Source organism: Pontibacter sp. SGAir0037, assembly GCF_005491705.1.
Taxonomy (GTDB): Bacteria; Bacteroidota; Bacteroidia; order Cytophagales; family Hymenobacteraceae; genus Pontibacter.
This window is the reverse complement of sequence record NZ_CP028092.1, coordinates 1,038,089-1,268,774: the sequence shown is the minus strand read 5'-3', so window position 1 is coordinate 1,268,774 and position 230,686 is coordinate 1,038,089. Positions and strand designations below refer to the sequence as shown.

The following is a 230,686-nucleotide window of genomic DNA, read 5'->3' as shown; positions in this document are numbered from 1 at the left end:
GGCCATTGCATATAAATATCCGGCTTTGAGTGCCGCCACACAATTACAAGGTATACAGTACCAGGTAGGTCGTACAGGAGCAGTAACACCTGTCGCGCTGCTCCAGCCTGTTCTTTTGGCCGGTACAGTGGTTAAACGGGCATCTGTGCATAATGCCAACGAAATTCAGCGCCTCGACCTGCGCTTGGGCGATACAGTGTTCGTTGAAAAAGGAGGCGAAATCATACCTAAGATTACGGGGGTAGACTTGAGCAAGCGCCCTGCTGACAGTATAGCCATTAGTTACCCAACCACCTGCCCTGCCTGTGAAACACCATTATTTAGAACCGAGGGCGAAGCAAACTTTTACTGCCCGAATGAGAAAGGATGCCCACCCCAGATCAAAGCCAAACTGGAGCACTTTATTTCCCGCAAAGCCATGAACATAGATGGCCTGGGGCCTGAAACCATAGAACAGCTTTACCAGAAGGGCTTAGTGAGGAATGCGGCTGATCTTTACGACCTGCAATTTGAGCAACTGATGAGCCTGGAGCGTATGGGTGAGAAATCTGCCAATAACCTGCTGTCTGGCCTGGAGAAGTCTAAAGAAGTAACATTTGATAAAGTATTGTTTGCACTGGGAATTCGCTTTGTAGGCAATACAGTAGCCAAAAAGCTGGTAGAATATTTTCCTGATATAGAAGCTTTACGAGGGGCTTCTTTCGAAGAGCTTATTGCTGTTAATGAAATCGGTGATCGAATAGCCAACTCCATTATCGCTTATTTTAATCAACCGGATAACGTGCAACTGGTGGAACGCCTGAAAGCCGCAGGACTTCAGTTTAAATCAGAGTCCAGTGCTCCTGTTCTGGAAAGCGAAACACTGGCAGGCAGCACTTTTGTTATTTCCGGTGTTTTCCAAAGCGTTAGCCGCGATGAGTTACAGCAACTCATCACATCTCATGGAGGGAAAGTTGTAAGCTCAATATCTGCAAAACTATCTTACCTGGTTGCCGGTGATAAAATGGGCCCTTCCAAACTCGACAAAGCTACAAAGCTCGGAATCAAAATTGTATCAGAAGAAGAGTTCCTGGCAATGCTGAGTTAATTAGGAAGTATAGGTAATAAGGCATAAAAGAAGGCCGGTTGCAAACAACCGGCCTTCCGCCTTACAAACAACTAACAACTTCAAAAATTTAATCTTTCGCTTTTCTAATTCAGCTAAGGATGACCAGGTACAAGAAGTTACTTATTTCTGAGGAAGCAAAATAAAATATACCAACTGCTGTCTTTTCAGGACGAACAGTAGCTCCGGCTTTATCTTTAAATTTGTTCGCTTTATAGTTTAATCTTTGATGTTCGTCTAAGTCCTGCGACTGAATATTATAATGCCACTATAATTCATTAACTTTAAGATTAGGCAAGTCTGTTAAGCTCCGCTTCAGGTCAGGCCTGCCTATGAATGAATAAACAGCATGAACTGGACAGCAACCCCACTTGCTTTGCTTGAACTTTCTATGAAGAAATGGTATCAGATTACCCTACATTTCATATGTTGGCTAGTCATTATTACCATCACACTATACTATCTGCAATCGAACCAACTGCTCAACTTTAATAAGTTTGTTGATGTTACGATTGCGCTCTCCTTTTACGCCGTTATCTTTTACTTTAACTGGTATGTGCTTATCCCTAACTACCTGGCACGAAACCGGATACTACTATACATAGCCCTGGTGCTGGCTACCCTAGTGGTTTTTGCGCTGGTTAGGTCTCCACTGGATTTTTACGTTTTCAAGGAATTTAACCCTAACATGAAAATCCTGTACAGCTATGAACGCCTGGTGCAGTACATGCTGGGTGGCTTTATGGTTATTTTTATCAGTTCGGCTTTAAAAGTAACGGGTAACTATATCCGTAACGAACGGCTTAACAAAGAATTGGAAACTCAGAAACTTACGGCTGAGCTGGCTTATTTAAAATCTCAGGTAAACCCACACTTCCTGTTTAATACCTTAAATAACATATACTCACTGGCTTATAAACAGTCGCCAGAAACGCCAGATGCCATCATGAAGCTTTCGCTCCTGATGCGTTACATGCTGTATGAAAGCAACGACACCTTAGTCAGCCTGGAGAAGGAGGTAGAGCATATTCATAATTTCATTGATCTGCAAAAACTGCGGCTGCGTGAGCACACTAGTATAAAATTCAACATAAAAGGAAGTTTAGCTGGAAAGTCCATTGCCCCTATGATGATGATGACCTTAGTTGAAAATGCCTTTAAGCACGGCTTGGTCAGCAAAAATGAAATTGGAATAACCTTTAACCTGGAAGTGAAAGAAACCTGCCTGCAGTTCAGCACGATCAACAACATCAGCACTCATAAAAAGAAGGATTTTGGAGGGATAGGTCTTGAAAATTTGCGCAGGCGCCTTAACTTGCTCTACCTAAACCGCCATAAACTCTCTTTTGAAGAAAAAGAGGGAGCTTTTTATGCTACGCTGAAACTTTACTTCCAACCAATTAAATAGAACTATGACAATAAGATGCTTAGCTGTAGATGATGAACCTTTAGCACTGGATATAATCGAAAGTTATATTAGCAAACTTCCTTTTTTACAACTGGTGAAAACATGTGCCAGTGCTACCGAAGCCATGCAGGTTTTACAGGAAGAAAAGGTGGACCTGATGTTCCTGGATATAGAAATGCCGGAGCTGACGGGTATACAGTTGCTGAACATCATGAAGAATCAGCCACTGATTATCTTCACAACAGCTTATCCCGACTATGCACTCGAAGGCTTTAACCAGGACGCCGTCGATTATCTTTTAAAGCCCATTCCGTTTGATCGCTTTGTGAAGGCGGTTAATAAGGCGCAGGAAAGGCTGCAACGATCTGCCAAACCAGCTTTAGAGCCAGTTCCTGTTCCTGCCGCCGCCCCTGCCCACGAGCACGAGTTTATGTTTGTAAAAGCAGACTATAAAACGATCCGCGTCGATTTTAAAGATGTGCTCTGGATTGAAGGTCTGAAGGATTATATCATCATTCAAACAACAGATCAGAAAATAATAACCCTGTTGTCGATGAACAAGATGATGGAGAAACTGCCGGAATCCAGATTCCTGCGCGTGCACCGTTCTTTTATTGTTGCACTTCAGAAAATAGACAGCATCGAAAAAAGCAGAATCAGAATCGGGAAAAAAGAGATTCCGATTGGCGAGGTTTACAAAGACCAGTTTGTGAAATGGGTGGAAGAGAATAACATTCAATAGTGTATATCATTCAGGCTATTCCAGATTCTGTATAGCTAATTCTCACTGGCGAAAGCAAAATTCCTTTTTAGTATTTTTTCGTTTTAGATAAAAAAAAGCAAACTTGCATGCTTGCAGAGAACAACTTCCTGCATTTTAAAATTAGCATGACACAGGATATTTTCAGAGGTACAGGAGTGGCGTTAGTAACGCCTTTTAAGGAGGATTTAACAGTAGATTTCGATGGTTTGCTTAAGCTGTTAGACTTTACCATCAGCGGAGGTGTAAACTATTTGGTTGTTAATGGCACAACGGCAGAATCAGTAACCACTACTACTGCTGAGAAAGCAGAAATATTAAATTTCATAAAAGAACATGTAGCGGATAGACTGCCAATAGTTTATGGTATTGGCGGAAACAGCACGCACCAGGTGATTGAAACAATTGCCAACACAGACCTGGATGGTGTTGCTGCTATTTTATCAGTTAGCCCTTATTATAACAAGCCTTCTCAGATAGGCATATACCAGCATTACCTGCATATTGCCAATGCCTGTCCTGTACCGGTTATCCTCTACAACGTTCCCGGCCGTACGAGCAGCAACGTAACAGCAGATACAGTCTTAAAACTTTCTGCACATCCCAATATCATTGGCATAAAAGAGGCATCAGGCAACATGGAGCAGTGCATGATAATTGCGAAACACAAACCTTCGGATTTTTTACTGATCAGTGGAGATGATTTGTTAACCCTCCCCATGATCACCTTTGGAGCAGTAGGTGTTATTTCTGTACTTGCCAATGCCTTTCCTGAAAAGTTCAGCAAAATGGTGCAGCTGGGCCTATCGTTTGACTTTGCTCCGGCACATCAGTTACTGAACGACTTTGTGGATATTAACCCGCTGATGTATGAAGAAAGTAACCCAGTAGGTGTTAAAGCTTTGCTAGAACGTTTTGGTGTTTGCAAAGCCAGCGTCAGGTTACCGCTTTTAGAAGCAAGTGCCGGTCTGAAAGATCGTTTAAACAAACTTATTTAAATACATAAGTGATTCCGAAAACCTCCTGCAGACGAGAGCTGTTCGCTTTACCCTCTCCTGCAGGAGGTTTTTATTTTAACAGCTTTACCTATATTAGTTCATCAAACTATTTATACATGATGCGCTACCTCCTATGCTTTCCGCTTCTCGTGCTGTTTTATAGTTGCAATAACGATACTTCTTCAACAACTATAACCGATCACATGGTTATGGTAGAAGACTCAACTGCAGAAAATTCAGATGATGAACAGGCTGAAGACAGTTTATTAACTGAAGCAGAAACAACTATAACCGTTGACAGCTCAAACCTGGCTCCTGAGCCCACTGGTAAAATAAAACTGTTGCTAGAAGGTACATTTCATAAAGATGAAGTATGGCAAGGTGTTCAGCAAAAGAAATGGCTGGCATTGGTTTTTGAAGAAGGTCAATATGTCCTTAAACCTGTTCAGGCGACTGTTAAAACGGTTTATGATCCTGCTCACGATCCTGATAGTCTTCATATATCAGGTAGAGCTGTAAGCAGCAGCAGACCGGGTACCATAGTACTTCTGACTGGGTTAAGTAATCCGAACCCTGGAAAAATAGATACCGTTGCCTTGGAGCGGGATGTGCTGGCACCAGGACATAAAATATCCTTTAAAACCAGCAGAGGCACCTACCAGCTAACTGCTTCTGGTGACAGTGCAGCAGTAGAAGGTACCAACCTGTTTAAGATACAAAATTACAGCTGGAAAGTAAGTGGTAACAAAGCCGGATCAAAAGTTACCCAAACCCTTGCCGAAGACCATTCATTTGAGAATGCCATTTATGTTCTACTTTGGATGGGAGACTTGGATGGGGATGGCGTACAGGATATAATCGCTGATCTTTCAACCAGCAGAGCCAGAAATAACATTACCTTATTTCTCTCCTCTATGGCTGGCAAAGGAAAGCTGTATCATCAAGCAGCTTCCTTTGAGTTTACCAGTCATTAGCTCAATAAGCCGCTAATGAATAGCTCCTGCAGCAGAAGGGTCTGCTTCGTAAAGCCCACCCTTTGCCTGAATCATTTTTTGGCCAAACCACAAAATCAGCAATGCCAGTAATGCTGATGCAGCCATTACACCTGCCATAGGTACAGCAGAATGATTGCTGAAAACACTTAAAACAACAGTTGCCAATGCACCAATACCCATTTGAGAGGCCCCCATTAAAGCGGATGCACTTCCGGCATTTTTACTGAAAGGAGCTAATGATAGGGCTGAGGCATTGGGAAAAGTAAAGCCGAGGCAACACAAAAACAGGAATATACAGGCTATAGTAGAAAACAAACCTAAAAAGCCTAAAATTGTTCCGGCCAAAAGAACTCCACCAATTATCAACTGGCAAACCAGGGCGGTAATAATAATCTGTTCGCTCCTGAACCTGCGCAACATCACACTGTTTACCTGGCTTGCTCCAATTAAACCAATAGACAGAAAAGCGAAAACCCAGCCGTATTGCTTTTCATTCACCTGAAAAATTTCCATAAATACCAAAGGAGACCCTGATACATAAGCTAACAAGCCTGCAAAGGAAACTGCCCCAGAAAATGCATAGGTATAAAATTGTGGTTCTTTCAGAACAGCCATAAACTTACCGATCATCTGCTTTGGAGCAAGTGAATAAGTCGGATCGGGCTGGCTGCTTTCCGGTAAACCAAAATAAACGGCTAATAGTATGGCGGCAGCCATTCCGGCCAGGATCAGGAAAACTGCTTCCCAGCCAAAACCTGCAGTTACATAGCCGCCCACAGTCGGTGCTATCATTGGTGAAACGCCAACGACAAGCATTAGCAGCGAAAATACTTTAGCGTTATCCTGAACCGGAAACAAGTCACGTACCATAGCCACAGATGCTACCGCAGCGGCACAACTACATATAGCCTGAATAAAACGAAGTATAACTAAAGCATCTATTGTTGTGGCAAAAGCACAGGCCGTTGAAGCTATAACATAGCCGCAAAGACCTATATAAAGCGGAACTTTCCTTCCAAACCTATCCATTAAAGGTCCATACAGAAACTGTCCGGCTGAAATACCTATGAAAAAACTCGACAAAGAAAGTGAAACCTCTGCTACTGTCGTACCCAGATCTTTGGCTATTGCCGGGAAACCAGGCAGGTACATATCTATTGAAAAAGGGCCTAAAGCCGTTAGCGTTCCTAATATCAGTATAAGCGTAATATATCTCTTGCGGGTCATATGCGTTTTTTATGGGGCAAAGTTACTCATAAAACTTTTACCTGAGGGTAGCACTTTGGCAGAAGAACACATGTAACTGGTTGTCAAGCCCTAATACTGTAGTGAAGAAAATTATTTAAATTATACACAAATCACATATATTTGCATATCAGCAATTTACAGCTATGTTTGTTTCAGCGTTTCCCCAGCTTTAGCAAGAGCTACCGCTCTTACTTGATGTAAAGAGTACATTGTTCTGTACCACCCGTTTTCCTTTCTTATACTTTAAAAATGGCAACAACAAAAATAAAGCAGGAAAGCCCTCGTGGCATATTTGCTGTAATAAAGCAGTCACTGCAGGGTGGAGAAGCTGATTACACAATTGGCAGCATCAGGAAATCAGTTATTTTGCTGGCCATTCCCATGATGCTGGAGATGATCATGGAGTCTGTGTTTGCCTTAGTTGATCTTTACTTTGTAGGTCACCTGCACAACAGTAGTTATGCTATACAAACTGTTGGGCTTACAGAATCGGTATTAACAATTATTTACTCTTTAGCAATAGGAATCAGTATGGCGGCCACCGCTGTAGTTGCCAGGCGGGTTGGAGAAAAAGATCCTTCCTCGGCCGCAAAAGCAGGTATGCAGGCTACCATTATTGCCATAGCTCTTACAACGCTTATCAGTATTACAGGCTATTTATTTGCAACTGATATTCTCATACTGATGGGTTCATCGGCTGAGGCCGCTGCCTATGGCACAACCTTTATGCAGATTATGATGGGAAGCAGTGTATTTATCATGCTACTCTTCCTGATTAACGGAATTTTCAGAGGAGCTGGTAATGCTGCCATAGCGATGAAAAGTTTATGGGTTGCCAATATCATTAACATTATCCTCTGCCCTATTCTGATTAACGGCTTTGGTCCTGTACCTGCTTTTGGTCTTACAGGTGCAGCCATGGCCACCTCAATTGGCCGCGGACTTGGTGTATGTTATCAGCTATACTACCTGTTTAGTGGTAAAAGCATTCTTAAAATGCAGTTAGCTCATTTCTTACCAGACTGGGAACAGATAAAAGTATTGGTTCGCATTGCTGCGCCTGCTGTATTACAATTTGTCATTGCCTCCTGCAGTTGGATCTTTCTGGCTCAGCTGGTAGCAACTACCGGCGGTGATCATGGTTCAGCAGGTTATCAAACAGCACTTCGCTTGCTAATGTTCTTTATGCTGCCTGCTTGGGGCTTAAGTAACGCTGCGTCAACATTAGTAGGGCAGAATTTAGGAGCCAAGCAGTTGGCAAGAGCTGAACAAGCTGTTATAAAAACAGCTAAATACAATGTGATTTTTATGGCTGTTATTACTTTAGTAAGCCTTGCCGGTGCCGATATTTTGGCCTCATTTTTTACAAATGATATGGAAGTCCAACAAATAGCAGTTCAGGCCATCAGGATTATGAGCATCGGGTATATCTTTTACGGAATTGGTATGGTACTTATAAATGCTTTTAACGGTGCCGGTGATACCTGGACACCAACTTGGATAAACTTCGGAGGTTTTTGGCTGTTTCAGATTCCGTTAGCGTACCTGCTTGCCAGGCATTTTGCGATGGGCCCTACTGGTGTATTTATAGCTATACCCGTTGCCGAAACCGCGATTACTTTAACAGGTTATTGGTTGTTTAGAAAAGGAAAATGGAAAAAAGTTGTTGTATAGAATTCTTATCTGTTTTTGTTCTTCTTTAGTTATTTACCTTCTGCATTGAGATAATTATGAGTCATAATATTTTAAAACTATCAATATTCACATTAATTACACTTACAGTAGTTGTTTTCGGTGCTATTGTACTTGCTGATCCATACTTTTTTACTCCTGCTAAAAAATTATACAAAACCGGTGCGGCCAAAATGGAAGAAGGCCTTATTGGTGGTAGTCCTACTGCTTATACTGAAGCAGCTATTTATTTTGAAGCACTTGTAGAGAAGGGAAATATAGATAAGGATACATTTGACAAGCTATACTGGTGCTATAGGTTCGGCAAAAAACACCTTGAAGCCGAAAATGTAGCTAGTAGAGCTCTAGAAATTCATCCAGGTGATATAGAGTTTCTGTTTCACAGAGCTGAAAGCCGCCTAGAACAAGAAAAGTATCAGTTGGCAATTGAAGATTACGATTTGGTAGCATCGAAGAGTAAAAACTTCAAGTATTTGTATGATGCTTATTATAGCCGGGGTGCAGCCAAATTTAAACTTGGAAATAAAGAACAGGCTGAAGCAGACAGAGCTTTAGCTGTTAAAATTGCTCCACAGCCTTTGGAAACCTATGAAGAGCATTTTGAAGAAAAGGAAAACAACATTGATGATAGTATGTTTTCAGATGAACAGACGTCTCTTTAGGTAATCTTTTACCGTGCTAACTATATTCAGAAAACCTATCTCGACTGTGTTTCCTGCTATGACCATCTGCAAAAACAGTACAGTTTGACACTGTATTTGTAACTGTTTTACTGGATGCCGGTTTCAGCGTGTGGTGTGTGTGGAATGAAAAAAGGGTTACCCTTTGTGGGGGTAACCCTTCGTGATGTGGTTGGCGGCCACCTACTCTCCCGGGTGTGACCCCAGTACCATCGGCGCAGCCGGGCTTAACTTCTCTGTTCGGGATGGGAAGAGGTGAACACCGGCGCCATAGCCACCATTGCCGTCGCACGGTTGCTGTCCGTGCCTGATGCTGTGGTGTGTCTTTGACCTTGTGGGGGAGAGGGAAAGGGGGGGAAGCGGCGGGCCGTTTCCGGCCTCCTGGAGAACGCGCCCGGGCAATTAGTACCGCTCGGCTTTGCCGTCTCCGGCTTTACACCTGCGGCCTATCGACGTGGTCGTCTCCCACGGCCCTTCAAGGGAGATCTCATCTTGGGGCGGGTTTCGCACTTAGATGCTTTCAGCGCTTATCCCGTCCGAGCGTAGCTACCCTGCGCTGCACCAGGCGGCACAACAGGTCCACCAGAGGCTCGTCCATCCCGGTCCTCTCGTACTAAGGACAGAGCCCCGCAAATCTCCGACGCCCGCAACAGATAGGGACCGAACTGTCTCACGACGTTCTGAACCCAGCTCGCGTGCCACTTTAATCGGCGAACAGCCGAACCCTTGGGACCTTCTCCAGCCCCAGGACGTGACGAGCCGACATCGAGGTGCCAAACCTCCCCGTCGATATGAGCTCTTGGGGGAGATCAGCCTGTTATCCCCAGAGTACCTTTTATCCTTTGAGCGATGGCCCTTCCATGCGGAACCACCGGATCACTATATCCGCCTTTCGGCCCTGCTCGGCTTGTGGGCCTCACAGTCAAGCCCCCTTCTGCTATTGCGCTCTGCGCACGGTTACCAAGCGTGCTGAGGGAACCTTTGAAAGCCTCCGTTATTGTTTTGGAGGCGACCACCCCAGTCAAACTACCCGCCAAGCAATGTCCCGCTCACGCGGTTAGGCTCCAAGCCACTCAAGGGCGGTATTTCAAGGACGGATCCGCGACGCCTGGCGACGCCGCCTCTTCTCCTCCCGCCTATCCTACACATGAGTGACCCAGAGGCAATGCTAAGCTGTAGTGAAGGTTCATGGGGTCTTTCCGTCCCGTTGCGGGTAATCGGCATCTTCACCGATACTACAATTTCACCGAGCTCACGGCTGAGACAGCGCCCAGATCGTTACACCATTCGTGCAGGTCGGAACTTACCCGACAAGGAATTTCGCTACCTTAGGACCGTTATAGTTACGGCCGCCGTTTACCGGGGCTTCGATTCAGAGCTTCGCCTTGCGGCTAACCCCCCCTCTTAACCTTCCGGCACCGGGCAGGTGTCAGGCCTTATACGTCATCTCTCGATTTGGCAAAGCCATGTGTTTTTGTTAAACAGTCGCCTGGGCCTTTTCACTGCGGCTTCTTGCATCGCTGCAAGGAAGCGCCCCTTCTCCCGAAGTTACAGGGCCATTTTGCCGAGTTCCTTGGCCGTGATTCACTCGAGCACCTTAGGATTCTCTCCTCGACCACCTGTGTCGGTTTGCGGTACGGGCGGCGCGCCATTTAAACGCTTAGCGGGTTTTCTAGGGAGCCTGCTTAGGGACGATCTCCGCCCCCGGGGGGTTGGAGTACTTTCCACTTTCGGCTAGCCCGGCGTGCTTGACGACCGGCCCAATACCTACGGTGTTAAACGCACTATTCCGTCAGTGCGCCGTCCTTTCACTTCTCCGTCACCGCATCGCTATGGCGCGCCGGTGCTGGAATATTAACCAGCTGTCCATCGACCTTAGCCTTCGCCTCGGCCTTAGGACCCGACTAACCCTGATCCGATTAGCGTTGATCAGGAAACCTGGGTCTTTCGGTGTGCGGGTTTCTCGCCCGCATTATCGTTACTTATGCCTACATTTGCTTTTCCAAGCACTCCAGCGCCCCTTGCCGGGACGCCTTCGCCGTCCTTGGAATGCTCCCCTACCAGTATGACCCGTGTCATAATCCGCGGCTTCGGCGCCTCGCTTGATGCCCGATTATTATCGATGCCCTGCCGCTCGACCAGTGAGCTGTTACGCACTCTTTAAAGGAATGGCTGCTTCCAAGCCAACCTCCTGGCTGTCCGGGCAGCTGGACCCCCTTTGTTCAACTTAGCGTGGACTTTGGGGCCTTAGCCGGCGGTCTGGGTTCTTTCCCTCTCGGCGCGGGACCTTAGCACCCCGCGCCTCACTGCCGCGTATGTCAAGTGGCATTCGGAGTTCGTCAGGATTCGGTAGGATGTGACTCCCCCTAGTCCTATCGGTAGCTCTACCTCCACATGACTCCACCGCGACGCTGCCCCTAAAGGCATTTCGGGGAGTACGAGCTATTTCTCAGTTTGATTGGCCTTTCACCCCTACCCACAGGTCATCCAAATGCTTTTCAACGCAAACTGGTTCGGACCTCCAGTTGGTTTTACCCAACCTTCATCCTGCCCATGGGTAGATCACAAAGTTTCGCGTCTACCCCCCCTGACTCTGCGCCCTATTCAGACTCGCTTTCGCTGCGGCTCCGCGCCTCCAGACGCTTAACCTTGCCAGGGAGGAGTAACTCGTAGGCTCATTATGCAAAAGGCACGCCGTCACCCCACACAGGGGCTCCGACCGCTTGTAGGCGCACGGTTTCAGGTTCTCTTTCACCCTCCTATTCGGAGTGCTTTTCACCTTTCCCTCACGGTACTGGTTCACTATCGGTCTCTCAGGAGTATTTAGCCTTGGCGGATGGTGCCGCCGGATTCAGGCGGGATTCCTCCGGTCCCGCCCTACTCAGGATTCCACTACGGCCAATCAACTTGCGCTCACGGGGCTATCACCCGCTCCGGCCTGCCTTCCCAGGCAGTTAAGCTTCGTTCATTGGTCCGACGGCGTGGTCCTACAACCCCAGCCCTGCCGTGACAGCGCTGGTTTGGGCTCCTGCGCGTTCGCTCGCCACTACTTGCGCAATCATTGTTATTTTCTCTTCCTCCGGGTACTTAGATGTTTCAGTTCCCCGGGTTCGCCCACCCGAAGGTGTAGTGCATCTTCAATGCACTGGGTTGCCCCATTCGGACACCCGCGGATCAAATCGTATGTGCCGATCCCCGCGGATTTTCGCAGCTTGTCGCGTCCTTCATCGCCTCTGAGAGCCTAGGCATCCCCCGTGCGCCCTTCTCTGCGTTCTCGGCCGCCCCACAAGCGTGGGGGCGGCCCGCCTCTTCTCTTCCGTCCCGGCCCTAAGGCCGGAACGTCCTTCTTTCTCTCTCTCCCATCATGTCAAAGAACTTTCCCCAGGGCACAAGTCCAGAGTCCAGAGCCAAGAGTTGTCTAACCCTTCACCCCGCTCTCTCTCAGGTACCCCAAATAGTAGCCTATGCCTGCTGCATAGGCCGTGATCCGTGTGGAGAATAACGGAGTCGAACCGTTGACCTCCTGCGTGCAAAGCAGGCGCTCTAGCCAGCTGAGCTAATCCCCCGGCTTTTGAGTTAAGCGTTATGAGCTAAGAGCGATTCCTAATTCATCATCCTTAATTCCTAATTCTACTTGCCAGGCTGCGCCTGGCTCGTGGGCCTGCGTGGACTCGAACCACGGACCTCTACATTATCAGTGTAGCGCTCTAACCACCTGAGCTACAAGCCCGCGGCGCGGCCTTGTGCCGCATCCTTCTTTTCCTTTTTGAGGTTTCGCAAGAGACACCCGGCAAACGGGCAAGACGGTCGGAAAAGGGCCCGGAGCCGTCTCTAGAAAGGAGGTGATCCAGCCGCACCTTCCGGTACGGCTACCTTGTTACGACTTAGCCCCAGTTACCAGTTTTACCCTAGACGGCTCCTTTCACGGTCACCGGCTTCAGGTCTCCCTGACTTCCATGGCTTGACGGGCGGTGTGTACAAGGCCCGGGAACGTATTCACCGCGCCGTTGCTGATGCGCGATTACTAGCGATTCCGGCTTCACGGAGTCGAGTTGCAGACTCCGATCCGAACTGAGACGCACTTTTTGAGATTGGCACCCTATCGCTAGGTAGCGACCCTCTGTATGCGCCATTGTAGCACGTGTGTAGCCCTAGGCGTAAGGGCCATGATGACTTGACGTCGTCCCCGCCTTCCTCGCTTCTTGCGAAGGCAGTCCCTTTAGAGTCCCCGGCTTGACCCGCTGGCAACTAAAGGTAGGGGTTGCGCTCGTTGCGGGACTTAACCCAACACCTCACGGCACGAGCTGACGACAGCCATGCAGCACCTTGCTTTGTGCCCCGAAGGGAAGCCCCATCTCTGGGGCCGTCACGCGCATTCTAGCCTAGGTAAGGTTCCTCGCGTATCATCGAATTAAACCACATGCTCCACCGCTTGTGCGGGCCCCCGTCAATTCCTTTGAGTTTCACCCTTGCGGGCGTACTCCCCAGGTGGGTCACTTAACGCTTTCGCTTGGACGCTGGCCGTCTATCGCCAACATCGAGTGACCATCGTTTACGGCGCGGACTACCAGGGTATCTAATCCTGTTCGCTCCCCGCGCTTTCGTGCCTCAGCGTCAGTTGCAGGCACAGCGAGCTGCCTTCGCAATCGGGGTTCTTCATGGTATCTATGCATTTCACCGCTACACCATGAGTTCCGCCCGCCTCTACCGAACTCAAGCCCGCCAGTATCAACGGCAGTTCCGGGGTTGAGCCCCGGGATTTCACCGCTGACTTAGCAGGCCGCCTACGCACCCTTTAAACCCAATAAATCCGGACAACGCTTGCACCCTCCGTATTACCGCGGCTGCTGGCACGGAGTTAGCCGGTGCTTATTCACACGGTACCGTCAGTTACCCCCGCAGGGGCGTTTTCTTCCCGTGTAAAAGCAGTTTACAACCCAGAAGGCCTTCTTCCTGCACGCGGCATGGCTGGGTCAGCCTCGCGGCCATTGCCCAATATTCCCTACTGCTGCCTCCCGTAGGAGTCTGGTCCGTGTCTCAGTACCAGTGTGGGGGACCATCCTCTCAGAACCCCTAGCCATCGTCGCCTTGGTGGTCCGTTACACCGCCAACTAGCTAATGGCACGCATGCCCATCTTCCATCGCCTCAGCTTTAACAGCAGGGTGATGCCACCCCGCTGTCTTATGCGGTATTAATCCACCTTTCGGTGGGCTATCCCCCTATGGAAGGCAGGTTGCATACGCGTTACGCACCCGTGCGCCACTAACCCAGGAACCGAAGCCCCTGGACTCGTTCGACTTGCATGTATTAGGCCTGCCGCTAGCGTTCATCCTGAGCCAGGATCAAACTCTCCATTGTAAAAGTATTACTTAATGCAGCATCGCTACCGCAAATGTGTTCGTCCGACCCCGAGCCCCTTTGTTTCCGGCGCTACCGCCGGTAGCGCCGCCTTGCCCTGTGTTGCTGTCTGTCTCTTGCAATCTCTCAAAGAACTTGCCGGGAGGACTTCCTCCTCCCGCCTGCGGCAGCCTTCCCTGCCGTGTGATGCACTGTGTCGCTCTCGCTTTACTGAGCCCCTTTCGTTAAGGGAGTGCAAAGGTAAGGACTTTTTCTAAAACCGCAAGCAAAAGCGAGAAATATTTTTTTCTCTTTTTTGCCTGCCCTTCGGCGTCGCAGCCTCTGGCCCTCACTTCCGAACCTGCCGTCCGAAGCGGATGCAAAGGTAAGAACCTTTTCCCGCTTTGCAAGCGGGCAGGCAACTTTTTATTTTCGGTCCCAGAAGCCCTGCAGCCCCTGTTAGCCAAACCGCTCCTGCCGAACGGGGAGGCAAAGGTAGCAATCTTTTCCCGCCCCGCAAGCAGAGAAAGCTTAAAATACTTCCTATTGACGCTCTTTGCTATTTAATGAACTCAGAACCAGCAGATTTTTTTTCATAAGCGCCGCTGCTTCTGCATTCAGCGAGAAGTATAACAACGAGTGCAGATTGTATAGTTTCCTTTTAAAAGGAAATCAACTACGTTCTCTATTCATCCTGAATCTATCCAAACCCGCTCTTACATTCCGGCTATAAAGCAGTACGATGAGCAGGTATATAACAGAATTAAAGGGATTCAGCTTGGATAAAGCTATCCAAAGCAGATGTATTGTAGTAACAACTGTTCGTCAACGAAAGTAGCAGCATCTGCATTAAAATTAAGTAACACCTATACTTCATGTATCGTAAAGCATAACTCAAATAAATATTATGTCTCCTATATCTTATATCTTCCAGGACTGGGAAGTTAACAAGGGTAATTTAAAGGGCAGGCTTGTAATGGTATTGTTCCGGCTTGCACACCCCGCTTCCATCAACAAAGTACTACATCTTCTCTGGCTTCCGTACCTCGCCTTTTATAAGGTACTGGTAGAATGGTTCCTCTGCATCGAACTCCCACACTGGACAACTGTGGGTAGAAACTTTTACCTGGGGCATGGACAGGCTTTGGTTGTAAACGGCTGTTCGGTTATCGGTGAAAACTGCTTCTTCAGACATAGCACCACAATCGGGAACATTCGAAAAGACGATGGCTCCTACTCCGGCTCTCCCATTATCGGCAATAATGTTGAGTTAGGTTCTAACGTTTGTATTATCGGAGAAATCAGAATTGGCAACAACGTAAGAATCGGAGCAGGATCAGTTGTCGTTAAAGATATTCCTGATAACTCTATTGCAGTTGGAAATCCGGCACGGGTAATCAGAACGATAGAGCCTGCAAAAAAGGATCTGCAACTCGAGCCACATCTTTCATTTTAAAAAAATACCTGTCGAAAGCAGTACTTCAGCTTTAAAATTGCACCGTTTCCTTGATAAATGAGAGAGATGCGTTGGCAAGATTATTATAAAGGCTCAGCTTTAAAATGCTGAGCCTTTATTGCATTTACGAGAGACCAAGATAAGTTACTGGTAAACTGAAATTTATAAAGTGCAGTAAAATTAAAAAATTAATAGTTAAACCTAGAATCTTAGAACGCAATCTAAAATAATTGTACTTAAATTTACATCTGATTAATTGTATTTCAGCGGCAGGTTATTTAGCGTAGGTCGCAAGATTAATTGAGATGAAAAAATTATGGCCGCCCCTGCTGTTTCTACTAATGCTGGCTGTTGATTTACAGGCACAGGATAAGCTTACTGATAGCCTGCATTTCGCTCTTTCAAAAGCCGCCAACGACACTTCTAAAGTTAATATCTACTGCAGCCTTAGTAAACAATATGTTCTTACTGATGCGAAGAAAGCCATCGAACATGCTACCTCCGCCAGAGTTCTTGCTAAAGAACTAAACTTTCCCAAGGGAGAGGCAAAAGCCTTAAACCTGCTGGGGAGTTCTCAGCTTGTCTTAGGAAATTATAATCTGGCTCTTAACGCAAACTTTGATGCACTAAAAATAGGCGAAAGAACCTCCGACACAAGCATTATTGTTGATTCTTACGCAGGCCTGGGTATTATGTACCATAAGATGAACGATCTGGAACGTGCAATCAAGTACTGTACAGATGCCGCATTTTATGCACAACAGAGTGGTTATAAATCAGGTTTGGCCCGGGCTTATAATAGTATAGGTGTTCTGTACCAGGAGAAAAAAGAATATAAAAAAGCACTCCTCTACTATGAGAAGTCTGCTAAACTGGAGAAAGAAATAGGCGATCAGCGAGCACTTGGAGTAGCCTTACTGAATATAGGTGATTTGCACCTTTACCTCCATGATCCTGCAGGCGGTCTGCCATACTTGTTTCAGGCACTAAGCATCACTGAGGCCATACAGAACAAAATGATCGAGGTAACCACTTTGAAAGGCATTTCAAAACTTTACCTGGCCATGAATGAGCTTCAGGAGGCTCTTAGGTATGGAAAAAGAAGCTATGAGTTGGCATTAGAAACAAATTCTAATAAGAAGATAGCAGAGACAGCACAGCTGCTGCACCAGATTTACGCCAGGCAAAAGAATTACGAACAAGCCTATGCTTATAGTGTTGCTTACATAGAATATAACTCCAAACTGGATTTAGATAAGCAGAAACAAATCACAGCAGAGACCACTGCAAAGTATGAAACAGAAAAGAAAGAGCTTGAAAACCTGAAATTAAAAGCAGAACAGAAAAGGCAAGCCATGGCCATCTTGCATCAGCGTGTCATACTGGCAGGCGGTGTAATTATTATTTTGCTGATGCTTGGACTGGTGCTGGTGCTCTTTTTCAGTAGGAAGCGCATAAAAGAAGCTCACCTGAAACTACAGGAGGTGAACAGCCATGTGCAGGCTAAAAATGTGAAGATAAGCAGGCAAAAAGCAGAAATCCTGACTCAGTCTAAGGTGCTCAGAAAGCAGAATGAGCAACTGGAGGAGCATAGCCAGTTTAAGAACAAGGTGTTTTCCATTATTTCACATGATTTAAGGGCGCCGTTTCTTTCCGTGAAAGGAATATTAAAGCTTGTTGAACGGAAATCTATGTCAGAAAAGGAGATCAAACATATTTTCTCCCTTTTAAGCAAAGACATGGATGTGTCGCTCACTATGCTTAACAACCTCCTGATCTGGTCTAAAACCCAAATGGAGGGTAGCAGCCTGCAACTGCAGCCGCTTGAACTATATCCCATTATAGAAGAAAATATACAAGTGGCAAGTCCGCATGCAGAAGCGAAGCAGATCAGGCTGCAGCATGAAGTAGAACCTGCTCTGTTTGCCCTGGCCGATAAAGAAAGACTCAATTTTGTGCTGAGAAACCTGTTGATGAACGCCATTAAATTCACTCATGAGGGCGGCATCATTAGGGTAAAGGCCAGCTCTTCCGAAGCAGCGCTGTCTATTTCTGTTATTGATAGCGGTAAAGGCATTGCAGCGGCAGATCTGCCAAAGCTTTTTACCGACCAACGCTATACGACACTCGGTACGGCCAAAGAAAAAGGAACAGGACTTGGGCTAATGCTGTGCAAAGAGTTTGTAGATAACCTTAAAGGAAGTATCACAGTTGAGAGTGAAGAAGGTATAGGCAGTACTTTTACATTTACCTTGCCCAAATCTGTTATAGTAGTTGCAGAAAAGCAGCACCAGGATTTACTTGAGGTTTAATAAAGCCTGCCCTAGCTTTTAAGCAGAATTATAACTATCGATCCTACGATCATGATGGCAGAACCAATTAGCTTTCTGGCTATATTCTGCTCTTTAAAAATCCTTAGGCCTAATAACATACTTACCAAGGTGTAAAGTTGGAAAAGTGATAACGAAGTTTGAATAGACTAACTTCAGCAAAGGTATAAAAAGTACGCCAGCTTTAGTTTTTCGGTACAAAGAACTGTTTTAGCGTTTTCTCTAAAAGGCTGTTCCCTTCCCCGCTTTTGCAGAGAAGGGAACATGAAGTAAAATCTATCTATACTTAAGAACCTGGAGAAATTTTCCAGAGTTCTCCTTTAGACTCGTCTGTTACAATATAAAGGGCACCATCCGGTCCCTGCCGCACGTCCCGAACCCGCTGGCCGCGATCTTTCAGGAGATGCTCCTCCCCTGTTACCCTGCCATTCTCGATCTGAAGTCGTACCAGGTGCTTATTGGTAAGCCCGCCGATAAATAGATTACCCCGCCACTCAGGAAAGGCATCACCAGAATAAAACTGAGCTCCAGACGGTGAAATAACCGGGTCCCAGTAATATACAGGATCTACATATCCTTCCTTGGTCGTAACAGCATTCGGAACAGGCTCACCGGAATATTCTTCGCCAAAGGTTACCAATGGCCAGCCATAGTTCTTGCCCTTCTCTATCAGGTTTAATTCATCCCCGCCCTGCGGGCCCATGTCTACTGTCCATAGTCTGCCTTCTGCATCAAAAGCTGCCGCCTGCACGTTTCTTTGTCCAACGGTCCATATCTCTGGCAAAGCTCCCTCCTGCCCGATGAAAGGATTGCCTGGTGCAGGCTTACCCTCTGTAGTGATACGCAACAGCTTCCCCATGTGGCTGTTCATTTGCTGTGCCTGGGGCCTGATTTCTATATCCGAACGCTCTCCTAAGGTAACAAAAAGATGGCCATCAGATCCAAAAACGAGTCGGGAACCGAAGTGCTTGTCGCCGTCGTAGGTTGGCATTGCCTGAAATATTACCCGCACCTGCTCCAGGCTTTTACTGTCTTGGGAAAGCACGCCTCGCGCTACACTGGTGGCGTTACCTCCTGAACGAGGCTCCGAAAAAGTCCAGAAAATTGTGCGGTCGGAGCTAAACTCTGGACTAAGAGCCACATCCAGCAGCCCCCCCTGTCCATCGTCGTCAACTTCCGGTAAGCCCGCCAGAGGCTCACCAACTTCTCCTGTGGCAGATATGATACGCATCCGGCCCGGCTTCTCTGTAACCAGCAGGTTTCCGTCGGGCAAAGGTTCTACAGCCCATGGATTCTCAAGCCCCTCTGCCAGAACATCTACCCTATAAGCTACTGAAGAGGTTATAGCACAAGCTCGGGTCTGGCCTTCGAACGTTGGCCGCTGTTCAGGGGCATTCGCCTCCCGTGTCTCCAGCGGTGTGCAGCCATTAGGAGATGCAGGTGTATCTGCAGTTCCGTCCTGATTTGCGTTGCGGTTACAGGAAAAACTAAAAGAAGCCAGAAAAATCACTGAAAATATACTTACCTGAAATTTGCGCATGGTTATGTGCTTTTTGTTTGGTTGATGTACTTTAAAAAGTAAGTGCCTCATTAAGAATGCACTCCTAAGTTTATGTTACCATTTTTTTACTCTATTGTTTTAGATAAGGTTTAAAATCTATTATCAAACCACATAGATGGGCACCAGATTTACGTGCGTTAGGTCTAATGTCCCCATATCCTGAAGAACACCTCTATAAGGAAATTGCGGTGTTGTTTTTAAATTAATGCAGTAAACACAAAAAATTTCCTTGGGAATAGGCCGGTAATATATAAAATTGCACTTTCATACTATCGAGACAAAGAATGAAGGTTTTAAAGTTTGGGGGCAAATCATTAGGTAATGGCGAACCGATAAAAAGTGCTGTTGAAATCATTAAAAAAGAAAAAGATGCAAATGCCATTGCACTGGTTGTTTCTGCACGTGGGCAAAGCACCGATCTGCTGCTGGAACTCTACAGGAAGGCTGTAGCAGGCGAAGCTTTTGAGGAAGACCTTGAAAAGTTTTTCGGCTACCAACGTGTGGCAGACTTATCTTTAGAACTAGATACTTTCTATGCAGAACTAAAGAGCCTGCTACAGGCCATGCAACTGCTGGGGATCGTAAACGACAGAATAAGAGACAGAGTAGTTGCTTTTGGAGAAGTAATAAGTGCTATAACCGTTGCCGAACTACTCAGAAAAGAAGGCATAGAAGCTGTTTTTGCAGACGCACGCCAGTTGCTGGTAGCCAGCTGCCACTTAAATGATGTTGCCGTAGATTTCGAACGCTCCAGAGAAAAGACAAATCAGTTTTTTAGCACGTTACAAGCTGAGCAGGTGCCTGTAATCACAGGTTTTATAGCATCCGACCCTGAGGGTAATACCATTACGCTTGGAAGAAACGGGAGCAACTATACCGCTACGCTTATTGCCAGCTTTATAAAAGCAACAGAAGTACAAAACTGGACAGACATAGATGGTGTGTATACTGCAAGTCCGAAATACGTAAAAAACGCGCAGAAAATTCCTCATCTGAGTTACCGCGAAGCGAATGAACTGGCTAATTTCGGAGCCAGGGTGCTTCATGCCAAAACCATTCTGCCCCTTGTAGAAAGCGGAATACCTTTAAAAATATACAGCAGTTTCGCCTATGGCCGGGAAGGCACCCTAATTGACGAGCAAGGTTCGGGTAAAGGAATAAAGGCTGTTTCTACCATAGAAGATGTCTCGTTGGTAAGCATAGAGGGGCGCGGTCTTCTCGGAAAGGTAGGTATTGATGCCCGTATTTTCAGCGCCCTTAGCCGTAACAACATAAGTGTTCGGCTTATCTCACAGGCCTCTTCCGAAAGAGGCATCGGGTTTATCATCAACAAAGAAGATGCTGTTTTAACGGAACAGGTGCTTCAGGCTGAATTTAAGGAAGAGTTGCAGCTGAAAGACATTTCCCGGATTCAGATAAATAATGAAATGGCTATTATTGCCATAGTTGGCCGCCATAACTACTCGCTCGAAAAAGCCATCTACGGGCTTAGAAGAAACAAAATATGGATGCACCTGATCAGCAACAGCATTAACGGGGAGCATATTTCGCTGGTAGTAGACAATAAGTCTTTGAAGAAAGCGGTGAATGTGGTGCATAACCAGGTTTTCGGGGCAATAAAAACACTGAACCTGTTTGCTTTCGGCAAAGGCAACGTAGGCGGCAGGTTACTGGATCAGATCATTGAAACAGGTGACGATGTAATTAAGAGACGTAATCTGCAAATTAATATTGTAGGTGTGGCCGACTCAAAAAAAATGGTTTTTAATGAAGATGGCTTCACCGGGAATTGGAGGGAAAAGCTTGTCCAAAGCGAGCATGCAAATGATTTCAGGTCGATCATGCAACTTTTAAAAGAGTCTGGCTTAGAGAACATAGTTATAGCCGATAATACTTCTTCGCAGGATCTTACCGAACGTTACCCTGAAATTGTAAATAGCGGCTTCGACATTGTTGCCTCCAACAAAAAGGCTAATTCAATTTCGTACAGCTTCTACGAAAACCTGCGTAACGACCTAAAGCGAAGAGGAAAGCTTTTCTTTTATGAAACAAACGTAGGCGCAGGCTTACCTTTGATAGACACAATCAAACACCTGCACAACTCCTCCGACAAAATCACCAGGATAAGAGGCGTGTTTAGCGGTTCGCTGAGCTATATTTTCAACAACTATTCTGTAACAGACAAAAGTTTCTCCACTATACTCTCAGAGGCCAGAATGAAAGGGTATACTGAGCCGGACCCCCGGGAAGACCTAAGCGGACTGGATGTGGCCCGAAAGCTGATTATTCTGGCCAGAGAAGTCGGTTTAAAAACAGAACTGGAGGATGTTGCCGTTGAAAACCTGGTACCAGGCACGCTTGCTGGTATTGGTGCTTATGAGGAATTTATTGCCGAAAGCAACACACTGGATACCTATTTTGGAGAAATAAAAGCTGCATTAAAAGAAGACGAAGTTCTGCGTTATGTAGGCGATCTGGATGTAAATGAAAACAAGCTGACGGTTTCGCTTGTGAAGGCAAGTAAAAACTCTCCTCTAGGCAATATCCGGAATGCTGATTCTTTGTTTGAGATCTACACTGAAGGCTACGCTACACAACCTATTATTATACAGGGGGCTGGAGCCGGCGCAGAGGTTACAGCCAGAGGAGTTTACTCAGATCTACTGCGAATTGGCGGCCATTACTGAGATCAGTACTAAATCTATACGACCGTTTTTAAAGGTAAAGCCTGACCCACTGATGAGGAAGGGGCAGGAGCTTTACCTTTACAGGCAGAATTTTTATAGCATAGTGCCAGATAACGACTTCAGGGATATATCCTGAGCTTGATTATAAATTGGCAGTGAAATTATAAAAGTACTTCCGGAACCCAGTTCACTTTCCACCCAAATTTTACCTCCTTGGGATTCAATGAATTCTTTCGAGATGGAAAGGCCAAGTCCGGAGCCACCTTTGTACTGTTCTTTACCCGGTATCTGCACAAACTTCTGAAATATTTATTCGTGATAGGAAGCGTCTATACCTGGTCCGTTGTCGTGTACTTTAACCAGTACACTGTCATCCAGGTCTTCTGTTGTTACTGAAATCACGTTACCTTCGGGGGAGTAGCGCACAGCATTGCTAAGCAGATTCAAGAGCACCCAGGTTGTCTTCTCAACATCAGCCGACACATTGGTGAGCCGGTTTTCGATGTTTACCTCCAGGCGCAGTTGCTTCTGTAAAAGCTGTAAACCTATAATTTCCTCAGCATAACTCACAATATTGGCAATGCTTACCTGCTGTATGTTCAGCAGAATGTTACCAGACTCCAACCGGGAAACATCAATCAGCTCTCCTACCATTTTCTGTAGCCTGGTTGCCTCTTGCTTTATTGTTTGAATGATGCTTTGCTGCTCCTTATTCATTCCACCCACTCTTTCGTTCTGAAGCAGCTTTAAACTGTAACCGATGGAGGCCAAGGGTGTTTTCAGCTCATGCGACACGGTAGCCAGGAAGTTAGACTTTGCCTGATCAAGGCGCTTAAACTCACTTACATTGCGCATCGAAATCACATACCCGTACAGTTCACTCTGCTCCTTCAGCTCGTTGTAAGAAACAATTTCCAGAATGTTTTTACGGTAATAAGCGTCCTCATTTCCCTCCGTCACGGTCAGCACATGATCGTCGCTTGTTCGCCCGATCATAATCTCCTTTACCAACTCGCGGTACAGGTCGTTCTCGATCTCCAACTCCTGCGATTGCCGCCCCACCAACTCTTTGCGTTCCTTTCCTAATAAATGGCATGCCACAGGATTAGCTTCGATTAGCTGCAGGTTCTGGTCCAGCAGTAATATACCTTCGTCCAGGTTCTGCAGAATGAGTTAGATTCTTCTTTTCTCGGTCATTATTTCGTTGAGGTTAGAGAACTCGTACTCCTGCAGCTTCTTTAACATGCTATTATATACCTTCGCCACCCGGCTAAACTCGTTACGCCCCTGCACCGGAAGCCGCTGTGTGAAGTCCTTATGCGAAGCCGCCTGAATAGACTTGATTAACCTGTTGATGGGATTGGTAACGGTGTTGGGCACTGTCAGTAAAAATACGAGCGTAAGCAACAGCGCAACTGTTAAAGCAATAAGGTTATAGAAACGGGTCTGTTCTGCAAGGCGTTGCGCTTTATCACTCTTTGCTACCATGGCATCCATGTTCATACTGAGCATCTGGTCTAACTGATCGCGGAGCATGCGGTAGCGCGGCAGCAATCCGGCATTATAAACTTCACGGCCAATGGTGTCATCCAGCAGCAGTAGTTCATAGCTTTGAAAACCTTCTGCTATTTCACTTACCAGCTCCCTTTCTCCCGGCTCTGTAATGTTATTACGTTCCCCCAGCAGGCCCTTCTCAAACACAGCTATGCCTTCTTTTATCTCCTGCCTGTATACCTCCGGCGTAAGATCTGTGTAGACTAACTGCTGTTTAGCGGCAGCCATTTTATCTAGTGAGGATATCATCCGCTTGCCCAGTTGCAATGTATACAGGTTAGCTTTTAGAATATTACCGGCTGCACTATCCAATTTGTTGATGTTAATAACAGAGTATACTCCTACAGCCAGCAGGAAAACCAGAATTGTCAGGTAGCCAAGGGTTATTTTCGTTTTTAATTTCATAATGCAAGATGCAAGGCTCTTTGTTAAACACTCACCAAATAAATATCCAGGTCTAGTCCTGAGGAGGAAACAGAGCGAATGATGCGGCGGGTCTGGCTCTTTTTAAACCAGTTCCACACGCTCTTTCGCCCTGTTGCACCACAAATAAGCAGCGAAATCTGCTTATTCCGGGCCACCTGCAGTATCTCTTCTGCCACATTGTTTCCTTTTAGCCGAATGATCTGCCCTCCCAGCTGTGTAGCCAGTTGCAGGTTGTTGATCAGGTGCCGCTGCTTTGCCAGGCCAATAGCATCCATACTTTCTTTGGGCGTCTGCACGTATACAACATACCACGTTGCCCGAAAGTGATCAGCAAGCCTGGATGTCTTGCGGATGATTTCACTGGCGGCTTTTTCGTTGGTGTTGATGCAGGCCAGCAACTTGTCCAGGTTCTTGCGCGAGGCTAATGTTACTTCTTTATCGATGCGCTGCATCAGCTGAAAAGACACCTCCCGCAGTGCCAGTTCACGTAACTGCAACAGGTTGTCTTTCTGGAAAAAGTTTTTCAGGGCCGCCTCTACCTTCTGCCGCTCATAAATTTTACCCTCAGTTAACCTGTTCAGCAGTTCATCAATCGTCAGGTCGATGTTCACGATCTCATCAGCAGCCTTTACAATCCGGTCTGGCACACGCTCCGACACCTCTACGCCTGTAATCTTCTGTACCTGGTAGTTAAGGCTCTCGACGTGCTGTATATTCACAGCGCTAATCACGCTGATGCCTGCATCAATGAGTTGCTCCACGTCCTGCCATCGCTTTTCATGTTCGGAGCCAGGCACATTGGTATGCGCCAGCTCGTCTACCATCACCACCTCCGGCCTCCGTTGCAGTACAGCCTGCAGGTCGAACTCCTCCAGCATTTTGCCTTTATAAAAAACCGATCTTCGTGGCAGAAGGGGTAGCCCCTGCAGCTGCGCCTCTGTTTCGGCACGCCCATGTGTCTCCACATAACCGATCACTGCATCCACGCCATGGGCCAGCAGCTCCCGTGTTTCCTGCAACATCCGGTATGTTTTTCCTACTCCTGCTGCCAAACCAATGTACAGCTTAAAGCGTCCTTTCTTCGACTCCTGCAAAAGCTGCAGAAAGCGATCTGCAGATTGGCTGTTCTCAGATTTCTCTCTACTGCTCATGTTTTGCCAAGATACTGGAAGTACAAAAGTATAAATCCCGACTCATGCAGCTTACAACCGGATGGCAAAAGAAGTAACCAGGAGCAGGTTATTATCTTTAGCGCCTTCTTCTCCCACAAAAATATTGTTCTTGGCCTTGTAACCACGGGCTTCTATACGCCACAGGAAATTTTGGGCTGGGGCAAAGTCAAAATTAAGAGAGGCACTGGAGGCTTGAAAACCTGCAGGGCTTTGCGTGGAGATAATGATTTGGTTTTCATCATTATAATGTTCTACACGACCAGCCAGCGCAAATGTATCGCTTAACCGGTAGCGTGCCAGCAGCAAGCCCGCATACCAGTTGCCCTTCGCGTTGCTGTCCCATAACTCCTGTCTGCCATAGTCTACACTTGCAGCCACGTTAAGCCTGTCAGAGAAAGTATAGGCAGTATAGAAGTTATGGAAATAGCGCCTTTTAGCATCGGTGTCATCCGGTGCTTCGTTGCCATAGTAGTTATTATAGCTCATCACGAGTTGGCCTGTAGGTGAATAGCTGATGCCGAAGCCGAGTGATTTGGCATCGTTTGTTTCCTGTATGTTCTGCCAGCCGTTCAGCACCAGGAACTTCATGGTTACCTTTTCCGATACTTCAGCCGTCAGCTGTGCGCCTGTTTCATAATAAGGAGAGTTTTCAGCCATTAGGGCACGGGTGTAAATTTCGTTGTTGATGGAAAAAGTGCTTTCGTAGCCGATATGAGACGGCAGAATGCCCATGTCCAGCCACACACCATCAGCCAGCTTCACGCCTGCGTTTGCCTGTGCAATCAGCCGTGTCAGCTCATTAGGCTCAGCAGCGTAGTTAGACTGTACATAGGTTCCGGTATGCAAGGCCAAGGCAGCGCGCACTTTATCGGTGGTGTAGTCGGCCTGCAGGAAACCCCAGTTCAGGCTAAACTCATTGTGGCGGAATGCCTGTGTGGTATAGAGGCGGTCTTTCTGCAAAGGCTTTGAGAAATCATAGGCATAGTATACATCCACGCCGCCACTCAGCTTAAAAGGCTTTATCACTTCTTCCAAGCCTAGTGAGTCGACCGTTTGTGCACTTGCGCCAAAGGTTACGAATAAAAATAGAGCTAAAAGTATAGCAAATAGATTTTTCATGTGATTTATGTTTTTTTCATGCCACCACTTTAAGCGTAGAGGTAAAGGAGGTATCGTATGAAACCACCAGTAACCCTGACGCTATACTTGAGGCATAATATTGTTTATTTGAAGTACAAGCTGCAAGCCCGCACCAGAGGTTAGTTTACTATTGCTTTGCGCTTAGTTCATCCAGGGCCACATTTAGCTTCAGTACGTTTACTTTCTCCGGACCAAGTATACCCAGTAACGGAGCTTCCACCTGCTCCTGCACCAGCGCTTTCACTTGCTCCGCGGGCAGGTTCCGCACGCGGGCAATACGCTCTACCTGCACCAGCGCCCCCTGAGGCGACAGGTGCGGGTCCAGGCCGCTACCAGAGGCGGTCACCAGCTCTGCCGGTATTTCCTCGCGCTTTACTGATGGGTTGTGCTCCATGAAAGCATCTATACGTTCTTGCACCTCCGCCAGGTATTCCGGATTAGACGGGCCTTTATTAGAGCCACCGGAGCCGCCGCCGTTATACTCCACAGCTGAGGGACGGCTGTAAAAGTAGCGATCTTCGGTGAAGGACTGGCCTACGTTTTCGAAGCCTACCACACGACCATTTGCTTCTATTACCTTACCCTCACCCCTGTTCGGAGCCGCCACTTGGGCGATAATCCGGATCGAGAGCGGGTAAAGAAATGTAAAGAAAGCTATACACAGCACTGTCAGGGTCAGACTCTGCTTCAGAATACTTCCTGCTCCCATTTTTACAGGAGCAGTATGATTTGCTGTTCCTTTCCGGAAGCCTTTTTCTTTTACTTTAGTTTCCATTATTAATTAGCAGCAATTCTGCCTTCTTTTTTAATTCTTAGTTTACCATTACACTATCTCTGGCAAAAGGCCAGGTATCAACTTGAGGCCATTAAGTAATGCTTTTATTACTCTAACCGCAGAAAGACACCTAACTTGTTTACCTTGTTCTTTCGTTGGTTGGATAAGCATGAGGATGTCTGCAGATGGCGAATACCGCATTGGTGCTACACGCCTAGCAGCACCAGCAGCATATCTATAGCCTTAATACCACCGAAAGGCACGAGCACTCCGCCCAAACCATACATGAGCAGGTTGCGGCGCAGCAGCGCACTTGCCCCAATCGGTTTATAAGCAACACCACGCAGCGCCAGCGGAATCAGGATGGGTATAATGATGGCATTAAAAATTACAGCCGAAAGTATAGCCGACTGTGGGCTGGCAAGGTTCATGATGTTCAGGCCCTGCAGTGCAGGTATAAAGGCAATAAATAGAGCAGGCACAATGGCGAAATATTTGGCCACATCATTGGCAATGGAAAAGGTGGTGAGCGTACCGCGGGTGATAAGCAATTGCTTTCCTATTTCCACAACCTCTATCAGTTTAGTCGGATCGTTGTCCAGATCTACCATATTGCCTGCTTCCTTGGCTGCCTGCGTACCTGAGTTCATAGCTACGCCCACATCCGCCTGTGCCAGGGCGGGAGCATCGTTTGTGCCGTCGCCCATCATTGCCACCAGTTTGCCGCTGGCCTGCTCGCTACGGATATAGTTCAACTTATCTTCCGGTGTTGCTTCGGCAATAAAGTCATCTACACCTGCTTTTCCGGCAATAAACTTAGCGGTTAGCGGATTGTCACCTGTTACCATCACGGTTTTCACACCCATCCTGCGCAAACGCTCAAAACGCTCCTGTATACCAGGTTTAATGATATCTTCCAGTTGAATTACCCCCTGCACTACCTCGTTTTCGGCCACTACCAATGGAGTACCGCCATTGGCGGCAATATTTTCAATAGTTTCCGTTACATGCGGGTGCATAAAATAGCCTGCGTTCTCCGTCATTTTCCTGATGGCGTCGAAGGCGCCTTTCCTGATGCGAGTGCCGTCGGGTAGGTTGATGCCGCTGGAGCGTGTTTCGGCAGTAAACTTAATGAAGGATACCTGGCTCATATCAGGCTGCGGCACGTTAAGCTTCAGCTCCTGGGCCAGCTCCACAATAGATTTGCCTTCGGGCGTTTCGTCGGCGAGGGAGCTGAGCACAGCCTTCTGCATAAAGGCATCTTTGTCTACGCCCGGTGCCGGATAAAATTTCGTGGCTCGGCGGTTACCGATGGTAATTGTCCCTGTCTTGTCGAGTAGCAGCACATCTATATCACCAGCCGTCTCCACAGCTTTACCTGATTTGGTGATCACGTTGGCGCGCAAGGCTCTGTCCATACCTGCTATGCCGATAGCTGAGAGCAAGCCTCCGATGGTCGTCGGAATCAGGCACACAAACAGCGCAATAAGAGCGGCAATAGTAAGCGGTGCGTTCGCATAGTCGGCAAAAGGCTTCAGGGTAACGCATACCAACAGAAACGTCATGGTAAAACCTGCCAGCAGGATAGTCAGGGCAATCTCGTTAGGAGTTTTCTGACGGCTTGCCCCCTCCACCAGCGCAATCATCTTATCCAGGAAAGACTCACCTGGTGCCGTAGTCACTAGTACTTTTATCTGATCTGAGAGCACCTTGGTACCGCCCGTTACAGAAGATCGGTCACCGCCTGCCTCTCGTATCACCGGGGCAGATTCTCCCGTTATAGCCGACTCATCAATAGAGGCAAGACCTTCTACAATTTCACCGTCTGTAGGTATCACCTCTCCCGCTACTACCATAAACACATCTCCCTTTTTCAGTTGAGAAGAGCTGATTTCTTTTATATTTCCTTTTGCGTCAATCACTTTAGCAGGTGTCTCCTCGCGCGTTTTGCGCAACGAATCAGCCTGTGCCTTACCTCGTGCTTCGGCAATGGCCTCTGCAAAATTGGCGAAGAGCAACGTTGCAAACAGGATCAGAAAGATAGCGATGTTATACCCTAAACTACCTTGTGAGGTATTGCCGCTAAAGAGCAGGTACAACGTTACCAGCAGCATCACAAACGTACCCAGCTCCACGGTAAACATCACCGGGTTTTTAATCATGATGCGGGGATCAAGCTTTAAAAAGGATGCTTTCAGCGCCTGTTTTACCAGCGGTCCTTCAAACAGTCCGGTTTCATTATTTTTGGTTGTCATGTTATTAAAATTTAAGACGCGCACAGGGCCGTCAGGCTATTGCCGTTAAATCGATCCAGCTTACCTTCAGGTCTACTGCTTCTTTATGCTGCGTCGTTTTGGTTTTTAGTAGATGGAAAAGTGTTCAGCTATCGGCCCTAATACCAGCGACGGGAAGAAAGCCAGGGCAGCCACAATCCAGATCACGAAAAATACCATCAGGCCAAAAGTAGCTGTGTCGGTTTTGAGCGTGCCTGCTGACTCAGGTAAGAAACGCTTTTGAGCCATGATACCGGCTATCGCTACCGGACCAATAATGGGCAGATAACGGCTCAACGCCAGCACGATGCCTGTTGTGATGTTCCAAAAAGGCGTGTTATCGCCGAGGCCTTCGAAACCAGAACCGTTGTTTGCTGCAGAAGAGGTATACTCGTAGAGCATCTCGGAGAAACCGTGAAAGCCGGGGTTGTTGAGCCAGCCCACCGATGGATCCTGCACAAACACATAAGCCGCCAGCGCGGTACCCGAAAGAATAAGGAAAGGATGCAGTAAAGCAATTAAAATGGCAATCTTCACCTCGCGGGCCTCGACCTTCTTACCCAGAAACTCTGGTGTGCGGCCAACCATCAGACCGGAAATAAACACAGCGACGATGATGAAGACAAAGAAGTTCAGAAAGCCCACACCTACGCCGCCGTAGAAGGAGTTGATCATCATGCCAAGCAGAGTATTCATACCTGAGAGTGGCGTGAGCGAATCGTGCATGGCATTAACAGAGCCGTTAGAGGTAACCGTTGTACTCACAGCCCACATACCCGATGCCGCTGCCCCTAGTCTCATTTCCTTGCCTTCCAGGGAGCCCAGGTTTTGGTCGATGCCCATGCGGGAAATGGCAGGATTCCCGTTCATCTCAAAGTATACAGTAGTCGTCATCAGCATCAGAAAGCCAATCGTCATCACACCAAATACCATCCACCCAAGGCGCTTGCGCTCCAGGTAAAAGCCAAGTGCAAAAGCAAGTGCAACCGGTATAAGGATGATCACCATGTTCTCTACCATGTTGGTCAGGTAAGTCGGGTTCTCGAGCGGGTGCGCGGAGTTTACACCAAAGAAACCCCCACCGTTTGTACCCACCTGCTTAATGGCTATCATAGCTGCAGCAGGTCCTCTCGACACCTGCTGCTCCTCTCCTTGCAGAATAGTGATGCTTGCCTTTCCCTCGAAGGTCATAGGCGTACCTTGCAGCACTAGGATTATCGCCACCACCATACTTATAGGAAGCAGAATACGTGTGCAGCTTTTGATAAAGTAGTTAAAGAAGTTGCCTAAGCGCTCGGTGCTGTGGCTGCGCAGCGCCTGGAAAACCACAGCACAAGCAGCCATACCCGTTCCGGCTGTAACAAACTGCAAAAAAGTCATCACACCTAACTGCGACAGGTAAGAAAGGCCTGTTTCGCCGGAATAGTGCTGCAGGTTGCAATTCACCAGAAAGCTTACCGCTGTATTAAAAGCCAGGTCGGGTGACATGGAAGGGTTGTTGTCGGGGTTCCAGAAAGGATGATAGCTCTGCGTCATGAGCAGGAACATGGCCCAGAACAACCAGATCAGGTTGATGCTCAGCAGCGCTACCATACTTTGCTTCCAAGTCATTTCGCGGCGGGCGTCAATGCCGCTTATCCGGAAGAAGAGGCGCTCCAGTGGATCCATAAAATCCAGCCAGGTTCTCTCTCCTTTATATACTTTTGCTATGTACTTGCCCAGCGGCAGGCCGAGGACCACCGTAACCAGGAACATGGCTATTACTCCAAGTATATCTGTGTTCATGCTAAATGTGTTAAAGTTTCTAAAATTTCTCTGGCTTCAGCAACACATAGAAAAGGTAGCCGAAGGTTAAAAGGCTTGTAATGAAAAGTGCTGTCATGTTATTGAGTGTTGAATTAAACATTGTCAAAAAAGTCGATGGATTTGTAGAAGAGCCAGAAGCAGGCAATGCCCGTTCCAAGCAGTAAGATGGTCATCAGCACATGATTCATATGATTATTCGTTTTGTTGTGCCAACACATAGCCAAACCAGATGCCAGGAATTATAACAGGAGCAACCACCAAACATAACACACATTTAGTCAGGTGCTTTTATACTTTAGCAGCAGCAGAGGACAGTTTCATAAAAAAGCCGACCCTACCAAAATGGTAAGGTCGGCTTTTCATATCGGTAAGCACATTACTCAACTCAGGCCATACTCCTGCAGCTTTCTGTAGAGGGTGGTCAGGCCAATGTGCAGCCGCCGGGCAGCTTCGGTTTTATTGCCTCCGCATTGTTCCAGTATCCGGAGAATGTGGTTGCGTTCTATAGTGCTCAGGGAAGTATCGCTTTCAGCAGCTTCTGGCGAAGGTGCTGCCGTCCAGAACTCTGCCGGCATGTGCTCTGGTGTCAGTGTATCTTCATCGGCAAGTATAACGGCCCGTTCTATCACATTTTTGAGTTCGCGTATATTTCCTTTCCAGGGATAGCTCTTCAGCTTTTGCATAAACTCTTCGCTCATGCCCTGCAGGCGACGGTTCATTTTAACATTATACAGTTGCAGAAAGTGATGTGCCAGCAGAGGAATATCAGCCTGCCGTTCCCGCAGCGTTGGCACACGTATCTTAAAGACCGACAGGCGGTAATAGAGGTCATAGCGGAAATGCCCTGCCTCCGCCTCTGCCTTCAGGTCACGGTTGGTGGCAGCTACAAGGCGCACGTTTATCCTGACTGGCTTCGTGTCACCCAGTTTGGTGAAGGTTTGTGTTTCGAGCACACGCAGGAATTTGGCTTGTAGCTCTGGCGGCATCTCCCCGATTTCATCCAGAAACATAGTGCCTCCGTTAGCCTCTTCAAACAAGCCCTTTTTATCCGCTATAGCACCGGTAAAGGCACCTTTTTTATATCCGAAAATCTCGGACTCCAGCAGGTCCTTAGGAAAAGCACTGCAGTTAACGGCTACAAAAGGTTTGCTGCGCCGGGGGCTTGTACTGTGAATAGCCTGCGCAAAAAGCTCCTTCCCTACGCCTGTCTCTCCCTCCAAAAGCACCGTAGCATCTGTTACAGCTACGCGCGCTGTTAGTTCCTTTGCCTGCTTTAGGGCAGGCGTATGACCGATAATGGTGTCGAGCGTATTTTTAGGCTCTACCTGCTTCTCCAGCTCAGCCACCCGTTTGCGAAGTCTGGCTTTATCTGCGGCCCGCGCAACCGTAACGAGGAGCTGCTCGTCATTGTCTCCCTTTGTGATGTAATCGAAGGCACCCAACTTCATAGCGTTCACGCCGTCCTGTATTGTGCCGTAAGCTGTCATCAGGATCACCTCGGGCAGCGGGTATTTCTCCTTTACCTTGCGCAGGATGTTCAGTCCGTTATCATCCGGAAGCTTTACATCGCTTAGCACTACTTCTACCTCATCTGAATGGCTCTCCAGCAGTTCACAACCTTCGCGGGCCGTTCTGGCTTGCCATACGTGGTAGCCTTCCAGCTCCAGCACACGCGCCAGCACCTGGCGCAGGTTGTTTTCGTCATCTATAAGCAAAAGGGCAGCAATAGATTGCATAGGAAGTTCATCTTGTTCCAGGCAAAGCTAAAAGTTATACATCAGTAAAAACAACACTTCAACCATTATAAATTCTAAAGTAATGCCCTTTAGCACATTACCTTTTGCTGTTAAGCCTTGCGAGGAGCTGCGGCCTCAAAGAAGAGAGCCAGCCGGTAAAGGTAGTTAGCCTACTAGAGCATAACCTGTTCGCCTGATCAGGTCCAGTACAGAACAGGCGCTTCCGGAAAACGGTTTTTTAGCTCAGAGTAGAAGAAGCTGCGCAGCATGTTCATAGTCGCTGTATTGTAGACGTATTTTTTGCCGCCAAACTTATTGTACTTGAGGGACCGGTTTGCTTCATCGAAGTCGATCTGAGTATTGGGGTACCACTCCTGCAGAAGGGCTTTGGAGCCGGGTGTAAAGCGATGGCTGATCAACTCAAAGGTTATTTCACACGGGAAATCAAGTGTCTGTTCCAGCCTGTCCAGCAGATGTGTATACTGCTCCTCCCAATCCGGAACAGGCATGATAGGGGCAATGACTAATCCTACTTTATATCCTCCCCCGCCTTCTGTTTTCGGAAACGCCAGCTTACGGATAGCTGCCAGCCGTGCTTCCATCGAAGCAGTGCCACCTTCCATACGTTTAGAAATAAAGTCTGTGTTAAGGCTGATCCTGGGTTGGGTATTGCCATGGTGCGGAAGGGAGAGCAAACCATCAACCTGATCGAACTTGGATACCCATCGCAGATGCATGTTTTCCTGCTCTCCAAAGAAACGAATGGTTTCGGCCAAACTACCTGTCAGGTGCTCTATGCCCAGCGGATCGGTATAGCAGCTTGCCTCAAAAGTAGTCAGGTCCTGCTGCCTTTTATAGTTTACCAGGTTTGAAAGAATGGCCGGAAGGTTTGCAAACGCACGAATAACCGGTGGCCCCTGCAGGCTTCCGGCCAGGTAGCAGTACTGGCAGTGGGCAGGGCATCCTTCCGCCAGGTGAAACTGCCAATCAGCCGACGGGGGAATCGGCTGTAACTTAAGGGCACTAGGAGGCGCAGTGACAATGGCCAGTGTACTTTTCGCGTTGCGGTAGGTTTCGCGCTCATCCTCTCCTCGCAAGCCGGTAATGCGGTTATTCTTTAGTTCCTGCACCGGTAGTCCTAAAGTCTGCACCCTTTCATAAATCTGCTGCCCCCAGGGTTCTTCTAAAGCAGCGGGCGTGATCAGTACCTGCTTAGGCATCCATAGCTTTGGCTTGTGCTGGTTTGTTCTCGTACCTGTCTCTTCCTTCAGTGCTACTTCCATGCTAGTTTCTTTATTTTACTGTGATTGCACCTATGCAAGTACCTGCCCACCAGGTAGAAAAGGTGCTGTAAAAAGAACAAAAAAGCATGCCTTATAATTCAGGAATAAACAAATCAGGCACATTAATAAATTACTAATATTCAAATACTTAAGATTAAATATTTGTAAACTGTGCAGGTCCTGGGGCTGTTATAACAGGGTATGCAGAAATTTAATCCGACAACTGTTTTCTATACCCCGGATGCCTTGAATGAGCGCGGGAAACAGGTTTTACGCACCTACCCTGATGCAGCTCAACAAGAGCTTGTGCAGCATAACAGGCTGCCTGCACTGGATGGTAACCATTACCAGGTAAAGTCAGATGTGCTGGTACTGGGGCGCTTAAAGACGTTGGTGTGCAGAGGGAGTGGCCGAAGTTCTGATTTCATATCACCAAGCCTGGCCAACGGTTGCTTAGGTGCCTGCGCCTACTGTTACGTAGACCGAAACAAAGCGGTAAATCCTATTACGCTATTTACCAACACAGAGGAAATACTGCTGGCAGTAGACAAGCACGTGCAGAAACAGGCGTGGCCGAAAGTGCCTAACCAGACGCATGCACAGTACTACACCTACGACATTGGCTGTAACTCTGATGTTTCGGTGGATGCTGCGATCTCTGATGGAGTGCAGACAGCGGTTGATTTCTTTAGGGAACATCCGAAGGCATTTACCACCTTCGCTACCAAATTCGTGAACCGGGAAATGCTTTCCTATGATCCTCAGGAAAAAACACGCATCCGCTTCAGCCTCTTACCCCAGCAGGTGAGCAAGCTGGTAGATGTGCGCACCGACAGCCTGGCGAAGCGTGTGTCGGCTATTAACGACTTTTATCACGCGGGTTATGAAGTACACCTGAATTTCTCTCCGGTTATTGTGTATGAGGGCTGGCTGGAGGATTACAGGGAGTTGTTTGAGCAGCTAAACCAGGTAGTACACCCGAAACTGAAGGAGAAGATGAGTTGCGAGGTAATTTTCCTGACACACAACCAATGGCAGCACGAGCTAAACCTGTCTATCAACCCAAAGGCGGAAGAACTGATCTGGGCACCTGCTATTCAGGAGACCAAGAAAAGTCAGTTTGGCGGCATCAATGTAAGGTACCAGTACCAGCTGAAGGCACAGTGGATCCGACAGTTTGAGAAACTGCAGCAGGAAGTAATGCCGTGGTGTTCTATCCGCTATATTTTTTAGAAGTTAGTGCTGGTGATGCTTATTTTCTCCTACTTCTTTTAGGAAGCAGTGACTGATGATAACCGAAGGTAACAAAAGCTAGAATGTATGAATGCATCATAGCTTAACGTTATGCGCTACTTTAACAAGTTCTAATAAAGTTTATTTGCCAAATGACAATTTGTTTGTGATCAACTTCAGCTACCTTGTCTGAATGAAAGCACTAATCAACTATATTCTACAGTTTGGCAATTTAAACCAACAGCAAATTGACCTTATCATGAGTAAGGCATTAGAACAGGAACTACCTAAAGACGCATATTTCTCTGAAGCTGGAAAAGTTGCCCGACAAGTTGGATTCGTGACAGAAGGCGTGATCCGGGTTTGTTACTATAATAACAAAGGCGAAGAAATCACGAAATATTTCATTGACGAAAACAACCTTGTGGTAGATATAGAAAGCTTTAATAGTGGTGTTTGCTCCTCTGCTTATGTGCAGGCAGTTACGGATTGCAAGCTTGTTATTTTCAATAAAAAGGATTGGCAGGAACTTTTGGATACTATCATCGGATGGGAGGCAATTGTACATAAGATCATTGCAAAGGCATTAATCCTAAAAGTGGAGCGAAGAAGCCCTCTGGTTACAGAAGAGGCCACTGAACGCTATCTGAAGTTTCTGGAAATATATCCGAATGCTGTAAACCGCATTCCCCTCTCTTATATCGCCTCCTATTTGGGCATAACACAATCCTCGCTCAGCAGAATCAGAAAAAATATTAAATAGTTCTTTTTGCCAAATGGCAAATGGTTTCATTTTTATGCGAAGCATTTTTGCACTGTTAACCTTAAACATGACAAAAATGAAATCAGTATTAATTACAGGAGCCAATAAAAGTATTGGCTTTGAGTCAGCTAGACAACTGTTACAAAAGGGCTATTATGTTTATTTAGGAAGCCGAAACCTGGAGAATGGTTTAGAAGCTGTAGATATCCTTAAAGCCGAAGGGCTTACCAATGTTGAGGTCATACAAATTGACGTCACTAATCAGCAATCAGTTGATTCTGCCCGCGTTGCAATAGGCAAAAGAACAGACGTGTTAGATGTGCTGATCAATAATGCCGGGGTCTACGGGGTTAATCCGCAGAATGCGCTTAATGCAACAATTGACAATTTTAAAAACGTCTATGACACAAATGTGTATGGTGTGGTAAGAACCACTCAAGCGTTTATAGATTTGTTGAGACATGCGCATGAGCCCAGAATTGTAAATGTAAGTTCAAGCGTAGGGTCTCTGTCTCTTCAAAGCGACACTGGTTGGCAATTCCATGACTTCGCCAAATTTGCAGTTTATGCTTCTTCAAAATCGGCGTTGAATATGTACACCATTACGTTAGCTTACGAATTACGCGACACTGCCTTTAAAGTCAATGCTGTTGATCCGGGTTATACAAAAACTGACTTTAATTTTCATCAGGGCACAGGAACCGTGGAAGAAGCTGCTTCCCGAGTTGTGAAATATGCCTTGATTGACCATAACGGGCCAACGGGAAAATATTTCAGTGAAGAAACCAATCCTGAAACCGGAGAAATTCCCTGGTAAAAGCAGCACATTTTCCAGCAGCCTCCCCGTGAGTGATCTTGCTCACGGGGAGGCTCTCACTTCGCCAAACCTACGCAACGGGCTTTGGCTGCACAAAATCCATAGCGGCAGGCAAATGAATTAGCTGATTATACTGATACAAATGATTTCAATAATAAATCCTGACCAGGAAATTGTGACTTTGAGAGAGTTAGACTTTCCTAAAGAAAAAGTTTATCAGGCATGGTCAATTCCTGAGCATAGAATGTTTGGTGGGGCCCTATAGGTACGACTATTACCTACAGGGGGCTACCAGTAAATCAGAAAAGCTGCTTAATTTGCTGTTCTGATTTGCCACAGCACTACTCCTTTTCAAAAATCTTTTGCCGGTGGTTTAGTCCCCAATCCTTCAGGGCATGGATGATAGGAGTTAAGGTATCTGCATAGGGCTCAGGCCTATACAGGATCTTCACCGGATAATCATCCACCACCACCCGCTTAATGAGTTGGTGCTGCTCCAGGTCCTTCAGCTCCTTGGCCAAAACCTTGGGAGTGATGCCCGGAATACTCTCCTGTATATCGGTAAACCGTTCATTACCGACACCAACAGAAATGATAATGGGCAATTTCCATTTGCCATTGATTACGTCAAGTGTGTCTCGAACAGGTTTTATCGTGTTGAGACAGTTACAATATGCTTTTTTTGCTGCCATTGGTCCTTTTGTAGTGGTAATTCACTTTCCTTTAGGAAAGCACTATACAAATGAAAGTATATTATCGTAATTTTACAACCACAATCATTTAGGGACTTCGAAAGAATTCAAGTTGCCATCAATCGCTCAGTTGCCGCTGGAAAACTTAAAAAGGCTTGTTTGACTGGCACTTAACTTTCAGATTACCTGGTTTAAATAGCTATACCCGTTAAACAAAAACGAGTAAGAACTAAGAAAGCATTAAATACCATGGACAATAAAAAGATAGCCTATTCCATTTTAGAACTTGCCATTGTATCGCAGGGGGAAACTATACAGCAGGCCCTGCACAATTCACTGGCATTGGCAAAAGAAGCGGAAGTACATAACTACAAACGCATCTGGTTTGCCGAGCACCATAATTCAGATAACATTGGCAGCAGCGCCACCTCCCTGCTGATGGGTTACGTGGCCGAAAACACTTCTACTATCCGGGTAGGCTCGGGTGGAGTGATGCTCCCGAACCACTCACCTTTGATTATAGCCGAACAATTTGGGACATTAGCTCATTTATATCCAGGCCGTATTGATTTAGGCCTCGGAAGGGCACCTGGCACCGACCAAGCAACAGCTCGTGCTATCCGGTCAGACTTTATGGAAGCGGCACATTCTTTTCCGCAGGAAATAGAAAAGATTCAGCAGTATTTTTCTATAGAAAATAAAGGTGCCAAAGTAAGGGCTCCCATCGCAGAGGGCACCGGTGTTCCGCTGTATGTATTGGGCTCTACGACCGATAGTTCGCATATAGCGGCTGAAAAGGGATTGCCTTATGCTTTTGCCAGTCACTTTGCATCGACACATTTACATAATGCTTTACGCATTTATGAACAGGAATTTCAACCTTCGGAGTTTTTAGAAAAGCCCTATACTATTGCCGGTGTGAATGTGTTAGTTGCCGATACCGATGAAGAAGCAGAGCAGCTATTTACCAGCCTGATCAGAATGTTTGTGGGTGTATTAACCGGATCCAGAGAACCACTACAGCCGCCCACCGAAATGACCGAAGAGTTGAGAGAAATATTACAGCACCCGACTTTACATCAAATGCTGAAATATTCCTTTGTCGGCAGTAAGCAAACGGTAAAAACGCAGATTCAGGAGTTTCTGGGAGAAACGGGAGTGGATGAATTGATCACTGTATCCAACATCTACAATTTAAATGATCGTTTAAGATCTGCCAGGCTTTTTGCAGAGATCATGACGGAAATAAACGAAGGCAGGTAAAAAGGAAGGATGGATTATTTAACAGCAAACGCAGCCCTTTTTATGCCTGCCTATGGTGTGTCACTAGTGCTACTATAGGCTAGTCTCCGAAAGGTATAAAAAGCCGCTCCAGTTAAAACTGGAGCGGCTTTTTAGTAGTCCGTAGGAGGATTGCAGCTCCCATAGAACATAGGTTATTATCAATCACTTAAGTGGTGCTATTTCTTTGACTCCCCGAATCGGGCCCCACATTTAGCTTTCAGTTTGGCTGCAAATGCTAACGTTTAATTTAATTATTTTCAGATTTTCTTCAGACCTGTTTATCAGTAAAAATTACTTGCAAAGAATGTGGTGATTTAGGAAACTCTAAGCTTAATAGCGAAGAGTGTCCGGCCTATATTTCTAATTACTTACGCATATAGGCCTGATGAAGATAGTTCGAGCAGCTGCTATGTGATCTTAATAACCCGTTTTATCTCTCTCCCGTTCGGGAAAGTTAGCACCAACAGGTACATACCGTCAGCCATACCGGAAAAATCTATGGTTGTTCCGGAGGAAAGGCCATGACGTATTGGCTTTACCTGCTGCCCGATTGCATTCACTACCAGTAGGCTGAAGGGCTGCAGGTACGTGTCGGATAATTTACTGTCACTTGTCCGCTTGTTGGATTTGGATGTAACTCGACAAGCGGCTGGCATGATTGCAGTTCAGTAGCGAGTGGTTCCAACCCGTTAAAATAGGACTGTATAAAGTTGGGCAGCCCCCAGGCCACTCCTTCCGTCTCAAAGTTAAATACCCGGTACTGGACATCACAGGCATAGCCCCGCTCGTTGGGTTTATTGATAACCACCACGGTCCTGCCAGCGTCAGGATCTCCCGGAACAGGGTGTCCTCCAGAGCTGACAGCATAGAGCCTGCCGTCCGGTGCAAGCTGCAAATCTATGTATACGCCGTGAAAGCCGGGGTGGGCGGCATCCTGCGGCATGTTAGTGTAAGGGTTGCGCCGGATAATCTCCATGCCGGAGTCACTGACAGCCTGTGTATCTCCGGCTAGCAGGTCAAACTGCCAGATATGGTCCGGTGCTTGGTTGCCTACCCGGTGATCTGTGGTAGCGTAGAGCTTGGTGTTGTCCGGTGAGAAAGAGACGCCATACTGTCCACGCAGGCTGGCGAGCGGCATGTGGTTGGAGAGCCGGCCGGTGGCCGGATCGAAATCAAACAGGTCCAGAGGCCGCTGGCTGTAAAGGACCGCTACGGCCAGCTTTCTCCCGTTGGGCGAAGCCTTCATGGCCCCTTTTATTGCCTCGTCGTATACAGATGCCGGTGCAGTGGCGCCATGCGTGGCTCCTATATGCTGCACCAGGGGGGAGAGATTCCCTCCTCGGTGATAAGGTAGATATAAAATGCATTGCTGTTCCAGGCATGCGTGAGTAGCCAGAAGTCCCGGCCATTACGATGGGGTATGGCAGTTAGCTTTTCAGTAGCGTTCTGCTGCAGGAGAATGTTTTTGTGTGTAGTCACCACGTCTCCCAGGCCATTGTCCAGTTGCATGTCCACGATCGAGCACCTAACCGTCAGGGTGTAGTCCCGCCCCGGATGCGTAATGCAGTTTGCAGGGTGGCTTTCCCCGTATTCAGCTGTGGAGAAGTAACTGGCAAAAACGTAAAAGATGTTCTCTCTGCCAGGGATTGGTAGGATCAGGGCGGGCTGACTGGAAAGGTTGGTGCAGGAAGCCGGGAAATCCTGCCCGTTTGGCATCAGCCGGTGATTCCTGTTCCAGATGTTGCGCCCGTTGGTATAGAACAGGAGCTCGCCTGTGACTTTATCCGAAATGACGGCACTCCCGCCATAGGTTTTCATGGCCCCTGCCGGAAGCGGAACTGGATTGCCGTTGGCGAAATTCATGCCTACCTAATGTCCGAAGTACCAATTAGTAGCTTCTTTTTGGGCATTGGCATGAAAACCAAATAGTAGCAGGAACAAGAGGACAAGGATCCGCATAGCAGTTGCTTTCTACCACAAAATGGGCGTAACACCTAGTACGATAAATAGCCATTTATAACCCTGACAGCTACCACACTAGGTGCTACAAGGTAATTTAATTCTGCGTAACAGTCAACAGGAAATTCTTAGGCCGTTCCCGTACTACCTTTCCCTTTTCCATGAATACTCTGTATCTGGTGTTTCTGCATTGCACGTGCTACTCTTGGGGGAGAAGCACAGATGCCCTGCTCCCCAAGTTCAAAGCTGATCCTGGGGTTGCCAAAGCGGCACTTGCTCAGCTGATACACTTCCTTGATCTGCGCCACTGACTCCTGCTCTTTCTGCTCCCGCAGATTAGCTTTCAAGGTTACTAAAATTAGCCTTGCAGCCAGCCATAATCAAGCTTTACATGGTTGTACAGTCTGTAAGCCACTGGGTCACATTAGATTCGGTTAGTAAATATGACGCACCGAATCACGCTCCTTTGTATCAGGGTAAGATAAATATTCCGGTAGAGCCGGAAATGCAAAAAGCCTGCAAATCTAATATTTGCAGGCTTTTTAATGATTTTAGTTTGATAACTAGTAGTCCGTAGGGGAATCGAACCCCTGTTGCCAGAATGAAAATCTGAAGTCCTAACCCCTAGACGAACGGACCATTTTTTATCATCTGCGAGAATGTTTCCCGTTCAATGATGGTGCAAAGATAAGTGACGTTTTTTTATTTTAAAAGCTTTCCCTTCACTTTTTTCCGCAAAATCATCGTATAGCTTCTTTATCAATAACATAAAAAAATATATTGGTTTTCCCTAATGCTAATCGTAAATTCGCACATAATTTAAAAACCTCTCAAATATAGATGCTATGTCTAAAATAAAAGTTGCAATTAACGGCTTTGGCCGTATCGGCAGACTTACTTTTAAAGCCCTGCTCGAGAAGGAGAACGTAGAAGTAGTAGCAATTAACGACCTTACCAATACCAAAACATTGGCTCACCTGCTGAAGTATGACTCTAACCACGGTAGATTCAACGGAACAGTAGAAGCTTCTGATAACGGTATCATCGTTAACGGAACTGAAATCAGAATTACAGCTGAGCGTGATCCAAAGAACTTGCCTTGGGGTGAACTTGGTGTAGACGTGGTGCTGGAATCTACTGGCCGTTTCGTAGATGCAGAAGGCGCTGGTGGTCACCTTACTGCCGGAGCTAAAAAAGTAGTTATCTCTGCTCCTGCCAAAGGAAATATTCCTACTGTTGTATTAGGGGTAAACCAGAACATCCTTACCGGCGAAGAAACAATCGTTTCTAACGCTTCTTGTACGACAAACTGCCTTGCTCCTATGGCAAAAGTACTCGACGATGCTTTCGGTATTGAGAAAGGTTATATCACAACTGTTCACGCTTACACAGCTGACCAGAACCTGCAGGATGGTCCTCACAGCGACCTGAGAAGAGCACGTGCTGCTGCCCTTTCTATTGTACCTACTTCAACGGGTGCTGCTAAAGCGGTTGGCTTGGTACTGCCTCACCTGAAAGGATCTCTGGATGGTGTTGCCATGCGTGTTCCAATCCCAACTGGTTCTTTAACTGACTTAACCTGTGTTTTAAAGAAACCAGCTACGAAAGAAGAAATCAACGCGGCTATCAAAGCGGCGGCTGACGGTGAAATGAAAGGTATCCTGGAGTACACAGAAGATCCGATTGTTTCTGTAGACATTGTAGGCAACACTCACTCTTGTATTTTCGATGCTGAGATGACTTCAGCAAACGGTACACTTGTTAAAGTTGTTGGCTGGTACGATAACGAGTCCGGCTACTCTAACAGAGCTGCTGACCTTATTTCCCTGATCGGCGCTTAAGTAAGCCTTCCTCTGAAATATTCCTGTAAAGCCCACCTAAAGTGGGCTTTACTTTTTTATACCTGTGTAAAAAATCAGGAACAGTATTGATCTATATCATTATTCTAATGTTTTACGTTAAGTAAATTGTATATAGCAAAAACAACTGTTGCTTCCTTAGAATAAACCGAACCATGAAAAGAATTCTAGTACCCACCGACTTCTCTGATCAGGCCAGAAATGCCTATGAAGTTGCCCTGTCTTTAGCCCAGAGAACTGGCGCTGCCATTAAACTACTACACGTGGTAGAAGTACCCTACCCCACTACCGATTTCAGCGCAACAGGCGACATTATAACGGGAGACGGCATGAGCCAGGTGTACATTCTGAACCTGCTCGAAATAGCCAAAGGCCGAATGCAGAAACTCAAAGAGCTGGCACAGGCGTATGGTGTTGATGTGGTAGACGAGGTGGATACAGATGATATGATCCACAAAATTAAAAGCACCGCTCAAAAAGACCAGATAGACCTGGTTGTTATGGGGTCTAAGGGATCTAGCGGACTGGAGGAGTTCTTTATCGGTTCTAATACTGAAAAAATTGTGCGTGAAGCTAATTGCCCGGTACTTACCATTAAAAAGCAGGAGGCAGACTTTGTTGTTAAAAACATCGTACTGGCATCCGATTTAAAAGTGGAATTAGGAACTGCTATAGAAAAATTTAAAGCGTTTCAGGCTTTATTCGATGCCACACTGCACCTGGTTTACATCAATACTCCAGGCGATTTTGAGCCGGCCGGAAACCTGAAAAAACAAATGGAAGCAACAGCTGAAAAGTATGGCTTGCAGAATTACACGCTCAATATTTACAATGATGCCATAGAAGAAGATGGTATTTTACATTTTGCCCAGGAAATAAAGGCCGACCTGATTATGCTGGCCACGCACGGCAGAACAGGCCTTTCGCATTTATTGAGCGGAAGTATTGCAGAAGATCTTGTAAACCACACCAGCTTGCCGGTACTCACTGTTCATCTGCATTAAACCCGCTATTTTAGACTAATTTAGCATGAGCCAGAACAAAAGCCCATGCACCCTATACAGGTGCATGGGCTTTTCAGTAAAACCAACCTGGTGTTCTGCTTTTTTTACGGGGCTACTGTTTCTAAAAGGATGTAATCTGTTCCTATAATAAATTAATACGTTTACTTTGCACTGGCAAAACAAACGCGATATGCCCGAACAAACACGTATTCGTTTTATAGTTAATCCTAAGTCAGGCACAAAAAGTGGCCTCGATATAGCGTCACATATTAAACTTCACCTCGATCATCAGAAGCATCGGCACGACATCGTGTATACCGACTATGCAGGCCATGCTCCGGAACTGGCAAAGCAGGCAGCGGCGGCGGGTTGCCACATAGTGGTGGCTGTTGGAGGCGATGGCACGGTAAATGAAGTAGCACGCGGCTTACTTAATACAGAAGCAGCCCTGGCGATTCTTCCTAAAGGTTCGGGTAACGGACTGGCCAGGCACCTGAAAATCCCGATGGGCATTCGCGGGGCTTTGCGCGTTATCAACCAGGCTAAAACGTCTACAATAGATAGCGGCAGCATTAACGGCCACCCTTTTTTTACGACGGCTGGCATCGGGTTTGACGCGTACATCAGCTCGGTTTTTGCCGGAAACAAAAAAAGGGGCCTGAAAACCTATGTGGAGCTGGTGCTGAAAGAGGTATTAAATTACAAGCATCTGCCCGTTACTGCTACCATCAACGGCAATACTCTGGTAACGAATTGTTATGTAATGGCCTTTGCCAATGCTGCCCAATACGGCAACAATGCTTATATCGCACCCATGGCCGATATACGGGACGGCCTGCTGGATGTCTGCCTGGTACGTGAGCTGGACTTTCTGAAAGCTATTCACCTCAGCTACTGCATGCTCACCAGGCAAATAGCCAATGCCGATAGTGCCGAATATTTTAAAACGGATGGTGTACTGGTTGAGACAGACCACCAGATCATGTATCATGCGGATGGTGACTTTATAGGAAAAGCATCCCGTTTTAAAGTCGAAATGTTTCCGAAATCCTTGAAAGTGATCTCGCCTGCCTGACTTGTTTCTGTAACAGCTTTTAGCTACTATAAAGGCAGAAATTATTAAATTTGTAACCAGTTGTTAACTGATGTACCGGTAGAGCATCTACCTGCACTATTCCGCAGAGTGGTTTGGCAACTACTTTTAAATTTACAGGAGCAAACGCATGAAAGATAAGAACAAGAAAGGTCGCCAGGGAGTTGTTTATTCTACCAGCTCCGATTTTCAGTATGAATATGAGCAGGACCAGGAACAGGATACTCTTCCTGCGCAGCAGCAAAACCTGAAGGTAATGCTGGATAAGAAAGCCCGCGGCGGAAAACAGGTAACCCTGGTAGCCGGCTTTGTTGGAAAGGACGATGACCTGAAAGAACTGGGCAAGCTCCTCAAAAACAAATGTGGCGTAGGCGGCACGGCTAAAGACGGTGAAATTCTAATTCAGGGCGATTTCCGCGACAAGGTACTGCAGGTGCTGGTGGCAGCTGGCTATAAAGCCAAAAAAGCAGGCGGTTGATTTTCAGCCCCTACTCCATTCCCTCTACTTTCTGCAGATCTTCAGGCGTATCTATACCAAAAGTTTCGAAGGCTGTTACAGCTGTGGCAATTCTGAAGCCGTTTTCAATCCAGCGCAGTTGCTCCAGCGATTCAGCCAGTTCCAGCGAAGAAGGCGGCAACTGAGTTATCTGTTCCAGTATATCGGTGCGGTAAGCATAAATACCAATGTGCTTGTAGTACTGGTGTTGCCTGTGCCAGATGTCGTTCGGTATATTGCGGCAGTATGGAATCGGATGCCGGCTAAAGTATATAGCCTCTCCTGCTTTGTTCAGAATTACCTTAGGTGAATTAGGGTTGAACAACTCTTCGGCTGAGGCAATCTTTTTTATCAAGGTAGCCAGCTGCGTATGCGGGTTCTGCAGGCACGAAGCCAGCAGGTCTATCTGCTCGGGCTTGATAAAAGGCTCGTCCCCCTGGATATTGATTACATGCGTAAAGGTGCGGTCGTGCTGCTGGTAGGCTTCGAAGCAGCGGTCGGTACCACTCTGGTGTTCAGCTGCGGTGAAAATTGCCTTTCCTCCAAAATTCTGCACATGGGTGTGTATACGTTCATCATCAGTCGCCACTATTACCTCTGCCAGGCTTTCAGATTTTTCAGCCTGCTCATAAACACGCTGAATCATGCTCTTGCCATTAATCAGAACAAGTGGCTTGCCAGGGAAACGGGTACTGGCATAACGGGCAGGAATAATGCCGAGTATACTCATAGTGGTATAGCTAATTTTACTGCCTGCCGCTTTAAAGTACAGGCCTTGTTGATTTCAAATATACTACAAGGACAGTCAAATGAAAGGATTTAACTGGTTTTTTAGCGGTGGAATTTTGTAAGCCGCTTGTCAAACGACCAGGCACCCCCTCCTTTCAGCAGCAGGAAAATACTGCCTAAAAGCATAGCCCAATCTGTTCTGCTGCCATGCAGCATTTCCCAGAAACCTTCGTTTAATAGTACCTCCTGCTTAGTAATAAATAGAGCCACCAGCATAATAACGATCAGCGGCACAGAAGCAATGCGGGTAAACAGCCCCATCAAAAGAAGGGCTCCGCACAAAACTTCGAAGGTACCAACCAAGGGTCCGAATGCTTCCGGGTAAGGCAGACCTATTTTCTCGAAACGCCCAGCGCCCCGTGAGGCTGGGAAAAGGAACTTCTGAATTCCTTCTGATAAAAAAATAGCCCCCACCATCAGCCGGATCAGCATGGTAGTACCTGCATCATCGGTTAAAAGCAGCCTTCTAAGCATAATTTTTAAATATCCAGGTAAATGAAATTCTATTTTGCTTCAACATAGACAATGCGAATAGCAGGCATTTCCCTGCTAACGGTAGCTAAACCACAGCGGCGATCAATGGTTTCATCTAACAGGGCATATGTCAGTTCCACCTTGCTCTGCTCCTGCTTCTTAAAGACTTCCGGTATAGCATCTTCATTCTCTGGCTTATACTTTTTGCCATTCATTTCTACTTCAAAGCCGCAGCCATCTACCATGTATTCGCCAGACCAGTATATAATTGCCTCTGCCTTATCAGTTTCATTTTGTTTGCCGGTGTGGCAGGCAGAGCCGAAGAAAACAGCAGTCAGCAAAAAAATATAAGTAAGTTTATGTATCATAGCTATGTTAAATAAGCTGAATAAATTAAAACGACAGGCCCAGCTGCTCTCCTTTTTTACCGTACTCCCACACCTGTACCTGCGCTGTGTCGAAGTAGTACAGAATACATTTTACCTGCTCGTACCCCAGTTGCTTAAACCGGACGGCATAGTGATCGAGCTTGTTACGGTGTTCCGGCTCCGGTGGCGGAAACTTAAACTCTATCAGCACCACCTGCCCATTCGCAAAAACAACCCGGTCAGGCTTATAAAGATAAGCACGGGCATCCAACAGCTCTTTCTCATGCTCCACCACAACCCTGTCGGAGAAGTAAAAAGCCAGTTGCGGATGCTGCATAACCTCCTGTAGCCTGTCTTTTAACGCCGCTTTCTCCCGCTCGCTGATGATGCCTTCGTATACCATCTGGCGCAGCACATCGGGCAGTTGTGCTGCTGTTACGATTCGGGAAAGGGCATAATGCAGCTTTCGGTTTACCTGCCTTTGCTTTGCCTGCGTTTCAAAATCGAACACATTGTTGGCGTGCTGCTTTAGCTGCAGGCGCTGCGCCCAGTCACTGGACCTCAGGTAATCCAGAAAGTAAGTTTGCTCTCCGGAAGCAACCGCTCCAGAAGCTGGAGCCACTCCGCTGGCCAGCTGGTAGCAGAACTGCCCCGGCTGCCACACTTCTTTATAAACCAGGTAACGGTAAAGTATATGGCTGATGTTTCTGGCATCGCCTTCCAGAGCTTTCGCAGCCTTTCTATCGTCCACCAGGTCTCTGCCGTTCCCGATCAGGTAAAGCCTGTCGATTGGCCTTGTAAGCGCCACATACAGCATATTCAGGTTTTCGATAAAGGTCTTCTCGATCTCAGTACTGTACTGTTTATCCAGCACCGTGTTCTCCAGCTTTGAGCTCAGGGTAACAGCCACGCTCCGCATTTTGCCGGTGACGCTCACCTCATCGGGCAGATGGCTCCACATGAGCGCCCTGGTCTGCGGCTCTGTGCTCCAGTCAGCAAAGGGCATAATCACTACCGGGTAAGCCAATCCTTTGGATTTATGAATGCTGGTAATGGTAATAGCATTCCTGTCTTTGGGAGTATTAATGCTCAGTTTCTCTTTCTGCACGTCCCAGTAAGCCAGAAAGTTGTTCAGGTTGTTGCTGTTGTTCAGGCTATACTCCAGCACCAAGTCCAGGAAGCGGAACAGGTACTCGCACTCGTTGTTGTGGCCCATTAAATCGAAAATACGGATAAGCTGCTCCGTCAGCTCATAAACCGACAGGTTGCCGGTTTGCCTTTCCTTCACATCGAATCCTAAAAGGCGCAGCTGGTCGAAGAACACCTGCGGATCAGGGTCATTGGCAATGGCGGCTATGCGTTGCGTCATGTCCGTATCCGGAATTTCTTCCATCGCCACGGCACAGACCAAGTACAATGCTTCAGCTTTCGCCAAGGAATCTGCCGGTCGGTTAAAGACACGGAACAAGGCGATCACCAGGTTTATCACTTCTGCAAACTGCAGGGAAAGCGAGTCCTGTGAAATAATGTCGAACCTGCGCTCTTTCAGAAAATTCGCAATGAGTTTGCTCTTGCTGTTGGTGCGGCAGAGGATAGCAATATCTTTCCAGGTATAACCTTCTGCTTCGGCCTGCCTTACCAGTTGCAGCACCATGTTCAGCATGCTTTCGTCGTAGCTTAGGATTTCCGGGTGCTTATACCCCTCATACAGCTCCTCTGTTCTGGTGCAGGTTTGCAAGTCATATTTATAGTTAGTATCATCCGGATAAGTGAACATGAGCTGTATGTGCCCGCCATGCTTGCCGCTGCCGGGCGGCACCTGTTGCTTGAACTTATCGTCGTAAATAGAAGCAAACATGCCGAAATGCTGATGCTCTTTGCTGATGAAGGTGAACAGATCGTTGTTAAAGTCGATGATCTCGGCACGGCTGCGATAGTTGGTATTCAGATCATCAGGTTGCAGGGCATGGTTTACCGATTCATAGCGCTCTTTAATGAGCTGGCCGTGCCGGCGGTTCTGGTACAGCTTTTCTGTATGCTGTTTGTACAGGTGAAGAATCTGCTCCATTTCGCCCCCTCTCCAGCGGTAGATCGCCTGTTTGGCATCTCCCACCACCATACTGAAATGACCGGAAGCAAGGGCATTATCCACCAGGGGCAGCAGGTTATTCCATTGCAGTACCGAGGTATCCTGGAACTCATCAATCAGGATATGGTTATACTTCTCGCCCAGCCGCTCATAAATAAAAGGTACCGGTTCCTGCAACACAATATCGATGATGCGCTTGTTAAACTCCGAAATATGAACGGTATTCTTATCGCGCTTAATCTCCTGCAGGCACTTTTCCAGCTCATTTAACACCGACATTTTATACAGATGCGGCACTACTGCCTGTATTAATGTAAAAGTACCGGCATATTGCTCTTTTATCCCTTCTATATGCTCATACAGCTCCGCCAGCTGCAGCTTGATACTGTTGATCTGATTTTTAGCGGCTGCCGTTGCTTTTCCGCCATACCATTTATCATCTGCTACAGTAGTGCGGGCAAAGCTATTGCCATAGCTCAGGTCCACCTGCTTTAACCAGGTGCTGAAGTAGCTGTATATCCCTGTTTTGCCTCGGAAAAGATCATCGGGAGAAACACCGGCCTGCTCTATTAACTGCAGCGCCTGCCCGGCCGCCTCCTGCACAGCCGCCTCAACCTGTGCCTTTGTCTGTAGCAGTTGCTCGCGTATGGTTTTAAAATCCTCCAGGCTAAGCGCCTGCAGATCTGTTACAGCTTCGTAGACCTGCTCGTTCAGCAGGTTGCGGGCAAAATCGGCCAGATCGTCGGATAGCGTATTCCAGCTCTTGCCTTCGCGTGCTTTCTCCAGGGCATACTGTTCCAGCGTTTCCGATAACAGGTCGTCGCGGCTGTTCGTTACCTTATCCAGCAGCAGCGACACCGCCGTGTTTACCAGCGTCTGCGAATCCAGGTCTACCTCGAAATTATAGGGTATATTCAGCTCCCGTGTAAAAGCCTGCACAATCTTATTCACGAAGCTGTCTATCGTGCTCACGCTAAAGTCGCTGTAGTTGTAGAGAATCTGGCTGAACACGTTTGCAGCCCGCTGCCTGACCAGTTCTTTGTCGAAGCCCTCCTCCGGATACTCTTCCTGCAGATCGGCAGTGATCCCTTCCAGCAACTGCTCGCTCTTGCTTTTCTCCTTTTCCGGCAACTGCTGATCGTTAAAGCTTCGGAGGGCGGCCAGTATCCGTTCTTTCATTTCAGCGGCAGCATCATTAGTAAACGTAATAGCCAGAACAGAACGGTAATAAGCCGCATCGGGAGTGTGCAGGGCAAGCTTCAGGTATTCCTTTGTAAGGTGATAGGTTTTACCCGATCCGGCCGAAGAAGAGTATATTTTAAAAATTGAAGGCATGTAGGAAGCTGTTTTTATCAGAACCTTTAAAGATACCCACAAATTTGCATCAGACAGACTAAAAAAGGAATTAGGCCAGGAAAATTAAACTGAAATAGCCGTGCCTGCAGCACGAATATCAGGCTGCAGGCACGGCTATTTCAGCTATAGCATCAGGTAAAGGAATGCCTAGGCGTACATGGGCACTGGCTGAAGATCAGGTTGTGGTGAAATAACTTTGGCTTTATTCATGCTGGAATGAAAGATAATCCGGGCCATCGAGATAGAGTAATCCGTCATGATACACTGCTGCTGTTCGGCACTCATGGCGGCTGCTCCGTTACCCATGTTAAACTTGTTCAGTTCAATTACCTCGTCAAAACTTTGCCGGAGCATCTTTAAGGCCTTGTAGCCGGGCTCGTTCAGCAACATCGGAATTACCTGGCACACGGCGTAACCACCCTGTGCTCTTTCGTCGGCAATCATTTTACAAAGCGATTCAACTTTAACTTTATCTAAATCAGAAATAATGACAAAGAATACTTTCTTTTGCACCGCAGTACGTGCAGGGCTGCTATGCCAGATCAGGTTTCGCTTAACAGAAACTCCCTGCTGAAAAGTATCATCTTTCAATATCTTGTTCTGTATCTTAAATGCCAGTGCGCCGGAGGCAATCAGGTGAAAATCGTTGCCCTGAGAAGAAATTCTGGAAAAGTGTAACATAAGCGGGTAATTAAGGTTAGCGGTTTTCTGATGATGAATACAATTACCTGTAAGGCCTATCCTCCTGTCGCACCAGTTAAAGTGCGCAACAATTTGCAAGAAGCCTTTAAGAATACTTTTATTAAATCCTTTTGTGAATATCGCCTGAAGTGTATAGGGGCTGCTGTATATTCCAATATAGACTTACTACGAAGAAGAGTCGGTTTGGTAGCAGCAGAAGGTAAAATAATGGTGAAAGCACTCTGATGGCGGACAAACTATATTTTTTCGGTAGCAGAAGTAATAGGCCCGCTTCAAGCATGGCTGGCGGTCTGCACCTGTTTAGCAGATAGTGATGCGCCTTGGCAATTAAAATATTTTTTTAGCTAACCTGCGGTGCAGAAGCTGTTTTATCGGCTTTTTAAAAATGATTAGGAGCTACTAGTAGTTTATACCGATTATTATTTGTAATTTTGCACCCGATTTGGAATCAGTCTGAATTTTACTGATAACTGGATGTGCCGTCACATAAAGAAGCCCTGGTTGTTTTTAGTTCTTAGTCGCTCTTTTATCGTAGAGAAAGGTTAATTACAGGCTGAACCAGATATGTCATAATCCAATTATTAAGTAATTTAGATGAACAAAATCAGATTCGAAGAGCTTCCGCTTTCTGCGGAGGTACAGCGTGCTATCGCTGACATGGGCTTTGAAGAAGCCTCTCCTATCCAAACAGAAGCTATTCCTGTTGTTTTAGAAGGCCGCGACATCATTGGTCAGGCTCAGACTGGTACAGGTAAAACAGCCGCTTTTGGTATCCCAACCATCGAGAGCATTGATGAGAACGACCGTAGTGTACAGGCGCTTATTCTTTGCCCTACCCGTGAACTTGCTATTCAGGTAGCTGGTGAAATCCAGAAACTTATCAAGTACAAACCAAACATTAATATTGTGCCTATTTACGGCGGACAATCTTACGACCGCCAGCTGCGTGCCCTTAAACAAGGTGTGCAGATTGTTATTGGTACACCAGGCCGTGTGATGGACCACATCGAACGTGGTACGCTGAAGCTCGACAAGGTTAAGAAAATTATCCTGGACGAAGCGGACGAAATGCTGGACATGGGCTTCCGTGATGATATTGAATTCGTTCTGGGCCATATGCCGGAAGAACGCCAGACGATCTTCTTCTCTGCTACCATGTCTAAGCCGATTATGGACCTGACAAAGCGTTACCAGAACGATCCAGTTATCGTGAAAGTAGTGCATAAGGAGCTTACGGTAACAAACATCGACCAGGTATACTTTGAAGTGCGCAACAGCATGAAAGGTGAAGTGCTTTCCCGCATCCTGGACATGCATAACATGAAATCGGTTATTATCTTCTGCAATACCAAGCGTATGGTGGATGAACTGGTAACCAACCTGCAATCGCGTGGTTATTTTGCCGATGCCCTGCACGGCGACCTGAACCAGAACCAGCGTTCTAACGTGATGGGTAAATTCCGTAACGCTACACTGGAAATACTGGTGGCTACAGACGTAGCAGCCCGTGGACTGGACGTAGACAACGTGGAAGCGGTATTTAACTACGATCTGCCACAGGACGAGGAGGCTTACGTGCACCGTATTGGCCGTACCGGCCGTGCCGGCAAGTCTGGTAAAGCCTTCTCCTTTGTTTCCGGTCGTTCAGATATGTACAAGCTGAAGGATATCATGCGCTATACAAAAGCAACTATCCAGCTGCAGCAGGTACCTACTTACGAAGATGTAAACGAGCTTCGTACAAACAACTTCCTGGATAAAGTGCGTGAGGTACTGGAAAAAGGCAATCTTACCAAGCATATCTCAAAAATCGAGTCGCTTGTAAACGAAGAGTATACTTCTCTTGAGATTGCAGCTGCCTTGCTTAAAATGAGCATCAAAGAAGTTAAGACCAAGGAAGCAGGTAAAGAAGCCGAAAAAGGACTGGGTACAGTTCGCGAAGGGATGGACCGCTTGTTTATCACTATCGGTAAAAAAGATCGTGTGCACCCTAAAGACCTGATCGACCTGCTCAGCGAAAACAGCTCTATACCAGCCGGTAAAGTAGGCGACATAGACTTGTACGATAAATTCAGCTTTGTAGAAGTACCTTCTGAATTTACTCCGGAGATTCTTGAAAGGGTAAATGGCATCGAAGTGGATGGCCGTTCTATCGTAGTGGAGAAATCTCAGAAAAAAGGCGCGAAAGAAGATAAGCCACGTGGCGGATTTGGTGGAGATCGCGACCGTGACCGCGGAGGTTTCGGAGGCGATCGCGACAGAGGCGGCCGAGGCTTTGGCGGAGGCAGCAGATTCGGTGGCCGCGGCGACCGTGATCGTGATTCTTCCAGAGGTGGTGACCGCAGAGGCGGTAGCGGCGGCGGTTTCCGTAGAAAAAGATTTTAATTTTTTTCTGCCGTTTTATCAAGCAGACACAATTTACAATATTCAGCTATTGAAGCACTTACAGCTAAAATAGCGCCAGACAAATAAGCCAGCTTTATCAGCTGGCTTATTTTTTTGAAAAATATTTACCAGGAACACAACCTTCCTGTACCTGCATCCGTTAAAGTAGTATCATAAAAAGGTTGGAAGATTAAGCTAACTGTTTATTCAGTTAGACTTGATAAGGCTGAGATCAGACGGATCTCAGCCTTATTCTTTTTACAGGCTTCTGTTGCTCTTAACCAGAACAGGCTGTAAAAGAAAGAGGGCTGCTTCAGATGAAGCAGCCCTCTTTCTTTTTATTAAAACTGAATTAAGAATTCTCTCTAGCGGCATCGCGTAACGAACGAATATGATCGTGCGCATTTTTCACATCATGATACTGGTGTTCGATAATAGGCTTCAACTCCCCTGGCAGGTCTTTCTCAAGCGCCTCCCGGTATGCCTTTAGAGCATAATCTTCACCACGCTCGCACTCTTCCAGCACACGCTTCTTATCACGTGAAGTAAGCGCCGATTTCAGATCGATCCAGGCACGATGAGCAGTACCTTCTAACGTACCGGCCTCATTGTCGAGTTTACCAAATTTATGTAACTGATCCTGCAGCTCTGTAATCATGCTATCGCGTTGAACAGCATACTTTTTAAACAGGTCTTTCAGGTTTCTGTCTTCTATATCTTCAGAGGCTGTCTTAAAGCCTTTAGCACCATCTTTACATCTCTCAATAAGGTGATGCACAGTCGAATATACTTCTTTATTCATTTCCATAGTTTGTCGAAATTTGTTTTATACTTATAGGCAGATATACTGTTATTTGAGCTGATTTGTTGCTTTCAGCTATCTCAGGTTATCTTCTCCGGTTCCGGCGCCATAGCTCTGCCGGCCAGGTAACCGGTGGTCCAGGCAGCCTGAAAATTAAACCCGCCCGTAATGCCATCTATGTCCAGCACTTCTCCGGCAAAGTATAAACCTGCGTGCAGGCGGCTCTCCATGGTACGCATGTTCACCTCGCTAAGGCTAACGCCGCCACAGGTTACAAACTCTTCCTTAAAAGTGGTTTTACCTTTAACATCTACCTGCATGCGCAGCAAAGCCTCCACCAGCTTATTAGTACTCTTGGCAGGCATTTCTCCCCATTGTACATCTGCTGGTACTTCTGCTGCATTTGTAAGTGCCTTCCAGAGGCGCTGCGGTAAGCCAAACATGGCATTGCTGCTTACCACCTTCTTCGGGTGTGTCTGCCTGTAAGATTTCAAATGCTCGCGCAGGCTCTCCTCCGTAAAAGCAGGAATCCAGTTGATCAAGGCCGTGAAGGTATATTGCTGCTCATGGAATATTCTTGCTCCCCAGGCAGATAACTTTAAAATCGCAGGTCCGCTATAGCCCCAATGGGTGATGAGCAGCGGCCCCTTGTATTCCAGCTTTTGCCCTGCAATGCGTACTTTGGCATCCGGCACAGCAATGCCCATCAGCTCCTTGAAAGGAGAACCCGGAACATTAAAGGTAAAAAGCGAAGGGACAGGTTCCTGTATCGTATGCCCGAGTTCCCGAAGCCAGTTATACCCTGCCGACTTCGGATTGCCGCCGGTACAGACTAAAAGCTTATCGGCTTTCAAGGACGGCTTGTTGCCCAGGTGCAGCAAAAAACCATCCTGTGTACGTTCTATCCGCTCTACTCCGGTACTGCTTCTGATTTGCACCCCCAGCCGTTTTGCCTCCTGCAGCAGGCAATCGGCAATGGTTTCCGAATTATCTGTAACCGGGAACATGCGCCCATCCGCTTCTGCTTTCAGGGCCACACCTTTAGAATTGAACCAGGCAATTGTTTCGACGGCACCAAATAGTTTTAAAGCTTCTTTTAGCTGCTTTGCGCCACGCGGGTAATGCTGCGAAAACACAGTTGGCACCAGGCAGTTGTGCGTGACATTACAGCGTCCTCCGCCGGATACCAGAACTTTGGCAAGCAGCTTTGATGTTTTCTCCAGCAATATCACCTCTGCCTTTGGATTGGCTTCGGCACACGCAATGGCACCAAAAAATCCTGCGGCTCCTCCTCCTACTATAATAACTCTCATTAAATACAATGCATGCTTATGGTCCGATGCTGTTATGAAAAGAACATCATCGGATCCGGGTATAAAAAAGTATAGGCAAGGTCATGCTTTAGCTCCTGGCTGCTGATGAGCTTGAAGCGCGTTTCCTGCATCTCGTCAAATTCAGGGAGAATGCCTCCCATTGCCAGCGTAGCCCGGGTATAGAAATCTTTGCGGGTGGGATGCCCGTCGGCACAGGCATTATATACCCTGCCCCATTTCTGCTGCTGCATAATCTGCTCCAGAATGCTCAGGCAATCTTCCTGATGTATAAGATTTACAGGGGCATCGCCGTTTGGTACCTGCTTTTTGCCTGCCAGAAACCTGCCGGCTTGCCTGCTCCCGCCTACAAGTCCTCCAAAACGAACAATGGTTGTCATCCATTCGTCCCTTTTTAAAAATAGTTTTTCAGCTTGCAGCATGGCATTTTGAGGGTTCTGCTCTTCTGTAAAAACAGTATCGGCTTCGGTCACACTCCGGTTCAGATCGAGGTAAACAGAGGTTGAGCTAACAAAAAGCACCTTGCTTACAGCTGAGGCAAGCATTGCCTTCCGCAGACTTTGCAGCTGGTCTATGTATAAATGACTCATGCCAGACTTGAGCCGGGGCGGTATATTGATCACCAGGATATCTGTATGCAGGAACTCTGAAAGAACCTCCTCCACTTGCTCCTCCTGCAGGTTAATCAGGTAAGGATAAATGCCTTTTTGCTCCAGGAGTTCCAGCTTCTCCGGAGTGGTAGTAGAACCTTTCACTATTTTACCAGACTGCACCAGGCGCTCAGCCAGCGGTAATCCGAGCCAGCCACACCCGATAATGCTTACATCTGCTTTATCTTTCATTTGTTGTTCTTTTGATACTTCAATAGACCCGGTTCTACTTCCTTCGTTTCAGCACTATAATTGTTGGCCCCTATACTTAACATTTAATTCCTGAAACGGTTTAAGCAAAGCAGCCTGGTTATAGATACCGGTTTTGCTGTCGGGCACACAAAGTAACAAATAAATGAAGTATGATGTCATAATAGTAGGATCTGGCTTCGGCTCTTTAACCGCGGCGGCACTGCTTGTGAAGCGAGGGCTAAGAGTGGCGGTGCTGGAGCAGGCCAAGTATGCAGGTGGCTGCTCCTCCTCTTTTAAGCGGAAAGGCTACTGGTTCGAAACCGGTGCTACCACACTGGTTGGTTTAGATAAACACATGCCTCTGCACTATCTGTTAAACGAACTACAGCTTACGCTGCCGGTCCGGAAGTTAGAAATACCCATGCAGGTTCACCTGCAGAACGGAGAAGTTGTGACCCGCTACCCCCATTTGCCTGACTGGATTAAAGAAGCCGAACGTGTATTCGGAAAGCAGGGGCAGCGTGCCTTCTGGGAACACTGCTACAAGGTTAGCCAAGGCGTGTGGCAAACTTCTTTGGAACAACAGCACTTTCCGATCAGCTCCTTCGGAGATGTGTTGTCTGCAATGAAACATGCCCGGCCACACCAGCTTAAGCTGCTTCCGGGAGCTTTCAGGACGATGCAGGATGTACTAAAAAAGTATGGCCTGCTGCAGAACCGGCTTTTTGTAGATTTCGTGAACGAACAGTTGCTTATTACGGCCCAGAATTACCTAACCGAAGTGAATGAGCTTTTTGGCGCTACTGCGCTTTGTTATACCCTCTACAGCAATTACTATATAGACGGCGGATTGATAAACCTTGTTAAGCCCATCACAACCTACATCAAAGCAAATGGTTCTGATGTATTTTTCAGGCAGAAGGTGACAGCCATTGCCCCCACAGACAAGGGCTACAAAACAACTACAGAGAAGGAAGCATTCGAAAGCAGGTTTGTAGTCAGCGGCATACCTCTCAACAACACTCTGGATCTCTTCAGTTCTGAAGCACTGAAAGCCCGTCAGCAGTCTTACCTGATGCCATCGGAGTTGGTGAACAGTGCTTTTACCATGGGTATGGTATTGAAAGGCATTGCTCCGCCAGCTGTTCTGCACCACCAGGTACACCTGCCCACCGACTTACCTGCCATCAAAAGCAAAAGTATATTTGTCAGCTTTAGCCACCCCGACGATTCATACAGGTCTGCCGCCGGTGAAACGGTGGTAGCCATTAGTACGCACGTTACAGATCCGGCCAACACCTGGATTCACCATAAAGCTGAGATCGAATCTTATATCCTACAGCTGCTGGATAAAAAGGGATTGGTTCCAGCCTCATCTGTTCAGTACAGCCATTCTGCCACTCCTGGTGCCTGGCTCTTCTGGACGCAAAGGGCCTTTGGCATGGTAGGCGGCTACCCACAGTACCGACACATTAAGCCCTGGCAAATGAAAGATGCCCGGTTAGACCATAAAGGCGCTTATGTTTGTGGCGATACAGTTTATCCGGGCCAGGGAATTCCGGGTGTGTGCCTCAGCGGCATTTTAGCAGCAAACAAACTGCTGGGAGATCACTTTCTGTAATCACACTTAAAAATGCCTCTGGTGTCTCGCCAAATAAAAAATCAGCAATTATGAATTAAGAATATCTTTGCCACCCGTACATACCACAGATAACGTTTACATATTTTTTACTTACCATACCCAAAATGAAATTCTCTAAAATACTGGCTTACATGCTTTGCGTGCTGTTGCTTAACTCCTGCGCTGAGGAAGAACCTGTTGCCCCTGCCAGGGATAATAATATGGCCATGGGAAATCCCAGCAATGCAGGCACAGACTACGGCAATTACCTGCTCGAAAAGCCTCAGTATACGCTTTCCTACAGCAGCTACAGGGGCATACCTAATTGGGTTAGCTGGCACCTGAACAATACATGGCTTGGAGAAGCTCCTCGGCAGGATGATTTTCGTGCTGACAACACATTGCCTCCTGCCTTCTACAAAGTAGTTTCGTCTGACTATACAGGCAGTGGCTTCGACAGAGGGCATAACTGCCCTTCGGCAGACCGAACAGCAAGCAACGAAGATAATTCGGCTACTTTCCTGATGACAAACATGATACCACAGGCTCCTAACAATAACCAGCGCACCTGGGCAAACCTGGAGAACTACTGCCGCAAATTAGTTGACCAGGGCAACGAACTCTATATTGTGATGGGGAGCTATGGCAAAGGGGGCACCGGAAGCAATGGTTTTACAGAAACACTGGCCGGAGGAAAGATAACTGTGCCGAACCGCATCTGGAAAGTGGTAGTGGTGCTGCCGGAGGGTACCAACGATGTAGGCAGAGTAAACAGTAACACCCGTGTTATAGCTATCGATACGCCTAACTCAACTACAGTAAATGCTGACTGGAGCAGCTACCGCACCACAGTAGATGCCATAGAATCTAAAACCGGGTATGACTTACTTTCTAATGTAACTACTGGCGTACAAGCTGTTATAGAGGCAAAAGTGGATGACGGCCCGGTGCAGTAAATGAGCAAAATAAAGGCCTCTACTTTTTTTGAAGCAGAGGCCTTTTATTTTGCTCGGGGCCTGTATCAGGTTTCTACCAGAACCGTTTTTAATCCCGCTATAATTTCATCTTCTGTGAGTCCAAGTATCAGCACTGTAATTCTTTGCTCTCCGACACGGTAAGCCTTTACACCTTGCAGGTTATCCTGGAGCAGGTGTAACAGGTGCTGAAAACGTTTTGCCTGCTGTTCATCCTCATGCTTCACCATATTTCTGAAGAAGTAGTCCACCTCTACTGCTTCCATCGGATAGCCTGCCGGCATTCCGGCCAGTTTGCGAACGGTTTCTTCGTTCAATTGGCTGGCATTGTGCTGTTCGTCAAAATAAAACTCAAACGGTTCATCCGTCTCACTCATCATCAGCAGGCCATCTACAGCCTTTTTTAACTCAATTTCTAGTTGCTCTAATTTCATAGTTCGTTTATTTAAGCAGCATTAAAGGTACGGCACCCAAACAGGATATATGCTGAATGCTTATCTTTATTCCATTACCCTGGTTGGTGTTATACGTTACCTTTTAAACAAGATTAAAATAAAAATATGAAAGCAGAACCAATGCTAAAAGAAAATTCTCTGAAAGGCAAAACAATAATTGTAACAGGCGGCGGCACCGGGCTAGGCCGTTCGATGGTAAAATACTTTTTGGAATTAGGTGCTAATGCCGTAATCTGCAGCCGGAAACAGGATGTGCTCGAACAGGCAGCGCAGGAGTTGATGCAGGAAACCGGCGGAGAAGTGCTGGCTGTTGCCTGCGATGTGAGAAAGTATAACGAAATAGAAGCCATGCTTCAGGCTACCTTACATAAGTTTGGTGCTGTAGATGTATTGGTTAATAACGCTGCAGGGAATTTTGTAAGCCCCACCGAACGCCTCAGCCACAAAGCGTTCGATGTGATCACAGATATCGTTTTAAAAGGAAGCTACAACTGTACCTTAGCCCTCGGAAAACATTGGATTGAGAAAAAGCAGCAGGCTGCCATTCTGAATATTGTCACCACCTACGCCTGGACCGGTTCCGGATACGTGGTGCCTTCTGCCTGTGCCAAAGCCGGTGTGCTGGCTCTTACCCGCTCACTTGCCTCTGAATGGGCCAAGTACGGCATTCGCTCCAATGCCATCGCTCCCGGTCCGTTCCCCACAGAAGGCGCCTGGACACGCCTGTTCCCGAAGCAGCTCGCCGACAAATTAGATCCGGTTAAACGCATTCCGGTTGGCCGCTTCGGAGAGCACCAGGAACTGGCAAATCTGGCAGCTTACCTGGTTTCGGACTATGCATCTTTTGTGAATGGCGAGGTGGTAACCATAGACGGTGGCGAATGGCTGTATGGCGCGGGAGAATTCAATTCTTTCGATGAGATACCACAGGAGATGTGGGACGCCATGGAAAAGCAGATGCGCGGCAAAGGCCAGTAGCAAGTGAGGATTAAGCGAATTTGAGGTGCAATGACGGTATAAGCAGATTCCTTATGGCAATTATAACTCTGGATTTCTGCTACTAAAACCCGGCACCACACAGGTTCAAATTATAACCATTTAAAAGCAAAACGAGCCTGGCTTTAGGCCAGGCTCGTTTTGCTTCAGCTGATAAGTTAGAACAGGAAAGAGTTCAACTACCGGCTTTCTGTGAGCTAACTTTCAAATTATTCACTTTAGTGGTTTACATAATTCGGATCGCCACCTTCACCTCCTTCAGGCCGGTAGTTACGGCGAAGCTCGGCCAGTTCCTCTTTGCTGTACGATAGGCGGGTGATAACCACATACAGCACCGGCACAATAAAGATGGCCAGGAACGTAGCGGCCAGCATACCTCCAATTACGGTCCAGCCAATGGTCTGGCGGGCAACCGCACCGGCACCGGATGCCAATGCCAGCGGAACCACACCCAGGATAAAGGCAAGGGAAGTCATGATGATCGGTCGAAGGCGCAGTTTTACCGCCTCTATAGTTGCCTCTATCAATTCCATACCTCGATCTACACGTTCTTTGGCGAACTCCACGATCAGGATGGCGTTTTTAGCGGCCAAACCAATCAATGTGATCATACCAATCTGCGCGTACACGTTGTTGTCGAGCTTTGGCAGGAACGTGAGTGCCAGAATAGCGCCAAACATACCTAACGGAATGGCAAACAGAATAGAAAATGGCACCGACCAGCTTTCATACAAGGCTGCCAGCAGCAGCAGTACCAGTATAATGGAAAGCGAGAAAATGTAGATCGTGCTGTCACCGGCTGCTAACTCTTCCCGGCTGAGGCCGGAGAAGTCATAGCCATAGCCGGCTGGCAGCACCTGGTCAGCTACCTCCTGCAGCGCCTGCAAAGCCTGACCACTACTATAGCCCGGAGCAGCCGCCCCCATAATCTCTACAGAACGGAACAGGTTATAGTGCGAAATAACCGAAGCATTTTCTACAACCTTGTAATTTACCACGGCACTCAGCGGCACCGATACACCCGAGCTGTTGAGCACATAGAACTGGTTCAGACTTTCGATATCCATTCTAAAAGCTGTGTCAGCCTGCGCTACTACCCGGAAGTTACGTCCGTAGCGGGTAAAGTCGTTGATGTAGCGGCTACCCATCAAAGAAGACATGGTGCTGTAAACATCAGAAATAGCTACACCCAATCGCTTCGCCTGCTCGCGGTTTACCTCTACATGGTAGCCAGGAGTTTTCGTGTTGAAGAAGCTATAAGCCATCGCAATTTCAGACCGCTGGTTCGCAGCACCTAAAAATTGCCCCATCACACGCTCCAGCTCTTTAATATCGCCGGCCGTACGCTGCTCCAGCATAAAGCTGAAACCACCCGACTGTCCCAGACCTGGTATGGCCGGAGGAGAAACCACACGTACTGTTGCCTCTTTGATACCGGCAAAGCGTTGGTTCAGGTCAGCCACTACTCCTGCTAATTGCATCGAAGCATCTTTACGTTCCTCCCAAGGCTTCATCTGCACAAAGAAAGTACCGGCATTCGATTTGAAAGAGAAGTTGATCGCGTTCAGGCCCGCTATAGAAGTATAGTTTTTAATGGCAGGAACATCTGCCAGGATTCTACCCATCTCATCCAGCACTGCCTGCGAACGGGTAGCTGAAGCACCCTCCGGTAACTCTATCGCCACAAACAAACGGCCTTCGTCTTCTGTCGGGATAAAGCCTGTTGGTTTTGTAGTGAACAAACCTACTGTGCCTGCATATATACAAACCAGCACGATAAGCACCAGCGGAATTGCCTTGATACTCTTGCGAACACCTACTGAGTAAGACTCGGTGGTTCTGGCAAACCAGTTGTTAAACCTGTAGAAGAACTGATTCAGGCCCCTGGAGTTCTTGTTCACGTTCATCGGCTTCAGCATGAGAGAGCAAAGAGCCGGTGTAAGCGTAAGCGCCACAAAAGCAGAGATCAGTACAGAAATGGCAATGGTGATGGCAAACTGCTGGTACAGGCGGCCTACAATACCCGGTATAAAACCAACCGGAATAAATACTGCCGCCAGAATCAGGGCAATGGCAATAACCGGAGCCGTAATGTCCTTCATCGCTTTACGCGTAGCCTCCCTGGCCGAAAGCTTCTCATGGTCGATATAATGCTGCACGGCTTCCACAACCACAATGGCGTCATCCACCACTATACCGATCGCCAGTACGAAACCGAAAAGCGTGAGCGTGTTAATCGTAAATCCAAGCGGAATAAAGAAGATAAAGGTACCCACAATCGAAACAGGAATAGCCAGAATAGGCACCAGTGTTGCTCTCCAGCTCTGCAGGAACAGGAACACGACAATAATCACCAGGATCAGGGCTTCCACCAGCGTGTGCACCACCTCATTGATAGATACCTGCACAACGGAAACTGTTTCAAACGAAACCACATAATCCACATCGGCTGGGAAGGAACTCTTCAGTTCATCCAGCGTTTTGTATATACCTTCCGCTGTCTCCAGGGCGTTACTGCCCGGTGCCTGGTATAAGAGAAGCATGGCAGAAGGATTTCCGTTGATCTTGGAGATACGGCCATAGTCAAACCTGCCGAACTCTACCCTCGCCACATCCTGCAGGTATACAATAGAGCCATCTTCCGGGTTGGTTCGAATAATGATATTCTCAAACTGCTCCGGAGTTGCCAGACGACCACTTACCGTAATCGGGTACTGAAAAGCCTGCGTGTTTTGCTGTGGCATGGCACCCACTGTACCCGCTGCTACCTGCAGGTTCTGCTCCTGAATAGCTGCGGTCACCTGGTTAGCACTAATACCATACTGCGCCATCTTGTCCGGCTGCAGCCACAGGCGCATACTGAAGTCCTGTCCCAATGCTGTGATGTCACCTACCCCTTCCACACGAAGCAAGGCATCGCGCACGAAAATATTGGTATAGTTGTCGAGGTACTGCACGCTGTGTGTGCCTTTCGGAGAGTAAATACCAATTACCATCATGATACTTGGGTTACGCTTCCTGACTGTTACCCCTAAACGTCTTACTTCTTCGGGTAAAGTTGGTTCGGCTATACTGGCACGGTTCTGCACGTCGAGCGTCGCAATATCAATGTCGGTGCCAATTTCAAACACCACACTCATGTTCATCTGGCCGGTACTGGTGTTGGTAGACGTGATGTAAGCCATACCCGGCGTACCGTTGATCTGTGTTTCTACGGGCGTTGCCACCGTCTGCTCAACTGTCTGCGCATCGGCTCCGGTATAGTTAGCCGATACAGAAACCGTAGGAGGAGAAATCTCCGGATACTGCGTAACAGGGAGATTCATCATGGCCAGCACCCCCACCAGTACGATCACAATAGAGATCACAATGGAGGTGACGGGCCTTCTTATAAATACATCTGATATCATGTTCTAAGAAAGTCTTGCTTAATGGAAATTATCTGCCTGCAGCCGGCTGAGCAGGTGCTCCCTGTGGGCCGCCCACCTGTACTTTAGCTCCCTGGCGAAGGCGCTGCATACCTTCCACTACAATCTGATCGCCTTCTTTCAGGCCTTCACGTACCACAATACTGGCTCCGAACCTGGTTCCAAGCTGCACATTCTGCTGCACCACCGAATCGGCCTGGATGGTATATACATAGAACTCACCCAACTGCTCTGTAACGGCTCTGTACGGTATAACAGGCTGTGAGCCTATGTCCTGGTTCAGCACATTCACATTTACCGTCATGCCGGGCACCAACTGGCGTTGTTGGTTCGGGAACTGCACTCTTACCGTTACCGTACCTGTCTGGCGGCCTATAGCTCTGTCGATGGCAATAAGCTTACCTGGCTGCGGATAAGTTGTACCATTGGTCAATCTTATGGTAAAGAGAGAATCAGGCTGTTGTCCCTGTCTCAGGTTCTGGAAACGGGAGATCTCCTGCTCGTTAATCACAAAGTCAACGGCAACCGGATCTGTAGAAGAAATAGTATTCAGAACAGGCTGTCCGGGCGATACCTGTGCGCCGATTCGTACCTGCGAAATGCCAATGGTGCCATTGAACGGTGCATTGATCACAGAATATTCCAGATCGGTGGACACATTCCTTACCTGGGCCTGTGCAGCCGCTACCTGGGCCTGTGCTGTCTGCACATCGGTGCGGGCATAATCTACCTGCTGCCTGGCAATGGCCTCTCTTTCAGCTAAACGTTCGTACCGCTCCAGGTCCTTTTGCGCACGCGCCAGATTCGCCTGGGCACTTTGCAGGTTTGCCTGGGCCTGCTGGTAAGATGCCTGGTACTTGTTTCGGTCTATCTCGTACAGCCGCTGGCCTTTTTTTACCTCCTGGCCATCCTGCACAAAAATATTGGTGATATACCCGGCTACCTGCGGACGTAGCTCTACTTCGTTCAGCGCCACTACACTGCCCGGATATGTATCTGTGCCTGTTACTTCTTCTGCTTTAACTGTATATGCCGTAACAGGCGCAGCGGCGGCCATCGGATTCTGCTGTTGCTGCCCTGCCTGATCGCCTCCGCAGGATGTAAGTATCACGGAGCATAATGCGGCTGGCATCAGCCATGTATAATTCCTTTTCATTTTTATTTTGTAGCTGATTTAATTAACGTCTATAGTTCCTATTGCCCTTTGGTAATCCAGTTTGCTGGCAAGTACATTAAACAGGGCATTGTAATAATTAAGCTGCGTCGTGCGCAAATCTGTTTCGGCTATAATCAGGTCGACATAAGCCTTTACACCTTCATCGTACTGCAGGCGGATAATTTCATACACCTCCTGCGCCAGTTGCAGGTTATCGCGTAGCGTAATCCAGTCGTTGTAGCTGCTTTTATAGCTTGCTAATGCGGCCTGATATTCTGTATTAATGGCTTTTCTGGCGTCAGCAATGCCTATATCGGCACGTTGTTCCTGTAACTCGGCAATTTTTATGTTCTGAATCCGGCGTGTGCCCTGGAATACAGGAATGGCCACCCGCAGACCGGCTGAAGAAGTAGGGTATGTACGGCTGTAAAGCTCGGAGAATTCGTTATTGAAAAACAACCAGTTATAATTTACATAAGCAGAGATCGTTGGGATGAGACTCCATCTGCTGTAGCTGGTATTCAGGCGCAGCAGTTCGCGCTGTGTCTGCAGCAACCTGAGTTCGATCCGGTTTGCAAAGTCAGGCACAGCTGTCGTATCAATAAGTACTTCCCGCTGCATATTTTCGTACTCATAGGTCAGGTTCAGATCCGATTCCACCGGAAAGCCCATTAGTTGCTTCAGCAAAGCCTGCTTGGCTTTGATGGTTTCCTGAGCTCTTTTGCGGTCGCTGCGAATATTTGCCAGTGTAATGGCGGCACGTTGATAATCGGTTTTATCCACCAGCCCCACTTCAAAGCGGCTCCGCGCATCCTGGTACTGTTTCTCCTGCCTCGAAAGGTTTTCGTTTAATATCCTGATCTGCTCCTGCGAAAGCAGGATATCATAGAAAGCTTTACTTACATCAACAACCGTGTTTATCTTCGTATTCAGCGAGTTCTGATCCAGCTGCTCTCTTCTGAAACGGGCTGCTTTCGACGCCAACAGCAGTTCGCTGCTAAAGATAGACTGGTTAGCCTCTACCAGGAAGTTGGAAGTATATTTTTGTCCCAGCGTTACAATCTGATCGCCGAAAGGCTGCTGTTGCAGCTTAATATTATGCGTACCGCCAAAACTGGCGTTAACCTGGGGAAGCCATCCGGACAGGCTGGCATTAATTTCCCGGTCGCCGATGGTTTCATCAATGGCAGCCTGTTCTACGGCAGCCCTGTTTTTGAGTGCGTATTCCACACACTGCTCCAGCGTCAGGTTTCCAGGTACTTCGCCTGTGCCTGACTGGGCCACCAGCAAACAAGGCACCAACATGCACCCGGTCAGCAAAACCCCCACTCGATTTATAATCTTCATAGTCACTTATTAAACTCTATTTTAGAAAGATCGGCCCTCTTTGAAGAAAAGGCCTGCAAATGTAATGTTTAAACATTAATATAAAACAATGCTTTAATTTTCCATTCCTAAATCAGCAAGGAGCACCACTGGAGCTACTTCTTCTTTAAGGCCATACCATCCCAGAGAATTTCGATAATTTGTTCAAGCTCCGGCTCTTGTAGCTCAATTTTGCCAGCCATTCTTACTTTAGCGGCCGTTAGAATACTCCCATGGGCCAGCACCGTTAAAATTTTCGGATTCACAGGCCGCAGATACTCTTGCTCGATGCCAAGCGTGAAGAAATCGTGTAAGGGCTTAAAAGTATCATGTTCCGGCTTAGGTAATTTCTTATTGTAAGGCGAATTCACAAACTGTTCGAAAAACACAAGCGAATTCAGATTGTTTATATAGAACTCATACAGGCCACGCCATACCCGAAAAAAGCGTACTCTAAAGTCCAGGCTTTCATCGTCCTGTTCGAAAAGGGCGTCCATTATGCGGCCCTTCACGTAAGAAAACAGCTGGCATATCAGCGTTTCTTTGCTATCGAAATAATGGTAAATAGTACCAGCCGCTACATTGGCATGCTTCGCCACCATACTCATCGGAGTACCATGGAAGCCATTCTCTTTAATCAGGTCGAGTGTACTTTCTAAAATTGCTTTCTTTTTATCTGCCAGGTTTTCCAACGCCACATCCTTTTTTGTCTATTGAACATTCATTCGGTCGGCAAAGGTAACACAAAACTTTAAAAGCAAAACCTTTTCATCTAAAATAATTGTAGATACAACTTTTACAAGGGCAGCAGGTGCAGCAGGAATGGTAAAGGGTTTTTGTTACTATTATCATAAGGTTATCAACCATTTACAAAAATCATAAAACATTTACCTTAAGCTATACAGCAGAAGTAAAATATTTATAAGGGTGCTACCGCATGTACTGGCAAATAGAACTACCCCCTGCTGCTTTTGATCAAAAAATATATTGAGTAGATTAGACTCGTGAGAGAACACATATTATTCGTTGATACGGAGACATCGGGTATACCCAAAGACTGGCATGCACCTTATGCCACTAAAGACAATTGGCCCTTTATTGTGCAGATTGCCTGGGTAATCTATACCCGCGACGGACAGTTAATAAAAACCGGCAACTACTACATAAAAGCCAACGACTATACGATAAGCGACACATCTAAAAGTATACATGGTATTACAGAAGATTACCTGCAGGCGCATGGGGAAGAAAGGAAAACGGTAATGCAATGGCTGCACAACGACCTTCTTACGTATCAGCCACTGGTGGTAAGCCATTTTGCCCAGTTGGATTTTCATATGCTGGGGCTCGGCTTTTACCGCAGTGGTTTATCTAACCCGGTTACAGAGCTGCCAACTTTTTGCACCATGACCTTAACCCAGAACTTTATCCTGAGGCCACACCAGAGACTGCTGCGTTTAGGAGAATTATACCAAAGGTTGTTTAACATGCCCCTGGATAACCAGCATGATGCACTGGCAGATGCAGAAGCCACAGCAAAGTGTTTCTTTAAGCTGCTTGAAAGAGGAGACATCAGTGAACGCATTATAGACAGGCAGCAAAAAAAGGAAAGGCTGTCGTATGAGTTAGGCAGAAAAAACAGCAGGCTGCCTTACCTGCTCCTGACTCTGGCTTTGGGGCTTCTTCTTATTTTAATTTTACTCTTTAACTCCAGATGATATGAATGATCGTTTAGCGTTTTTAAAAACTGTTAAACCTTTTGATGTACTGCCGGATGAAGTGCTGGAAGGTGTGGTAGATTTGCTGGAAGAGGTAAAGTATACCAAAGAAACAGTAATTTACCTGCAGGACGTCTCTAAAATGAGAGGAGTAGATATTATAGCGGAAGGTGAATATGAACTCTTCTTCTACGACAGCAACCAGAACAAACGTCTCATTTCCCACAGGCACAGAGGGTCCAGCTACGGAGGCACTTCGGTATTGCTGCACAAAAAGAGATCTATCCGAACTGTTATTGCCAAAAAAGGAACCGTAGTTTATTTCCTGCACCGCAGGCACTTTAAAGCTTTGTGCCAGGCTTATGAGGCTTTCTTCCATCATTTTACAGCTGTGTATGGCAAACGCATGCTCGACGACGAATACGCACACTTTGTTAAACCGTCTACTACCCGCGAAGAGAATTATATAGCCTCAGATCAGCTTTACTCCAGGAGAATAGAAACCGTAGATCCCAAGGAAATTGTGGCCTGTTACCTCTCCACTCCCATCTACGAAGCAGCCAGGCAAATGGCATATCATAAGATCAGCTGCCTTTTTATCAAAGATGAGCAGGAGCAGATAAAAGGTTACGTAACGGATATTACCCTGCGCGATAGAGTGATAGCAAGCCGGTTGGATGCCGGCCGGCCTGTTGCAGATGTGATGGATAATAACATCGTTTCCATTGATAGTCAATCTTTTATTTATGAAGCTATCCTGCTGATGTTCCGCACCAAAACACGGTACCTGCTGGTGAGCCACCATGGTGAATACAGCGGTTTTCTGAGCCGGAACAGGCTGCTGAGCGAGCAGGCGCAGTCTCCGTTTGTGTTTATTCAATCTGTTAAACTGGCACAGTCGGTTGATGAACTGAAATCTAAATGGGAGAAGGTGCCGGAGATAGTATACCAGTTGCTGAACAGAGGCGTAAAGGCAGAAATTGTAAACCAGGTTATTACCACCGTTGCCGATACTATTGCCTTAAAAGTAATTGAAACCACCATAGATGCCCTAGGCACTCCACCCGCCAAGTTTGTATTTATAGTGTTGGGAAGCGAGGGCCGTAAAGAGCAAACGCTGAATACCGACCAAGATAATGCCATTATTTACGAAGATAAAGCGAACGAACAGCGGGAACTGGTAAGGGCCTATTTCCTTAAATTTGCAGATACCGTGTCAGAACGGTTGAATTACATCGGCTTTAGTTTCTGCGAAGGTGGTTTTATGGCAAAAAACCCGAAATGGACCCATTCCCTCTCCCACTGGAAACGCAATTACCTGGAATGGATGGCAGAGTCGAACCCGGAGGCTGTTATGAAGTTTGCCACTTTCTTCGACTGTCGCTATCTGTATGGAGAAGCAGCCATTATGGATGAACTACAAAGCTTCCTTAATGAAGAGCTTCAGAACCCGCTCTATAAGTTCCTGTACCACATGGGTGTTAATGCCTTGCAGTACGAACCGCCGCTTACCTTCTTCAACAATATTAAAACCTTTTCCAAAGGATCACAGCAGGTGTTTAACATCAAGAAAACCATGACGCCTATAGTGGATCTGGTGCGGGTATATGCGCTGCAGCATCGGATCTTTAAATCCAATACCGGTGAACGTATGGCTGCCTTATGTGAAAAGGGTGTTTTTACAGACAAAGAGTACCAGGAGCTGCTACAGGCCTATTATTACCTTATGAGCCTGCGCCTGAAAAAGCAGGCAATGCAGATTATCAATGATAAAGAGCGTCCGGATAATTTTGTAGATCCGAAAAAACTAACTAAGATTGAACAGGTTACTCTAAAGGAAATCTTTAAAGTAATTGCCGACTTCCAGCTACGGATTAAGATTAACTTCACGAAAACCTTGTATTAAACCCAATGCCTCACCTTCCTGGCCGGTTTATACATAAAATTGTGTCGGAAGGTGAGGCTACTTCTGGCAAATTTTGTAGCCCAGGCTCTTCTAACGAAAACCATTTCGGCTAAAAGCAGTTTATAACACAGATTTCAAATTGCTTATGCTAGTTAGAAGAAATTTAACCTGGAGAATGATTCTCCATTATACCTGGAGAGGATTACTTTATTATATATCACTTTCGATTGTTGTATACTTCCTGCACGGTTATTACGAAGTATGGCACCTGCATCTGCCCTTTAATACAATAACTGCGTTAAGCACAGCGCTTGCCATTTTCCTGGGCTTTAAAAACAGCAATGCTTACGAGCGGTGGTGGGAAGCACGGCAGATATGGGGCCTGCTGGTGAACTACAGCCGCGCCTGGACCCGCCAAGTGATTACCATGATCATGCCTTCGGACAAGGCTGATGCAGAAGAGGTAAGGCAGCTACAGCAGCGGATGGTATATAGGCATATAGCCTTTGTGCATGCCTTGCGTGTGTTTCTGCGGAACCGGCACGATTACAACCAGACTTCGCAGGAGGAGCTGATAGAAGAAACAAACGATTATAACGATACTATTGCTTTTTTAACTCCGAGCGAGTTTAACGTCTTCTGCCATAAAAAAAACCCGCCAAACTATTTGCTGGAGCTTCAGGGAGAAGATCTGCGCAGAGCTTACCAGAAAGGCTATATTTCTGATTTTCGCTTTGTGAAACTGGAAGAAACACTGGTGGAGTTCAACAACATACAAGGCCGAAGCGAACGCATTAAAAATACTCCTTTTCCACGCCACTACAGCTTCTTCTCCCGGGTGTTTGTGTTTATACACGCATCGATCCTCCCTTTTGTGTTTGTAGAGGAACTTGGTTGGGCCACTATACCTGTATCTGTCATTATTTCTTTTGTATTTCTGTGCCTCGACCTGGTGGGCGAGCGTATAGAGGACCCCTTCGAAAACAGACTGGAAGACGTTCCGCTGACGGCCTTAAGCCTGGGTATAGAAACCGTAACGAAGGAACAGTGGGGTGATAAAAACTTTCCGGAGAAAAAACCGCCTGTAGATGGTGTGATGATGTAGCGTTTGCTACTTGCATAAGATTATCTTACATTAGATGTGTAAAATTATATCTATGAAGAAAATCTTATTGACAGGCCTTACTGCGGCCATACTTTTCTCCTGTTCCAGCCCTAAATCCGACTCTTCTGACACCACCGTTACGGCAGAAGCCAGTGCTGCTCAGCAGGATGCCCAGGCTTTTATCAATGATTACTCCAGGCAGTTTCAGCAACTTTATACCTCTTCTGCTGAGGCCGAATGGACCTCGAATACACGCATTGTAGAAGGTGACACCTCCAATGCTGCCGTTACACGAAAAGCGAACGAGGCTCTTGCCGCCTTTACAGGCAGCACCGGGAACATCGAAAAAGCCCGCGCTTTAATGGAGCAAAAAGAGCAACTAACTGAGCTGCAGGTAAAGCAACTGGAAACAATACTGTATGCCGCCGCTAATAGCCCGCAGACTGTGGCCGATGTGGTAAAGGCACGCATAAAAGCGGAGACAGAGCAAACTGAAAAACTATATGGCTTCGACTATAGGCTGAACGGAAAATCTGTTACCACCAACGACATCGATAACATCCTGAAAAAGGAGAAGGATGTAAACAAACGTTTAGCCGCCTGGCAGGCCAGCAAGGAAGTGGGTAAACAGCTAAAATCCGGTCTTGTGAACCTGCGCCAGCTTCGCAACCAGACCGTGCAAAGCCTGGGCTACGACGACTACTTCAGCTACCAGGCTTCCGACTATGGTATGTCGCGCCAGGAGATGATGGACCTGATGCAGAAGCTGAACAAAGAGCTAATGCCTTTATACCGGGAACTTCATACCTATGCACGCTATGAACTGGCAAAGCAGTACGGGGTAAAGCAAGTGCCCGACTATCTGCCGGCGCACTGGCTGCCAAACCGCTGGGGCCAGGACTGGAGCTCTATGGTAGAAGTAAAAGGCCTGGATCTGGATGCAGTGCTTAAGCAGAAAGGAGATAAATGGCTGGTGGAGCAATCAGAGCGTTTCTATGTGAGCCTCGGCTTTCCAAAGCTTCCGCCATCTTTTTACGAGAAATCGAGCCTTTACCCTTTACCAGCCGGAGCCAACTATAAGAAAAACAACCATGCTTCGGCCTGGCATATGGACCTGGAACAGGATGTGCGTAGCCTGATGAGCGTGGAGCCAAATGCAGAATGGTATGAGACTACGCATCATGAACTGGGGCATATCTATTATTACATGACCTACACAAACCCGGATGTACCCGTTCTTTTACGTGGTGGGGCCAACAGAGCCTATCACGAAGCTATAGGAAGTTTAATGGGGCTTGCCGCTATGCAGAAGCCTTTTCTGGCGCAGCTAAAATTAGTAGATGCCAACACACCGACAGATGAGGTACAGACCTTGCTGAAAGAAGCTTTAAGCTATGTAACTTTCATTCCTTTCGCAGCTGGTGTCATGAGTGAGTTTGAGCATGATTTATATGCGAAGAACCTGTCAGAAAATGAATTTAACAAACGTTGGTGGGAGCTGGTGAAGCAATACCAGGGGATAGTGCCGCCGAATGAAAGAGGGGAACAGTTTACGGATGCCGCTACCAAAACACATATTAACGACGATCCGGCACAATACTATGATTATGCGCTGTCATATATCATCCTGTTCCAGTTACACGATCATATTGCCAACAACATTCTGAAGCAGGATCCGCGGGCTACGAATTACTACGGCAGCAAAGAAGTAGGTTCTTTCCTGCGCGAAATCATGTACCCAGGAGCATCGGCAGACTGGCGGCAGATGTTAAAAGATAAAACAGGCGAAGAACTGAATGCCCGTGCCATGGTAGATTACTTCGAGCCACTTATGAACTACCTGAAAGAACAGAACAAAGGCAGGAAGTACACTATTTAAGAATTATGAATTAGAAATTATGAATTATGAATTATGAATTGTTGTAAGGAGAACGATAGTAAAGACATGATCAAATAAGTAGCTTGACAAAATTTGTTTCCATTTAAAGACAAAGCATGTTTTAATACTAGACCTTTCCTATCAATTATTTACATCAATAGAGGTGTTGTGTCTAATGTTTTGATACTAGTGTCCTTTTACTTACTCCTGCCTTTATACTCTAAATGAAATCTAATTTAACTATAACATTTAAGGTAAAAGCATTCATAATTCATAATTCATAATTCATAATTCATAATTCATAATTCATAATTCATAATTCATAATTCATAATTCATAATTCATAATTCATAATTCATAATTCATAATTCATAATTCATTTTAGTAGTTTGTTTCAACAGCAGGCACATCTATCAGAATGAATGAGGTATCCTTATCTGCATGAAGCGTAATAATTTCCTGATCTTCCAGTCGCATGTGGTCGCCTGTATCTACTTCGGCTCCATTGATTACAACACGACCGTCAAGCACGTAAATAAGTGTTTTGCGTATTTTAAAAGTCTGAAAATCAATATCTGCTCCTGAGCCCAGTTTACTGTAGTAAACAGTTGAGTTTGAGTTAAGAAATACAACATCTTCCAGTACTTTCTGCCCTGTTGCCAATGGTATCAGCTTTCCTTTTTTATCGAGAAAATCCAGGCTCATTTGCTCGTAGGAAGGTGCCAGAGCTTCTTTGTTAGGTATAAACCAAAGTTGCAGTACCCGCACATCCTTGTCTGTTTCGTTGCTCAAAGCAGTATTGATACCAGTACCGGCTGTTACACGCTGTACCTGTCCTGCTGCCACTTCCTGCTGATTTCCCAGGCTATCCTTGTGCGTAAGCGTTCCATCCAACACAACTACCAGCATTTCCATATCGGCCTGCTGATGTGACGGATACCCGGAGTTAGGCGCTACTATATCATCATTGAATACCCGAAGCGGCCCGAACTGAACATTGGCAGGGTCATAGTAGTCTGCAAATGAGAAAAGATATTTGGATCGGAGCCAGTCTCCTACTTTAGACTCATGACGTTCGGCAGCAGTTATTAATTTTATCATCGTACGTTAGCGTATAATTAGTTAATACCTATAACATGGGGTTTAAATAATATAAAATTGCTATTCTTTACGCATAAAATTTTATCTAGTTAGGAAATGGGCGCTGGAGCAGGAAGAAAGGCGGTTTTAATAAAAAAGTCCTGCCTTTACAGGGCAGGACTTTTTTATGGGTAAAGCGGTGCAACTAATCCACTTTTTTTAATTTTTGTACTTCCTTCTGCAGATCCAGCACGATAGAGGAAAGCTTATCCAGGGAGAGGTCGGCAATCGGGAAAGTAGAACTGATATACGACTTGGCCTCCCAGATCTCCAGCACATCTTCTACATGCAGCTCATAAGGAGAGTAAACAGGGTTATCGGAGTGTAAACGCAGTGTAGAAGCTTCCTGAATTTTGTTAAAGATACGCTTAAACACCACCCCCTCTTTCTGGCTCACGATAATGCAGGGCGTACCGTCTTTAATGGTATTCCATTCTTCTATATAACGACCTACGATTACTGTACCAGAAGCAATTGGCAACATTGAATCACCGCTGATCTCGAATGCTCTGTAGGAGCCTCCATGCCCTAACATGGGCAATTGAAAACGGGGTAGTTCTTCAATAAATTCCGGATCGGAGTAGCCATTGAGATAACCGGCACTGGCTTTATAAGGCACCAGCTCAATATTCTCTTTCTCCTGATTGTCTACCGTAATAGCCAGTACACGAAGTTTGCCGCCTGTTTGGCCTGCACCCGCTTTCGCACCTTTCGCATCAGACACAGACAAATCTGCTGTTATCAGCTGATCAAGTGTTATATCAAAAAGCCTTGCAATATTAACCAGCGTACTAAGTTTAGGCTCAGCTCTCCCCTCTTCGTAAGCACCGATCAGAGAGCGCTTGATATCAAGCTTCTCTGCCAGCTGCGCCTGTGTGTAACCGACGCTTTTACGTAAATGTTTTATATTTGAAGTTACCATGTGCTCTTTTTGCCAATCTTTTTAGTGAAAATTTATTAAAAAGATGAATTTTTAATTTTCTCTTGTAAAGATACGGATTTTTACTAAATAAGCAGCATGTGTTACTAATTTATTTAGTAAAATTTGGCAAAAAAACAAATTTTTTAAGCAACCTTCGTTTTTTTAAATACTGAAAGGGAAAGCCGGATTTTAAAGTACGGGTATTCTTCCTTCAGAAAATCAAACAGGTCCTTTAGTTTGGCGTCTTCTCCTAATACGGCAATAGCCTTGGAAATAGCTTTATATTCGTTCTTAGACACAAAATCTTCTATTCGAACCGGATATCCCTCCTCGTATAAAGTTGCTAGGTGAGAATAAATGGTAACAGGATTCAGGTTTCGCTGAGCTGCAATATCTTCAGGACTTAAGCCTTGCTTATACCCTTCTAAGGTGATCAGGTGCGTCGCACCTTTTACTTTGTTGCCTTTGTTCTGCTCTTCCGTTACAAAATTGATGATTTCGGTAATAAAGTCATGCCCGTAGCGCTCGAACTTTTGAGAACCCACACCGGAAATTGCCAGCATGGCAATACGATTGGAGGGTTTCTCTGCCGCCATTTCCTGTAAGGTGCTGTCAGTGAAGATAACATAAGGCGGTACATTTAACTCATCTGCCAGTTGCTTGCGCAAGGCACGCAGTCGTTCGAACAGCGCATCTTTTATAAGCTCGCGTTTCGGCCTTGCCTTTACAGCTGCCGCCTCTTCCTGCTGTTTTACTTCTTCAAACTTCACCAGCTGCACTTTGCGGCCTTCAAAAAGCACCTGCTTGCTCTGCGCCGTCAGCTTTAAGGTATAGTTCTGATCATACGCCAGCTCCACCAGACCGGCATTCAGCATCTGGTGCAGGTAACGCTGCCAATCCAGAGAACCAACTTCACGCCCTGCACCGTAGGTTTTAATCCGTTCGTAACCTCCCTGCAGTACCTGGCTGCTCCTGGAGCCCCGGAGCACATCAATCAGCAGGCCCATGTTTGCTCTTTCCTGCATGCGGGCTATAGCCGAAAGCGCCTTCTGGGCAATTGTTGTGCCATCGAAGGATACAGGAGGGTTGCGGCATATATCGCAGTTGCCGCAGTCTTTCTCCATTACCTCGCCAAAATACTGCAGCAAAATTCGCCTGCGGCAGATAGAAGCCTCGGCATACTGCTGCATTCGCTCCAGTTTTACCAGTTGCAGCTCATTCTGCTTCTCGTTATTTCCTTCAGAGAGCATGGTGCGCATGTTCATCACATCGGCGTAACTATAAAACAATAGCGCGTCAGAAGCAGCACCGTCCCGACCGGCCCGTCCGATTTCCTGGTAGTAGCCCTCGATGTTTTTAGGCAGGTTATAGTGAATGACCCAGCGCACATTCGATTTGTCTATTCCCATCCCGAAAGCCACTGTGGCACAGACAATCTGCACATCATCTTTCAGAAACTCCTCCTGCGCTTTGGCCCGCTTGGCTGCCGGCATTCCGGCATGATAATAAGTAGCTTTGTAGCCATGGGCTTTTAATTTTGTAGCCAGCGATTCGGTTGCGTTGCGGCTCAGGCAGTACACAATGCCTGGCTGTTTATGCCTCCGCTCCAAGAAATCCGTGATTCTTTTTAAACGGTCTTTCCCGGGGCGCACCATCAGGTTAATATTGGGCCTGTCGAAAGAAGCAACAAACACAGCAGGGTTTTGCAGGTAAAGTTGCTCCTGAATATCTTTTTGCGTTAGGCGATCGGCGGTAGCGGTAAGTGCCACAACCGGTATAGAAGGAAATTGCTGCTTCAATGCCTTCAGCTGCGTATACTCCGGCCTGAAATCGTGGCCCCAGGCAGAAATACAGTGTGCTTCGTCCACAGCAAAAAGAGAAACATTTATTCTTTGCAGGAAAGACATAAACCCGGCTGAAAGCAGCTTTTCAGGCGAAACATACAGCAGTTTAATATTACCGGATAAGCAGGCACTTTCTATTTTGTACTGTTCATCGGAGGCCTGGGTACTGTTGAGGTAGGCAGCCGTTATTCCATTCACCAACAGTGCCTCTACCTGGTCTTTCATAAGGGCGATAAGCGGCGACACAACCACACAAATGCCTTTCATGACGACAGCCGGAACCTGGTAGCAGACTGATTTACCACCACCGGTTGGCATTAAAACCACTACATCTTTACCACCTAAAATGCTGGAGATGATCTGCTCCTGCATGGGGCGGAATTTTTCGTATCCAAAGTAAAGCTTTAGTGCTTCCCGTGCCTCCCTGATATCCATTTACCTGATTACGCTTAATGTATTTTGCTAAAAGTATTTTTACAGCAGTGCCGGAACTACAACCATTGGCTGCTGACCTACTGCTATAGTTGCCAGTCTCAGGAAACTGCCTAACAACCTGCTGCTGGCTCTAGTTTAAAAACAGCCTGAAATTATAGTAAGGTTCTCCTGCTTCCTCTACAAAGATAATCAAATTCTTCTCCATCTTCAGAAGAACCGGCGCTGAAGCGTTCTTCAGAAACCCTTTAGCTGCCGCCTCCCGTATTTTAAAAGCAGTAACCAATAAATAAACTATGAAATCTGAAGAAACGAACGAACTACAACACATCCTCATTAAATGTATTACTGCCTGCGAAGCATGTGCTACTATGTGCCTTCAGGAGGATAATGTGAAAATGATGGTCCGCTGCATTATGCTCGACCGCGATTGTGCCGATATTTGTGCTCTAACATCTCGGTTTGTTGCCAGAAACTCTGCTCATGCCAAACATGTGATGCGGGAATGTATTGAGATTTGCCGCCTCTGCGAAGAGGAATGTCGCAAACACGACCATGATCACTGCCAGCATTGCGCCGACATTTGCAAGCAGTGCGCGAAAGCATGTGAAGAGTGGGTAAACAACCATTAATAGGCCATGCCAGTAAACGCAAAGGGGGGTGCAGCATGCTGCACCCCCCTTTGCGTTTACTGGGAACTTCTTATTTCTGGAATATCGCTTCCAGAATGGCGGTTAACACTGCAAGCACAAGACTGAAAAGCAGCGCCCACAAGAAGCCATCTACTATAAACCCGGCCACCAGTGCATCTGCTATGAGTATGATCACAGCATTGATAACTAGCAAGAAGAGCCCCAATGTAATAACTGTTACGGGTATGGTCAGAAAAATAAGAATTGGTTTTACAATGGCATTCAGCACTGCTAGCACTAGCGCCAGCAGCACGGCGCTCATTAAGCCGTCTATTCTTACACCAGGCAAAAACATAGCCGACATCATAGCAGCAGCTACCGTAATCAAAAACTTAATGATCAATCCCATGTTTATATAGTTAAGAAATAAGGCTTAAAAGTGTTTGGCTTAAGTATCATCACAATTTCCACTTTTCTAGTCCTTAAGTTTTTACAAGTACCCTTTCTAAGCTTCCAGGCGCTTTTGGGAAACAGCCATCCAGTTGCAAAGCTTATACAGCAGGCGCGCTCCTACGTTCCCGTTCCACTCGCTGTCGCCCGGAGCTACTTCGCATAAGTCGAAACCTATAATCTCACGGCCTGACTTTACCAGCGCCTTGATGAGGTATACCGCTTCTTCGAACTCTAACCCACCCGGAACCGGTGTGCCTGTAGCAGGGCAAAGTTTCGGATCCAGCCCATCGATGTCGAAGCTGATATAAACTTTTTGAGGAAGCTGCGCTATGATTTTCTTGCATTGTTTCTTCCATTTATCTCCTTCGTAGGCATTGGCTTTCAAAACAGAATCGTAGAAAACAGTGATACGCCCGTTCGATTGATCAGCCATTTCAGCCTCGCTTTGTGCCAGATCACGAATGCCAACCTGCACCAGCTTCTTTACCTGCGGCAGTTGCAGTGCGTTGTACATAATAGAGGCATGGGAATATGTAAAGTCTTCATAGGCTATCCGCAAATCGGCGTGTGCATCTATCTGAAGAATACCGAACTCCTCGTGCTTTTCGGCCAGCGCGTGCATGAGTCCCAGGGGTGTGCTGTGGTCGCCACCTAATACGCCAACCAGCTTTCCGTTCTCCAGGTGTGCCGCAGCTTTAGCCTTCAGCCATTGCAGCAGCTCCTCTCCTTTTGCGGTTACTTCTGATGTCAGGCGTTCATACTTGGCCCTGTCTGCTTCCGGGCTTCCTGCTTCCAGCCATCCAATGTACTCATCCGCTTTCAGCCTTAAGGCTTCGCTGGTTGAGGCCCATTCCTGCGATATCTCTTCCATTGCAATACCAAGCTTCCAGGCATCTTTAATGGCTGGATCAAATAAATCCAGCTGAGGAGAAGCATCTTTAACGGCCTGTGGCCCTTGTGCTGTTCCGGCGCTATAAGAAACGGTTACCTCCCACGGAACAGGTATAATTACAACCTCAGCTTCTTCAACTCCAAAAGGTAATCCAAATAAACCGCCACTGATATCGCCCACACCGTTTGGGTCGAATCCGGCTATCTTCTGCTCTTTTGTGCTAGTTGGTTGGTTCTGCTGAGTACTCATCTGTAACGTTGGTGGATTTAGAATTTAAAAGCTCCTTCACAAAATTTGGTAGTGCAAAGGCAGCTGTGTGAATGTTTTCGTTATAATATTTAAGGCCCTGGCTTCGGGCAAAACCGGCAGCTGCTTCTCTGTCGTACTGAAGTGGGTGCGAGTTTCCTTTGGAGGAATAAGAGAAGCTCCAGGTTCCTGTCGGATAGGTAGGTATTGCTGCTAAATAGCAATGCACCTTCTCTTCACCAAAAATCTGCTTATACGTGTCGTAGATTTCTACAAACACGGCACTGTTAAAGCGCGGCGATTCACTTTGTGTGATCATTACCCCGTCCGGGGTTAAGCAGCGGTATACCTGGCTGTAAAACTCGGCCGTAAACAAGCCCTCGCCCGGCCCCACAGGATCAGCAGAGTCTACAATTATCAGGTCATAACGGCCATCTTCGCATTCGTTGATGTATTTAATGCCGTCCTCCACTAAAAGATTCAGCCTTGGATTATCGAAAGCAACAGCCGTTTCGGGTAAATGCAATTTGCAGGCTTCAATTACCAACTCGTCGATTTCTACCAGCGTTACTTCTTCCAGTTGCTCGTGGCGAAGCAGTTCCCGTACCGTACCTCCGTCGCCCCCACCAATCACTAAAGCTCTTTTTGCTTTTGTATGGCTGAACATTGGCACATGAGTGATCATTTCATGATAAACATATTCATCTTTCTGTGTGCACATAACCATGCCATCCAGCGTCAGCATATTGCCATAGGCCAGCGTTTCGTAAATTTCCACACGCTGGTAAGGAGAGTCTTTTTTGTAAAGCTGGCGCCCGCTGTGCTTTAAAGATAAGGCAATGTTCTCGTCCCGCTCCGTAAACCACACATCACGCGTAATGGCTCCGGCAACTTCGGGCGGCTTGGGAGACACATCGCGCATGTTCTCAATATTAAAGTCGTTGCGCTTGAGCAGGTCGAGCTGGCCACGACGACACTCCATGGAAGAACCATGTCCTGCCTCGAAAGCTTCTTTTAAATACTTATAAGATACCCACGGATCAACAGAATCCCCACAGGTAAACAGGTCGACAGCAGCATAGCCGTACTCCGGCCAGGTATGAATAGCCAGGTGACTTTCCTGGATAACCACCACTCCGGAAACGCCATAGGGCGAAAAGTGATGAAAGGTACTATTAATAACTGTAGCTCCGGCAGTTTCCGCAGCAGCTACCATGCTGTTTTCTATATGAACTACATCGTTCATAAGCTCAGGAGAGCAATCGTAAAATTCAACTAAAATGTGTCTACCTAAGGCGTTCATTCAGTACTTATAAGTGGAAAAAAGATTTTGTGAGCGCAAAAAAACAAAAACAATACCTATAATCAAATTAGAACCAACGGAACACAGCTGTATTAAGTTATGAATCAATAGCTTATATTTTTATAAAATTGATAACAATGCCCATTCCCTGTTTTTGCGCTTACAGGTAATTTTCATCGTTTAGTTCTTGCTGCACAATCCTATCAACCTTTAGCTCATCCTTCAGGTCTTCAAACACATCAAAGGCATGGTCGATGTTATGGAATTCTACCAGCAGTTGATACCGCGCAACATGGTAAATAAGAAACAATTCAGACTGTGTAAAGCCAGCTTTGGTTATAAAACTGTAGTATTCTCCGGCATCTTGGGTCTCGGCACGGTAACGCTGTATGAGCTTAATCAGAACACTCAGGTTTTTCAGGTAAGGGTTCAGGCTGGTCTGGTAGAAACTGAAATGGTAGATAAAGTAGTCTTTGAAAAAGCTATGAAGCAGCTCCGGAGTTTTAGCGCTTTCCTCCTTCGTTCTCACTTTCTGCGTGAACGAGGAAAGAACTTTTTCCTGGAAGAAAACAAAGAAATTGGTGCCGGACCATTCGCTCTTATTGATGTCGTAGGCTGTGAGCGAATTAATAATATCGTTGTGCTTGTTTAAAAAGCTGATGTAAAGGGTTGAGAAATTCTGTTGCTGAAAGATCTTCTGTGTTTTATGCAGTTCTATGCGCTGTAGCTCAAATTCCCGCTTCTGATAAGTAAGGGTGGCAAAGAAGAGGAATACGCCTGCCAATGCCCACAACGAGCCTACAATTCCGCCGATAAACTCTCCGAATTCACCAAAAACAATACCAACCTCTTCGTTTGCCCCTGTAGCGATCAGCGTGACAAGATCAAACATTATAATGCCCCAGAATAATACAATAGCTCCCGCAGCAATCAGTATATACCCGGTAATCTCATATCTGCTTAATTTGTTTGGTGTTGATGGCAAGGTAATGTCAGACAATTAAAAGTTCTATATTAAAAGTATAAGGGCTACAAAAACCTGGTTTATGTAGCCCTTATACTCAATCGCTTTCCATCATGTTTTTCTTATCGATGCTAAAAGTCCTGATAATATCCAGGATTTTTAGCAGGGTATTGGTGTCGAAAAAGAGCAGCAGCGGCAATTCAACTTTTTTAGAGTTATGGGTGAATTGGGTAAGAACTGTGAAAACCAGCGGCTGGAAAAGCGGATGCTGTACCAGTATATCCTTCAGCGATTCCGCAATATGATTTTTAGGGGCCTTTGGCGGTGATCCGTAGATGCTTGATTTCAATATATTGGCTAGCTGGGTAACCAGGGCTCCAGTAATAATATTGCTTATTTCCAGCAAAAGAGACTCCTGCATCACACTCATTACCCCCTGCTGCACCTCCACCATGTTCAGGCATACCTCAGAAAGCATTTTTATATGGTCATCGGAAAAAAGCATCAGCGTAGCGCCGTTAAAATCGCCTTTTATATCAGACTGTATAATTACATGTGTGTCTTCATACTTGGTTACAAGCTGAATCAGATCTTTCACTTCGATAAGCTGGATATCAGGCACTTTAAGTAAAACCCTGTCTTTAGCTATTACAGCAAAAGAATCTGCAGCTCTGGCCAAGCCGATGTTGAGGATTTCTTTAATGATATCCCGCTCCAATTCAGTCACATGAGGCTCCATCATAGTTGTCATGTTAGTAGATTATTATGTTTTGTACCTGCTTCCTGCCTCCTGCTAATAAAAAAGCGTGTGATTGCAGGCACATCTAATACCAGGCACACTTTGCCTGTTCCTAATAATGTTACTCCGCCGTAAATATCGATTGTATCCAGGGGTTTGCTCAGGGGCTTTACAACAATATCCTGCTGCCTGTAAAACTTATCTACAATTAAGCCGAGCTTCCTGTTATTGTACGATACAATCACAATGTTCTGCACCTGCCCTCTCAGCTTGGTTTTATTTCCGAGGTGCATCGTGGTCATATCTGCATTCAGCAGCTCATTCAGGTAGATGATCGTTACGGTCTCACCTTTAACCTCGGCTACTAATACATCTCCCACTTCGTGCAGCTCATCTTTGTCCAGTGCTATCACAGATTCTGTATGCATCAGCGGAATAGCATAAAAAATCTCATCTACTTCAAAAAGCAATGCTCCTTTTACCGCAATCGAAGTAGGTAACTGCATGGTAAACGTAGTACCCTTTCCCTTTGCAGAGTCTACATAAATTCTGCCACCTATCGAGTCGATGGCATTTTTTACGACATCCAGGCCTACACCCCTTCCTGAAAACTCGGTTACTTCTTTCGCTAACGAAAAACCGGGTTCGAACAGAAAAGAAAAAATTTCTGTGTCAGACAGATCGTTCACCACATCTGCTGCTACCATTTGCCTGTCTACGGCAGCCCTTTTCACCTGCTTCAGATCAATGCCTTTGCCATCATCGATCAGCTTAATGATTACATTGTCGCGATCGTTGCGGGCCGTTAACGCTAACTGGCCTGCCTTTGGCTTTCCTTTCTTCTCACGGTCTTCCGGCTTCTCTATGCCGTGGGTAATCGCATTCCGGACCAGGTGCAACAGCGAATCGGTAATAATCTGCAGAATATTCCGGTCTATCTGGATATCCTGCCCCGCCAGCTCCAGATCCACCTCCTTTTTCTCGGCGGTGGCCACATCCCGGACAATTCTCGGAAACTTGTTAAACAGTGATCCAACACTAACCAGCCGTGCATCCATCACGCTGTACTGCAGATCTTCCGTAATACGGTACAGGTGTGAACTTACATTTTTTAGCTCATCATTATTCAGGTCGCGGCTGATCGAAAGGATACGGTCGCGGTCGATCATCAGCTCACCCACCAGGTTCATGAGGTGGTCCAGCTTTTTGATCTGAATATAAACCAGCTCTGAAAGCGAAAGGTTTTTAGTAGTATTATACTTCTGAACCTTCGCCAGTTCAATGGTGCTGTCCGACAGACTATCAACTATAATATCCAGGTTGCGCAGCAGCACTGGGTCCGGATTGCCATAGTCGGGATTATCTATATTAAAGATCAGCTCCCCCAGCAGGTCTATACCATCAAATAGTACGGTTACAACTTCGTCGCTAAAACTAAGCTCTTTGTTCCGGATCAGGCTGAACGCTGTTTCCAGCTTGTGCGACAGATCAGAGATTTGCAGATAGCCAATAGCTTTTGCATTCGCTTTCAGGTTATGAAGCAAACGGAATATCTCCGCCAGGGTTTGATCGTTCTGCGGCTTTCGCTCTAACTCGCTGATATGCCTGTTCAGGGCATCAAAGTACTCCAGCGCCTCAGCTAAAAATATTTCTTTATATTCCTGTTCTCTCGATTTCATCTAATGCCGCCAGTTAAACTGACCTCATGCAGCGGTGCCTGATAATTATTTATAAAACCTGGTATTTCAGACAGTGACAATACTTTATGTATATAGCCACCCTCTATAGCCGATTTGGCCATACCGAAAATAGCTGATGATGCTTCGTCCTGGGCTATGATAAGCCCGCCTCTTTTCCGGATCAGGCTGGCACCTAAGGTACCGTCTTTCCCCATACCTGTTAAAATTACGCCTATTACGTTTTTAACAGCACTCTCAGCTACAGACTTCATCAGCAAGTCAACTGATGGCTGGTCTTCTGCTACGGTGGGCTCATGCGTAAAACCAACCTTCAAGTTCGCTTTACTACCCATCACAGACTGCATCACCATATTGCGGCCGCCCGGTGCCACTATTATTTTACCTGCCTTCAGGCTCATGCCAGCCTTTCCCTCCATCACACTCAATGGCGTAAGCTCCTGCAGTCGCCTGGTGAAAGATTTTGTAAACTGAGCAGGCAGGTGAACTGCAATCAGAACAGCTGCCTTTAAATCCGGCTTTAGGTGCTTCACAATAGCCTCTATTGCCTGGGTGCCTCCGGTAGAGGCGCCAATAACAAATACAGTATCTACTGCACCTGCCCTATGCTTGGCTTCTTTTACGGTTAAGCGGGCTTCCTGCAGCAAATGCTGCATAACCACCTGCATATCCCGTTGCTCAGAATGCCGAACAGCCTTTACTTTCCGGAGTACCTCATCCTGTATAGACCTGTAGTTTGGTCTGAAAACACCAGGCTTTACGATCAGGGCATACACACCTAATTGTATCACCTGCTGTACCAGCTCCAGCGTCAGTTTATGTTCATCTACCAGTAAAAGTACAGGGGTAGTAAACAGGTTAAACACCTTTTCCAGGGTAGTCAAGCAATTACTACCGGGCATATCCATATCAATAATTGCAACATCTGTCCGGACAAGGCTTAACTTTGCCAGTAAGGCCTCTCCGTCAGCTACTGCCCCTACTACCCGGATATCATTCTGAGAGCCAAGGATATCTTCTAACACCAACCTCCCGTAGCTTGATTTATCTGCTATTAAAACATTTAAAATACTCGCCTGCTCTTGCACTAACCTTCCCTCCAAAATTTACTCCTGAAAAACTGAAGCCGGATTATTCGCTTTTAGGTTCTTCAGCCAATACTTTACTGACTACTTCCAGTACCTTTTCTTCTGAAAAAGGCTTTACAATATAGGATTGGGCACCATATTCCATTGCTTCGTTCACGATCACCTCCTGGCCGACAGCACTTACGATAATTACTTTCATGTCTGGCTGCTCACCTTTAATACCTTTCAGTACGTCGAGACCTGTATTATCAGGCAAGATAACATCCAGTGTAATTAAATCAGGTTTTGTTTCTTTTGCCAGTTCCAGCGCTGTTTGTCCGTTCGGAGCTTCGCCTACCACTTCGTAACCTGCATCAGTCAGCATGTTCTTCAACATAGTGCGCATGTAGAAAGAATCATCTACAATCAGTATTCTTTTCATATATATGGAGTTGATACTTTAAATGTGTCTTTTTTATCCTGCCAGCTCTTTTATCTCATCATGGGTAAGTATTTTGTACATATCCAGGATAATAATCAGGCGGTTGTCTACTTTGGCAATACCTTCAATATAGTTTTCATTGACATTGATATCCTGCAGAAAAGCAGGTGATCTGTCGATTTTGGAAGAGCCAATGTTCATAGACTGAGGCACCTCTTTTACTACTACCCCAATACTGTATTCTTTGGCTTCAATTACCAGGGTATAAGTGGTGTTGGAGGCGAGTACTCCTTCTTCTGCAACAGGTCTTATGCCAAACCGTTCCTCCAGATCCATAATGGCAATAATATCGCCGCGAACATTGGCTACACCCTTAATGAAGTGCGGCGTGCGGGGCATTCGGGTAATACCTGGAGTTACCGTTACCTCCCGCACCTGCTCTATCCGGATAGCGTATTCTTCGGCTCCGAGCTTAAAGACAATGATGTGGACCATTTCTTCCACAACATGCTTTTTCGTCTCTACTTCCTTTTCTTTAGAAGTGAGCGCAATGGCAGTATCTACCACCGGCTCTTCTTCTGTCGCTTTTTCTTTCTCCTTTTTCATCCGCCAGAAATATTATCTCAGCTTGTTATCTCCAGATTTGCCATTACCGGTTGCTTGTCTGCTATTGCCTGTCAGCTGCTTTACAGCGTTGCGGCTGGGAATAGAAGTAAGCCTGCGGTTATTGCCATTGCTGAAAACAAGGTTTCCATCAATAAGTTTAAAGGCAGAGATACTGATCTGCAGGTCGGCCGCAATGTCGTTCAGGTTCTGAGAAGAAGAGGTAAGTTCCTGCATCGAAGCCGACAGCTGCTTAGCTGTACTTGCTACCTGCTGTGTACCCGAAGCGGTCTGCTCGGCAATGGCTACCACTTCTTCCACGTATTTCACAACGTCGCCAATAGAAGACTTCTGTACTTCTGTTGCCGTTAAGATATCCTGGGCTGTACGAAGTGTTTCACCACTTGATGCCGCAATGTTTTTAAAGGCTCCGGAAGCTTCAAAAGTTGCATTCTTACCTTTCAATACACGGCCTTCCATGGTAGAGATCGCTGTCGCGGCAGAGGCAGTATCTTTCTTCACATCGTCTACCAGTGTAGATATTTCATTTGCCGACTTACGTGATCCTTCGGCCAGTTTCCTGATCTCTTCGGCAACCACCGCAAAACCTCTACCGGCCTCACCTGCTCTGGCCGCCTCAATGGCAGCATTCAAAGCAAGCAGGTTAGTCTGGGCAGCAATGTCGGTGATTACACCCAATGATTTCGATATTTCCTGAGAACGGGCACTTAGTACCTCAATAGTTTTAGAAGTAAGGGCTGCAGAGCTGGAAATTTCTTCCATGTTCTTCACCACTTCCGCCACTGTTTTAAGACCTAACTGCGAGGTTTCCTCACCCAGTAAAGCTGATTTGTTCACAACTTCAGCACGGTTGGCCGTTTCTTTAGTTGCTTTCATGATCTCTTCTATCAGCTTAAAGGCCTGATCCGTTTTAAGCGCTTGGTTTTGTGCACCTTCAGCCATTTGTTGCATTGCAAGGGCCACATCCAGCGTTACTCGGTTCATTTCCAGACCTTTGCCGGCCATTTCTTCAGAAGAGCTACCTACTACCAGCGAAGAATCATTGATTTCACCCAGCAGGGCATTCAGGTTATCTACTGCCAGGTTCAGGGCGTTGGCCATATCCAGAATATCACCGGCTGTATGGGCCTCCACTTTCTGCGTAAGATCACCTTCAGAAATGGCACGCACTACGCGGGAAACTTCCAGTACTGGCGTTACAATCGACTCAAGCAGGTCGTTAAGGGTATCTACCAGTTCTTTCCAACTGCCGCCCACTCCTTGTAAAGTAGCACGCTCTGTCAGCTTACCTTCCACACCTGCTACTCTGGCCACACGGCTTACCTCTCCGGCTAGTCGGTTCAGGTCAATCACCATGGTGTTGATCGTCTCGGCCAGCTCCGCAACTTCGCCTTTCGCTTCCAGTTTCAGTTTCTGCGTCAGGTCACCTTTCGATACTGCTGTTACTACATTTACGATACCTCTTACCTGTGTTGTCAGGTTAGACGCCATGGTGTTTACGTTATCGGTCAGGTCTTTCCAGACACCGGCCACACTCGGTACATTGGCTTGTCCGCCCAACTTACCCTCGGTACCCACTTCAAGTGCCACACGAGTTACCTCACCGGCAAACACATTCAGGTAATCAACCAGCTGGTTGATATTCTCCTTCAGTTCACCCAACTCTCCTTTTACATCCACGGACACTTTCTGGGTCAGATCGCCTTTCGCTATAGCTGTAGCTACTTTGGCAATATCACGCACCTGGTAAGTCAGGTTGCTGGCCATGGTGTTTACATTATCGGTCAGCTCTTTCCAGGTACCACGTACTTTCGGCACGTTTGCCTGACCGCCCAGCTTACCTTCTGTACCCACTTCACGGGCCACTCTTGTTACTTCATCAGCAAATATGTTGAGCGAGTCCACCATCTGGTTCAGGTTCTCTTTCAGATCAAGGAGCTCACCTTTCACATCTACCGTTATTTTCTGCCTTAAATCACCTTTCGCCACTGCCGTTGCTACGTTAGCAATATCACGCACCTGCAGGGTCAGGTTAGAGGCCATGGTATTCACATTATCAGTAAGCGATTTCCAGGTACCGGCTACGTTTGGCACCACCGCCTGTCCGCCCAGCTTACCCTCAGTACCCACTTCACGGGCCACACGGGTTACCTCACCGGCAAAGATGTTGAGCGAGTCCACCATCTGGTTCAGGTTCTCCTTCAGGGACAGCATCTCACCTTTCACATCCACATTGATCTTCTGGGTCAGGTCGCCCTGCGCCACCGCCGTTGCCACGTTGGCAATGTCACGTACCTGAGAGGTAAGGTTACCCGCCATGGAGTTAACATTGTCAGTCAGATCTTTCCAAACACCACCAACATTCGGCACCACCGCCTGGCCGCCCAGTTTACCCTCAGTACCCACTTCACGGGCCACGCGGGTTACCTCACCGGCAAAGATGTTGAGCGAGTCCACCATTTGGTTCAGGTTCTCTTTCAGATCCATCAGCTCACCTTTCACATCTACTGTGATCTTCTGAGTCAGGTCGCCCTGGGCCACTGCCGTTGCCACGTTGGCAATGTCACGCATCTGCGCCGTCAGGTTACTGGCCATGGTGTTTACGTTGTCGGTCAGGTCTTTCCAAACACCTCCCACGTTCGGCACTGTTGCCTGTCCGCCCAGTTTACCCTCGGTACCCACTTCACGGGCCACACGCGTTACCTCGTCGGAGAAGATGTTGAGCGAGTCCACCATCTGGTTAATGTTCACCTTCAGCTCAGCCAGCTCACCACGCACATTTACAGTAATTTTCTGTGTTAAGTCGCCTTTCGCTACTGCTGTTGCCACATTAGCGATGTCACGCATCTGGGCCGTCAGGTTGCTGGCCATGTAGTTCACGTTATCTGTTAGTTCTTTCCAGATACCGGCTACATTCGGCACATTTGCCTGACCACCCAATATACCTTCGGTGCCTACCTCACGTGCCACACGCGTTACTTCCGCGCCAAACACGTTCAGCCTGTCCACCATCGCATTTAATATATCTTTTAGATCACCCAGTTCCCCCTTCACATCAACAGATACTTTCTGTGTCAGGTCGCCTTTCGCCACAGCCGTTGCTACGTTAGCAATGTCGCGCACCTGCGAGGTCAGGTTGCTGGTCATCAGGTTTACATTGTCAGTAAGTTCTTTCCAGGTTCCTTCTACACGAGGTACATTGGCCTGTCCCCCCAGCTTCCCTTCGGTACCTACCTCACGTGCCACGCGGGTTACCTCACCGGCAAAAATATTAAGCGAGTCCACCATCGCATTCAGGATATCCTTCAGCTCGGCAATCTCACCTTTTACATTTACAGTAATTTTTTGTGTTAAGTCTCCTTTCGCCACCGCGGTTGCCACGTTGGCAATGTCGCGCATCTGAGACGTCAGGTTGCTGGCCATGGTGTTTACGTTGTCGGTCAGGCCTTTCCAAACACCGGCCACATTCGGCACTTTCGCCTGGCCGCCCAACCTACCCTCTGTACCCACTTCACGGGCCACACGGGTTACCTCGTCAGCAAAAATGTTGAGCGAGTCCACCATCTGGTTCACGTTATCCTTCAACTGCTCAAACTCACCACGCACGTCCACAGATACTTTCTGGGTCAGGTTACCCTGAGCCACACCAATCGCCACTTTCGCAATATCGCGCACCTGCAGGGTCAGGTTGCTGGCCATGGTGTTCACGTTGTCGGTCAGATCTTTCCAGACACCGGCCACGTTTGGCACAGATGCCTGTCCGCCCAATTTACCCTCGGTACCCACTTCGAGTGCCACACGGGTTACCTCACCGGCAAACAGGTTCAGGTTATCAATCGTGCGGTTAATGGTTTCGGCCATCACTTTAAAGTCACCCGAAACAGGAATCTGGAATGTTTCGTCCAGGTTACCCCTGGAAATATTCTTCAGTACTTTACCCACCTCGAGTACCGGAACAGCAATGGAATCCACCAGGCCATTGATGTTATTGATCATATCTTTCCAGAAACCGGAAGCGTTCTCGGCAGAAGCCCGGGCTTTCAAGTTACCCTCTACTCCGGCTACTTTAGAGATACGCGACACTTCGCCACCTACACCACCGATCATTTCCACCATCGAGTTGTAGGCTTCGGCTATTTCCGCAAAAATGTCGTTGTTCTGTTTGGTGAGGCGAACAGAGATATCTCCTTTTTTAAAGGCATCCAGCGCGTAAAGCACTTTATTAAGTTGCTCACTTATATACTCTGAGTTCTGGGGCAGTACCTGCTTCTTTTTAGTATTAGCATTACCAACGTCAGCCATTGTCGCAGTTCCGTTTCTTTCGGCGGCAGGAGTTGCTTCTTTAGTAGCTGTTTCTTGTACGGGTGCATCGGCAGCAGGCGTAGCAGGAGCCTCTGTTATAGTAGCAGTGGGCGTCTTACTTTCTTGCTTGGCTTTTGCAACAGGATTTTTTTCTTGCTTGGCTTCTTCACTTATGAGCTTGTCTTTGCTCAACTTCAGGTTTTTTCCTAAGGCCATATAAGTTTTCTTGAGTTGGGTATCTTCTATAAACCAATCAAAGCTAATGCGAAACCGTAGTTTGTATTAGTGCTTTGCCTGGGTGTTTGATTAATGCGATAATCAAAATTAAAAAATTGTTTTAAAACAACAGCTAATTGCTGTCACGACGCCTCCAAAAACTCGGCTGCCAACGCCTTATAATCCTTTGCCCCGTTCGAAGAGGGATCATAGTCCAGCACACTTTTACCGAACGAGGGAGCCTCTGCTAACTTAACATTTAAGCGTATCTGGCTCTTAAAGATTTTCTCTTTGATGTTTTCCTGCAGGTACTCGAGCACTTCCTGGCTCAGCTTTCTCCTGATATCAAACATCACCACTACGACTCCTTTAATTTTAAGTTTTGGGTTAAAGGCCTTTTTTACCTTGTTAACGGTATTCATTATCTGGTCAAGGCCCTGCAGGGTAAGCACTTCCATTTGTAACGGAACCAGTACTTCCTGCGCGGCAGTTAGTGCATTCAGCGTTAGCACGGAGAGGGATGGAGGACAATCGATCAACACATAGTCAAAGCCTTTCGTTTCAGAAAGTATTTTTTTCAGGAATTTTTCTCTTTCTTCCTGTGTCACCAGCGAAATTTCCACATCCACCAGGTCGTTGGAGCCGGGGGCAACCCAAAGCCCGTCCTTTTCCACCAGTATATCCTTTAGCGCTTTGTTGCCCAGAAAAACATCCGCCAGCGTAGCATCCGGATTGGCTACAGCAAGCGAATAAGAAAGATTGCTCTGAGGGTCAAGATCTACCAGCAACACCTTTTTACCAGCTTTACTCAGCGCACTACCTAAATTAATAGTGGTAGTAGTTTTGCCGGTACCACCTTTCTGGTTAATGACTGCTACAACAGTTGTCTTCATATAGCGATTAAGGTTGCACAAATTTCAGAGCAGATTGCCTGAAAACTGCTAAAGCTATCAAAATTAATGGAAATCTGAAAATATTTATCCATCTGTATATAGTTAGAACAGGAGCCCTTCCATAAGCCGGAATAATAATTATCTAAAAATTAAAGGCTTATAAAGCAGGAACCGGAACATACTTATTTAAATGAGCTAAAATGGGAAAGTAAAACAAATTATTACATATTGCTACTCATTAAGGTGCCGGTCGTAAAATGAACTTCTTCCCATTTTTCGAGCTTAATGGAAACAGCAAGCACCTGGGCCGGCTCCAGGTAACCAATGCGCTTGTCGGTTAAGGTTCTGCCAAGCTGTGTTACACCTGGGTTATGCGATACAACCAGTACATTGGTCACGCTCTCAGGCAAACGGCTCAGGGCACCTATAAGCTGCGACTCCCGCGGATTGTATAAATCCGGATCGTAGGTTATATTTTCGTCTTCGAAGTACAGCCTGCCGGCAATAATACCAGCCGTGGTGCGGGTCCTGTTAGAGGGGCTTGCAAGTATGGCATCTACTTTGCGGAAGTGATCCCGCAGCCATTGCCCGGCAAGATGGGCCTGGTGGATGCCGTCTTTTGTTAGTTCTCGTTCAAAGTCTGGTCGCAGTGGAAAGGGATCACTTGCTTCTGCATGGCGGCAGATCAGAACATTTCTTTGCATATCTTTCGATAGTGGGTACGTATAGATGCTTAGCTGCTATTTGTTCAGATTAAATGTAATATATTTTTTTGTAAAACCATGTTATACGATTGTTGTTGTAATTGTTTAAAAAAATATATGAACTTTGGGCAAATTAATTTTTGTACAGTTCGACTGTAAAAATATAGGATGATTAAAAACTTAGTAATAGTAGAGTCGCCTGCCAAGGCCAAAACGATTGAAGGGTATCTGGGGAAAGATTTTGTAGTGAAGTCTAGTTTCGGCCACGTGCGTGATTTACCCAAGGATAATAATGCCATTGATGTAAAAAATGGTTTTAAACCTACGTATGTCATCTCAAGCGATAAAAAGGATGTGGTGGCACAGCTTCGTAAGCTTGCCAAGGAAGCGGAAACTGTGTGGCTGGCATCGGACGATGATCGCGAGGGAGAAGCTATATCCTGGCACCTGACGGAGGCTCTGAATCTTAACAATAAACAAACACGCCGCATCGTATTCCGGGAAATCACTAAAAATGCTATCCTGAATGCCATTAGCTCACCGCGCGGCATAGACATGGACCTGGTGAATGCACAGCAGGCGCGCCGTATCTTGGACCGTTTGGTAGGTTTTGAACTATCTCCTGTACTCTGGAAAAAAATAAAGACGGGCCTTTCTGCGGGACGTGTGCAGTCCGTGGCTGTACGCCTGGTGGTGGAGCGTGAGCGTGAAATCGATCGCTTTAAGGCCGAATCGTCGTTTAAAGTAACTGCTTCTTTCGATGTGCAGGGTAAAGTTCTGGAAGCAGAATTGCCTGCCAAATTTAAAACGGAAGACGAAGCGCAGGCTTTTCTTCAGGGTTGTGTAGGCGCTGCCTATACAATAGAGAACCTGGAGACCAAGCCTCTGAAGAGGACTCCTGCTCCGCCTTTTACTACTTCTACCCTGCAGCAGGAGGCCAGCCGTAAATTATATTTTTCGGTAGCACAGACAATGTCTATTGCTCAGAAACTGTACGAAGCTGGTAAGATCTCCTACATGCGTACCGACTCTGTTAACTTATCGGAAGATGCCATTCAGTCGGCCTCCTCTGCCATAGCTAACTCTTTCGGTGAGCGCTTTGTAAAAACACGGCGTTTCAAAACAAAGAACCAGTCGGCCCAGGAAGCGCACGAAGCTATTCGCCCAACCGATTTTTCGGCCATGGTAGCCAGCAGCGACCGTAACGAGCAACGCCTGTACGAGTTGATCTGGAAACGTGCCATTGCCTCTCAAATGGCTGATGCAGAAATTGAGAAAACGACTGCGACCATCGGTATCTCAACACGCCCGGATAAATTAGTGGCGACAGGCGAGGTAATTAAATTCGAAGGTTTCCTGAAAGTATACATAGAGTCGAAAGACGATGAAGAGCAGCAGGACGATGATGTAAAAGGCATGTTGCCTCCTTTGTCTATCGGTCAAGCACTTGGTTTACGCCAAATGCTGGCAACACAGCGCTACTCCCGCCCTGCCCCGCGCTATACTGAAGCCAGTCTGGTAAAAAAGCTGGAAGAAATGGGTATAGGCAGACCATCTACCTATGCGCCTACTATTTCTACCATCCAGAAAAGAGGTTATGTAGAAAAGGACAGCCGTGAAGGTAAAGAACGTAATTTCCAGGTAATCACCCTGAAAAGTGACAATATTTCAACCCAAACTAAAACAGAAATAACCGGTGCCGAAAAAGCAAAACTGTTTCCGACAGACATGGCAATGGTGGTAAACGATTTCCTGGTGGAGCACTTCCCGAACGTGATCGACTTTTCGTTCACAGCACGGGTAGAAGCTGAGTTTGATGAGATTGCCCATGGTCAGCAGGAGTGGGAAGGAATGCTTGAGAATTTTTACAACAAGTTCCACCAGCGCATCGAGTCCAGTGAAAGCATTTCCAGGGCCGATGTTTCCGGCGCCAGGGAGTTGGGCACTGATCCTGCTACCGGAAAGACTATTGTGGCTAAGCTCGGGCGGTTTGGACCTTATGTGCAGCTTGGCGAAGAAAACGAGGAAACCGGAGAGAAGCCTGTTTATGCCAGTTTGCGCAAAGGCCAGTTTATCGAAAGCCTTGCCTTAGAAGATGCACTGGAACTTTTTAAGCTGCCGAGGGTGGTGGGCAATTACGAAGAAAAAGACATGACCGCTGCTATTGGTCGTTTTGGTCCGTATATCCGCCACAACAGCAAGTTTTACTCCCTGCCCAAGCACCTGGACCCACAAACAGTAACAGCAGAAGAAGCCATAGAGCTGATTGAAGCGAAGCGCAAGGCCGATGCAGAAAAACTGATCAAGGATTTTCCGGAAAATCCGGACGTACAAGTACTGAACGGACGGTATGGACCTTATATCGTGGTAGGCAAGAAGAATGTTAAAATTCCGAAAGACAAAGAGCCGACGGAGCTAACGCTTGAAGAATGCCTGGAACTGGCAGAGAAAACACCGGAGAAGAAAGGCAGAGGAGGCTTTAAGAAAAAAGCAGAGCCTGCTGACGAGAAAAAACCAGCTGCAAAAAAAACTGCGGCTAAAAAACCTGCCGCAAAGAAGGCAGCTCCAAAGAAGAAGTAACAATACCCTTTCTTATAAAGGCCCGGTAGACGAACTTGAAACAGATTCTTCTACCGGGCTTTTTTTGTTGAACAATAAATTAGATTTGCTTAATATAATATTTTTACTAATTTTATTACTATTAAGTAGCCTGAAGCCAGCAGCTTGTAGTGCTACAATGAAAGAAATACTAATGCTTTTCCTGTTCGTACCCGAATGCTGACCAGGATGAACTCTGAACGCTTTTCACCTTTTTGCTATGAAGAAAAAACTCTTTTACGCTAGTATGGTATTGCTGTTACCCCTGCTAACGGCTTGTCCGATGCCTCCCGAGCCCCAGCCCTTCTCAGAGTATACCCCAATATTGATGAGCCGAAGCCAGCTGGAACAATCTGTTGTAAAAAAGACTCCCCAGCCTATTGTGAATCCAGGCAAGATTTACAGCTACGGGCAGTATATTCTTATTAACGAACAGTATAAAGGCATTCATATCATCAACAACCTCGACAGAAAACGCCCCGAAAACATTGCTTTTATCCAGGTTCCCGGATGCATGGATTTTGCAGTCAAGAACAACATGCTTTATGTAGATAATGCTGTGGATCTTGTCGCTATTAACATTCAGGATATCAATAATATTCAGACAACAAAACGGGTAAAAGACGCTTTGCCTGCACCTCTTTCACCAGACAATCTTCCGAGCGAACTTTTAACTCTCCAGGATGCGCCGGCAGATGCTATTGTAGTTGGTTGGGAACCTAAACAAAAAAAGTAAGATGAAAAAGTTAAACCTCTGTATTTCTGCCGTATGTATCGTGCTGGCCACTTTGCAATCCTGCGAAACCGATTCATCTTCTATAGCGCGCGAAGCAGTATCTCCGACAGGTAAGGGTGGCTCTATGGCCCGTTTTGCAGTAAGCGGTGACTACCTGTACACAGTAGATAACAACAACCTTAACCTGTTCAACATCACCAGCCCTACCGACCCTGTAAAAGAAAAAACCGTTCCTTTGTCTTTTGGAGTAGAAACCATCTTTCCATTTGAAGATAAGCTTTTTGTAGGCACCCAGACAGGTATGCATATTCTGAGTGTTGAGAATCCGGCTTCGCCGCAGGAATTGTCACATTATAGCCACACCTTCAGCTGCGATCCTGTTGTTACAGATGGACGTTATGCCTACGTTACCTTACGAACAGGAACAAATTGTGGAAGGGCCATCAACGAGCTACAAATAATTGATATTCAAAACATCACAAACCCAGTGCTGAAAAGCCAGTACCAGATGGTTAACCCGATGGGACTGGGAATAGATGGCAACAACTTGTTTGTCTGTGATGATGGTCTGAAGATGTATGATGCCTCCAATGTTAATGCGATCACCCTGAAAAAACACTTTAACATCAACGCATTTGATGTGATTCCAGACAAGGGGAATTTACTGGTGGTTGGAAGCGATGGCTTTTACCAGTATCAGTATCTGGGTGAAAGCCTGGAGCTATTAAGCAAAATTACAATTCAGCCATCCTCCTAACGAGAGTTTAAAGCCCCTTTTAATGCACTATAAGCTCAGCCTGCTCATTCTTTTCTGGATGAGTCCTTTGTTCGTTTTCTGTGGTTATGCGCAGTCTGATTCGGTTCAGCACAAGAGCCTGTACATCAAATTCAGCCCGCAGCACCTGGCAGTTAATGCCTACGTTCTTGAAATCGAAAAGGCCGTTAAGCCTGCCGCAAGGCATAGTATTGTTCTTACCCCAAGCCTGTACAATGGAGAGACCTGGTTTACTGATGCCTTTACTTCCAGAGACAGCGAAGCCGAAGATTACGCGCACGTAAAAGGGTATGGTGCACAGCTTATGCACCGGGTCTATAGCAGAGGCTCCTCCCTCGGGCCAAACTCACGCCTGTATGTTTCTTACGGTGTTTCTTACCATCAATTTAACATCGGCTTCGAGAAATTAGGCTGGAAGGAAGAAACTGGTGATGACGGATTAGACTACTATATTTACCGCGCCAGAAACCACGAAGAAAGAATATCCAGAATGGGCATTCTGGGCACAGCCGGCTTACAAGGGCCTGTGATTTCGGATCGTATTGTCGGAGATATTTACGTTGGTGTTACGTATAAAAACAGCCACATCGATACTAATTACACAAAGGTTCGTTATAATGAAAATTACCTGGACTATGGCTATACCGGAGTTCACCTGATAGGAGGCATTAAGATTGGTATAGCATTTTAAGTTAATGTACTTATGAAGAAAAAGCTGGTTGTTTTAACCGGAGCCGGAATTAGCGCAGAAAGTGGTATTGCCACCTTTCGTGATGCCAACGGTCTCTGGGAAGGGCATGATGTAATGGAGGTTGCCTCACCGCAAGGCTGGAAAAAGAACCCTGCGCTTGTACTTGATTTTTATAACCAGCGCCGAAAGAATGCACATGAAGCCAAGCCGAATGCCGCACATCTGGCTCTGGTTGAACTGGAAAAAGACTTTGATGTAACCGTTATCACACAAAACGTAGACGATCTGCACGAACGTGCCGGCTCAAAACGCATTATTCACCTGCACGGCAAGCTCTTTGAAAGTTGCAGCACCCTGGATCCGAAACTTGTATATCCTATAAAAGGGCATGAACTTAAGCTGGGCGACAAGTGCGCACGCGGTTCTCAATTGCGCCCCAACATTGTCTGGTTTGGCGAGCCGGTGCCCATGATGGAAGTGGCAGCAGACATTACGATGAAGGCTGATATTTTACTTGTTGTCGGCACTTCACTGGTTGTTTACCCGGCAGCCAGCCTGGTGGATTATATTTCGGATGACGTACCGATTATAGTAGTTGACCCTAACCTGCCTTACATCCGCCCCCGCAAGAACCTGCATCTCATCGAGGAAAAGGCAAGTACCGGCATGGAAAAAGTAATGCAGTTACTAAAAGAGCAATATAGCCAGCCATAGCACCTCAGGCGCCAGAACTTATCAGGTCGCCAACGATTCCCATTCCACCTCCGGCCTGTACCATAAGCTGCCTTCTTTAATTTGCAAGGGCGACTGAAGGTTGTTGTGATACAGTTGCCCCGTACCCAGGCCATGAGGCATTGCTAAGGGATAGTTTGCCGTAAACTGGCTGATAGCATTCAGTCCGATATTGCTTTCCAGGGCAGAGGTTATCCACCAGCCAATCGCTCTTGCCTCAGCCTCACGGATCCAGGCTTCACTGGCTCTTAAACCGCCTAGCAAAGTCGGCTTCAGTATAATGTACTGTGGCTTGATCTTCTCCAGGAGCCTGATTTGCTCTTCCCGGTGCTGCACACCGATTAATTCTTCATCCAGGGCAATCGGGATAGGAGTATACGCACAAAGCTGGGCCATTTCGTCATATTGTCCCTGCCTGATGGGTTGTTCAATGGAATGGATGTCATATTTGGCTAGCCGCTCCAGCTTTTTGTATGCCTCCTGCGGTGAGAAAGCGCCATTGGCATCTACCCTGATCGCAAGCTTTTCTGCACCGGCCACTTCTCTGATCTGCTGCAAAAGCTCCAGTTCTGTTTTAAAATCCAGCCCTCCGATTTTCAGCTTCAGGCACTCATACCCATCTGCCAGCTTCTTTTCTATCTGTTCCTGCATAAAAGCCTTCTCTCCCATCCATACGAGTCCGTTAATGGGTATACCCCGCTCACCGCTACTAAAGGAGTTTTGAAACAGAATTCTCTGGCCATTGTTCTGCAGATCCAGCCAGGCTGTTTCAAGTGCAAAACGAATGGCCGGCCATTCCTCCAACTCAAGCAAATCAGAAAGTCTGCCTGTTTCATCTAGCACTAAATCTTTTTCACTGCTGATCCGGTGGCACATTTCATGCAGCTTCTTTTCAAGATCAGGCCTGTCATCAATGCTTAATCCTGCCAGGGGTGCACACTCTCCAATGCCAGCTATTTCGGGATTAGCAGTATCAGAAAGCATAAGGTAGTAAGCTTTATGCGTAGAAATGGCTCCCCGCGAAGTACGGGCATCAAATTTAAAACGAAGTTCTCTGGAGATATACTGTAATTTAAGCTGCATTCTTCTTCAAGCTGGGGTTAGACTTAATTTTACCGGTTAAGCGTATGAAATTCTTCAGCTCCTTTACCTGCCCAACCTATTAATCAGACACTAAGATAAACCATTCTCAACGGAATTCCCGTACATAGGGCTAACCACTATATTATTCAACACACCAAGGCCAGGCTATTCAGTTATAAATCATTCTTTTAGATCATGAGCACTCAATTCGCTTCTGCACACGCAGTCACCATAGCTCGTTTCGAACAAATCCGAGCCCGAACAGAGCAGATTTGTCGTCCTCTGGAACCCGAAGACACTGTTGTTCAACCTATTGTTGATGTAAGCCCGCCTAAATGGCATATGGGCCATACCACCTGGTTTTTTGAGAACTTTGTACTGAAGCCCTATCTGCAGAACTATAAATTATTCCACCCCCACTATAGCTACCTTTTTAACTCCTACTATAATTCGGTCGGCAACCGGGTGCAGCGGGATAAGCGCAGCACACTCACCAGACCTCCCCTACAGGACATCTATAACTATCGGGCTCATGTAAACGAGCACGTGGCAATACTGCTTCAGAACTTACCGGATAAACAGATAGCCGAAATTTTACCAATCCTGGAGCTTGGCCTGCAGCACGAACAACAGCACCAGGAACTGTTAATCACCGACATAAAATACATATTAAGCACCAACCCTTTAATGCCTGCATATTTTTCGAAGACAAACCCGAAGACACCGCAGACGAGTGCAACCCTTGCTCCTGCTTTTGCAGATGTTCCGGGCGGGGTTTATGAAATTGGCTATAAGGGCAACGAATTTTGCTTCGATAATGAGCTGGGGGTACATAAAGTACTTTTAGAAGACTTTCAGATCATGAACCAGCTGGTAACAAATGGCGAGTATCTCGAATTTATGCAGGATGGCGGTTACAGTGATTTCAGGCATTGGCTTGACGAAGGTTTTGCCCTTGTGAACACTGAAAAACTGCAGGCGCCGCTTTATTGGGTAGAGCAGGAAGGCGAATGGCATCGGTTCAGTATGCATGGCCTGGAAAAAGTAGACAAAAATGCTCCGGTTTGCCATATCAGCTTTTACGAGGCCAACGCTTATGCCAGTTGGGCCGGCAAAAGACTTTTAACTGAATTTGAATGGGAGGCTGCCAGCCAGGTTCACAAACCGGGAAACGGAAATTTTGTAGAAACAGAATTTCTGGAGCCTGTTGCAGCGGCTCCGACGGCAGAGGTACAACAGCTGTACGGAGACGTGTGGGAATGGACGTATAGTGCCTACCATCCTTATCCGGGGTTTTCTAAAGCTCCGGGTGCCCTTGGAGAGTATAACGGTAAATTTATGCTGAACCAGATGGTACTCAGAGGCGGCTCCTGCGCCACTCCGGAGAGCCATATCCGTACAACCTACCGAAACTTCTTTCACCCGGACAAACGCTGGCAATACAATGGTATCCGGCTGGCAAAATAAAACTTTATGCAAATAAAACATACAGCCCTACCTATAGTAGAACTGGGCCTGAAAAGAGATGTTGCCTCTGATAAGCTGGTATTTGCCCAGGATGTAGCTGTAGGCCTCAGCAGAAAACCGAAAGCCTTACCCTCCCGCTACTTTTACGACAGCGAAGGCAGCAGGCTTTTCCAGCAGATCATGGACTTGCCGGAGTATTATCTTACCCGATGCGAATACGATGTGCTGTCAGAAAACAGAAAAGCCATGGCACAGCGTTTTAGTGAAAACGGTTTTTTTCACCTGATCGACCTGGGTGCCGGAGATGCGCTGAAAACGAAAATTCTTTTACACCAGCTTACTGCCCAGCATCAGGATTTTGAATACGTTCCGGTGGATATTTCCGGAAATGCGATGGAGCAACTTACGGTTAAGCTGCAAAACGAGCTACCGGAGCTGCAGCTACAGACGGTGATAGGCGAATACTTTATGGCCCTGAAATGGCTGCACCAGCATAAGCAGGAACGCAAAGTGGTACTCTTCCTGGGCTCCAACATCGGCAACTTTAACCTGGCTGAGAGTAAAGACTTCCTGCGGAGCATCAGGAGCTACCTGCGCCGGGGCGATAAATTCCTGATGGGTATAGATTTGCGCAAAGACCCTGACAAACTCATACCTGCCTATGATGATGCAGCCGGAGTAACTTCCACATTTAACCTGAACCTGCTGCATCGCATTAACCAGGAACTTGGCGGCAACTTCGATTTGGGTGCTTTCCGGCACTACGCGATGTACGAGCCGCAGGAAGGCGCTATGAAGAGCTACCTGATCAGCGAAAAGCAGCAGCAGGTATATATTAAAGAGATAGACTTAACATTTCATTTTGAAGCCTGGGAAGCAATACAAACTGAAAGTTCCTATAAATATTCTATACAACAGGTACAGGAGCTTGGCAGACAGTGTGGTTTTACATTAGAGCATGTATTTCAGGATAAGAATAACTATTTTGCTGATGTACTTTTCAACGTCGACTAAACATGCAGCACCTTAACCTAGCTTCCGGCACCAGTTTCTTTAAAAGCCCTGAACAGGCCTCGGCAGCCGCTATGGCTGTTTTACAAGAGCGGGAAAACTTTTATAATGCCGCTGAGGGAACAGAAGAGTTGCGAAATGCAGTTGCCGGAAAGTATAAAAACGAAGGAATGGCCATAGAGGCAGACCAGGTACTTATCACCTCTGGCAGTAAATCAGCCCTGCATACCCTGTTTTCGGTGTTGCTGCAAGAGGGAGATGAAGTAGTGATTCCCACACCCGCCTGGTTTGGCTTTCATGAGCTGGTTAAATACAGCAAAGGAAGCTTAGTAACAATACCCACCAGCTTCGCTGACCAGTATAGCCTTAAGCCAGAGGCATTACGGGCGGTACTGCACGGGAAAAGCAGGATACTATTATTAACTAATCCGGCAAACCCTACAGGCCGTATATACAAGAAAGAAGAACTCGAGGCCATACTGGCTGCTGCCTCTGAATTCCCTGATTTATACATTATCTGTGATGAAATTTACGACTATATTACTTACAGCAGGCCTTTTACTTCTATCCTTTCCTGCCAGGGGCCGCAGGAAAGATGCTTGATCGTGAACGGCTTTTCAAAATCGTTTGCCATGACCAGCTGGCGCGTAGGCTATGTTGTTGGTGCACGGGAAATCATCGAAAAATGTATTGCCTATCAGTTCGGGACTTTGTCCGGTATCAGCCCGATTTTACAAGCCGGCGCCTTGGCTACACTACAACACCGCAGCACTATATTGGCAACCTTTCTACCTGTGCTGGAAGAAAACCGACTGGCAGCAATAGAAGCGATGGCACAGATACCGCATGTAACCTTTTTCCAGCCTGAAGGAGCCTACTACCTTTTTCCGGACTTCAGCCACTTTCTGGGTACCCAAACAAGTGCAGGTAAAAAGATTTACTCTGCTATAGACTTGTGTAAATATTTGGAACAGGATTATAGTTTAACACTCTCACCCGGAGATTATTTTGGAGCACCGGGCCATGCACGTATGTCGTTTGCCATAGAACCAGCTGAGCTTCAGGAAGCAATCAAAAGATTAAAACAGGCCCTGGCTGAACTGGAGGCAGATCACCTGTAGTCGTCTCTCTGCTATGCTTGCAACTATTGCGGAAAGCCAGTGGTCTGGCTTCACACAGAGTCAAACTGATTATCCACTATAATTTCGGATACTAGCTGTGCCTGAAAATAAAAAAGGCTAATTTTGCGGGCTCTTTCAAAAGGGTACTGCTATGAGATCAGCTGAATACAAAGAACATTTCCGTAAAAACTTCCTCCTGGCCTATCCGGTCGTGCTCAGCCAGTTGGGGCACATCATGGTAAGTGTTTTTGATAGCTTGATGGTAGGTCAGATCGGTACCATTCCACTGGCTGCTGCTTCCCTGGGTAACAGCATCTTTACGATTACATTGGTCTTTGGGCTGGGCATCTCTTTTAGTATTACACCTTTGATTGCTGCGGCAGAAGGCAGACGCAATTATACGCGAATTTCGCTGCTGCTTCTCAATGCCCTGGTTTCCAACCTGGTGGTAGGCATCTTACTTTTTGTAGTAGGCTATTTTGTTTCACCTTACATCAGGCTGCTTAATCAGCCGGTTCAGGTAGTAGAGATGGCAATTCCCTATATAAAGATCCTGTTTCTTTCCATGGTTCCCCTGATGGTGTTCCAGGCATTCCGGCAGTTTGCAGAAGGCCTCTCCCTCACCAAAGTGGCCATGTATGTTTCCATTATAGCCAACGGCCTGAACGTTGTTTTAAACTATATCCTGATTTTTGGGAAATTAGGCTTTGAGCCAATGGGACTGATAGGTGCCGGCTGGGCCACCATGATATCAAGGGTACTTATGGCCATGATGATGGGAGCCTATATCCTTTATAACAGGAGGTTTGAAGTATACCAGAAATACCTGAAACTCCGCTACCTCTCCTCAACCCATATGTACCGCCTCATTAAACTAGGCATACCTATTTCCATTCAGATGGTTTTTGAAATGGGTGCTTTCAGTTTTTCAGCCATTATGATTGGATGGTTAGGCGCTAAACAGCTGGCAGCACACCAGATCGCCATTAATGTGGCCTCTGTCACTTATATGATGGCAAGCGGCATTGCGGCAGCGGCTACCATACGAGTCGGAAATCAGAAAGGCTTAGGTAACAAAAGAGCCATGCGCCTGGCCGGTACCAGCAGTTTTGTAATGGCAATAGGTTTTATGACATTTAGTGGCCTGCTGATGATTGCAGGAAACAAATTTATTCCTAACTTATACATTCATGATGAAGAGGTTATTCAAATTGCCTCTATGCTACTAATAATTGCTGCTCTGTTTCAGATTTCAGACGGAGTACAGGTAGTTGGTCTGGGTGCTTTAAGAGGTTTGGAAGATGTTAAAGTACCAAGTATCATTTCGTTGGTAGCTTATTGGATAATTGGATTACCTGTAGGTTATTTACTTTGTTTTGTTGCTGATTTTGGTGTAAACGGCATCTGGACAGGTCTCTTAGTGGGCTTATCGGTTGCTGCTATTTTACTATTTTTTCGCTTTAAAAAACTCAGCTACGAGGCAAAAGCTAAATAAGTTACAAATTCGGGCACTTTTTTAAATTTTAAACAGTTCTGAATTTGAAAATAAATTTACCTTTTAGCCAATGGTACTTATTACATTTTTACTCTCTTTCTTTTCGTGGCTTTTTGCGCCTGTACTAAAGCCTGAGTCCAATTTAAAACCTTTAACCACCTCTGTTTCAGCAGATAAAAATCTGGCAAGCGAAAACATTGCCTGGTCTTCTGACCGCAGACTGAACTGGGACGATTTTAAAGGCTTACCGGAAGAAGGCAATCCGCATCATGCAGTTACTGCCGCCAATCTGGCTGTAGATGCCAAATGCAGCAACAATGAATTTGTGTATGAGGTAAAATGTGTTTTCCTGGCTACGCAGTCATGGTCAAAAAATAAAAAATCGGAAAAACTGCTTTACCACGAGCAATTGCATTTCGATTTAACGGAGGTGCACGCCCGCCTGCTTCGCAAAAAGCTGGCTGCTCTGGGCACCACCTGCACCAACATGAAAGACCGAATGAACCCAACTGTGGCTGAAGCTTTTAAAACCTGGAAGGCAGAACAGCTGGAGTTTGATGAACTTTCCCGCCATGGACTGGATGCTGAGGTACAGCAGGTATGGGCTGATAATATTTCGAAGCGTCTTCAGGAGTTGGAGGCCTATAAAAAGATGTAATTTTAGTTAATACCTACATCCACAAGCAGCAACGCATCGCTAGTACTACTAGCGATGCGTTGCTGCTTGTGGAATAGACGAACCTACAGGCTCTATAGAAGATAACATACCTTTTAATCCTCCTGCTCAGGCTCCAGGTCTTTGGTTGCTGGTCCGGTGATAACACGCCCAAATGGATCGAAGCGTGAACCGTGGCAAGGGCAGTCCCAGGAACTTTCCACATCATTCCAACTGACAATACAGCCCATGTGCGTGCAAACGGCTGAACAGGTATGCCTCACACCATCCTGATCACAGTATACAGCTACTTTACTTAAACCTTTACGCATGATACGTCCGGTACCGGGTAATACCTCCTGCGGATCTTTTACCTCACCCGGTGTAACAAAATCTTTAAACTGTGCCGCCACATTCAGGTTCTCCTTTATATACTCTCCTGCTGCTTTCATAGGGCTTCTACCCGGATCGTATAGTGTGGCCCAGGGATTCTCTCTGCCCATTATCAAGTCTGTGATCAGCATACCGCCAATGGTACTGTGCGTCATACCGTGTCCGGAGTCACCTGTTATGATATATACATTGTCAGTGTCACCCGGATTTCTGCCAATATAACCCAGTAGGTCCACCGGCTCGTATACCTGGCCAGACCAGCGGTAGATCACTTCGCCAGCCTCCGGAAACTTCAGTCGCATCCAGCGCTCCAGGTCTCTAAAGCTCGATTCGTAATTCTCAGCCTGCCCCGTTTTATGGTCTCCACCACCTACAATTAACAGGTCTGAGGCAGCACCTTCGTCCAGAGCCTTTCCCTTCAGCAGCCTTACATAATGATACGGCTCTGCCATATCCCAGTAAAGTGCATCAGGAACAGCATCTTTTGCTACCATAGCACCTACTACATACGTGCGGTAAGGGGCTTGCTTGGTATGCATGGTAGCAAAATCGTTGGTCGGTGTGTTGGTAGCAACTACCAGTTGATTAGCCGAAACAGCAAAATTATCTTCAGAGATAACAGTTGCAACCGTACCAGATTCATAGCGCGTTACCTTGGTTTCGGTAAAAATCCTGCCGCCCATATTTAAAAAAGCGCTGCTGATAGCTGAGAGATATTTCAGCACGTGAAAATGTGCCTGGTTCGGGAAATGCAGGCAAGGAAGCCCTGTAAGCGTTTTAACAGGACTATCTTTACGAAGAATCACATCACGCCAGCCTATTTGCTGCACTGCCTCCAGCTCCTTCAGCAGTTCTTCCTCCTCCTGCCGGTCGTTGGCAAACAGGTAGCCGTCTATCCGGGTAAAGTCACAGTCGATGTTTTCCTCCTTTACAATCTCTTCTATTTTATCTATCGCCCGGCCATGGCTCTGGGCCGCCAGCAGTGCCCCCTCTTCGCCGAACAGCTTCACTAAATTAGAATAGCGATCATCGAGTGCATTCGATAAATGGGCAGTCGTTCTGCTTGTTTCCCCCCCTCCTATTTTCTTTGCCTCCAACACCACCACATTCTTTCCCTCCTTGGCTAACATATAAGCGGTAGACATACCCGCTAAACCAGCTCCCACTATACAAACATCGCATTCAATATTTTCAAGTAAAGGACCTGTTTCTGGCATCGTTACGCCCTCTACCCATACAGGTAAACTCGCTCCGGATTCTCTTTTCATAGTATCTATTTTGCAAATTTTACACTTGATTTTACCAATTTTAAAGGAAGGATAATAGATTAGGATTACGGCGTGAAAGGGCTTATGTTGCTGTTTGAGCCTTACAGCTTGCTTTTAGAAGTAAAACGGATAATATTTTGTTAATTTGTGCACCTTAACCCGGGAAACACTTCAAAGTGTTTCCCCAATAAAAACAAATTAAATCAACACAACAAATGAAGCAAGATGGATACAATCACTTGGCAGCATTTTGAGCAAACAGACATCAGAGTAGGCACAATTGTAGAAGTAAATGATTTCCCGGAAGCGCGGAAGCCTGCCTATAAACTGGTGGTGGATCTGGGACCACTGGGCCTGAAGAAGTCGAGCGCGCAGATTACCAGACTTTATACAAAGGAGGAACTGGTAGGTAAACAGGTGCTCTGCGTGACTAATTTAGGCACCAAGCAGATTGGAAAGTATATTTCAGAGATTCTGGTGACAGGCTTTGAAAATGAAAATAAGGATATAGTACTCGCACAGCCCGCGGGCAAAGTACCCAACGGCAGTAAGCTGATGTAAATAATTTAAAACTACTCTACCGGCCGAAGTTCTGTGCCCTCTACTTTTAACTGATTTGGTTGATAAGAAGTACGGGCCTTTACTTCCCTGGCACTGAGTGTATCAATGATCACCTCATACAGCTTGTCCATCTGCTTTACATTGTCCAGGTAAAACTGGTAGGTTTCTTTGAACTGCTCAAGCGTTACATCATGTTGCTCCAGCACCTTGGATTGTTCTTTATTGAAAACCATCAGAGAAGTGTCCGGATAACTGACTCTGTTTTCGATCCGGGCTTCCACGGTATGAATATCAGCTAGAATCTGCACCATTTTGTCCTGAGGAATCAGGTTTTCAGGTCTTTCCGGCTCCTGCTGCTTGCAACAGAAAAAAATCAGGCTAAATAATAAGAAGAAAAGTCTTTTCACGGGTGTAAAATACGAGAATAAGTTCTAATTTTAAAATCTTACGGCAGAGAACAAGTCTATGAAAGAGCTTGTACAAAAGCTTCGAAAATACGAAATACGAATCAGGAAGGCAATTACCACGCAAATGCAAGGCGACTTCCACTCTGTGTTTAAAGGCACCGGGCTGGAATTTGACGATGTACGTGCATACCAGTATGGAGACGATGTACGTTCTATTGACTGGAATGTATCGGCGAAAGGGCATGGCACTTTTGTGAAGACCTACCGGGAGGAGAAAGAGCAGTCGGTGTTTCTGATGCTGGATGTGAGTGCCTCTCAGGCCATAGGCACGGGCAAGCAGAAAAAGCTGGAGGTTGGAAAAGAGATCTGCGGTGTACTGGCGCTCTCGGCAGCCAGGCAGCAAAGCCAGATCGGCATCATCTGCATCAGCGATCAAAAAGAAAAATACATAAAGCCAGCTAAAGGCATTGAGCAGGCCTATACTATTATAAAAGCTTTACATGAGCTAAAACCTGATTCGCTGAAGACAAACCTGGCCTCAGGCATCAAACTGACACTGGATATTATCAAACGCCGCAGCATTATCCTGCTTATCTCTGATTTTATAGATGTGAATTACGAAAAGGAACTAGCCATGCTGGCCAAACGCCACGACCTGATTGTGCTGCAGCTGATGGACGTGCGGGAGAAGAAAATGCCTCCGATGGGAATAGTGCCTGTTTTAGATAAAGAATCAGGAAGAACTATCTGGATGAACACTTCCGGCGAAGAGTTTCAGAAAAGGTACTTTGCCCAGCATACGGAGAATCAGTCGAAAATAATGCGCATCTGCCAGAAATACCAGGCTAACTACTTGGCTATTATGGCAAACGAAGACTATGTTAACCAGTTGGTGAACCTGTTCAGGCTCCGCAATAAGTCTACAAAGAAAAGTGCGTAAGTTATTATTTATTCTGAGCTTATTACCTTCCCTTGCCTGGGGGCAGCAGATAATGAAACCTCTGGGTAGCTTTAACAAAGATACCGTAAAGCTGGGTGAGTTATTTGAATACGCACTGGTATACCGCCATCCGCCGCTACAGGAAGCCATACTGCCGGACTCCAGTTATAATTTTGCCCCCTTCGAACTGGTGCAAAAGAAATTTACACCGACCATAACCAGGGCAGGTATCAGCACAGACAGTGTGGTGTATGTACTGCGCACTTTCGAAACAGCGCCAGTTCAGCAGCTGCACCTGCCTGTTTTTGTGCTGCAAAACGAAGACACTATACAGGTGTTTACAGAAACGAAGGCTGTGGTTCTGGAGCAACAGGTGTTGCAGGTGCAGGAGCCACTGGTTCTGAAATCTGAAACAAACCTGATGCTGGTGCCGGAGCGTTTCGACTGGCCCAGGCTTTTGGTATGGATCGTAGCGGTAGTGGTGTTTTTCAGCCTTATCTGGCTCATCTTCGGAAAGGTGATTCAAACCAACTATAAACTTTACCGCCTGCGTAAAGATTACCTGTACTTTGCATCGCGTTATAATGCTCACGTTGACCGCTTTGTGAAATCCGGTTCTACCCAAAGCGTGGAAAAAGCTGTTTCGCTCTGGAAAAACTACCTTACCCGGTTGGAACGCAGTGCCATTAACTCCTTCACTACCAAAGAAATTGTTACCTACTACAACGATGACGAAGAAGTAAACAATGCCCTGCGCCTGTGCGACAAAGCTATTTATGGCAACGCTTTAACAGCCGCAGATACAGAAACGAAACGAGCACAAACCAAATTGAAGCGCTTCGCAAAAAACAGGTATAAAGTACAGCGGGAATTAATCAGAAATGTTAAAAATAAGCGATAATATGTGGGATTGGCTGAGCCTGGAGTGGTTTACCTACAGCACCCTTCGCTCCTACGACTGGGTGTACCCGCTGGTGCTCTACGCGCTGCCTGCTATTCCGTTGCTTTTCCTGCTCAGGTGGCTTTTTATTTACGACTCCCGCAATAAGCTGGACATGGCAATGTTTGAGCGGCAGGCGCGCTGGCAGTGGACAAGCTTGCTCAGGCATTTGCCTACGCTGGTGTATATACTCTTTATTTCTATGGTGCTGCTGGCACTGGCACGCCCGCAACAGATAAACGAGCAGGTAGAGCAAACTTCGGAAGGTATAGATATTGTGCTGGTATTGGATGTATCGGGCTCTATGGTGCTGGAAGACATAAAGCCCAGCCGCCTGGAAGCGGCCAAGGAAGTGGCGCAGAACTTTATCAATGGGCGTGTGCAGGACCGGATCGGGCTGGTGGTATTTGCCGGAGACGCCTACTCCCTGGCCCCTCTTACCACCGACTACAGGCTGCTGGAAGAAAACATAAAAACCATTGAATTCGGTATGATCCCCAACGATGGTACAGCTATAGGCAGTGCTTTGGCTGTAGCCATTAACCGTATGCGGGATTCGAATGCCAAAACAAAAGTAGCCATCCTGATCAGCGACGGCGAAAACACAGCCGGAAGCCTTGACCCACTTATGGCCGCACGCCTGGCTTATGGCCATGATATTAAAGTATACACAATAGGTATAGGCAAAGACGGGCAAGCATCTTATAAGGATGAAGCAGGGAACACATTAGTGGTGGATACCCAGCTGGATGAAAGCAGTCTGCGGGAAATAGCCCAGACAGCAGAAGGCCTTTTCTTCAGAGCTGACACAAAAGATGCTCTGGAAGAAATTTTCAGGAACATCAACAAGTATGAAAAGACTGAAATCATAGAAAAGCGCTTCAGAGATACCAAAGACTATTACCAGGTATACCTGAAATGGGCCATGCTTTTCTTCCTGATCTGGATGCTGCTGAAGAACACCTTTGTTACCAATGTGCTGGAAGATTAATCGGCGCCTGAACTTTTTTAGCTGATTTATGTAAATGGATGTCATTGATAATTACATATAATTAAATTCAAATCCCTGATAAACCACAAGCACCATGTCCACGATTGCTGATAATATCTTATTCTTTGATGCACAGTTAAAAAATACTCCCTGCCGGCTGGTAGCCGTTTCTAAAACACACCCGGTAGAACTGATACAGGAGGCGTATGATGCGGGCCATCGGTTATTTGGCGAAAATAAGGTTCAGGAGCTCGTAGACAAGCGGGAAAAACTGCCGCATGACATTGCCTGGCACCTGATCGGGCATTTGCAAACCAACAAAGTAAAGTATATTGCTTCTTTTGTAGACACCATTCAGTCTGTCGACAGCCTGAAACTTCTGGTAGAGATAAATAAGCGAGCAGAGGCTCTTAACCGAACCATCCCAATTAACTGTTTCCTGCAAATATCCATTGCCGACGAAGCAACCAAATATGGCATGAGCTACGAAGATGCTGTGGCGCTACTGGAGTCGGAAGAATACCGCAACATGAAATATGCACGTATAACAGGCGTAATGGGCATTGCCACCAATACCGATAACCAGGATAAGCTACGAGAGGAGTTCCGGTACCTGCGCGCGTGTTTTCAGCAGCTGAAAGAAACCTACTTTTTTGCCAACGACGAGTTTCAGGAAATCTCTATGGGCATGACCTCCGACTGGCAATTGGCTATAGAAGAAGGCAGCACGATGATCCGGGTAGGAAGCGGCATCTTCGGCTCGCGCAACTACAGCAAATAGCAGCAGCTTCCAAAAATTTAGCTTAATGCTAAAATATCATTACCTTCGTTTGTAGGAAACTAAACCTGTACAGCAAAATTATGAAAGACAACGCTCCAGACGTAGAAAAAAGATACCAGGACTTTATCAAAGATGTTGTTGCAACCGACAAAGTCTGGGGACTCACACACCAGGATACCTGGGCCACCTCCAGCTCCTATGAGTTTGAAGATGTGGAAGTGATTCTGTTTTGGTCGCAGGAAAAAAGTGCCGAAGCATGTGCCGAAGACGACTGGTCATCTTATAAAGCCGAATCTATTTCTTTGGTAGAATTTTTAGAGAACTGGTGCGTGGGCATGTATGGCGACAATTTATTATTGGGCGCCAACTGGACCTCCAACCTGGTAGGAACAGAAAAAGAGCCTTTGGAAGTAGCATTGGATGTACTGGAAGAACTAAAGGAAAAAGGTAAGACACTGGAATTTACGCAGTATGATAGCCAGGAGGAGTTCGAGGAGCAGGTAAACGAGGCGCTTGAGGGAGAAGGAGAAGAATAACTATACATACATTTCATTATCTGAAGTCCTTTCTTTGGCTGAAGGCCCAGGAAAGGACTTCGGCGTTTGAAGCGATTACGCTTTATTTTTAGCAGCTGTTTGGCCATTGGTAAAGCTTTGTAATGGCCGCTACTGCTATTACCAAATTGTTAAACCTCTGTGGGCAGGTTTCCTTTTCAATCGAATTGATAGATTTTTGTTTTCCTAAAAGACAAACCTTTTTCATGCGACGTATACTACACCTGATCCTGTTTGCAAGCATTACTTTATCGGCCTGTACATCTAAGATGGCACCAACACAGCAATCCGCACCACTTCCTGATTTTGATACCGAAGGGCATAGAGGGGCAAGAGGCCTGATGCCTGAAAACACGGTTCCTGCTATGCTTAGGGCATTAGATTTAGGTGTCACCACGCTGGAAATGGATACACAGATCACCAAAGACAAACAGGTGGTGCTGTCTCACGACCCTCACATGAACCCGGATTATGTGCTGCTGCCAAATGGACAGGAGATTCCGCCCGCTGATAAGCACCGGTACGCCCTCTACCAGATGAACCTGGATGAGATACAGACGTTCGACATCGGCACAAAATTTTACACTAAGTTTCCGGAGCAGCAAAGGGTAAAGTCTTATAAACCTACTCTGGCAGCAGTTATAGATAGCGTGCAGCAATACCTTGCAACCCATAAGCTGCCCCAGGTGTTTTACAACATCGAAACCAAATCCAAACCTGCTTCCGATAATTTGTTGCATCCTGCCCCCGAAGAATTCGTGCGCCTGCTGATGGAGGTGATAGAGGAAAAGCAAATTACGCCTTGGGTAATTATACAGTCTTTTGATGTGCGTACGCTGCAGGTGCTGCACCAGCAATACCCGCACGTGAGAACTTCCCTGCTGGTTGAAAATCAGAAGAGCCTGGAAGAAAACCTTCAGGTGCTTGGCTTTACACCTGAAATCTATAGTCCCTACTATAAATTAGTTACACCGGAATTGCTCCGGGCTTGTCACCAGCAGGGCATCAAGGTTATCCCCTGGACCGTTAACAAGGTTGATGAGATAAAGAGGCTAAAGCAAATGGGTGCAGACGGCATTATTACAGATTATCCTAACCTGTTTCAGCAACTATAAATTATGGTTTGTTGCCCGATTTAGTTCCGGCTGTTGTACCTTTGTGCAAACAGAAACAGTATTTCATATACACCCATGACTCAAAAAGCCATACTTCTTATTGCCAGTGCTTTTGGTGCTTTATCTGTAATGATTGGTGCTTTTGGTGCCCATGCCCTGCGAGGCTTATTGGAGAAAACAGGACGGCTGGATACTTTTGAAACAGCTGTAAAATACCAGATGTACCATACGTTGGCCTTGCTGGCGGTAGGGCTACTGCTGTTCCGAATAGAGCAACCTGCCTTACAGGTGGCTGCCTGGTGCTTCTTTCTGGGTATACTTATTTTTTCAGGTTCGCTTTATACCCTTTGCCTTACCGGCATTACCTGGCTTGGAGCTATTACTCCTATTGGCGGCACATTTATGATTATTGGCTGGGGCGCTTTATTCTATGCCATTCTGAAAGCACTTTAAGTTTAGCTAAGGCCCTGAATAAGAAAGCCCCTGAACAAGTTCAGGGGCTTTCTTATTGATGTTATGATATAAAGATGCCGCTTATTGATTTGCCTTAGCGCTGGCAGCAGCTCCTTTTTCTTTGATATTAGTTACTATGTAAACATATGCAGCACCGTCTGCCGCATTGGAATGCACTGTAATGGCTTTCTTCTGCTGGCCAAGTTTACCGGCACTGTTAAATTTAGCTGTGACAGTTCCTGTTTTACCTGGCAGCACCGGCTCTTTAGTCCATGCTGGCGTAGTACAGCCGCAGGTTACATCCACACGCTCGATTACAAGTGGCTGGTTACCGGTATTTTTAAAGGTGAACGTATGCTCCACCACATCCCCCTGGGTAATATCGCCAAAGTTATGCTCTGTTGCTTCGAAAGTAATTGCAGCTCCGGCTTTAGCCTGAGCCTGAGGTGCGGTAGCCTGTGTTTTAGGCTGCTGTTGGGCTACAGCGCCTCCAGCTACCAATGATGCAAATGCAAAGGAAAGAAGAATCTTTTTCATGCTGTATGATGTGTTATTTGCTTTGGTTACGCTTTTAAAGAGTAATTAGTTTATAAACGTTACAAGATACTAAAATAGTTTGTTAGCCAACTAAAAATTGCGCATTAAAGTTCAGCAGGAACAGCTCCTCAGAAGAGCGGGTAAGGGCTGTATACAGCCAGCGGGCAAACTCCTCGTTTACCATCTCCTCTTTCAGGTATCCCTGATCTACAAACACAGCCTTCCACTGGCCACCCTGTGCTTTATGGCAGGTAAGAGCATAGGCGAACTTTACCTGCAGCGCGTTCAGGTAAGGGTTCTTTTTCAGTTCTTTACTGCGTTCGCGCTTGGTCTTTATATCGGCATAGTCCCGCAATACTTCTTCGTACAGCTTTTTGTTCTGATCGGCAGGCAAAGCCGGAGCATCAGAATATAAAGTATCCAGCATAATCTTCACCTCCTGCTCTTCTGCATCCGGGTAATCTACAAACCGGATTCTAATATCGGCAAATCGGAACCCGTACATGTCTTCGTACCGGATAATCTTGGTAATCTCCACAAAGTCACCGTTTGCCATAAAACCGATCTCTGAATCTTTGGGTAGCCAGAAATAGTTATTGCGCACAATCATCAGGTAATCCCCTACTCCTATCTCATCTTCCGCAAAAAAAATCTGCCTGCGGATATGCTGGTTATACAGATTAGCAGTTTTGTTTGATCTGCAGATAACAATGGAATTTTCTATTCCGAATTTATCGTAGGCGTAGCGCAAACCATCTTCCAGCTTCTCGCCCGTCATTTTATAGATGTCGCGCCAGCCTTTGGTATGCAGCTTTATCTCCGGTTTGTCGTTTTTCAGCTGATTACGCAGGTTCGTGGCATTCATCAGAATACCCGATTGCTCTGCCTGGCGCATCACCTGCTTCATTTCAATTTCCTGCACATGGCACCGGAAGTTGTGCTTCAGATAACCTGCATCCAAAGATAAGCTCAGGCTTTGGTTTACGGGTGGTAACTGGGCCGTGTCGCCGATTAGCAGTAGCTTGTTTGTCTTTTTCTCAAACACATAGCTCATTAAATCCCGCAGCAAACCATTTTCACCGAAACCAGCTTCATCTGATATCATAGAAGACTCATCTACAATGTAAACAGTACTTTCTGCCTTGTTTGGCTGCCGGGTAAAGGCCAGTCCTTCGGAATAAGGGTTTGCCGTCTGGCGGTAAATTTTTTTATGAATAGTGAAAGCTACTTTGCCGCTATAAGATGACATTACTTTTGCCGCCCTTCCTGTTGGAGCCAGCAGCACGTACTTATACCCGAACTTGTTCAGAATCTTTACCAGCGAGGTAACCACCGTTGTCTTACCTGTACCGGCATAGCCCTTGAGCAAAAACACAGCTTTCTCTACCTCTTTAGTTACAATAAACTCATCCAGCTTTGCAAAAAGCTTCGCCTGATCCTCGGTAGGTTCGAAAGGAAAACTGTTTCTAAGTGCTTCTACAGGACGCATGGGGAGTTTGGGAGTTAAAATCTATAAAGAAAGAGAGTCAGGCAATCAGAGAGGTTACAATATTTACGCAATCTTGTTTATCCTATTCCTGATTTTTACCTGATCATTTAAAATTTTCTTTTGGCTGTGCTGAAATGGTAGCCATGGTGGCAGAGGCTTTGGCAATGAGCAGGGGGGCCTCTTCTCCTTTGATGGCGTATACTTCTGATTCGCAGAAGTTGAGCATGCGGCCTTGTTTGATCACATAGCCTTTGGCAATAAGCTTATCGCCGACTCCGGGATGGAAGTAAGATACTTTAAGTTCTGCCGTTACTACATGCTGGTCTTTTGCTACCAGCGTAACTGCTGCAAATCCTGCTACTATATCGGCCAGTGTGGCTATAACGCCACCGTGTGTAAAACCTTTGTGCTGCCGGTGCTGTTGCCTCAGCACCAGTTCTCCTTCCACGCGGCCTTCCTTAATGCTCGTTACATCAAAGCCCATCAGCTTCATAAATTCCTGCCGCTCTAATTTCTCACGAACATCTCGCTCAAAATCGGAATTATACGTTCTAATCATTTTGTAAATTTACCACCAATACTACACGTTACCAAAAATGACGATACTTAACCCGAATGCCGCTGCTTATGCAGACAAAGTTCGCCTGCGCGTTTCCGGCATTTGCATTCAAGATGATAAGCTGCTCCTGGTAAGGCATCAGGCGACCATAGCCAACAACTGTTTCTGGGCCCCTCCTGGAGGAGGCCTGCAGTTTGGAGAAACGGTTGAAGCCTGCCTCCAAAGAGAATTTTTTGAAGAAACAGGCCTGCAGGTGGCTGTAAAGCGGTTTCTTTTTCTGAACGAGTTTCTCCAGCCTCCACTTCACGCTATAGAGCTATTTTTTGAGGTACAGATACTTGGCGGACAAGCTGCTACTGGTTATGACCCTGAATCTCCTGCCGATCAACAACTTATTGAAGAAGTAGCTTTTTTGCCGATGTCTGAGATCAGAAAGATTCCGCAACCGGACAAACACAAAATTCTGCACTACTTGATTAACCTGGATGATCTCTTTGGTATGACACACCAGTTTGCCCGGTAAACTGCTTTTGCCGCCAATTGCTATATTTTCTTTATACTTGCATTGCACAACGAAGCCAATAACCATTGAACAACTCGAGCACTCATTTCCGGCTTGCCCATAAAATCCACGACGAAGCATTTACGCTGTCTGAAGCGACTAAGTGTAATCTGTACATCAAAATCAGCCCGAAGACTATTCGCATCGGAGTGGCCGATACAGAACGAAATAAGTTTGTGGTGTTGGAAGATTACGAACTGATGACGGTTTTTTCGCCTCTGCAGGTAGCAGAGCAATTGAGCCTGATTGCCGAAACCAATCCGCTTCTAAAAGAGCAGCGCTGGCTTCATGTGCGGGTTTCGGTAAGCAATAAGTTCTTTACACTGGTGCCGGTAACGCTATATGATCCTGCACACAAGGAAGACTACCTGCGCCTGCACAGCGACCTGAACCTGCAGCAGGACATTGTGCTTTCGTACCGCCACAGCGATATGGAAGCCGTGAATATTTTTGCCATGGAAGGTGTAATCTACAGAATGGCAGCCAGTTTATTTTCGGAGCGGCCGATACAACATGTGCACCAGACAAGCGCCCTGATGAAAGGAGCTTTGCACCAGACAGGCCGAAAGACGGGCCGTAATGTGTATGTTTTTGTAGAAGAAAATTACCTGACTATATTGGTTGTGAGTGAAACCGGGCTGCAGTTCTGCAATATTTTCCCTTACATGAGTGCAGAGGATTTTATCTACTATGTGATTTTTGTAATGCAGGAACAAAAAATGAATCCAGAGCAGGAAACCATTACAGTTTGGGGAGACATCACCCACGATTCCGGTTTATTCAGCATTCTTACTAAATATATCCGCCACGTGCACCTGGGCAAAAAGCCTATAGACGTAGCTTATAGCTATAAATTCGACGACCTGTTCGAACACCGCTACTTTGAGATATATACCCTGCATTTTTGTGAGTGAAAATGAAGATTTGAAGATTAGGAGATTTTTTAAATTTTTATTCTCCAAATGTACAATACGAATCACGCCTATAACTTTAACAGCCACTCAAAATTTATAACAATAGCAGTTAAACGAAGATGAAGTTAGTTGAATTGATAAAAGAGCTAGAAGCTATTGATGATGAATTAGTAATTTATCATGCGGACATGAAAAAGTACGAGTCAGATATTATTCTGGCATATGCAGAAGATGATGATAATGGGGTTAAAGTTGTGGATGGGAAAAGTTATTCTTACCTGATCGAAGTTTTTTTAGCAAAAGAGTTTGTTGAGGATTGGGTTCAGAGTTTGAGAAAAAATCCCACAGATGATCAAATTGCGAAAAGATTATTCAAATTTGGTATCAATGATGCTTGATTAATTTTTTATTACCTCATCTCCATATTCCAAAATCCACAAATCTTCAAATTAAAAAAGCCATGAAGCGAATCGCAATTTTTCCCGGCTCATTTGATCCTTTCACTAACGGCCATTTAGATGTGGTGCAGCGCGGAAGCAGGCTGTTTGATGAGGTAATTATTGCAATTGGTAACAACAGCAGCAAGCAACGCTATATTCCGGTAGAAAAGATGGTGCACATCATACGCCATCTTTTCAAAGACCAGCCGGCTGTAAAAGTGCAATCCTATAAAGGACTAACAGCCGAGTTTGCCAGGGAAGTGGATGCAAAGTTCCTGTTGCGTGGCTTGCGCAATACCACCGATTTTGAATATGAAAATACAATTGCACAGGCCAACAGGCATGTAAATCCGGAGCTGGAAACGGTTTTCCTGATTACCTCACCAGCACTGGCAGCTATCAGTTCGTCCATTATCAGGGAAATTCACAAATTTGGAGGAAACGTCGACAGCTTTATACCTTTCCGGATTTCAGAGATTGCAGATAGTGTCTCATAACAAAAGCTATTGAAGTATAAGCTTCCGGTAATACTTCGATCGCTTCCTCAGGAGTCATCCAGCACACTTTTTCTATAAATTCTTCCGCCTGAGGCTTCATCAGGCTGTCGTCGGTACAGTTCATCAGGAACCAAGAAGTTTTCTTAAGAATTTTCTTTCCTTTGAAAGCATAAGAGTGCCAGGTTTTCGGGAGCTTATCCAGCACCTCTACTTTTATGTTACACTCCTCCTCTACCTCTCGCAGGGCACCTTCTTTTACTTTCTCTTTCTTCTCCAGTTTGCCCTTTGGCAGGTCCCAAACCCCTAAACGATAAATCATCAGGATTTTTCCGTCTTTAACGACCAGGCCTCCTGCCGCTTTTACAATTTTAAACTGGTCTTTCAGGTATTCGATCAGCTGCTTTTTTTTATCAGCCACTAAAGTAAGCGACTTCAGCTTTTTGAGCTTTTTTACTTCCATTAGCCTGATGACCCTGTCTACTAAAAGATTGTCGACATCTTTTACCAGCACATTACCTATTAAATCTTTGGAAGAGAATTCGTCTTTGGCATTGAGTACCACATCGTAATGATGTTTCTGAATTTTTTCTTTTGACTTTTTTAGAATAAGAGGAATATCGTTTATAAAGACGTTCATAGATTAGGTGCTTTAGAACAGCCCGAAATTTACACAATAAGATTAATATTTCGCTTTAAAGAAATTCAACGGGCTGAATATTTATGTAACTTCGGCCATGGATTCTACTACTACAGCACATAAGGTAGCCTCTTTCCTGTTAGAAACAGAGGCCGTAAAACTGAGACCCGAGCAGCCGTTTAAGTGGAGCTCAGGCTGGAACTCGCCCATCTACTGCGACAACCGCGTTACGCTTTCTTTCCCGCATATACGCAGTTTTATAAAGCAACAGTTGGCTGAATTGGTTAAAAGTAATTTTTCAGAAGCAGAAGCCATTGCCGGCGTAGCCACGGCAGGTATTGCACAAGGTGCCCTGGTAGCCGATCTGCTGGAAATGCCTTTCCTTTACGTTCGCCCGGAGCCTAAAAAACACGGCATGGGTAACCAGATTGAAGGTAAATTACTAGAAGGCCAGAAAGTGGTTTTAATAGAGGACCTGATTTCGACAGGTGGCAGTTCTTTGAAGGCAGCTGAAGCCGTACGGGCTGCGGGTGGCAACGTGGTAGGTATGGCCGCTATTTTTACCTATGGCTTTGCTCTGGCGGAAGAAAATTTCCGGACTGCAGGCATTCCGCTGGTATGCCTGAGCAACTACAATGCCTTAACCGAAGCGGCTTTACAGAATGGGTATATTGCTGCCTCAGCCATGGAAGCACTGGCCGAATGGAGGAAATCGCCTGAAACCTGGGGCTGATACAGCAGGTTATTGCTAAGTGCTATTTTAATTTAAACTATATATAGACTGCGTCCTAACTTATCGGAAGTTGAAGTTACATCTCTTCTGGAAACAGGACTCACGTATCAAGACACAAGAAGCAAGGCTTATTCTTTTGGTTTTTTCGTAGAACTGTTTCCAGGAAGTTCTGTCGCTGTCTATAATTAATATCCGCATTATGAATAGGATAAACTACATTCAGTGCTTCATTTCTAATTCATAATTTGGAAAAGCTTTAGTTTCATAAAATAAAACAGGTGCGGGAATACCTGAAGGTTGGCTTAAAGCTTCTTCAGGTATTCCCGCACCTGCTATTACATCTTAAGCAAGGTTAGTTTTAAGGCTTGTTTCAATTGATTTAGTGCCGCAACTAATCTTGCCTGTTATCTTCAGGGCTTATCGAAGTGCCCTTCAAATTCTCTTTCTTTTCCTGCCTGGTCAATTACAGTAAAGTGAAGATGGTAATGCCCTGCCGGTGCAGCTGCTATATTGATGTGCTTATGGAATTCATAGGAAGTTTGTCCAACCATGGCTGCATCGTCAAACTCAAACTCTTTCTCCCATGCTCCGTGTACCTCCACTTTAACTTCGGCAATTCTGTTAGGAGCATTAATGGTAGTTTCCACATGAATTTCGTTTCCACCGTCTTCCACTTCAATTTGTAATCCTGAGATAGAAGGCAGGGTGGCATCCTCTTTTATTTCAATTTCCTCATCAATTTCCGCTTTCTGACCTAAATTGTCTGTCACCACTAAATGGAAATGGTAATGGCCTGTAGCTGCTGACGCAGGAATATCGATGTGCTTGTGAAAATCTGCATTTTTTTTCCCAGCGAGTCCTTCCGTATACACCTCATTAAACTCCCAGCCTGAACCTGATTCAGGGTGTATCTCAACACGAACGCTGGCAATAGTGCCAGGTGCCACAATGGCTGCGTCTAAATGTAAGTCGCTTCCGGCATAAGCTATTTTGCTGTTGTTCGACCCGATTTCAATTTCAGTAAAAGCAGGAACCGGTGTTACTTCATCCTCGTCTTTATTACAGGATACCAGCAATACAAGAAGCAACAAAGAGTAACCGAAAAGCTTAAAAGTGTTTTTCATGATAAAATATTAAAATGGTTAATGAAAAAATAAATTCTTCTTTAGAGAATACAGAGGCTATAAGCTTATTCTATTTTGATGCTTAGCCCTTTCAGTGTCTGCCAGCCTTCCTTATCTGTCACACGAATCAAGAAGTGGTAATCTCCGGGATCTACATCGGCCGGCACCTCAATTTCTGTGGCGGCCTGGTACTCTCTTAAGCCTTCCGGTATCGGGTAATTCCGGATGAACAGGAAAGGTGTGACAGGTGTTTTTACTGCCTCCATCGTACATTCCTCTACCTCAGTGCTATGGGTATGTTGGTCGAAGTTGTGGTGAATGTCCAGGCTATAGGAACCTAGCTGCATGTTGTCGCGGAGCAGAATCCGAACGGTAAAGGACTCTCCCCGCTTAATAGTGCTGCATTGAACCGGGAAAGTGTTGGAAGCCGTTAAAATGATTTCAGGATATTCGGTGTCAATTGCATCCTGGTCGTCTTTACATCCTGCAGCTAAAACAAGTACAGCCAGCAATAAGCTGAATAAATTCTTTTTCATGGTACTAGATCTTTGATAGGTTAATAGTGAAATTAGGGCAGCCGGGGTGTGCTGCCGCACACCCCGCCACCGTGCATTAGTTGTCGTCTATCCTAAAAGGAATTGATTTTTCATTGTTTATTTGTTAAATGGTATTTTTAAAGAGAGTACTATGTTCCGCCCAGCTTCCGGGAGTTCAATGAGCCGGTAAAAGCTTGTATGGTTCAGGTAGTATGTATTAAGCAGGTTTCGGGCCTGCAGGCTTAGCTGTAGCGGCTGTTTGTGCAGATGCACTGTTGTTCCCAGTTGTATATTCACAACCTGGTACCCAGGGGTTTTCTTTTCCGGTGGCACAATGTTATCCTGCCTGCTTGTGAGGCGGTAGTCAAAGGAGAAATAGGTGTTATGTAAGGGATGATTTAGCGCCGGAGACCAGGTAAGATTCAGCAGTACCGAAGGTGGTGGCGAAAAAGGTAACGTATAGCCCTTCTTATCTCCTGAAAGCTGGCGTGCATATACGTACTCTCCTAGTAGCTCTGTCCGGAGGCTTCTGAGCAGGTTATAGCTTAGCTGCACTTCTCCGCCATAGCGCATCACTTCGCTTTGAGTGTATGCAAAAACCTGGTTACCAGCTCCGTATAAATAATCATGATCCGGTGTAGGGTTCAGGTATATGTAATTAGTGAAGTAGTTGAAAAACGGATTCACCTGTACCGACCACTTCTCTTCTGCCCAGGTTACGCCCAGGTCTGCCTGGTACGACTGCTCCGGCAACAAGCCGGTGTTGCCCTGCTCATAGCTGAAGTAGTGGTAATTCACCCCGTTGGCTGCCAGTTCTTTGGCAATCGGCATCCGGAAGCTTTTACCTAAGTTGGCTTTCAACTGAAACTTATCCAGATTATAGTTAACCCCGACCGACCACACCAGGCTGTTAAACGTACGGTTCAGGTTATTCGCCCGCGTCAGGTTTCGAGAAATTTCCTCCCCTTCGGGTGTAGTTATATCAGAAGTAAACCAGTCTGTGTACTCAGAGATTTCAATCTGGCCATGGTCGTAGCGCAAAGCAGCGTGCAGCAAAAGGTTGTTTGAGAGTTCTATCTTATCATAAAGAAAGGCACCAGCTGTAACTTGCCTGAAAGCCGGCACCAGGAAGCCCCACCCGCCGATGGTATTATGCTGGTATTCGCTGTTGATGCCGGCAGTCAGCGTGTGGCGGCCGAGTGTCAAATGATCGCGCAGATTAATAGAATACACATGCTTATCGAACTCCCTTTCCAGCTCAGAAGACACAGGCATATCAGCAGGATATACAGGAGGCATATAGCCATGATTGACATACGCACTATACTCCTGCCGGAAATTGCGCTGGTAACCTACTTCCATTTCCATCCGGTGCCCGGGCAATTGCAGCTCGCTCCGGTTAATAATTTTATAGTGATTCACCTGCTGGTTGGGCATCTGAATGTCTCGGCTGGAGCTGTCGTGCAGATCGGTGTTTACACGCCGCGGCTCCAGCCCGTGGGCGTTGGCAAAAAAGCCGCTCTTGCTGTACACGTGGCTGAGGTAAAAAACTGACCTGAACCGGTTACCCAGATATCCGGCATTCAGGTGCAGCCCGGTTTCCTTTCCGGCCGTATTGCGCAGGTGGTTCTTGTATAAACGCACAGGATAATCGTATATATGCACCACATCGGTTGGTACCCGGTAGTCGCCGTAGCGCTGGTAGGTGAGGCGTGTATCGAAAAATAGCTTGTCTTTCCGGTTGTACAGGTTCACTGAAGTACCATACAGGTTGTTGTTGGATTTGCCGATCAGGTCTACCGAGCCACCCAACCCATTATTTTTAGGCGGCTGCACCGGCTTTACGTGAATAACGCCGCCTATAGCATCAGAACCATAGGCAAAAGAAGCGGCTCCTTTCAGCAGTTCCACTTCTTCAACAGCAAACTGATCCAGTTCCAGCCCATGATCGGCACCCCATTGCTGCCCTTCGTGCTTCACCCCTTTATCTACCACCACTACTCTGTTAAAGCCAAGTCCGCGGATGAGTGGCTTAGACTGGCCCGAGCCAATGCCGATGGTACTGATACCTGGTAGGCGCTCCAGCGTTTGCATCATGCTACCGCCCAGGTTCCGGTGTATAAAGTCAGTGTTTACTACCTCCAGGTTCAGCGCTTCTTCCTGTTTCCGAAGTGCCACCTGATCTCCTTGTATAACAACTTCTTCTAGCTCCTGAATCGCCGGACGAAGCCTGACAGATATCTTTTTGTTACTGCTCTGAATAGCTACAGTAACCGTTTGCAGCTCATAGCCTGTGAAAGAGGCCGTCAGTCTATATTCTCCAGCCTGTAAAGCAGTAAAGGAAAAGTTCCCGCTCGCATCACTTTGGGTGGCCATTTCACCAGGGTTCAGCCTTACCGTTACCCCTGGCAGCGGTTTACTGTTTTCATCCAGTAACTTCCCTGACAGGTTCCAGCCTTGACTGTGAGCATGAGTGGCAATGCTAAAGAATAATAGCATCAGAATAAACTTCATAAAAGCAAAGAGATAAGGTAAATTGTAGTAAGAAGGCACGCGCTTTTTCTTCTGTGGAGCAGCATTAAAACCTCGCAAGAACCACGCACTTTTGAAAATAAAATCTTGGATAGAAATAAGCTCTGCAGCAGTCTTTGTGCTTCGCAGATCAGGCGGAACAACAAAGTTTAAACATGCATTTGCTTTAGATCACCCCATGAACAAAGGATCAGCCTCTGTCCCATTATCTAAAACGTGCCGGAACAGGAGGTTAAACCAAGGCAGGTTGTGCCTTGGCAACCGCAAGAAAGAATAGCAATCAGGTATTAAGCCTGGGGAGGTGGGGTAATACAGGTAAGGTCCCGGCTGATCAGCTTATCGTTTTCCGGCCCTTTGGGAATAGTACCTGTATAAAATTCACCTGCAAAATCATATTGCATGATAGGTACAGGCAGCATATCGGTTAGCGCCAGCTGGATGATCTGCGCTGTTTTATCCGCTTCTTTTTCTTCGGAAGCAGCCTCAGAAATCAAACAAAGAGCCGATGCATCAGCAGTATCGGATATAACTTCATCTGTACCATGAGCCAGTACATGCAGGGCAGGCACTGTTATCCTGAGCAACAGCAAACACTGAAGCACCAGTATAAATGAAAGACGATGGTTGTATATATCCTTTTTAGTCATGCTGTAGCACGTTGCTGAAAGAAACTATGTTCAAATTTACCACTTAATTGCATATGCAACAAAGTATCATTTTAAAAATTCTAAAAAAAGATTTCTCCCTCGCCTGCTTCTATTGTTGATTTTGCCTGTAGGTTTCTCTTGTTAAGGCTGTTAGGATTGGCCGCAAACGGTATATATTTTTTACAAAATAGATTAACAGTTTTTAATGATAAACCGGTTAAAGCTACCGCTGACATGAGCTTTGGGAGCACAGGCCATATTCTTTTTTAGCTACTTGCTATATTGCGGATTATTCTCTTTTTTAGATGTAAAAATATCCTTAGCATGAAAAAACTTATCCTCTTATGGATAGTTCTTCTTCTCTTTCTGATGGCTTTTCATATTACTCAACTTAACCTTTCAGATTTGAGCTGGTAAAGCAATAATACCAGCTGCATAGATTTAGTTGCCAATGCACTGGTTATAACATCGCTGGCAGCAAGCTACCGGTGCCTTGCCCGGGAAGCTAAAACAAAGCATACGTAACCCTTATACTTAAACCTATACCTATGTCGAAAAAGACAACCTGTGAAAAAACCTTTTTGCTGGCCGGCCTGTTTGCAGTAGCCTTTGTCTTCCTGAACTCAGGAACTGCCCGGGCCCAGGAGCAGCCAAACTTTACCCGGCAAGATACTCTGCGTGGTTCTGTTACTAAAGAAAGAGCATGGTGGGACCTGACCTATTACCACCTCAATGTTAAAGTAAATCTTTCCGACAGCACCATTAGCGGCACCAATACCATTCAATATAAGGTGCTGGAGCCTTACCAACGAATGCAGATTGACATGCAGCAGCCCATGAACATCAGCAAGGTAACACAGAATGGAAAAACCTTAAACACCACAAGAGACGGCAATGTGTATTATGTACAGCTACAGGAAAACCAAACGGCGGGTGCGGTAAATGCTGTAGTGGTACACTATAGCGGCAAACCTTTGGTAAGCAAACGCCCGCCCTGGTCGGGAGGTATTACCTGGAAACGCGACGCCAATGGCAAGCCATTTATTGCCAACTCTAACCAGGGCGACGGTGCCAGCATGTGGTGGCCCTGCAAAGACCATATGTACGATGAGCCAGACAGCATGCTGATGAGCGTTAATGTGCCGGAGCAGCTGGTGAATGTATCGAATGGCAGGCTACGTGGGGTCGATCAGCAGAAGGATGGTACCAAAACCTACCACTGGTTTGTCTCCAACCCGATCAACAACTATGGCGTGAACATCAACATTGGCGACTATGTGCATTTTGGAGAGAAGTATAAAGGGGAAAAAGGCATACTCGACTGCGACTACTATGTGCTGCGCAACAACTTAGATAAAGCAAAGAAGCAGTTTAAAGATGCCAGCCGCACCCTACAGGCCTTTGAGCACTGGTTTGGCCCTTATCCTTTTTACGAAGACAGCTACAAGCTAGTGGAAGCACCCTACTTGGGCATGGAACACCAGAGTTCTGTTACCTATGGAAACGGTTACCAGAATGGCTATCTGGGCCATGATCTGAGTGGCACAGGCTGGGGCATGAAGTTCGACTACATTATTGTGCACGAATCGGGCCATGAGTGGTTTGCCAACAACATTACCTATAAGGATATTGCTGATATGTGGATACACGAGAGCTTTACCACTTATTCGGAGTGTCTTTTTGTAGAGTATCATTATGGTAAAGACGCAGGTAGTGCCTACGTGATCGGCCAGAGAGAAAACATTGAAAACGACCGCCCTATTATCGGCTACTATGATGTAAACCAGGAAGGCTCAGGTGACATGTATTTTAAAGGAGCCAATATGCTGCACACGCTGCGCCAGGTGCTGAACAACGACGAAAAGTGGCGCGATATTTTAAGAGGTTTGAACAAGGAGTTCTATCACCAGACTGTTGTTTCGAAACAGATTGAAGATTACCTGAGCCAGCACATCGGACGCGACCTGACGCCTGTTTTCAACCAGTACCTGCGCGATACCCGGATTCCGGTGCTGGAGTACCAGGCGAACGGCACCACCTTAAAGTATAGATGGGCCAACGCAGTGGATGGGTTCAACCTGCCAGTGAAGGTAAGCATCGGCGGTAAAGAAACCAGGCTGGAGCCAGCCACTACCTGGAAAGAGCTGAAGGGACAAAAAAAGAATGCGGCTGTTCAGGTTGATGCGAATTATTATGTAACGGTTAAGCAAGTACAATAAAGTAGTTTATGCCAAAACAGAAGAGGCTGCCCGGAAAGTCGGAACAGCCTCTTCTGTGTTTATGGGGACTTAAGTTAAAGTTCGATTGCTTCCTGGCTTACGCCAGCCTTTACGTCCTGTTGCCAATAAGTAGACAGGAAAACATCGAGCTTGTCCATCGTCTGGATTAGCTCCTCTACAGACGGCAAATATACAATCCGGAAATGGTCTGGTTGGTGCCAGTTAAATCCTTTGCCTTGTACCAGCAGCACATGCTGTTCCTGCAGGAAGTCCAGCGCAAACCGGAAGTCGTTCTGAATGTTGAATTTTCTGACATCGATTTTCGGGAACATGTAAAAAGCACCCTTTGGCTTTACACAGGTAATACCGGGTATAGCGGTAAGTTTATTGTAACAAACTTCCCGCTGCTGCCCCAGCCGGCCTGTTGGCAACACCAGGTCGTTCATTTCCTGGTATCCTTCCAGCGCCACTTTAATAGCATGCTGCGCCGGCACATTGCTGCACACACGCAAACTTGCCAGGGTGTTCAGGCCGTCTATATACGATGCTGCCTTCGCTTTGTCTCCGGTTACTACCATCCAGCCAGCCCGGAAACCGGCTGACAGATAGTTCTTAGACAAACCCGCAAAGGTAACAATTACGGCTTCATCCGATAGAGCCGCTGTCGGGTAATGGATGGTGCCATCGTACAGAATCTTATCGTAAATCTCATCCGAGAAAATTACCAGGTCGTGTTCTACCGAAAGTTTTACCAGTTCCTCCAATATTTCTTTTGAATAAACAGCACCCGTTGGGTTATTCGGGTTAATCAGGACAATGGCCTTGGTACGGCTGGTGATCTTACGGCGGATGTCCGCCAGATCAGGAAACCAGTCTGATTCCTCGTCGCAGAGGTAATGCACCGTTTTGCCTCCTGAAAAGTTCACGGCAGCTGTCCAGATAGGATAATCAGGTGATGGCACCAGGATTTCGTCTCCTGTATTTACCAGTGCCTGTACTGCATGCATGGCCATTTCACTCACACCGTTCCCGATAAAGATATCATCGATGTGTATGTTGGCTATTCCTTTTGTTTCGTAGTAGGCTTTAATGGCTTCACGCGCCGAAACCAGTCCTTTGTGGTCGGAATAGCCCTGGGCATGACGCAGGTTGGCGATAATATGCTCTATAACGGCATCGGGCGCATTAAAACCAAAGGGCGCGGGATTGCCTATATTTAACTTTGTTACACGATGCCCCTGCTGCTCAAGCTCTTTAGACTTCTCATAAATAGGCCCACGCAGTTCATAAAACACATCATTCAGCCGCTTACTACGTTCTATCATATCCAATAAAATTTCTCAAAAATAGCATTTTGAATCACATCTCAAACATAGTTCTTCAAAATCTCGTTTCAATTATTGAAATTATTAATGCTGAATGACGTAATCTTTACATTTTTGCAAATTTTAACTACAACGAAAGCGCCAGCCGGGAAACCAGCTGGCGCTTCGTGTTAAAAAGTGAGTTTAGGGATTAATCTAAAGCATCTCTCAGCATCTGAGCATGCTCTAAGTGTTCTCTTAATACAGGCAACGTTGCTGCTGCAAAGTTTCTTAGTTCAGTGTCCTGTAATTCATCTTCTGCCTGTTCATAAAGTGCAACGGCTTCCTGGTGAGCAGCTACCTGCTGTGTCATAAATTCCATGTCAAATTCAGTGCCTGTCATACCAGCCAGCCTATTTCTCATTTCCATTTTGTCTTGTGGCAAAGCAGTGGGTACTGGTAGGTTTTTCTGGTTGGCCATTGCCATCAGTATAGTGCTGGATTCGGTGTGATCGTTTACTATCATCTGGCCAAATGTTCTTACATCTTCACGCTCCGCCATATCCTCGGCCATCTCGCCAGTTTCAATTTCGAACATATCGCTTGCTGCAGCTCTTTGCACAAACTCAGCAGAACTCAGGCGATCTGGCTCCAGAATGTCTCCATCATCATCGTTACAAGCGGAAAAAGTAACAACAAACACCATCATGGCAAGAAGTTTCCAGCTTCCATTAAACACGTTTTTCATAGCTTAAATAATTAGAATAAATATTAACAGGACTTATACTATAGCCGGGCATCATCTTCCTGCATACCTTTTCATGTCCCGACTGTTCTTAAAACGCGAACGAATAAGCTACAGCTACAAAATAAACACCTAATTACCTACGTACTTTCCCGTAATAGCTGCATCTCTATATCCCATTATAGCCTCATGCGGAAAAGGCTGTTTTTGCTCTATATCTTCTATATAATCAGCGATTTAATGCAAAACACAGCCTTTTTAAGCTTTAGGCGTTCTTTGCACAGGCCTGCACCTTAAAATCTCCTGCCGGCAATAGCTGCACTGTATAAAGTGCATCAAATCCTTCGCTGTAAGAAGGTTTCTGCAGCTTTTTCTGCGTGCCATATATTCCACGCTCAGGCACCTGCCACCGACCCAATCGGGTATTATTTCGCAGTATGGCCGCCTGCACACTTGTTTCAAAATAATAACCCACTACCTCATACCGCGCTGACCGGGCCATGTCGATATACCTGCTACGTTCTGCTACAGTCGGATTTGTATTATCTACCACAAAGCGTTGTTGCGTGGCAAGGCAGCTTCTCAGAAAAAGCTGCTCCCGGTAGCGGGTGCGCAATAAATCAAGGCTAATGCGCACATGGGTATTAAAAAAGTTCTCTATGTAAAAGCTGGATTTACCACTAGCCTGTATTCCACAAAAAATGATTGCCTGCATGCCTTCTAGAATTGTCCTGACTTTTCTACTGCTTATTGTCGGGCTTGTTGCGGGGACGCATTGAATTTTATTACAACAAAAAACTAATTTTATTAGTATTAATTGCTAAATATATTAGTAGATACTATATTTGAAACGACTTCTGAAAAAGAAGCAGTACAAAATAAAACTATGGAAAATTTTACCAAGCACCCCTTCCTGCTCTCATCCCCCTTCGAGTTGCTGCCTGACAATTATTTAGAAGCAGTAGAGCTACCACTCGTACATTCCAGAGTAGCAGCTGGATTTCCTTCTCCTGCCGATGATTATACAGTAGAGGTTATAAACCTGCAGAACTTCCTTATAAAAGATCCTGATAGCAGTTACCTGGTAAAAGTAATGGGCAACTCTATGGTAGACGCCCGTCTGCACGATGGAGATATACTGATAGTAGACCGATCGCTCTTAAACCGCTCTATCAAAACGCTGACAGGAAATGTTATTATAGGGAAAGTGAACGGAGAGTTTACGGTAAAGCGACTGATATGCAAAGACCAGAAATATTACCTGCAACCTGCTAACGAGGCCTTTTCAGCATTAGAGATAACAGAGGATATGGATTTTCAGGCGTGGGGCGTGGTAACGTGGGCCATTCATAAAATAAAGCACTAAAGCTCATGAAAAAGCTGTACGCACTGGTCGACTGCAACAACTTCTATGTTTCCTGCGAGCGGATGTTTGATCCTAGCCTGCACAACAAGCCTGTTGTAGTACTTTCGAATAATGATGGCTGTATTATTTCCCGCTCCGAAGAAGCGAAGGCGCTAGGCATACCCATGGGAGAATCTGCTTACAAGGCAAGGCAGGTGCTCGAACAAAACAACGTAAGAGTTTTTAGCAGCAACTATACCTTATATGGCGATATGTCGCGCCGCGTTATGAACGTACTGAGTCATTTTTCGCCGGATGTGGAGATTTACTCTGTGGATGAGGCTTTCCTGAACCTGACTACCCTGCTTACCAACGATATAAAACAACATGCCATAAAACTTCGCAGCACAGTACAGCAGCGGACAGGCATACCGGTATCCGTTGGTATAGCCCCTACTAAAACGCTGGCTAAACTCGCCAACCGTCTCACTAAAAAGCAAAAAGACAAACAAGGCGTAGTGCTGCTCCAGGAGCAAGAGGCTATACGCCATGCTTTAAAAATTACAGCAGTAGGTGATGTGTGGGGTATCGGCCACCGCAATGCCCGTAAACTAGCAGCCTTCGGCATTAGTACCGCCTGGGACCTGAGCCAGGCAACGGATTCCTTCGTTAAGAAACATCTTACAGTAGTTGGTTTGCGCACTGCCAAAGAGCTGCGCGGAGAAGCGTGCCTGGACATGGAAATGGCACCTCCCGCAAAGCGAAGTATCTGCACGTCCCGCTCCTTCGGAAAGGCCCTTACCTCTATGGACCTTATTAAAGAAGCGACAGCCAGTTATGCCTCCAGCTGCGCTGCAAAGCTTCGCAGGCAGCGCACTTGTGCCGGTTTATTAACGGTATACCTGCAGTCTTACCCCGATAAAGATGAGCAGGTATACTATAACAGCAAAACAGTTATGCTGCCTGTTGCCACCAACAGTACGCTGGAACTGGTGCATTACGCAAACCTGGCGCTGCAGCCTCTCTACAGACAGGGCTATCACTATAAGAAAAGCGGTGTTATTGTATCTGAACTTTGTGCACAAGACCACGCACAAATGCCTCTGCTTGATACAATAGACCGCGAAAAGCACCAGCGTATTATGGAAGTGATCGATAAAGTGAATGCACGCTGGGGCCGGGGCACTCTTATATCTGCGGAACAGGGTGTGTACGCGCCAGAAGAGAACCATCCCTGGAAGATGAGGAGCGAAATGCGGTCGCCCCGCTATACCACCCATATAAATGAGATAATGGTTGTGAAGAGTTAGAAATGAAAAAATAAGGTATGCAAACTATGAAAGCGGAAGAATTCTTAAAAGGGCGTGGAGCGCAATACAACCCGGCCAATCCTTACCTGAAGCAGGAATATGTGGCGGCGCATATAGAGGGGCTGGATGAGCCAATGCTGTCTAATTCCAAAACAGAGTTCCTGGTAGAGCACCCGAAGAAAGTGGTAAACAAAGTAGACAGCCCGGACTTGGGACTTGGCTACTCTCTTAACCCCTATCAGGGCTGTGAACATGGCTGCATTTACTGCTACGCCCGCAACACCCACCAATACTGGGGCTATGGAGCCGGGCTCGACTTTGAACGGAAAATCATTGTAAAGGAAAATGCGCCGGAGGCGCTGGCGCAACAACTGGAAAACCCCAACTGGCAGGTTATGCCCATCATGCTGGCCGGCAATACCGATTGCTACCAACCCATAGAAGCAAAAAAGAAGCTCACGCGCCGCATTCTGGAAGTATTGCTGCAGTACCGCCACCCGGTAAGCATGATTACCAAAAACGCACTTATTCTTCGCGACCTGGACCTGCTACAGGAACTTAGCAAATTAGACCTGGTGCATGTGAGCATCAGTATTACCACGCTAAACGAACAGCTACGCCAGAAACTGGAACCCAGAACGGCATCCGCAACAAAACGACTGGAAGTAGTGCGCCAGCTTTGTTCGGCAGGTATACCTGTAAATGTTATGGTGGCTCCCATTATACCCGGGCTGAACGATTCCGAGATTCCAGCAATTATAAAGCAGGTGGCAGAGGCCGGAGCCAGCAATGTAGCCTATACCATGGTACGGCTAAACGGCAGCATCGGCCCCATTTTCGAAGACTGGATACGGCAGGCCTTTCCGGAGAAGGCGGATAAAGTATTGAACCAGATTGCCGACGTGCATGGCGGTCAGCTTAACGACAGTCGCTTTGGTGTGCGCATGCGGGGCGAAGGGAAAATGGCAGAGGCTATAAACAAGCTGTTTAAGATGAGCAGGCAAAAGTTTATGCCTGGCCGCCAGATGAGGCCATACAACTATAGCCACTTCTGTACAAAAGCAGGGAAACAGCTAGGTTTGTTTTGAAGCGAAAAGCGGAGATAACAGCATCTGCTGCTAACTCCGCTTTTTGGGTAGGTTCATTCCTTTGCAGGCCCCATTACCGAGGCTCATATACTATATAAACTATAGAGCGTCTTTAATTTTATCCATCATACCGCCGGCTTCGCCCATCATCTGTTCTTTCTGGGCATGACCTCTTGGGTCTGGTGGTCCAAGCATTGGCTCACCACCCTGTGGCATAGCACGCACAAGCTTAAATTCTCCTTTGCCATCCATAGAAGGTCCGCTGGTCCAGCGGGCTCCCATCATGCTGTCGCCGTCGCCGTCCATATCAGTAATTTTAGTGGAAACGAAAGCATAGTTAAATTCTTTATTTTCTTCCGTTTGAGGGAAAGTATTCGGAATCGGGTGAACACCCTGTAAACCACCCAGTTCTTCCAGCACAGCCAGCCACTGGTTCTGATGCATGGTATCACGCGCAATCAGAAAGGCAAGCATATCTTTCATACCCGGATCATCGGTAGCTTCCCATAGTCTGGTCGCCAGCACGCGGCCGGTAGATTCAGCCATCACGTTGGCATACATATCAGCAGCCAGGTTTCCGCTGCCCACTACCCAGGAACCATTAAAAGGCACACCATTAGCATCTACAGCCATAGCTGCCAATCCGGAAGAAAGCACATGGCGCGGGTTCATACCACCCATTACGGCACCAATTACCTTGTCTTTGGCCATCTCTTCCTGTAAAGAAACCGGAGCTCCCTCCAGGTTAAGCGCAACAGCAGTAGCCAACATCTCAATATGTGAAATTTCCTCAGTGCCTGTCTCTAACAACATATCACGATACTTTTTAGGGCCTCTGGAACCCCAAGCCTGGAAAAGGTACTGAAGACATACACGTATCTCCCCTTCAATCCCTCCTATTGCCTGTTGCAGCATGTTCGCAAAGGCAGGACTGGGTTTTTCCACCCTAACTTTGTACTGAAGCTTGTTGTCATGATAAAACATATATTTTCATAGTTAATGGTTAAACATAGTGTATCATTACGACACAAAACCTTATCTGGTATAAAAATTACACAAAATTTAATTATTAAATTTATAAAGAATTCATATAATGATATGTTCCTATAGTATTTAAACGGATGGCACTTGGCTTGTAAGCAAAAGCACAGGGCGTGTGTAACAACCCATCTTTAAGCCCGGCAAACATTTCAAAAAGATTGAAGTATACGAGAGCAACCAACATTGCACCTCCTGTAGCAACACGTTATTACGATCACATCATTTTATGACAAAAGGAAAAGAAATTGTAGTAAAAAGTTGGCTTGAGCTTCAATCGGCTTTGTTTGATCATTCATGGAACGAAGAAATTGGCCGGTTCCGCTCTTCTTATGTATACAGAGGAGCGGCAGACAAAGGCTATAGTCTGAATACCAGTATTTCACGCATAGGTAAAAACTATGCTCAGCTGGAAACGCATATACTACGTAATTTTAAAAAATACGCCCGTACAGAAACATCACATGCCAACTACTCTGTCTGGAACTGGCTGGCTGTGGCCCAGCACCACGGTTTGCCAACCCGGCTCCTCGACTGGACATATTCACCGTATGTAGCCCTGCATTTTGTAACGCAGGACTTGAAACAATATCACCTGGACGGGGCCGTATGGTGTATAGATTATGTAAAGGCCAAAGAAGAATTACCCAAACCTTTAAAAGACGCACTTTTCGAAGAAGGAAATGTATTTACTCCTGAGCTACTGGAGCCGGTATGTTCTTCCTTAACAGAACTGGCAGGTTTTCAGGATGATCCTTTTGTGGTTTTCCTGGAGCCACCATCCATAGATGCGCGCATTGTGCATCAGTATGCGCTTTTCTCTATGATGTCGAAGGTAAACGGTGACCTGAGTGCATGGCTGCAGAATCATCCGGACATTTATTTCAGGATTATTATACCAGCCGAATTAAAATGGGAAATACGCGATAAGCTGGACCAGGCAAATATTACAGAGCGGGTACTGATGCCTGGTTTGTCGGGCCTGAGCCAATGGCTAAAGCGGCACTACACGCACCTTTACATGAAGGAAGATTTAAATATAGCAGCTAATGAAATAAATGAACCGTAAATGCTATATATTGAGACTAAAATACGCTTTAACGTTAATTTAATGAGCAGCCACTACCCGAAGCAGCAGAACGCTGCCACACAAAATCAGATTACAAACTTCACAAAACAGACATATTTTACCACTGCACTTAAAACAGTACTACTGGGATGCAGTATTGTGATGGCCAGTGCCTGTACACAGGAGAAAGAAGCCAGTCAGGCTACACAAGTAACAGAAGCGGCAAGCCCTGAAACTCCCCCTGCACCTGCACCCGCCGATACAGCTGTACAGGAAGTTGCCGAAGCACCCGAAGCCGATTCTGCCTGGGAGTACCCGGGCCCCAAACCCCTGAAAGGAGCCATACTTCCCCAAAAACGTGTTATCGCCTTTTACGGTAACCTGCTCTCTAAGCGCATGGGCATACTCGGAGAACTGCCGCCGGAGCAAATGCTGAGCAAGCTCGATGAAGAGGTGGCAAACTGGGAAAAAGCAGACTCACTCACTCCGGTACAGCCAGCCTTACATGCCATTGTTGTTACAGCACAGGGAAGCCCCGGAAAGGGAGCCAAATACCGCCTGCGCATGACCGACAAAATGATAGACGATGTACTGGAAATAGCTAAAAAACGTGATGCCATTGTTTTTCTGGATGTGCAGATAGGAAGAAGTACGCTTCAGGAAGAGCTGCCACGGCTCACTCAGTACCTGCAGCTTCCCAATGTGCATCTGGGGGTTGATGCAGAGTTTGCGATGGGAGAAACCGGGGTGCCGGGAAAAAGAGTCGGCAGTTTCGACGCAGCAGACCTGAATTATGCCTCTGGTTTACTTGCAGACCTGGTAAAAGAACACCAGTTGCCACCAAAGCTCTTTATCGTACACCGCTTCACACAGCGCATGATCACTAACTATAAAGACATAAAACTGAGGCCAGAAGTACAGGTTGTCATGCACATGGATGGCTGGGGCAGTCCGGCCCTGAAAAAAGACACGTATCGTCGCTATATAAAAAATGAGCCGGTACAGTTTACCGGGTTCAAGTTGTTTTATAAGAACGATACCAAAAAAGGCCACCGGCTCATGACTCCAGCTGAAATCCTGGCTCTGGAGCCAAAGCCTCTGTACATACAATATCAATAAGAAGAACCCAATGCCTCTGAGGCGTTAGAAGCAACAAATAACCACCGCTGCTTTTAAAAGAAATCCGGTTGCTTAAAATTATAAACTTGCAGAAGCAGGGCTTGTAAATTTTACAAATTTTGCCGAAATTTTAAGCAATCGGATTACAAATAAAATTCCTTAAATATTTTATCGGATATGGAGCTAAAAGGCCTGGATTTTGCGTTATCCTGATGCGGAGGCTAATCACCTCTTTAAATAAATTACAACCAGGCCTATAGCGCCAGTAACCATTAATTGTGGGACGTTATGACGCGGTTCTTTCAGCCTTCAAACCTGGCAAAGTTTGCAGTAAGGTTTATTCAGATTCTTATAGTGTTCCCATTGGCGGTGCTTATAAGTTTTTACTTGCCGCCCATCAGTTTTATAGATTACGAACTGAATTTCCTGCTGTGCATCATGCTGGCTGCTACCGCCTCCATCGTTATCACCAAAATAAGCGCTAAACTTATAGTATTTTTATTCTTTGCTATTTTAGTGGTAATCGGGTTCAACAGCACATTCGACAAGTATTCGATGGATAACCTGACGGCAGATTATAATGCCATGCTGGTAAACATGACCAGTAACCCGCACCGGGTTTCTTATTTTAAACCTATAAAAGGCACATATTTTCAGGAACGCCGGGTTAAAAGCGCTATGCAGCCTACCCACCCGGAGGTCAGAAGTTTTGCTGTAGAGAACTCCACACGCTATTTTCATGATGAGTATTACCGCAAATACGGCAAAATTGTGCGCTACTTCTCGCTGTTTAAGCACATCCGCCTGAACTGGAAGTATGTAAACGATCCCCTCGGGCTGGACTATTACTCCCCTCCTACCGAGAGCATTGGCTTACTGGCAGGCGACTGCGACGATTATTCTATCCTGATGGCTTCCTCTATCATGGCTATCGGCGGCGAGGCGCGTATTATTATAACCAGTGGGCATATGTATACAGAGGTAAAAGTAGGTAAAGCCGAAGATTTAGATAAGATAAGCTATGCCGTACGTACCCTGTTCCCGGACGAAATCAGTGGTGGTAAAATCCATTTCCATGAAACCAATGGCGACCTTTGGATTAACTTCGATTATACGGCAGGTTATCCCGGAGGACCTTTCCTGGAGCCAGAATTATATAGTGTCATCACTTTCAACAAATAAGAATTCCGCGAAAGGAATTACCAGAAAGCCAGGTATACAGCATACCTGGCTTTCTTTGTTTACGGCACCAGAGAAAGCAGCTAATGCAGAAAAGCAGGCCTGAAGTATAGTCAGAATATTAAAAACAGCATTTAAGAGATAGAAGTAACCGTCTGTAAGTAGCTTTGTAATTAGTTTAACCGTACAAGTGCAGCAGCCGCCTTGTTTGTTGGCTCATTATTGTTTAAACTAGCATTAGAAGTGAAACTATAAAAAAACTATGCCCAAAATACTGATTATAGATGATGAAAGGGCCATCCGCAGCACCCTGAAAGAAATTCTGGAATTCGAAGACTATACCGTTGACGAGGCCGAAGATGGGGCTAAAGGGCTTCAGTATATCAGTAAAACCAAGTATGACGTGGTGCTTTGCGATATTAAAATGCCAGGTATGGATGGCATTGAGGTATTGGAGAAGGCAATGGAAATGGTGCCTGACACCCCCTTTATCATGATTTCTGCCCACGGCACGATTGATACGGCCGTTGATGCCACCAAAAAAGGAGCCTATGACTTTTTGCAGAAGCCACCCGATCTGAACCGTTTGCTTGTAACTGTCAGGAATGCCTTGGACAAGGCTAGCCTGGTAACGGAGACAAAAATTCTGAAGAAGAAAATCTCCAAGAACTATGAAATGGTAGGCTCTTCGGCAGCGCTGGATCGTGTAAAGCAGGCGATCGAAAAGGTAGCCCCCACCGATGCGCGGGTATTGATAACCGGCCCGAACGGATCGGGTAAAGAACTGGTAGCACGTGCCATACATGAAAACAGCAACCGTGCCCAGGGACCGATGATTGAAGTAAACTGCGCCGCCATACCTAGCGAATTGATCGAGAGCGAACTGTTCGGGCACGAGAAAGGGTCTTTTACATCGGCAGTGAAGCAGCGTATAGGTAAATTTGAGCAAGCCAACGGCGGCACCTTATTTTTAGATGAGGTTGGCGACATGAGTTTATCGGCACAGGCTAAAGTGCTGCGTGCACTGCAGGAACACAAGATTACCCGTGTAGGCGGCGATAAAGACATACAGGTAGATGTACGTGTTTTAGCCGCCACCAACAAGAACCTTCTCGAAGAGATCGAGGCCCGTAACTTCCGCGAAGACTTGTACCATCGTTTAGGAGTAATTCTTATTCATGTACCACCGCTGAACGAAAGACGGGAAGATATTCCGGATCTGGTGAGCAAGTTCCTGAACGATATCGCCAACGACTACGGCAACAAGCCCAAGTTTATTGCGCCTGATGCTTTAGCCTATCTGCAAACACTCGACTGGCGCGGTAATGTGCGGGAACTCAGAAACGTAGTAGAGCGACTTGTTATTATGAGTGGCGAAACCATTACGCAAGAGGATGCGCAGCTCTATGCCCGCCCTGTTGTTACGTAACCGTTTCGGCAACCTGCAAAAGCGAAGGCCCGGGCTGAATAGTCCGGGCCTTCGCTTTTGCAGAATACTAAACCTTTTCTTTTTGCAGGCAGCAGTTTTTATACTTTGCCCCACTACCACACGGGCATGGTTCGTTGCGACCCAAGCGCTTCCCGTAAGGGTTTAACAGACTGTTGAAGTCCAGTAACTTAAACCTTCTTTTAGGGTTCTGGTGAAAGACCTTGGTAAGCATCTCGTATAGTTTAGGGTGCTTTTCTGCCAACTGATCCGGCTTCTCGAAAAAATACTCGGTTACAACGGCAAAGAACTCAGCTTCAGAGGTTGCGCCATATGGGTTGATGTCAGAATCACCGCTTTTGATGGCTTTTATCTTGCGGTACATCAGCTCCTGCCATGGCCTTACCAGTTCATCGGGCAGGTAGGCATTGGGTGTGCCGTCTATCTCACCGTCGGCCTGGTCGAGCATATGTGCAAATTCATGGATGCCTACGTTCTGGCGATCTTTCATATCGTTAAAGCCACGTTCCAGCGCAGGTTTAGACAAGGTTACATAATGATCGTTCTGAAAAGGATTAACACGCCCTAATACTTCTGATACAGCTTCTCCCTCCTCCTCTTTGAAGCGCTGGATGCTTCCCGGAAACACCAATACTTCACCTAAATTCTGGTATTCCCAATCTCTGAAACCATAAATAGGTATAATAGCACTGGCACCAACGAGTACGCGGGTTACATCGTCGATTTCTGTTTTTATTCCAGTTATGCGCTTTTCAGATAAGAAAAGCTGAATCATCTTCTCAAACCGCTGCTGATCTTCCTCTTTTAAGGTGTGGTAAAAGCCCACCCGATCCTGCAGAATTTTTCTCCAGGTAACCGGAAATTCCTGTGCCAGCACCTTTTGCCGGTGCCGCTGCTTTCGGGTAGCCCAGCGGTAAAACAGGAAGCAGAGCCCGGCAGCAAAAACTATAAAAAATAGATATCCCATGGCAGCTGTAAACGAATTAAAAAGAAGAAGGATGTGGCTACACAGTTAATAAGAGTTGAGAATTGAATATTAAAATCTACCACAATGCTTACAAAAGATATTGCTACTACTTTAGCACCAGCAGACATACGGAATTGTGTAAATAATACCTGAAAATCCTATAAACAAACTTATAACAAATACTATATCTATTCGTTTGATTTAGTAAATTTAGCTTCATTTTCCAACAGAACACATGAAAGACATGCTAAAGAATGGATTAGCTTTGTTTTTACTGGTAGTGGCTTTAAGCTCCTGCCGGAAGGAGCCTAACTTTCCAGATGAGCCCCATATACAGTATCTGCGGGTGGAACAATCGCGCGCACCACTCGAACAGGGCCAGGACCCACGTATCGCCAGGGATATCATTAGTATCGTGATACGGTTTCAGGATGGGGATGGAAATCTTGGTTTATCTTCCACTATCAAAGAGGACACAGAAGCTCCCTTTAACTTCGGCTCACCCTATTACAATAACTTTATTGCAAACCTCCTGATCCGGGAACAGGACCCGAATGGCGGCTATCGATTTGTACCATATCCTTTCCCTGAATTAAGTAGCGAGTTTAATCAGCGATTCCCGAGAGTATCAAATGACGACCGGAAAGAGCCTTTGGAAGGCGAGCTAAAGTATACCACAGAAGCTTTTGACTCAGATATATTTGCTCCTGGCACAGTTGTTAAGTTTGAGCTGTTTATTTACGACAGAACAACACCGGTACCTCATAAAAGCAATGTGATAGTAACAGATGAAATCACTTTATTTCCGGATCTGATATAAAAAAAAGCTACTATAAAACAGAAAGCCCCGGCAGTGCATCTGCCGGGGCTTTCTGTTTATCTATTTAGGTCTTTTAAAACAAAGCAGGAAATGCTTCAGGATCCGCCTCATGCATGATTGCGTATACTGCTTCAAATACATCTTCTGTATTTGGCTTAGAGAAATAATCGCCATCAGAAGAATAGGCTGGTCTGTGAGCCTGTGCCGCAAGGCATACGGGTTTGGAATCGAGGTAACGCCATGCCTCCTGCTCGTCTACCACCTGCTGCATCATAAAGGCAGTACCTCCGCCCGGTACGTCCTCGTCGGTAAACAGTACGCGGTTTGTTTTGCGGATGGAATCCGTGATGCTATGCTCCAGGTCGAAAGGCAACAACGTTTGCACGTCTATCACCTCAACAGAGATTCCGAATTCTTCTAATTGTTTGGCGGCCTCCATCACAATACGGCACATCGAGCCATAGGTAACCATGGTTACGTCGCTGCCTTCCTGCAGAACTTCCGGTTTACCTAGTGGTACTGTAAACTCAGCAATATTAGAAGGCAGGCGTTCCTTCAGACGATAGCCATTCAGGCATTCTATTATCAGTGCCGGTTCATCAGATTTCAGCATTGTATTGTAGAAGCCTGCTGCCTGGGTCATGTTGCGAGGCACGAGCACGTGCATACCTCTTATGCTGTGCAGAATCATACCAATCGGAGATCCGGAATGCCAGATTCCCTCTAACCTGTGACCGCGGGTACGTACAATAACAGGTGCTTTCTGGCCGCCCTTGGTTCTGTATTGCAAAGAAGCCAGGTCGTCGGACATAATTTGTATGCCATACAGCAGGTAGTCCAGGTACTGTATTTCACTAATCGGGCGTAAACCACGTAGTGCAGCGCCAATGCCCTGCCCGATAATGGTGCACTCCCGGATACCGGTATCAGTTACCCGCAGCTTGCCATATTTTTCCTGCAAACCAGCAAAAGCCTGGTTTACATCACCTATATACCCTACATCTTCACCTAAAGCAAATACTCTTGGGTCGCGTTCCAGCATGGCGTCAAAGCATGCTTTGAGCACTTCCCTTCCGTCTACTACAGGTGAGTCTTCCTGATATTCGGCAGGAACTTCTTCTACCAGCAGTGCGGATTCATCGGATTGGCTGTACAGATACGAGTTAAAGCGATCGGCATTTTCTCCCAGTTGCTGCTCGTGCCACTCCACCAGTTCTCTTTTGGCCTGGTTTCTTTCGTGCCTTACATAGCGCAACACCTTCCGCACAGCTCTAACGGCATCGCTCCGGATTGGAGTACTGACTTTTCTCAGCTCTTCTGCTATGGTTGCAATCTGAGTAATATGAGGGCAGGCTGCACTTAAGTTATCCATCAGCCTCAGTGCCTCATCCTGATCTGCTTTTATAGATAGGGCAAACGCGTTCCAGGCATTGCTTCTGGCTACACGCACTGCTTCCTTGGCTTCAGCTTCAATTTTGTCTACTTCTTCGGCTGTAGCTATATTGCTCTCAATAATCCATTCCCGCATCTTTTTAATGCAGTCGTATTCCGCCTCCCAGGCCAGGCGCTCTTTAGATTTGTAACGTTCATGCGAACCGGAAGTGGAATGGCCTTGTGGCTGTGTTACCTCCTCCACGTGTATAAGCACAGGCACGTGTTCCTCGCGGCAAACCTGCACGGCTGCTTCGTACGTTTCGCAAAGTGCAGCGTAATCCCATCCTTTTACCTTGAAAATTTCATATCCCTGCTCTCCTTTGGCGTTACGCTGAAAGCCTGCCAAAATTTCGGAAATACTACCTTTAGTGGTCTGGTACTCAGCCGGAACAGAAATACCGTAACCATCGTCCCAAACCGAAACAAGCATAGGTACCTGCAGTACACCGGCAGCATTAATTGCCTCGAAGAAAACACCTTCGGAGGTAGAGGCGTTACCAATTGTACCAAAAGCCACTTCATTTCCATTAACGGAAAACTGTTTCTCATCCTGCAGAATTGGATTCTCCCGATATAGCTTGGAGGCATAGGCTAAGCCAACCAGGCGGGGCATCTGTCCCGCTGTAGGAGAAATATCAGCACTGGAATTTTTTATCTCTGTCAGATTCTTCCACTTCCCTTCATCATCCAGGGAGCGTGTACCAAAGTGCCCGTTCATAGAACGACCGGCAGTAGACGGATCTGCTTCCAGGTCGGTATGCGCGTAAAGCTGTGCAAAATATTCCTGCAGTGTTAGCTCCCCTATGGCAAACATGAAGGTCTGGTCACGGTAGTACCCCGAGCGAAAATCACCTTCCTTGAAATATTTGGCCATAGCTAGTTGAGGCACTTCTTTACCATCACCGAAAATACCAAACTTGGCTTTCCCCATAAAAACCTCTTTACGACCGGTAAGGCTGGCCTGACGGCTTTCCCAGGCGATACGATAATCGTTTAGGATTTCCTGAGTGCTAATTTTCTGAGAAATAGATGCTTCAGCAGTTTGCATATCTTCTGAATAAAAAGTAAAGTAAAATTTTACATCAAAAGTACATAAGATTCACCTAATATCAAATCTGAAGGGGTTTCGGCCGTACAGTCGTATTTGAAAGAACCTATTGTTTTATAAAAAGATTTTGTATCTTTGTTTTGTACTTTTAAGACTTCTTGCCTTTTAATACACTTTTATTTTACTTTGGAATATGATTAAAAAGCTCTACTTTCTCTGGATGCTTTGTTTCCTTTTTGCCGGTTTCAATGCCTTTGCACAAGGAGAGCTTAAGTTTGAAAAAGAATTGCATGATTTCGGCACATTTGCCGAAGGCATACAAGCTTCATACGAGTTCAGAGTAAAAAATGTGGGTACTCAACCAGTTGTAATTGCAAATGTGCAGCCCTCTTGCGGTTGCACTACGCCAGACTGGACCAAAGAACCTATTTTACCTGGTAGAACAGGCGTTATAAAAGCCGTTTATAACAGTTCTGGGCGTCCCGGCCCTTTTCACAAATCGATAACTGTAACATCAAATGCTGCAAATCCCACAAATGTTTTATATATTAAGGGAGATGTTGGAGCAAAAGATTTAAAAACCAGTTATACCGAGGAACAAAAGTTAAAGTCGCCGCGTTTGGCAGTAGGAAGCACAAACTACAACTTCGGAAAACTTGAAAAAGGACAAAAAGCTGTAGCAAAGTTCATCATTAAAAATACAGGTCGGACGGACCTGATTATACAAGGAATAAAGAATAACTGTAACTGCATTAGCTATAGAATTTCAGAGCCGGCACTTAAACCAGGACAACAAGGAATTTTGGAACTAATGTACAAGCCATCGGTGTTAAATGATCAAAACGAGGTGGTAACAGTTCTTTCAAACGATATAATAATGCCGGACCTCAGGCTTACGCTTAAGGCTACAGTTGTAGAGAGTTTGGTTACAAAGAATATGATAAGGGAAGGCGCAGAGCCAGTACCTTTCAAATAGTTTTTTTCATAGTTTTATTTTGTACTAATGGCAGTGATTTTGTCGCTGCCTTTTTTCATTTTATAAGCTCCCCTACTCCTGTTTACCAGTATTTCAGTGCAATTTTACTTTAGGTACAGCCACAGCTATTTGTGGCTTTTTTGTTTTATATCTGGCGGGATATGGTATATTTGCGCACTTTTTCAAAAGAACTATAAACTAAACTAATAAGCACAAATGATAATTGGTGTTCCGAAGGAAATCAAGAATAACGAAAACCGCGTTGGGGTTACACCTGCTGGTGTAATCGAGCTGGTTCGTTATGGACATACCGTCTACATTCAGGCTACTGCCGGAGAAGGCAGCGGTTTTGTAGACGAGGAGTATGTAAAAGCAGGCGCTACTATTCTGCCTACCATAGAGGAGGTATACGGCGTTGCTGAAATGATTATTAAAGTAAAAGAACCAATTGAATCTGAGTATAACCTGATTAAGGAAGACCAGTTATTGTTCACTTACTTCCACTTTGCTTCTTATGAGCCGCTTACGCATGCCATGATCAGGCAAAAGGCAGTTTGCCTTGCTTACGAAACCGTAGAACGGGCAGACAGAACACTTCCTTTGTTAGTTCCGATGTCTGAGGTAGCTGGCAGAATGGCTATTCAGGAGGGTGCGAAATACCTGGAGAAACCACTGAAAGGCCGCGGCATTTTATTAGGAGGAGTACCAGGCGTTCGTCCTGCAAAAGTACTTATCTTAGGTGGTGGTGTGGTTGGTACAAATGCAGCTAAAATTGCTGCCGGTATGGGTGCAGATGTTACAATTATGGATAACAACCTGCAGCGCCTGCGTTACCTCGACGATATCATGCCTGCCAACGTGAACACCTTTATGTCGAACGAATACAACATTCGTGAGCTGCTTTCTACACACGACTTGATTGTGGGTGCTGTGCTGATACCTGGTGCAAAAGCTCCTCACCTGATTACCCGCGATATGCTGAAAGAAATGCGCCCGGGTACTGTATTGGTTGACGTAGCTGTAGACCAGGGCGGTTGTATTGAAACATGTAAGCCTACTACTCACGAAGACCCTACTTATGTAATAGACGATGTGGTACATTACTGCGTAGCCAATATGCCTGGCGCTGTACCTTATACTTCTACCTTAGCGCTTACAAACGCCACGCTGCCTTATGCTATTCAATTAGCTAATAAAGGCTGGAAACAAGCCTGCGCCGATAGTGCCGAGCTGAAAAAAGGTCTGAACGTAGTAAAAGGTCAGGTAGTGTACAAAGGGGTAGCCGAAGCCTTTAACCTGGACTATGTTGAAGTAGACTCTATTCTGTAAGCAGAATAAAATCAATAAAAAGTGGCCTCTCCACCTCCGGAAAGGCCGCTTTTTTTATGAGCCAACACATGAATCAATTCATGATTCATACTTAAAGGAAGGTATCTGCTGCAACGGCTTATACGCTTTGTTTAGAAAGTCCACCTCCCAGCAGTAATGCTCAAGGCCATTGGTAATGACTACATATGCAGCATGAAGCACCTGGTTGTAGACCGATACCTGCTTCACCACCTCTTGGGTAACAGGTACATGGGCCGCTTTACACTCCACCAGCAGGTGTGGCTTTCCCTGCTGGTTATATACACAGAGATCTGTTCGCTTCTGAAGTTGATTGTATTTAGCTCCCCTTTCAATGCTTAACAGGCTTTTCGGGTACTTCAGCTCGTTGATCAGGTAATGAATAAAATGCTGTCTTACCCACTCTTCCGGCGTTAGAACCACGTATTTTCGTCTGAGTACATCAAAAATCATTGAATTCGCCTCAAATTGTTTAATTTTGTACTCGAATGGCGGCAGGTTCAGTATTTCCATGTCGCAATTTATATTTTTGCCGCCCAACCCAGTAAGATATTCTACTGAACAGGCGGTTTTTTTTTACCTAAATTAAAGAATAGAGAACGATGAAGAGCAAAGAAGAAATTGTTCAGAATTGGTTGCCTCGCTACACAGGTGTACCACTAGACGAATTCGGCGAGTACATCCTACTCACCAATTTTATAAACTATGTGCGCATGTTCGCCGATCGTTTTGGAGTAGAGGTACGTGGCTTAGACAAACCCATGCAAACGGCAACTGCCAATAACATCACCATTATAAACTTTGGAATGGGTAGCCCAATGGCGGCAACAGTTATGGACTTGCTTTCAGCTGTAAAACCGAAGGCGGCTTTATTTCTTGGCAAATGCGGAGGTTTAAAAAAGAAAACCCAGTTGGGCGATCTTATTCTTCCTATCGCCGCCATACGGGGCGAAGGTACTTCCGATGATTACCTTCCACCGGAAATTCCGGCGCTGCCATCTTTCCGCCTGCAAAGAGCGGTTTCATCCATGATCAAAAAACATGAAATGGATTACTGGACCGGTACCGTTTATACAACCAACCGCCGGGTTTGGGAGCATGATGAGGATTTCAAAGAATACCTGCGCCAAATCAGGGCTATGGGTGTGGATATGGAAACAGCTACCATCTTCACCGTTGGCTTTATCAATGAAATACCTCACGGAGCCCTTCTGCTTGTATCAGACAACCCGATGGTGCCAGAAGGTGTGAAGACTTCTGAAAGTGATAAACTGGTAACGTCCAACTATGTAGAAAAACACCTGAGCATTGGTATTGATGCCTTGTTAGAGTTAATTAACTCTGGTGAATCTGTTAAACACATGCGTTTTGAATAAGCACCGTTCATGAATAAAACCTTACGCGCCCTTACAGCAGCGGCTTTACTTTCCAGTGCCCTTTTTAGCAGCTGTACCAGCACCCAGCAAGCCGACCTGGTAGTCTTTAACGGTAATATTTATACTGTAAACGAAAGCTTCGGTAAAGCCGAAGCTTTTGCAGTAAAAGACGGGAAAATAATTGACGTAGGCACTACAGAAGCTATACGGAATAAGTATAAAGCTTCTGAAGAGCTTGATGCTGAAGGCAAAACCATTTATCCGGGATTAATAGATGCCCACTCCCACTTCTTCCGCTATGGTTTGGCTTTACAATCAGCGGACCTGGTAGGCACTACTTCTTATAAGGAGGTGGTGCAGAAAGTGGTGGATCAGCAAAAGCGATACCCTGATGCTGATTGGATTACAGGCCGGGGCTGGGACCAAAACGACTGGCAGGTTAAGGAATTTCCTACAAAAGATACGCTGGATCAGTTATTCCCGGATACTCCCGTTATTCTTAGCCGTGTAGACGGACATGCTGCTTTGGCAAACCAGAAAGCACTGGACCTGGCGGGTATTACCACACAAACCAAATTAGTTGGAGGCCTGGTAGAGGTTGAAAATGGAAAGCTAACAGGCATTCTCATTGATAATGCTGTTGACCTGGTAACAAGCAAAATACCGGCACCGGATGAGCAGGAACAGCGCCAGGCACTACAAAATGCAGAAAGAAATTGCTTTGCCGTTGGCCTGACCAGTATCGCCGATGCCGGCCTCGACAAGTCTACTGTAGACCTGATGGACAATATGCACCAGAGCGGTGATCTGCAGATGCGTATTTATGCCATGCTAAACCCTTCACAGGAAAATCAGGATTACTACTTTAAGAATGGCCCTTATAAAACCGACAGGTTAAACATTCGTTCTTTTAAGATTTATTCTGATGGTGCTTTAGGCTCCAGGGGCGCTAGTTTGCTGCAACCCTACAGCGACAGAGCTGGTCACTATGGCTTCTTACTTGCTTCGGAACAGGAATTTAGAGCCATCGCGGCTTTGCTGAACCAGCATAACTTCCAGATGAACACACATGCGATTGGAGACTCTGCCAACCGGCTTTTGCTGGATATTTACGGGGAAGTTTTAAGTGGCAGGAATGATAAGCGCTGGAGGATTGAGCATGCGCAGATCATTACGCCTACTGATATGAAAAAATTCGGTCAGTTCAGTATTATACCTTCTGTACAGCCTACACATGCCACCTCTGACATGTATTGGGCAGGCGATCGATTAGGGAATGAGCGTCTTAAACATGCTTATCCTTTTAAAGAACTGATGCAGCAAAACGGCTATTTAGCGCTGGGCAGCGACTTCCCGGTTGAAGACATCAACCCTATCTTCGGATTTCATGCTGCTGTTGCTCGTCAGGATGCTAAGAACTATCCAACTGGAGGCTTTCAGATGGAAAATGCACTAAGCCGTGAAGAAGCGCTGAGAGGAATGACCATATGGGCTGCCCGCTCTGCTTTCGAGGAAAATGAAAAAGGAAGTATAGAAGCCGGAAAGTTTGCAGATTTTATTATGGTAGACAGGGACCTGATAACTGTTTCGCCAGAAGAAATGCGTGCTTTGCAAGTGCTCCGCACTTATGTAAATGGCAAATTAGTTTATAAGAAATAATCTTTTAGCATTCTCATTAAAAAGGCCAGCCTTGAACAGGCTGGCCTTTTTAATGAGAAGGCTGCTAATTCATTATCCTAACAGTTCCTTCTTCTACCGCTGGCTCTAAGGACTTCTTACCTTTCACAAAAAACAGGAAAAACAAGCCTACTACAAAAAACACCAGCAAGGCCAGTATGCTGTTACGCATAGAACCCGTCACCTGGGCAATGGCACCATAGGCAAGTGTTCCTAACACAATTGAAATTTTCTCGGTAACATCATAAAAACTAAAAAAAGAAGCATTATCGATGGTTGTAGCCGGAATTAATTTTGAATAGGTGGAGCGGGATAAAGACTGCACGCCCCCCATAACTGTTCCTACTATAGCAGCCAAAATGTAGAACTGGTATACATTATCTGTAAAATAGGCACCAACACAGATGCCAATCCAGACAACAACAGCCCCCATTAAGGCTTTGATATTTCCGAACTTTCTTGAAAGGACGGCAAAGCCATAAGCTCCCGCAATTGCCACTAACTGAATGATCAGGATAGTGGTGATCAGATCTCCGCTTTCCAGTTGAAGTACTTCTATTCCAAAGATTGTTGCTACATACATAACCGTTTGCACCCCCATATTGTAAAAGAAGTAAGCCAGCAGGTAACGCTTAAGCAGTGGCAACTCCTTTACCTGATGCAGTACTTTCTGCAACTCTCTGAACCCATTCAGCACCCAGCTGCCCTTCGGCTTTCGGTGGTGTACATTCGCCGGCAGGTGGTAGAACGAGTACTGAGCAAATCCAAACCACCATAAGCCGGTGGTTAAGAAAGCAATACGAGGAGGCAAACTAGTATTGTCTGCTGCTATACCAAACCATCCGGGTTGCAGAATCATGGCCAGGTTGAAAACCAGTAATACTACACTGCCAATATACCCCATAGCAAACCCCTGGGCACTTAACTTATCATATTGATCTTCTGTAGCAATTTCGGGTAAATAAGCATTGTAAAAAACGATACTGCCACTAAAGCCAATCGAAGCCAGCACAAAGAGAATTACGGAAAAGGTGAAGGTTTCCCTCGTAAAAAAATATAATCCAATACAGGATAGAGAACCTATGTAGCAAAAAAGCCGCATAAATAATTTCTTACGACCGCTATAGTCTGCAATAGCCGTGAGAAAAGGACTTAACGCAGCAATTATTAAAAAAGCAGCAGAAACAGCATATGAAAACAGCACAGCGCTTTCCAGTTCGAATCCTAAAAAAGGAACAATGGTAGACGCTGTTACCGGATCTTTGGCAACAGCGCTATAATAAATAGGAAATATGGTAGATGTTATAACAAGTGAGTAAACAGAGTTAGCCCAATCGTAGAAACACCATGCCCTTGTAATGGTCGGATTATTTTTTTGCATGCGGGAATTTAGCAAAAAAAGAAATTGCTAAGTCAGACGCTTTATTATGTTTTCGAGAATAATTACTCTCCCCTTAATTGCTTCTTTTCCAGAATAGACAAAATATGTTCCCACAGGTATTCATAGGGAATGATTTCAATTTCGGCATAAGCATCTCCAGGGCTTGGTGTATGCTGTAGCCTTTGGTATAGGCTTTGCCCTTTAATTCGGCATTGCTTCGGGTCATAATTTTCGGTCACAGTTAGCATTAAAAGCTTTAGAAAGAGACGACTACGCAAACTAAAGTTATCTTTTAAGTGTGTTAAAATATATTTCTTAAGACTTTCAATCCGATAAATAAGCCCTTCAATATCGGCTTTATTTAGGTACAGAATAAACTGGTAGATTAAAATTGCCACATTAAAGCCTTGTTTATCTTTGCTGTACTCGGGCAATGCCGAAAGGAAAGCGCTGATACTTTGGGGCATATGTTGGTTAGGAAATACCAGATCAAGGTAAGACCGGTATAACATCCACCGTTCTTTAGCAGCGTTGGTAATCTCGGACATAGATGGGTTGCTATTAACCCTGAAAAGTAAGTTCAGAGCTATTTGATACTTTCTTGCGTGAAGCGCCAGCAAGAAGTAGTTTTCCATGTAAGCAAACCAGTTTCTGGATCTTGAATCAAATTCATCCAGGTACTGCTCAGCATACTCTAATCCCTTTTCATAATTTTTTGCCCGCAAATGCGAGTAAACTAATATAAACTTATTATAGCGTGAGTCGAAACGATGAGTATTTATTTTACCTTCTTTGAGCCATTCTTCTGCTTGAATGGCCAGATCAATTACTTTATCGAAGCTACCTTCAAATTCATTAAATAAAAGAAAAAGTCTATAATATGAATTAAAAGCCATATAAGCTTTTGTTTGATCCCAAATTTGTTCAGTTCTACTGATCAAAGATGGCAATTGAGGAAGAAAAGCTTTGCGAGATTTAATAGATTTTTTTGTATTTATCATCACCAGTTGGTAAATCCCAACAGCTTCTCTCTCAAGACTAATTAATTGATAAACGTTTCTTAACTCTTTATCTGTTATTTTAAATTTTTTTAAATCTCCCTTTTCAGTTAACCATGTTAAAATTAATTCCAGTGCTTCAGCTTTAAAACTAGTAAAATCATATTCGACAGCTATATTATATGCTTTTTTTGCAATAATAGAAGATAATTCATTTTCATTCTGTCTTAATAGTACTCTTGCCTGTAATAACAGAGATATGCACTCATGCTCTTTTTCATAAAACGGTTTTGACTTAACTTTACTAAAATCTACAAAAAATAACTTGTTATAAAGTTTTTTCTTCAACCTGTGCTTAAGCATTTTATACTTAACATCATTATTATCAGACCTATAAAAGTATTGTGCTGCTTCATAATCACTTACAAATTCACCATTTTCAAGCTTGATGAGAAATTCAGCTTCTAAACTGCGAGATTTATAATTAACTGGAAGCACAGTTTTAAGATTATGACTATTCTTTACTATTTTAGAAATCTTTATTAGTTCCTCCATTTAAATATTTAATTTTTAATATTATTATCCTAAATGTTACTTTCTTCAATAAATATCAAAATAATATTTAACAAATAGAACAATAAATACTATCAATACTATTTTTTCGCCTTATAAATAAAAGATACTGTATCATTATTTATAAAATAAGAATATTTATCTAAAATAAAATCATAGTTACTTTATAAATCAAACCTTCCTTTTTTTGAGCTGATTATACTACAATATTTGTAGTATAATCAATAACAGAAACAACAACTATCATGGGAGCAATTGTTACAACCGTTCTACTTAACCTAGCTATTCTTCTATCAGGAAATGGAGATGCAAAAGACAAAACTGTAGAAACTACTAAATCTAGTACAACAACCACATCTTCTCAGAGTAGCACTATCTCAACTTTTGGAGGATCAACAACTTGGGCCGATAACGACTAAGAAGTATTCAAATATAATTTTCTCTGTAATGCCTTTTCCCTATATTGCTCCTATCATTATCATATTGGAGCAATATGTGGAATAAGATTTTACTTTTTTTTTCATTCATTATAATTTTCAGCTCTTGTGGCCAATATCAAAACCAGCCAGAAGAAGTAAGGGTGCATATTTCTGCAGACCCAGAAAATTTAAACCCAGTCAGCTATACTAATATACAAGCTGAACAACTCATTAAGTTACTGTATCAGAGCTTATTAGGTGCTGATCTGGAAGATAATGAATTAAAGCCGGTTTTAGCTGAGTCTTATCCGGTGATCGAACGTCGGGGCAGCCTGACGTATATCACGTTTACAATTCGGGAGGAAGCGGAATGGAGCGATGGGAGTCCTGTTCTGGCAAGCGATGTTGCTTTCACTTTGAAATTAATTAAAGCGCCGCTCCTGAATAATGGAAGGCTAAAACCTCAGTTGGAATTTATAACTGATTTTATTGCAGACCCTGCCAATGAAAGAAAATTTACTTTTGTTTGCGAGGGCTTTAGCCCTGAAATGGAATTAGTGGCTGGTGACTTTTTTATATTACCAGCCAAAGTATTCGATCCGAACGGGCTTATGCAACAGGTAAGTATAGCCGATCTGGTTTCTGGAAAGGCCCAACTTGAGCAGAATACTGAATTTAATGAATTTGCTACACGATTCAATGGCTCTGATTTCGCCCGAAACAAAGAGCTTTTAAAAGGTAGCGGCGGTTATGAACTCGATTCCTGGAGTTCAGGCCAATACATCACTCTGAAACGAAAAGATAATTGGTGGGGGAAAAACACAGGTTCAGCCTCCACCTATCTTACCGCTAACCCCTCCAGAATTAATTTTCAAATTATTCCTGAAAATACAACCGCCTTACTCGCTCTCAAAAATGAGCAACTGGATGTACTAAGTGATATTGCCGCCACTGAATTCGATCAATTGAAGCAGGATCAAAACTTTTCTCAGAACTATAACCTGTATTCACCAGATGCCTACGAATTTGTGTATGCAGGACTTAACAGCAGATTATCTAAATTCTCTGACAAAAGAACCAGGCAGGCCATTGCCTGGTTGATGGATGTAGATAATTTTATAAAGGTGACGCATCAAAACTATGCTACCAAAACAATAGGGCCTGTTCCTCCTTCTGCCAAAGAGTTTTACCACACCGGAATAAAACCCTATACGTTCGATAAAGAACATGCCATTGATCTGCTGAAAGCGGCTGGATGGATAAAAGAAAGCCAAGGCTGGTATCAGAATATTAACGGGCAAAAGCAGCAGCTTACCATCGAAATAATTTATAGAGCGGGTAATACAGTATTTGAAAACACCGCCCTTATTTTTCAACAAGCGGCCTCACAGGTAGGGATTCCGGTTTCTTTAATGGCCTTGGAAAGCAGCATGGTCAGCAAGAAAATTAAATCGCATGAGTTTGATCTGTTTTTCCGCTCTTTGCACGGAAATCCCTTTGTCTTTAATTTTAAGCCACTTCTGCATACCTCCTATGCAGAAGTGGGAGGTGCTAATTATACTGGTTTTGGCACTCCTGAAAGTGATTACCTGTTAGATGCGATACTTGCTACCGAAGACACAGAAAACAAGAGTAAGCAGCTAAAACGCTTGCAGGAGATCATTCATGACGAAGCTGCTTTTCTTCCGCTCTACTATCAAAAAGATAAATTAGCTATTCATAAAAGGTTTGGCAATACCAAAGTTTCTGGACTTAAACCTAATTATGATGTTGGTGCCTTTATTTTAAAATAGTAACAATAATGTTGCCATACCTGCTCAAAAGGCTGTTCCTGTCTGTACCTGCACTTCTGGTAATGGCATCATGCGTATTTTTTGTTAGCAGGCTTTTACCAGGAGATTCAGCCTCCGAGTATATTTTGCAGGAAGAAGGAGGCTTATATGGCACCTCCTCCACGCAAGCCAGATTGAAAGCTTACCGACAATATCTTTCCAGAACCGGACAAGACAAACCTCTTTTCTATTTCAGTGTTAGATCAGTGGTAGAGCCGGACACCTTGCATTTGGTTTACCCTGAAGCAGAAAGGGAACTGGTAAAAAAAATTGCCTGGCACTATGGGCATTGGCCTTCTGTAGCAACTTACTACCAGAAGCTCCAGATGCTCAACAAAAGCCTGACACCAGAAGAAAGAAGATTGGTCCAGCCTGATCTTGAGATGCTATACACGCAGGTTAAGTCAGCTAACATCACCCCTGCACTTAAGAATGTAGAGATAAAGGCCTCTTCTCCATGCACTTTAACTGCTGTAAAAGAACTCCGGTCCAGCCTGCATTTACTTATGTTAAATCAGGCTGAATTAGCCTACCTGTTACCCCACATTACCTGGCATGGAACCGGCAACCAGTACCATAACTGGTTTAAGCAACTTTTAAAGGGGGATTTTGGTGTATCTGAACGGGATGGGCGACCTGTGCTCGAAGTCTTAAGTAACTATACAAGCAATACTTTTTTTATTGTGCTGCTCAGTATGGTTATAGCAGCTTTTGCAGCACTGAAGCTAAGCATACTAATGTTGCGGCAAGAGCGGGGAACACTTCACCGCTATTTATCTACGGTTTTGATTCTTATAAACAGTATACCTACTTTTGTGCTGGCGCTGGTACTGCTGGTCCTGTTTGCCAGTCCATCCTTTCTTCAGGTATTCCCGGTTTATGGTTTAGGCTATTATTCGGGTTCTGAAACAGAAATGGGTATAGCAAACCTCCTGTATCAGATGCCTTACATGGTGCTTCCTGTCTGCTGCTTGGTATTAGCAAATTTACCTTACCTGGTTAACCAGTTTTACAGGGCTTTGGCCGATAGTGCACAGAGTGATTATGCCAGAACTGCCCGAGCCAAAGGCCTTGATAAGCGTCAGGTAATCAGGCAACACATACTGCGGAACGCCTTATTACCTATCATAACCTTATTGGCCGATTTTATACCGGCTTTGTTTGCAGGAGCTGTTATCATTGAAACAATTTTTGCCATACCAGGCATCGGTACACTGCTGGTAAAATCGGTTTTAGCCAGAGATCATGCCGTTATAGTAGCCATTATTTTAGCGGTGGCAGTCCTTAAAGTTGTAGCTCACTTTGTTGCCGATATATTTTATACTTTGGCTGATCCCCGTATTCGTTTTCAAAATTCATGAGAACAGTTTTCAGTAACATAGCCCATTTATTCAAGCATAAGGCCATCTTCAGAGTTTGCGTGCTTTACCTTGCTATAGTATTTATTGTCACACTGCTGCTTCCCTGGCTCCCGCTTCCCTATCAACCTAACGAATTAGACTTAGAACATCTTTTTACTTCTCCTTTCAGCCGGGAAAACGGGGGAACGGATACAGCTGTTCATTGGCTGGGTACTGACGGTATTGGGCGCGATGTGTTGGTAAACTTGCTTTTTGGTGCGAGGTCCGCTTTCCTGATCAGCATTCCTGTAATGGTTATTACTTCGCTTTTGGGTTTGCTGCTAGGAGCCTATGCCGGTTACTACGGCGATAATCGTGCTCGCTTAAGTAGAAGCAAAATGCTTATCTGCATTTTGTGGCTATGCTGCTGGCTATATTTCTGTCTGTATCTTCCTGTCAATCTTGGCGCGGCATTAACGCTAAAAAAAGCACTTAGCTGCATCGTATGCCTTTTGGTTCTTACCGTTTTACTCTGGAAATTACTATTGCCATTACTCAATCAGGCCCCCTTTTTAAAGCATAAGGTTTACTTTCCCTTAGATAAAGCTATACTACACCTGATTGAGCTCTTCTCCAGTGTTCCCAGGTTTATACTTATCATCTTGGTAGCCTCTTTTCTACCTCCTTCTCTTTTTTACCTGTCTGTTCTGCTTATACTTACCAGCTGGACCAGTACAGCCAGACTGGCCCGGGCCGAAATGCTACGGGTACGACACTTACCATTCTTTGAAGCCGCTCACAGTTTGGGTGTCAGCGATAGAAGATTGATTATGAAACACGCTCTACCCAATATACTGGCACCAGTTGTAGTGGCATTTATCTTTGGTACGGCAGGTTTAATGGCTCTAGAGTCAACCTTATCGTTTTTAGGTATCGGCATGCCTGCAAATATAGCTAGCTGGGGCAGGATAATTACAGGCATTCGCTCCAACACTGCAGCCTGGTGGTTGGTATTTTTTCCGGGAATGTTTCTGACTATTACAGTTCTTGCTCTTCATACCTGCAGCAACTACCTGCTTGAAATAAACGGCAGGTACACGAAAGGCTAGATGTTACTTTTTGCCTATATCTTATTTTTAAAAATTTATATTTTGGCGTTAAAAGCATCAATTGGGAGTATTGAGCTGAAAAAGGTTACTTAAGTTACAGGAATCAGCATCATATGGCATGTTACTTTCAATACAATATCTTCCTGTGCTTTACCAGGAACATTTCCTACTATTGTATCCAATTAAAAGAAAATCAGCTGGTAAGGCTTCTGAAGCATGCCTTATAATGCGGATGTGCTTATAATAAAATCGTGCCTTAGGCCCGCACGATGATTGGAGATAGTGTGACTTACTATCTAATTGGTTGTTTGTGTTTAGATTAACAATAAGCCCTGTAGTTCCCCTATAGGGCTTTTGTTTCTACCGGAACAACGCTGAATAACCATTCCAGGGCAGTATCTCTTTCATGAAAACTCTGCATCTCAAAATTGAAATGCCTTTCCAGATGCACATAGTCAATGATATTTTCTACCAGAGCCAGGCTTAAAACATTAGGCTCCGTAATCCTTGCAAACCTTGTTACGTCCAGCCGGTGCAGTTCAGGAAGAAAATAATTTTTAATCCAGGCCTGGTCTTCGTGCTTCAGAAAATTAAGCTTCAGAGCGTCTGCTAAAAAGAACTGAGCGCTCTTATGCTGTATAGCCTCTAAAACTGCATTTAATCCCTCCTGTAGCTGATCAGAAGCAACTGAATCATGCCAAACAATTTCAACCATACTTAAGGGCGCACTGTAACGAATGGTAAAATGATCAGTCTCGGTATAGAGCATAGGTTTAGTTGATAAAGTGCGAGGGATATTTGTACCTATAGTATAAGAAGCGTTTAAGATTTGCTACTAAACTTTAATCAGAGTTATACGGACACAACCTTAAAAAGGTGCTATAAATTTTACCATTGCGCAAAAGAAATGGTGATGTTGGTTCTGCCTGACAAACTGTAGCTATAAAATTTCCAATAGAGCTATGGCAAGGTAGCAATTAGTCAGTTCAGGTTCCTTATCGGCTTTTTACCGCCTATGTTATACCTTAAATTGAAAGCCTGCTGGTTATCCACTACCCCCTCCAGCATATGAAGCGATAATGTAAATCTTCCTTCTATATTTCTGAAAGAAATGGGAGTCCAGCTAAGGTCTGTTCTGTTGTAGGTTTTAGCTGTATAAAATCTGTCACCATACATGATGTTGTGCCCCTCTCCTATATAAAGCGAGTTTGTAATTCCGATTCGAAAGCGTTCTGCATGGAACTCAATCAGCATTCCTTTAGGCACTACCCATCCCGTCACGTTTCTTGTTCTTTCAAAAGACATCAGGCCGCCAACGTTTACAGTTAAAGAGTCAAACATCGTATGGTTGCTCCAGTCGAAACCCGCCTTCACAGATAAAGCGCCATTATCCTGCACATTATCTCCCGGAATGGGGATTCCGGGACCGGCATTATGAAACATCATGGCATGATGGCTCAGGAAAAATGCACCTGCTTTATAGTGTCCGGAGAAACCAAATAAAAATGTCTCCCTGTCCAGGTCTGTCTGGCGGCTTGTCCAGTCAATCCACATGGTCTGCCTGAAGCGATCGTTTTCATACTTCAGCAGCATTCCTTCTGTGTTAGGCCTAAAATAGCGTAAGGTATCGTTTAGAATTGCCCGTGGGTAATCAGTTAACAGCCCGAAACGGGGGAATACACCCATATAAAAGTCAAAGTTGTGCTCTTTATACTGGTAATAAAGCACCGGATCAATTTCAGAAAGAAATCGATGTCCGCCGAATTCATACAGGGCATTAAAACCGGCTCTTATGCTGTGCGCATTGTTTAACTGAAGACCTACTTCTGGTGAGAATCTTGCCCCAAAAATAGTTTGAGAAAATCTGCCGGACTTGGCATACTCCCTGTTATCAGCAAAGGTATGCAGGTTGGCATTCCACTCAAAATGTTGTGCGGAAACAGTAATAGCACAAGACACAATCAGGAAGAGAACTAAAAGGAAGGAACGCATTTTATTGAACATTAACTTTAATCATTTTGCTATTTCTGTTGCCCGCAAAGGGGTCCGTTCTGATAGAAAAGAACAGCTTATACTCCCCTGGCTCAGCCGGAGCTTTTACACGCACATTTACCAGTCCTGATTGCTGAGGAGCTACTATCACTCCTTCCAGGGCATTTTCTAAAAGATTTATTTCAACAATTTCACCTTTCAACATAAAACCATACTCCAGGTAACACTTCCATGTACCGGAAGCCTGGTTGCTAAAGTTTATTGCCTCCTGGTATGGATTTTTTATGCTCAAGGTAAGAATTCTTTCCTCTGCCGGGTTCCAGGCAGCAGCCACGGGTTCCACTCCTACAGCTACTTTCTGGTACAACCTGACATTTTGCAGCAAACGGCCATAATGGGTGCCTTTTGCTGTCGGAAAACTATCCTGAGCAACATCAGCTCCATGAGAATGTGGCATCACAAAATACACATCTTTATTTCTCAGGCTGTCTTCTACAGGCCAGTAATCAAATTGGTTTCTCCTGTAATAGCGCGATGTATAGCCCAGACTTTTAACGGTTCTGTTATAAAAGTTATAGTTGGAGGGTTCCTGAAAGCCCTGGTTAAAAACCACGTAGTGGTTCCCGGCCTGCCGGTGCACCTGCTTTGCCCATTCCTCTGTCCCGAAATACCCTCTCAGGGGCTTTAAGTCTTTCAAAAACGGAATTGGCACTAGAAGCACTACCCGGGCAATTACAATTAACAGGATATTGGCTATGGCCAGTTTCAGGAACCAGCCTGGGACAGTTCTGCTACTCAAATATACGTAAGCAAGCACAAACACCGGGGGAAAGGCTAATAACGTCCAGTGCGCTTCGATAGAGCCTTTAAGGGTACTTAACAAGAAGAAGATAAATATGCCTGCGAAATTGAACTTCAATGCCTTTAGCAAATAGTCATCAGCCTTTGTTTTAGCAGCAGCCCAGTATAAAAACCAACCTACCAGCGGACCTGCAATAAGTATCTGCCCTACAATAAAATCTAGTGTAAAATTGATCCGGTATGGTCTAGCCGATCTGTCGAAGAGGTGGTACTGCACCGAAGGATAATCGTGGCTAACCTGCCACCAGATGTGCGGGATGTACAGCAACACAGATACAACTACGATAAGCCAGAATGAAGGTCGCTTCAGGAGTTTGCTGTTAGATAGTATAGTAAAAAGCAGAAGCAAAATGCCATGGTATTTGCTGTAAAGCAGCAAAGCGATAACAACCGAAAGGCACAAGGCTAATTTAATAGAATCCTGCCGCGCATAACGTGCATAGAGGTAAAAAAACAAGATACTAAACAGGAGCAGTGGCGAATCCGGTGTGGTGATAAAGCCATACACATGAAACAGCAGAAAAGAGCAGAACAGCAGGATAAAAAGCACTGCATTTTGCGCATACCTGCTTACCAGCAGCCATAACAGATAAACGGAGGCTGTTGTGGTAAGTATTGTAATTAACCTTAAACCCAGTTTATTGGGAAATATGCTATCGCCTAACCAAATACTTAGCGCCACCATTGGCGGATGATCAAAGTATCCCCAATCCAGAAACCTGGAATAAATCCAATAGTACGCTTCATCCGGATGAAGCTCCATAAAAGAGGCCTGGATGATATTAACGGCCATCCATATAAGCAGAAAAGTTATAATAACAGAGCGAGCAGGCTTTTTACTTACTTTATCCAGGTATCGAAGCATCTGATTCATGTTTGCACAACATGTAAAGATAATTGAACATTATCTAACATTTGCCACAACCGGGCGCAATCAATCAGATTTTATATACAAGGACTATATAGTTTTAACACGTATAAAAGTAATTGACTTAAGAACATTCTGCCTGCTAAAAGCCCAGCTGCATTGCACCTAATAAGAGTCCCTACTCCTGCTCCACGGGTTTGTTGCTGCTAAACCAGAAAGCAATTCCAATTGAAAACCGGCTGTCGTTAAAAGTAACACCCTTGTTTCCATCTTGTGTATTGATGATTACCGGACTTGTATTTTCAGGTTTGATGGTAGATAGAGTAGCCGTTGTCTCTCCTGAAAGTTTTGCATAAAGTAAAGCGGAAGAAAACTCAGCACCAACCGAAAAAGTTTTATTCAAAAAATAGTTAAATCCTCCTAATGCCCCGACGCCGGCCGAAAAGCCAGATGGCAATACAGTGCGTAATATAGTATGCGCCACCATAGCACTTTGGCCGGTTTCATACTGAATTCTGCTCTCTGTTAAAGCAAATTCTCCATGAAGGGTTACAGGAAACTCAAAGCCAGCATAAAACTGCAGCTTATTCTGTGTAAACTTCCAGGCTACTCCGGGAGCAATGCAAACGCGTGTCTGAATACCTGTAGCAGCAAAATCGCTGTTTATGCCTTGGTCATCCGTAAAATCATAATACTCCTTCAGCGATATCCGGGTGGCTCCCAATCTTAAGCGGAGCGACGTTTCATCAGATACATTATAATAGCCTATCACTCCGGCTGAAAGAGAATTTTGCTCTAACGTATGATCATCGAGAGACCCATTATGTGAATTAAACCAACCTACTTTAATATCGTCGTAGTTCAAGCTGTTAAGTTGAAAAGCTATTCCGAATTTCTGTGGTTTATCACCGGTTATATTCTGATCAGTATTAGTTGATTCTATAATTTGCGGGTCATCCTGCGCGTAAGCAACAGGTATGAAAAGCAGGAAGCTTAGTAAAAGAAGTATATTTTTATTCATAGTTTTGCAGCGTTATCAGAGGCTCCTTTCTATCTCACAAAAGTCCAACAATGCCCTCGCTGTTGTATACTGAAACTTGCGATAAAAGTAATTGTATTTATAGAAGAAAATACCGTGTAGTTACTGCCGGATATCTATTTTGCCGCTTTTGCCCTTTTTAAGCTTTACACGTGTTTTGAAAGCCAGAACAAAAGAAATTATATGCTTAAGGCGTTCTTGCAAGGCATTACATTGATTTATAAGCTTATATAGCTACATTTCTCTTTAAAACAAAGTTGCTGGCAACGTTTAGGAAAGATTAATACAAATTGTGGATCTGATAATATGTATGAAGACAGGTACGTTTTTTTCAAAAAAAGAAGTACAATTATACATTATTCCAACCACTACCTGCTTATACTGTTTACTGTCTTATAGCCAAAGCCTCTATTATGTAAATGAAATGGCATTCCTGGTAAGGAATGCCATTTCATTTACCACAAAACAGCTTTACCAGCCGCTAGCCAATACATCGACAATATGCATAGTCCTGATAGGCTTATTCTGCTTCTTAATATATGCGTCGATGTGCATTAAACAACTAGAGTCAGTAGAAACAATATAGTCGGCCCCGGTTGCTAAAGCATTCTCTACTTTCTGTTCGGCCATAGCTGAAGAAATGGCTTCAAACTTTACCGCAAACGTACCGCCAAAGCCGCAGCAGGTTTCGTTATCTTCCATTTCCATTAGTTCCAGCCCTTCTACTCCCTGCAGCAATGCTCTTGGACCGGCTTTTATGCCACACTCTCTTAAGGCACTACAGGAATCGTGGTAAGTAGCCTTCCCAAATAAAGCTGCACCAGGAACGCTCACAATGCCGATAACGTCGGTCAGGAATTCTGTCAGCTCATATACCTTCTTTTGCATAGTGCGGTACTTCACCAGGTTCGACGATTTTACAAAAATATCCTGGTAAGCATTCCGTACCATACCTACGCAAGATGCCGAAGGAGCTACAATGTAGTGGGAGCTATCATTTGAAAAATCATCCAGAAATTTATTGGCTACTTCTCTTGCCTCATCAAAGAAGCCCGCATTAAAGGCAGGCTGTCCGCAACAGGTCTGGTTAGGATTATAGTTCACCTCACAGCCTAGCCTTTCCAGCACCTTTACCATGTTCATGGCCGTATCCGGAAAGCACTGGTCTACGAAGCAGGGAATAAATATATCAACAACAATTCTTTTTGCCATAGTTATGAAAATACAGCGCCTGCCTGAGCCATGGCTTTATCAAACGCTTCCTGATCAATATTTAAATTTAAACCGATATTACGGAAGTAATTTATCAAATTTTCTGTAGCCATGTTTCCGATCAGCTCATCATTTGCCATCGGGCAACCTCCAAATCCGCGTATTGCCCCATCAAAACGCTGACAACCTGCCTCGTAAGCTGCCTCAGCTTTTTCCAGCCAGGAACCGGGAGTTGTATGTAAATGTGCTCCGAACTCTATGTCGGGAAAGGCTGGAATCAGGTGCTTAAAGAGGTATGTGATAGTTTCGGGATTCGATACACCTATTGTGTCAGATAAGGAAATGATTTTTACGCCTGACTGGTGCAATGTCTCCGCAAACTTTACCACTGTTTCCGCATTCCAGGGATCGTTGTATGAGTTGCCAAACCCCATCGAAATGTAGGTAACCAGTATTTTTGAATGCTGCTGGCATAGCTCCTGTATGCGGTCCAGTTCCTTTATCGCTTCGGCAATGCTTTTGTTGGTATTCCTTTGCTGAAAGGTTTCGGAAACAGATAACGGGAAACCCAGGTACGTAATTTGCTCATGGCTTACGGCTTCCTCTGCCCCCCTTACATTGGCAACAATGGCTAAAAGTTTTGAGGAGGTGCTTATCATATCCAGGCCGGCCAGCACCTCTGCCGTGTCCTGCATTTGTGGTATAGCCTTAGCAGAAACAAAACTACCGCAGTCAATGGTATCGAAGCCAACTTGTAAGAGCTGGTTTAAATAAGCGATTTTGGTTTGTGTAGGAATGAACTGCTTCAGCCCCTGCATCGCATCGCGCGGGCACTCGATTATTTTCATAAAGAATGTTCAGATCTGTGCTATACCATGGCCTTGTTACCAAATATACTGATAAATTTTATAGCCATCCAGCTGAGGCAGGTATACTTTAAAAAGTGAATTTGGTTTTAGGAAGCCGTGGCAACTATAAAACAAAAAAGGCTTAGCAGTAGCTAAGCCTTTCCGGAGATATTATCTAGTAAATTACTTTACTTTATTGATGATGCTTGTGAAAGCTTCCGGGTGATTCATCGCCAGGTCAGCAAGCACTTTGCGGTTCAGGTCGATGTTAGCCTTTTTAAGGGCACCCATTAGCTGAGAATAAGACATGCCATGCTCACGAGCACCTGCATTGATACGCTGAATCCAAAGTGCGCGGAAATCTCTTTTCTTAGCTTTTCTGTCGCGGTAAGCATACGTTAAACCTTTTTCAACTGCGTTTTTCGCAACGGTCCATACGTTCTTGCGACGGCCAAAGTAACCTTTGGCCATTTTCATCATTTTTTTTCTTCTGTGTCGTGCTGCAACGACATTTACCGATCTAGGCATTTTTTTAAAGTTTTAGCGGCTGGTGATCTTTCCGATCTTCCTTAAACCAGACACTTGGTTCGTACTAATTGATTAACCTTTCTAATTCTCCGGAATTAGATTTGAAGCATCAGTTTCACTCTGTCCATATCAGCTGAGCTAACAAGGCCAGTGTGAGTCAAATTACGCTTCTGCTTTGTCGTTTTCTTGGTCAGGATGTGGCTTTTGAAAGCGTGTTTACGCTTAATTTTGCCAGTACCAGTCAAAGAAAAACGCTTCTTTGCTCCAGATTTAGTTTTAACTTTTGGCATGTGTATATAATTAATAAAACAAATTACTTTTTAGCTGGAGTTGTTACCTTAGGAGAAAGAATAAGAAACATTCTCTTTCCTTCCAGTTTAGGCAGCTGCTCTACTTTAGCGACATCTTCCAGGGCCTGAGCGAATTTAAGCAACAGGATTTCTCCTCTTTCCTTAAACACGATGGTTCTGCCCACGAAATGTACATACGATTTAATCTTAAACCCGCTTTCCAGGAAAGATTTCGCATGCTTCAGTTTAAACTCAAAGTCGTGGTCATCGGTATTAGGGCCGAAACGGATCTCCTTGATCACCACCTTCTGAGCTTTCGCCTTCATCTCCCGCGTCTTTTTCTTCTGCTCGTACTTGAATTTCGAGTAGTCGATAATACGGCATACAGGAGGATTCGCAGTAGGTGAAATCTCTACTAGGTCCAGGTTTTGCTCGTTTGCCATTTGCTGAGCAACTCTCAGCGGATAAACGCCCTGTTCTACGTTTTCGCCAACTACCCTTACTTCTCTGGCAGTTATTTTATCATTTACTCTGTACGGCTCTTCCACCTTTCCGCGTGGGGTGAAGCGCTTGTTACTAGGTGCAGCTATAGTTTTACCTCCTTAAATTAATTTTTACATTCAGGCTGCGAATATCGCAAATAATCTATCAAGAAAAAAATATTTATCTTAATTGTTGATCATCTCGGCAATTTTGCCCTTAAACATGCCGATAAACTCTTCAACTGGCATAGAGCCCAGGTCGCCTTCCCCGTGCCTTCGCACAGAAACCGCGTTGTTTTCCTGCTCCTTCTCACCTACAATGAGCATGTAAGGCACTTTACGCACCTCTGCATCACGGATTTTACGCCCGATCTTCTCATCGCGGTTGTCTACAAAGCCACGGATGTCTTCTTCCTCCAGCCTGGCCTGAACCTGCTGTGCAAACTCCTGGTACTTTTCAGAAATCGGCAGAATAGCAAACTGCTCCGGACTCAGCCACAGTGGGAAGTTACCGCCACAGTGCTCTATCAGTACCGCCACGAACCGCTCCAGGGAGCCAAACGGGGCCCGGTGGATCATAACAGGGCGGGCTTTGCTGTTATCTGCCGTTGTGTATTCCAGCTGGAAGCGTTCAGGTAACTGATAATCAACCTGAATAGTTCCCAGCTGCCATCTGCGGCCCAGCGCATCCTTCACCATAAAGTCGAGCTTAGGTCCGTAAAACGCAGCCTCACCCAATTCTGTTACAGTACGAAGTCCTTTCTCGGTGGCAGCTTCGATAATGGCTTGCTCTGCTTTATCCCAGGCTTCATCGCCACCAATGTACTTTTCCTTCTTCTCCGGGTCCCGCAACGAAATCTGCGCAGTATAATCTTCGAAGCCCAGTGCCTTGAACACATACAGCACCAGGTCAATTACTTTCGTAAACTCTTCCTTTACCTGGTCCGGCCGACAGAAGATGTGTGCATCGTCCTGGGTAAAGCCACGAACACGTGTTAAACCATGCAACTCGCCGCTTTGCTCGTAACGGTATACGGTGCCAAACTCAGCCAGTCGCACCGGCAGCTCTTTATAGGAGCGCGGGCGTGTTTTATAAATCTCGCAGTGGTGCGGACAGTTCATCGGCTTCAGGAAGAACTCCTCCCCTTCGTTTGGCGTTTTGATCGGCTGGAACGAATCTGCGCCATACTTGGCATAGTGGCCGGAGGTAACATATAGCTCTTTGCTGCCAATGTGAGGCGTAACCACCGGCTGATAGCCTGCTTTTGTTTGCGCCTTACGCAGGAACTGCTCTAATCGCTCTCGCAGCAAAGTGCCTTTTGGCAACCAGAGCGGTAAACCCAGACCTACTTTCTCTGAAAAAGCAAACAATTCCAGCTCTCTGCCCAGTTTACGGTGATCTCTTTTCTTGGCCTCTTCCAATCGCTCCAGGTACTCTGTCAGCTCTTTTTGCTTCGGGAAGGTAATGCCGTAAATACGGGTAAGCTGCTTTCTGCTTTCATCGCCACGCCAGTAGGCACCGGCCACGTTCATCAGTTTGGCAGCCTTTATAAAGCCTGTATTAGGCAAATGGGGCCCGCGGCAAAGGTCTACAAAGTTACCCTGCTCATAGAAGGTAATAGTGCCGTCTTCCAGATCTTTAATCAGATCCAGTTTATATTCATCTCCCTTTTTAGTGAAATAATCTATGGCTTCAGCCTTAGACACTTCTCTTCGGGTAAATTCACTTTTGTTGCGTGCCAGTTCCAGCATTTTCTGCTCCACCCTGGCAAAATCATCCTGAGAAAACGTCTGGTCACCTAAATCCACATCGTAGTAAAATCCATTCTCCACAGGAGGACCGATACCGAATTTAACGCCCGGATAGAGTGCTTCCAGAGCTTCAGCCAGTAAGTGTGCAGAAGAATGCCAGAACGCATTCTTTCCTAAATCATCGTTCCAGGTAAGCAACTGCACCCTCGCATCTTCCTCAATCGGACGGGAAATGTCCCATACGGTATCGTTTACTTTGGCAGCTAACACGTTTCGGGCCAGGCCCTCACTTATGCTCGACGCGATCTCCAGGCTGGTTACACCCTTCGGATACTGGCGAACAGAGCCATCTGGTAGTGTGATATTAATCATGCTATAGTTTTATCTGACTATTTTAGTTTATGCCTCTGTACACAGCAGTGCTATCGGTACGAGGCCTTTCTATTTTATACTTTAAACGTTCAATGGTTTGGTATACATACGTATACGTTGGCTCTGCTGCCAGTAAGCGCCTGTATTGTTGCAACGACTTCTGGTACTGGCCTGTCCGCTCATAACTGCTGCCCAGCGTAGACATATACTTGGGAAGCCGGCCATGCGTTCTGCCTATTTTTTCCAGATGCACAATGGCAGAATCGTTTTCGCCGCGGCCATGTAGTGCCAGCCCCAGCTGAAAATGTGCATCTGCAATGGTATCGCTTTTAGCCAGTGCCTGCCGAAAACTCCAGAAGGCACTATCCTGCTTCTGCTCTGCCTGGTAAAGCCTTCCCCGCAGGTACCATAAATAAGCATCCTCCGGACGTGCTGCCAAGGTATTGAGCAGATACGGGCGGGCATCGGCATATTCCTTTCGCCCCATGTATAGCCCTGCCAGTTCCCTTTTAGGTTCCAGAAATACCGGAGCCTGTTTTAAAGCTGATTTGTAATGTGCAAGCGCTGCAGTGCTGTCTCCTTTGGCCACCGCAATTCTACCTTTATAGTATAAAGCGTACTCATCATCGGCCGACTGCTCCATTGCCCGGTTTATATATTCTTCGGCGTGTACCAGGTCGCCTTCGTGCAGGTACAGGTCGCTTAAAAGAATATACAGCGCAGGATTCTGGTAAGAGTTGCGCTCCGCCTGCTTTGCCAGCCGCAAGGCCTCCTGGTGTTTATCCATGATGCGCAGCACCTGAGCCTTCACAAATAAACCTGTCGGGTCATTTTTAGCGAGTCTCAGCCCTTCATTCACATCTTCCAGCGCACTGGCAGCATCTCCGCTTCTCAGGTATACAATGGCTCGCCGCACGTATAAGCTCCCGTCGCGCTTCGACCGTTCGATAGCCTGGTTCAGGTTTGTAAGTTGCACCTGTGGGTTATCCTGTACTTTTTCCAGGTTTACCAGTTGCTCCCGATTGTTCTCCTCCATACGGCAACCCGTAAACGCAACGGAACCAGTCAGGAGCAGCAAAAAGAAAAATCGCCTCATCATTGGTCTCTCATTTCCGGCCTATACCTCGCTTACAGGCGCTAAATTAGCTATTCTTTACATAATTACCGCTTTTTTAAAATAGCGGGCCCGAAATATTAACAAAAAAGCCCGCTTCCGTCGGGGAGCAGGCTCTCAATTTTTTTTTACTTTAGGCAACCTACTTTAGTTGCTCCTGCAGCATTAATTTACAGCGCCTGCTTAGCTCTAACTCCTCTTTCGTTTCCAACTCAAGGGTAAGCGCCTGCTCCAGTGTACTGATACAATCCTGCTTCTTTTTCAGATCCTTATATATAGTAGCCAAATCGAAGTAGTACTGGATGTTTGCCGGATTATACTGTATCGCAAGTTTCATCGACTCCACTGCCCGTATATTGCTGGCGTCGCCACAAACACCGCCAAAAAATAGTTTAGCCGCCGCTTCTTCTGCAAAATTCAGATTTGCCATTTTGTAATGCCATCGACCAAGCAAATGCCACGCAGCCGCATGCCCGTGATTACTCACTACAGCAGCATCAGCAAAAGACTTAATCTGGTTGGTTAAGGACAATCGTTGTTTAGGTCCTGCTACTTTGGCGATGTAAGCCAGTGAGTTTGCCATGGCAAAGTTAGCTTCTGCATCGAAAGGGTGTAATTCATAAGCTTGCTCCGCATAGCTTTTCGCCTTCGAAAAATATTCCATCTTCCGGGTATCGTCGCTAAACCTGTCTCCTATCCGTACATGTAAGATGCTGGCTTTGCACAAAGCCACGTAGTTGTCGGGCTCCATTTTCAGCACCTGCTCATAAAGCGAAAGTGCCTCACTTTCCTTATAATTAACCAACAGGGTCTCTGCCTGCTTCAAAAGGGCTTCATGACCGGATGAGCCATCGGCAAAAGCAGCCGACGGCATCATTCCAATCCATAGCATTATAAATAAAATAGTGTAAAGCCTTCTCATAGATAATTACGGGTATAACAATGTAAATAACCTAAAAGACTTTTCCAAAATTTATTTTAAGAATATAACTATTTTAGAATAAGTTTAACTGCTTCTTTTTCTTCAACAGATTTTTTGGATTATTTACATCTTCTATGTCTTCTACGGCTTCTTCGAACTCAGGTTGTGCCCCGCTTGCTTTTGCAGCTTCATCTGCAAGCTCCTTTAACTCAGAGGGTACCGTAATGGGTTCTTTGCGAACAGCCGGTTTTTTAGATTTGGCTTTTTCTTCGTGAAGTACCTCTTCCTGCTTAGGCATATCAACCTCTACTATTTTATAGTAAGTCAATTTATTACCCATAGCTTTCCAGCCTTTCACATCGATAAACTCACTTAGTAAAAGCTTCTCCGCCTCTTTATCGCTCTTCCTGTCGCGCTTGAACTTAATATCTGCCAGCGGAACCGGATGCGTGGAAACAGCCTCTAAACGGGACCCCTTGCTCTCCGAGATGAATGGGAAGCGTTTGGCAATGGTAGTTGTTTCAATTTTAAAGCGCTTCACGTAGTACTGCTTGTTCTCCCCCTCATAATAGATAGCCGATACCACCAGCTCCGGATCGAACTTCTGCAATACCTTTATCTTCTCAACTGTATAGTGGTTCGCCAGATCAAAGGTGGTCTGTTCGTAGGTGCCGTCTTCGTAAATTACCAGAATCGTATCGTCGGTGTTGAACGAACCCAGGTAGCGACCCCGGCCTTCGGTATTCAAGCGGCCAATCACCTCATCGTAGAATATCTCACGACCGCCTAAAGTAGACTCTCCCAGGCTCTTCTGCACCACTTTTTTAATTGGGTATTTGGTTACTATGTTTCCGTTGGAGCCTTTGCCTTTGATCATCAGCTCGGCAAAGTCGAAATCAAAGACTTTGTTACGGGCAGAGGCATTCGGCGCCAGGGTAACAGTTACTACTTCAGACTCAGAGTTGGGATTAGCAGTGAAATAATGTACTTTAGATCCCTTCTCTCCTTTTGTTAAATCGTACTCTTTATCCCGTGTAATGGATTTCACTGAGAAACGCTTCGCAAATGAAACACCTGATTTACCATCCACATAAACCATGTTATACACCATGTGCTCGTCGTTCTTGTTGTAAACGGCAGCCATGATAATATCTTTCCCCACAAAGGTTTTGTCGGCCACTTTTGTAACAGTGAACTTTCCATCTTTTCTGAAAACAATAATGTCGTCCATATCGGAGCAGTCACACACAAACTCGTCTTTGCGCAGGCTGGTTCCGATAAAACCATCCTTGGCGTTCATGTACAGCTTCTGGTTAGCAATGGCCACCTTCTGCGCAGTAATTACATCAAAAGTTTTGATCTGGGTTTTGCGCTCACGTCCCTGGCCATACTTCTTCATCAAACCTTCAAAGTAGGAAATCGCATAGCGGATCAGGTTTGCTAAGTTATCGTCCACTTCGGCCATCTCCTCTTCCAGCTTCTTAATATATTCATCGGCTTTAAAGGAGTCGTACTTGGAGATACGCTTGATCCTGATCTCAGTCAGGCGAATAATGTCTTCTTCTGTTACCTCGCGGCGCAGCAAAGGCTTAAATGGATCCAGACCTGTGTCGATAGCATTTAAAACCGCTTCCCAGGTTTCACATTCTTCTATGTCGCGGTAGATGCGGTTCTCGATAAAGATCTTCTCCAGCGAGGAATGATGCCACTTGTCCTCCAGCTCCCCTTTGCGAATCTCCAGCTCCCGCTTCAGCAGGTCTACCGTTTTGAAAGTTGATATGCGCAGCAACTCGTCCACACTCAGGAAGTGCGGTTTTTCGTCGATGATGACACAGGTATTCGGAGAAATAGAAACCTCGCAGTCGGTGAAGGCATACAGCGCATCCATGGTCAGGTCCGGCGACACCCCCGGAGGCAGCTGCACGTGTATTTCTACATTAGCCGCTGTATTATCCACCACCTTCTTAATCTTGATCTTGTTGTTTTCGCTCGCTTTCACGATAGATTCCATCACGCCTGTGGTGGTGGTTCCGTAAGGCACATCCCGGATGATCAACAAGGTTTTATCTACCTTCTCGATAGTAGCACGCACACGGATTCTGCCGCCGCGCATACCAGAATTATAGTTCGTCACGTCCACCAGACCACCAGTCGGGAAGTCAGGCAGCAGCTCTGTCTTACGGCCTTTCAGCACATCTATAGAACCTTTGATCAGCTCCCGGAAGTTGTGCGGCATAATCTTCGTAGACAAGCCCACGGCTATACCTTCCACTCCCTGCGCCAGCAGCAGCGGGAACTTTACAGGCAAGGTTACAGGCTCGTTTTTACGGCCGTCGTAGCTCAGCTGCCATTGTGTTGTCTGCGGGTTAAATACCACGTCCAAAGCAAACTTGGAAAGGCGGGCCTCAATATAACGAGGTGCCGCAGCGCTGTCGCCTGTGCGCACATCGCCCCAGTTACCCTGCGTTTCGATCAGCAGTTCCTTCTGCCCCAGGTTCACCATGGCATCGCCAATGGAAGCATCGCCGTGAGGGTGGTACTGCATCGTTTGCCCAATAACGTTGGCCACTTTGTTAAAGCGACCATCGTCCATCTCTTTCATGGCGTGCAGGATACGGCGCTGCACCGGCTTCAGACCATCTTCGATAGCCGGCACCGCACGCTCCAGAATTACATAGGAAGCATAGTCGAGGAACCAGTTTTCGTAAAGACCGGAAACAGGCGTGACGTTATGTATAACTTCTTCTTCGCCATCAGTAAAATGGACGTCCTGCTCTTCTGCTTCGTGATGGTGCAATTCTTCGTTTAAATCGTCGTTATGCATATACTTCCTCTACTATGTCTTTTTCAATCTTCAAATTCTCTATAATGAACTGCTGGCGCTCCGGTGTATTTTTGCCCATGTAGTAGCTCAAAATCTTCTGTATCGTGGTATCCTTGTGCAGGATAACCGGCTTCAGTTTAATGTTATCGCCTATAAACTTGCCGAACTCGTCCGGCGAAATTTCGCCCAGACCTTTAAACCGGGTAATCTCCGGCTTCTTGCCCAGCTTGTTGATGGCCTCCTGCTTTTCCGTTTCGTTGTAGCAATAGATGGTTTCCTTCTTGTTGCGCACACGGAAAAGCGGTGTCTCCAGAATGTACACGTGGCCGTTGCGCACCAGGTCCGGGAAGAATTGCAGGAAGAACGTCAGCAACAGCAGGCGGATGTGCATTCCGTCCACGTCGGCATCGGTTGCAATCACTACGCGGTTGTAGCGCAGGCCTTCAAGGCCTTCTTCAATGTTCAGGGCGTGCTGCAGCAGGTTAAATTCCTCATTTTCGTACACTACCTTCTTCTTCAGGCCAAAACAGTTCAGCGGCTTACCGCGCAAGCTGAATACTGCTTCTGTATCTACATTGCGTGATTTGGTAATAGAACCACTGGCAGAGTCACCCTCTGTGATAAAGAGCGTGGAAAGCAAAGAGTTCTCATGCTTATCCTCGTTAAAGTGCAGGCGGCAGTCACGCAGCTTTCGGTTGTGCAGATTAGCTTTTTTGGCCCGCTGGTTCGCCAGCTTTTTCACGCCGGCCATATCCTTACGCTCCCGCTCGCTCTGCTCAATACGCTTCTTCAGCGCCTCGGCCGTAGCTGGGTTCTTGTGCAGGTAGTTGTCGAGGTGCTCTTTTACAAAGTCGTTGATATAGGCACGTACAGCCGGTCCGTCAGGTCCCATATCAATAGAACCCAACTTAGTTTTGGTCTGCGACTCAAATACAGGCTCCTGCACACGCAGCGAAACCGCACCTATAATAGAGGCACGTATATCAGCTGCGTCGTAATCTTTTTTATAATGCTCACGCACGGTTTTCACCACCGCTTCTCTAAAAGCAGCCAGGTGGGTACCACCCATAGTGGTATACTGCCCGTTTACAAAAGAATAGTACTCTTCGCCATAGTCGTTGCCATGCGTTAGCGCCAGTTCAATATCCTGCCCCCTCAGGTGGATGATCGGGTAGCGCATGCTTTCTTCATCGGCCTTGTTACGCAGCAGGTCCAGCAGCCCATTCTCTGAGTAGTACTTCTTACCATTAAAGTTAATGGTAAGGCCAGCGTTCAGGTATACATAGTTCCATATCTGGTTCTCCAGGTACTCCAGGTTAAACTGGAAATTCTTGAAAATGGTATCGTCCGGCGTAAAGATTGTCAGCGTACCGTTACGTTGGCTTGTTTCCTGCAATTCCAGGTCCTGCACCAATACGCCACGCTCAAACTCGGCTGCCTTCATTTGGCCGTCGCGCACCGACTGTATGCGGAAATGGCTCGACAGAGCATTCACAGCCTTGGTACCCACACCATTCAGACCTACTGATTTCTGAAAGGCTTTGCTGTCGTACTTACCACCAGTATTGATTTTGCTCACGCAGTCGATTACCTTGCCCAGTGGAATGCCACGGCCATAGTCGCGCACCTGTACCTTATGGTCTGATATCTTAATGTCAATGGTTTTACCGAATCCCATCACGTGCTCGTCGATGGAGTTGTCGATTACCTCTTTCACCAAAATGTAAATACCGTCATCGGCCGAAGAACCATCTCCCAGCTTGCCGATGTACATACCGGGGCGCAGCCTGATGTGCTCGCGCGGCTCCAGCGAACGGATACTGTCTTCGTTGTAATTATGCTCTAACTCTGCCATTATGTAAGCGTATTGTATGTGTTACCGTAGAATCGATCGGAAATATATAAAATTAAAAGAAACCGGCTGCAAGATCTTATCCATACTCACAGCTTTACGTACCTCTGATAAATTGCTAATAATTTTAGTTATCCAAAATCAAAGATAAGCAATTTTGAGTTGTTATACTAGTATAACCATTATTTTAAGGAGTCGGTTCAACAGGAAAAGATATATTCGGAATTACAGAAACTAATATTTTTAGCATAAAAATATATTAAATCAACTATATTATTAAAACAACTATTGCTTACTTTGGCACTACTATTTTTTGCTAAAACTATCAGCAAAGAAAACTTCTAAACTACATGGAAATAAAATTACCCGGTTACTTTAAATATGTGATCATATTGCTGGGACTGATCCTGCTCATCTATATACTGCAAACCTTCAAGGCAATTTTTATGCCGCTGGCTTTTGCCATGCTTTTTGCGCTGCTGCTGCTGCCCATGACCCGCGACCTGGAGAAGTGGCGTGTACCAAGAGCACTGGCTATTCTCTGCAGCCTGATTGTCGTTATTGTGGTGCTGGGGCTGGTGGTCTGGTTCCTGTCTTCGCAGCTGGTTAGCCTGACCTCCGAACTCGAAACCATTGGCAATAACTTTGATATGCTGCTGATGCGCGTGCAGGAGTTCCTGTACCAGAAGTTCGACATTCCGCCATCCAACAAAAGCGATCTGATCCGAAGCAGCATCGGCAACTTACGGGAGGTAGGCACCAGCCTGGTAGGCAGCACCATCTCTACCACTACAGGTGCCCTTACCACTGTAACCATTATCCCGATCTATATATTCTGCTTTCTTTATTACCGGAATCACCTGCAGATGTTCCTGTTTCAGTTTGTGCCGAAAGACCGCAGAAGCAGCTTAAACCATACCTTGAGCGATATACAACATGTGGTGCAGAGCTACATTACCGGGCTGATGATCGTAATCGTGATTGTATCGTTGCTTAACTCTGCCGGCTTGCTGCTGCTCAATGTAAAGTATGCCATCTTCTTTGGAGTGTTTGCCTCCATACTAACCATTATACCTTATATAGGTATCCTGATTGGTGCTATGTTACCGGCTCTTTTTACCCTGGCCACCACCGGTAACCTGATAGATGCTCTGCTGGTAATCGGCGTTTTTTCGTTTGTGCAGTTCCTGGAGGGTAATTTCATTACGCCGTTTGTGGTTGGCTCCAAGGTAAGTATAAATCCGTTCGCAGCCATTATCGCATTACTTATCGGGGGCGAGATATGGGGAGCAGCAGGTATGATTATCTCTATTCCGATGATTGCTACGCTGAAAGTGATTTTCGATGCGTATGAACCGCTTCGTCCGTTCGGGTTTCTACTGGCTGATATCGACGATGTTAAACCTAAAAAACCGGCCCGCTTCAACCGGATGTTCGACAAAATCAGGAAAAAAGCCAAAAAGGAAGGCGAGGAAAAACTATAGTTTGCTAAACTTGTTTGCAAACCTTGGCGAAACAAAGCTTTTTTGAAACGTATTACTAAAAATATTGGTTTAAACCATAGCAGCTGCCTCAGCTGACGAACAATTGTTTTTAGCCTATTAATTAATAGCAGCTTGTACGCCATCATCGATATTGAAACCACAGGCAGCCAGCCTGCGCAGGACAAGATAACAGAGATAGCCATTTTCATTCATGATGGCCATCAGATAGTTGATAAATACGCTACACTGATCAACCCGCAGCGGCCGATCCCATACTTTATTACCCAGCTTACCGGCATTTCAGATGAAATGGTGCAGGACGCGCCTAAGTTTTACGAAGTGGCCAAAGAGATAGTGGAATTCACAGAGGGTAAAGTATTTGTAGCGCATAATGTTCGCTTCGACTACTCTTTCCTGAAAAAAGAATTTGCCGACCTGGGCTTTACATTTCAGCGAAAGACGCTTTGCACCGTTCGCTTAAGCCGTTCCCTCATTCCCGGACTTCCATCCTATAGCCTGGGCAAACTTTGCAAAAGCATTGACATTGATCTGCAGCAGCGGCACCGGGCTATTGGCGACGCTGAGGCCACTGCAAAGCTCTTTGATAAACTTATCAAGATTAACAGGCCTGTTATTGATGGTGCGCAGCATATGGCAGAGCCTTCGGAACAGCTGAAGCAGGAAATCAAAACTTCTCTTCTGCCGCCTGCTATTTCTAAAGAACAAATTGATGCTTTGCCGCTTGTGCCCGGTGTTTATTATTTCCACAACGATAAAGGCGAGGTAATTTATGTGGGAAAGAGCATCAACATTCGAAAAAGAATTATTCAGCACTTCAACATCGACTACAAGAGCCGGAAGTCTATTGAGTTTAAAAATCAGATTGCTGATATAACCTATGAACTGATGGGCAACGAACTGGTAGCTTTATTGTTCGAGTCGGCTGAAATAAAGCGCATGAAGCCGCATTATAACCGCCAGCAGCGGCGCAGCGTGTTTAACACCGGCATTTTTATGTACGAAGACAGCAACGGGTATAAGCGCCTGACCTATGGCAGCATTAACAAGGCTGATAATGTGAGCATGACGCCTATCATTGCTTTATCAAACCAGTTTAAAGCAAAAGGCTTTCTGTTTCACAAGGTGTCTAAGTACAACCTTTGCCAGAAACTCTGCAATCTTTACAAAACCAATGGCGCCTGTTTCGATTACCAGGTACACCAATGCAACGGTGCCTGTATAGGCCAGGAAAGTCCGGAAGTATACAACGCGCGCGTGGATGCGGCCATAGAATCTTTCACCTTTGAACACAACAGCTTTGTGATTATCGGTAAAGGCCGTGAACCCGGCGAAAAATCGGTGGTCGTGATTGAAAACGGCACCTACCTTGGCTTTGGTTTTGTGGATGAGTATTTCTCTGCGGCTGCACTGGAAGACTTTAAAGGTGCTATTACCAGGTATAACGACAACAAAGACATACAGCAGATTATCCGCGGGCATATGCGCGGCAAAAATAAAGACAAGGTAATTGTGTTCGATTGAGCTATAGTAGCCTTCCTGGTGGAGATGAGGGGCTAGTAGTATTCTAACTCAGGATTTGCCTTGGCACAGACTGCCTGCGGTACCAGGTGGCAAAAAGCGCTACCGCCAGCAACAGCTCTGCCAGGTCGCCCCCATAGTACATTATTTTAGCACCACTTCGGATTTGCGCTGCACTGTGTGGCGTGTAGAGCGGGTACAAATAAGCGTACATAAATTTGCTCAGGAAAGCATGCGCTGCAATGCCTGTAAATAATACCACCAGCCTTACCTGTAGTCCTGGCCGCCTTGGCGCCGGATCAGGTCCGGCAACCGACCAGGTAAAGAGGTAGCCTGCTGCCAGAAAGTGCAGGTGCACCAGGTAGTGCAGCACAGGGTTTGTCAGGGTTGCCTTATAAAGCGGCGTCAGGTAAAGGACGTACATCCCGCCTATATTCAGGAACAATGTTGTAACCGGATGGCCTGCCAGGTGAAACAACTTACTGCCTAAAATATAAGCAAGTGTACGTGCCGCACTGGCCGGAACAGTTCTTAACGCCAGGCTAACAGGCGCTCCTAATACCAGCCCCAGTGGTGCCAGCATGCCCAGCAAAAGGTGCTGCACCATATGCACTCTAAAATCCTGATGCGCCCATTGCATGACAGGAGGCAGTAAGGCAAACACCATTAACAGGCAACCAATGGTAAAATAAACGGTTCGCCGGATATTCCAGCCTTTACCGAGATTATATTGCCTGCTCAGGCCCCAGCAGTACAGCGCCAGCAACAGCCCTCCCAGCAAAAGCGGGAGTAACCACGAAAGGCTGCCGGATTGGGTGTAATGCTGGTGCATAGCAATGATCTTCAGTATTTTTAGTCCGCCACGGGATGAACAGCACTTCTGGAACGGCTCCACAACAAGCCGCCGATTATCAGCAGTACGAGGGCCGAAACATTCCAGGCAATGTCGTAAGGCAGGATGTCTACCTGGTAGCGGATCTGGTGAAGTCTCAGGACCTTATGATCGATTAGGCCATCGAATAACTGGAAACCACCTGCACCTACAAAAAAGCCTGCCCATGCCCGCAAAGGCACCAATGCCTGCCTTCGCCTTACATCCGACAACATAAAAAAGCCTGCCACTATAGCCACCAGTTCTGCCGCATGTAAAATGCCATCTGTTAATAACCCAATTTCCGGGGTTGCTTTATCGTAGAAATGATGCCAGCCCAATACCTGATGAAAGATAATCTCATCGACAGCGGCCATAATGCCTATACCAATTAATAAAGCAGCCTGAAAAGACTGTTTAAGGTTTTGCTTTGTTTCCATACCGCATAAAGCTTCAGCTGGTATGAACGTAGTTTAAAGGATAAAGTGTTGTAGAAGGAAAAGGAATAAAAGACGAAAATTTAGAGGAATTACGAACAGTATAACGCTTAACTTCAACATTTCACTTGTAAAAACATGCTTCTTTAGAGATATACTAGTAATTTTAGGTCCATACTTTTGAATTCATAATAATTCAGTTTAGTATTGAGCAAATTTTCAAGCATTTCACATTTTAAAATTGATAAAAATCGTGAGCGATTCTAAACCAAGATTCAGACCTGGTGTGTTATTCGGGGATGAAGTAACAGAACTCTTCAAATATGCCAACGAAAATAACTTTGCTTTACCGGCAGTTAACGTAATCGGCACAAACTCGATCAATGCTGTTTTAGAGACAGCTAAAGCGGTTAACTCACCAGTTATTATTCAGTTTTCGCACAGTGGTGCGCAGTTTAACGCAGGCAAAGGTCTGGCAAACGAACTTCAGAAATCTGCCATCGCCGGTGCTATTGCAGGTGCTCATCATGTGCATTTAATGGCTGAAGCTTACGGTGTTCCTGTTGTATTACATACCGACCACGCGGCAAAAAAACTGCTCCCCTGGATCGACGGCTTGCTTGATGCTGGTGAAAAGTACTTCAAAGAACATGGTAAGCCCCTGTTCAGCTCCCATATGCTGGATCTTTCAGAAGAAGAAATTCATGAAAACGTAGAAACCTGCGCCAGCTACCTGAAGCGTATGGACAAAATGGGCATGACCGTAGAAATTGAGTTGGGTGTAACTGGTGGTGAGGAAGACGGAGTAGACAACTCTGATGTAGACAGTGCACGCCTGTATACGCAACCAGAAGAAGTGGCTTATGCTTATGAAGAGCTGAATAAAATAAGCCACCACTTTACCATCGCTGCTGCTTTCGGTAATGTACACGGTGTTTACAAGCCAGGTAACGTAGAGCTGCGTCCGGAAATCCTGAAAAACTCACAGGAATTCATCAAAGAAAAATTCGGAACAGGTCATAACCCGGTAAACTTCGTATTCCACGGTGGGTCTGGTTCTGAGAAAGCTAAAATCACAGAAGCGATCGAGTACGGTGCCATTAAGATGAACATCGATACCGATATGCAGTGGGCTTTCTGGGAAGGTATCAAGAACTACTATGAAGCTAACAAAGATTACCTGCAAGGCCAGTTAGGTAACCCGAAAGGCGCAGATGAGCCAAATAAAAAATTCTATGATCCGCGTGTATGGCTTCGTAAAGGCGAGGAAACATTTATTGCTCGCTTAAAAGAAGCTTTCGCAGATCTGAATGCCATTAACAGAAACGCTTAATTTTTAAGTGTTCCTCATAAAAAAAGGTGGAGTTGAAGCTCCACCTTTTTTTATGTATTTCCTGTATCAGCTATGCTCCTGCAGCCACTGGAAAATATTTTCAGTGTCTTCTTTTCGACATAGTTCAGAACCCGGAGTCATGGTGCAGGCTGTACCAGCCGCTACACCGTAACGCACCACATCCAGCATACTGCGGCCCTGTAGCAGGCTCAGCACCATACCACCCACCATACTGTCTCCCGCACCAACGGCACTTTGCTGCTTTACCGTAGGCGAGGCCACGTAATGAATGCCCTCTTTGGTAGCCATCATCGCACCACGCGGCCCCAGCGATACGACCAGCACCTCACACTTTCCTTCGTTGAGCACCTGCATGGCAATCTCTTCCTGCTCCATAGCCGTAATATGTTCTTTGCCGGCCAGTTCTGCCAGTTCCCCCAGGTTCGGCTTAATCAGGTATAAGCCCTCTCCTGCTGCTTTCATAAGCGCCGGGCCTGAGGTATCTACTATCAGTTTAAAGCCTTTGTTATGCGCAATAACAGCCAGCTGCAGGTAAAAATCTTCGGGTACGCCCGGAGGTAAACTGCCACTGGCTACCACATATTCAGGAAGCTCGGTTGCATTTTCCAGTTTATCCAGGAACTGCTTCCATTCCGGTTCATAGGTTTCAGGCCCCGGCATTCCAAATCTGAACTGTTCGCCAGTCGCGTCTTCAAACACCATCAGGTTTTCCCGCGTCCAGTTTTTTGCCTCTGCAGCCCAGAAGTTTACGTCTTCTGCTGCCAAAAGCTCCTGCAACCGTTTACCGGAAGGACCGCCTGATAAAAACCAGGCACAGGATTCTCCGCCAAGTTTCTTAATGGCTCTGGAAACATTTATACCACCTCCGCCTGGTTCGTATCGAGGCTCATCACACCGTAATTTCTTTTCATGCTGTACCCGTTGTACGTGCGTGCTTTTATCTAAAGCCGGATTAAGCGTAATGGTTACTATCTTTTGCATCTGAAAGTAAGTCGTTTTTTGATAGATGTTTTTTGTAAGTACTAGTTGTGTTGAATAATGTGCGTAAGATTACTTAAAAATTCCCTGACCTCGTCTACACTCTCCAGGCTATAATCGGCAGCTGTCTGCTCATCGTGCTCACCTACCAGCACCCCAATGCCCACTCCCTGCAGTGTGGCAAAGGCATCTTCATCTGTAATATCATCCCCGATATAAAGCGGAACCACCTGTTGCACTTGCAGCCCTAACTCGTTCATCAGCCACAACACAGCTTTTCCTTTGTGCCAGTTCAGGTTAGGCTTCAGTTCTATTACCTTTTTCCCTAAGCCTTTTTTAAGAGCATCGTGCCCGTGAAGCACTTTATCTACCACCCGCTTTACCTGCTCCACCTGTTCTTCTGCCACATTTCTATAGTGAACCGCAATAGCATAGCGTTTGCGTTCTACCTGCGCCCCCTGCACGTGCTGCAGCAGTTCGTTTAACTCCACTTGTGCTTTGTCAAGCGCAATCAGCGCCTCACTGGCACCTCCGGGTTCTGCCTGCATACCTGCCGGGCCTGTTATATCGAAACCATGCGAACCCGCATAGTATAAATTCTCCAGTTGTACCAGGTTCTGCACGTTCTGCCGATCACGGCCGCTTACCACGGCAACTTTACAAACAGCAGCCAGGTTCTGTAGCACCTCCTTCATTTCGGCAGAAAGAACCGCTTTATCCGGATCATTTACGATAGGACTTAAACAGCCATCATAATCTAAGAAAACAGCTAATTGCTTTCCCTGCAGCTTTTGCAGGATTTCGTCCCGCTTTTTAAAAGCCGAAGGCAATTCACTTGCATCTCGTTTCACAATGGCTGTGTTATCTGTTTCTTTCATAGGTTATAAAATAGAATTAGAAAAGTCTGAATAAAAAAAATGAAAGCACAAAGCTGCCCCCGTCACTATACGCTTATAATTTACTGAGGTGAATTATGCAAAAGATGAGGTTGCGGCACATACTTGCCATAAACATAGAACGGGACTAAAGTCCCGTTCCTGTTAATCTGTTTAGCCCGATTAATTTGGGAAATTGTTTATCACCAGGTCGGCCCCATGCTGCTCGAGCAGTTCACTGTTAGAGCCACGGTCAACGCCTACTACCAAGGCAAAACCGCCGGCTTTTGCAGCAGCTATTCCAGCCCAGGCATCTTCGAAAATGGCGGTTTCTTCCGGTTTGACATTCAGGCGTTTGGCTGCTTCTATAAAGATGTCCGGTTCTGGTTTGCCTTTCAGTTTTAGCTCATTCGACACCAGCCCGTCTACACGTACCTCGAATAACCTCTCCAGGCCGGAGCGTTTTAAAATTTCCGGGCAGTTTTTACTGGCAGAAACAATGGCCGTGTGCATGCCTTTTTCTTTTTGCTCTTTTGCCCAGTTAATGGCGTCGTCAAACACCACCACGCCATTCTGTTTCAGCAGTTCCTGGAAATAAAAGTTTTTCAGGTCGCCCAGACTTTCTATGGTATTTTCTTCGGTAGTATCGTGTTTGGTACCGGTTGGCAACTCTATACCTCTTGATTCAAAAAAAGCGCGAACGGCTTCCTGTCTTGGCACACCATCCACATATTTGCGATAATCTTCTATATAATCGAATGGTTCGTATTGTGTCCCATCCTGCTCACCACGTTGTCTAAGAAAAGCATCACACATCTTTTTCCAGGCTTCGGCATGCAGCGCTGAAGTTCTGGTAATTACACCATCCATGTCGAAGATAAGGGCCTTAATGTTTTTCTCAAGGATGAGATTATTCAGGTTGCTCATTATAGTTGATAATTTATAGTTTGATTCCGATTATGCACTCCTGGTAAGCTGAAACAAAAGACAACAGGTTAACCTTGCAGCATGGCAGAAAGAACAACTGCATGCCTTACGTTATATGAACGTAACCGTTGCCAGTTAAAACAGAAACATGAAATTCTCTCCCCCTGCTCCTATACTTATGCTTTGATAAGCCGACTTCTTTTTCATGAACGCTCCTGCCAATATAATTAAACTTTCTAATCTCCCATAGTTTTATGCCTACTTATGCAATAAAAGCCAGGCAAGATCGGCCTGGGCAGAAGCAAAAATCAGGAAAACAGGGGAAAAAATTCAGAAAAAGCACCTCATTAGGAAATTTGGTTGAACCAGATGATTTGAATTACAACCCCGACATAAAATTTTGCTGTTCTTAAGAACCCGACTGCCTGTGGCGGTGCATGAGCTGATCAGGGAATGCCCAATGTGCGTTCTTCGGGTGGCACGTCCGGCCCCTGCTCCGGCCTTACAGCAGGTGTTTCTCCGCTGGGTGCCGTTGTCTCTTCTTTGCTGGCAGGCGATGCTTCTTTTCTTTCATCTTCCTCCTTTGGAAGGTTCTCGTTTTCCGGTTCCGGTGGGTTTGTAGTGGTCATAGACTTTTAAATTTACATGGAGTGCTAAATTAATTTAGCAGCACCTTTCCTATTCTGAACTTACGGAAATAGCATCTAAGCGATGCTTTTAGTAAAGGTATTGCTTGTATAAACAGCCAAAATTGATAAACTTAACCCCGATTTAGCAGGCACAATGCGGCCTGTAAGTCTATTTGAGCGATCATTATGATTCATATTAAAGAAATATATGCTACAAAATAACTCTCCTCTCTCTACGGATGCCTGGAAAAAACTGGAAGCGCATTTTGAAGAAACCAAGCAGCTGCATTTGCGTGATTTATTTAAAGAAGATCCTCAGCGGTTCGATAGCTTATCGTTTACACTGGATGATACTTTGTACGATCTTTCCAAAAACCGCATCACATCAGAAACACTTGATCTTTTAGCAGCACTGGCCGAAGAAACCAATGTGCCTAAAGCTATCAGGAGCATGATGCGTGGAGAAAAAATAAATGCAACAGAAGGACGTGCTGTATTACATACTGCCTTGCGTAATTTTACAGACGAACAACTGGTTGTTGATGGAGAAGATGTTTTAGCAGAAGTACGGGATGTACAGCAGCAGATGAAAATGTTCTGCGATAAACTCCACAACGGCGAATGGACAGGTTATACAGGCAAAAAAATTGAAAGCATCATCAATATCGGCATTGGCGGCTCACACCTGGGTCCGCAAATGGTATTTGAGGCACTAAAGAAATACCAGAAGCCAGGGATAGAGGTATACTTTATTTCGAATGTAGACGGAACGGATGCGGCAGAGGTATTAAAAAAATTAGACCCTGAAACGTCGCTTTTCATTATTGCTTCCAAAACCTTTACCACCAAAGAAACCATCTCGAATGCCTATACAGCCAGGGATTGGTTCCTGAAAGCTGCCAAAGATGAAGCACATGTTAAAAAACACTTTGTAGCGCTTTCAACTAATACAGAAGAAGTTTCTAAATTCGGTATCGCACCGGAAAACACTTTCCGCTTCTGGGATTGGGTTGGTGGCCGCTTCTCTCTCTGGTCAGCCATTGGTTTATCGATTGCCTGTGCCTTAGGCTACGATAGATTTGAAGAGCTGCTGCGCGGTGCAGAAGCAATGGACAAGCATTTAGCTGAAGCTCCGATGCGCCAGAATATCCCGGTGCTGATGGCATTGCTGAGCATCTGGTACACCAACTTTTATGGCGCTCAAACGCATGCGGTATTGCCTTACGACCAGTACCTGCGCCTGCTACCAGAATACCTGCAGCAGTTGCAAATGGAAAGTAATGGTAAAACGGCTGCCCGCAACGGTGAGTTTGTGAATTACGAAACGCAGCCGGTTATCTGGGGGGCAGCAGGCACGAATAGCCAGCACTCATTCTTCCAGCTGATTCACCAGGGCACTATCCTGATTCCATGCGATTTTATCGCACCTGCCGTAAGCCATAATCCGATCGGTCAACACCACCCGATGCTGTTGTCTAACTTCTTTGCCCAGACCGAGGCATTGATGAAAGGCAAAACGGAAGAGGAAGTGCGCCAGGAGCTGAGTAAAAAGAACATGCCTGCCGAAGAACTTGAGGCACTGGTACCGCATAAAGTATTTGAAGGCAACAAACCCACCACTTCTATCATGTTTAAACAGGTTACGCCATTCGCGCTGGGCAGCCTGATTGCCATGTATGAGCATAAGGTTTTTGTTCAGGGCGTGATCTGGAATGTGTACAGCTTCGACCAATGGGGTGTTGAACTTGGTAAGCAACTGGCCGGCACCATCGAAAAAGAACTGCTGGGCGACAGCCAGGCTGACCACGACAGCTCCACTAATGGCCTGATAGCCTTCTACAAACAGAACAGGTAGGAATTTGAAGATGTGAGGATTTGGAAACTTGAAGATGTAATACATAAATGTTTAGCAATTACTAATAGCAGAGCATTGGCTTTCATGCAGTTCTGCTGATTCTTAAATGTTATCCGGTTATTAACCTACCATCTTCAAATTTCCAAATCTTCAAATCCTCACATATTACAACTTTCACCTCACTAGGCAGCTTTCTTCTCTTTTGCCACACGTTCCAGCATTTTAATGACCAGTTCTTCTGTGCCGGAAAGATGCGGATTGGCTGGTTTGGTGGCATCATGCTGTTTCAGATACTGTAACAGCTTGTCTTCCCGAAACAGGTTTACCACCTCCGGGTGAATATAATATTTACTGCACACCGTTGGTGTATTTCCCAAACCTTTAGCCACCTGCTTTACGGCCTCTTTTATAGATTTTTCCTTGTCAAGGTCAGGAGTTTCGTCTACCACATGTTCCAGGCATTCCACCATGCGCACAGTGCCTCCCCAAGTGCGAAAGTCTTTAGCCGAAAAATCTTCCTTTGTCACTTCGCGCAGGTAATCGTTCACATCGCCTGAGTCCAGGGTTTGCCTGTTACCTTCCTCGTCGTAGTACTGAAACAGATCATAACCCGGAATATCACGGCACTGCTTTACCAGCCGGGCCAGCCTTCGGTCTTTGAGGTCTATTTCGTGCTCAACCCCTTTTTTGCCTTTAAACATAAACCTCAGCTTACTTCCTTCAATCTTTACATGCCGGTCGCGTAAGGTTGTAAGGCCATAGGATTTATTTTCTTTGGCATAAGTACGATTTCCGATTCTGATCATGGCATTATCCATGATGGTGAGTACAAGAGCTGTTACTTTCTGCTTGTTTAATTTGGAGGAGCTGATATCTTTCGCCATACGTTCACGAAGCTCCGGCAGCACTTTCCCAAAGGCGATCATCCGACCGAATTTTGTCAGGCTTCTTACCTTCGCCCAGTCCGGATGGTATATATATTGTTTCCGGCCTTTTTCATCTCGCCCGGTTGCCTGCAGGTGCCCCTTGGGTTGAGTTGAGATCCAAACATCTGTCCAGGCAGGAGGAATAACCATCTTCCTGATTCGTTCCAGTGTTTTCTCATCTTCCACCCTTTCTCCTTTCGGATTCAGGTAATAAAAACCTTTGCCGGTTTTTTTCCTGGTAATACCTGGTCTGGAGTCTGCTGTATATCGTAGCCCTGCCCAGGCAGCAGAGCGGCTTGGGTCGGCGTATAGTTCATGTAAGTTTTCCTTCTGCTTCGTTGCCATAACGCTATTGCAGCTATAGTTGCTGCATCCTTTCCCATTACAGTTGCTTCGAACAAAATGTTTTAAAAGGTGCTGCTGTATGTGCTTCCGTAAGACTCTTGATAACCATTAAATTTTTTACGGCACCTTAAACTGATGTGCACCCGCCCCTATAGCACCTCCTGGTTTATTTGTATAAAGTATAACTACTATCGCTATACCTGATGCAGGAACTCAGCTTCTGAAAATTATTCTTTTCAAACTTAGACATTGCCTGCTATCTTCGCTGCTGAATTCAGAAATCATATACCGTCCTATGACAATCCATAAGCAAATTTCGTATCTGTACCTTTTTTTCGGATTCTTTATGATCGCCTGTGGGGCGGTAGCCATAGACGTTGCGGGCGAGCAGGCTAAGACGGCTCTCATTACCGGTGGTATAGGTGGATTTCTGGCTTTAACGGCAGGACACTTTCTTAACAGAGGTAAACGCTGGGCATTTATAATGGGCACGGCAGAGGCAGGTTTATTAACGCTTCTGCTTGGCTGGCGGTCGGGTACTTACTTTATAAGACTGCTGGAAATGGTACAACAAACGCAGGAACAGGAAAGTACTCAGACAGCGGGCATGGCCTTCCTGGTTACGACTGCCATGCTGGTAATCGCATTGTTAACCTTTGCTGTTTCTTTTATGTTTGCCAAACAGGTTTTTTCGGAAACAAAACAAAACTGAACCCTTCCCTGGCTTCTCCGTAAAAGAGCTATATACTACACTTTAAAGAAGCCCTTGATATATTTCAAGGGTTTTTTTATGCGCTGTATTTTATCTGGCAGCCTCATAATCTTTCTGCTCAACAAGCTCGTAATACGCAAAAAACAATCAGGGAATAGCAGATTACAGATAAAATGAAAATGCTGCCTGATCGTTCTAGACGAAACTTCAAAAAAATGAATTACGCTAACACAATACCTAAATCACTGTTTCCCTTATTCCTGATTATAATCCTGCTCAGCAGCTGCAAAGACAATGAAGGGGTTATCTTTTCCATTGAAGATGATGTGAGGCTTGGCCAACAGGTAGCACATGAGGTTGATTCTACTTACCGTGCGAACGGGCAGTTACTCGATCGCAATGCCAATACGCAGAAAGCTTACACACACCTCGATAATATTGTAAACAGGGTACTTAACTCCGGCCAGGTAAAATACCGTAACGAATTTGCCTGGACCGTGAAGATCATCAACGACAGGGAAACCCTGAATGCTTTTGCCACCCCAGGAGGCTATATTTATGTTTATACCGGCCTGATCGGTTACTTGAATGATGAAGATCATTTAGCTGGCGTGCTGGCACACGAAATAGCGCATGCCGATAGGCGGCATAGCGTACAGCAACTGCAAAGAGACTATGGCATAGCAATACTGCTTTCGGTTGTACTGGGCAACAACTCGGGCACACTGAAGCAGATTGCCGGACAATTAGCGGGAACTCTGGCTGGCCTGCGTTTTAGCCGTGATGCAGAAACCGAGGCAGACAATACTTCGGTTCAATACCTGGCAGGAACGAACCATTACGCCTGCGACGGCACGGCAGGCTTCTTTGTGCGGCTGAACCAGGAAAACCAGGGAGGCAATACGCCTGAGTTCCTGAGCACGCACCCGAACCCCGAAAACAGGGTACAGAATATACAGCAACAGGCACAACAGAGAGGCTGTTCCACTACCTCAGCCCCGGACACCGATTTTACCGAACTGAAGCGGGCACTGAGCCTGTAAAATCATTCTTGGTTCTAGAACCGTATTTAACTATATCACCAGACAACCGCCCCCACTCCTATGAAAAAAGCAAAAGAGAAGGCTATAAAAGCAGTTTTAAAGACAGAGGAAAAATTTGACGCTCTCTCCTTTAAACTTCGCCGAAAACTTAACATGATCAAGCCTCTGCACATTATGCCGTTCCGTAGTTATGGTACTGTAGACAGGCTTTATGTAAAAGGAAGGGTGCTGGTAGACAAAGGAATTACAGTATCGGAAGCAGACGATACGCTCTGGGAAAACCTGATGAACATGTACAGGAGGTTTAATAGTGCAGAAATCCCGAACGCTCGTGTTCAGCTAAATTTTCAGGGGCAGGAATATACGGTGACAACCGATGTGGAAGGTTATTTTGTATTAAACCTTCAGCCAAAAACACCCCTGGTGCTGGACGATATCTGGCACCCGATTGAAATTAAACTAGTGGATGCCCCTGTTAAAATGGAAGAGGATGTTACTGCTACAACCCATGTATTGGTACCACCCCCTGATGCTGAATATGCCGTTATCTCTGATATAGACGATACCATTGTTCGGACAGGCGCTACCAACCTGCTGCAAACCGGCAGGAACGTATTACTGAACAATGCCCACTCCCGGATTCCGTTTTATGGGGTTTCTTCTTTTTATCATTCCCTTCAGTTAGGCAGAAACGGAAAGCTTAATAATCCTTTCTTTTATGTTTCCAGTAGTCCCTGGAACACATATGATCTGCTTTACCACTTCCTGGAGCTGAACGATATTCCGCAAGGCCCTCTCCTGCTTCGCGACTTTGGGATCGATGAAAGTAAATTTCTTTCATCTGATCACATGAGCCACAAGTACAAGGAGATCGAAAACCTGCTGATTACTTATCCGATGCTTAAGTTTATTCTGATTGGAGACAGTGGTCAGAAAGATGCTGAAATTTACCAGCAGGTGGTACAAAACCACCCGGGAAGAATATTGGCTGTTTACATACGAGATGTAAACATTGAGAAACACACCCGTAAAGTAGTGGCTATTGCGGATGCTTTAAAAGCTGAAGGAGAAGTAGAGATGGTACTTGTTAAAGAAACGTCTGAGGCCGCTGAACATGCCGCCAAGCACGGCTTTATATTTACCGAACACATACCAGCCATCAAACAAGAAGCAAAAATTGACGAACAGGGAGATGTTTAGGAATTAGAAGCGTATGCTGGCTTTAGGATAAAAGGGTTGCCATTAAGAGGTAAACTTTTATGGTCTTTTGTCATTTGGCAAAAAGTTCTTTGTTAAAAACGCTAATACCTTGCGGCGGCGTCTCCTTCAATCAGTCATCATTTCCAATTCAACAAAGTTCTTAGCTTGAGTGGTCTGCTATTATTTTCCAGCCTTCCGGAAAATGTTTGAAAATAACAGAAAAGTGTCCGTCGATATTACCGGCTGCTTCCCGTAGTAGGGTCCACTTTCCGATTACAAGCATAGTTTCCGGAGCTAAGGGTTTGGTTTCCAGGATATCGAACTTTAGTTTACCCATGGCATCTGTGGTAGGATAACTGCGCTTATAGTTATCCAGGGTTTGCTGCCAGCCATAGGTAAGCCCGCTTTTACCTATAAATACCAGCGAATCAGAATGCCAGTAGCCCTGCATGTAGCACTCCAGATCTCCCTGGCTCCAGCAAGAAGCCTGCTCAGCCAGCACCTGTTTTACCTCTTGCAGTCCGGCTTCCTGATCTGCTAGCCGGTTTTCCTGCTTCGGCACCTGTGTACAGGCTGCCAGGCTTAGCAGCAAGCCCGCTGTTACGAGTAATCTCAGGTTATTTCTTTTTTTCATCTGGCTCAGGAAGTATGGTTTTTATATAGTTAACACCGCCAAGCCGGCGCATGGCTCTTACAATACGTGCCCGTTTGGTAAGCACATACCCAGAGGGCCTTTGAGCCGAATAGATAATCGGGTTAGGTAACACGGCCGCTAATAAAGCCGCCTGTTCACGACTTACCTGCTTCGCCGGTTTTCTGAAATACTTTCGTGAGGCAGCTTCTACACCGAATACGCCATCGCCCATTTCTGCAATGTTCAGGTATACTTCCAATATCCGTTGTTTGCTCCACAGGAGCTCTATCAGCACTGTAAAGTAAGCTTCCACCCCTTTACGGAGATAACTACGCCCATGCCATAGAAATACGTTTTTGGCAACCTGCTGGCTGATGGTACTGCCCCCTCTTATCTGCTTCCCTTTCCTGTTGCGCTTAAAAGCATCCTGTATAGCTTCAAAATCAAAGCCGTTGTGCTGCAGAAACAACTGGTCTTCCGAGGCCACAACGGCCAGAGGCAACTGCTCAGACATTTCTTCGAGGCGCACAAACCTGTACCTGATTTCAGGATCTTCTTTACCGGCCTTCCCTCCCTCTGCACGGCGCTGGATCATGTGTAAGGTAGCAGGTGGTGATACCCAACGGTAAAGCAGCACCCAGGCAATGCTCATCAGAAACAGACTCAGTATTAATTTCAGGAAAAGGAGCTTGAATTGCCTTAAGCCTAAGCGCTTTGCTTTCATGCAGAATATTCGGTTCTAAAGGCCGCAAAGGTAGTTAGTATATACCATGGAACGCAAGCGTTCGCGCATGAAGTAATTCAGGAACTTGTTGAATTAAATCGGATAAACCCGGACACATTGCGCCAACACTGACAGCAGGCCATGCGTAAGGGTGTTAGATATATGTTTAGATCTTAAACCTGCTAACAATCAGGCTTTGTACCTGTTATACCTGTATGTCACGCTATCTCGCCCTTTTTCCTTTAAACATTGTTGTTTTTCCGCGCGAAAAACTGAACCTGCACATATTTGAAACCCGCTATAAGCAACTGGTGCACGAGTGTATGGTCCAGGAGAAAACCTTTGGTATACCCACTTTTATTCAGGAAAATGTAGGTATATACGGTACCGAAGTAAAGATACTATCCATTGATAAGAAGTATGAGAACGGTGAAATGGATATACGGACGGAAGGAGTTGGTATAATTAAAATCCTGCAGTTCGATAAACGTGCATCGGGGCGTCTGTACCCTGGCGGCGATGTGGAAGACGTTATTTCTGCCGATGACGAAGACATTGTTATGAAGCAGCAGATACAGGAGCTTATGCAACAGCTGTACCAGTTGCTGGATATCCGTAAGCTGAATATTAACCTGGAGGATAATTTTAAGACCTACGATATAGCCCATCACCTGGGCTTTAACCTGGAGCAGGAGTACGCTCTACTGCAGATCAGAAGCGAATATGAGCGGCAGGCGCTTATTTTGCAGCATCTGCAGCAGATTCTGCCTTTGGTGCAGGAAACAGAACGCTTAAAGGAAAGGGTAAAACTAAACGGACACTTTAAAAACATCGTACCACCAAACTTTTAAGGTACTACACCCAAATAACACTGGCTTATGCTTTTTTACTTTATAGTTATAATTTCTGTATGCTCACTGGCCTTCTTCCTGTTCAGTTTTCTGGAAGAGCGCAAGTACAGAAACAAACCTTACTATAAACTGGCAGATGTTGGCTGGCGAAAAGGTTGTCCGCCGGCTGATGCCCAAAAAGTATATTCAGTGGCTTTTCTGGGTGATGTTGGCGCAGTGGCGACCGACGGGACCGACCCGGTTATGCAGATGCTGGAGCACTGGCAGCAGGAAAACCCCACTGCCGGCACAGCTGTTTTTTTAGGTGATAACATTTATCCTGTGGGACTACCTCCGCAGGGAAGCATGCATTATGAAACTGCAACAGCACGGCTGAATACTATCCTGAACGTAGTGAAATCCGGTGCTATACGGCCTGTTTTCCTGAGTGGGAACCATGATTGGAACAAAGGCCGTAAGGGTGGTTATGAGCAGATGCTTCGCCAGCAGGAGTACGTGGTGGAAGCCTTGCAGGACAAAAACAGTTACTTACCTCCCAATGGCTGTCCGGGCCCTTCCACCGTGCAGCTGGCCGATGGGCTGCTGCTGCTGATCATTAACACGCAGTGGTGGGTACAGCGGGGCGAAAAGCCAATGGGTACTAAAAACGGCTGCAGCTACGACGACATAGAGCAGTTTTACCTCGAACTAAACAAAATACTCCGCCGGAACACGCACCAGCGGATACTGGTAGCAGCCCATCACCCGCTTTACAGCAATGCGCTGCATGGAGGTAAATTCACCATTAAACAACACATATTTCCGCTTACTGCAGCTCACAAGCGGTTTTATATTCCTCTGCCTATTTTCGGGTCGCTGTACCCGTTTTACCGCAAACTATTTGGTGCCTACGAAGATATGTCGCACCGCAAATACAAGCGTATGCGCAAAAGGCTACTGCAGATCTTTCATCGTTATAGCAATATCATTTATGTTGCCGGGCACGACCATAACCTGCAGCACTTCGAAATCAGGAAGAACCATTACATCGTAAGCGGCTCTGGCAGTAAAACATCTTTTGTAAAAAAAGGAGGCAGAGCCACCTTCACCTTAGAGCAACTGGGTTTTTTCGTGATCAACTACTACGACAACGGTGCTATCTGGATGGAAACCCGAGTGGCAGATACTGAAAACAACAACAAACGCGGAAACATCGCCTTCAGAAAAGAGTTGAAGAGCACAATTCAGGTACAGCAGGAAAAAATGGAGGTCTAATATCAGAGAACCTCTCCCACAGGCAGAATTACGCTCAGGCTCCTGGAGTGCATCGTTACCTTTATTTCCTTGCCCAGTTCTACCGGCTCACCGTCTATATGCACCACCTCCTGCTCCAGGTTATGGATGGTAGCGCTTCTGCAACTGAAGCGCCTGGTATACACAGAATCGTCTATGCTTTCAGTATAAAGTTTATACATAATACCAATACCCGCTGCTTTAGGGAAGGGTTCTATCAGGCAGATTTCAAACTTCCCATCATTTAATATTCCGTTCGGGTTAATATTTGCGTTGCTGCCAAAGGCATTGGCATTAGCAATGGTTACCATAAAGGCAGGTCCTTCAAAAGTTTCGCAGTCGGTTTCGATACGGTAATTTTTTGGTTCATAGCTGATGAACTCCTGCAGGGCAATCCAGGCATAGGCACCCGGTCCCCGTTTATCACCTTCGCTGAAGCGCTGCACCACCAGTGCGTTAAAGCCCAGGTCGCTCAAGTGGATAGAAGGATAACCGTTCAGATCGATGGTATCTATCTCGCGGACCACATGGTGCCTGATCAGGCTTAGAGCTTCTTCTGTATCCTGTGGTATGTTCAGGTCTTTTGAAAGTCCGTTGCCAGACCCTAAGGGAATGATGCCCAGCGGCACCTTGCTCCCTATCAATATAGACGCAACCAGGCTTACAGTGCCGTCCCCTCCTACAGCATATACTGCATCGAACTGCTCTGCACGGAGCAGCTCCTGTATCTTTTCTTTATCCTGTTCGCCGGTTGTTTTATAGATCGAGGAAAGCATCTGGCACTCCTCGCATACCAGCTTCAGCTCCTCTTCCAGGTCTTCTTTTTCTATATCACCTGAAATAGGATTAAGAACAAAAAGTAGCTTGCGGTGCTTCTCATTTACTTGCATGGGTGCATTTTTGAATTACATACTCGTTTTGATACGATTGTTACTGAAATAAGTGAGCCAAGGGAAAAGGTTTAATTACAAACGGTTGCTTATTGTATCAGTCCGGCAGGCAAACCATTGGGATACTCCTGCTGTATGGCTTGCTCGATCTCTGCAATTCTGTTGCCCGGGTTAGGGTGCGTTTGCGTAAACTCCGGCCCTCTGGAGCCACCGCTGGCTTCTTCCAGAATGCGCATCACCTCTACCATAGCACGCGGATCGTACCCGGAGGCCCCTGTGAGTTGTACAGCAAGGCGGTCAGACTCCAGTTCATCCTGCCTGCCATAGCGCATGTTCATCAGTTGACCGATCATAGCTGCCACAATAGCGCCTGACCTGGAAGAAGGGTTATCCGGATCATAAGTGGCAATGGCTGCAGCGCCGGTTAATCCCTGCGTCAGTTTAGCCTTTGCCAGTTGCTCTGCCGAATGCCTCGCCACGACATGCCCGATTTCGTGGCCTAACACACCTGCCAGTTGTGCCTCGGAATTAAGCCGCTTTAGCAGGCCTGCCGTTATAAAGATCTGTCCGCCGGGTAAGGCAAAAGCGTTTACAGTAGATTCATCCGCCAGTAAATGGAAGTCGAACTGGTAGGGCGTCTGGCTTGCTTTGGTGCTTTTTACCAGGCGCTGCCCTATTGCTTTTACTTCTGCCGCTGCCTCCTGGTCAGGATGCATGCCTCCGTATTGTGATGCCATTTCAGGGGCGGCCTGTAAACCAAGGGCTATTTCCTGCTCCACGGTCATGTCGACGTGCTGCGTTTCGCCTGTAAATTCGTTTTCCTGCCTGTTGCACCAATAGCTCACCAGCGAAACCGCCGCAATAAGCAGTGCAGCCAGGAATTTTATTATCCCTCTCATATAGTAATATTTTGTCAGTTGATGTTACCTCCACACCCACATGCCAGGCGGCAGAAGGCACTTATGTTCAGTGCATGAACGGATGCATCAAGAGAGGGGTTACAAGGTGCTAAAGCGCTTTTTGCCTGACTATACTTTTAGAAACGCCTACTAGCAAATGCTAAAAAAGATGCTGCAATATCTATCGTATTGTTATCCGCAATTATAGGATTTTCGTAATACAAGAGCATTTACTACGCAAGTAGTCAGACTATAAAACAGAAAACTATGAATATGAAACGAACATTTGGTGCCGTATTAACTATCTTGGGAATAATCGGCATTATATGGGGGGCTTATGCTTTTGTAATGGGTGGCGACGGGGTAGCATTAGGAAGATTTACAGCACTGGTTCCCTTTATAGTTGGCTTGATTTTCTTTTCTTCCGGTATTGGCCTTGTTAAAAACACGAAAGACCAGGCATAAGCAAGCCTTCTGTACATAAAAAGAGCCCGTACTTAAACCAGTACGGGCTCTTTCAGCATACAAATGCTAACAAAAATACTTTCCTATTTCGTAACCGCCAGTAGTGGCATTTCAGCCGCAAACGATTCTACTGCCAGCGTCTGGTCCAGGTAAGTTGACGAATATTTTTTATCTGCTGTATGAATATACAGGCAGGTTTTATCTTTAACGGTTTCAACGATTTGTTTTGTCAGTTCCTGCGGGATAGCCGGGCAGCCCAAACTTCTCCCTAAGCGGCCATATTGCTTTACAAAAGCCTCACTCACATAGTCAGCGCCATGCATCACAATAGCACGGCTCATCGCATTAGAATTGAAGGCAGCATCCATTCCCGATAACCTCAACGATAAGCCATGCTTGCCATAATAAGTTTTATCGGTCAGGTAAAAACCCATACTGCTCATGTAGGAGTTGGCAGCATTCGAGAAGTTCAGCGCTTTATCTTCGCCTGAGTTGCGGCCATGCGCCACCAGGGTATGGTGCAGTACTTTACGGGCAGAAAGATCAATTACCCATAATCTTTTTACACGGCTGGACTTTGTAAAATCAATTACAGTAAGAATTGATTTATCAGCACCTAACAAGCCTTTTTGTTTAAAATTCTGAAATCCAACCAGCGCATTCCGAAAAACTTCCTGTGAAAGCCCATATTTTTTTAAGGCAGCCTCATCGTATAAGGCTCCGATATGTTCATCAAAGGCTAATAGCTTTTGTTCGTAAGTCAGTGCTGTTGCCGCAGCCGGATCCGAAGACTCAGCTACCTTTTCTACTGCCACAACAGGGCTTTCAGAAACAGTAACAGCTCCAGGCGACATAAAAGAGATCAGGCAGAGTGTAAAGGAAGTTAGAGCAATTCTTAACATATTTGGTATTAAGTTTTGGGTGTGCTTCACAAGTTGAACAGGCATTTAAACTTAATTCGTTCCGATAAAGCCTGTTTTTAATAAAAATAATCAATATTTACCTACCTTTTTTGCAGATTGACCATATAAAGATAAGGGTAAACACGCTACTGCTCAAGCACTTTGCCTGGATGGGAGCAAAATTTAGCTGCAGGCTTTTTGTGTTAGCCTTCTGCATGTTACCTTCGCAGGATAAAAACTGTTATGAAAAAAACGTATCTTCTCCTACTGCTACTTGGCGGATTATTGTTCAGTTCCTGCTCTGAGCCTGCACGTATAGAAGGCTTTGACAGCAGTACCTGGATAAACGACAAGAATGCCTGCAATGGCACGCGCGCTGAAATGCAGCGTGATTTCGATGCCATCAGGAAAGAACTATACGGAAAAGAAGAGAAAGAAATACGGGATATCCTTGGCAAGCCAGATGGCGAGCAACTTATGTCACGCGGGCAGCGCATGTTTTACTACTACCTGGAAGCCGGCTCCCAATGCCAGGAAAACAATAAACTATCAACGGCTAACAAAGCTGAAATAAGGTTCAACTCACTTAACAAAGTAAGTGAGATTACTTATACCAGGCCACTGGCTAATACATGAGCTGTGCTACTCCTGCTCTGATTTATCTGTCAGAAACTTAGAATCCAGGCGACCTGCCAGTTCCAGGTAAGCATGCATTTGCTTCGCAGTAAGTATAGCATTCAGTGCTTTCTCTGTTTTGTAGTTGATTTCGCTCTTCTCGTGCTGCAGCAAGTCAGGCTCAAAAACAAATTTAGATTCTGCAGCCTTTAGCTGCTCAAATTTTTCGGCCACGATTTTTTCAACTTTCGAGAACTGTTCCTGGTTTAAGCCCAGCTGGTGCTTCAGATCCAGACTTACCATAGCAGGACCTTCAATGCTGCAGGCCAGTACCAGTTTATCCAGATTATCGTCTACAACATGCAGCTCCTGCGCCTTACCGGCTATAGTTGAAAAAGCAAAAAATGATAGTATCAGAAGTAATTTTTTATTCATACGATTCAGCCTTAACCCCGCTCCTCCCAGTTAATGATGCGTTTATTGTACTATTTACATTAACGTAAATCTTTTGCAGGAGTTTAGCCTCTCCTCACATCTTTTTTCTGACAAGCAGCACTGGTTAAAATCAGGGATGAAATTATACAATATAAAGTAAATGCAAAACATATCATTTTATTATATTTTATTCTGTAACAATACGTGCTGCATTAGGTATACTAAAACTAGAATTATGAAATAGCATTTTTTTTAGCACAGCTCTATAAGCGCCTTTATAGCAAGCTGTAAAATTTTACCCATATGAGAACAAAGTATTATAACCCCAGCGACATAGAAGTAGATTTTGCAAAAGCATTCAGAGATTTATCGCCCATGCTTGAAGAAAGATTAGGCGGAAAAAAAGTAATTAACATTACTTCTGACCATGCCGCAGATAATCCTAGTGTAGTTTATAAGCTGGAAGACAAAGAAGGAGATTTACATGAAGTAGTTGTACAGATTATTCAAAGGCCGGACAACCTGGTGAAATAGCTCTATACCAGGCACAAAAAAGGGAGGCAGTAAACTGCCTCCCTTTTTTGTGCTCCTGCTGCTAAGCATCAGGGGCTGTTGGGAACTTTGTGCTGCGGCTTTTTGAACCATTGCATGGCTATAAAGGATATAAAGAATCCGGAAATCACGCCCTCCAGCATCAGCACAATAAATACCACTACGCCAGGGGTTATGGTCATTCTTTCTCCAAACAAGCTTTCTGCTGTTAGAACTTCTAATAACCTGTCGTCGAAGGCTTTAATGTAAATCAGCATGAAAACTGCAAAAATAACCGTAGCAACAACAGCCGTTAAAACCCCAGTGCCTATTCCTTTAAAATACTGAATGTCACCATTACGAACTGTTTTATAGGCTTTGATAGCCATTACTACACCTATAGCCATAATAACGGCATTCAGGAAGCGGAGCTCTATAGTATCTTCTACTCCAATGAGGCGCATCAGCAAAAAATATACAATAAGGGCTACTGCAACCAGCAGGCCGTACTTTAATCCGATTTTCTCCATAGTTCAGGGTGTGTGTTTTCTTGATTAGCTGGATATTTTATCGTACACGCTCCGACATCGTATGATCCGGGCGTTTATACCATTGCATGGCAATAAACCCGATCAGGAAGCCAGGAATTAAGCCATAAATAATGGTGAGCACAAACAAAGACAGCAGCGACAGACTTTGAGGGAACAAAGCGCTTGCCTGCAGGTTGTTCAGGTAACTTGCATCGAAGGCAGTGATATAAATTACCATAAATAGTGCTAATAATGTAGAAGAAACTACTCCTACCGTTGCCCCTATTGCCAACCCGTGCAGATAGTTCAGCATGCCGCCCCTTACACGTTTATAGCTGGCAATGGCCAGGCATATACCTACAATTACAAACAGGGCGCTTATAAACGAAAACTCAACATAATCATGCAGTCCCAGCACCCCCATCAGTAAAAAGAAGAGGATGTGAGCGATACCTACATAGATTCCATATTTTAAAGAAATCATTTGGTATGATACTTTTCCAGATGCCATAATATTTATAGTTTAATATTTCAAAAAATCCTGCTAAAATGAACAGTTTAGGCTGATGAATGGTTAAATCAGTAGCACATTATTTGTGCCGGCCGATCTGTATTGTTCACTTTAGCTTATATAACTAAATTAACATACTAGATTAGGCGGGCTGGCGTTGTGGTTTGAACCATATATTTTTAGGTTTTCCAATGGAACCAGCTCATAAAAAATGACTTAGCAAGCGGCATTAACAGCTTACCTGCTTGGTTTTTAGAGCTTTTATTCAAAGCACACAATTATTTTGTAGTTTTGCACTGCAATAGAAATTCTACATCTTATTTATAGCGGTATATGATCAGTACGAGCAATGTAAGCCTGGCTTACGGCAAGCGCACCTTATTTGAAGACGTTACAATAAAGTTTACCCCTGGTAACTGCTATGGCCTTATCGGAGCCAATGGTGCAGGTAAGTCAACTTTCCTTAAAATACTTTCCGGCGAAATTGAGCCGAACACTGGTTCTGTAGATATTCCTGCCAATGCACGACTGGCTGTTTTAAAGCAGAACCACTTTGCCTACGATGAATTTCCTACGCTTCAGACAGTGATCATGGGCCACAAACGGCTGTATGACATTATGCAGGAAAAAGATGCTATTTATGCCAAACCAGACTTTTCTGAAGAAGACGGTATTCGTGCCGCTGAGTTGGAAGGTGAGTTTGCCGACATGGAAGGATGGAACGCGGAGTACGAAGCGGCCGAACTATTAAGCGGCTTGGGCATTAGCGAAGACCTGCATTATAGCTTAATGAAAGACCTGAGTGGTAGCGAAAAGGTGCGTGTACTCCTGGCACAGGCTTTATTTGGCAACCCTGACATCCTGTTGCTCGACGAGCCTACCAACCATCTGGACGCTGAGTCTATTATGTGGTTAGAGAACTTCCTCGATAACTTCCAGAATACAGTAATTGTGGTGTCGCACGACCGCCACTTCCTGGATGCTGTTTGTACCCACGTAGCCGACATCGACTTTGGTAAAATTCAGATGTATGCCGGCAACTACTCTTTCTGGTATGAGTCCAGCCAGCTGGCATTGAAACAGCGTACGGATGCCAATAAAAAGACAGAAGATAAGCGTAAAGAGCTGGAGGAATTTATCCGTCGCTTTAGCGCCAATGCTTCTAAATCGAAACAGGCTACCTCCCGTGCCAAGCTGTTGGAAAAACTTACGGTGGAGGACATCAAACCTTCATCACGTAAATACCCTTACATTGCTTTTAAGCCTGAGCGTGAAGCCGGTAACCAGCTGCTAAATGTCGAGAACCTGAGCAAGTCCATCGATGGCACCACTATCTTCAGTGATGTTACCTTTATGGTAGACAAAGGCGACAAGATTGCCATTTTAGGCCGAAACGACCTGGCAGCCTCTACCTTCTTTAAAGTAATTATGGGTGAGATGGCGCCAGATAGCGGCGAATACAAATGGGGCACCACCATCACGGCTTCTTTCTTCCCTAAAGATAACGAGGAGTTCTTCAGCACCAACCTGAACCTGGTAGACTGGTTACGCCAGTTCTCAACGGAGAAAGACGAAAGCTTTATTCGTGGCTTCCTGGGCCGTATGCTCTTTTCGGGGGAAGAATCCCTTAAAAAAGCGAGTGTATTATCGGGAGGAGAGAAAGTGCGCTGCATGTTCTCCAGAATGATGCTTCAGTCTGGCAACCTGCTTGTCATGGACGAACCGACCAATCACCTGGACCTGGAATCTATTCAGGCACTAAACAACTCTCTGCGCGATTTCGATGGTACGGTTCTTTTCTCCTCGCACGACTTACAGTTTGTGGATACCATTGCAAACCGTATCATTGAGTTAACACCTGGTGGTATTATCGATAAGAAAATGAGCTACGAAGAGTACCTGGCCGATGAAACAATCAGAGAGTTGCGTAAGAAAATGTATAAGTCAGCCCTTGTATAACGTTACAGGGGTATAACCAACATAGAAACGTAAACATGCAACAATATTTTTGCACAACAGGCAGGTTAGCGGCTTTGCTTTTGTTTTTAGCACTTGGCTTTACCGCACAGGCGCAAACGCAGCCGGATACTGTACGCAGAAAAACTGAGCTTCCAACGGGCCCTACTCCTGTTCCGGTAGAGCGGACACCACAACAGACCCGCCCGATACCACCTGTACAGACGCCTCCGCCTGTGGCGGCTCCAGTGGAGCAGACTGCCGGTGCTGAAGAAAGGCCTACCCTGATGGACAGGCTTTATACTGGTGGCGGATTTGGCTTGCAATTTGGCTACTATACCAATATTTCGCTCTCGCCTATTCTGGGATATATGGCTACTGATAAGTTCTGGTTTGGAGGTGGTTTGGTTTACCAATACCAGAGCATCAGGCTGGAAGACTACTATACAGGCAGGCCAGCAGGCAGAGTAAGTATGCAGAACTATGGCGTTAAGTTTTTTGTGCAGCAGGAGTTTCTTAACCTCGAAGAAAGCTTTTTAGGGGGCCGCATTCTGGCACATGGCGAGTACGAGATCCTTAGCCTGCAACTAAAAGAGCAGGATAGTTTTGGCAATATACTTTCGTCCAGACGTACAGAAGACACTCCTCTGCTTGGCTTAGGCTACAGGCAGCGCCTGGGCGGTCGTGGTGCATCAGCAGACCTTTATTTTCTGTATAACCTGAGCAACAGCCCCTACACGCCTTATTCAAATCCGGTTATCAGGTTTGGCTTTAATATTCCTCTGGGCCGGGGAGTTGAGTAAACAAAAATATGTAAAAAGAAAAGGGCTGCTATACCTCGTATAGCAGCCCTTTTTATGTGTATGTACCAGTGTTAGCCCCGTATCAGGCGTAACAGCACCACGATTACGGCAATAACTAGAAGGATGTGAATCAATCCACCTACGGCATCAGGAAAACCGATGAATCCGATCAGCCAAAATATGACTAGCACCACAGCTATTATATACAATAAATTTCCCATAGTTTTATTTGATTATCTTTAAACATAAATATTTAATACTCTTAACGATGTTTAACTCAAATGGTTAAACCCCACGTATCAGGCGTAACAGAACTGCTATTACGGCTAATACTAGTAGCACGTGAATAATACCGCCTACAGCACTAGGAAATCCTAAGAAACCGATAAGCCAAAAAATGACAAGTACTACTGCTATTATATACAATAAATTTCCCATAGTTATTTTTATGTTTTGTTTTACATGTAACTACAATCATGTAAACTATCAGTCATATTTCTGAAAGGGTCAGAACACTCATGTAGTTGTATTATTTTGGTTTGTTTTTACGAAAGGCTTTGATAAAAGATTTACTAAAAAGCATTTTTTTAAATATATTAATCAATTGTTACTTCTTAGGCAAATCTGACCAGTATCCTGCATAAGGGTACACCTACCTGATTTACAGCATCATTTCTGTTGCGGACCATATTCTGGTGCTGCATAATTTTACCTGCTGCAAAAGCATTAAAAGCTTTTAATACAGCCATTCAATAAAAACTTATCACCAGCACAATATTGTACTTTTTAAACTTAAGATTTATGTTAGCCGTGATTACCCCTAAATTCTTATAGCTTTGTAATACTTGAACAAAAAATTTACGCTTAATCCACTATGAAGAACATAGCTGTAATTGGCTCAGGCACAATGGGAAATGGCATTGCACATGTTTTTGCGCAAAACGGATTCCCTGTGGCACTGGTCGATGTTTCTGAGGAGGCTCTACAAAAAGGAGTGGCCACCATTACAAAAAACCTTGATCGAATTATTGCAAAGGGAAACCTGACAGAAGAACAAAAAGAGCAGACCCTTGCCCATATCAAAACCTATACTTCGCTGGAGGAAGGTGTAAGAGATGCTGATCTGGTAGTAGAAGCCGCTACGGAGAATGTAGACATGAAACTTAAGATTTTTAAAGACCTGGCTGCTTTTACAAAGCCGGAGGCGATACTAGCTTCCAACACTTCTTCCATTTCCATTACCAGAATAGCATCTGTAACCGACCGGCCTGACAAAGTAATCGGCATGCACTTTATGAACCCGGTGCCGGTTATGAAGCTGGTTGAGATTATCAGGGGCTACTCCACTTCTGATGCTGTTACAACTGAAATTATGGAAATATCTAAGCAGTTAGGTAAAACTCCAACCGAGTGTAACGATTACCCTGGCTTTGTTGCCAATCGTATCCTGATGCCAATGATCAACGAGGCTATCTACAGCCTTTATGAAGGTGTGGCAGGAGTTGAAGAGATAGACACTATTATGAAGCTGGGGATGGCTCACCCGATGGGGCCTTTGCAGTTAGCCGATTTTATCGGCCTGGATGTTTGCCTGTCTATTCTGCATGTGTTGCACGATGGTTTCGGCAATCCGAAGTATGCCCCCTGTCCACTGCTGGTAAACATGGTACAGGCAGGCCACAAAGGTGTTAAATCCGGCCAGGGTTTCTACTCCTGGACACACGGCACCAAAGACCTTGTGGTAGCCGACAGGTTTAAAAAGAGCTAAAGAGGGAAGAGTTGAAAGTTGAAAAGTTAGAAAGTTAGAGTTTGTTTTTCATCAAGTTTAACTCTCTAACTTTCTAACTCTATAACTCCTTTAAACTGCTACTGCATGGTCGCGCAGAACGTCGTTCAAAGATGTTTTCAGGTCTGTGCTGGCTTTGCGTTGTCCAATAATAAGGGCACAAGGTACCTGGAAATCACCAGCAGGAAACTTCTTGGTATAAGAACCAGGAATAACCACAGAGCGGGGAGGCACATAACCTCTGTATTCTTTCGGCTCATCGCCGGTTACATCAATAATCTTAGAGCTTCCTGTAATTGTTACGCCGGCACCAATCACAGCCTCATTTCCAATGCGGCACCCTTCCACCAGTATACTTCTGGATCCGATAAAGGCATTGTCGCCAACTATAACCGGCGCAGCTTGTACCGGCTCCAATACACCACCAATGCCAACACCACCGCTCAGGTGTACATTTTTACCAATCTGAGCACAGCTACCTACCGTAGCCCATGTATCCACCATTGTGCCTTCGTCCACGTAAGCACCAATGTTTACATAAGAAGGCATCATGATAACACCTTTTGCCAGGAAAGCACCATAACGGGCAACAGCGTGAGGTACTACACGCACACCAAGTTGCGCATAGTTTGTTTTAAGCGCCATCTTATCATGAAACTCAAAAGGACCTACCTCTATGGTTTGCATGGTCTGGATAGGGAAGTAAAGCAACACCGCTTTCTTTACCCACTCGTTTACCTGCCAGTCGTCGCCTGCAGGTTCAGCCACGCGTAAACGGCCTTTATCCAGTTCTTCTATAACGGCACGGATAGCCTCTATAGTAGACTGCTCTTGTAGTAATGCCCGGTTTTCCCAGGCCTCTTCTATTATTTGTTGAAGCGCCATGTAAATGTCTGTTCGTTATAATTAATGCACAAAAGTATTAAATTTAGCCGATGTCTGAAAAGAGAATAGTTATTACATCTTTACTAAAGCCCGTGAACGACACACGGCTTTATGAGAAACTGGCTTTATCGCTTAACAAACTGGAAGGTGCAAACGTACATATTGCAGCCTATCAGGCACCGGCTCCAGAGCAATTGCCACCGGGCATTTTTTTACATCCCATCTTCTCATTTAAAAGACTAAGTTTGGGAAGAGCCGCCGCACAAATAAAATTCTTCAGATTCTTACTTCAAGTAAAGCCTCAACTTATCATAGTTAGCACCCATGAATTACTGTTGGTTAGCTACACCTATTGCAAATTTCATAATTGCCGCATGGTGTATGACATCCGGGAAAACTATGCCCTGAATCTTCGTACCCAGCACATCTACAGCGGTAGCATAAAGCAGTTGCTGGCCTTCGGGGTAGAGCAGGCAGAGCAATTAACAGCACCGGCCGTTTCTCATTTTCTGGTGGCAGAAAGAAGCTATGTGCAGGAACTTCCTTTTTTAAGTAACCGCTTTACAGTACTCGAAAACAAATACCAGCCCGACAAAGGCTACCACACTCCTGCTACACCGGTGCTACTCCCCCAGGACACACTAAAGCTTCTCTATACCGGCACTATCTCAGAAGTGTATGGCATTTTTGAAGCTGTCGCACTGGCCGATATGCTCTGGCAAACGAAACGGAATATACACCTTACCATAATAGGTTACTGTGCCCGGCAGGAAACCTACCACAAACTACAGCTTGCCATACAGAACAAGCCTTACATCACGTTGATTGGCGGCAACAGACTGGTGCCGCATTCGCAGATCATCGAGCAGATTCGCATGGCCGACCTGGGGCTTCTGCCTTACAGGCCCAACGAGAGCACCTTTCGCTGCATCCCCACCAAAATCTATGAATACGCTGCACATGCACTTCCCTTTCTTATACAAGCCAACCCTTACTGGCAAGCTTTAGTAGAACGTTATAACGCGGGGTTGGCAATAGATTTCAGGGCTGCGGAAGCAGAAGGTCTGCTGCTGCAACTGATGCAAAGCAGCTTTTATAAAAATGGCATACCCGAAGAGGTTTTCTGGCAGCAGGAAGAAGAAAAGCTGCTGAAAGCCATAGCACCTTTACTTAAATAAAATTCATAAAAATATTTTTAGACAAATCTAAATTCATTAAATAAGAGTATATTTGGACCATAACTCAACAACTTATGCGCAATTCGAAAATAGCAGGTGTAGGACATTATGTACCTGAGCAAGTAGTTACCAATAAAGACCTGGAGAAAATAATGGATACCACCGATGAATGGATCCAGGAAAGAACAGGCATCAAAGAAAGACATTATTTTGAAGAAGGCGTTGACACAACAGCCAATATGGGTGCCAAGGCGGCACGCAAAGCATTAGCAGCAGCGAACCTGGAGGCTTCTGACCTTGATCTGATCGTTTTTGCCACACTTAGCCCTGACTACATTTTCCCGGGCTCTGGCGTGCTCTTGCAGCGCGAACTGGGCTTAAAGGAGATTCCTGCACTGGATATCCGGAACCAATGCTCCGGCTTTATCTACGCGCTTTCGGTAGGCGATCAGTTTATCAAAACAGGCATGTACAACAATGTGCTGGTTGTGGGCTCCGAAATACACTCCAGCGGGCTTGACTTTTCTACCCGGGGCCGTGCCGTATCGGTTATTTTTGGCGACGGTGCCGGTGCTGTGGTGCTTACGCCAGCTGACAGCAACGAACAAGGCATTCTTTCTACTCACCTTCATGCGGATGGGGAACATGCCGAAGAGTTGGCAGTACTGGCTCCGGACAGCAACAAGAAAGAGCGCCTTACGCATGCCATGATCGATGAAGGCACCATTTATCCTTACATGAACGGCAACCTGGTGTTCAAACATGCGGTTACCCGCTTTCCTGAAGTGATTGAAGAAGCACTTCAAAAGAATGGCTATAAAGCATCTGATATTGATATGCTTGTGCCGCATCAGGCTAACCTTCGGATCACAAGCTTTATCCAGCAAAAGATGGGCCTGCCGGAAGAAAAGGTTATGAGCAATATTCAGAAATACGGAAACACCACGGCTGCCTCTGTTCCCATTGCCTTGAGCGAAGCTGTAGAAGAAGGCCGTATTAAAAGCGGCGACCTTGTTTGCCTGGCAGCCTTTGGCAGCGGTTTTACCTGGGCTTCCGCTTTAATCAGGTGGTAGTTTTAATGATTTGGAGATTTGAAGATTTGAAGATGCTGAGTATGTCATACGTTAAGATCAGTTAGTATTAGCATTCCTTTTCAAACTATAAATAAGTCCGTACATACGAGGTAATGCATATTTACTCTTGATTTCCAAATCTTCAAATTTCCAAATTTTCAAATTTAAATAAGGTGCACAGTTTTACAGAAGAGAACTATATAAAAGCCATTTATAAGCTTTCTGCCAGCGGAACGCAGGAGGTGAACACCAATGCCATTGCCGAAGCGCTTGAAACCAAGGCAGCCTCTGTCACAGATATGCTGCGCAAGCTGAGTGCAAAGAGCCTGGTGCATTATGTGAAGTACAAAGGCGTATCGCTGACAGAGGAGGGCGAACGGGTGGCCTTGCAGATCATCCGGAAGCATCGGCTATGGGAGGTTTTCCTGGTGGAAAAGCTGAAGTTTAACTGGGACGAGGTGCACGAGGTGGCTGAAGAACTGGAACATATCAACTCAGACCTGCTGATCAAGCGCCTGGACGAATTTCTGGGCTACCCAAAGTTCGACCCGCACGGCGACCCGATTCCTTCAGAATCGGGCGAAATGAACCTGAAACAGCAGAAGCTCCTGTGTGAGATGGACGTAAGCGACGCGGGTATTGTAGTAGGCGTAAATGACTCGCAGCCGCTTTTCCTGCAATACCTGGATAAAATGGGGATATTTCTGGGAGCAAAGATTAAAGTAATAGACAAAATACAATACGACAATTCTTTGGAAATCAATATAGAAAACAAAAAGAACTTGGTTGTATCAAGTGAAATTTCCAAAAACATATTCCTTTCTGCCTGATACTTCTCCTATGAAACTGCTCTACTCTACCCTACTGCTGTTCCTGCTGTGCATCCTGTATGCCGGCTGCAAACAGGTAGATACAAAAGGCCAGCTACCACAGGGGCAGCGCATGCAGGTGGTTACCACAACAGGTATACTCCAGGATGCTGTTCAGAACATTGTGGGCGATGTAGCCGATGTAAGAGCCATTATGGGGAGTGGCGTAGACCCACACCTTTACAAAGCCACGCAGGGCGATCTGAACCGCTTAACAGCAGCTGACATCATTATTTATAACGGGCTGCACCTGGAAGGTAAAATGGGAGAAGTGCTGCAGAAGCTGAACCGCTTTAAAACCGTTGTAGCGGCCACCGATGGTATTCATGAAACCGAGCTGCGAAAGTCGCCGCAGTTCCAGGACAGCCACGACCCGCACGTCTGGTTCGATGTGTCGCTCTGGAAACAGGTTGTCCGACATGTAAGCCAGGAGCTGCAGAAAAAAGATCCGCAGCATGCTAAACTATACCAGCAGAACACAGACGATTACCTGCTCCTGCTCAATGGCCTGGATGCAGAAGTACAGCAGGCAATCGCCTCTATTCCGGAACAGCAGCGTATCCTGATCACGGCGCACGATGCCTTCGGTTATTTCGGCGACAGATACAACATTGAGGTGCGCGGGCTGCAGGGCATTTCCACCGTTTCGGAGTTCGGGCTGCAGGATGTCTCGTCGCTGGTAAACTTTATAGTTGAAAAGAAGATAAAGGCTGTCTTTGTGGAATCTTCTGTTTCGCCCAGAGCCATCGAAGCCGTTATAGCAGGCAGTCGCCAGCGAGGGCATCAGCTACGCATTGGCGGCACACTTTACTCCGATGCCCTGGGAGCGGAAGGAACACCGGAAGGTACTTATGCAGGCATGGTTCGTTACAACACCCGCCACATAGTAGCAGCATTAAAATGAGACAATTACACTATGATACTTCAAGTAGAAAATCCGGTAGTAGAAGTGCACGACTTAACGGTAAGTTACGACCGAAAGCCGGTGCTCTGGGGAATTGACCTTACCATTCCGGCAGGTGCCCTGGTTGGTGTTATCGGTCCGAATGGGGCTGGCAAGTCTACTTTAATAAAGGCCATGATGGACCTGCTCCCGACCAGCAGCGGCTATATCAGGATCTTTCATGAGCCGATCAAGAACGTGCGCAAACGCATCAGCTATGTACCGCAACGCGAGTCTGTGGACTGGGACTTTCCTGCCTCGGTGTTCGATGTAGTACTGATGGGGCGCTACGGGAAACTGGGGCTGTTCAACCGGCCGCGCAAAGCAGATAAAGATGCCGCCATGCATGCACTTGAAAAAGTAGGCATGCAGGCTTACGCCAAACGCCAGATCTCCCAGTTGTCGGGGGGGCAACAGCAGCGGGTATTCCTGGCAAGGGCACTGGCCCAGAACGCCGATATTTACTTTATGGACGAGCCTTTTGCCGGAGTGGATATAGCCACCGAAACAGCCATTATAGAGCTGCTCCGCGAGATGCGGGCACAGGGCAAAACCGTTGTCGTAGTGCACCACGACCTGCAGTCTGCCACAACCTACTTCGACTGGATACTGTTGCTGAACATGCGGCTGGTAGCCTCCGGCCCTACCGAACAGGTACTGACCCAGGAGCTGCTGGAGCATACGTATGGCGGAAAATTAACGGTGCTCTCCAAAGTAGGCGATCTGCTAAGAAAGCAAGAGTTTCCATCGAGGGAGAAGAAATAAAAAGAAGACACAGGATTTCAGACACAAGACATAAAACTTTATGTAAGGAAAATTTGACAGACGAATGTCAAAACAAGGCTGTGTATAATTATTTAAAAATGAAGTAGAAATTAATAATTCATATACATCTGCTGTCTTAGACCTTTACTCTCTTTAAATGATATAATGTTTCATTAAGTCTTGTATCCTGTGTCTTGTGTCTTGGATCTATAATAATAGTTATGAAAGAGTTTATAGAATTTTTTTCCTTTGCAGATGCCAATATACGGTTTGTAACAATCGGATCGGTGTTGCTGGCCGGAAGTTCAGCGGTGGTAGGCTGCTTTACCCTGCTCCGGAAGCGGGCGCTGGTAGGCGATGCTGTGGCACATGCTGTGCTGCCCGGAGTGTGCCTGGCGTTTATACTTTCCGGCACCAAGAACCCGCTTGTTCTGCTATTGGGCGCTTTTGTCACAGGCTGGCTTTCACTGGTGATCATAGATTTTATTACCACCCGCTCCCGCATCAAAGAAGATACAGCTATTGGGTTGGTACTTTCAGTCTTCTTTGGGATAGGCATTCTTCTGCTTACTTCCATTCAACATTCGGGCAACGCGGCACAAAGCGGGCTCGACAGCTTTTTGTTTGGCAAAGCAGCCTCTCTGGTGGGAGATGACCTAATAGTGTTCAGCGCCGTGGCCGTTCTGCTGCTGCTGGCCACCATGCTGTTCTATAAAGAATTTACCTTGCTTTGTTTTGATGAAGCCTATGCCCGCACCATCGGGTTTCCGGTGCGGGGACTGGAGCTGCTCTTAACCACGCTTACTGTTTTTGCAGTAGTGGTAGGTATACAGGCCGTTGGCGTGGTGTTGATGGCTGCTATGCTCATTACACCGGCCGCAGCTGCCCGCTTCTGGACAGACAACCTGAAGCTGATGCTTTTCCTGGCTGCTATTTTAGGCGCTTTTTCCGGTTTAGCCGGTGCCTTCGTGTCCTATACAGCACCTGCCATGCCCACCGGCCCCTGGATCGTGCTGATCGTTTCGATGATTGCCATTCTTTCCTTTGCCTTTGCACCAAAACGGGGTTGGGTGGCACGCATTATCCGGAAGCAAAGAAACCGTGCGCTTATACTGGAAGAGAACCTGCTCAAGCTCCTTTACCAGGTAGGAGAACAAAAAGAAGACTACTTTAACTCGCGAAGCCTGGAAGAACTTCTGCAACGGCGCAATATACCCAAGAGCGAAGCCATAGCAGGTTTGCAGAAACTACGGCACCAGGGCTATGTGCAGAAAACGCCTCAAGGCTGGACCCTTACATCCGAAGGCCAGATCAGGGGCAGGCGCGTGGTCCGATTGCACCGCCTGTGGGAGCTGTACCTGACCCAGTACCTGCAGCTTGCGTCCGATCACGTACACGAAGATGCCGAAACCATAGAGCATATTATCACTCCCGAACTGGAACAGCGGCTCCTGGAAGAACTCAACTACCCTTCCCTGGACCCGCACAGCAACAGGATTCCATGAAATTAGGAATTAGGAATTAGGAATTAGGAATTAGGAATTAGGAATTAGGAATTAGGAATTAGGAATTAGGGTGGTACGGCGAATGAAGGTACAGGAGGTTGCATCGTTGCAAAAAAAAATCTGATCTTTACCTCTGCCATAAGGTCTTTTACTCGTCAGAACTCCTTCATCTCCCCCTACTCCATTTATAATTTATATTTCATCATTTATAAATAAAAAACAGTGAACGCATTCTGGATCATATTAACAGGCTCCCTTGTTGCTACCTGCTGTAGCCTGCTGGGGTGCTACCTTATACTTCGGCGCATGGCCATGGTGGGTGATGCCATTTCGCATGCCGTCCTTCCGGGTATCGTCATCGCCTTTCTGGTTACCGGTTCACGCGATTCTATACCTATGCTGATCGGGGCAGGACTTCTTGGCGTACTTACGACCTTCCTTATTGAGTTCTTTCACCGCTTTGCCCGCGTACAGGCCGATGCTTCCATTGGCGTTACGTTTACCTGGCTGTTTGCCATCGGCATTATCCTGATCTCCGTTTTTGCCGGTCAGGTAGACCTGGACCAGGATTGCGTTCTGTACGGCGAAATAGCCTATATCCCACTCGACCTCTGGATAACCGAAAGTGGCTATAACTTCGGCCCCCGCACCATCTGGACTTTAGGAGCTGTTACTATTGCCATTATTGCTTTTATTATGTTAAGTTATAAGGAATTGTTTTTAACTACTTTCGATCCTGCCTATGCTGCTGCCATTGGCATCTCTACCACCCTCTGGTATTACCTGCTCATGACGGCCGTCTCGCTTACTACGGTGGCCTCTTTCGAATCGGTGGGTGCTATATTAGTAGTAGCCTTTTTAGTGGGGCCACCGGCCACGGCTTACCTGCTTACTGATCATTTTAAAACCATGCTGCTGCTTTCTGTACTCATAGGCATTCTGGCATCGGCTGGCGGCTATTACTTGGCGGTGTGGCTCGATGGCTCTATTGCAGGTGCTATTGCTACTGTAACAGGTGTAGAATTCCTGCTCGCCCTCCTTTTCTCGCCTGCCCGCGGCTTGTGGTTTAAAAACAGAAAAAGGATAACCCAACCCGATGCCCCCGTTATCGCATAAATAGGAATTTTATACGTTATACCTGGTGTTATCAATTCAGAGAAAACCAGGCACAACTCAGTATTTAACAGCATCAGAAACATGAACAAACTTTTCTTTCTACCACTGCTCTTGCTTTTAGGCAGTATAACCGGATTTACAACAGCACCTGCAGTACCAACTTCAAAGGCAGCGAAAAAAGGAGCAGAAACTATCAAATGGCTCACCATAGAAGAGGCAGCAGCCAAAATGAAAGGTCAGCCTAAAAAGGTTTTTATTGATGTATACACAGACTGGTGCGGCTGGTGCAAGAAAATGGATAAGTCTACTTTCACAGATCCGGCTGTGGCGGCCTACATCAACAAACACTATTACGCTGTAAAGTTTAATGCCGAAAGTAAAGCACCTGTTACTTTAAACGGCCATACCTATAAGTATAACCCGGAATATAAAGCCCACGAACTGGCAGTAGCCTTGCTGCAGGGCCAGATGAGTTTTCCGTCTACTGTATACCTAAACGAGAAAATGGAAATGCTCTCCCCCGTTCCGGGTTACATGAATGCTGCAACCATTTCTAAAATCCTGAGCTTTTTTGGGGAAGACAACCACAAAAAGATGTCGTGGCAGGAATACGAAAAGAAGCACTAGCCTCACCTGGTTATACAAGAGCATGGGCGGGAGAATTGCCTGAAAGCGATCGCTTAAAAAACCTTACCTTTGCAATTTAAGCTAAGCCATACAACCTTGTTACATAATTTACATTCTACCGACACCATAGTAGCCGTAGCCACTGCGCCGGGAGTTGGTGCCATTGCCGTAATCCGGCTGTCAGGTCCCGAGGCTATTTCAATCACAGACAGCGTTTTCAGAGGCAAAGACCTGCTACAGCAGGCCAGCCATACCCTCCACTTCGGCACCATCCGCGACGGTGAAAAGGTACTGGATGAGGTACTGGTTTCGTTATTCGTAGCCCCTCACTCCTATACCAAAGAAAACGTGGTGGAGATTTCGTGCCACGGCTCCGATTTTATTGTGCAGCAGATTATACAGTTACTGCTGAAAAAAGGTGCCCGTTTAGCCAATGCCGGGGAGTTTACCAAACGTGCCTTCCTGAACGGGCAGTTTGACCTGGCCCAGGCCGAAGCGGTAGCCGACCTGATTGCTTCTGACTCAGCCTTGTCGCATGAAGTGGCCATGAAACAGATGCGTGGCGGCTTTTCGCAGGAAATAAAGCGACTGCGTGGAGAGCTGGTGCATTTTGCCTCCATGATAGAACTGGAGCTTGACTTTGCCGAAGAAGACGTAGAGTTTGCTGATCGTGAACAACTACGGGCACTCATTAATAACATCCAGCGCATTATCCGCGACCTGCTGAAGTCGTTTGAACTGGGCAACGTGATCAAGAACGGGGTGCCTACGGTGATTGTGGGTAAGCCCAATGCGGGCAAATCTACCCTACTGAACAAGCTGCTGAACGAGGAAAAAGCCATTGTATCGGATGTGCCCGGCACCACCCGTGATTTTATCGAAGACGAGATCAACATCGAAGGCATTACCTTCCGTTTTATCGACACGGCCGGTCTGCGCGAAACCACCGACAAAGTAGAAGCCATTGGTGTGGAGCGCACCATGCAGAAGCTGAGCCAGTCGTCGCTAATCATTTACCTGTTTGATATAACAGAAGTAACAGCCGCCGAAGTACAGGCCGAACTGGACAGGCTGAACCCGAAAAAACTGCCCCTGATTGCTGTTGCAAACAAGATAGACCAGGCGACTCCGGAAAAACTACAGCGCTTCGAAAGCATAGCAGGCCTGGTGCCCATATCGGCAGCAGAAGGCGCTAACCTGGAGGAACTGAAGCAGGCCCTGATCGAGAAGGTGAACTTCGGTAAACTTAATACCCGGAACCAAACCATCGTTACCAATCTCCGCCACGTCGACAGCCTGCATAAAACATATGCCGCGCTGGATGATGTACTGAACGGACTGGCCCTCGGCATCAGCAACGACCTGGTTGCTGCCGACATTCGCCGCGCCCTCTACGCTTTAGGCGAGATAACCGGTGAGATAACAACAGATGACCTGCTGGATAATATTTTCACTAAATTCTGCATCGGAAAATAGATTAAACTTTCATTAACAAAAATTTGATGCCCCTTGTACGGACAGGTCGCGACCTGTCCCAACATAGGCCTATCTATAAAACAATATCGCTGATCTATTGCAAAGGCCCCCTAGCCCCAGCAGAAACGAAACAGCCTCTTTACTCACCTATGCCCTGGTATCCCTACACCAGACCAATGCCAACTAATCATTAAAATTTTCCTATATCTATTTCGTCAGTTCACCTAAAATTTATTACCTTACCTTCTGTTATGACACCCTTACATGGCCAAGAAGAATACCCCTACTGCCGCTGCAAAAGCGGACATTGATTTTGAAAACGAACTTTGGAATGCCGCTAACGAACTGCGTGGCGCTGTTGCCGAGAACCAATACAAAGATTACGTGCTCTCACTGCTGTTCTTAAAGCATCTGGCAGAGCGCTACGAAGTGCGCAAGCAGGAGCTGCAGCTTTCCTTTTTCGACCCGCAGAGCGACTACTATAGCCTGGAAGCACAGGACCAAACGGAGGTACTGGAAGACGAGCTGGAGTACCAGGTAAAGAACGTGTATCGCCTGCCCCGCGAAGCTACCTGGGCTTACCTGCGCGAGAATGCCGAGCAGGACGACATCAAGGTGAAGGTGGACCAGGCTTTTGTGCTGATCGACGAGATTCTAAGCAAGCGCAACCCCGACTACAAAGGCGTGCTGGAGCCGATCTTCGTGAAGAGCCAGCTCTCCCCTACGCAGGTGGCCGGGCTCATCAACCTGTTCTCCAAAGAGAAGTTTTCCGAGATCAACAACCCCGAATCCGACATCTACGGCCGCGTGTATGAGTACTACATCGGCAAGTTTGCCATGGCCGAAGGCTCCGGTGCGGGGCAGTTCTTTACGCCGGGCTCTGTGGTGCGTTTGCTCGTGGAAATGCTGGAGCCACTCAAGGGCCGCATCATGGACCTGGCCTGCGGCTCGGGTGGTATGTTTGTGCAGAGCCTCAAGTTTCTGCAGGCGCACGGCGGCGACAAAAACGACATTTCCATTTACGGGCAGGAGCGCTACGAAGGCACGCTGCGCCTCTGCAAAATGAACCTGCTGCTGCGCAACCTCTCCTTCGACGTGAAGCTGGGCGACTCGCTGCTGCAGGACCGCTTCCCCGACCTGAAGGCCGACTACGCCCTCATGAACCCGCCGTTCAACATCAGTAACTGGCACCCTGAGCTGCTGCCCGATAACGACCCGCGCCTCTTCGGGGCCAAAGATACCTTTACCACCCCCGGTAACGCCAATTACATGTGGTTTCAGACGCTGTGGCACCACCTCTCGGAGCGCGGCACGGCGGGCGTGGTGATGGCCAACGGCGCCATGACCACCGGAAGCGCCGGTGAAAAGAACGTGCGCGAGCACATGATACAGCAAGGCATGGTAGACTGCATTGTGCAGATGCCCGACAAGCTGTTCCTGACCACCGGCATACCGGCCTGTATCTTTATATTGAGCAAGAACCGCGACGGCCGCGACGGCGAGCACCGCGAGCGCAAAAACGAGATTCTCTTTATAGATGCCCGCAAATTGGGTACCATGGCCAGCCGCCGCCTGCGCGTGTTCGAAGATGCCGACGTGGCCCGTATTGCCGACACCTACCATACCTGGCGCAACATCGGCGGTAGCTACTCCGACACCGGAGGCTTCTGCAAGGCCGCTACTTTAGCCGAAGTGGCCGCCAACAATTACGTGCTCTCGCCGGGCCGCTACGTGGGCTCCGAAGCTGAGGAGGACGACGGCGTTCCGTTTGAAGAGAAGATGAAGCTGCTGACCACCGAACTGGCCGCCCAGTTTGAGGAAAGTGCCCTGCTGGAGAAGCGGATTCGGGAGAATTTGGAGGGGATTGGGTTTGGGTTGTAAACCGATTTAAAAGAAGAGTGCTTAAAACCTGGCGAAGAAACTATATGAAAGAGTTGGTGCCATATAATGAACTGGTTGGGCAAATTGGGCATTTGCTAAAAAGCGGACGTGAACAGGCAGGGCGTGCCATCAATACCATTCTGGTGCAAACCTATTGGCTAATTGGCAAACACATAGTAGAGTTTGAGCAGGGCGGAAAACTTAAAGCCGAATATGGCACCGAACTGTTAGATCGCCTGTCGAAGGACCTGACGTTGTCGTTTGGCAAGGGCTTCAGTCAATCCAATTTGTTCCAAATTCGACAGTTATATATCAGGTTTCCAAAAGTCCAGACACTGTCTGGACAATTAAGCTGGAGCCACTATGTTGAATTATTAAAAGCCGACAACCAGCTGGAAATCAGTTTCTATACAAAGCAATGCGAAAAAGAAAACTGGAGCGTGCGGGAGTTGAAACGCCAGATGAAAAGCATGCTGTTTCACCGGTTGGCTTTAAGCAAAGACAAAGACGGTGTTTTGAAAATAGCGGAGCAGGGAGCCGAAGTAGAGAAGGCAGAAGACATTGTAAAAGATCCCTATGTATTTGAGTTTTTAGGCATACCGCAGCAGTACCACTACAAAGAGGGCGAACTGGAAGAGAAGCTCATTCAAAATTTAGAGCAGTTCCTGTTAGACTTGGGTAAAGGCTTTGCTTTTATCGGGCGGCAATACAAAATCAGTTTGGCTAATCGGCACTTCTACGTGGATCTGGTTTTTTACCACCGCATCTTAAAATGCTTTGTGCTAATTGACCTGAAAAGAGGGGAAATAGAGCACAACGACATCGGCCAGATGAACCTATACCTGAACTACTTTGCCAAAGAAGAAAATGTGGAAGGAGATAACCCACCCATAGGCATTGTATTAGGGGGTTACAAAGACCATATCTTAGTAGAGTATGCTACGGAAAATATCAGTAACCAACTATTTGTAAGCAAATACCAACTATACCTGCCCGATAAAGCACAACTATCTGCGGAACTCGAAAGGCTATTAGATGATGATACAAGGCCGCTACCTTAGCCGAAGTGGCCGCCAACAAAACGTGCTCTCGCCGGGCCGCTACGTGGGATCCGAAGCCGGGGAAGACGACGGCGTTCCGTTTGAAGAGAAGATGAAGCTACTGACTACCGAACTGGCGGCTCAGTTTGAGGAAAGCGCCCTGCTGGAGAAGCGGATTCGGGAGAATCTGGAGGGAATTGGTTTTGGGTTATGAAAGCTGTTTGCTTTATTTGTGTACTATACTTTTCGTAAACCAGTTTATCAAACTTTATTGAAATAAAGCTTATGAAAGACTTCGATATTAATTCAGAAGATTGGTGGAATGGTGATCAAAAACCAGATCAAGCATTTTTTAATGAAGCCAACACCAAAATAAAGGCTATATACGATAGCTTAAATAGTTTCCAAGATGAAGAAGTCCAAGAAGACAAAACCAAGAAAGTTGACAAGATTAAGCTTTTAGAAGGTCTAATAAAACATTATTTAGATTTAACAAAAGTTTTAGACCAAAGAAGAGGCGACTACTTTAAAGCTGGTTTACAGCTCTTTACTATAGCTCTTGCTGGCCTTGGTATTGTTATTAGATATATAAGTCCAAGTAATTTGACCATAGTTGGATTAATAAGTGCATCTATAGCAATAGGTTTAGTTATAATTATTTATACAGGCTTCAGAATTATTACCACATATTATTGGCAAACAAAGTCAGATCGATACCACTTTTTAAAAATTGATGCTAAAAAGCTCAATTATCTAGGAAACAGCTGGATGTGGTTTTATCACGGCGTACCAGGAGTTAGTAAAATACCTTTTACTGATAACGAAAAAAAGAAAAGTGCTAAAGACTTAGAATCAAACAAAAAAGGTGTGCTAGGTTATTTAGAAGGTGCTGAAGCTTATTTCAACAACTATATAAAAGCTTCAGATAAAGATATATTCATACAGCACCTAAGGTATACATACTTGTTACTCGTTCACAACGCATACAAGAACAAGTTTGATAGACAGCTGACAGATAGATTATCGATTGGTACTAGGAATGCTGCTTTTGCTACAGTTACAGCTTTATTAATTAGTTTTGGTTATAGCCTAGTAGAGAAACTTCCATTCAATAGGCATGAGATTGTAGATATGACTAACAGAGAACTACATGATAGTTTAAAGCAAGATTCAAAATTAGCTACATTTCACCAGTTACAGCAGAATGCAACGAATAAAGATAATACTGCAGCTATAGAGAGCATTACTGCAAGTGATTCAATAGTTAAAGGTTTACTCAAAGACACTACTGCAACCAAGCCAACTACGGCTAAACAAGCTACATCACAACTCAAGAAAGCCTCAACCAAATAATGGCCGAAAATAAGGACTATAGATACTCGATGAGTATCACTTCACAATTACCACATTGTAGTTTGCCTTTACGGCTTGATTCTTACTCTAAATGCTCCTATCGTTGCAGTTATTGTTTCGCAAAAAACAGAGGTGGTAATCACCCCCCTAAGGGTATAAAAACTATAAATTATAAGTCAGTTGATAAACTTTTATGCAAGTCTTTAAAACTAGGTGAAGAATCGACTAAGACTGTAATATCTCAGTTATTGGAGAAGAGAACACCAATTCACTTTGGGGGAATGAGTGATCCTTTTATGCAATATGAGGAATTTGGGCAGAAAACCTTAGAAACATTAAAAGTTCTACGTGACTACTGCTATCCAACAATCATATCAACTAAGGGAACATTAATTACAAAGGATGAGTATTTAGAAATTCTATCGCAAAGTTTGGTTACGACGCAAATCTCTTTTTCTTCCTTAGATGATAAAGTTTCTAGTCTGATAGAATTCAATACACCTTTACCCTCAGAAAGATTAAATGTAATTAAAAGCCTTGCAGAAGTTTGTTGGGTTTCTGCAAGACTACAGCCTTTAATTCCAGGAGAATTAGATTCAGCTATTGAGGCCATAAAAGCACTAGCTAAATCGGGAGTTAAACATGTATCAGTAGAATTACTAAAACTTCCACTTTCCGAATATTCTAAATTAACTTCTCAAATAGCAAATGCAGTAGGTAGGGAAATACAGGAATATTATTCCGAAAGAAGATTAATGGGATTGGAGTTTTTGGTTAATCGAGATTATGCTCTTCTAGTTCATAAGAAATTAGCAAAGGTAGCAAGAGAAGTAAATATAAGCTACTCTTCAGCTGACACAGATCTCCTGCCCTATGATAGTAGTGATTGTTGCTGTTCAGGAGTTCATGAGTTACCAGGATTTGAAAATTACTACCGGTACACTTTTTCACAAGCTATAAGGAATGCGCTCAGAGAAAACAGCGATCTATTAATGTACAGGCATTTATCTTGTGAATGGGCTCCAGGTGGCCCTATTAATCAATATTTAAATTCAAAAAGTAGGGTAAATGATGCAAACAACGTTGTTGGATGGATGGCAGCAAAATGGAATAGTTCATCAAAGTCTATTGGACCGTTAGCTTTTTATGGTATTGAAGAAACCGATTCCTATGATGAAAATGGGATGAAAATATATAGAATTAGTAATAGTGCTGTTGAATTGGCTCTTCAATTAGGTGCAATACCTAAAACTGCAACTAATGCACAGGATATATTGCTTATCCAAAATTAATACGGCAACATCCCAAAACATGACCAACTGGAATACATATAAATTAGGGAAACTCTGCACTAAGGTAACTTCAGGTGGAACACCTTTGCGTTCTAATAAAGAGAGGTTGTAATATAAACTGTGTGCCTGTTGCACAATTCACCCAAGTTAGCCGTAAAAGGAATTAGTACCAAACTGATAGTGGCATGCAGGGCCGGAAAACTTTCGAGGACGAGCGGGAGCTGCGTTTCTCGCTCTCAGCACATGTGCCGGAACACAACTTTTACCGGCGGCTCAAGGACAGGCTGTATCTTTCATTTCTTTACGAGCTGACAGCTCCCTACTACGGCCGCTGCGGCCAGCAGTCGATCGACCCGGTGGTCTTCTTCAAACTCTGCCTGGTAGCTCACCTGGAGAACATCGCCAGTGACCGCCGCCTCATCGAGCACTACAGTCTGCGCCTGGACCTCTTGTACTTTACTCAATTACCAGTTAGAAGAGTCCCTGCCCTGGCACTCGACCCTCTCCCGGACCACCCGCTTGGATTGCAAGGATTGCCCCCTGAAGACCAGCTGCTGTGGCAAACTGCCCGAGAAGAGAATTGCCATCACCTCCTACCGCGACGAGTACGAACGTACGACCTCCCGCGTGCATAGCCGCTGGGGCCGGCGCATGAAGCGGCTACGGCAGGCCACTGTGGAGCCGGTGCTGGGCACATTAATAAACCACATGGGCATGCGAAGGGTCAACACCCGGGGGCTGGAGCTGGCCCACAAAGGGATGCTCCTGGCCGCCGCTGCTTATAACCTGCAGAAATTGCTGCACTTCACCCCCAAAAGAAGCCAGACAGCCGTCATGGCCCTACCCAGACCAGAGCAGGAGGTGCTTTTTTACTTATATTTTTGACGAGATAAAAGGGTAGCCGTTGAAAAAGGAATAAAGCTCAGAAGATACGCGAGCGTTGTGCAACAGGCACACAGGTTAAATTACACTCCCAAAATATATGACATCAAATTCGTTATCCCGTCAGCCTTACGCATATAATATTGCCGAATCTAGGTATAACGACGATAACACCAACGGCAGCAGGAGTAATTTAACGTCTACTCCCTCCCCTTCAACAGCCGCTCCAGCAACTCATTTTTACTCTGCTCCGCCTTCAACAGGCGCTCATAAAGTTTTTTGTTCTCCTCTACCAACTCAATTAGTTTATCCAATGGATTAAATGAGCAATTATTAGCATTCATGACGCCTGCACTGCCGCTACTGAAATTGTTATCAGTAAACGTATTGAAATAAGTCACTGCCGCTTCCTCATCAAAGTTCTTAATTGCTTCTTCCGGCACACGCAGCGCTTTAGCTACCTGAGCGAGTAAATCCGATTCCAGCGTCTGCCGGTTCTCCAGCAGCGATACCCGTTTCTGGCTCCACTCCTCTCCCAGTTCCGATGCCAGCCCCTCCTGCTTCATACCGAGCATTTCACGGAAACGTTTTACGTTGCGGCCCTGGTGTACCTGGTTCGGAAGTTTGTCGGTAGTCGTCATGATCATAAGATTTTAAGCTGTAACAAATATAGCAAAATACTGACAGGCCTGTAGCCCCGGCCTGAAAAAGCTGTTGCAAGACTTTCTAAGATATCCGCTTGTCCTTCTGCTTTAGAAGCTTAGAGAATGGTATAGAACCTGTACCGGTGCGTATTTTACCACAGTTCTGTATCCCTAACCGCAACAGCCTATGCCCGACATGTACCTCTCCCTCCGTAACCTGCCCGACGATCTCCGTAAAACGGCAGAAGATACCGCTGCTGCTATTGCCCGTTCTGTTAAAGGCGTCGGCCAGGTATACTACCTCTGCAGCACCCGAGAAGCTTCGGAATCCTGGAGCTGCTTTCCGGCTATGGATCGGACGTACCACTATGATTCGCTGTTCTTCATGCTGGCACTGCTGAAAGAACCTGTTACCACAAGACTGGAAGACCTAGAAGACCAGCTGGACCGCATCTGCCAGACCGATTTGCAAACTACGGTCATCACGGCGATGCCGCTGATCCAGGCCAGCCGGTTAATTAAGGCCAGAGACCGCTTTTACGGCAGTATTTGTCGTAGCGAACTGCTCCTGTACCACGATGGCAGTTCACCCCTGCCGGATGCTATCGCTCCGGAGCAGCTCAGCAGCTGGATGCCCGAAGACAGCTATTACTGGCAAACCGCTTTTGACCAGGGATGCCGCTGTATACAGGAAGCGACACAACACCTGCAAGAGCAGGCCTGGCAACAAACGGTGCTGGCACTACGACAGGCCGCCACCTGTTTTCTATCGGCTGCCCTTTTCTCTGCAACAGGTTTTGCAGCTCCTCTACATTATAGCCCGGCAAAGTTATTGAACCTCTGCACCATGTTTACAGCACAGTTCTTTCAGATTTTCCCAGGCACACCAGACAAAGAAGAAGCAATGTCGGCACTTATATTTCACCCCGACCAAAAAGACCTTGTTCATCTCAGCTCCGAACACACGCACTACCTCCACTGCCTATTTAAGCGCTTCAAAAAACTAAAGGAAACCGTACAGCAACAATATAACCAGTTGCGCGTGCTACATCATTAAAATTCCTCACAAACCACACCCGCACGTGCGCAGTAAAGAGCAGGTGGAAGGTATAAAAGCCCGCTTCAAGGATTCGGGCGATCCGCTCCAGCTTGTGATTGTGCGCGACATGAGGCTCACCTGCTTCGACATTCCCATCATTAACTACGATTTTCCGGCCACTGCCAATGAACAGAAGTCAGGCAACGAACTGAAGCTGGTACTCCTGCGCCAGATCCTGAACGACGAGATCAAGGTGCGTTCTATAAAAAACCTGGTGAAGTATAAAAAACTGAAAGCGGAAGCAGAACGCATCATCTCCGATTACCACCACTTCTTCGACAGCCTGGTGGCCATGGAGAAGCTGGTACAGGTAGCTAAGGTAGTAAACGAGGAAGATGAGCGCCGCCTGCAGCTCGGCCTCACCGACGAAGAAGAAGCCTTTTACGAAGTACTAGCCAATCACCCCAACGCCGTGCAGGATTTTAAACTGGTAAAAGAGCTGGTGCAGAAAATTCTGGCCGAAGTAAAGAAAAGCGCCTCCCAACCCGACTGGTACAAAAAAGACGATACCAAAGCCCAGCTACAGCTGGCCGTGAAAAAGGTGCTGCGCTTTAAAGTGAAGGCCGAACTGCAGGAGATACTGGACGAGATCATGGAGCAGGCAGAGGCGCGGTATAAGGAGTATGATATGAGCGTGGCATAAATCGCAGAGAACAAACCTATTATCTTATCAACTACAATGTCAAAATTTATTACTGGTAAAGAGCTGGAAGATGCTGTTTATAACATTATATGGGAGGCCAAGAGAGATTTGATGATTGTGTCGCCCTACATTAAGCTTGTGGATTACTTTAAGAACCTGTTTGAAAAGCACCTCAACAATCCAAGACTACACATTAACATCATCTTTGGGAAGCATGAAGGCCAGGTGAGTAAGAGCTTCAGTATAACCGATCTTGACAGCCAGGTTACTGTATTAGAACGGGAGTTAAGATTGCTTTTAATCCAGAACAGCCTCTAAGCTACAGCGCCTACCAAAGCTGGAGCCAGTTCGGCAACGAAGACTACCCTGAAAGCTACTGCCACTACTCAGGAGAACCATCGAAGGGTGAAACGAGTGTCCGCCGCCCCATACTGTATAAGAACTGGAAAAAAGCGCATCAGGCTTAGGGAATATTATAGAAACCGAAAGCCATACCTACATCTTAACTAATGAGCAGTTATTTGCAAGGGATATCTATATGGGGGCCATAGGAATAATTTCCTGTAAGTTGCTGATGAAGCCTCTTTTGCGGTCCCTGTCTAGACAACCTGATCAGCTCGAAACCAGAGCGCAGGAATAGGAGACAAAAGCTCTATTATAAGCTTTATCAGCCATCATAAAGCATTGCGCCGACATGGGATTTTTTTGCAAAGGCATTGGAAAGCGTTGTAATCCCTTTGGAGCATCATTGCAAAGGGGTTGTTAACTATTGCAAAATCATTGCAGGCTATCCTAATTCATTAGAAGGTGCTGTTTAGATATGAAAACAGATGTTATGCAATTAAAGCAGGCTATTTCCGGCTAAAAAGCAGGTGTTTGCCAGCAATTAACACGGTTGCTAGCTTAAAAACAGACACTTGCAATTGCTTGCATGCATCTTACAAGACAGCAATGATGAAGTTTGATCGGAATCTGCTATATTGAGGCACGGCTTCACCCTTTCCCGCACTTCCTAATGCAGGAGATACACCCAAACGCTACTCCGCACATTATGCAGATAAGCGTATGTTCACGTTTAGCGGGTAGTTGTGCGGCATAAGAAAGTATGAATTGGAAGAATAACCATATCAAATTTGAAGAGATTCCAGCAGGAGAATACATAAACTTCGACTGGAAAGAAGATGATATTGCTTCAATTGATTTCTCTAATTGCAAGTACCTAATTGTTTGGCATCACCAGAGTAAAGAAAAAGATTTCTCCAACCTCCCCGACATTCCAAACTTACTCTATTTAGAAGTTAACTGGTCAAGATCAACATCTTTGAATGGACTTTCTAAATTTAAAGAGCTTAAAAGACTTGAACTTCACTACTGTACAAAGCTGGAGACCTTGGATGGAATAGAGTCTTTGAATAAAGAAATTGAACACATTCACATAAGCCAGTCAAAGAAACTAACCAGCCATGAAAGGATTACTCTCCTGAACCAACTAAGGGTATTGTGCTTTAATGAATGTGGTGTTATTGACAACCTGAAGTTTTTGAAAGAATTGCCACAGTTAAAAGACTTTAGGTTTGTGAATAGTAATGTATTGGATGGAGACTTATCTCCCATTCTACAACATCCTAAGTTGGAAAATGCAGGTTTTCTGAACAAGAGACACTATTCTCATAAAGACACCTTTGTAGAAGATTACCTAAAAAGAAGAAAAATAACGAACGCCCAATCGAGTAGCCCGCCGTGAGCAAAATTACTCACGGTGAGGCTCTCAGTCGAGTAGCGCAAGGGAACCTCCCCCTTACGCCCTCACAGAACCGTGCGTAAGACTCTCGCCTTACACGGCTCCTATTATCCAACCTTCACGGCCTTACTCCCAGCTGCCAGTGCGCAAACAGGTTCGGAATGGCCTTAGCCACCTTCCCCAGCCAATCGCTTGCTCTGATTTTATGGCCCTGCAGTTTCTTATACTTCTGCCTGGCCCAGCTCTTGAGTACAAGGTTCAAATATCTCAATACCTCATAGAGTTCCGATTTGTAGAAGTGTCCGTAGTAGTTAATCCAGCCTTTCAGAACTGGGTTGATTTCCTCGGCCAGCCTTGTCAGGCTGCTGCCGCTTCTGCTGGTCAACTTCCATGCCCTTATCCTTTCCCGGATTGCCTTCCTGGCTTTATCGCCAACTGCCGGTAAGAATCCGATAAAATATTTACCCTGCTTATTCCGTGACTTCCTGCTTCTGAATGTATAGCCCAGAAATTCAAAAGACATGTTCGGGTAACTTTTGCGTCGGTCCTCGTCCCTGCAGTAAACAATTTTGGTCTTCTCCGGGTGCATCTCCAAGCCACATGCCTTTAGCCTTTCTGCCAGTGCTTCTTTAAGCGCTATCGCCTGCTGCTCGGTGCTGCAGTGTATCACACAGTCGTCTGCGTAGCGCTCGAACGGGCAACCGGGATACTTTATCCGCAGCCACTCGTCCATGCAGTAGTGCAGAAACAGGTTGGCCAGCAGCGGACTGATGACTGCTCCCTGCGGAGTGCCCTTTGTCCTTTCTGTGGTTATGCCGTTTCTTTGCTGCACAGGTGTTTTGAGCCACCGCTCGATGTAGAGCAGCACCCATTTGCAGTCTGTGTGCCTGCGCACTGCTTTTAGGAGCAACTCGTGCGGGATGCTGTCGAAGAAGCCTTTGATGTCCAGGTCCAGAACCCAGTCCTGCCGCCAGCACCGCTGCCTGGCTTTGCCCACCGCTTCCAGTGCGCTTTTGCCCGGCCTGTACCCATAGGAGTCGTCATGGAACACAGGCTCCAGTACTGGTGCCAATGTCATGGTGACTACCATCTGGGCAATACGATCCGTAACAGTGGGTATTCCTAGTGGACGGGTGCCCCCGCCGCTCTTGGGAATTTCCACCAGTAAGACGGGTGCGGGCATATAGCTTCCCGAGCTCATTCGGTTCCATAACCGGTAAAGGTGATTTCTGCTGTCCTGGTCGAACTCCTCGAGGTTTAGCCCATCCACACCTGCGCTACCTCCGTTTTGTTTTACACGCAGGTAAGCCTGGTGCACGATGTGCTTTGAGATGGTAAATGGTTTTGTCTTAATCATGTCAGTACCTCCTGCAGGCTTACCTGCAGTTTTCTTTGTGATAAAAACCGGATAATACATCCCCTTGGCTCCATCCCCATTACAGGGACTTCCACGCTACTACGGGATGTTCCGCCCGCGTGCCCTGCCTCGGTACTCTTACTCTTGTGGGTCTGCCACTTGAGCTTCTCCCTTCTCATCAGGACGACACGTTCTCACGTTCCGTGCAAATGCCTGTGTTAAGGTCACGCTGCCTTAATGCCGGATGCCGCATGAGCAGTAGCCAGGTTGCCCTCATGCTTATCCCGGGACAGTGGTGACTCCCGGTTTTGACATCACTTATTCGCTAACGACACTTCTTCAGCAGTTCACTTGCGTTCGTCTCCTTAACACCTACCTGCTACCTTTCCGGTAACTTTTCCTTGTCGCTCACGACCATGCCTTTTAAGCAAAGCCGCACAAGGCGGTTTGGAGCCTGCACCTGACTACCGGCTCCGAGGGGCCTGCCCTCATCATTTGCACAGCACCAAAGGACACTAAAAGCGTCCTTCGTTCGTGACACACCACCACTGTACAAGCGGTTCTCGCATACAGCGGTTCGTTAAGCTGTGGAGCTACTTTCTTGTAGTAGTCAAGCATTGATTCATACCCCCTGCGGACAAGCCGTTTCACCGTTACCGTCGTTATCAGGATTGGACTTTGAGCTACTGCCCATCCTCCTTTCCTGGTCCTGCTCCAGGCATACGCCTGCCACTTGGGAACGCCCAGCCGAATCAGGTTCTTCCTTTTCCGGTCCGGTCGTTTCCAGTCATGCCAGATGCAGTGCCTGAGCCTGTTTCGTATCCAGCTGTCGACCTCTTTGAGTTTGCCCTGTATACTTGCCAAACGGAAGTAGTGGACCCAGCCTCGCTGCGCCTCTTTCAGTTCCCGGACACGCTGCTCAAAAGAGCAGGGCGTTGTTTTGCGGGTGATGCTCTTTAGCTTTTGCTTTAACCTTTCCCATCCCTTCTTTGCCACTACCAGCTGGTATTTGCCCTTATCTCCCTTCTTATAGGTGGGCACGAATCCGTGACCCAGAATCTGAAAGTCTACTGGCCGCCTGATGCCGCTCTTCTCCCTGTTGATAGGCAGCTTGAGCCTGTTCCGCAGGAAGAGGAATACAGCGTTGCCTACTTTTCGAGCTTCATCTTCACTTTTGGTGTAGACGCTGAAGTCGTCGGCATAGCGCACGTAGCGCAGCCCCTGCCGCTCCAGTTCCTTATCCAGCTCGTGGAGCATGATATTGGAGAGCAGCGGTGAGAGCGGGCTTCCCTGCGGCACGCCCTTCCGACGTTTGACCAGTCTCCCGTTGATAAGGATGGGGGCCCGGAGCCATTTGCGGATGAGGCGTAGGGCGAGGGGGCATTTTACCTTCCGGTAAAGCAGTTGCAGCAGCAGGCAATGATCCACTTCATCGAAGAAGTTCTGCAGGTCGATGTCCACGATGTGCTGATAGCCCTCGTGGATGTGCCTGTGTGCCTGCTGCAGGGCCTGGTGGGCATTGCGGTTGGGGCGGAAGCCGTAGCTGTGCTGGGTAAAATCAAGCTCAAAGAGCGGTGCTATCACCTGATTAACGGCCTGTTGCAGTACGCGGTCGGTGACGGTGGGAATGCCCAGCAGGCGATTCTTACCGTTGCTCTTGGGTATGGCTACCCCTAGGATGGGTGGAGGCAGGTACCTGCCGTTGCAGATGTCGGTAGCGATGGCGTCCCTGTTTTGTTTCAGGTGCGTAGCCAGCTTCTCTACCGGCATACCGTCCACACCGGCCGAACCTTTGTTGGCCAGCACGTGCGTGTATGCCTTGAGCATGTTGCCCCGGTGGAGTACCTTCTCTATCATCTTTACTACTTTTACTGTAATCTCTGCCCCGCTTAAGGCAAGGCTGGCTGAGCCTCCTTGCCGAATTAAGAGCAACTTAACGTTCGGCCCTTCGGTAGCTTGTGAGACCTCCGGGTGCTTCCCGGCTCGTTACCTCTACCTACTATGGCCTCTGCTGACTTCTCCCTGTGTTCACGACAGAGGGAGACCTCCCCAGGTAAGAGCACATTCCTTCCTCCGATTCCTGCTGCATCTACACAAAGTCGCTTGTTGGTCAGGGGCTTTACAAAGATGTGCTTGCTTACCCACGACTCCCTGCCTCTTATGCAGTTTCTGTCCGTCAGTACCGGATTTTGCAGTCCCGCTTTCTTCACTGCACGCCTCACGACGAACCAGCTTGCGGCTTGCTAACAGGCTTCACCAACTCGCCTGTAAGGGACTTGCACCCTCTGGAATAATTTGATACCTTCAGTACCAGGTGCCCATACTGGGCGCACACAAAACCTATAGTGCATAAACGCACCATAGCAAAGCTGTTACCTTTCATTGTAACCAACAACACTGCAGAAACTAATGAAGTACAATAAAGTAAAACCTTACAAAAAATTAGAACCCTTTATCCATTTCTATTGGAAACTGAAAGGAAACGAGCTGGAAGGACAGTGGGAACGGGTTTTCCCAGATGGCTGTGCTGGTATAGTAATGAATTTGGGAAATACTTGTTTGACTGACAACGGCTCGACTTTATTGGAGTTTGGGAAAACTTACGTAGTTGGTGCAATGACATCCTTTAAGGACAGCTTTATTGACACCGATACACATTTAATTGGTGCGTGCCTAAAACCTGCAGCTTTTGCAAATTTCTATAATTATGCCTCACAAAATGAGTTGACTAACGACACCGTTGAATTTGAAAAATCTAATTCATTTAATATTGATAGAACATTTGATGATCCATTCAACTACTTTGACCATTTCTTTTCAGAGAAAATAAAAAGTAAAAACAATCCGATACAATCAGCTATCAACGATATACACGCAACAAACGGCCAAATCAGTATTTCCGAGCTATCGAAACGTAATTGCACTACGGTAAGACAGTTGGAGCGAAATTTTAAAAAGCTCATTGGACTGTCCCCAAAAGAATATTCAAATATTATTCGTTTTCAGAATGCTTTGAGTTTAATCAAAAATTCAAAGCAAAACCGGAGCTTATTAGATATTGCATTTGAATGTGGCTATTATGACCACTCACATCTCAGCAATGAAATCAAACGAAATACTGGACTTTCACCATCACTACTTTAACTTGTCGCATTTTTACAAAGTGCAGCTGGTTGTCAAAAACTAATTTTGCGGAAACATTAAAATTCAAAACAGATGCGCAAAATATCTCTTTTCATTGCTATGAGCTTAGATGGTTATATTGCAAAACCAAATGACGACCTTAGTTTTTTAAAACTCGTTGAAAAGGAAGGCGAGGACTATGGTTATGCAGCATTTACAAACACAATTGACACATTAATTATTGGTAGAAGAACCTATGATTATGTGCTTAAAGAAATTGGCCCATCTCATTACGACAACGGACAACGAGATGTTTATGTTATAACAAGAACTGAAAGACCGCAAGTAGGTAGAACGGTTTTCTATACAGGAAACATAACCGAGTTAGTAAAACGACTAAAGTCTGAAAAAGGGAAAAATATTTATTGTGACGGTGGTGCAGAAGTAATAAATGAGCTATTGAAACACGACTTAATAGACGAGTTTATAATATCAGTTATACCAGTTTTATTAGGAAATGGAACAAGGCTTTTTAAAGACGATAGACCTGAGCAAATACTTGAATTTATCGAAGCTAAAACATTTGAAACGGGATTGACACAACTGCATTTCAAGCGGGAAATGAACAACGAACCGCCAACAGCACCTACACGCGAGCAAGAGTTTCTTACTTCTTAAGACAGGAAAGCGCTAAATTTAAGTTCAGTTCTTCGTAGAAAGGTCTGTGCTAAAACCTCTGCCTGCGGGTAGCTGCCAATTGTTGGCAGTAAGGTAAATTCGATTATGAATGAGAGAACACCTATAGAAAACATCAATCTTTCTTTTATCTGTGACAGGGATTGGAATAAGATGATGCCTTGCAGCAGCGGCAGGCACTGTTCAGACTGTGACAAAACAGTAGTAGACTTCACAAACAAAGGCATGGAGGAACTGCATGCAGTGCTGGAACAAGAGGGGCAGGTATGTGGGCGCTTTCATAAATCACAGCTACTCCAGACTCCGAGTAAAAAGCCGTTCCACCTTAAGCGAGTGTTTGCCAGCGTTCTGCTGGCACTCGGGTTTAGTGCCTTCAGCCGAGGTTTACAAGCCCAGGCAGTCAGTTGCACTAACAGCAACCATAACCACGATAAAGCGCAGTCAGAGCAGGCTTATGGGATGTTTGTGGAGGCAATGCCCGTCTATAAGCATGGAGGTGAAAAGGGCCTGCTGGAATTCATCCAGAAGAACTTGCAGTACCCTTCCGGTAAAAGCTTTAACGGAGTGGTGGTCACTTCTTTTGTCATTGACACAACTGGGAGAGTAACCGAACCTATGATAATAAAAAGTCTTTCAGATGGGGCAGACAAGGAAGCGCTAAGGGTGACTGAACTTCTGGAATTCTACCCAGGTATGCAGGCAGGCAAGAAAGTGCCAGTGCGATACACTGTGCCTATCAGGTTTGGCGAAGACAAAAGAAAGAAGAAATAGAAGCCCTGCTGCCAACCACACCTTTACGGTAGAAGGCATAATTGGAATTGCAACAGTTTACTGGAGGCTTTTTGTTAGGCAGCCATTAAGGGAATAGAGAAAAGCATGGAGCAGGTGGAAGAGAAGATGCAACTCTTTATCGCCAAAGACGATGAGCTAAAGAAGAAATACGACCTACTCACATCAATCAAAGGCGTGGGCAAGGTACTGGCCATCTCGCTGCTGGTCTACACCCAGGGCTTTACCAGAATGGATGACGCAAGAAAGCTGGCCTGCTATTGCGGCGTGGCCCCTTTTGAGTACCGCAGCGGCACGAGCGTGATGGGCAGGACAGGTGTGTCCAAGTTCGCCAACAAAGAGCTCAAGCACTTTCTCCACATGGCTGCTATCAACAGCGTCCGTTTTAATGAAGAGCTCAGGCTATACTACGAACGGAAAGTCGGGGAAGGAAAGAGCAAGATGAGCGTCATCAACGCAGTGAGAAACAAGCTCCTCCACCAGATCGTGGCCGCGGTGAAACGCGGAACGCCCTATGAACTGAAATTGAAGAATATTTAGAGCAAAACCATTGTTTTATTCATAGTTTTCGTCTAGTACAAAAGGTGAACGAGGCGTAGCTGAAGGATAACTTTTGTGCCTTGTTAGAGGAAGATATTCTTCTTTTAAGCTTCAAGTTCTATTGTTTTATTCTCCTTTTGCTATGCCTTTTATCTAATACAGTTTATTGTCTTACTTCAAAGATGTAATGAATACGCTTCCTAAGAAACCAATAATTAGGACTCCGAAGAGTACAGCAAAAAAACTCAATGATAGAAGTTTACCTGCATTACTATAGCTTCCTTCATACTTTTCTTCCAACACTATATTGATGAGTTCTTTCTTCCTATACCTTATGAATAGGTACAGTCTACCAAATCCAGCCTGTATGATATCAAAAAGTAAAAACTCCATTTCTTCTATAAATTTATTTACCCCTAACGTGCTGGTGTAGACAATGTGCGAGGCATCAGCCGAAGCATAGAGTATACACGTGGTTAGGTGCTGAAATTTATTCTAGTATTCTTGGTTTATCTCCATTCCAAGGGTAAAGCACACGAATTTTCTCGTTGTATTTAAGCCCAGCAAACACATAGTTTTCTCTGTTATAGCTTTCTGATAGCTCTTGATTTAGCCTTGATTCTTTGTCTAGTGTATAAATTAAGTATGGGGAGTAAACACCAATTTCCGCTTTCAAGCTATCTACCACACCAAACATCTCATGAGCGTTTCTTACTATCAATTCATTCTTACCGTCCTTGTCCAAATCTTCTAACTTGAGTAAGTAGTCATACGGCTCATTAAAAACTAGCCTAACATCATTTTCCTGAATCCCTATTACAGTTAGCTCTTCACGTCCTGAGCCATAATGAAAACCAAACAACACCAGAATGGTCTGCTTTGGCTGTTTAAAGACAAAAACATTGGGAGAACTCACACCATTCTTATGCTCTTTTAGGAAATCTTCATCTACGCTAGCCCAGATGTCTTTAGCCGTAAAAGCTTTTTTTGTACCATTTGATAGAGCTATCATTACCGTTCCATATATACCTGGGTCTCCATCTGCAGGTGGGTTTCTTAACTGAATGGTGTCGGCAACAGAATCATTATTTAAGTCAATTGTGATTGTTTCAACTAATAAAGAGTCTATTTTATCATTGACAAGAGACACTTCAACAGTTTTTCCTGTTTCTGATGGGGTATTCTGAAGAATTTCTTCGCTGGGTGCCTTTGAACAACCAAGTA

205 protein-coding genes, 3 tRNA genes, 3 rRNA genes and 1 pseudogene (2 of these 212 cut by a window edge) are annotated in these 230,686 nt (G+C 45.9%); 105 read left to right on the top strand and 107 right to left on the bottom strand.

The window, feature by feature from the left end:
• The 5 genes from ligA to C1N53_RS05240 all read left to right on the top strand — a co-directional run.
• Positions 1–1,087: the 3' portion of an NAD-dependent DNA ligase LigA gene (ligA, locus tag C1N53_RS05260; protein ID WP_137758317.1), read on the top strand. It extends 923 nt beyond the left edge of the window; only the last 1,087 of its 2,010 coding nucleotides appear in the window; the start codon falls outside the window, past its left edge; its stop codon occupies positions 1,085–1,087.
• Positions 1,088–1,454: 367 nt separating this feature from the next.
• Complete coding sequence (locus C1N53_RS05255) at positions 1,455–2,513, top strand: sensor histidine kinase (protein WP_137758316.1); 1,059 nt, start codon at positions 1,455–1,457, stop codon at positions 2,511–2,513.
• A 4-nt stretch (positions 2,514–2,517) separates the two neighbouring features.
• A complete protein-coding gene (locus C1N53_RS05250; protein WP_137758315.1) occupies positions 2,518–3,255 on the top strand; it encodes a LytTR family DNA-binding domain-containing protein in 738 nt (245 codons plus the stop codon).
• A gap of 107 nt (positions 3,256–3,362) precedes the next feature.
• Positions 3,363–4,271, top strand: a complete 909-nt coding sequence (gene dapA, locus C1N53_RS05245; protein WP_240773394.1) for a 4-hydroxy-tetrahydrodipicolinate synthase — start codon at positions 3,363–3,365, stop codon at positions 4,269–4,271.
• 116 nt (positions 4,272–4,387) lie between these two features.
• Entirely contained in the window at positions 4,388–5,245 is an 858-nt protein-coding gene (locus C1N53_RS05240; RefSeq protein ID WP_137758314.1) for a hypothetical protein, read from the top strand.
• A 12-nt stretch (positions 5,246–5,257) separates the two neighbouring features.
• Here the strand turns inward: C1N53_RS05240 and C1N53_RS05235 are convergent, their stop codons facing one another.
• Entirely contained in the window at positions 5,258–6,493 is a 1,236-nt protein-coding gene (locus C1N53_RS05235; RefSeq protein WP_137758313.1) for a multidrug effflux MFS transporter, read from the bottom strand.
• A 270-nt stretch (positions 6,494–6,763) separates the two neighbouring features.
• Between C1N53_RS05235 and C1N53_RS05230 the strand changes: the two genes are divergently transcribed.
• Positions 6,764–8,188, top strand: a complete 1,425-nt coding sequence (locus tag C1N53_RS05230; RefSeq protein ID WP_137758312.1) for an MATE family efflux transporter — start codon at positions 6,764–6,766, stop codon at positions 8,186–8,188.
• Positions 8,189–8,244: 56 nt separating this feature from the next.
• Complete coding sequence (locus C1N53_RS05225; protein ID WP_137758311.1) at positions 8,245–8,868, top strand: tetratricopeptide repeat protein; 624 nt, start codon at positions 8,245–8,247, stop codon at positions 8,866–8,868.
• A gap of 188 nt (positions 8,869–9,056) precedes the next feature.
• Here the strand turns inward: C1N53_RS05225 and rrf are convergent.
• The 5 genes from rrf to C1N53_RS05200 form a co-directional block, all read right to left on the bottom strand.
• Positions 9,057–9,168 (bottom strand): 5S ribosomal RNA (rrf, locus tag C1N53_RS05220).
• 100 nt (positions 9,169–9,268) lie between these two features.
• A 23S ribosomal RNA gene (locus C1N53_RS05215) occupies positions 9,269–12,162 on the bottom strand.
• 216 nt (positions 12,163–12,378) lie between these two features.
• Positions 12,379–12,452, bottom strand: a tRNA-Ala gene (locus tag C1N53_RS05210).
• A 90-nt stretch (positions 12,453–12,542) separates the two neighbouring features.
• Positions 12,543–12,616, bottom strand: a tRNA-Ile gene (locus C1N53_RS05205).
• Positions 12,617–12,721: 105 nt separating this feature from the next.
• Positions 12,722–14,245 (bottom strand): 16S ribosomal RNA (locus C1N53_RS05200).
• The 16S, 23S and 5S rRNA genes sit together here with 2 tRNA genes alongside, the layout of an rRNA operon.
• A gap of 886 nt (positions 14,246–15,131) precedes the next feature.
• Here C1N53_RS05200 and C1N53_RS05195 point away from each other — a divergent pair.
• Positions 15,132–15,680: a serine acetyltransferase gene (locus C1N53_RS05195; RefSeq protein ID WP_137758310.1), complete on the top strand. Its 549-nt coding sequence runs from the start codon at positions 15,132–15,134 to the stop codon at positions 15,678–15,680.
• 305 nt (positions 15,681–15,985) lie between these two features.
• The gene (locus C1N53_RS05190) at positions 15,986–17,992 is read left to right on the top strand and encodes a tetratricopeptide repeat-containing sensor histidine kinase (RefSeq protein ID WP_137758309.1); all 2,007 of its coding nucleotides are present in this window, start codon (positions 15,986–15,988) and stop codon (positions 17,990–17,992) included.
• A 304-nt stretch (positions 17,993–18,296) separates the two neighbouring features.
• On the opposite strand, the gene C1N53_RS05185 is transcribed toward C1N53_RS05190, so the two are convergent.
• Positions 18,297–19,550, bottom strand: coding sequence for a PQQ-dependent sugar dehydrogenase (locus tag C1N53_RS05185; RefSeq protein ID WP_137758308.1), 1,254 nt, complete (start codon positions 19,548–19,550; stop codon positions 18,297–18,299).
• 305 nt (positions 19,551–19,855) lie between these two features.
• Here C1N53_RS05185 and thrA point away from each other — a divergent pair, with 305 nt between their 5' ends.
• Complete coding sequence (gene thrA / locus C1N53_RS05180; RefSeq protein WP_137758307.1) at positions 19,856–22,258, top strand: bifunctional aspartate kinase/homoserine dehydrogenase I; 2,403 nt, start codon at positions 19,856–19,858, stop codon at positions 22,256–22,258.
• Positions 22,259–22,351: 93 nt separating this feature from the next.
• On the opposite strand, the pseudogene C1N53_RS05170 reads toward thrA, so the two are convergent.
• The 10 genes and pseudogenes from C1N53_RS05170 to C1N53_RS05125 all read right to left on the bottom strand — a co-directional run bounded on the left by C1N53_RS05170 (position 22,352) and on the right by C1N53_RS05125 (position 34,423).
• Positions 22,352–23,416, bottom strand: a pseudogene (locus tag C1N53_RS05170) (ATP-binding protein).
• Positions 23,417–23,431: 15 nt separating this feature from the next.
• Entirely contained in the window at positions 23,432–24,217 is a 786-nt protein-coding gene (locus C1N53_RS05165; RefSeq protein ID WP_137758305.1) for a HAMP domain-containing protein, read from the bottom strand.
• 23 nt (positions 24,218–24,240) lie between these two features.
• Entirely contained in the window at positions 24,241–25,389 is a 1,149-nt protein-coding gene (locus C1N53_RS05160; protein ID WP_137758304.1) for a universal stress protein, read from the bottom strand.
• Positions 25,390–25,440: 51 nt separating this feature from the next.
• Positions 25,441–26,529, bottom strand: coding sequence for a porin (locus tag C1N53_RS05155; RefSeq protein WP_137758303.1), 1,089 nt, complete (start codon positions 26,527–26,529; stop codon positions 25,441–25,443).
• Between the two features lie 148 nt (positions 26,530–26,677).
• The gene (locus tag C1N53_RS05150; protein WP_137761391.1) at positions 26,678–27,259 is read right to left on the bottom strand and encodes a K(+)-transporting ATPase subunit C; all 582 of its coding nucleotides are present in this window, start codon (positions 27,257–27,259) and stop codon (positions 26,678–26,680) included.
• A 272-nt stretch (positions 27,260–27,531) separates the two neighbouring features.
• Positions 27,532–29,580 (bottom strand): potassium-transporting ATPase subunit KdpB, encoded by a 2,049-nt coding sequence (gene kdpB / locus C1N53_RS05145; RefSeq protein ID WP_137758302.1) that lies wholly within the window; start codon positions 29,578–29,580, stop codon positions 27,532–27,534.
• 105 nt (positions 29,581–29,685) lie between these two features.
• Positions 29,686–31,383, bottom strand: a complete 1,698-nt coding sequence (gene kdpA / locus C1N53_RS05140; RefSeq protein ID WP_137758301.1) for a potassium-transporting ATPase subunit KdpA — start codon at positions 31,381–31,383, stop codon at positions 29,686–29,688.
• Between the two features lie 19 nt (positions 31,384–31,402).
• Complete coding sequence (locus C1N53_RS22970) at positions 31,403–31,480, bottom strand: potassium-transporting ATPase subunit F (RefSeq protein WP_137761390.1); 78 nt, start codon at positions 31,478–31,480, stop codon at positions 31,403–31,405.
• Between the two features lie 304 nt (positions 31,481–31,784).
• Entirely contained in the window at positions 31,785–33,140 is a 1,356-nt protein-coding gene (locus tag C1N53_RS05130) for a sigma-54 dependent transcriptional regulator (RefSeq protein ID WP_137758300.1), read from the bottom strand.
• A gap of 197 nt (positions 33,141–33,337) precedes the next feature.
• The gene (locus tag C1N53_RS05125) at positions 33,338–34,423 is read right to left on the bottom strand and encodes a spore photoproduct lyase family protein (RefSeq protein WP_137758299.1); all 1,086 of its coding nucleotides are present in this window, start codon (positions 34,421–34,423) and stop codon (positions 33,338–33,340) included.
• 201 nt (positions 34,424–34,624) lie between these two features.
• Here C1N53_RS05125 and C1N53_RS05120 point away from each other — a divergent pair, with 201 nt between their 5' ends.
• The 3 genes from C1N53_RS05120 (at position 34,625) to C1N53_RS05110 (ending at position 37,236) form a co-directional block, all read left to right on the top strand.
• Positions 34,625–35,656 carry a spore photoproduct lyase family protein gene (locus C1N53_RS05120; RefSeq protein ID WP_137758298.1) on the top strand — a complete coding sequence of 344 codons (1,032 nt, stop codon included), beginning with the start codon at positions 34,625–34,627 and terminating at the stop codon, positions 35,654–35,656.
• Between the two features lie 193 nt (positions 35,657–35,849).
• Positions 35,850–36,419 carry a Crp/Fnr family transcriptional regulator gene (locus tag C1N53_RS05115; protein WP_137758297.1) on the top strand — a complete coding sequence of 190 codons (570 nt, stop codon included), beginning with the start codon at positions 35,850–35,852 and terminating at the stop codon, positions 36,417–36,419.
• A gap of 76 nt (positions 36,420–36,495) precedes the next feature.
• Complete coding sequence (locus C1N53_RS05110; protein WP_137761389.1) at positions 36,496–37,236, top strand: SDR family NAD(P)-dependent oxidoreductase; 741 nt, start codon at positions 36,496–36,498, stop codon at positions 37,234–37,236.
• Positions 37,237–37,577: 341 nt separating this feature from the next.
• Here C1N53_RS05110 and C1N53_RS05105 read toward each other — a convergent pair whose 3' ends face one another.
• The gene (locus C1N53_RS05105) at positions 37,578–37,928 is read right to left on the bottom strand and encodes a helix-turn-helix domain-containing protein (RefSeq protein ID WP_137758296.1); all 351 of its coding nucleotides are present in this window, start codon (positions 37,926–37,928) and stop codon (positions 37,578–37,580) included.
• A 249-nt stretch (positions 37,929–38,177) separates the two neighbouring features.
• Between C1N53_RS05105 and C1N53_RS05100 the strand changes: the two genes are divergently transcribed.
• A complete protein-coding gene (locus tag C1N53_RS05100) occupies positions 38,178–39,191 on the top strand; it encodes an LLM class flavin-dependent oxidoreductase (protein WP_137758295.1) in 1,014 nt (337 codons plus the stop codon).
• A gap of 428 nt (positions 39,192–39,619) precedes the next feature.
• Here the strand turns inward: C1N53_RS05100 and C1N53_RS22465 are convergent, their stop codons facing one another.
• From C1N53_RS22465 to C1N53_RS05075, 5 genes are all read right to left on the bottom strand, one after another.
• A complete protein-coding gene (locus tag C1N53_RS22465; protein WP_168193965.1) occupies positions 39,620–39,772 on the bottom strand; it encodes a T9SS type A sorting domain-containing protein in 153 nt (50 codons plus the stop codon).
• Positions 39,772–40,530, bottom strand: a complete 759-nt coding sequence (locus C1N53_RS05090) for a hypothetical protein (protein WP_137758293.1) — start codon at positions 40,528–40,530, stop codon at positions 39,772–39,774. Before C1N53_RS05090 ends, C1N53_RS22465 begins: the two co-directional genes overlap by 1 nt.
• On the bottom strand, positions 40,518–41,075 hold the full coding sequence (locus tag C1N53_RS05085) for a hypothetical protein (protein WP_137758292.1): 558 nt from the start codon (positions 41,073–41,075) through the stop codon (positions 40,518–40,520). The genes C1N53_RS05090 and C1N53_RS05085 overlap by 13 nt, the downstream gene beginning before the upstream one ends.
• Before the next feature lie 224 nt (positions 41,076–41,299).
• Positions 41,300–41,518 (bottom strand): IS3 family transposase, encoded by a 219-nt coding sequence (locus tag C1N53_RS05080; RefSeq protein WP_168193964.1) that lies wholly within the window; start codon positions 41,516–41,518, stop codon positions 41,300–41,302.
• Positions 41,519–41,738: 220 nt separating this feature from the next.
• Positions 41,739–41,810 (bottom strand) — tRNA-Glu (locus tag C1N53_RS05075).
• A 206-nt stretch (positions 41,811–42,016) separates the two neighbouring features.
• Between C1N53_RS05075 and gap the strand changes: the two genes are divergently transcribed.
• The 4 genes from gap (at position 42,017) to C1N53_RS05055 (ending at position 45,605) form a co-directional block, all read left to right on the top strand.
• Positions 42,017–43,012 carry a type I glyceraldehyde-3-phosphate dehydrogenase gene (gap, locus tag C1N53_RS05070; protein WP_137758290.1) on the top strand — a complete coding sequence of 332 codons (996 nt, stop codon included), beginning with the start codon at positions 42,017–42,019 and terminating at the stop codon, positions 43,010–43,012.
• Between the two features lie 173 nt (positions 43,013–43,185).
• Entirely contained in the window at positions 43,186–44,034 is an 849-nt protein-coding gene (locus C1N53_RS05065; RefSeq protein WP_137758289.1) for a universal stress protein, read from the top strand.
• Between the two features lie 190 nt (positions 44,035–44,224).
• Positions 44,225–45,109, top strand: a complete 885-nt coding sequence (locus C1N53_RS05060) for a diacylglycerol kinase family protein (protein WP_137758288.1) — start codon at positions 44,225–44,227, stop codon at positions 45,107–45,109.
• 148 nt (positions 45,110–45,257) lie between these two features.
• The gene (locus C1N53_RS05055) at positions 45,258–45,605 is read left to right on the top strand and encodes a translation initiation factor (RefSeq protein ID WP_137758287.1); all 348 of its coding nucleotides are present in this window, start codon (positions 45,258–45,260) and stop codon (positions 45,603–45,605) included.
• A 10-nt stretch (positions 45,606–45,615) separates the two neighbouring features.
• Here C1N53_RS05055 and kdsB read toward each other — a convergent pair whose 3' ends face one another.
• From kdsB to C1N53_RS05030, 5 genes are all read right to left on the bottom strand, one after another.
• A complete protein-coding gene (kdsB, locus tag C1N53_RS05050) occupies positions 45,616–46,353 on the bottom strand; it encodes a 3-deoxy-manno-octulosonate cytidylyltransferase (RefSeq protein WP_137758286.1) in 738 nt (245 codons plus the stop codon).
• Between the two features lie 101 nt (positions 46,354–46,454).
• A complete protein-coding gene (locus C1N53_RS05045; RefSeq protein WP_137758285.1) occupies positions 46,455–46,886 on the bottom strand; it encodes a DoxX family protein in 432 nt (143 codons plus the stop codon).
• Between the two features lie 29 nt (positions 46,887–46,915).
• Positions 46,916–47,254 carry a hypothetical protein gene (locus tag C1N53_RS05040; RefSeq protein ID WP_137758284.1) on the bottom strand — a complete coding sequence of 113 codons (339 nt, stop codon included), beginning with the start codon at positions 47,252–47,254 and terminating at the stop codon, positions 46,916–46,918.
• 25 nt (positions 47,255–47,279) lie between these two features.
• The gene (locus C1N53_RS05035; RefSeq protein WP_137758283.1) at positions 47,280–50,678 is read right to left on the bottom strand and encodes an exodeoxyribonuclease V subunit beta; all 3,399 of its coding nucleotides are present in this window, start codon (positions 50,676–50,678) and stop codon (positions 47,280–47,282) included.
• A 168-nt stretch (positions 50,679–50,846) separates the two neighbouring features.
• Entirely contained in the window at positions 50,847–51,380 is a 534-nt protein-coding gene (locus C1N53_RS05030) for a hypothetical protein (RefSeq protein ID WP_137758282.1), read from the bottom strand.
• A gap of 615 nt (positions 51,381–51,995) precedes the next feature.
• On the opposite strand from C1N53_RS05030, the gene C1N53_RS05025 reads away from it, so the two are divergent.
• A complete protein-coding gene (locus C1N53_RS05025; protein WP_137758281.1) occupies positions 51,996–53,786 on the top strand; it encodes a DEAD/DEAH box helicase in 1,791 nt (596 codons plus the stop codon).
• 352 nt (positions 53,787–54,138) lie between these two features.
• Here C1N53_RS05025 and C1N53_RS05020 read toward each other — a convergent pair whose 3' ends face one another.
• The 3 genes from C1N53_RS05020 to C1N53_RS05010 form a co-directional block, all read right to left on the bottom strand.
• Entirely contained in the window at positions 54,139–54,594 is a 456-nt protein-coding gene (locus C1N53_RS05020) for a PA2169 family four-helix-bundle protein (RefSeq protein ID WP_137758280.1), read from the bottom strand.
• Positions 54,595–54,668: 74 nt separating this feature from the next.
• Positions 54,669–55,901 (bottom strand): NAD(P)/FAD-dependent oxidoreductase, encoded by a 1,233-nt coding sequence (locus C1N53_RS05015; protein WP_137758279.1) that lies wholly within the window; start codon positions 55,899–55,901, stop codon positions 54,669–54,671.
• A 32-nt stretch (positions 55,902–55,933) separates the two neighbouring features.
• A complete protein-coding gene (locus tag C1N53_RS05010) occupies positions 55,934–56,761 on the bottom strand; it encodes an NAD(P)-binding domain-containing protein (protein ID WP_137758278.1) in 828 nt (275 codons plus the stop codon).
• A gap of 163 nt (positions 56,762–56,924) precedes the next feature.
• Here C1N53_RS05010 and C1N53_RS05005 point away from each other — a divergent pair, with 163 nt between their 5' ends.
• A complete protein-coding gene (locus tag C1N53_RS05005; RefSeq protein WP_137758277.1) occupies positions 56,925–58,382 on the top strand; it encodes an NAD(P)/FAD-dependent oxidoreductase in 1,458 nt (485 codons plus the stop codon).
• A 125-nt stretch (positions 58,383–58,507) separates the two neighbouring features.
• A complete protein-coding gene (locus tag C1N53_RS05000) occupies positions 58,508–59,338 on the top strand; it encodes a DNA/RNA non-specific endonuclease (protein ID WP_137758276.1) in 831 nt (276 codons plus the stop codon).
• Between the two features lie 65 nt (positions 59,339–59,403).
• On the opposite strand, the gene C1N53_RS04995 is transcribed toward C1N53_RS05000, so the two are convergent.
• On the bottom strand, positions 59,404–59,790 hold the full coding sequence (locus C1N53_RS04995) for a nuclease A inhibitor family protein (protein ID WP_137758275.1): 387 nt from the start codon (positions 59,788–59,790) through the stop codon (positions 59,404–59,406).
• A gap of 126 nt (positions 59,791–59,916) precedes the next feature.
• On the opposite strand from C1N53_RS04995, the gene C1N53_RS04990 reads away from it, so the two are divergent.
• Complete coding sequence (locus C1N53_RS04990) at positions 59,917–60,789, top strand: SDR family oxidoreductase (RefSeq protein ID WP_137758274.1); 873 nt, start codon at positions 59,917–59,919, stop codon at positions 60,787–60,789.
• Between the two features lie 236 nt (positions 60,790–61,025).
• On the opposite strand, the gene C1N53_RS04985 is transcribed toward C1N53_RS04990, so the two are convergent.
• The 4 genes from C1N53_RS04985 to C1N53_RS04970 form a co-directional block, all read right to left on the bottom strand.
• Positions 61,026–64,217 (bottom strand): efflux RND transporter permease subunit, encoded by a 3,192-nt coding sequence (locus tag C1N53_RS04985; protein ID WP_137758273.1) that lies wholly within the window; start codon positions 64,215–64,217, stop codon positions 61,026–61,028.
• Between the two features lie 28 nt (positions 64,218–64,245).
• Positions 64,246–65,391: an efflux RND transporter periplasmic adaptor subunit gene (locus C1N53_RS04980; protein ID WP_137758272.1), complete on the bottom strand. Its 1,146-nt coding sequence runs from the start codon at positions 65,389–65,391 to the stop codon at positions 64,246–64,248.
• A gap of 18 nt (positions 65,392–65,409) precedes the next feature.
• On the bottom strand, positions 65,410–66,738 hold the full coding sequence (locus C1N53_RS04975) for a TolC family protein (protein ID WP_137758271.1): 1,329 nt from the start codon (positions 66,736–66,738) through the stop codon (positions 65,410–65,412).
• Between the two features lie 134 nt (positions 66,739–66,872).
• Complete coding sequence (locus C1N53_RS04970) at positions 66,873–67,448, bottom strand: TetR/AcrR family transcriptional regulator (RefSeq protein WP_137761388.1); 576 nt, start codon at positions 67,446–67,448, stop codon at positions 66,873–66,875.
• Positions 67,449–67,760: 312 nt separating this feature from the next.
• On the opposite strand from C1N53_RS04970, the gene C1N53_RS04965 reads away from it, so the two are divergent.
• The 4 genes from C1N53_RS04965 to C1N53_RS04950 all read left to right on the top strand — a co-directional run bounded on the left by C1N53_RS04965 (position 67,761) and on the right by C1N53_RS04950 (position 73,364).
• Positions 67,761–68,474, top strand: a complete 714-nt coding sequence (locus tag C1N53_RS04965) for a 3'-5' exonuclease (RefSeq protein ID WP_168193963.1) — start codon at positions 67,761–67,763, stop codon at positions 68,472–68,474.
• Between the two features lies 1 nt (position 68,475).
• A complete protein-coding gene (locus C1N53_RS04960) occupies positions 68,476–70,380 on the top strand; it encodes a DUF294 nucleotidyltransferase-like domain-containing protein (RefSeq protein ID WP_137758269.1) in 1,905 nt (634 codons plus the stop codon).
• A 175-nt stretch (positions 70,381–70,555) separates the two neighbouring features.
• Complete coding sequence (locus C1N53_RS04955) at positions 70,556–71,485, top strand: bestrophin family protein (RefSeq protein ID WP_240773392.1); 930 nt, start codon at positions 70,556–70,558, stop codon at positions 71,483–71,485.
• A gap of 52 nt (positions 71,486–71,537) precedes the next feature.
• Positions 71,538–73,364, top strand: coding sequence for a M2 family metallopeptidase (locus C1N53_RS04950; RefSeq protein ID WP_137758267.1), 1,827 nt, complete (start codon positions 71,538–71,540; stop codon positions 73,362–73,364).
• 381 nt (positions 73,365–73,745) lie between these two features.
• Here the strand turns inward: C1N53_RS04950 and C1N53_RS04945 are convergent, their stop codons facing one another.
• The 3 genes from C1N53_RS04945 to recQ form a co-directional block, all read right to left on the bottom strand.
• Entirely contained in the window at positions 73,746–74,465 is a 720-nt protein-coding gene (locus C1N53_RS04945; RefSeq protein ID WP_137758266.1) for a pirin-like bicupin family protein, read from the bottom strand.
• 184 nt (positions 74,466–74,649) lie between these two features.
• Positions 74,650–75,426, bottom strand: coding sequence for a LexA family transcriptional regulator (locus C1N53_RS04940; protein ID WP_137758265.1), 777 nt, complete (start codon positions 75,424–75,426; stop codon positions 74,650–74,652).
• 143 nt (positions 75,427–75,569) lie between these two features.
• A complete protein-coding gene (gene recQ / locus C1N53_RS04935) occupies positions 75,570–77,705 on the bottom strand; it encodes a DNA helicase RecQ (protein ID WP_137758264.1) in 2,136 nt (711 codons plus the stop codon).
• A 293-nt stretch (positions 77,706–77,998) separates the two neighbouring features.
• Here recQ and C1N53_RS04930 point away from each other — a divergent pair, with 293 nt between their 5' ends.
• Positions 77,999–78,334 carry a four-helix bundle copper-binding protein gene (locus tag C1N53_RS04930; RefSeq protein WP_137758263.1) on the top strand — a complete coding sequence of 112 codons (336 nt, stop codon included), beginning with the start codon at positions 77,999–78,001 and terminating at the stop codon, positions 78,332–78,334.
• A gap of 70 nt (positions 78,335–78,404) precedes the next feature.
• Here C1N53_RS04930 and C1N53_RS04925 read toward each other — a convergent pair whose 3' ends face one another.
• The 12 genes from C1N53_RS04925 to C1N53_RS04870 form a co-directional block, all read right to left on the bottom strand.
• The gene (locus C1N53_RS04925; RefSeq protein ID WP_137758262.1) at positions 78,405–78,743 is read right to left on the bottom strand and encodes a phage holin family protein; all 339 of its coding nucleotides are present in this window, start codon (positions 78,741–78,743) and stop codon (positions 78,405–78,407) included.
• Positions 78,744–78,839: 96 nt separating this feature from the next.
• The gene (locus tag C1N53_RS04920; RefSeq protein WP_137758261.1) at positions 78,840–79,928 is read right to left on the bottom strand and encodes an agmatinase family protein; all 1,089 of its coding nucleotides are present in this window, start codon (positions 79,926–79,928) and stop codon (positions 78,840–78,842) included.
• Entirely contained in the window at positions 79,900–81,228 is a 1,329-nt protein-coding gene (gene speE, locus C1N53_RS04915) for a polyamine aminopropyltransferase (RefSeq protein WP_137758260.1), read from the bottom strand. The genes C1N53_RS04920 and speE overlap by 29 nt, the downstream gene beginning before the upstream one ends.
• Before the next feature lie 160 nt (positions 81,229–81,388).
• On the bottom strand, positions 81,389–82,228 hold the full coding sequence (locus tag C1N53_RS04910; RefSeq protein ID WP_137758259.1) for a putative phage abortive infection protein: 840 nt from the start codon (positions 82,226–82,228) through the stop codon (positions 81,389–81,391).
• 61 nt (positions 82,229–82,289) lie between these two features.
• Positions 82,290–82,934, bottom strand: coding sequence for a chemotaxis protein CheC (locus C1N53_RS04905; RefSeq protein ID WP_137758258.1), 645 nt, complete (start codon positions 82,932–82,934; stop codon positions 82,290–82,292).
• Positions 82,935–82,939: 5 nt separating this feature from the next.
• Positions 82,940–84,610 carry a chemotaxis protein CheA gene (locus tag C1N53_RS04900; protein WP_137758257.1) on the bottom strand — a complete coding sequence of 557 codons (1,671 nt, stop codon included), beginning with the start codon at positions 84,608–84,610 and terminating at the stop codon, positions 82,940–82,942.
• Entirely contained in the window at positions 84,607–85,716 is a 1,110-nt protein-coding gene (locus C1N53_RS04895; protein WP_137761387.1) for a chemotaxis protein CheB, read from the bottom strand. Before C1N53_RS04895 ends, C1N53_RS04900 begins: the two co-directional genes overlap by 4 nt.
• Before the next feature lie 43 nt (positions 85,717–85,759).
• Positions 85,760–86,137, bottom strand: coding sequence for a response regulator (locus C1N53_RS04890; RefSeq protein ID WP_137758256.1), 378 nt, complete (start codon positions 86,135–86,137; stop codon positions 85,760–85,762).
• Between the two features lie 33 nt (positions 86,138–86,170).
• Positions 86,171–86,743, bottom strand: a complete 573-nt coding sequence (locus C1N53_RS04885; protein ID WP_137758255.1) for a chemotaxis protein CheW — start codon at positions 86,741–86,743, stop codon at positions 86,171–86,173.
• Positions 86,744–86,755: 12 nt separating this feature from the next.
• Positions 86,756–91,279 carry a HAMP domain-containing protein gene (locus tag C1N53_RS04880; RefSeq protein WP_137758254.1) on the bottom strand — a complete coding sequence of 1,508 codons (4,524 nt, stop codon included), beginning with the start codon at positions 91,277–91,279 and terminating at the stop codon, positions 86,756–86,758.
• Between the two features lie 143 nt (positions 91,280–91,422).
• Positions 91,423–92,172 (bottom strand): ParA family protein, encoded by a 750-nt coding sequence (locus C1N53_RS04875; protein ID WP_137758253.1) that lies wholly within the window; start codon positions 92,170–92,172, stop codon positions 91,423–91,425.
• 221 nt (positions 92,173–92,393) lie between these two features.
• Positions 92,394–92,876 carry a histidine phosphatase family protein gene (locus tag C1N53_RS04870; RefSeq protein WP_137758252.1) on the bottom strand — a complete coding sequence of 161 codons (483 nt, stop codon included), beginning with the start codon at positions 92,874–92,876 and terminating at the stop codon, positions 92,394–92,396.
• Positions 92,877–93,044: 168 nt separating this feature from the next.
• Here C1N53_RS04870 and topA point away from each other — a divergent pair, with 168 nt between their 5' ends.
• From topA to C1N53_RS04845, 5 genes are all read left to right on the top strand, one after another.
• Positions 93,045–95,456 carry a type I DNA topoisomerase gene (topA, locus tag C1N53_RS04865; protein WP_137758251.1) on the top strand — a complete coding sequence of 804 codons (2,412 nt, stop codon included), beginning with the start codon at positions 93,045–93,047 and terminating at the stop codon, positions 95,454–95,456.
• 238 nt (positions 95,457–95,694) lie between these two features.
• Positions 95,695–96,210, top strand: a complete 516-nt coding sequence (locus C1N53_RS04860; protein WP_137758250.1) for a hypothetical protein — start codon at positions 95,695–95,697, stop codon at positions 96,208–96,210.
• A gap of 1 nt (position 96,211) precedes the next feature.
• On the top strand, positions 96,212–96,967 hold the full coding sequence (locus tag C1N53_RS04855) for an LVIVD repeat-containing protein (protein ID WP_137758249.1): 756 nt from the start codon (positions 96,212–96,214) through the stop codon (positions 96,965–96,967).
• A 22-nt stretch (positions 96,968–96,989) separates the two neighbouring features.
• Positions 96,990–97,676, top strand: a complete 687-nt coding sequence (locus C1N53_RS04850; RefSeq protein ID WP_137758248.1) for a hypothetical protein — start codon at positions 96,990–96,992, stop codon at positions 97,674–97,676.
• 12 nt (positions 97,677–97,688) lie between these two features.
• Complete coding sequence (locus C1N53_RS04845; RefSeq protein ID WP_137758247.1) at positions 97,689–98,390, top strand: NAD-dependent deacylase; 702 nt, start codon at positions 97,689–97,691, stop codon at positions 98,388–98,390.
• A 21-nt stretch (positions 98,391–98,411) separates the two neighbouring features.
• Here C1N53_RS04845 and C1N53_RS04840 read toward each other — a convergent pair whose 3' ends face one another.
• Positions 98,412–99,491 carry an o-succinylbenzoate synthase gene (locus tag C1N53_RS04840; protein ID WP_137758246.1) on the bottom strand — a complete coding sequence of 360 codons (1,080 nt, stop codon included), beginning with the start codon at positions 99,489–99,491 and terminating at the stop codon, positions 98,412–98,414.
• A 195-nt stretch (positions 99,492–99,686) separates the two neighbouring features.
• On the opposite strand from C1N53_RS04840, the gene egtB reads away from it, so the two are divergent.
• From egtB to C1N53_RS04815, 5 genes are all read left to right on the top strand, one after another.
• Positions 99,687–100,958 (top strand): ergothioneine biosynthesis protein EgtB, encoded by a 1,272-nt coding sequence (egtB, locus tag C1N53_RS04835; RefSeq protein WP_137758245.1) that lies wholly within the window; start codon positions 99,687–99,689, stop codon positions 100,956–100,958.
• Positions 100,959–100,964: 6 nt separating this feature from the next.
• Entirely contained in the window at positions 100,965–101,972 is a 1,008-nt protein-coding gene (gene egtD / locus C1N53_RS04830; RefSeq protein ID WP_137758244.1) for an L-histidine N(alpha)-methyltransferase, read from the top strand.
• Positions 101,973–101,974: 2 nt separating this feature from the next.
• Positions 101,975–103,090, top strand: coding sequence for a pyridoxal phosphate-dependent aminotransferase (locus tag C1N53_RS04825; RefSeq protein WP_137758243.1), 1,116 nt, complete (start codon positions 101,975–101,977; stop codon positions 103,088–103,090).
• A gap of 151 nt (positions 103,091–103,241) precedes the next feature.
• On the top strand, positions 103,242–104,585 hold the full coding sequence (locus C1N53_RS04820; RefSeq protein WP_137758242.1) for an MATE family efflux transporter: 1,344 nt from the start codon (positions 103,242–103,244) through the stop codon (positions 104,583–104,585).
• A gap of 70 nt (positions 104,586–104,655) precedes the next feature.
• The gene (locus C1N53_RS04815; RefSeq protein WP_137758241.1) at positions 104,656–105,243 is read left to right on the top strand and encodes a DUF922 domain-containing protein; all 588 of its coding nucleotides are present in this window, start codon (positions 104,656–104,658) and stop codon (positions 105,241–105,243) included.
• A gap of 113 nt (positions 105,244–105,356) precedes the next feature.
• On the opposite strand, the gene C1N53_RS04810 is transcribed toward C1N53_RS04815, so the two are convergent.
• Complete coding sequence (locus C1N53_RS04810; protein WP_137758240.1) at positions 105,357–106,901, bottom strand: FAD-dependent oxidoreductase; 1,545 nt, start codon at positions 106,899–106,901, stop codon at positions 105,357–105,359.
• A gap of 225 nt (positions 106,902–107,126) precedes the next feature.
• Between C1N53_RS04810 and C1N53_RS04805 the strand changes: the two genes are divergently transcribed.
• Positions 107,127–107,462 carry a tRNA-binding protein gene (locus tag C1N53_RS04805; protein WP_137758239.1) on the top strand — a complete coding sequence of 112 codons (336 nt, stop codon included), beginning with the start codon at positions 107,127–107,129 and terminating at the stop codon, positions 107,460–107,462.
• 11 nt (positions 107,463–107,473) lie between these two features.
• On the opposite strand, the gene C1N53_RS04800 is transcribed toward C1N53_RS04805, so the two are convergent.
• The gene (locus C1N53_RS04800; protein ID WP_240773389.1) at positions 107,474–107,869 is read right to left on the bottom strand and encodes a DUF4296 domain-containing protein; all 396 of its coding nucleotides are present in this window, start codon (positions 107,867–107,869) and stop codon (positions 107,474–107,476) included.
• 58 nt (positions 107,870–107,927) lie between these two features.
• Here C1N53_RS04800 and C1N53_RS04795 point away from each other — a divergent pair, with 58 nt between their 5' ends.
• From C1N53_RS04795 to C1N53_RS04765, 7 genes are all read left to right on the top strand, one after another.
• Positions 107,928–108,809 carry a DUF58 domain-containing protein gene (locus C1N53_RS04795; protein WP_137758238.1) on the top strand — a complete coding sequence of 294 codons (882 nt, stop codon included), beginning with the start codon at positions 107,928–107,930 and terminating at the stop codon, positions 108,807–108,809.
• Complete coding sequence (locus tag C1N53_RS04790) at positions 108,802–109,710, top strand: hypothetical protein (RefSeq protein ID WP_137758237.1); 909 nt, start codon at positions 108,802–108,804, stop codon at positions 109,708–109,710. The genes C1N53_RS04795 and C1N53_RS04790 overlap by 8 nt, the downstream gene beginning before the upstream one ends.
• Positions 109,691–110,740 (top strand): VWA domain-containing protein, encoded by a 1,050-nt coding sequence (locus C1N53_RS04785; protein ID WP_137758236.1) that lies wholly within the window; start codon positions 109,691–109,693, stop codon positions 110,738–110,740. The genes C1N53_RS04790 and C1N53_RS04785 overlap by 20 nt, the downstream gene beginning before the upstream one ends.
• A 94-nt stretch (positions 110,741–110,834) precedes the next feature.
• Positions 110,835–111,521, top strand: coding sequence for a YggS family pyridoxal phosphate-dependent enzyme (locus C1N53_RS04780; RefSeq protein ID WP_137758235.1), 687 nt, complete (start codon positions 110,835–110,837; stop codon positions 111,519–111,521).
• A gap of 80 nt (positions 111,522–111,601) precedes the next feature.
• Positions 111,602–112,057 (top strand): DUF2750 domain-containing protein, encoded by a 456-nt coding sequence (locus C1N53_RS04775; protein WP_137758234.1) that lies wholly within the window; start codon positions 111,602–111,604, stop codon positions 112,055–112,057.
• A 224-nt stretch (positions 112,058–112,281) separates the two neighbouring features.
• On the top strand, positions 112,282–113,190 hold the full coding sequence (locus C1N53_RS04770; RefSeq protein ID WP_137758233.1) for a glycerophosphodiester phosphodiesterase: 909 nt from the start codon (positions 112,282–112,284) through the stop codon (positions 113,188–113,190).
• A 75-nt stretch (positions 113,191–113,265) separates the two neighbouring features.
• Positions 113,266–113,643, top strand: coding sequence for a DUF423 domain-containing protein (locus C1N53_RS04765; RefSeq protein ID WP_168193961.1), 378 nt, complete (start codon positions 113,266–113,268; stop codon positions 113,641–113,643).
• An 81-nt stretch (positions 113,644–113,724) separates the two neighbouring features.
• Here the strand turns inward: C1N53_RS04765 and C1N53_RS04760 are convergent, their stop codons facing one another.
• From C1N53_RS04760 to C1N53_RS04750, 3 genes are all read right to left on the bottom strand, one after another.
• Positions 113,725–114,180, bottom strand: coding sequence for a DUF1573 domain-containing protein (locus C1N53_RS04760; RefSeq protein WP_137758232.1), 456 nt, complete (start codon positions 114,178–114,180; stop codon positions 113,725–113,727).
• A gap of 82 nt (positions 114,181–114,262) precedes the next feature.
• Positions 114,263–115,669, bottom strand: a complete 1,407-nt coding sequence (locus C1N53_RS04755; protein ID WP_137758231.1) for an ATP-dependent RecD-like DNA helicase — start codon at positions 115,667–115,669, stop codon at positions 114,263–114,265.
• A 103-nt stretch (positions 115,670–115,772) separates the two neighbouring features.
• On the bottom strand, positions 115,773–116,228 hold the full coding sequence (locus tag C1N53_RS04750) for a PaaI family thioesterase (RefSeq protein WP_137758230.1): 456 nt from the start codon (positions 116,226–116,228) through the stop codon (positions 115,773–115,775).
• 37 nt (positions 116,229–116,265) lie between these two features.
• Between C1N53_RS04750 and C1N53_RS04745 the strand changes: the two genes are divergently transcribed.
• The 4 genes from C1N53_RS04745 (at position 116,266) to coaD (ending at position 118,641) form a co-directional block, all read left to right on the top strand.
• A complete protein-coding gene (locus C1N53_RS04745; protein WP_137758229.1) occupies positions 116,266–116,751 on the top strand; it encodes an NUDIX hydrolase in 486 nt (161 codons plus the stop codon).
• A gap of 65 nt (positions 116,752–116,816) precedes the next feature.
• The gene (locus C1N53_RS04740; protein WP_137758228.1) at positions 116,817–117,704 is read left to right on the top strand and encodes a DUF3822 family protein; all 888 of its coding nucleotides are present in this window, start codon (positions 116,817–116,819) and stop codon (positions 117,702–117,704) included.
• Between the two features lie 119 nt (positions 117,705–117,823).
• The gene (locus C1N53_RS04735) at positions 117,824–118,102 is read left to right on the top strand and encodes a hypothetical protein (RefSeq protein ID WP_137758227.1); all 279 of its coding nucleotides are present in this window, start codon (positions 117,824–117,826) and stop codon (positions 118,100–118,102) included.
• A 62-nt stretch (positions 118,103–118,164) separates the two neighbouring features.
• Positions 118,165–118,641 (top strand): pantetheine-phosphate adenylyltransferase, encoded by a 477-nt coding sequence (gene coaD / locus C1N53_RS04730; protein WP_137758226.1) that lies wholly within the window; start codon positions 118,165–118,167, stop codon positions 118,639–118,641.
• On the opposite strand, the gene C1N53_RS04725 is transcribed toward coaD, so the two are convergent.
• The gene (locus tag C1N53_RS04725) at positions 118,598–119,278 is read right to left on the bottom strand and encodes an NUDIX hydrolase (RefSeq protein WP_137758225.1); all 681 of its coding nucleotides are present in this window, start codon (positions 119,276–119,278) and stop codon (positions 118,598–118,600) included. The two genes, coaD and C1N53_RS04725, sit on opposite strands and share 44 nt — an antisense overlap.
• 97 nt (positions 119,279–119,375) lie before the next feature.
• Here C1N53_RS04725 and pyrE point away from each other — a divergent pair, with 97 nt between their 5' ends.
• Complete coding sequence (pyrE, locus tag C1N53_RS04720; RefSeq protein WP_137758224.1) at positions 119,376–120,011, top strand: orotate phosphoribosyltransferase; 636 nt, start codon at positions 119,376–119,378, stop codon at positions 120,009–120,011.
• A 410-nt stretch (positions 120,012–120,421) separates the two neighbouring features.
• On the opposite strand, the gene C1N53_RS04715 is transcribed toward pyrE, so the two are convergent.
• The 4 genes from C1N53_RS04715 to C1N53_RS04700 form a co-directional block, all read right to left on the bottom strand.
• On the bottom strand, positions 120,422–121,135 hold the full coding sequence (locus tag C1N53_RS04715) for a DUF4625 domain-containing protein (protein WP_137758223.1): 714 nt from the start codon (positions 121,133–121,135) through the stop codon (positions 120,422–120,424).
• A gap of 65 nt (positions 121,136–121,200) precedes the next feature.
• On the bottom strand, positions 121,201–121,671 hold the full coding sequence (locus tag C1N53_RS04710) for a DUF4625 domain-containing protein (RefSeq protein WP_137758222.1): 471 nt from the start codon (positions 121,669–121,671) through the stop codon (positions 121,201–121,203).
• 117 nt (positions 121,672–121,788) lie between these two features.
• Positions 121,789–124,185 (bottom strand): TonB-dependent receptor, encoded by a 2,397-nt coding sequence (locus C1N53_RS04705; RefSeq protein ID WP_240773388.1) that lies wholly within the window; start codon positions 124,183–124,185, stop codon positions 121,789–121,791.
• A 305-nt stretch (positions 124,186–124,490) separates the two neighbouring features.
• The gene (locus C1N53_RS04700) at positions 124,491–124,850 is read right to left on the bottom strand and encodes a hypothetical protein (protein ID WP_137758221.1); all 360 of its coding nucleotides are present in this window, start codon (positions 124,848–124,850) and stop codon (positions 124,491–124,493) included.
• 548 nt (positions 124,851–125,398) lie between these two features.
• Here C1N53_RS04700 and C1N53_RS04695 point away from each other — a divergent pair.
• Positions 125,399–127,069 carry a M1 family metallopeptidase gene (locus tag C1N53_RS04695; protein ID WP_137758220.1) on the top strand — a complete coding sequence of 557 codons (1,671 nt, stop codon included), beginning with the start codon at positions 125,399–125,401 and terminating at the stop codon, positions 127,067–127,069.
• A 74-nt stretch (positions 127,070–127,143) separates the two neighbouring features.
• On the opposite strand, the gene C1N53_RS04690 is transcribed toward C1N53_RS04695, so the two are convergent.
• From C1N53_RS04690 to C1N53_RS04680, 3 genes are all read right to left on the bottom strand, one after another.
• Entirely contained in the window at positions 127,144–128,394 is a 1,251-nt protein-coding gene (locus tag C1N53_RS04690) for a pyridoxal phosphate-dependent aminotransferase (RefSeq protein ID WP_305790901.1), read from the bottom strand.
• Positions 128,395–128,584: 190 nt separating this feature from the next.
• On the bottom strand, positions 128,585–129,121 hold the full coding sequence (locus tag C1N53_RS04685; RefSeq protein WP_137758218.1) for a DUF4142 domain-containing protein: 537 nt from the start codon (positions 129,119–129,121) through the stop codon (positions 128,585–128,587).
• A gap of 262 nt (positions 129,122–129,383) precedes the next feature.
• On the bottom strand, positions 129,384–129,833 hold the full coding sequence (locus tag C1N53_RS04680; RefSeq protein ID WP_137758217.1) for an AAA family ATPase: 450 nt from the start codon (positions 129,831–129,833) through the stop codon (positions 129,384–129,386).
• Between the two features lie 171 nt (positions 129,834–130,004).
• Between C1N53_RS04680 and C1N53_RS04675 the strand changes: the two genes are divergently transcribed.
• From C1N53_RS04675 to C1N53_RS04665, 3 genes are read left to right on the top strand one after another with little or no spacing between them, the layout of a single operon-like run.
• Entirely contained in the window at positions 130,005–130,484 is a 480-nt protein-coding gene (locus tag C1N53_RS04675; protein WP_137758216.1) for a LexA family transcriptional regulator, read from the top strand.
• Between the two features lie 5 nt (positions 130,485–130,489).
• Positions 130,490–131,773, top strand: a complete 1,284-nt coding sequence (locus C1N53_RS04670) for a Y-family DNA polymerase (protein WP_137758215.1) — start codon at positions 130,490–130,492, stop codon at positions 131,771–131,773.
• Between the two features lie 26 nt (positions 131,774–131,799).
• Entirely contained in the window at positions 131,800–132,861 is a 1,062-nt protein-coding gene (locus tag C1N53_RS04665) for a PA0069 family radical SAM protein (protein ID WP_137758214.1), read from the top strand.
• A gap of 99 nt (positions 132,862–132,960) precedes the next feature.
• Here C1N53_RS04665 and C1N53_RS04660 read toward each other — a convergent pair whose 3' ends face one another.
• Positions 132,961–133,845 carry a manganese catalase family protein gene (locus C1N53_RS04660; protein ID WP_137758213.1) on the bottom strand — a complete coding sequence of 295 codons (885 nt, stop codon included), beginning with the start codon at positions 133,843–133,845 and terminating at the stop codon, positions 132,961–132,963.
• 283 nt (positions 133,846–134,128) lie between these two features.
• On the opposite strand from C1N53_RS04660, the gene C1N53_RS04655 reads away from it, so the two are divergent.
• From C1N53_RS04655 to C1N53_RS04640, 4 genes are all read left to right on the top strand, one after another.
• A complete protein-coding gene (locus tag C1N53_RS04655; protein ID WP_137758212.1) occupies positions 134,129–134,968 on the top strand; it encodes an FRG domain-containing protein in 840 nt (279 codons plus the stop codon).
• Between the two features lie 42 nt (positions 134,969–135,010).
• Positions 135,011–136,087 (top strand): hypothetical protein, encoded by a 1,077-nt coding sequence (locus C1N53_RS04650; RefSeq protein WP_240773387.1) that lies wholly within the window; start codon positions 135,011–135,013, stop codon positions 136,085–136,087.
• A gap of 288 nt (positions 136,088–136,375) precedes the next feature.
• Positions 136,376–137,269 (top strand): transglutaminase, encoded by an 894-nt coding sequence (locus tag C1N53_RS04645; protein ID WP_137758211.1) that lies wholly within the window; start codon positions 136,376–136,378, stop codon positions 137,267–137,269.
• Positions 137,270–137,528: 259 nt separating this feature from the next.
• On the top strand, positions 137,529–138,695 hold the full coding sequence (locus tag C1N53_RS04640; protein WP_137758210.1) for a sigma-54 dependent transcriptional regulator: 1,167 nt from the start codon (positions 137,529–137,531) through the stop codon (positions 138,693–138,695).
• 67 nt (positions 138,696–138,762) lie between these two features.
• On the opposite strand, the gene C1N53_RS04635 is transcribed toward C1N53_RS04640, so the two are convergent.
• Complete coding sequence (locus C1N53_RS04635; RefSeq protein WP_137758209.1) at positions 138,763–139,680, bottom strand: zinc-dependent peptidase; 918 nt, start codon at positions 139,678–139,680, stop codon at positions 138,763–138,765.
• A gap of 235 nt (positions 139,681–139,915) precedes the next feature.
• On the opposite strand from C1N53_RS04635, the gene C1N53_RS04630 reads away from it, so the two are divergent.
• Positions 139,916–140,500 carry a hypothetical protein gene (locus C1N53_RS04630; protein WP_168193960.1) on the top strand — a complete coding sequence of 195 codons (585 nt, stop codon included), beginning with the start codon at positions 139,916–139,918 and terminating at the stop codon, positions 140,498–140,500.
• 73 nt (positions 140,501–140,573) lie between these two features.
• On the opposite strand, the gene C1N53_RS04625 is transcribed toward C1N53_RS04630, so the two are convergent.
• Complete coding sequence (locus C1N53_RS04625) at positions 140,574–142,982, bottom strand: thiamine pyrophosphate-dependent enzyme (RefSeq protein WP_137758208.1); 2,409 nt, start codon at positions 142,980–142,982, stop codon at positions 140,574–140,576.
• A 193-nt stretch (positions 142,983–143,175) separates the two neighbouring features.
• Here C1N53_RS04625 and C1N53_RS04620 point away from each other — a divergent pair, with 193 nt between their 5' ends.
• Both C1N53_RS04620 and ald read left to right on the top strand, forming a co-directional pair.
• The gene (locus C1N53_RS04620; RefSeq protein WP_137758207.1) at positions 143,176–143,958 is read left to right on the top strand and encodes a DUF1573 domain-containing protein; all 783 of its coding nucleotides are present in this window, start codon (positions 143,176–143,178) and stop codon (positions 143,956–143,958) included.
• Between the two features lie 216 nt (positions 143,959–144,174).
• Positions 144,175–145,287: an alanine dehydrogenase gene (gene ald / locus C1N53_RS04615; RefSeq protein WP_137758206.1), complete on the top strand. Its 1,113-nt coding sequence runs from the start codon at positions 144,175–144,177 to the stop codon at positions 145,285–145,287.
• Between the two features lie 78 nt (positions 145,288–145,365).
• Here ald and C1N53_RS04610 read toward each other — a convergent pair whose 3' ends face one another.
• The gene (locus C1N53_RS04610; RefSeq protein WP_137758205.1) at positions 145,366–145,818 is read right to left on the bottom strand and encodes a type I restriction enzyme HsdR N-terminal domain-containing protein; all 453 of its coding nucleotides are present in this window, start codon (positions 145,816–145,818) and stop codon (positions 145,366–145,368) included.
• An 89-nt stretch (positions 145,819–145,907) separates the two neighbouring features.
• Here C1N53_RS04610 and C1N53_RS04605 point away from each other — a divergent pair, with 89 nt between their 5' ends.
• Both C1N53_RS04605 and C1N53_RS04600 read left to right on the top strand, forming a co-directional pair.
• Entirely contained in the window at positions 145,908–146,681 is a 774-nt protein-coding gene (locus tag C1N53_RS04605) for an AMP nucleosidase (RefSeq protein ID WP_137758204.1), read from the top strand.
• 9 nt (positions 146,682–146,690) lie between these two features.
• Positions 146,691–148,340: an amidohydrolase gene (locus tag C1N53_RS04600; protein WP_137758203.1), complete on the top strand. Its 1,650-nt coding sequence runs from the start codon at positions 146,691–146,693 to the stop codon at positions 148,338–148,340.
• Positions 148,341–148,404: 64 nt separating this feature from the next.
• On the opposite strand, the gene C1N53_RS04595 is transcribed toward C1N53_RS04600, so the two are convergent.
• Together C1N53_RS04595 and C1N53_RS04590 are read right to left on the bottom strand one after the other, a co-directional pair.
• Entirely contained in the window at positions 148,405–149,739 is a 1,335-nt protein-coding gene (locus tag C1N53_RS04595; protein WP_137758202.1) for an MFS transporter, read from the bottom strand.
• Positions 149,740–149,801: 62 nt separating this feature from the next.
• A complete protein-coding gene (locus C1N53_RS04590) occupies positions 149,802–151,292 on the bottom strand; it encodes a hypothetical protein (RefSeq protein WP_137758201.1) in 1,491 nt (496 codons plus the stop codon).
• Between the two features lie 598 nt (positions 151,293–151,890).
• On the opposite strand from C1N53_RS04590, the gene C1N53_RS04585 reads away from it, so the two are divergent.
• The 3 genes from C1N53_RS04585 to C1N53_RS04575 all read left to right on the top strand — a co-directional run bounded on the left by C1N53_RS04585 (position 151,891) and on the right by C1N53_RS04575 (position 156,010).
• Positions 151,891–153,522, top strand: a complete 1,632-nt coding sequence (locus C1N53_RS04585; protein ID WP_240773386.1) for an ABC transporter substrate-binding protein — start codon at positions 151,891–151,893, stop codon at positions 153,520–153,522.
• 62 nt (positions 153,523–153,584) lie between these two features.
• Entirely contained in the window at positions 153,585–154,922 is a 1,338-nt protein-coding gene (locus C1N53_RS04580) for an ABC transporter permease (protein WP_168193959.1), read from the top strand.
• Entirely contained in the window at positions 154,919–156,010 is a 1,092-nt protein-coding gene (locus tag C1N53_RS04575; RefSeq protein WP_137758199.1) for an ABC transporter permease, read from the top strand. The genes C1N53_RS04580 and C1N53_RS04575 overlap by 4 nt, the downstream gene beginning before the upstream one ends.
• A gap of 343 nt (positions 156,011–156,353) precedes the next feature.
• Here C1N53_RS04575 and C1N53_RS04570 read toward each other — a convergent pair whose 3' ends face one another.
• The 14 genes from C1N53_RS04570 to C1N53_RS04505 all read right to left on the bottom strand — a co-directional run bounded on the left by C1N53_RS04570 (position 156,354) and on the right by C1N53_RS04505 (position 172,969).
• Entirely contained in the window at positions 156,354–156,779 is a 426-nt protein-coding gene (locus C1N53_RS04570; RefSeq protein WP_137758198.1) for an STAS/SEC14 domain-containing protein, read from the bottom strand.
• A gap of 212 nt (positions 156,780–156,991) precedes the next feature.
• Positions 156,992–158,002, bottom strand: a complete 1,011-nt coding sequence (locus tag C1N53_RS04565) for a hypothetical protein (protein ID WP_137758197.1) — start codon at positions 158,000–158,002, stop codon at positions 156,992–156,994.
• A gap of 1 nt (position 158,003) precedes the next feature.
• Positions 158,004–159,737 (bottom strand): glycosyltransferase family 39 protein, encoded by a 1,734-nt coding sequence (locus C1N53_RS04560; RefSeq protein ID WP_137758196.1) that lies wholly within the window; start codon positions 159,735–159,737, stop codon positions 158,004–158,006.
• Positions 159,738–159,909: 172 nt separating this feature from the next.
• Positions 159,910–160,752 (bottom strand): hypothetical protein, encoded by an 843-nt coding sequence (locus C1N53_RS04555; RefSeq protein WP_137758195.1) that lies wholly within the window; start codon positions 160,750–160,752, stop codon positions 159,910–159,912.
• A 489-nt stretch (positions 160,753–161,241) separates the two neighbouring features.
• Positions 161,242–161,982 carry a (Fe-S)-binding protein gene (locus C1N53_RS04550; protein WP_206077616.1) on the bottom strand — a complete coding sequence of 247 codons (741 nt, stop codon included), beginning with the start codon at positions 161,980–161,982 and terminating at the stop codon, positions 161,242–161,244.
• 2 nt (positions 161,983–161,984) lie between these two features.
• Positions 161,985–162,830 carry a hydroxymethylglutaryl-CoA lyase gene (locus tag C1N53_RS04545; RefSeq protein ID WP_137758194.1) on the bottom strand — a complete coding sequence of 282 codons (846 nt, stop codon included), beginning with the start codon at positions 162,828–162,830 and terminating at the stop codon, positions 161,985–161,987.
• Positions 162,831–163,013: 183 nt separating this feature from the next.
• Positions 163,014–163,358, bottom strand: a complete 345-nt coding sequence (gene rplT, locus C1N53_RS04540) for a 50S ribosomal protein L20 (RefSeq protein WP_137758193.1) — start codon at positions 163,356–163,358, stop codon at positions 163,014–163,016.
• Between the two features lie 95 nt (positions 163,359–163,453).
• Complete coding sequence (rpmI, locus tag C1N53_RS04535; RefSeq protein WP_137758192.1) at positions 163,454–163,648, bottom strand: 50S ribosomal protein L35; 195 nt, start codon at positions 163,646–163,648, stop codon at positions 163,454–163,456.
• Between the two features lie 23 nt (positions 163,649–163,671).
• Entirely contained in the window at positions 163,672–164,196 is a 525-nt protein-coding gene (infC, locus tag C1N53_RS04530; RefSeq protein WP_137758191.1) for a translation initiation factor IF-3, read from the bottom strand.
• A gap of 120 nt (positions 164,197–164,316) precedes the next feature.
• A complete protein-coding gene (gene thrS / locus C1N53_RS04525) occupies positions 164,317–166,254 on the bottom strand; it encodes a threonine--tRNA ligase (RefSeq protein ID WP_137758190.1) in 1,938 nt (645 codons plus the stop codon).
• A gap of 22 nt (positions 166,255–166,276) precedes the next feature.
• A complete protein-coding gene (locus C1N53_RS04520; RefSeq protein WP_168193958.1) occupies positions 166,277–167,290 on the bottom strand; it encodes a lipopolysaccharide assembly protein LapB in 1,014 nt (337 codons plus the stop codon).
• Positions 167,291–167,510: 220 nt separating this feature from the next.
• The gene (locus C1N53_RS04515) at positions 167,511–168,260 is read right to left on the bottom strand and encodes a hypothetical protein (RefSeq protein ID WP_240773385.1); all 750 of its coding nucleotides are present in this window, start codon (positions 168,258–168,260) and stop codon (positions 167,511–167,513) included.
• A 103-nt stretch (positions 168,261–168,363) separates the two neighbouring features.
• Positions 168,364–171,114, bottom strand: coding sequence for a DNA gyrase/topoisomerase IV subunit A (locus C1N53_RS04510; RefSeq protein ID WP_137758187.1), 2,751 nt, complete (start codon positions 171,112–171,114; stop codon positions 168,364–168,366).
• Positions 171,107–172,969, bottom strand: coding sequence for a DNA topoisomerase IV subunit B (locus C1N53_RS04505; protein ID WP_137758186.1), 1,863 nt, complete (start codon positions 172,967–172,969; stop codon positions 171,107–171,109). Before C1N53_RS04505 ends, C1N53_RS04510 begins: the two co-directional genes overlap by 8 nt.
• A 347-nt stretch (positions 172,970–173,316) precedes the next feature.
• On the opposite strand from C1N53_RS04505, the gene C1N53_RS04500 reads away from it, so the two are divergent.
• Positions 173,317–174,450: an AI-2E family transporter gene (locus C1N53_RS04500; protein WP_137758185.1), complete on the top strand. Its 1,134-nt coding sequence runs from the start codon at positions 173,317–173,319 to the stop codon at positions 174,448–174,450.
• A 132-nt stretch (positions 174,451–174,582) separates the two neighbouring features.
• Positions 174,583–175,992 carry an exonuclease domain-containing protein gene (locus tag C1N53_RS04495; RefSeq protein WP_137758184.1) on the top strand — a complete coding sequence of 470 codons (1,410 nt, stop codon included), beginning with the start codon at positions 174,583–174,585 and terminating at the stop codon, positions 175,990–175,992.
• Between the two features lie 43 nt (positions 175,993–176,035).
• Here the strand turns inward: C1N53_RS04495 and C1N53_RS04490 are convergent, their stop codons facing one another.
• Together C1N53_RS04490 and C1N53_RS04485 are read right to left on the bottom strand one after the other, a co-directional pair.
• Positions 176,036–176,821, bottom strand: coding sequence for a cytochrome c oxidase assembly protein (locus tag C1N53_RS04490; RefSeq protein WP_137758183.1), 786 nt, complete (start codon positions 176,819–176,821; stop codon positions 176,036–176,038).
• A 20-nt stretch (positions 176,822–176,841) separates the two neighbouring features.
• Positions 176,842–177,300 carry a DUF2243 domain-containing protein gene (locus C1N53_RS04485; protein WP_137758182.1) on the bottom strand — a complete coding sequence of 153 codons (459 nt, stop codon included), beginning with the start codon at positions 177,298–177,300 and terminating at the stop codon, positions 176,842–176,844.
• 250 nt (positions 177,301–177,550) lie between these two features.
• Here C1N53_RS04485 and fbaA point away from each other — a divergent pair, with 250 nt between their 5' ends.
• On the top strand, positions 177,551–178,630 hold the full coding sequence (gene fbaA / locus C1N53_RS04480) for a class II fructose-bisphosphate aldolase (protein WP_137758181.1): 1,080 nt from the start codon (positions 177,551–177,553) through the stop codon (positions 178,628–178,630).
• A 66-nt stretch (positions 178,631–178,696) separates the two neighbouring features.
• Here the strand turns inward: fbaA and C1N53_RS04475 are convergent, their stop codons facing one another.
• From C1N53_RS04475 to C1N53_RS04460, 4 genes are all read right to left on the bottom strand, one after another.
• Entirely contained in the window at positions 178,697–179,632 is a 936-nt protein-coding gene (locus C1N53_RS04475; RefSeq protein ID WP_137758180.1) for a 1-phosphofructokinase family hexose kinase, read from the bottom strand.
• A 41-nt stretch (positions 179,633–179,673) separates the two neighbouring features.
• Positions 179,674–180,507: a trehalose-phosphatase gene (gene otsB, locus C1N53_RS04470; RefSeq protein WP_137758179.1), complete on the bottom strand. Its 834-nt coding sequence runs from the start codon at positions 180,505–180,507 to the stop codon at positions 179,674–179,676.
• A gap of 180 nt (positions 180,508–180,687) precedes the next feature.
• Entirely contained in the window at positions 180,688–181,431 is a 744-nt protein-coding gene (locus C1N53_RS04465) for a beta-phosphoglucomutase family hydrolase (protein ID WP_137758178.1), read from the bottom strand.
• Positions 181,432–181,877: 446 nt separating this feature from the next.
• Entirely contained in the window at positions 181,878–182,060 is a 183-nt protein-coding gene (locus C1N53_RS04460; RefSeq protein WP_137758177.1) for a hypothetical protein, read from the bottom strand.
• 208 nt (positions 182,061–182,268) lie between these two features.
• Between C1N53_RS04460 and pgi the strand changes: the two genes are divergently transcribed.
• Positions 182,269–183,915: a glucose-6-phosphate isomerase gene (gene pgi / locus C1N53_RS04455; protein WP_137758176.1), complete on the top strand. Its 1,647-nt coding sequence runs from the start codon at positions 182,269–182,271 to the stop codon at positions 183,913–183,915.
• A 182-nt stretch (positions 183,916–184,097) separates the two neighbouring features.
• On the opposite strand, the gene C1N53_RS04450 is transcribed toward pgi, so the two are convergent.
• On the bottom strand, positions 184,098–185,186 hold the full coding sequence (locus C1N53_RS04450) for a DNA topoisomerase IB (RefSeq protein WP_137758175.1): 1,089 nt from the start codon (positions 185,184–185,186) through the stop codon (positions 184,098–184,100).
• A gap of 295 nt (positions 185,187–185,481) precedes the next feature.
• On the opposite strand from C1N53_RS04450, the gene C1N53_RS04445 reads away from it, so the two are divergent.
• The 3 genes from C1N53_RS04445 to C1N53_RS04435 all read left to right on the top strand — a co-directional run bounded on the left by C1N53_RS04445 (position 185,482) and on the right by C1N53_RS04435 (position 188,141).
• Positions 185,482–185,898 (top strand): hypothetical protein, encoded by a 417-nt coding sequence (locus C1N53_RS04445; RefSeq protein WP_137758174.1) that lies wholly within the window; start codon positions 185,482–185,484, stop codon positions 185,896–185,898.
• Between the two features lie 215 nt (positions 185,899–186,113).
• Positions 186,114–186,941, top strand: coding sequence for a M48 family metalloprotease (locus C1N53_RS04440; RefSeq protein WP_137758173.1), 828 nt, complete (start codon positions 186,114–186,116; stop codon positions 186,939–186,941).
• A gap of 60 nt (positions 186,942–187,001) precedes the next feature.
• The gene (locus C1N53_RS04435) at positions 187,002–188,141 is read left to right on the top strand and encodes an App1 family protein (protein ID WP_137758172.1); all 1,140 of its coding nucleotides are present in this window, start codon (positions 187,002–187,004) and stop codon (positions 188,139–188,141) included.
• A gap of 160 nt (positions 188,142–188,301) precedes the next feature.
• On the opposite strand, the gene C1N53_RS04430 is transcribed toward C1N53_RS04435, so the two are convergent.
• Both C1N53_RS04430 and mtgA read right to left on the bottom strand, forming a co-directional pair.
• Complete coding sequence (locus tag C1N53_RS04430) at positions 188,302–188,775, bottom strand: DUF4440 domain-containing protein (protein ID WP_137758171.1); 474 nt, start codon at positions 188,773–188,775, stop codon at positions 188,302–188,304.
• Positions 188,759–189,499 carry a monofunctional biosynthetic peptidoglycan transglycosylase gene (mtgA, locus tag C1N53_RS04425; RefSeq protein WP_137758170.1) on the bottom strand — a complete coding sequence of 247 codons (741 nt, stop codon included), beginning with the start codon at positions 189,497–189,499 and terminating at the stop codon, positions 188,759–188,761. Before mtgA ends, C1N53_RS04430 begins: the two co-directional genes overlap by 17 nt.
• 215 nt (positions 189,500–189,714) lie before the next feature.
• Here mtgA and C1N53_RS04420 point away from each other — a divergent pair, with 215 nt between their 5' ends.
• Together C1N53_RS04420 and C1N53_RS04415 are read left to right on the top strand one after the other, a co-directional pair.
• Positions 189,715–190,350 (top strand): LON peptidase substrate-binding domain-containing protein, encoded by a 636-nt coding sequence (locus C1N53_RS04420; RefSeq protein WP_137758169.1) that lies wholly within the window; start codon positions 189,715–189,717, stop codon positions 190,348–190,350.
• Between the two features lie 27 nt (positions 190,351–190,377).
• Positions 190,378–191,604 carry a metallophosphoesterase gene (locus C1N53_RS04415; protein WP_137758168.1) on the top strand — a complete coding sequence of 409 codons (1,227 nt, stop codon included), beginning with the start codon at positions 190,378–190,380 and terminating at the stop codon, positions 191,602–191,604.
• Between the two features lie 2 nt (positions 191,605–191,606).
• Here C1N53_RS04415 and C1N53_RS04410 read toward each other — a convergent pair whose 3' ends face one another.
• A complete protein-coding gene (locus C1N53_RS04410) occupies positions 191,607–192,512 on the bottom strand; it encodes a diacylglycerol kinase family protein (protein ID WP_137758167.1) in 906 nt (301 codons plus the stop codon).
• An 89-nt stretch (positions 192,513–192,601) separates the two neighbouring features.
• Entirely contained in the window at positions 192,602–193,411 is an 810-nt protein-coding gene (locus tag C1N53_RS04405) for a M48 family metalloprotease (protein ID WP_137758166.1), read from the bottom strand.
• A gap of 273 nt (positions 193,412–193,684) precedes the next feature.
• Between C1N53_RS04405 and C1N53_RS04400 the strand changes: the two genes are divergently transcribed.
• Positions 193,685–193,876: a hypothetical protein gene (locus C1N53_RS04400; RefSeq protein ID WP_240773384.1), complete on the top strand. Its 192-nt coding sequence runs from the start codon at positions 193,685–193,687 to the stop codon at positions 193,874–193,876.
• 83 nt (positions 193,877–193,959) lie between these two features.
• On the opposite strand, the gene C1N53_RS04395 is transcribed toward C1N53_RS04400, so the two are convergent.
• Complete coding sequence (locus C1N53_RS04395; protein ID WP_137758164.1) at positions 193,960–194,778, bottom strand: murein L,D-transpeptidase catalytic domain family protein; 819 nt, start codon at positions 194,776–194,778, stop codon at positions 193,960–193,962.
• Positions 194,779–195,021: 243 nt separating this feature from the next.
• Here C1N53_RS04395 and C1N53_RS04390 point away from each other — a divergent pair, with 243 nt between their 5' ends.
• Positions 195,022–195,414, top strand: coding sequence for a hypothetical protein (locus C1N53_RS04390; RefSeq protein WP_137758163.1), 393 nt, complete (start codon positions 195,022–195,024; stop codon positions 195,412–195,414).
• Between the two features lie 6 nt (positions 195,415–195,420).
• Here the strand turns inward: C1N53_RS04390 and C1N53_RS04385 are convergent, their stop codons facing one another.
• Positions 195,421–195,828, bottom strand: coding sequence for a hypothetical protein (locus C1N53_RS04385; RefSeq protein WP_137758162.1), 408 nt, complete (start codon positions 195,826–195,828; stop codon positions 195,421–195,423).
• A gap of 303 nt (positions 195,829–196,131) precedes the next feature.
• Here C1N53_RS04385 and C1N53_RS04380 point away from each other — a divergent pair, with 303 nt between their 5' ends.
• Positions 196,132–196,362, top strand: a complete 231-nt coding sequence (locus C1N53_RS04380; RefSeq protein ID WP_137758161.1) for a hypothetical protein — start codon at positions 196,132–196,134, stop codon at positions 196,360–196,362.
• Between the two features lie 68 nt (positions 196,363–196,430).
• Here the strand turns inward: C1N53_RS04380 and C1N53_RS04375 are convergent, their stop codons facing one another.
• Both C1N53_RS04375 and C1N53_RS04370 read right to left on the bottom strand, forming a co-directional pair.
• Entirely contained in the window at positions 196,431–196,889 is a 459-nt protein-coding gene (locus C1N53_RS04375) for a DUF4199 domain-containing protein (protein ID WP_137758160.1), read from the bottom strand.
• Positions 196,890–196,926: 37 nt separating this feature from the next.
• Positions 196,927–197,373: a DUF4199 domain-containing protein gene (locus tag C1N53_RS04370; protein WP_240773383.1), complete on the bottom strand. Its 447-nt coding sequence runs from the start codon at positions 197,371–197,373 to the stop codon at positions 196,927–196,929.
• A 360-nt stretch (positions 197,374–197,733) separates the two neighbouring features.
• On the opposite strand from C1N53_RS04370, the gene C1N53_RS04365 reads away from it, so the two are divergent.
• Together C1N53_RS04365 and C1N53_RS04360 are read left to right on the top strand one after the other, a co-directional pair.
• A complete protein-coding gene (locus C1N53_RS04365) occupies positions 197,734–199,359 on the top strand; it encodes an ABC-F family ATP-binding cassette domain-containing protein (RefSeq protein WP_137758158.1) in 1,626 nt (541 codons plus the stop codon).
• A gap of 35 nt (positions 199,360–199,394) precedes the next feature.
• The gene (locus tag C1N53_RS04360; protein WP_137758157.1) at positions 199,395–200,159 is read left to right on the top strand and encodes a hypothetical protein; all 765 of its coding nucleotides are present in this window, start codon (positions 199,395–199,397) and stop codon (positions 200,157–200,159) included.
• Positions 200,160–200,230: 71 nt separating this feature from the next.
• Here the strand turns inward: C1N53_RS04360 and C1N53_RS04355 are convergent, their stop codons facing one another.
• On the bottom strand, positions 200,231–200,380 hold the full coding sequence (locus C1N53_RS04355) for a lmo0937 family membrane protein (RefSeq protein ID WP_137758156.1): 150 nt from the start codon (positions 200,378–200,380) through the stop codon (positions 200,231–200,233).
• A 64-nt stretch (positions 200,381–200,444) separates the two neighbouring features.
• Entirely contained in the window at positions 200,445–200,597 is a 153-nt protein-coding gene (locus C1N53_RS04350) for a lmo0937 family membrane protein (protein ID WP_137758155.1), read from the bottom strand.
• Between the two features lie 436 nt (positions 200,598–201,033).
• Here C1N53_RS04350 and C1N53_RS04345 point away from each other — a divergent pair, with 436 nt between their 5' ends.
• Positions 201,034–201,927, top strand: coding sequence for a 3-hydroxybutyryl-CoA dehydrogenase (locus C1N53_RS04345; protein ID WP_137758154.1), 894 nt, complete (start codon positions 201,034–201,036; stop codon positions 201,925–201,927).
• A gap of 90 nt (positions 201,928–202,017) precedes the next feature.
• On the opposite strand, the gene C1N53_RS04340 is transcribed toward C1N53_RS04345, so the two are convergent.
• A complete protein-coding gene (locus C1N53_RS04340; protein ID WP_137758153.1) occupies positions 202,018–202,830 on the bottom strand; it encodes a 2,3,4,5-tetrahydropyridine-2,6-dicarboxylate N-succinyltransferase in 813 nt (270 codons plus the stop codon).
• Between the two features lie 50 nt (positions 202,831–202,880).
• On the opposite strand from C1N53_RS04340, the gene C1N53_RS04335 reads away from it, so the two are divergent.
• The 16 genes from C1N53_RS04335 (at position 202,881) to C1N53_RS04260 (ending at position 218,833) form a co-directional block, all read left to right on the top strand.
• Positions 202,881–204,008 carry a glycosyltransferase gene (locus C1N53_RS04335; protein ID WP_137758152.1) on the top strand — a complete coding sequence of 376 codons (1,128 nt, stop codon included), beginning with the start codon at positions 202,881–202,883 and terminating at the stop codon, positions 204,006–204,008.
• Positions 204,009–204,082: 74 nt separating this feature from the next.
• Positions 204,083–205,081 carry a 3-oxoacyl-ACP synthase III family protein gene (locus C1N53_RS04330; protein WP_137758151.1) on the top strand — a complete coding sequence of 333 codons (999 nt, stop codon included), beginning with the start codon at positions 204,083–204,085 and terminating at the stop codon, positions 205,079–205,081.
• Between the two features lie 173 nt (positions 205,082–205,254).
• Positions 205,255–205,911 carry a metal-dependent transcriptional regulator gene (locus tag C1N53_RS04325; RefSeq protein ID WP_137758150.1) on the top strand — a complete coding sequence of 219 codons (657 nt, stop codon included), beginning with the start codon at positions 205,255–205,257 and terminating at the stop codon, positions 205,909–205,911.
• A 10-nt stretch (positions 205,912–205,921) separates the two neighbouring features.
• Positions 205,922–206,854, top strand: a complete 933-nt coding sequence (locus tag C1N53_RS04320; protein WP_137758149.1) for a metal ABC transporter solute-binding protein, Zn/Mn family — start codon at positions 205,922–205,924, stop codon at positions 206,852–206,854.
• Positions 206,855–206,866: 12 nt separating this feature from the next.
• Entirely contained in the window at positions 206,867–207,658 is a 792-nt protein-coding gene (locus tag C1N53_RS04315) for a metal ABC transporter ATP-binding protein (RefSeq protein WP_137758148.1), read from the top strand.
• A gap of 221 nt (positions 207,659–207,879) precedes the next feature.
• A complete protein-coding gene (locus tag C1N53_RS04310; RefSeq protein WP_137758147.1) occupies positions 207,880–209,163 on the top strand; it encodes an iron chelate uptake ABC transporter family permease subunit in 1,284 nt (427 codons plus the stop codon).
• A gap of 222 nt (positions 209,164–209,385) precedes the next feature.
• On the top strand, positions 209,386–210,279 hold the full coding sequence (locus tag C1N53_RS04305) for a metal ABC transporter permease (protein ID WP_137758146.1): 894 nt from the start codon (positions 209,386–209,388) through the stop codon (positions 210,277–210,279).
• Between the two features lie 81 nt (positions 210,280–210,360).
• A complete protein-coding gene (locus C1N53_RS04300) occupies positions 210,361–210,906 on the top strand; it encodes a thioredoxin fold domain-containing protein (RefSeq protein ID WP_137758145.1) in 546 nt (181 codons plus the stop codon).
• Positions 210,907–211,002: 96 nt separating this feature from the next.
• The gene (mnmE, locus tag C1N53_RS04295; protein ID WP_137758144.1) at positions 211,003–212,382 is read left to right on the top strand and encodes a tRNA uridine-5-carboxymethylaminomethyl(34) synthesis GTPase MnmE; all 1,380 of its coding nucleotides are present in this window, start codon (positions 211,003–211,005) and stop codon (positions 212,380–212,382) included.
• Between the two features lie 264 nt (positions 212,383–212,646).
• Positions 212,647–214,263 carry a class I SAM-dependent DNA methyltransferase gene (locus tag C1N53_RS04290; RefSeq protein WP_137758143.1) on the top strand — a complete coding sequence of 539 codons (1,617 nt, stop codon included), beginning with the start codon at positions 212,647–212,649 and terminating at the stop codon, positions 214,261–214,263.
• A gap of 44 nt (positions 214,264–214,307) precedes the next feature.
• Entirely contained in the window at positions 214,308–215,324 is a 1,017-nt protein-coding gene (locus C1N53_RS04285; protein WP_137758142.1) for a YhcG family protein, read from the top strand.
• Between the two features lie 43 nt (positions 215,325–215,367).
• The gene (locus C1N53_RS04280; RefSeq protein ID WP_206077615.1) at positions 215,368–215,517 is read left to right on the top strand and encodes a hypothetical protein; all 150 of its coding nucleotides are present in this window, start codon (positions 215,368–215,370) and stop codon (positions 215,515–215,517) included.
• Between the two features lie 71 nt (positions 215,518–215,588).
• Positions 215,589–216,656 (top strand): hypothetical protein, encoded by a 1,068-nt coding sequence (locus tag C1N53_RS04275; protein WP_137758141.1) that lies wholly within the window; start codon positions 215,589–215,591, stop codon positions 216,654–216,656.
• Positions 216,656–217,948 (top strand): radical SAM protein, encoded by a 1,293-nt coding sequence (locus C1N53_RS04270; RefSeq protein WP_137758140.1) that lies wholly within the window; start codon positions 216,656–216,658, stop codon positions 217,946–217,948. Before C1N53_RS04275 ends, C1N53_RS04270 begins: the two co-directional genes overlap by 1 nt.
• A gap of 185 nt (positions 217,949–218,133) precedes the next feature.
• Positions 218,134–218,583: a transposase gene (locus C1N53_RS22755; RefSeq protein WP_137758139.1), complete on the top strand. Its 450-nt coding sequence runs from the start codon at positions 218,134–218,136 to the stop codon at positions 218,581–218,583.
• A complete protein-coding gene (locus tag C1N53_RS04260; protein WP_240773382.1) occupies positions 218,468–218,833 on the top strand; it encodes a transposase in 366 nt (121 codons plus the stop codon). The genes C1N53_RS22755 and C1N53_RS04260 overlap by 116 nt, the downstream gene beginning before the upstream one ends.
• 197 nt (positions 218,834–219,030) lie before the next feature.
• Here the strand turns inward: C1N53_RS04260 and C1N53_RS04255 are convergent, their stop codons facing one another.
• Entirely contained in the window at positions 219,031–219,477 is a 447-nt protein-coding gene (locus C1N53_RS04255) for a helix-turn-helix domain-containing protein (RefSeq protein ID WP_371415954.1), read from the bottom strand.
• A 184-nt stretch (positions 219,478–219,661) separates the two neighbouring features.
• Here C1N53_RS04255 and C1N53_RS04250 point away from each other — a divergent pair, with 184 nt between their 5' ends.
• From C1N53_RS04250 to C1N53_RS04235, 4 genes are all read left to right on the top strand, one after another.
• On the top strand, positions 219,662–220,531 hold the full coding sequence (locus tag C1N53_RS04250; RefSeq protein ID WP_137758137.1) for a hypothetical protein: 870 nt from the start codon (positions 219,662–219,664) through the stop codon (positions 220,529–220,531).
• 25 nt (positions 220,532–220,556) lie between these two features.
• The gene (locus C1N53_RS04245) at positions 220,557–221,216 is read left to right on the top strand and encodes a type I restriction enzyme endonuclease domain-containing protein (protein WP_240773381.1); all 660 of its coding nucleotides are present in this window, start codon (positions 220,557–220,559) and stop codon (positions 221,214–221,216) included.
• Between the two features lie 36 nt (positions 221,217–221,252).
• Positions 221,253–221,534, top strand: coding sequence for a hypothetical protein (locus C1N53_RS04240; RefSeq protein ID WP_206077614.1), 282 nt, complete (start codon positions 221,253–221,255; stop codon positions 221,532–221,534).
• Positions 221,535–222,321: 787 nt separating this feature from the next.
• Positions 222,322–222,960 (top strand): hypothetical protein, encoded by a 639-nt coding sequence (locus tag C1N53_RS04235; protein WP_137758136.1) that lies wholly within the window; start codon positions 222,322–222,324, stop codon positions 222,958–222,960.
• Between the two features lie 115 nt (positions 222,961–223,075).
• Here the strand turns inward: C1N53_RS04235 and ltrA (C1N53_RS04230) are convergent, their stop codons facing one another.
• Together ltrA (C1N53_RS04230) and ltrA (C1N53_RS04225) are read right to left on the bottom strand one after the other, a co-directional pair.
• Positions 223,076–224,314: a group II intron reverse transcriptase/maturase gene (gene ltrA / locus C1N53_RS04230; protein ID WP_137757598.1), complete on the bottom strand. Its 1,239-nt coding sequence runs from the start codon at positions 224,312–224,314 to the stop codon at positions 223,076–223,078.
• A gap of 423 nt (positions 224,315–224,737) precedes the next feature.
• Complete coding sequence (ltrA, locus tag C1N53_RS04225; protein WP_137757599.1) at positions 224,738–226,171, bottom strand: group II intron reverse transcriptase/maturase; 1,434 nt, start codon at positions 226,169–226,171, stop codon at positions 224,738–224,740.
• Between the two features lie 552 nt (positions 226,172–226,723).
• Between ltrA (C1N53_RS04225) and C1N53_RS04220 the strand changes: the two genes are divergently transcribed.
• The 4 genes from C1N53_RS04220 (at position 226,724) to C1N53_RS04205 (ending at position 229,462) form a co-directional block, all read left to right on the top strand.
• Positions 226,724–227,458: a helix-turn-helix transcriptional regulator gene (locus C1N53_RS04220; RefSeq protein ID WP_137758135.1), complete on the top strand. Its 735-nt coding sequence runs from the start codon at positions 226,724–226,726 to the stop codon at positions 227,456–227,458.
• A 72-nt stretch (positions 227,459–227,530) separates the two neighbouring features.
• A complete protein-coding gene (locus C1N53_RS04215; RefSeq protein ID WP_137758134.1) occupies positions 227,531–228,115 on the top strand; it encodes a dihydrofolate reductase family protein in 585 nt (194 codons plus the stop codon).
• Between the two features lie 105 nt (positions 228,116–228,220).
• The gene (locus C1N53_RS04210; RefSeq protein ID WP_137758133.1) at positions 228,221–228,904 is read left to right on the top strand and encodes an energy transducer TonB; all 684 of its coding nucleotides are present in this window, start codon (positions 228,221–228,223) and stop codon (positions 228,902–228,904) included.
• Between the two features lie 105 nt (positions 228,905–229,009).
• Entirely contained in the window at positions 229,010–229,462 is a 453-nt protein-coding gene (locus C1N53_RS04205; RefSeq protein WP_137758132.1) for a transposase, read from the top strand.
• Positions 229,463–229,952: 490 nt separating this feature from the next.
• Here the strand turns inward: C1N53_RS04205 and C1N53_RS04200 are convergent, their stop codons facing one another.
• Positions 229,953–230,686: the 3' portion of a hypothetical protein gene (locus tag C1N53_RS04200; RefSeq protein WP_137758131.1), read on the bottom strand. The gene runs 43 nt beyond the window's last position; 734 of the gene's 777 nt are visible here — the last part of the coding sequence; its start codon lies beyond the right edge, outside the window; it ends in the stop codon at positions 229,953–229,955.

Bases quoted from the DNA above. Each gene is read 5' to 3' on its own strand.
- C1N53_RS04655 (WP_137758212.1), top strand. From the start codon at position 134,129: ATGACAAAAGGAAAAGAAATTGTAGTAAAAAGTTGGCTTGAGCTTCAA.
- C1N53_RS04875 (WP_137758253.1), bottom strand. From the start codon at position 92,172: ATGAAGACAACTGTTGTAGCAGTCATTAACCAGAAAGGTGGTACCGGC.
- kdpB (WP_137758302.1), bottom strand. From the start codon at position 29,580: ATGACAACCAAAAATAATGAAACCGGACTGTTTGAAGGACCGCTGGTA.
- C1N53_RS04945 (WP_137758266.1), bottom strand. From the start codon at position 74,465: ATGATAAAATTAATAACTGCTGCCGAACGTCATGAGTCTAAAGTAGGA.
- C1N53_RS04285 (WP_137758142.1), top strand. From the start codon at position 214,308: ATGAAAGAGTTGGTGCCATATAATGAACTGGTTGGGCAAATTGGGCAT.
- C1N53_RS04600 (WP_137758203.1), top strand. From the start codon at position 146,691: ATGAATAAAACCTTACGCGCCCTTACAGCAGCGGCTTTACTTTCCAGT.
- C1N53_RS04695 (WP_137758220.1), top strand. From the start codon at position 125,399: ATGTCGAAAAAGACAACCTGTGAAAAAACCTTTTTGCTGGCCGGCCTG.
- C1N53_RS05010 (WP_137758278.1), bottom strand. From the start codon at position 56,761: ATGAAAGATAAAGCAGATGTAAGCATTATCGGGTGTGGCTGGCTCGGA.
- C1N53_RS04490 (WP_137758183.1), bottom strand. From the start codon at position 176,821: ATGCACCAGCATTACACCCAATCCGGCAGCCTTTCGTGGTTACTCCCG.
- C1N53_RS04255 (WP_371415954.1), bottom strand. From the start codon at position 219,477: ATGATCATGACGACTACCGACAAACTTCCGAACCAGGTACACCAGGGC.
- C1N53_RS04215 (WP_137758134.1), top strand. From the start codon at position 227,531: ATGCGCAAAATATCTCTTTTCATTGCTATGAGCTTAGATGGTTATATT.
- C1N53_RS04805 (WP_137758239.1), top strand. From the start codon at position 107,127: ATGGATACAATCACTTGGCAGCATTTTGAGCAAACAGACATCAGAGTA.
- C1N53_RS04390 (WP_137758163.1), top strand. From the start codon at position 195,022: ATGAAAAAAACGTATCTTCTCCTACTGCTACTTGGCGGATTATTGTTC.
- C1N53_RS05125 (WP_137758299.1), bottom strand. From the start codon at position 34,423: ATGGAAGTAGCACTGAAGGAAGAGACAGGTACGAGAACAAACCAGCAC.
- C1N53_RS05055 (WP_137758287.1), top strand. From the start codon at position 45,258: ATGAAAGATAAGAACAAGAAAGGTCGCCAGGGAGTTGTTTATTCTACC.
- C1N53_RS05100 (WP_137758295.1), top strand. From the start codon at position 38,178: ATGGACAATAAAAAGATAGCCTATTCCATTTTAGAACTTGCCATTGTA.
- C1N53_RS04545 (WP_137758194.1), bottom strand. From the start codon at position 162,830: ATGAAAATAATCGAGTGCCCGCGCGATGCGATGCAGGGGCTGAAGCAG.
- C1N53_RS04660 (WP_137758213.1), bottom strand. From the start codon at position 133,845: ATGTTTTATCATGACAACAAGCTTCAGTACAAAGTTAGGGTGGAAAAA.
- kdsB (WP_137758286.1), bottom strand. From the start codon at position 46,353: ATGAGTATACTCGGCATTATTCCTGCCCGTTATGCCAGTACCCGTTTC.
- gap (WP_137758290.1), top strand. From the start codon at position 42,017: ATGTCTAAAATAAAAGTTGCAATTAACGGCTTTGGCCGTATCGGCAGA.
- C1N53_RS04310 (WP_137758147.1), top strand. From the start codon at position 207,880: ATGAAAGAGTTTATAGAATTTTTTTCCTTTGCAGATGCCAATATACGG.
- pgi (WP_137758176.1), top strand. From the start codon at position 182,269: ATGCTACAAAATAACTCTCCTCTCTCTACGGATGCCTGGAAAAAACTG.
- C1N53_RS04465 (WP_137758178.1), bottom strand. From the start codon at position 181,431: ATGAGCAACCTGAATAATCTCATCCTTGAGAAAAACATTAAGGCCCTT.
- C1N53_RS05065 (WP_137758289.1), top strand. From the start codon at position 43,186: ATGAAAAGAATTCTAGTACCCACCGACTTCTCTGATCAGGCCAGAAAT.
- C1N53_RS04375 (WP_137758160.1), bottom strand. From the start codon at position 196,889: ATGGAGAAAATCGGATTAAAGTACGGCCTGCTGGTTGCAGTAGCCCTT.
- C1N53_RS04650 (WP_240773387.1), top strand. From the start codon at position 135,011: ATGAGCAGCCACTACCCGAAGCAGCAGAACGCTGCCACACAAAATCAG.
- C1N53_RS04670 (WP_137758215.1), top strand. From the start codon at position 130,490: ATGAAAAAGCTGTACGCACTGGTCGACTGCAACAACTTCTATGTTTCC.
- C1N53_RS04335 (WP_137758152.1), top strand. From the start codon at position 202,881: ATGTCTGAAAAGAGAATAGTTATTACATCTTTACTAAAGCCCGTGAAC.
- recQ (WP_137758264.1), bottom strand. From the start codon at position 77,705: ATGGATATCAGGGAGGCACGGGAAGCACTAAAGCTTTACTTTGGATAC.
- C1N53_RS05015 (WP_137758279.1), bottom strand. From the start codon at position 55,901: ATGAGAGTTATTATAGTAGGAGGAGGAGCCGCAGGATTTTTTGGTGCC.
- C1N53_RS04990 (WP_137758274.1), top strand. From the start codon at position 59,917: ATGAAAGCAGAACCAATGCTAAAAGAAAATTCTCTGAAAGGCAAAACA.
- C1N53_RS04685 (WP_137758218.1), bottom strand. From the start codon at position 129,121: ATGAAAAACGTGTTTAATGGAAGCTGGAAACTTCTTGCCATGATGGTG.
- C1N53_RS04330 (WP_137758151.1), top strand. From the start codon at position 204,083: ATGCGCAATTCGAAAATAGCAGGTGTAGGACATTATGTACCTGAGCAA.
- C1N53_RS04820 (WP_137758242.1), top strand. From the start codon at position 103,242: ATGAGATCAGCTGAATACAAAGAACATTTCCGTAAAAACTTCCTCCTG.
- C1N53_RS05160 (WP_137758304.1), bottom strand. From the start codon at position 25,389: ATGAGCAGTAGAGAGAAATCTGAGAACAGCCAATCTGCAGATCGCTTT.
- C1N53_RS04290 (WP_137758143.1), top strand. From the start codon at position 212,647: ATGGCCAAGAAGAATACCCCTACTGCCGCTGCAAAAGCGGACATTGAT.
- otsB (WP_137758179.1), bottom strand. From the start codon at position 180,507: ATGAAAGAAACAGATAACACAGCCATTGTGAAACGAGATGCAAGTGAA.
- C1N53_RS04205 (WP_137758132.1), top strand. From the start codon at position 229,010: ATGGAGCAGGTGGAAGAGAAGATGCAACTCTTTATCGCCAAAGACGAT.
- C1N53_RS04745 (WP_137758229.1), top strand. From the start codon at position 116,266: ATGACGATACTTAACCCGAATGCCGCTGCTTATGCAGACAAAGTTCGC.
- C1N53_RS04485 (WP_137758182.1), bottom strand. From the start codon at position 177,300: ATGGAAACAAAGCAAAACCTTAAACAGTCTTTTCAGGCTGCTTTATTA.
- C1N53_RS04780 (WP_137758235.1), top strand. From the start codon at position 110,835: ATGTCCACGATTGCTGATAATATCTTATTCTTTGATGCACAGTTAAAA.
- C1N53_RS04795 (WP_137758238.1), top strand. From the start codon at position 107,928: ATGAAAGAGCTTGTACAAAAGCTTCGAAAATACGAAATACGAATCAGG.
- ltrA (WP_137757599.1), bottom strand. From the start codon at position 226,171: ATGATAGAGAAGGTACTCCACCGGGGCAACATGCTCAAGGCATACACG.
- thrA (WP_137758307.1), top strand. From the start codon at position 19,856: ATGAAGGTTTTAAAGTTTGGGGGCAAATCATTAGGTAATGGCGAACCG.
- C1N53_RS04240 (WP_206077614.1), top strand. From the start codon at position 221,253: ATGTCAAAATTTATTACTGGTAAAGAGCTGGAAGATGCTGTTTATAAC.
- C1N53_RS05105 (WP_137758296.1), bottom strand. From the start codon at position 37,928: ATGGCAGCAAAAAAAGCATATTGTAACTGTCTCAACACGATAAAACCT.
- C1N53_RS05020 (WP_137758280.1), bottom strand. From the start codon at position 54,594: ATGGAAATGAATAAAGAAGTATATTCGACTGTGCATCACCTTATTGAG.
- C1N53_RS04475 (WP_137758180.1), bottom strand. From the start codon at position 179,632: ATGCAAAAGATAGTAACCATTACGCTTAATCCGGCTTTAGATAAAAGC.
- C1N53_RS05110 (WP_137761389.1), top strand. From the start codon at position 36,496: ATGAAATCAGTATTAATTACAGGAGCCAATAAAAGTATTGGCTTTGAG.
- C1N53_RS04725 (WP_137758225.1), bottom strand. From the start codon at position 119,278: ATGAACGTCTTTATAAACGATATTCCTCTTATTCTAAAAAAGTCAAAA.
- C1N53_RS04520 (WP_168193958.1), bottom strand. From the start codon at position 167,290: ATGGAGGAGAACAATCGGGAGCAACTGGTAAACCTGGAAAAAGTACAG.
- C1N53_RS04940 (WP_137758265.1), bottom strand. From the start codon at position 75,426: ATGGTAACTTCAAATATAAAACATTTACGTAAAAGCGTCGGTTACACA.
- C1N53_RS22970 (WP_137761390.1), bottom strand. From the start codon at position 31,480: ATGACAGCACTTTTCATTACAAGCCTTTTAACCTTCGGCTACCTTTTC.
- C1N53_RS04715 (WP_137758223.1), bottom strand. From the start codon at position 121,135: ATGAAAAACACTTTTAAGCTTTTCGGTTACTCTTTGTTGCTTCTTGTA.
- C1N53_RS05035 (WP_137758283.1), bottom strand. From the start codon at position 50,678: ATGCCTTCAATTTTTAAAATATACTCTTCTTCGGCCGGATCGGGTAAA.
- C1N53_RS04370 (WP_240773383.1), bottom strand. From the start codon at position 197,373: ATGATTTCTTTAAAATATGGAATCTATGTAGGTATCGCTCACATCCTC.
- C1N53_RS05195 (WP_137758310.1), top strand. From the start codon at position 15,132: ATGTCTCCTATATCTTATATCTTCCAGGACTGGGAAGTTAACAAGGGT.
- C1N53_RS22755 (WP_137758139.1), top strand. From the start codon at position 218,134: ATGCAGGGCCGGAAAACTTTCGAGGACGAGCGGGAGCTGCGTTTCTCG.
- C1N53_RS04950 (WP_137758267.1), top strand. From the start codon at position 71,538: ATGAAGAAAATCTTATTGACAGGCCTTACTGCGGCCATACTTTTCTCC.
- C1N53_RS04925 (WP_137758262.1), bottom strand. From the start codon at position 78,743: ATGGGATTGATCATTAAGTTTTTGATTACGGTAGCTGCTGCTATGATG.
- C1N53_RS05255 (WP_137758316.1), top strand. From the start codon at position 1,455: ATGAACTGGACAGCAACCCCACTTGCTTTGCTTGAACTTTCTATGAAG.
- C1N53_RS04845 (WP_137758247.1), top strand. From the start codon at position 97,689: ATGAAGAAAAAGCTGGTTGTTTTAACCGGAGCCGGAATTAGCGCAGAA.
- C1N53_RS04590 (WP_137758201.1), bottom strand. From the start codon at position 151,292: ATGGAGGAACTAATAAAGATTTCTAAAATAGTAAAGAATAGTCATAAT.
- C1N53_RS04580 (WP_168193959.1), top strand. From the start codon at position 153,585: ATGGCATCATGCGTATTTTTTGTTAGCAGGCTTTTACCAGGAGATTCA.
- C1N53_RS04440 (WP_137758173.1), top strand. From the start codon at position 186,114: ATGAATTACGCTAACACAATACCTAAATCACTGTTTCCCTTATTCCTG.
- C1N53_RS05185 (WP_137758308.1), bottom strand. From the start codon at position 19,550: ATGCGCAAATTTCAGGTAAGTATATTTTCAGTGATTTTTCTGGCTTCT.
- C1N53_RS04405 (WP_137758166.1), bottom strand. From the start codon at position 193,411: ATGAGAGGGATAATAAAATTCCTGGCTGCACTGCTTATTGCGGCGGTT.
- C1N53_RS05115 (WP_137758297.1), top strand. From the start codon at position 35,850: ATGAAAGCACTAATCAACTATATTCTACAGTTTGGCAATTTAAACCAA.
- C1N53_RS04995 (WP_137758275.1), bottom strand. From the start codon at position 59,790: ATGAAATTAGAGCAACTAGAAATTGAGTTAAAAAAGGCTGTAGATGGC.
- C1N53_RS04505 (WP_137758186.1), bottom strand. From the start codon at position 172,969: ATGGCAGAGTTAGAGCATAATTACAACGAAGACAGTATCCGTTCGCTG.
- C1N53_RS04365 (WP_137758158.1), top strand. From the start codon at position 197,734: ATGATCAGTACGAGCAATGTAAGCCTGGCTTACGGCAAGCGCACCTTA.
- C1N53_RS04770 (WP_137758233.1), top strand. From the start codon at position 112,282: ATGCGACGTATACTACACCTGATCCTGTTTGCAAGCATTACTTTATCG.
- C1N53_RS04515 (WP_240773385.1), bottom strand. From the start codon at position 168,260: ATGCTATGGATTGGAATGATGCCGTCGGCTGCTTTTGCCGATGGCTCA.
- C1N53_RS04885 (WP_137758255.1), bottom strand. From the start codon at position 86,743: ATGAAAAAGGAGAAAGAAAAAGCGACAGAAGAAGAGCCGGTGGTAGAT.
- ald (WP_137758206.1), top strand. From the start codon at position 144,175: ATGATAATTGGTGTTCCGAAGGAAATCAAGAATAACGAAAACCGCGTT.
- C1N53_RS04880 (WP_137758254.1), bottom strand. From the start codon at position 91,279: ATGGCCTTAGGAAAAAACCTGAAGTTGAGCAAAGACAAGCTCATAAGT.
- C1N53_RS05060 (WP_137758288.1), top strand. From the start codon at position 44,225: ATGCCCGAACAAACACGTATTCGTTTTATAGTTAATCCTAAGTCAGGC.
- C1N53_RS04690 (WP_305790901.1), bottom strand. From the start codon at position 128,394: ATGATAGAACGTAGTAAGCGGCTGAATGATGTGTTTTATGAACTGCGT.
- C1N53_RS04755 (WP_137758231.1), bottom strand. From the start codon at position 115,669: ATGCGTCCTGTAGAAGCACTTAGAAACAGTTTTCCTTTCGAACCTACC.
- C1N53_RS04435 (WP_137758172.1), top strand. From the start codon at position 187,002: ATGAAAAAAGCAAAAGAGAAGGCTATAAAAGCAGTTTTAAAGACAGAG.
- C1N53_RS04270 (WP_137758140.1), top strand. From the start codon at position 216,656: ATGGCCGAAAATAAGGACTATAGATACTCGATGAGTATCACTTCACAA.
- C1N53_RS05165 (WP_137758305.1), bottom strand. From the start codon at position 24,217: ATGAAATTAAAAACGAAAATAACCCTTGGCTACCTGACAATTCTGGTT.
- C1N53_RS04645 (WP_137758211.1), top strand. From the start codon at position 136,376: ATGACGCGGTTCTTTCAGCCTTCAAACCTGGCAAAGTTTGCAGTAAGG.
- C1N53_RS04595 (WP_137758202.1), bottom strand. From the start codon at position 149,739: ATGCAAAAAAATAATCCGACCATTACAAGGGCATGGTGTTTCTACGAT.
- C1N53_RS04810 (WP_137758240.1), bottom strand. From the start codon at position 106,901: ATGAAAAGAGAATCCGGAGCGAGTTTACCTGTATGGGTAGAGGGCGTA.
- C1N53_RS04960 (WP_137758269.1), top strand. From the start codon at position 68,476: ATGAATGATCGTTTAGCGTTTTTAAAAACTGTTAAACCTTTTGATGTA.
- C1N53_RS04250 (WP_137758137.1), top strand. From the start codon at position 219,662: ATGCCCGACATGTACCTCTCCCTCCGTAACCTGCCCGACGATCTCCGT.
- C1N53_RS04300 (WP_137758145.1), top strand. From the start codon at position 210,361: ATGAACAAACTTTTCTTTCTACCACTGCTCTTGCTTTTAGGCAGTATA.
- C1N53_RS04560 (WP_137758196.1), bottom strand. From the start codon at position 159,737: ATGAATCAGATGCTTCGATACCTGGATAAAGTAAGTAAAAAGCCTGCT.
- C1N53_RS05045 (WP_137758285.1), bottom strand. From the start codon at position 46,886: ATGCTTAGAAGGCTGCTTTTAACCGATGATGCAGGTACTACCATGCTG.
- C1N53_RS04890 (WP_137758256.1), bottom strand. From the start codon at position 86,137: ATGAAAAGAATACTGATTGTAGATGATTCTTTCTACATGCGCACTATG.
- C1N53_RS05040 (WP_137758284.1), bottom strand. From the start codon at position 47,254: ATGATACATAAACTTACTTATATTTTTTTGCTGACTGCTGTTTTCTTC.
- C1N53_RS04320 (WP_137758149.1), top strand. From the start codon at position 205,922: ATGAAACTGCTCTACTCTACCCTACTGCTGTTCCTGCTGTGCATCCTG.
- C1N53_RS04400 (WP_240773384.1), top strand. From the start codon at position 193,685: ATGAAACGAACATTTGGTGCCGTATTAACTATCTTGGGAATAATCGGC.
- C1N53_RS04395 (WP_137758164.1), bottom strand. From the start codon at position 194,778: ATGTTAAGAATTGCTCTAACTTCCTTTACACTCTGCCTGATCTCTTTT.
- C1N53_RS04460 (WP_137758177.1), bottom strand. From the start codon at position 182,060: ATGACCACTACAAACCCACCGGAACCGGAAAACGAGAACCTTCCAAAG.
- C1N53_RS04220 (WP_137758135.1), top strand. From the start codon at position 226,724: ATGAAGTACAATAAAGTAAAACCTTACAAAAAATTAGAACCCTTTATC.
- C1N53_RS05025 (WP_137758281.1), top strand. From the start codon at position 51,996: ATGAACAAAATCAGATTCGAAGAGCTTCCGCTTTCTGCGGAGGTACAG.
- C1N53_RS04700 (WP_137758221.1), bottom strand. From the start codon at position 124,850: ATGACTAAAAAGGATATATACAACCATCGTCTTTCATTTATACTGGTG.
- C1N53_RS04565 (WP_137758197.1), bottom strand. From the start codon at position 158,002: ATGCGTTCCTTCCTTTTAGTTCTCTTCCTGATTGTGTCTTGTGCTATT.
- C1N53_RS04980 (WP_137758272.1), bottom strand. From the start codon at position 65,391: ATGAAAAGGAATTATACATGGCTGATGCCAGCCGCATTATGCTCCGTG.
- C1N53_RS04575 (WP_137758199.1), top strand. From the start codon at position 154,919: ATGAGAACAGTTTTCAGTAACATAGCCCATTTATTCAAGCATAAGGCC.
- C1N53_RS04840 (WP_137758246.1), bottom strand. From the start codon at position 99,491: ATGCAGCTTAAATTACAGTATATCTCCAGAGAACTTCGTTTTAAATTT.
- C1N53_RS04955 (WP_240773392.1), top strand. From the start codon at position 70,556: ATGATTCTCCATTATACCTGGAGAGGATTACTTTATTATATATCACTT.
- C1N53_RS04735 (WP_137758227.1), top strand. From the start codon at position 117,824: ATGAAGTTAGTTGAATTGATAAAAGAGCTAGAAGCTATTGATGATGAA.
- C1N53_RS04775 (WP_137758234.1), top strand. From the start codon at position 111,602: ATGAAAGACAACGCTCCAGACGTAGAAAAAAGATACCAGGACTTTATC.
- C1N53_RS04380 (WP_137758161.1), top strand. From the start codon at position 196,132: ATGAGAACAAAGTATTATAACCCCAGCGACATAGAAGTAGATTTTGCA.
- C1N53_RS05130 (WP_137758300.1), bottom strand. From the start codon at position 33,140: ATGCAATCTATTGCTGCCCTTTTGCTTATAGATGACGAAAACAACCTG.
- C1N53_RS04815 (WP_137758241.1), top strand. From the start codon at position 104,656: ATGGTACTTATTACATTTTTACTCTCTTTCTTTTCGTGGCTTTTTGCG.
- C1N53_RS04975 (WP_137758271.1), bottom strand. From the start codon at position 66,738: ATGAAGATTATAAATCGAGTGGGGGTTTTGCTGACCGGGTGCATGTTG.
- C1N53_RS04235 (WP_137758136.1), top strand. From the start codon at position 222,322: ATGAATTGGAAGAATAACCATATCAAATTTGAAGAGATTCCAGCAGGA.
- C1N53_RS04905 (WP_137758258.1), bottom strand. From the start codon at position 82,934: ATGATGGAGCCTCATGTGACTGAATTGGAGCGGGATATCATTAAAGAA.
- rpmI (WP_137758192.1), bottom strand. From the start codon at position 163,648: ATGCCAAAAGTTAAAACTAAATCTGGAGCAAAGAAGCGTTTTTCTTTG.
- C1N53_RS04750 (WP_137758230.1), bottom strand. From the start codon at position 116,228: ATGATTAGAACGTATAATTCCGATTTTGAGCGAGATGTTCGTGAGAAA.
- rplT (WP_137758193.1), bottom strand. From the start codon at position 163,358: ATGCCTAGATCGGTAAATGTCGTTGCAGCACGACACAGAAGAAAAAAA.
- dapA (WP_240773394.1), top strand. From the start codon at position 3,363: ATGCTTGCAGAGAACAACTTCCTGCATTTTAAAATTAGCATGACACAG.
- C1N53_RS04785 (WP_137758236.1), top strand. From the start codon at position 109,691: ATGTTAAAAATAAGCGATAATATGTGGGATTGGCTGAGCCTGGAGTGG.
- C1N53_RS04920 (WP_137758261.1), bottom strand. From the start codon at position 79,928: ATGAGTACTCAGCAGAACCAACCAACTAGCACAAAAGAGCAGAAGATA.
- C1N53_RS04355 (WP_137758156.1), bottom strand. From the start codon at position 200,380: ATGGGAAATTTATTGTATATAATAGCTGTGGTGCTAGTCATATTTTGG.
- C1N53_RS04500 (WP_137758185.1), top strand. From the start codon at position 173,317: ATGGAAATAAAATTACCCGGTTACTTTAAATATGTGATCATATTGCTG.
- C1N53_RS04900 (WP_137758257.1), bottom strand. From the start codon at position 84,610: ATGAAATCGAGAGAACAGGAATATAAAGAAATATTTTTAGCTGAGGCG.
- C1N53_RS04665 (WP_137758214.1), top strand. From the start codon at position 131,800: ATGAAAGCGGAAGAATTCTTAAAAGGGCGTGGAGCGCAATACAACCCG.
- coaD (WP_137758226.1), top strand. From the start codon at position 118,165: ATGAAGCGAATCGCAATTTTTCCCGGCTCATTTGATCCTTTCACTAAC.
- thrS (WP_137758190.1), bottom strand. From the start codon at position 166,254: ATGATTAATATCACACTACCAGATGGCTCTGTTCGCCAGTATCCGAAG.
- egtD (WP_137758244.1), top strand. From the start codon at position 100,965: ATGCAAATAAAACATACAGCCCTACCTATAGTAGAACTGGGCCTGAAA.
- C1N53_RS04710 (WP_137758222.1), bottom strand. From the start codon at position 121,671: ATGAAAAAGAATTTATTCAGCTTATTGCTGGCTGTACTTGTTTTAGCT.
- C1N53_RS04275 (WP_137758141.1), top strand. From the start codon at position 215,589: ATGAAAGACTTCGATATTAATTCAGAAGATTGGTGGAATGGTGATCAA.
- C1N53_RS05030 (WP_137758282.1), bottom strand. From the start codon at position 51,380: ATGTTACACTTTTCCAGAATTTCTTCTCAGGGCAACGATTTTCACCTG.
- C1N53_RS04385 (WP_137758162.1), bottom strand. From the start codon at position 195,828: ATGAATAAAAAATTACTTCTGATACTATCATTTTTTGCTTTTTCAACT.
- C1N53_RS05150 (WP_137761391.1), bottom strand. From the start codon at position 27,259: ATGGGAGCAGGAAGTATTCTGAAGCAGAGTCTGACCCTGACAGTGCTG.
- C1N53_RS04420 (WP_137758169.1), top strand. From the start codon at position 189,715: ATGTCACGCTATCTCGCCCTTTTTCCTTTAAACATTGTTGTTTTTCCG.
- kdpA (WP_137758301.1), bottom strand. From the start codon at position 31,383: ATGAACACAGATATACTTGGAGTAATAGCCATGTTCCTGGTTACGGTG.
- C1N53_RS04985 (WP_137758273.1), bottom strand. From the start codon at position 64,217: ATGATATCAGATGTATTTATAAGAAGGCCCGTCACCTCCATTGTGATC.
- C1N53_RS04345 (WP_137758154.1), top strand. From the start codon at position 201,034: ATGAAGAACATAGCTGTAATTGGCTCAGGCACAATGGGAAATGGCATT.
- C1N53_RS04680 (WP_137758217.1), bottom strand. From the start codon at position 129,833: ATGCAGGCAATCATTTTTTGTGGAATACAGGCTAGTGGTAAATCCAGC.
- C1N53_RS05120 (WP_137758298.1), top strand. From the start codon at position 34,625: ATGCAGAAATTTAATCCGACAACTGTTTTCTATACCCCGGATGCCTTG.
- C1N53_RS05230 (WP_137758312.1), top strand. From the start codon at position 6,764: ATGGCAACAACAAAAATAAAGCAGGAAAGCCCTCGTGGCATATTTGCT.
- C1N53_RS04450 (WP_137758175.1), bottom strand. From the start codon at position 185,186: ATGGCAACGAAGCAGAAGGAAAACTTACATGAACTATACGCCGACCCA.
- C1N53_RS04555 (WP_137758195.1), bottom strand. From the start codon at position 160,752: ATGAATAAAAATATACTTCTTTTACTAAGCTTCCTGCTTTTCATACCT.
- C1N53_RS04605 (WP_137758204.1), top strand. From the start codon at position 145,908: ATGAAGAGCAAAGAAGAAATTGTTCAGAATTGGTTGCCTCGCTACACA.
- C1N53_RS04430 (WP_137758171.1), bottom strand. From the start codon at position 188,775: ATGAAAAAAAGAAATAACCTGAGATTACTCGTAACAGCGGGCTTGCTG.
- C1N53_RS05000 (WP_137758276.1), top strand. From the start codon at position 58,508: ATGAAATTCTCTAAAATACTGGCTTACATGCTTTGCGTGCTGTTGCTT.
- ltrA (WP_137757598.1), bottom strand. From the start codon at position 224,314: ATGATTAAGACAAAACCATTTACCATCTCAAAGCACATCGTGCACCAG.
- C1N53_RS04510 (WP_137758187.1), bottom strand. From the start codon at position 171,114: ATGCATAACGACGATTTAAACGAAGAATTGCACCATCACGAAGCAGAA.
- C1N53_RS05005 (WP_137758277.1), top strand. From the start codon at position 56,925: ATGAAGTATGATGTCATAATAGTAGGATCTGGCTTCGGCTCTTTAACC.
- C1N53_RS04825 (WP_137758243.1), top strand. From the start codon at position 101,975: ATGCAGCACCTTAACCTAGCTTCCGGCACCAGTTTCTTTAAAAGCCCT.
- C1N53_RS05240 (WP_137758314.1), top strand. From the start codon at position 4,388: ATGATGCGCTACCTCCTATGCTTTCCGCTTCTCGTGCTGTTTTATAGT.
- C1N53_RS04765 (WP_168193961.1), top strand. From the start codon at position 113,266: ATGACTCAAAAAGCCATACTTCTTATTGCCAGTGCTTTTGGTGCTTTA.
- C1N53_RS04620 (WP_137758207.1), top strand. From the start codon at position 143,176: ATGATTAAAAAGCTCTACTTTCTCTGGATGCTTTGTTTCCTTTTTGCC.
- C1N53_RS04610 (WP_137758205.1), bottom strand. From the start codon at position 145,818: ATGGAAATACTGAACCTGCCGCCATTCGAGTACAAAATTAAACAATTT.
- C1N53_RS04350 (WP_137758155.1), bottom strand. From the start codon at position 200,597: ATGGGAAATTTATTGTATATAATAGCAGTAGTACTTGTCATTTTTTGG.
- topA (WP_137758251.1), top strand. From the start codon at position 93,045: ATGATTAAAAACTTAGTAATAGTAGAGTCGCCTGCCAAGGCCAAAACG.
- C1N53_RS04930 (WP_137758263.1), top strand. From the start codon at position 77,999: ATGAAATCTGAAGAAACGAACGAACTACAACACATCCTCATTAAATGT.
- C1N53_RS04640 (WP_137758210.1), top strand. From the start codon at position 137,529: ATGCCCAAAATACTGATTATAGATGATGAAAGGGCCATCCGCAGCACC.
- C1N53_RS04675 (WP_137758216.1), top strand. From the start codon at position 130,005: ATGGAAAATTTTACCAAGCACCCCTTCCTGCTCTCATCCCCCTTCGAG.
- C1N53_RS04850 (WP_137758248.1), top strand. From the start codon at position 96,990: ATGCACTATAAGCTCAGCCTGCTCATTCTTTTCTGGATGAGTCCTTTG.
- C1N53_RS04445 (WP_137758174.1), top strand. From the start codon at position 185,482: ATGACAATCCATAAGCAAATTTCGTATCTGTACCTTTTTTTCGGATTC.
- C1N53_RS04550 (WP_206077616.1), bottom strand. From the start codon at position 161,982: ATGGCAAAAAGAATTGTTGTTGATATATTTATTCCCTGCTTCGTAGAC.
- C1N53_RS04705 (WP_240773388.1), bottom strand. From the start codon at position 124,185: ATGAAGTTTATTCTGATGCTATTATTCTTTAGCATTGCCACTCATGCT.
- C1N53_RS04360 (WP_137758157.1), top strand. From the start codon at position 199,395: ATGCAACAATATTTTTGCACAACAGGCAGGTTAGCGGCTTTGCTTTTG.
- C1N53_RS04870 (WP_137758252.1), bottom strand. From the start codon at position 92,876: ATGCAAAGAAATGTTCTGATCTGCCGCCATGCAGAAGCAAGTGATCCC.
- C1N53_RS05225 (WP_137758311.1), top strand. From the start codon at position 8,245: ATGAGTCATAATATTTTAAAACTATCAATATTCACATTAATTACACTT.
- C1N53_RS04415 (WP_137758168.1), top strand. From the start codon at position 190,378: ATGCTTTTTTACTTTATAGTTATAATTTCTGTATGCTCACTGGCCTTC.
- pyrE (WP_137758224.1), top strand. From the start codon at position 119,376: ATGGATTCTACTACTACAGCACATAAGGTAGCCTCTTTCCTGTTAGAA.
- egtB (WP_137758245.1), top strand. From the start codon at position 99,687: ATGAGCACTCAATTCGCTTCTGCACACGCAGTCACCATAGCTCGTTTC.
- mtgA (WP_137758170.1), bottom strand. From the start codon at position 189,499: ATGAAAGCAAAGCGCTTAGGCTTAAGGCAATTCAAGCTCCTTTTCCTG.
- C1N53_RS04760 (WP_137758232.1), bottom strand. From the start codon at position 114,180: ATGAAAAAGATTCTTCTTTCCTTTGCATTTGCATCATTGGTAGCTGGA.
- C1N53_RS04855 (WP_137758249.1), top strand. From the start codon at position 96,212: ATGAAAAAGTTAAACCTCTGTATTTCTGCCGTATGTATCGTGCTGGCC.
- C1N53_RS04570 (WP_137758198.1), bottom strand. From the start codon at position 156,779: ATGCTCTATACCGAGACTGATCATTTTACCATTCGTTACAGTGCGCCC.
- C1N53_RS05155 (WP_137758303.1), bottom strand. From the start codon at position 26,529: ATGAAAAATCTATTTGCTATACTTTTAGCTCTATTTTTATTCGTAACC.
- speE (WP_137758260.1), bottom strand. From the start codon at position 81,228: ATGAACGCCTTAGGTAGACACATTTTAGTTGAATTTTACGATTGCTCT.
- C1N53_RS04860 (WP_137758250.1), top strand. From the start codon at position 95,695: ATGAAGAAAAAACTCTTTTACGCTAGTATGGTATTGCTGTTACCCCTG.
- C1N53_RS04315 (WP_137758148.1), top strand. From the start codon at position 206,867: ATGATACTTCAAGTAGAAAATCCGGTAGTAGAAGTGCACGACTTAACG.
- C1N53_RS04340 (WP_137758153.1), bottom strand. From the start codon at position 202,830: ATGGCGCTTCAACAAATAATAGAAGAGGCCTGGGAAAACCGGGCATTA.
- C1N53_RS05250 (WP_137758315.1), top strand. From the start codon at position 2,518: ATGACAATAAGATGCTTAGCTGTAGATGATGAACCTTTAGCACTGGAT.
- C1N53_RS05085 (WP_137758292.1), bottom strand. From the start codon at position 41,075: ATGAATTTCGCCAACGGCAATCCAGTTCCGCTTCCGGCAGGGGCCATG.
- C1N53_RS04410 (WP_137758167.1), bottom strand. From the start codon at position 192,512: ATGCAAGTAAATGAGAAGCACCGCAAGCTACTTTTTGTTCTTAATCCT.
- C1N53_RS04210 (WP_137758133.1), top strand. From the start codon at position 228,221: ATGAATGAGAGAACACCTATAGAAAACATCAATCTTTCTTTTATCTGT.
- C1N53_RS04635 (WP_137758209.1), bottom strand. From the start codon at position 139,680: ATGGGATATCTATTTTTTATAGTTTTTGCTGCCGGGCTCTGCTTCCTG.
- C1N53_RS04625 (WP_137758208.1), bottom strand. From the start codon at position 142,982: ATGCAAACTGCTGAAGCATCTATTTCTCAGAAAATTAGCACTCAGGAA.
- C1N53_RS04630 (WP_168193960.1), top strand. From the start codon at position 139,916: ATGAAAGACATGCTAAAGAATGGATTAGCTTTGTTTTTACTGGTAGTG.
- C1N53_RS05235 (WP_137758313.1), bottom strand. From the start codon at position 6,493: ATGACCCGCAAGAGATATATTACGCTTATACTGATATTAGGAACGCTA.
- C1N53_RS05190 (WP_137758309.1), top strand. From the start codon at position 15,986: ATGAAAAAATTATGGCCGCCCCTGCTGTTTCTACTAATGCTGGCTGTT.